The organism is Lacrimispora sp., assembly GCF_036758025.1.
In the GTDB taxonomy this organism is placed as follows: Bacteria; Bacillota; Clostridia; order Lachnospirales; family Lachnospiraceae; genus Lacrimispora.
The window spans coordinates 24,305-205,735 of record NZ_DAIOXM010000004.1 but is presented as its reverse complement, the minus strand read 5'-3'; the positions used below and the strand labels follow the sequence as shown (position 1 = coordinate 205,735).

Annotated in this window: 171 protein-coding genes, 7 tRNA genes and 1 pseudogene; 153 read left to right on the top strand and 26 right to left on the bottom strand. The window is 45.7% G+C overall.

Annotated elements, in window-relative coordinates; genetic code table 11:
- Positions 1–122: 122 nt before the first annotated feature.
- The 25 genes from V7M78_RS06070 (at position 123) to fliD (ending at position 19,429) form a co-directional block, all read left to right on the top strand.
- A tRNA-Val gene (locus V7M78_RS06070) sits at positions 123–195 on the top strand.
- Positions 196–230: 35 nt separating this feature from the next.
- Positions 231–303, top strand: a tRNA-Thr gene (locus tag V7M78_RS06065).
- A 22-nt stretch (positions 304–325) separates the two neighbouring features.
- Positions 326–406: transfer RNA gene (locus V7M78_RS06060), tRNA-Tyr, on the top strand.
- Positions 407–455: 49 nt separating this feature from the next.
- A tRNA-Met gene (locus tag V7M78_RS06055) sits at positions 456–529 on the top strand.
- Between the two features lie 43 nt (positions 530–572).
- Positions 573–645: transfer RNA gene (locus tag V7M78_RS06050), tRNA-Phe, on the top strand.
- A gap of 3 nt (positions 646–648) precedes the next feature.
- Positions 649–721, top strand: a tRNA-Lys gene (locus tag V7M78_RS06045).
- Between the two features lie 125 nt (positions 722–846).
- Complete coding sequence (locus V7M78_RS06040; RefSeq protein WP_333647456.1) at positions 847–2,316, top strand: aminotransferase class I/II-fold pyridoxal phosphate-dependent enzyme; 1,470 nt, start codon at positions 847–849, stop codon at positions 2,314–2,316.
- Between the two features lie 58 nt (positions 2,317–2,374).
- Positions 2,375–2,965: a guanylate kinase gene (locus V7M78_RS06035; RefSeq protein WP_333647454.1), complete on the top strand. Its 591-nt coding sequence runs from the start codon at positions 2,375–2,377 to the stop codon at positions 2,963–2,965.
- A gap of 246 nt (positions 2,966–3,211) precedes the next feature.
- Positions 3,212–4,201 (top strand): DNA polymerase III subunit delta', encoded by a 990-nt coding sequence (holB, locus tag V7M78_RS06030; protein ID WP_333647452.1) that lies wholly within the window; start codon positions 3,212–3,214, stop codon positions 4,199–4,201.
- 3 nt (positions 4,202–4,204) lie between these two features.
- Positions 4,205–5,113 carry a PSP1 domain-containing protein gene (locus V7M78_RS06025; RefSeq protein ID WP_333647450.1) on the top strand — a complete coding sequence of 303 codons (909 nt, stop codon included), beginning with the start codon at positions 4,205–4,207 and terminating at the stop codon, positions 5,111–5,113.
- Positions 5,103–5,840 (top strand): tRNA1(Val) (adenine(37)-N6)-methyltransferase, encoded by a 738-nt coding sequence (locus V7M78_RS06020; protein WP_333647448.1) that lies wholly within the window; start codon positions 5,103–5,105, stop codon positions 5,838–5,840. The genes V7M78_RS06025 and V7M78_RS06020 overlap by 11 nt, the downstream gene beginning before the upstream one ends.
- Positions 5,841–5,903: 63 nt before the next feature.
- A complete protein-coding gene (rsmI, locus tag V7M78_RS06015) occupies positions 5,904–6,761 on the top strand; it encodes a 16S rRNA (cytidine(1402)-2'-O)-methyltransferase (RefSeq protein ID WP_333647446.1) in 858 nt (285 codons plus the stop codon).
- 143 nt (positions 6,762–6,904) lie between these two features.
- On the top strand, positions 6,905–7,870 hold the full coding sequence (locus V7M78_RS06010; protein ID WP_333647444.1) for a beta-ketoacyl-ACP synthase III: 966 nt from the start codon (positions 6,905–6,907) through the stop codon (positions 7,868–7,870).
- 80 nt (positions 7,871–7,950) lie between these two features.
- Complete coding sequence (acpP, locus tag V7M78_RS06005) at positions 7,951–8,184, top strand: acyl carrier protein (RefSeq protein ID WP_333647442.1); 234 nt, start codon at positions 7,951–7,953, stop codon at positions 8,182–8,184.
- On the top strand, positions 8,184–9,107 hold the full coding sequence (fabK, locus tag V7M78_RS06000; protein ID WP_333647440.1) for an enoyl-[acyl-carrier-protein] reductase FabK: 924 nt from the start codon (positions 8,184–8,186) through the stop codon (positions 9,105–9,107). Before acpP ends, fabK begins: the two co-directional genes overlap by 1 nt.
- A 14-nt stretch (positions 9,108–9,121) precedes the next feature.
- Positions 9,122–10,039 (top strand): ACP S-malonyltransferase, encoded by a 918-nt coding sequence (gene fabD, locus V7M78_RS05995; RefSeq protein WP_333647438.1) that lies wholly within the window; start codon positions 9,122–9,124, stop codon positions 10,037–10,039.
- Between the two features lie 14 nt (positions 10,040–10,053).
- On the top strand, positions 10,054–10,794 hold the full coding sequence (gene fabG / locus V7M78_RS05990) for a 3-oxoacyl-[acyl-carrier-protein] reductase (RefSeq protein WP_333647436.1): 741 nt from the start codon (positions 10,054–10,056) through the stop codon (positions 10,792–10,794).
- A gap of 15 nt (positions 10,795–10,809) precedes the next feature.
- Positions 10,810–12,048, top strand: a complete 1,239-nt coding sequence (fabF, locus tag V7M78_RS05985; RefSeq protein ID WP_333647434.1) for a beta-ketoacyl-ACP synthase II — start codon at positions 10,810–10,812, stop codon at positions 12,046–12,048.
- A 10-nt stretch (positions 12,049–12,058) separates the two neighbouring features.
- Positions 12,059–12,532, top strand: coding sequence for an acetyl-CoA carboxylase biotin carboxyl carrier protein (accB, locus tag V7M78_RS05980; protein ID WP_333647432.1), 474 nt, complete (start codon positions 12,059–12,061; stop codon positions 12,530–12,532).
- Positions 12,533–12,613: 81 nt separating this feature from the next.
- Positions 12,614–13,036 carry a 3-hydroxyacyl-ACP dehydratase FabZ gene (gene fabZ / locus V7M78_RS05975; RefSeq protein WP_333647430.1) on the top strand — a complete coding sequence of 141 codons (423 nt, stop codon included), beginning with the start codon at positions 12,614–12,616 and terminating at the stop codon, positions 13,034–13,036.
- A 10-nt stretch (positions 13,037–13,046) separates the two neighbouring features.
- Positions 13,047–14,399 carry an acetyl-CoA carboxylase biotin carboxylase subunit gene (locus V7M78_RS05970; RefSeq protein WP_333647428.1) on the top strand — a complete coding sequence of 451 codons (1,353 nt, stop codon included), beginning with the start codon at positions 13,047–13,049 and terminating at the stop codon, positions 14,397–14,399.
- A 21-nt stretch (positions 14,400–14,420) separates the two neighbouring features.
- Positions 14,421–16,145 carry an acetyl-CoA carboxylase carboxyltransferase subunit alpha gene (locus V7M78_RS05965; RefSeq protein ID WP_333647426.1) on the top strand — a complete coding sequence of 575 codons (1,725 nt, stop codon included), beginning with the start codon at positions 14,421–14,423 and terminating at the stop codon, positions 16,143–16,145.
- A complete protein-coding gene (locus tag V7M78_RS05960; protein ID WP_333647424.1) occupies positions 16,145–17,266 on the top strand; it encodes an NAD(P)H-dependent flavin oxidoreductase in 1,122 nt (373 codons plus the stop codon). The genes V7M78_RS05965 and V7M78_RS05960 overlap by 1 nt, the downstream gene beginning before the upstream one ends.
- Positions 17,267–17,376: 110 nt before the next feature.
- Complete coding sequence (locus V7M78_RS05955; protein WP_333647422.1) at positions 17,377–17,997, top strand: nucleoside recognition domain-containing protein; 621 nt, start codon at positions 17,377–17,379, stop codon at positions 17,995–17,997.
- Between the two features lie 154 nt (positions 17,998–18,151).
- The gene (gene fliD, locus V7M78_RS05950; RefSeq protein WP_333647420.1) at positions 18,152–19,429 is read left to right on the top strand and encodes a flagellar filament capping protein FliD; all 1,278 of its coding nucleotides are present in this window, start codon (positions 18,152–18,154) and stop codon (positions 19,427–19,429) included.
- Between the two features lie 346 nt (positions 19,430–19,775).
- On the opposite strand, the gene V7M78_RS05945 is transcribed toward fliD, so the two are convergent.
- Entirely contained in the window at positions 19,776–20,753 is a 978-nt protein-coding gene (locus V7M78_RS05945) for a LacI family DNA-binding transcriptional regulator (protein ID WP_333647418.1), read from the bottom strand.
- 246 nt (positions 20,754–20,999) lie between these two features.
- Between V7M78_RS05945 and V7M78_RS05940 the strand changes: the two genes are divergently transcribed.
- From V7M78_RS05940 to V7M78_RS05925, 4 genes are all read left to right on the top strand, one after another.
- Positions 21,000–22,679, top strand: a complete 1,680-nt coding sequence (locus tag V7M78_RS05940; RefSeq protein WP_333647416.1) for a glycoside hydrolase family 32 protein — start codon at positions 21,000–21,002, stop codon at positions 22,677–22,679.
- Between the two features lie 109 nt (positions 22,680–22,788).
- Entirely contained in the window at positions 22,789–24,093 is a 1,305-nt protein-coding gene (locus V7M78_RS05935; RefSeq protein WP_333647414.1) for an extracellular solute-binding protein, read from the top strand.
- A gap of 72 nt (positions 24,094–24,165) precedes the next feature.
- A complete protein-coding gene (locus tag V7M78_RS05930) occupies positions 24,166–25,053 on the top strand; it encodes a carbohydrate ABC transporter permease (protein ID WP_333647412.1) in 888 nt (295 codons plus the stop codon).
- A gap of 12 nt (positions 25,054–25,065) precedes the next feature.
- Complete coding sequence (locus V7M78_RS05925; protein WP_333647410.1) at positions 25,066–25,908, top strand: carbohydrate ABC transporter permease; 843 nt, start codon at positions 25,066–25,068, stop codon at positions 25,906–25,908.
- 76 nt (positions 25,909–25,984) lie between these two features.
- On the opposite strand, the gene V7M78_RS05920 is transcribed toward V7M78_RS05925, so the two are convergent.
- Entirely contained in the window at positions 25,985–26,230 is a 246-nt protein-coding gene (locus tag V7M78_RS05920) for a TIGR03905 family TSCPD domain-containing protein (protein ID WP_333647408.1), read from the bottom strand.
- Between the two features lie 378 nt (positions 26,231–26,608).
- Here V7M78_RS05920 and V7M78_RS05915 point away from each other — a divergent pair, with 378 nt between their 5' ends.
- The 4 genes from V7M78_RS05915 to V7M78_RS05900 all read left to right on the top strand — a co-directional run bounded on the left by V7M78_RS05915 (position 26,609) and on the right by V7M78_RS05900 (position 30,716).
- Positions 26,609–27,301 (top strand): 5'-methylthioadenosine/adenosylhomocysteine nucleosidase, encoded by a 693-nt coding sequence (locus V7M78_RS05915; protein WP_333647406.1) that lies wholly within the window; start codon positions 26,609–26,611, stop codon positions 27,299–27,301.
- 133 nt (positions 27,302–27,434) lie between these two features.
- Positions 27,435–28,322, top strand: a complete 888-nt coding sequence (locus tag V7M78_RS05910; protein ID WP_333647404.1) for a hypothetical protein — start codon at positions 27,435–27,437, stop codon at positions 28,320–28,322.
- Between the two features lie 110 nt (positions 28,323–28,432).
- Positions 28,433–29,779 carry a glucose-6-phosphate isomerase gene (locus V7M78_RS05905; protein WP_333647402.1) on the top strand — a complete coding sequence of 449 codons (1,347 nt, stop codon included), beginning with the start codon at positions 28,433–28,435 and terminating at the stop codon, positions 29,777–29,779.
- Positions 29,780–29,948: 169 nt separating this feature from the next.
- A complete protein-coding gene (locus V7M78_RS05900; protein ID WP_333647400.1) occupies positions 29,949–30,716 on the top strand; it encodes a DUF6612 family protein in 768 nt (255 codons plus the stop codon).
- A gap of 63 nt (positions 30,717–30,779) precedes the next feature.
- On the opposite strand, the gene V7M78_RS05895 is transcribed toward V7M78_RS05900, so the two are convergent.
- Entirely contained in the window at positions 30,780–31,046 is a 267-nt protein-coding gene (locus tag V7M78_RS05895; protein WP_333647398.1) for a hypothetical protein, read from the bottom strand.
- 171 nt (positions 31,047–31,217) lie between these two features.
- Here V7M78_RS05895 and V7M78_RS05890 point away from each other — a divergent pair, with 171 nt between their 5' ends.
- The 9 genes from V7M78_RS05890 to V7M78_RS05850 all read left to right on the top strand — a co-directional run bounded on the left by V7M78_RS05890 (position 31,218) and on the right by V7M78_RS05850 (position 41,911).
- Complete coding sequence (locus V7M78_RS05890) at positions 31,218–32,309, top strand: hypothetical protein (protein WP_333647396.1); 1,092 nt, start codon at positions 31,218–31,220, stop codon at positions 32,307–32,309.
- 164 nt (positions 32,310–32,473) lie between these two features.
- Positions 32,474–33,073, top strand: coding sequence for a spore protease YyaC (gene yyaC / locus V7M78_RS05885; protein WP_333647394.1), 600 nt, complete (start codon positions 32,474–32,476; stop codon positions 33,071–33,073).
- Positions 33,074–33,135: 62 nt separating this feature from the next.
- The gene (locus V7M78_RS05880) at positions 33,136–34,431 is read left to right on the top strand and encodes a LysM peptidoglycan-binding domain-containing protein (protein WP_333647392.1); all 1,296 of its coding nucleotides are present in this window, start codon (positions 33,136–33,138) and stop codon (positions 34,429–34,431) included.
- A gap of 104 nt (positions 34,432–34,535) precedes the next feature.
- Positions 34,536–35,810, top strand: coding sequence for a DUF5711 family protein (locus V7M78_RS05875; RefSeq protein ID WP_333647390.1), 1,275 nt, complete (start codon positions 34,536–34,538; stop codon positions 35,808–35,810).
- The gene (gene tkt, locus V7M78_RS05870; protein ID WP_333647388.1) at positions 35,807–37,786 is read left to right on the top strand and encodes a transketolase; all 1,980 of its coding nucleotides are present in this window, start codon (positions 35,807–35,809) and stop codon (positions 37,784–37,786) included. Before V7M78_RS05875 ends, tkt begins: the two co-directional genes overlap by 4 nt.
- 44 nt (positions 37,787–37,830) lie before the next feature.
- Positions 37,831–38,775, top strand: a complete 945-nt coding sequence (locus V7M78_RS05865; protein ID WP_333647386.1) for an ROK family glucokinase — start codon at positions 37,831–37,833, stop codon at positions 38,773–38,775.
- A 303-nt stretch (positions 38,776–39,078) separates the two neighbouring features.
- The gene (locus V7M78_RS05860) at positions 39,079–40,746 is read left to right on the top strand and encodes a putative manganese-dependent inorganic diphosphatase (protein WP_333647384.1); all 1,668 of its coding nucleotides are present in this window, start codon (positions 39,079–39,081) and stop codon (positions 40,744–40,746) included.
- A gap of 86 nt (positions 40,747–40,832) precedes the next feature.
- A complete protein-coding gene (locus V7M78_RS05855) occupies positions 40,833–41,399 on the top strand; it encodes a flavin reductase family protein (protein ID WP_333647467.1) in 567 nt (188 codons plus the stop codon).
- Positions 41,396–41,911 carry a shikimate kinase gene (locus tag V7M78_RS05850; RefSeq protein ID WP_333647382.1) on the top strand — a complete coding sequence of 172 codons (516 nt, stop codon included), beginning with the start codon at positions 41,396–41,398 and terminating at the stop codon, positions 41,909–41,911. The genes V7M78_RS05855 and V7M78_RS05850 overlap by 4 nt, the downstream gene beginning before the upstream one ends.
- Before the next feature lie 62 nt (positions 41,912–41,973).
- On the opposite strand, the gene V7M78_RS05845 is transcribed toward V7M78_RS05850, so the two are convergent.
- Positions 41,974–43,653, bottom strand: coding sequence for a methyl-accepting chemotaxis protein (locus tag V7M78_RS05845; RefSeq protein WP_333647380.1), 1,680 nt, complete (start codon positions 43,651–43,653; stop codon positions 41,974–41,976).
- Between the two features lie 404 nt (positions 43,654–44,057).
- Between V7M78_RS05845 and V7M78_RS05840 the strand changes: the two genes are divergently transcribed.
- The 12 genes from V7M78_RS05840 (at position 44,058) to V7M78_RS05785 (ending at position 60,876) form a co-directional block, all read left to right on the top strand.
- Complete coding sequence (locus V7M78_RS05840) at positions 44,058–45,134, top strand: bifunctional glycosyltransferase family 2/GtrA family protein (protein ID WP_333647378.1); 1,077 nt, start codon at positions 44,058–44,060, stop codon at positions 45,132–45,134.
- Positions 45,135–45,144: 10 nt separating this feature from the next.
- Entirely contained in the window at positions 45,145–47,511 is a 2,367-nt protein-coding gene (locus tag V7M78_RS05835) for a glycosyltransferase family 2 protein (RefSeq protein WP_333647376.1), read from the top strand.
- Positions 47,426–49,291, top strand: coding sequence for a hypothetical protein (locus V7M78_RS05830; RefSeq protein WP_333647374.1), 1,866 nt, complete (start codon positions 47,426–47,428; stop codon positions 49,289–49,291). Before V7M78_RS05835 ends, V7M78_RS05830 begins: the two co-directional genes overlap by 86 nt.
- Positions 49,292–50,379: 1,088 nt before the next feature.
- Entirely contained in the window at positions 50,380–51,264 is an 885-nt protein-coding gene (locus V7M78_RS05825) for an SDR family oxidoreductase (RefSeq protein ID WP_333647372.1), read from the top strand.
- Positions 51,265–51,433: 169 nt separating this feature from the next.
- Positions 51,434–52,441, top strand: a complete 1,008-nt coding sequence (locus V7M78_RS05820; RefSeq protein ID WP_333647370.1) for a LacI family DNA-binding transcriptional regulator — start codon at positions 51,434–51,436, stop codon at positions 52,439–52,441.
- A 46-nt stretch (positions 52,442–52,487) separates the two neighbouring features.
- Complete coding sequence (locus V7M78_RS05815) at positions 52,488–54,818, top strand: glycoside hydrolase family 65 protein (protein ID WP_333647368.1); 2,331 nt, start codon at positions 52,488–52,490, stop codon at positions 54,816–54,818.
- Positions 54,815–55,477: a beta-phosphoglucomutase gene (gene pgmB / locus V7M78_RS05810; protein WP_333647366.1), complete on the top strand. Its 663-nt coding sequence runs from the start codon at positions 54,815–54,817 to the stop codon at positions 55,475–55,477. The genes V7M78_RS05815 and pgmB overlap by 4 nt, the downstream gene beginning before the upstream one ends.
- 13 nt (positions 55,478–55,490) lie before the next feature.
- Positions 55,491–56,204: a phosphatase gene (locus V7M78_RS05805; RefSeq protein WP_333647364.1), complete on the top strand. Its 714-nt coding sequence runs from the start codon at positions 55,491–55,493 to the stop codon at positions 56,202–56,204.
- Between the two features lie 84 nt (positions 56,205–56,288).
- Positions 56,289–57,584 carry a sugar ABC transporter substrate-binding protein gene (locus V7M78_RS05800; protein WP_333647362.1) on the top strand — a complete coding sequence of 432 codons (1,296 nt, stop codon included), beginning with the start codon at positions 56,289–56,291 and terminating at the stop codon, positions 57,582–57,584.
- A 4-nt stretch (positions 57,585–57,588) separates the two neighbouring features.
- Positions 57,589–58,464, top strand: a complete 876-nt coding sequence (locus V7M78_RS05795) for a carbohydrate ABC transporter permease (protein ID WP_333647360.1) — start codon at positions 57,589–57,591, stop codon at positions 58,462–58,464.
- Positions 58,461–59,276, top strand: coding sequence for a carbohydrate ABC transporter permease (locus V7M78_RS05790; RefSeq protein WP_333647358.1), 816 nt, complete (start codon positions 58,461–58,463; stop codon positions 59,274–59,276). The genes V7M78_RS05795 and V7M78_RS05790 overlap by 4 nt, the downstream gene beginning before the upstream one ends.
- A gap of 271 nt (positions 59,277–59,547) precedes the next feature.
- Positions 59,548–60,876: an APC family permease gene (locus V7M78_RS05785; protein ID WP_333647356.1), complete on the top strand. Its 1,329-nt coding sequence runs from the start codon at positions 59,548–59,550 to the stop codon at positions 60,874–60,876.
- An 81-nt stretch (positions 60,877–60,957) separates the two neighbouring features.
- Here the strand turns inward: V7M78_RS05785 and V7M78_RS05780 are convergent, their stop codons facing one another.
- Positions 60,958–61,941, bottom strand: a complete 984-nt coding sequence (locus V7M78_RS05780) for a LacI family DNA-binding transcriptional regulator (protein WP_333647354.1) — start codon at positions 61,939–61,941, stop codon at positions 60,958–60,960.
- A 285-nt stretch (positions 61,942–62,226) separates the two neighbouring features.
- Here V7M78_RS05780 and V7M78_RS05775 point away from each other — a divergent pair, with 285 nt between their 5' ends.
- The 23 genes from V7M78_RS05775 to V7M78_RS05665 all read left to right on the top strand — a co-directional run bounded on the left by V7M78_RS05775 (position 62,227) and on the right by V7M78_RS05665 (position 85,445).
- Positions 62,227–63,609 carry a sugar ABC transporter substrate-binding protein gene (locus V7M78_RS05775; protein ID WP_333647352.1) on the top strand — a complete coding sequence of 461 codons (1,383 nt, stop codon included), beginning with the start codon at positions 62,227–62,229 and terminating at the stop codon, positions 63,607–63,609.
- A gap of 179 nt (positions 63,610–63,788) precedes the next feature.
- Entirely contained in the window at positions 63,789–64,700 is a 912-nt protein-coding gene (locus tag V7M78_RS05770; RefSeq protein WP_333647350.1) for a carbohydrate ABC transporter permease, read from the top strand.
- Positions 64,700–65,554, top strand: a complete 855-nt coding sequence (locus V7M78_RS05765) for a carbohydrate ABC transporter permease (RefSeq protein WP_333647348.1) — start codon at positions 64,700–64,702, stop codon at positions 65,552–65,554. The genes V7M78_RS05770 and V7M78_RS05765 overlap by 1 nt, the downstream gene beginning before the upstream one ends.
- Positions 65,555–65,563: 9 nt before the next feature.
- Positions 65,564–66,409, top strand: coding sequence for an MBL fold metallo-hydrolase (locus tag V7M78_RS05760; RefSeq protein WP_333647346.1), 846 nt, complete (start codon positions 65,564–65,566; stop codon positions 66,407–66,409).
- A 119-nt stretch (positions 66,410–66,528) separates the two neighbouring features.
- Entirely contained in the window at positions 66,529–67,299 is a 771-nt protein-coding gene (locus V7M78_RS05755; RefSeq protein ID WP_333647344.1) for a metallophosphoesterase family protein, read from the top strand.
- 24 nt (positions 67,300–67,323) lie between these two features.
- Positions 67,324–68,025, top strand: a complete 702-nt coding sequence (locus V7M78_RS05750) for a tyrosine-protein phosphatase (RefSeq protein ID WP_333647342.1) — start codon at positions 67,324–67,326, stop codon at positions 68,023–68,025.
- Between the two features lie 36 nt (positions 68,026–68,061).
- Positions 68,062–69,036, top strand: a complete 975-nt coding sequence (locus tag V7M78_RS05745) for an adenylylsulfate kinase (RefSeq protein ID WP_333647340.1) — start codon at positions 68,062–68,064, stop codon at positions 69,034–69,036.
- Positions 69,026–70,735 (top strand): glycosidase, encoded by a 1,710-nt coding sequence (locus tag V7M78_RS05740; RefSeq protein ID WP_333647338.1) that lies wholly within the window; start codon positions 69,026–69,028, stop codon positions 70,733–70,735. The genes V7M78_RS05745 and V7M78_RS05740 overlap by 11 nt, the downstream gene beginning before the upstream one ends.
- A 345-nt stretch (positions 70,736–71,080) precedes the next feature.
- Complete coding sequence (gene nifH / locus V7M78_RS05735; protein WP_333647336.1) at positions 71,081–71,899, top strand: nitrogenase iron protein; 819 nt, start codon at positions 71,081–71,083, stop codon at positions 71,897–71,899.
- Positions 71,900–71,923: 24 nt separating this feature from the next.
- Positions 71,924–72,247, top strand: coding sequence for a P-II family nitrogen regulator (locus tag V7M78_RS05730; RefSeq protein ID WP_333647334.1), 324 nt, complete (start codon positions 71,924–71,926; stop codon positions 72,245–72,247).
- A 27-nt stretch (positions 72,248–72,274) separates the two neighbouring features.
- On the top strand, positions 72,275–72,658 hold the full coding sequence (locus V7M78_RS05725; RefSeq protein ID WP_333647332.1) for a P-II family nitrogen regulator: 384 nt from the start codon (positions 72,275–72,277) through the stop codon (positions 72,656–72,658).
- 11 nt (positions 72,659–72,669) lie between these two features.
- Positions 72,670–74,268: a nitrogenase component I subunit alpha gene (locus V7M78_RS05720; protein WP_333647330.1), complete on the top strand. Its 1,599-nt coding sequence runs from the start codon at positions 72,670–72,672 to the stop codon at positions 74,266–74,268.
- Complete coding sequence (locus tag V7M78_RS05715) at positions 74,268–75,641, top strand: nitrogenase component 1 (protein ID WP_333647328.1); 1,374 nt, start codon at positions 74,268–74,270, stop codon at positions 75,639–75,641. Before V7M78_RS05720 ends, V7M78_RS05715 begins: the two co-directional genes overlap by 1 nt.
- An 80-nt stretch (positions 75,642–75,721) precedes the next feature.
- Entirely contained in the window at positions 75,722–77,065 is a 1,344-nt protein-coding gene (gene nifE / locus V7M78_RS05710; RefSeq protein ID WP_333647326.1) for a nitrogenase iron-molybdenum cofactor biosynthesis protein NifE, read from the top strand.
- Positions 77,066–77,094: 29 nt separating this feature from the next.
- The gene (gene nifB, locus V7M78_RS05705; RefSeq protein WP_333647324.1) at positions 77,095–79,761 is read left to right on the top strand and encodes a nitrogenase cofactor biosynthesis protein NifB; all 2,667 of its coding nucleotides are present in this window, start codon (positions 77,095–77,097) and stop codon (positions 79,759–79,761) included.
- 17 nt (positions 79,762–79,778) lie between these two features.
- Positions 79,779–80,087, top strand: a complete 309-nt coding sequence (locus tag V7M78_RS05700; RefSeq protein WP_333647322.1) for a 2Fe-2S ferredoxin — start codon at positions 79,779–79,781, stop codon at positions 80,085–80,087.
- Positions 80,088–80,110: 23 nt separating this feature from the next.
- Positions 80,111–81,082, top strand: coding sequence for a homocitrate synthase/isopropylmalate synthase family protein (locus V7M78_RS05695; protein WP_333647320.1), 972 nt, complete (start codon positions 80,111–80,113; stop codon positions 81,080–81,082).
- Positions 81,075–81,905, top strand: a complete 831-nt coding sequence (locus V7M78_RS05690) for a homocitrate synthase (protein WP_333647318.1) — start codon at positions 81,075–81,077, stop codon at positions 81,903–81,905. Before V7M78_RS05695 ends, V7M78_RS05690 begins: the two co-directional genes overlap by 8 nt.
- Entirely contained in the window at positions 81,883–83,289 is a 1,407-nt protein-coding gene (locus V7M78_RS05685) for a hypothetical protein (protein WP_333647316.1), read from the top strand. Before V7M78_RS05690 ends, V7M78_RS05685 begins: the two co-directional genes overlap by 23 nt.
- A complete protein-coding gene (locus V7M78_RS05680) occupies positions 83,279–83,569 on the top strand; it encodes a PqqD family peptide modification chaperone (protein ID WP_333647314.1) in 291 nt (96 codons plus the stop codon). Before V7M78_RS05685 ends, V7M78_RS05680 begins: the two co-directional genes overlap by 11 nt.
- Positions 83,570–83,573: 4 nt before the next feature.
- Positions 83,574–84,185, top strand: coding sequence for a Fe-only nitrogenase accessory AnfO family protein (locus V7M78_RS05675; protein ID WP_333647312.1), 612 nt, complete (start codon positions 83,574–83,576; stop codon positions 84,183–84,185).
- A 16-nt stretch (positions 84,186–84,201) separates the two neighbouring features.
- The gene (locus tag V7M78_RS05670) at positions 84,202–85,179 is read left to right on the top strand and encodes a hypothetical protein (RefSeq protein ID WP_333647310.1); all 978 of its coding nucleotides are present in this window, start codon (positions 84,202–84,204) and stop codon (positions 85,177–85,179) included.
- Between the two features lie 53 nt (positions 85,180–85,232).
- Positions 85,233–85,445, top strand: coding sequence for a hypothetical protein (locus V7M78_RS05665; RefSeq protein WP_333647308.1), 213 nt, complete (start codon positions 85,233–85,235; stop codon positions 85,443–85,445).
- A gap of 35 nt (positions 85,446–85,480) precedes the next feature.
- Here the strand turns inward: V7M78_RS05665 and V7M78_RS05660 are convergent, their stop codons facing one another.
- Positions 85,481–86,281, bottom strand: a complete 801-nt coding sequence (locus V7M78_RS05660; RefSeq protein ID WP_333647306.1) for a CPBP family intramembrane glutamic endopeptidase — start codon at positions 86,279–86,281, stop codon at positions 85,481–85,483.
- A 284-nt stretch (positions 86,282–86,565) separates the two neighbouring features.
- Here V7M78_RS05660 and V7M78_RS05655 point away from each other — a divergent pair, with 284 nt between their 5' ends.
- The 17 genes from V7M78_RS05655 to V7M78_RS05575 all read left to right on the top strand — a co-directional run bounded on the left by V7M78_RS05655 (position 86,566) and on the right by V7M78_RS05575 (position 101,122).
- On the top strand, positions 86,566–87,468 hold the full coding sequence (locus V7M78_RS05655; RefSeq protein ID WP_333647304.1) for a class I SAM-dependent methyltransferase: 903 nt from the start codon (positions 86,566–86,568) through the stop codon (positions 87,466–87,468).
- Between the two features lie 379 nt (positions 87,469–87,847).
- On the top strand, positions 87,848–88,849 hold the full coding sequence (locus V7M78_RS05650; protein WP_333647302.1) for a LacI family DNA-binding transcriptional regulator: 1,002 nt from the start codon (positions 87,848–87,850) through the stop codon (positions 88,847–88,849).
- Positions 88,850–89,044: 195 nt separating this feature from the next.
- Complete coding sequence (locus tag V7M78_RS05645) at positions 89,045–90,010, top strand: aminopeptidase (protein WP_333647300.1); 966 nt, start codon at positions 89,045–89,047, stop codon at positions 90,008–90,010.
- 13 nt (positions 90,011–90,023) lie between these two features.
- Positions 90,024–91,310 (top strand): aminotransferase class V-fold PLP-dependent enzyme, encoded by a 1,287-nt coding sequence (locus V7M78_RS05640; protein WP_333647298.1) that lies wholly within the window; start codon positions 90,024–90,026, stop codon positions 91,308–91,310.
- A gap of 61 nt (positions 91,311–91,371) precedes the next feature.
- Positions 91,372–92,523 (top strand): ABC transporter substrate-binding protein, encoded by a 1,152-nt coding sequence (locus V7M78_RS05635; protein WP_333647296.1) that lies wholly within the window; start codon positions 91,372–91,374, stop codon positions 92,521–92,523.
- Between the two features lie 29 nt (positions 92,524–92,552).
- Positions 92,553–93,266 carry a branched-chain amino acid ABC transporter permease gene (locus tag V7M78_RS05630; RefSeq protein ID WP_333647294.1) on the top strand — a complete coding sequence of 238 codons (714 nt, stop codon included), beginning with the start codon at positions 92,553–92,555 and terminating at the stop codon, positions 93,264–93,266.
- Positions 93,254–93,418, top strand: a complete 165-nt coding sequence (locus V7M78_RS05625) for a hypothetical protein (protein ID WP_333647292.1) — start codon at positions 93,254–93,256, stop codon at positions 93,416–93,418. The genes V7M78_RS05630 and V7M78_RS05625 overlap by 13 nt, the downstream gene beginning before the upstream one ends.
- A gap of 11 nt (positions 93,419–93,429) precedes the next feature.
- Positions 93,430–94,395: a branched-chain amino acid ABC transporter permease gene (locus tag V7M78_RS05620; protein WP_333647290.1), complete on the top strand. Its 966-nt coding sequence runs from the start codon at positions 93,430–93,432 to the stop codon at positions 94,393–94,395.
- A gap of 1 nt (position 94,396) precedes the next feature.
- Entirely contained in the window at positions 94,397–95,164 is a 768-nt protein-coding gene (locus V7M78_RS05615; protein ID WP_333647288.1) for an ABC transporter ATP-binding protein, read from the top strand.
- Positions 95,164–95,901, top strand: a complete 738-nt coding sequence (locus V7M78_RS05610; protein ID WP_333647285.1) for an ABC transporter ATP-binding protein — start codon at positions 95,164–95,166, stop codon at positions 95,899–95,901. The genes V7M78_RS05615 and V7M78_RS05610 overlap by 1 nt, the downstream gene beginning before the upstream one ends.
- 12 nt (positions 95,902–95,913) lie before the next feature.
- Positions 95,914–96,813, top strand: coding sequence for a shikimate dehydrogenase family protein (locus V7M78_RS05605; protein ID WP_333647283.1), 900 nt, complete (start codon positions 95,914–95,916; stop codon positions 96,811–96,813).
- A 3-nt stretch (positions 96,814–96,816) separates the two neighbouring features.
- Positions 96,817–97,566, top strand: a complete 750-nt coding sequence (locus tag V7M78_RS05600; protein ID WP_333647281.1) for a threonine/serine exporter family protein — start codon at positions 96,817–96,819, stop codon at positions 97,564–97,566.
- Complete coding sequence (locus tag V7M78_RS05595) at positions 97,567–98,004, top strand: threonine/serine exporter family protein (protein WP_333647279.1); 438 nt, start codon at positions 97,567–97,569, stop codon at positions 98,002–98,004. It begins immediately after the preceding gene.
- A gap of 22 nt (positions 98,005–98,026) precedes the next feature.
- A complete protein-coding gene (locus V7M78_RS05590; protein WP_333647277.1) occupies positions 98,027–99,043 on the top strand; it encodes a zinc-binding alcohol dehydrogenase family protein in 1,017 nt (338 codons plus the stop codon).
- 31 nt (positions 99,044–99,074) lie between these two features.
- The gene (gene yiaK / locus V7M78_RS05585; RefSeq protein WP_333647275.1) at positions 99,075–100,076 is read left to right on the top strand and encodes a 3-dehydro-L-gulonate 2-dehydrogenase; all 1,002 of its coding nucleotides are present in this window, start codon (positions 99,075–99,077) and stop codon (positions 100,074–100,076) included.
- Between the two features lie 96 nt (positions 100,077–100,172).
- The gene (locus tag V7M78_RS05580; protein ID WP_333647273.1) at positions 100,173–100,592 is read left to right on the top strand and encodes a nucleotidyltransferase family protein; all 420 of its coding nucleotides are present in this window, start codon (positions 100,173–100,175) and stop codon (positions 100,590–100,592) included.
- Complete coding sequence (locus V7M78_RS05575; RefSeq protein WP_333647271.1) at positions 100,589–101,122, top strand: hypothetical protein; 534 nt, start codon at positions 100,589–100,591, stop codon at positions 101,120–101,122. The genes V7M78_RS05580 and V7M78_RS05575 overlap by 4 nt, the downstream gene beginning before the upstream one ends.
- A gap of 80 nt (positions 101,123–101,202) precedes the next feature.
- On the opposite strand, the gene V7M78_RS05570 is transcribed toward V7M78_RS05575, so the two are convergent.
- Positions 101,203–101,874, bottom strand: coding sequence for a potassium channel family protein (locus V7M78_RS05570; protein WP_333647269.1), 672 nt, complete (start codon positions 101,872–101,874; stop codon positions 101,203–101,205).
- A 10-nt stretch (positions 101,875–101,884) separates the two neighbouring features.
- Positions 101,885–103,174 carry a TrkH family potassium uptake protein gene (locus V7M78_RS05565; protein ID WP_333647267.1) on the bottom strand — a complete coding sequence of 430 codons (1,290 nt, stop codon included), beginning with the start codon at positions 103,172–103,174 and terminating at the stop codon, positions 101,885–101,887.
- Positions 103,175–103,438: 264 nt separating this feature from the next.
- Here V7M78_RS05565 and V7M78_RS05560 point away from each other — a divergent pair, with 264 nt between their 5' ends.
- The 9 genes from V7M78_RS05560 (at position 103,439) to V7M78_RS05520 (ending at position 114,054) form a co-directional block, all read left to right on the top strand.
- Positions 103,439–104,953 (top strand): sensor histidine kinase, encoded by a 1,515-nt coding sequence (locus tag V7M78_RS05560; RefSeq protein ID WP_333647265.1) that lies wholly within the window; start codon positions 103,439–103,441, stop codon positions 104,951–104,953.
- Position 104,954: 1 nt separating this feature from the next.
- Positions 104,955–105,653: a response regulator transcription factor gene (locus V7M78_RS05555; protein WP_333647263.1), complete on the top strand. Its 699-nt coding sequence runs from the start codon at positions 104,955–104,957 to the stop codon at positions 105,651–105,653.
- 238 nt (positions 105,654–105,891) lie between these two features.
- Positions 105,892–106,977, top strand: a complete 1,086-nt coding sequence (locus V7M78_RS05550) for an ABC transporter ATP-binding protein (protein WP_333647464.1) — start codon at positions 105,892–105,894, stop codon at positions 106,975–106,977.
- Entirely contained in the window at positions 106,974–107,831 is an 858-nt protein-coding gene (locus tag V7M78_RS05545; RefSeq protein WP_333647261.1) for an ABC transporter permease, read from the top strand. Before V7M78_RS05550 ends, V7M78_RS05545 begins: the two co-directional genes overlap by 4 nt.
- Positions 107,832–107,862: 31 nt before the next feature.
- Positions 107,863–108,651 (top strand): ABC transporter permease, encoded by a 789-nt coding sequence (locus V7M78_RS05540; RefSeq protein ID WP_333647259.1) that lies wholly within the window; start codon positions 107,863–107,865, stop codon positions 108,649–108,651.
- Between the two features lie 39 nt (positions 108,652–108,690).
- A complete protein-coding gene (locus tag V7M78_RS05535) occupies positions 108,691–109,773 on the top strand; it encodes a polyamine ABC transporter substrate-binding protein (protein ID WP_333647257.1) in 1,083 nt (360 codons plus the stop codon).
- A gap of 42 nt (positions 109,774–109,815) precedes the next feature.
- On the top strand, positions 109,816–111,021 hold the full coding sequence (locus tag V7M78_RS05530; RefSeq protein ID WP_333647255.1) for an MFS transporter: 1,206 nt from the start codon (positions 109,816–109,818) through the stop codon (positions 111,019–111,021).
- A gap of 179 nt (positions 111,022–111,200) precedes the next feature.
- A complete protein-coding gene (locus V7M78_RS05525) occupies positions 111,201–112,814 on the top strand; it encodes an alkaline phosphatase (protein ID WP_333647253.1) in 1,614 nt (537 codons plus the stop codon).
- Positions 112,815–112,917: 103 nt separating this feature from the next.
- Positions 112,918–114,054, top strand: coding sequence for a YibE/F family protein (locus V7M78_RS05520; protein WP_333647252.1), 1,137 nt, complete (start codon positions 112,918–112,920; stop codon positions 114,052–114,054).
- 34 nt (positions 114,055–114,088) lie between these two features.
- Here V7M78_RS05520 and V7M78_RS05515 read toward each other — a convergent pair whose 3' ends face one another.
- The 3 genes from V7M78_RS05515 to V7M78_RS05505 form a co-directional block, all read right to left on the bottom strand.
- Entirely contained in the window at positions 114,089–115,276 is a 1,188-nt protein-coding gene (locus tag V7M78_RS05515) for an MBL fold metallo-hydrolase (RefSeq protein ID WP_333647250.1), read from the bottom strand.
- A gap of 4 nt (positions 115,277–115,280) precedes the next feature.
- Positions 115,281–115,976, bottom strand: coding sequence for a DUF542 domain-containing protein (locus tag V7M78_RS05510; protein WP_333647248.1), 696 nt, complete (start codon positions 115,974–115,976; stop codon positions 115,281–115,283).
- A 125-nt stretch (positions 115,977–116,101) separates the two neighbouring features.
- Positions 116,102–116,791: a Crp/Fnr family transcriptional regulator gene (locus V7M78_RS05505; protein ID WP_333647246.1), complete on the bottom strand. Its 690-nt coding sequence runs from the start codon at positions 116,789–116,791 to the stop codon at positions 116,102–116,104.
- A 261-nt stretch (positions 116,792–117,052) separates the two neighbouring features.
- On the opposite strand from V7M78_RS05505, the gene V7M78_RS05500 reads away from it, so the two are divergent.
- From V7M78_RS05500 to V7M78_RS05435, 14 genes are all read left to right on the top strand, one after another.
- Entirely contained in the window at positions 117,053–117,808 is a 756-nt protein-coding gene (locus tag V7M78_RS05500; protein ID WP_333647244.1) for an IclR family transcriptional regulator, read from the top strand.
- Between the two features lie 275 nt (positions 117,809–118,083).
- Positions 118,084–118,662: a hypothetical protein gene (locus V7M78_RS05495; protein ID WP_333647242.1), complete on the top strand. Its 579-nt coding sequence runs from the start codon at positions 118,084–118,086 to the stop codon at positions 118,660–118,662.
- Positions 118,643–119,608: an ABC transporter permease gene (locus tag V7M78_RS05490; RefSeq protein WP_333647240.1), complete on the top strand. Its 966-nt coding sequence runs from the start codon at positions 118,643–118,645 to the stop codon at positions 119,606–119,608. Before V7M78_RS05495 ends, V7M78_RS05490 begins: the two co-directional genes overlap by 20 nt.
- 19 nt (positions 119,609–119,627) lie before the next feature.
- Entirely contained in the window at positions 119,628–120,491 is an 864-nt protein-coding gene (locus V7M78_RS05485) for a carbohydrate ABC transporter permease (RefSeq protein WP_333647238.1), read from the top strand.
- A 38-nt stretch (positions 120,492–120,529) separates the two neighbouring features.
- Entirely contained in the window at positions 120,530–122,638 is a 2,109-nt protein-coding gene (locus V7M78_RS05480) for a hypothetical protein (RefSeq protein ID WP_333647236.1), read from the top strand.
- 53 nt (positions 122,639–122,691) lie between these two features.
- Complete coding sequence (locus tag V7M78_RS05475) at positions 122,692–123,243, top strand: hypothetical protein (protein ID WP_333647234.1); 552 nt, start codon at positions 122,692–122,694, stop codon at positions 123,241–123,243.
- Positions 123,236–123,685 carry a hypothetical protein gene (locus V7M78_RS05470; RefSeq protein WP_333647232.1) on the top strand — a complete coding sequence of 150 codons (450 nt, stop codon included), beginning with the start codon at positions 123,236–123,238 and terminating at the stop codon, positions 123,683–123,685. The genes V7M78_RS05475 and V7M78_RS05470 overlap by 8 nt, the downstream gene beginning before the upstream one ends.
- 15 nt (positions 123,686–123,700) lie before the next feature.
- A complete protein-coding gene (locus V7M78_RS05465; protein ID WP_333647230.1) occupies positions 123,701–124,804 on the top strand; it encodes an ABC transporter ATP-binding protein in 1,104 nt (367 codons plus the stop codon).
- Positions 124,797–125,198 carry a hypothetical protein gene (locus tag V7M78_RS05460; protein WP_333647228.1) on the top strand — a complete coding sequence of 134 codons (402 nt, stop codon included), beginning with the start codon at positions 124,797–124,799 and terminating at the stop codon, positions 125,196–125,198. Before V7M78_RS05465 ends, V7M78_RS05460 begins: the two co-directional genes overlap by 8 nt.
- 7 nt (positions 125,199–125,205) lie before the next feature.
- Positions 125,206–125,748, top strand: coding sequence for a hypothetical protein (locus V7M78_RS05455; protein ID WP_333647226.1), 543 nt, complete (start codon positions 125,206–125,208; stop codon positions 125,746–125,748).
- Complete coding sequence (locus V7M78_RS05450) at positions 125,723–127,705, top strand: DUF4962 domain-containing protein (RefSeq protein ID WP_333647224.1); 1,983 nt, start codon at positions 125,723–125,725, stop codon at positions 127,703–127,705. The genes V7M78_RS05455 and V7M78_RS05450 overlap by 26 nt, the downstream gene beginning before the upstream one ends.
- 21 nt (positions 127,706–127,726) lie before the next feature.
- Complete coding sequence (locus V7M78_RS05445) at positions 127,727–129,631, top strand: heparinase II/III domain-containing protein (protein ID WP_333647221.1); 1,905 nt, start codon at positions 127,727–127,729, stop codon at positions 129,629–129,631.
- A 26-nt stretch (positions 129,632–129,657) separates the two neighbouring features.
- A complete protein-coding gene (locus V7M78_RS05440) occupies positions 129,658–130,392 on the top strand; it encodes an SDR family NAD(P)-dependent oxidoreductase (RefSeq protein WP_333647219.1) in 735 nt (244 codons plus the stop codon).
- Positions 130,393–130,416: 24 nt separating this feature from the next.
- Positions 130,417–130,767, top strand: coding sequence for a cupin domain-containing protein (locus V7M78_RS05435; RefSeq protein ID WP_333647217.1), 351 nt, complete (start codon positions 130,417–130,419; stop codon positions 130,765–130,767).
- A gap of 312 nt (positions 130,768–131,079) precedes the next feature.
- Here the strand turns inward: V7M78_RS05435 and V7M78_RS05430 are convergent, their stop codons facing one another.
- From V7M78_RS05430 to V7M78_RS05420, 3 genes are read right to left on the bottom strand one after another with little or no spacing between them, the layout of a single operon-like run.
- Entirely contained in the window at positions 131,080–132,195 is a 1,116-nt protein-coding gene (locus tag V7M78_RS05430; protein ID WP_333647215.1) for a glycoside hydrolase family 88/105 protein, read from the bottom strand.
- A 1-nt stretch (position 132,196) separates the two neighbouring features.
- Positions 132,197–133,723: a response regulator transcription factor gene (locus V7M78_RS05425; RefSeq protein ID WP_333647213.1), complete on the bottom strand. Its 1,527-nt coding sequence runs from the start codon at positions 133,721–133,723 to the stop codon at positions 132,197–132,199.
- Positions 133,717–135,498 carry a sensor histidine kinase gene (locus V7M78_RS05420; protein WP_333647211.1) on the bottom strand — a complete coding sequence of 594 codons (1,782 nt, stop codon included), beginning with the start codon at positions 135,496–135,498 and terminating at the stop codon, positions 133,717–133,719. Before V7M78_RS05420 ends, V7M78_RS05425 begins: the two co-directional genes overlap by 7 nt.
- Before the next feature lie 215 nt (positions 135,499–135,713).
- On the opposite strand from V7M78_RS05420, the gene V7M78_RS05415 reads away from it, so the two are divergent.
- From V7M78_RS05415 to V7M78_RS05395, 5 genes are all read left to right on the top strand, one after another.
- Positions 135,714–137,066: an ABC transporter substrate-binding protein gene (locus tag V7M78_RS05415; RefSeq protein WP_333647209.1), complete on the top strand. Its 1,353-nt coding sequence runs from the start codon at positions 135,714–135,716 to the stop codon at positions 137,064–137,066.
- Between the two features lie 101 nt (positions 137,067–137,167).
- Positions 137,168–138,079 (top strand): carbohydrate ABC transporter permease, encoded by a 912-nt coding sequence (locus V7M78_RS05410; protein ID WP_333647207.1) that lies wholly within the window; start codon positions 137,168–137,170, stop codon positions 138,077–138,079.
- A 5-nt stretch (positions 138,080–138,084) separates the two neighbouring features.
- Positions 138,085–138,930, top strand: a complete 846-nt coding sequence (locus tag V7M78_RS05405) for a carbohydrate ABC transporter permease (RefSeq protein ID WP_333647205.1) — start codon at positions 138,085–138,087, stop codon at positions 138,928–138,930.
- Positions 138,931–138,980: 50 nt separating this feature from the next.
- Entirely contained in the window at positions 138,981–140,690 is a 1,710-nt protein-coding gene (locus V7M78_RS05400; RefSeq protein ID WP_333647203.1) for a glycoside hydrolase family 2 protein, read from the top strand.
- A gap of 114 nt (positions 140,691–140,804) precedes the next feature.
- Positions 140,805–140,877 (top strand) — tRNA-Gln (locus V7M78_RS05395).
- A 57-nt stretch (positions 140,878–140,934) separates the two neighbouring features.
- Here the strand turns inward: V7M78_RS05395 and V7M78_RS05390 are convergent.
- A pseudogene (locus tag V7M78_RS05390) lies at positions 140,935–141,039 on the bottom strand (transposase); the annotation flags it as partial.
- A 292-nt stretch (positions 141,040–141,331) separates the two neighbouring features.
- On the opposite strand from V7M78_RS05390, the gene V7M78_RS05385 reads away from it, so the two are divergent.
- From V7M78_RS05385 to V7M78_RS05360, 6 genes are all read left to right on the top strand, one after another.
- Entirely contained in the window at positions 141,332–141,835 is a 504-nt protein-coding gene (locus V7M78_RS05385; RefSeq protein ID WP_333647201.1) for a QueT transporter family protein, read from the top strand.
- 100 nt (positions 141,836–141,935) lie between these two features.
- A complete protein-coding gene (locus tag V7M78_RS05380; RefSeq protein ID WP_333647199.1) occupies positions 141,936–142,724 on the top strand; it encodes a hypothetical protein in 789 nt (262 codons plus the stop codon).
- Positions 142,725–143,008: 284 nt separating this feature from the next.
- The gene (gene murC, locus V7M78_RS05375; protein WP_333647197.1) at positions 143,009–144,388 is read left to right on the top strand and encodes a UDP-N-acetylmuramate--L-alanine ligase; all 1,380 of its coding nucleotides are present in this window, start codon (positions 143,009–143,011) and stop codon (positions 144,386–144,388) included.
- Positions 144,389–144,823: 435 nt separating this feature from the next.
- Positions 144,824–145,885: a DnaD domain protein gene (locus tag V7M78_RS05370; protein ID WP_442914628.1), complete on the top strand. Its 1,062-nt coding sequence runs from the start codon at positions 144,824–144,826 to the stop codon at positions 145,883–145,885.
- 30 nt (positions 145,886–145,915) lie between these two features.
- Positions 145,916–146,902 (top strand): ATP-binding protein, encoded by a 987-nt coding sequence (locus V7M78_RS05365; RefSeq protein ID WP_333647193.1) that lies wholly within the window; start codon positions 145,916–145,918, stop codon positions 146,900–146,902.
- Positions 146,903–146,983: 81 nt separating this feature from the next.
- Positions 146,984–148,162, top strand: coding sequence for a ribose-phosphate pyrophosphokinase (locus V7M78_RS05360; RefSeq protein ID WP_333647191.1), 1,179 nt, complete (start codon positions 146,984–146,986; stop codon positions 148,160–148,162).
- Positions 148,163–148,283: 121 nt separating this feature from the next.
- On the opposite strand, the gene V7M78_RS05355 is transcribed toward V7M78_RS05360, so the two are convergent.
- From V7M78_RS05355 to asnS, 3 genes are all read right to left on the bottom strand, one after another.
- On the bottom strand, positions 148,284–150,146 hold the full coding sequence (locus tag V7M78_RS05355) for an ATP-binding protein (RefSeq protein WP_333647189.1): 1,863 nt from the start codon (positions 150,144–150,146) through the stop codon (positions 148,284–148,286).
- Between the two features lie 3 nt (positions 150,147–150,149).
- Positions 150,150–151,220, bottom strand: coding sequence for a metallophosphoesterase family protein (locus V7M78_RS05350; protein WP_333647187.1), 1,071 nt, complete (start codon positions 151,218–151,220; stop codon positions 150,150–150,152).
- Positions 151,221–151,439: 219 nt separating this feature from the next.
- The gene (asnS, locus tag V7M78_RS05345; protein ID WP_333647185.1) at positions 151,440–152,831 is read right to left on the bottom strand and encodes an asparagine--tRNA ligase; all 1,392 of its coding nucleotides are present in this window, start codon (positions 152,829–152,831) and stop codon (positions 151,440–151,442) included.
- Between the two features lie 279 nt (positions 152,832–153,110).
- On the opposite strand from asnS, the gene V7M78_RS05340 reads away from it, so the two are divergent.
- The 5 genes from V7M78_RS05340 (at position 153,111) to V7M78_RS05320 (ending at position 157,414) form a co-directional block, all read left to right on the top strand.
- Positions 153,111–154,385, top strand: a complete 1,275-nt coding sequence (locus V7M78_RS05340; protein WP_333647183.1) for a glucose-1-phosphate adenylyltransferase — start codon at positions 153,111–153,113, stop codon at positions 154,383–154,385.
- Positions 154,382–155,503, top strand: a complete 1,122-nt coding sequence (gene glgD, locus V7M78_RS05335; protein ID WP_333647181.1) for a glucose-1-phosphate adenylyltransferase subunit GlgD — start codon at positions 154,382–154,384, stop codon at positions 155,501–155,503. Before V7M78_RS05340 ends, glgD begins: the two co-directional genes overlap by 4 nt.
- 25 nt (positions 155,504–155,528) lie before the next feature.
- Entirely contained in the window at positions 155,529–155,813 is a 285-nt protein-coding gene (gene spoVG, locus V7M78_RS05330; RefSeq protein ID WP_333647179.1) for a septation regulator SpoVG, read from the top strand.
- 176 nt (positions 155,814–155,989) lie between these two features.
- Positions 155,990–156,976 carry a diaminopimelate dehydrogenase gene (locus V7M78_RS05325; RefSeq protein ID WP_333647177.1) on the top strand — a complete coding sequence of 329 codons (987 nt, stop codon included), beginning with the start codon at positions 155,990–155,992 and terminating at the stop codon, positions 156,974–156,976.
- 27 nt (positions 156,977–157,003) lie between these two features.
- The gene (locus V7M78_RS05320) at positions 157,004–157,414 is read left to right on the top strand and encodes a DUF3783 domain-containing protein (protein ID WP_333647175.1); all 411 of its coding nucleotides are present in this window, start codon (positions 157,004–157,006) and stop codon (positions 157,412–157,414) included.
- Positions 157,415–157,487: 73 nt separating this feature from the next.
- Here the strand turns inward: V7M78_RS05320 and V7M78_RS05315 are convergent, their stop codons facing one another.
- The 5 genes from V7M78_RS05315 to V7M78_RS05295 all read right to left on the bottom strand — a co-directional run bounded on the left by V7M78_RS05315 (position 157,488) and on the right by V7M78_RS05295 (position 162,354).
- Positions 157,488–158,237 carry a phosphotransferase family protein gene (locus V7M78_RS05315; protein ID WP_333647173.1) on the bottom strand — a complete coding sequence of 250 codons (750 nt, stop codon included), beginning with the start codon at positions 158,235–158,237 and terminating at the stop codon, positions 157,488–157,490.
- Between the two features lie 135 nt (positions 158,238–158,372).
- Positions 158,373–160,283 carry a 1,4-alpha-glucan branching protein GlgB gene (gene glgB / locus V7M78_RS05310; protein ID WP_333647172.1) on the bottom strand — a complete coding sequence of 637 codons (1,911 nt, stop codon included), beginning with the start codon at positions 160,281–160,283 and terminating at the stop codon, positions 158,373–158,375.
- 4 nt (positions 160,284–160,287) lie between these two features.
- Complete coding sequence (locus V7M78_RS05305) at positions 160,288–161,622, bottom strand: alpha-amylase family glycosyl hydrolase (RefSeq protein WP_333647170.1); 1,335 nt, start codon at positions 161,620–161,622, stop codon at positions 160,288–160,290.
- A 31-nt stretch (positions 161,623–161,653) separates the two neighbouring features.
- Positions 161,654–161,872: a YaaL family protein gene (locus V7M78_RS05300; protein ID WP_333647168.1), complete on the bottom strand. Its 219-nt coding sequence runs from the start codon at positions 161,870–161,872 to the stop codon at positions 161,654–161,656.
- Between the two features lie 140 nt (positions 161,873–162,012).
- Positions 162,013–162,354 (bottom strand): ArsR/SmtB family transcription factor, encoded by a 342-nt coding sequence (locus V7M78_RS05295; RefSeq protein WP_333647462.1) that lies wholly within the window; start codon positions 162,352–162,354, stop codon positions 162,013–162,015.
- Between the two features lie 428 nt (positions 162,355–162,782).
- Here V7M78_RS05295 and V7M78_RS05290 point away from each other — a divergent pair, with 428 nt between their 5' ends.
- The 16 genes from V7M78_RS05290 to V7M78_RS05215 all read left to right on the top strand — a co-directional run bounded on the left by V7M78_RS05290 (position 162,783) and on the right by V7M78_RS05215 (position 175,719).
- Positions 162,783–163,301, top strand: coding sequence for a prepilin peptidase (locus V7M78_RS05290; protein WP_333647166.1), 519 nt, complete (start codon positions 162,783–162,785; stop codon positions 163,299–163,301).
- 29 nt (positions 163,302–163,330) lie between these two features.
- Entirely contained in the window at positions 163,331–164,317 is a 987-nt protein-coding gene (locus V7M78_RS05285; RefSeq protein ID WP_333647460.1) for a hypothetical protein, read from the top strand.
- A gap of 11 nt (positions 164,318–164,328) precedes the next feature.
- Positions 164,329–165,552, top strand: coding sequence for a CpaF family protein (locus tag V7M78_RS05280; RefSeq protein WP_333647164.1), 1,224 nt, complete (start codon positions 164,329–164,331; stop codon positions 165,550–165,552).
- Between the two features lie 46 nt (positions 165,553–165,598).
- The gene (locus V7M78_RS05275) at positions 165,599–166,276 is read left to right on the top strand and encodes a type II secretion system F family protein (RefSeq protein WP_333647458.1); all 678 of its coding nucleotides are present in this window, start codon (positions 165,599–165,601) and stop codon (positions 166,274–166,276) included.
- Positions 166,277–166,284: 8 nt separating this feature from the next.
- Positions 166,285–167,550 (top strand): immunoglobulin-like domain-containing protein, encoded by a 1,266-nt coding sequence (locus V7M78_RS05270; protein ID WP_333647162.1) that lies wholly within the window; start codon positions 166,285–166,287, stop codon positions 167,548–167,550.
- Positions 167,551–167,565: 15 nt separating this feature from the next.
- Positions 167,566–167,751: a Flp1 family type IVb pilin gene (locus V7M78_RS05265; RefSeq protein WP_333647160.1), complete on the top strand. Its 186-nt coding sequence runs from the start codon at positions 167,566–167,568 to the stop codon at positions 167,749–167,751.
- On the top strand, positions 167,751–169,637 hold the full coding sequence (locus tag V7M78_RS05260; protein WP_333647158.1) for a DUF5702 domain-containing protein: 1,887 nt from the start codon (positions 167,751–167,753) through the stop codon (positions 169,635–169,637). The genes V7M78_RS05265 and V7M78_RS05260 overlap by 1 nt, the downstream gene beginning before the upstream one ends.
- A 12-nt stretch (positions 169,638–169,649) precedes the next feature.
- A complete protein-coding gene (locus V7M78_RS05255) occupies positions 169,650–170,576 on the top strand; it encodes a TadE/TadG family type IV pilus assembly protein (protein ID WP_333647156.1) in 927 nt (308 codons plus the stop codon).
- 52 nt (positions 170,577–170,628) lie between these two features.
- Complete coding sequence (locus V7M78_RS05250) at positions 170,629–171,063, top strand: prepilin peptidase (protein WP_333647154.1); 435 nt, start codon at positions 170,629–170,631, stop codon at positions 171,061–171,063.
- On the top strand, positions 171,060–171,449 hold the full coding sequence (locus tag V7M78_RS05245; protein ID WP_333647152.1) for a hypothetical protein: 390 nt from the start codon (positions 171,060–171,062) through the stop codon (positions 171,447–171,449). The genes V7M78_RS05250 and V7M78_RS05245 overlap by 4 nt, the downstream gene beginning before the upstream one ends.
- 1 nt (position 171,450) lies before the next feature.
- Entirely contained in the window at positions 171,451–172,782 is a 1,332-nt protein-coding gene (locus V7M78_RS05240; protein WP_333647150.1) for a DUF6382 domain-containing protein, read from the top strand.
- 64 nt (positions 172,783–172,846) lie between these two features.
- Positions 172,847–173,083 (top strand): hypothetical protein, encoded by a 237-nt coding sequence (locus V7M78_RS05235; RefSeq protein WP_333647148.1) that lies wholly within the window; start codon positions 172,847–172,849, stop codon positions 173,081–173,083.
- Positions 173,061–173,975, top strand: a complete 915-nt coding sequence (locus tag V7M78_RS05230; RefSeq protein ID WP_333647146.1) for an Rpn family recombination-promoting nuclease/putative transposase — start codon at positions 173,061–173,063, stop codon at positions 173,973–173,975. The genes V7M78_RS05235 and V7M78_RS05230 overlap by 23 nt, the downstream gene beginning before the upstream one ends.
- 135 nt (positions 173,976–174,110) lie before the next feature.
- On the top strand, positions 174,111–174,731 hold the full coding sequence (locus tag V7M78_RS05225) for a rhomboid family intramembrane serine protease (protein ID WP_333647144.1): 621 nt from the start codon (positions 174,111–174,113) through the stop codon (positions 174,729–174,731).
- 17 nt (positions 174,732–174,748) lie between these two features.
- Positions 174,749–175,165 carry an HIT family protein gene (locus V7M78_RS05220; RefSeq protein ID WP_333647142.1) on the top strand — a complete coding sequence of 139 codons (417 nt, stop codon included), beginning with the start codon at positions 174,749–174,751 and terminating at the stop codon, positions 175,163–175,165.
- Positions 175,166–175,182: 17 nt separating this feature from the next.
- Complete coding sequence (locus V7M78_RS05215; protein WP_333647140.1) at positions 175,183–175,719, top strand: RNA polymerase sigma factor; 537 nt, start codon at positions 175,183–175,185, stop codon at positions 175,717–175,719.
- A gap of 1 nt (position 175,720) precedes the next feature.
- Here V7M78_RS05215 and V7M78_RS05210 read toward each other — a convergent pair whose 3' ends face one another.
- Complete coding sequence (locus V7M78_RS05210; RefSeq protein ID WP_333647138.1) at positions 175,721–176,788, bottom strand: undecaprenyldiphospho-muramoylpentapeptide beta-N-acetylglucosaminyltransferase; 1,068 nt, start codon at positions 176,786–176,788, stop codon at positions 175,721–175,723.
- 155 nt (positions 176,789–176,943) lie between these two features.
- Between V7M78_RS05210 and V7M78_RS05205 the strand changes: the two genes are divergently transcribed.
- On the top strand, positions 176,944–177,267 hold the full coding sequence (locus V7M78_RS05205; RefSeq protein WP_333647136.1) for a hypothetical protein: 324 nt from the start codon (positions 176,944–176,946) through the stop codon (positions 177,265–177,267).
- Positions 177,268–177,279: 12 nt separating this feature from the next.
- Here the strand turns inward: V7M78_RS05205 and V7M78_RS05200 are convergent, their stop codons facing one another.
- Positions 177,280–177,639, bottom strand: a complete 360-nt coding sequence (locus V7M78_RS05200) for an arsenate reductase family protein (protein WP_333647134.1) — start codon at positions 177,637–177,639, stop codon at positions 177,280–177,282.
- A 118-nt stretch (positions 177,640–177,757) separates the two neighbouring features.
- Between V7M78_RS05200 and V7M78_RS05195 the strand changes: the two genes are divergently transcribed.
- The 3 genes from V7M78_RS05195 (at position 177,758) to V7M78_RS05185 (ending at position 179,475) form a co-directional block, all read left to right on the top strand.
- On the top strand, positions 177,758–178,285 hold the full coding sequence (locus V7M78_RS05195) for a nucleoside recognition domain-containing protein (protein ID WP_333647132.1): 528 nt from the start codon (positions 177,758–177,760) through the stop codon (positions 178,283–178,285).
- Between the two features lie 107 nt (positions 178,286–178,392).
- On the top strand, positions 178,393–178,848 hold the full coding sequence (locus tag V7M78_RS05190; RefSeq protein WP_333647130.1) for a MarR family winged helix-turn-helix transcriptional regulator: 456 nt from the start codon (positions 178,393–178,395) through the stop codon (positions 178,846–178,848).
- Positions 178,849–178,938: 90 nt separating this feature from the next.
- Positions 178,939–179,475 (top strand): GerMN domain-containing protein, encoded by a 537-nt coding sequence (locus V7M78_RS05185; protein WP_333647128.1) that lies wholly within the window; start codon positions 178,939–178,941, stop codon positions 179,473–179,475.
- 73 nt (positions 179,476–179,548) lie between these two features.
- On the opposite strand, the gene V7M78_RS05180 is transcribed toward V7M78_RS05185, so the two are convergent.
- The gene (locus tag V7M78_RS05180; RefSeq protein ID WP_333647126.1) at positions 179,549–181,369 is read right to left on the bottom strand and encodes a DUF885 domain-containing protein; all 1,821 of its coding nucleotides are present in this window, start codon (positions 181,367–181,369) and stop codon (positions 179,549–179,551) included.
- Positions 181,370–181,431 lie beyond the last annotated feature (62 nt).

Here is a 181,431-nt window from a genome sequence, read left to right as displayed (position 1 = left end):
TAGAGCGCCGCCCTGTCACGGCGGAGGTCGTGGGTTCGAATCCCATCCGGGTCGTTTGGCATAATTTTCTCAGAAGATTAGCCGCTTGATGAGCGAAAGCAAATCAAATTTCAGCAGTTTATGGGATCTTAGCTCAGCTGGGAGAGCATCTGCCTTACAAGCAGAGGGTCATAGGTTCGAGCCCTATAGGTCCCATTCCGTATGCAAGATAGGTATATGAGAAGATTTGTGCCGATGTGGCTCAATTGGCAGAGCAGCTGATTTGTAATCAGCAGGTTATCGGTTCGAGTCCGATCATCGGCTTGCATCACAAAAATTAAATTATGGATGGGTTCCCGAGTGGCCAAAGGGGGCAGACTGTAAATCTGTTGCGATAGCTTCGATGGTTCGAATCCATCTCCATCCATTAGGTGATTAAAATTTTGATCACTGCATATAATATAATTAAATAATAGCGCGGGGTGGAGCAGTCTGGAAGCTCGTCGGGCTCATAACCCGAAGGTCGTAGGTTCAAATCCTGCCCCCGCAATTTTTTGTGAGTATTTTTAGATGATGTACTTACAAGTGCATACGCCCAGATAGCTCAGTTGGTAGAGCAGTGGACTGAAAATCCACGTGTCGCTGGTTCGATTCCGGCTTTGGGCATATGGGATATTAGCTCAGTCGGTAGAGCACTTGACTTTTAATCAAGTTGTCCGGGGTTCGAATCCCCGATGTCTCAGGACAAGCCTTGAAACAGAAATGTTTCAGGGCTTTTTTGTATTGTGGGAAGTTGTAAAGAAAGGATAAGGATGCTATACTGAAAATCAGGTTTTTAGATTGATCGTTGGAAAGGTGGTTTATACTATGAGTGAAGCACCAGGCTTGTTAAAGAAATTAATGGAGTATGGGAAATCAGATTTTTATCCGTTTCATATGCCGGGCCATAAAAGACAGTTTAGAAAGTCTTTTGCCGGGAATTTTCCCAATCCCTTTTCTATAGATATTACAGAAATTGATGGGTTTGATAACCTTCACCATCCGGAGGAGATTTTAAAGGAATCCATGGAATGGGCAGCGGAAGTTTATGGAAGCCATAAGACTTATTATTTGGTAAATGGAAGCAGCAGCGGAATATTGAGCGCCATAAGTGGAACTGTGTCACGGGGCGGAACCATTCTGATGAGCAGGAATTGTCATAAGTCTGCTTATCACGGAGTTTTCCTCAATGATTTGAATGTAAAATATATTTATCCACAATTAATGGGAGAATTGGGGCTTCAGGGTGGATTATTACCGGAACAGGTAGAGGAACTGTTGATAAACCATCCAGAGATAGAGGCTGTTCTTGTGGTATCTCCTACTTATGATGGAATTGTATCGGATATACGCGCTATTGCTGAGGTTGTGCACCGTTTTCAGTTACCTTTGATTGTGGATGAAGCTCATGGGGCCCATTTTCCTTTTGGAAAAAAAGTTGGATTTCCGGTGCCGGCTTTGGAGATGGGAGCTGATATTGTGATTCAGAGTGTTCATAAAACCCTGCCATCTTTTACCCAGACTGCCTTGATGCATGTCAGAGAGGGGTATGTGGATATGGGAAGGCTGGACCGTTATGTTCATATATATCAAAGCAGCAGTCCTTCCTATTTGATGATGGCTGGAATTGAAAATTGTATTCAGTATATGTCAGTAGAAGGTGTGAAGGAAATGGGGGATTTTTATGAGAGAATCAATGGGGTGCGTAGACGACTGACTGATATGAAGGGGCTCCGGCTGTTTACGGGATCAGAAAAAGGGAAGTATGGAGTTTATGATGTGGATTGCTCTAAGATCATCATTTCCACAAAGGGAACAGGGCTTTCCGGGGCAGAGCTTGATGAAAGACTGAGGAAAGAATATCACCTGGAAATGGAAATGTGCGGTCCGGATTATGTGACGGCTATAACTACCCTGGCGGACAGCCAGGAGGGGCTTGACCGGCTTTGCGGGGCTTTACTGGAAATTGATTCTGATCTTTCTTTGAGAGAAATAGAGGAACAGGGAGAGGAGTTATTTTCGGAAGGGGATATGGCCATGGATAGCAGGATGACCATTGCACAGGCCATGGATGGAGCTAGAGAGAGAGTTCTTATTTCAGATGGAGCAGGACGGGTGTCTGGGGAGTTTGTTTATGTATATCCGCCGGGAATTCCCATTACTGCACCGGGAGAGGTGCTGAAAAGGGAAATTATTGACCTGATTATGAGATATCAGAGGCTGGGGCTTCCTGTTCAGGGGATGGAAGATGAAAGCGGGAAATATCTTTATGTGGTTAAGGAAATAGAAATAAAATAATGACTGGGAAACAAAAGAATCAGCGGTAAACTAGAGAATAACGGGATGGAACAGATTAATGGGTAAAATATTTTATGTAATGGGAAAAAGCGCATCTGGCAAGGATACGATTTATAAAAAGCTTTTGGAGCGGCTTCCCCAGTTAAAACGGGTTATTCCTTATACCACCAGACCTATCAGAGATGGGGAAAAGGATGGAGAGGAATATTATTTTACGGCGGGGGAGAAGTTAGAGGAATTCAGGCGGGCTAATAAGATTATAGAAGAGAGGACTTATGAGACTGTTTATGGGCCATGGTGTTATTTTACAGTGGATGACGGGCAGATTGATCTGGAAGGGGAAGAGGGGTATCTGATGATAGGAACCCTGGAATCTTATGAGAAGACCAGGTCTTATTATGGGGAGGAGTATTTGATTCCTATTTATGTTGAGGTTGAGGATGGGGACAGGCTGTTGCGGGCTCTTGAAAGGGAACGGACCCAGAAGGTTCCTAAGTACAAGGAGCTTTGCAGGCGGTTTCTGGCAGATGAAGAGGATTTTAAGGAAGAGAATTTAAAACGGTGTGGAATTGAGAGGCGGTTTTGTAATAATGAGCTGGAAGGGTGTATTGATGAAATCGCAAAGGATGTGGAGAAATCATTGTCATAAGGGGTAAATTGTCAATACTTATTTCTTGTGACTGTAAATGTTATGTGTTATAATGTTCACGAAAGCGATGAGCAGTGCGAAACAGGGAAAGGAAAATTTTACGTTGTGCTTGCACATAAGAAAAATTTTAATTATCCTGTTTCATAGGGCGAATGCCCGTGAGCCAGTGGAGCCTTCGGCTCCACTGGCTGCACTGCGGACTTAAACACAGCATACAAAATTTATTTATAGCGGGGAGGTGTCTCTATGCCGGGATTTCAGGACATCATTGGCCACGAGAATATTAAAGAACATTTGCAAAGGGCCATTGAATCAAATCACGTTTCTCATGCCTATATTCTTACAGGAGAGGCTGGTATGGGGCGCAAATCCATAGCTAACGCATTTGCTATGACACTTCTCTGTGAAAAGGGGAAAAACGAACCTTGTATGGAATGCCACGCCTGCAAGCAGGTGATGAGCGGAAATCATCCGGATCTGATTTATGTGACTCATGAGAAGACAGGCAGTATTGGTGTCGATGATGTGAGGGAACAGATTCATGATACCATTATGATACGGCCCTACAGCAGTTATTATAAAATATATATTGTGGATGAGGCGGAGAAGATGACGGTTCAGGCTCAGAATGCTCTTTTAAAGACCATTGAAGAGCCACCTTCTTATGCGGTGATTATGTTGCTTACTACCAATCAGGAGGTATTTCTTCCCACCATTCTTTCCAGGTGCATTCAGCTTAAATTAAAGCCGTTGCAGGATTCGGTAATCAAATCCTATTTGGTGGGATCTTTGGGTATTAAGGAGAGCAGGGCTGAAATTTACAGCGCATTTGCCAGGGGAAACCTGGGCAGGGCCATTTATCTGGCTTCCTCTGAGGAGTTTCAGCTTATGTATACGGAGCTTCTTCATATGCTGAAGCATTTAAGGAGTATGGATATTACAGAGCTTCTTTTCTATATTAAGAAAATGAAGGATGAGAACCTGGATATCCGGAGCTGTCTTGATTTTATGCAGATCTGGTATCGGGATATTTTAATGTATAAGGTGACAAAGGACATCAATCTTCTGGTTTTTAGAGAAGAATACAATACAATCAGGGAGATGGGCTCTGCCAGCGCCTATGATGGAATTGAGGCGATATTACAAGCCATTGACAAGGCCAGGATTCGTCTGGATGCCAATGTGAATATGGAACTGGCTATGGAGCTGATGCTGCTCGTTATGAAGGAGAATTAATTAATGATAAAAGTAATTGGAGTCCGGTTCCGGAACGCAGGAAAAATCTATTACTTTGATCCCGTCAGCCTGGAAGTTAAGGCAGGGGATCATGTGATTGTGGAAACTGCCAGAGGAATTGAATATGGTTACGTGGTTTTGGGCTGCCGGGAGGTGGAGGATGAAAAGGTGGTACAGCCTTTGAAGCAGGTCATCCGGATGGCCACCAAGGCGGATGATGATGTGGAAAAGAGAAACCACGAAAAGGAAAAGGAAGCCTTTAAGATATGCAAGGAAAAGATCCGCAAGCATGGGCTTCAGATGAAGCTGATTGATGCGGAATATACCTTTGATAACAATAAGGTTCTGTTTTATTTTACCGCGGATGGAAGAATTGATTTCAGGGAGCTGGTAAAGGATTTGGCTTCGGTTTTCAAGACCAGAATTGAGCTTCGCCAGGTAGGCGTAAGGGATGAGACTAAAATTGTGGGAGGAATCGGAGTTTGCGGCAGGACTTTGTGCTGTCACTCTTATTTGTCTGAATTCATACCGGTTTCCATTAAGATGGCAAAGGAGCAGAATCTTTCTCTAAATCCCACCAAGATTTCCGGTGTATGCGGAAGGCTGATGTGCTGTCTGAAAAATGAAGAGGAAACTTATGAAGATTTAAACAGCAAGCTTCCCAGTGTAGGTGATTTCGTTACTACCGATGACGGGCTTAAGGGTGAGGTTCACTCTGTCAGCGTCCTGCGGCAGCTTGTAAAGGTGATCGTTACCATGAAAGATGAGAAGGAAATCAGGGAGTACAAGGTGGAGCAGCTTAAATTCAAGCCCAGAAGACGCCGGGATAAGAACCAGGTGAACGATGCGGAGCTGCGGGCTTTGGAGGCTCTGGAAAAGAGAGAAGGAAAGTCCAAGTTAGATGACAATTGATTTAAAAGAAAATGAACGCATTGATGATCTGCAGAGAAATGGGTATCAGATCATTCAGAAAAAAGATGGGTTTTGTTTTGGGATGGATGCGGTCCTTCTTTCCGGCTTTGCTCAGGTGAAGGCAGGGGAAAAGGCGGTGGATCTTGGGACAGGCACTGGAATCATTCCCATTCTTTTAGAGGCTAAATATGAAGGGCTTCATTATACAGGTCTGGAGATTCAGGAAGAAATGGCTGATATGGCCAGACGGAGTGTGGCCTTAAATCATCTGGAAGAAAAAGTTTCTATTGTGACGGGAGATATAAAGGAAGCCAGCCGTTTGCTTGGTGCGGCTTCCTTTGACGTGGTGACGTCAAATCCTCCTTATATGAACGATTCCCATGGACTTAAGAACCCGAATCTGCCAAAGGCCATTGCCCGGCATGAGGTGCTTTGCACCTTGGAAGATGTGGTGAGGGAGGCAGCCAGGCTTTTAAGGCCAGGAGGGCGGTTTTATATGGTACACCGGCCTCACCGGCTTATAGAGATTATAACTGCCTTAAAGGAACAAAAACTGGAGCCTAAGCGGATGAAGCTGGTTCATCCCTTTGTGGATAGGGAAGCCAATATGGTTCTCATTGAAGCGGTGAGGGGAGGGAAATCCATGATTAAGGTGGAGGCCCCGATTATTGTATATAAGGAGCCAGGGGTGTATACGGAACAGATTTATACGGTTTATGGATATTGATATAGTTTTCGGGTATTGACCAGAAGAGAAGACAGTCGGAGCAGAAATTAGCAGGAGTGAACATTGGAAGAGAAAAAAGGAAAGTTATTTTTATGTGCAACGCCTATTGGGAATCTGGAAGATATTACTTTAAGGGTTTTAAATACCTTAAAGGAAGTGGATTTGATTGCGGCGGAGGACACCAGACATAGCATCAAGCTTTTGAATCATTTTGATATTAAGACCCCGATGACCAGCTATCATGAATATAATAAGGTAGAAAAGGCAAAGTACCTTGTGGAGAAGATGGAACAGGGTGTAAATGTGGCTTTGATTACGGATGCGGGAACTCCGGGGATTTCAGATCCGGGGGAGGAGCTGGTGAAGCAGTGTTATGAGGCGGGAATTGAGCTGACCTCTCTTCCTGGGCCTGCGGCCTGTATTACGGCTTTGACCATTTCCGGTCTTGGGACAAGACGTTTTTGTTTTGAGGCATTTTTGCCTTCAGATAAGAAGGAAAAGCAATGGATTCTGGAGGAGTTAAAGAATGAGACCAGAACTATGATTCTTTATGAAGCGCCTCACCGCCTTGTCAGAACCTTGTCAGAGCTTTATGAAGCTTTGGGAAACCGTAGGATTACGGTCTGCAGGGAGCTTACGAAACGGTTTGAAACTGCTTTTCGGACAACCTTTGAGGAAGCTTTAAGGGCTTATGAAGAGGAAACTCCCAAGGGAGAGTGTGTCATTGTCATAGAGGGCAGGAGCATTCAGGAGATAAAGGAGGACCGTTCCAAGGCGTTTGAGGAAATATCCATAGAGGATCACATGGCCCGTTATGAGAGTCAGGGAATAGACCACAAAGACGCCATGCGGATGGTGGCTAAGGACAGAGGAATCAGCAAAAGGGAAGTGTACCAGTACTTGATAAAAAATGAATTGTAAAATTTCTCTTGACAATTCATGTTTCTTTATTATAGAATTAGTTTGAAAATCAAAGTAATTATAAAAAAAAGAAATGCCAGCGAATCCAACGCAGTATGCAGGCCCCTATTCCAGGGAATAGGGCAGCATGGATGGGGGAATTTATGACAACTAAAATTATAGGAACAGGTTCTGCTGTACCGGAACAGGTGGTGACCAATGACGATCTGTCAAAGGTCGTGGAAACCAGTGATGAATGGATACGGACCAGAACAGGAATCAGGGAGAGGCGGATTGCAACGGAAGGATCCGGAACTTCCCATATGGCGGCAGAGGCGGCCAGGAAGGCTCTTGAAAATGCAGGGATATCTGCAGAGGAGCTGGATATCATCATTTTAGCCACATCTTCTGCGGACTGCTGTTTTCCCAGCGGCGCCTGCGAGGTACAGGCGGCAATCGGAGCCAGCCATGCGGTTGCTTTTGATTTAAGCGCAGCCTGCTCCGGGTTTGTCTATGCCTTGAATACGGCCCACAGCTTTTTTAAGGCAGGGATTTACAAGACAGGGCTGGTCATTGGAGCGGATACATTAAGCAAGCTCATTGACTGGAATGACAGAGGCACCTGCGTTCTTTTTGGAGATGGAGCAGGAGCGGCAGTTGTAAGGGCTGAGGAAACCGGAAGCTTTCATATGACAATGGGAGCCGACGGCACCAGAGGAAGTGCTTTGGCGTGTCCGGGACGGACCACAGGCAACTTTTTGACGGAAAAGGGACCAGAGCTTGGATACATGACAATGGATGGCCAGGAAGTTTTTAAGTTCGCCGTTAAAACGGTACCGGAATCCATTAACAAGGTGCTGGCTGAGTCGGAAACCGACATAGAGGAAATTAAATATTTTATTCTGCACCAGGCAAATTACCGGATTTTTGAATCCATCGCAAAAAGGTTAAAGATACCTATGGAGAAGCTGCCCACCAATTTAGAACGGTTTGGGAACACTTCGGGAGCTACCATACCCATTTTACTGGATGAGATGAACCGGGAAGGAAAATTACAGCAGGGAGATAAGCTGATACTTGCTGGCTTTGGCGCAGGGTTAACCTGGGGAGCCACTCTTTTGGAGTGGTAATGATTTTGACTAATACTTTGAAATTCAAAGTAATAGCATAAAAACTTAAATGAATGAAAGTGTAAAAGGAGATTAAAATTATGTTAGAGAAAATGAAAGAAATTATTGCAGAGCAGTTGAATGTTGAGGCAGATATCGTTACAGCAGAGTCTTCTTTTAAGGAAGATTTAGGAGCTGATTCTTTGGATTTATTTGAACTGGTTATGGCACTGGAAGACGAGTATTCAGTGGAAATCCCATCTGAGGATTTAGAGAAGCTGACTACAGTGGGTCAGGTTATGGATTATTTAAAAGCAAAGGGCGTGGAAGCGTAATGAAAACCAGAATTACAGAACTTTTGGGAATCGACCATCCCATTATCCAGGGCGGAATGGCCTGGGTGGCTGAGCATCATCTGGCGGCGGCTGTATCGGAAGCAGGCGGTCTGGGATTGATCGGCGGAGCTAATGCTCCGGCAGAAGTTGTCCGGGATGAGATCCGCAAGGCAAAGCTTCTGACCAATAAGCCTATTGGTGTTAATGTGATGCTGTTAAGTCCTCATGCTGAGGAAGTGGCAAAGGTAGTTGTGGAGGAAGGCATTAAGGTGGTAACCACCGGAGCCGGAAACCCTGAAAAATATATGGATATGTGGAAGTCTGCCGGAATTAAGGTAATTCCTGTTGTGGCTTCTGTGGCTCTGGCTAAGAGAATGGAGCGTTACGGTGCTGATGCGGTGGTGGCGGAAGGATGTGAATCCGGCGGCCATATCGGAGAGCAGACTACTATGACCCTGGTTCCCCAGGTAGCAGATGCAGTATCCATTCCAGTGATCGCAGCAGGCGGTATTGGTGACGGAAGAGGCATTGCAGCAGCCTTTATGCTGGGTGCGGAGGCTGTTCAGATTGGAACCAGATTTGTGGTTTCCAAAGAATCCATTGTACATGAGAATTACAAACAGAGGATCATCAAGGCAAAGGACATTGATTCCGCAGTGACGGGACGGACCCACGGACACCCTGTAAGATCCTTGAGAAACCAGATGACGAGAGAGTATGCCAGACTGGAACAGGAAGGCAGATCTTTTGAAGAGCTGGAGTATATGACCCTTGGAACCTTGAGAAAGGCTGTCCAGGAGGGAGATATTACAAACGGCACTGTTATGGCAGGCCAGATTGCAGGTATGATCGAAAAAGAACAGAGCTGCAAGGAAATGATTGAAGAGATGATAGCACAGGCAGAAAAGCTGCTTGGCTGCTAAAGAGGAGTTTGAATATGAGCAGGATCGCATTTATTTTCCCAGGTCAGGGTGCGCAGTACAGCGGAATGGGCCAGGATTTTTATGAGCAGACAACCATAGGAAGAGAAATATATGATATGGCCTCAGGGCTTTTAGGTTTTTCTGTACCGGAATTATGCTTTGAAAAGAATGACCGGCTGGACATTACAGAATATACCCAGGCGGCTATGGTGACTACCGGCATTGCCATGATGAGAGTGCTGGAAGCAGAAAAGGGTATTAAGCCGGATGTGGCGGCAGGCCTTAGTCTGGGAGAATATTGTGCTCTTGCAGCAGCAGGTGTAATGAGTGACGGGGATGCCATTCTGACCGTAAGGCAGAGGGGAATCCTGATGCAGGAGGCCGTTCCGGTGGGAGTGGGAGCCATGGCTGCCATTCTGGCCTTAGATGCCTCTAAAATTGAAGAGGTATTAAGCGGTATGGAGGGAGTCCAGATCGCCAATTATAACTGTCCCGGACAGATCGTTATATCAGGTAAAAAAGAGGCAGTGGAAGAGGCCAATGAAAAGCTTTTGGCAGCAGGCGCAAAGCGTGCTCTGATGTTAAATGTAAGCGGGCCGTTTCACTCTGTCATGCTCAAAGGTGCAGGAGAAAAGCTGGGAGAGGTGTTAAAGGGAGTGGAGATTTCTTCCCCTAAGATTCCTTACGTGGCTAATGTGACCGCAGAGTATGTGACAGATGAGTCCATGGTAAAGCCTTTACTGGAAAAGCAGGTGTATTCTTCCGTACGCTGGCAGCAGAGCGTGGAAACCATGCTGGCAGACGGGGTGGACACCTTTATTGAAATCGGGCCGGGGAAGACCCTGGCAGGGTTTATGAAGAAGATTGCCAGAGATGTTAAAGTCTTTAATATAGAGAAACTGGAAGATATGGATAAGTTATCGGATCTTTGATGGAGGGAGCAAGTATGTTAAACGGCAAAATAGCAGTAGTGACCGGAGCAGCCAGGGGTATTGGAAAGGCAATTGCCTTAAAGCTGGCAGGCCAGGGAGCTACAGTGGTTATTAATTATAATGGCTCTGATTCTCAGGCTCTGGAAGTGGTGAAAGAGATTGAGGAAAAAGGCGGCAAGGCGGAAGCTGTTCAGTGCAATGTGGCAGATTATGAGAGCGTAGGCGTATTTTTAGACGGTGTTATCAAGAAATACGGGAAGCTGGATATTCTGGTTAACAATGCTGGCATTACGAGAGATAATCTTCTGATGAAAATGTCTGAGGAGGATTTTGACGCTGTTATCAATACCAATTTAAAGGGTGTGTTCAACTGTATGAAGCATGTGGCCCGCCAGATGATCAAACAGAAGAGCGGAAGGATTATCAACATTTCCTCTGTTTCCGGTGTTCTTGGAAACCCGGGGCAGGCCAATTACTGTGCTGCTAAGGCAGGTGTTATCGGAATTACCAAGTCCTTTGCAAGAGAAGTTGCAAGCAGGGGAATTACGGTAAATGCTGTGGCTCCTGGATTTATCAATACGGCAATGACTGAGGTTTTATCGGAAGGGGTAAAGGCGGCCAGCCTGGAGCAGATCCCTATGAAGCGTTTTGGAGAAGCAGATGATATTGCGGCTATGGCTGCATTTCTGGCATCGGAAGAGGCCGGATATATAACTGGTCAGGTAATCAGCGTAGACGGCGGCATGGCGATGTAAGGAGAGGAGAACGGTATGAAGAGAAGAGTTGTAGTAACCGGTATGGGGGCCATTACTCCTATCGGAAATGATGTAGAAAGCTTTTGGAATGGTTTAAAGGAAAAAAAGGTAGGAATCGGACCTATTACCCAGTTTGATACAACGGATTATAAGGCAAAGCTGGCGGCTGAGGTAAAGGATTTTGATCCTAAGAATTATATGGACCCAAAGGCAGCTAAGAGAATGGAGCGGTTCGTGCAGTTTGCAGTGGCAGCTTCTAAAGAGGCTTTGGAAATGTCCGGCATTGACGTGGAAAAGGAAGATCCTTACCGGGTTGGAGTCAGCGTAGGCTCCGGAATCGGAAGCCTGCAGGTTATGGAGCGTGAGCATACCAAGCTGCTGGAAAAAGGACCGGGCCGGGTGAATCCCCTTCTGGTTCCTCTGATGATTTCCAATATGGCTGCCGGAAATGTGAGCATTCAGTTTGGATTAAAAGGAAAGTGCATTAACGTGGTAACCGCTTGTGCCACTGGAACTCATTCCATTGGTGAAGCATTCCGTTCTATCCAGTACGGTGAGGCAGATGTGATGGTGGCAGGCGGAGCGGAAGCCAGCGTTACGCCTATCGGTGTGGCTGGATTTACTTCTCTGACAGCGCTTACTACTTCCGACGATCCTCTCCGTTCTTCTATTCCTTTTGATAAGGACAGAAGCGGCTTTGTTATGGGAGAAGGAGCAGGCGTAGTGGTTCTGGAGGAGCTGGAGCATGCTCTTGCCAGAAATGCGGTTATTTACGGTGAGGTTGTGGGCTATGGCGCTACCTGTGACGCTTACCACATCACTTCCCCTGCAGAGGATGGAAGCGGTGCGGCAAGGGCCATGACAGATGCTATTGCAGATGCGGGAATTTCCCCCTCTGATATTGATTATATCAATGCTCACGGCACCAGCACTCATCACAATGATTTGTTTGAAACCATGGCTATTAAGACTGCTTTGGGAGATCATGCAAAGGCTGTGAAGATTAATTCCACCAAATCCATGGTGGGCCATCTGTTAGGGGCTGCAGGAGGTGTGGAATTCATCACCTGTGTCAAGTCCATTGGAGATGGATTCGTTCATGCCACTGCCGGTTTGACTGAAGAGGGCGAAGGCTGTGATTTGAATTATACCAAGGGAGAGGGCGTTTCCAGTGATGTGACATACGCCATCAGCAATTCCCTGGGATTTGGCGGACACAATGCCAGCATTCTTGTAAAGAAGTTTGAACAGTAGGAGGCATTCTATGGAAATCAATGATATTATCAGGCTGATGCAGGCTGTTTCGGAAAATGGCCTGACCAAGTTTACGTTGGAAGAGGGAAATATAAAACTTTCCATCAGAAAAGAGAAAGAGATTGTGACTCTGTCCTCCGGTCCGGTGGTGACAAGGGAGATGCAGACAGGTGACTTTGTACAGCCCGTTCTGGCGGCTTCTGCAGCTTCTTCAGCAGTGGCTGGGGACACAAAGGAGGAAATTTCCTCTGACAAGATTGTATCTTCTCCTTTGGTGGGAACATTTTATAATGCGGCTTCCCCTGACAGTGATCCCTTTGTCAAGGTGGGTGATCCGGTGAAAAAGGGCCAGGTCCTTGGAATCATCGAAGCCATGAAGTTAATGAATGAAATTGAATGCGAATACGATGGTGTGGTGGAAGCCATTCTGGCAGGAAATGAAGATGTGGTGGAGTACGGTCAGCCTCTGTTCCGTATCCGGTAAATCGAAAGAGAGGTCCAGAGGCTGGGCCTCTCTTTTCAAATCAAATATCCCGCAGCAGGAAATTAATAAGGAGGACGTGTGATGTTAGGTATTAAAGAAATTCAGGAAATCATTCCTCACAGACATCCATTTTTACTGGTGGATTATATTGAGGAGTTTGAACCGGGGGTTAAGGCAACCGGATATAAATGTGTGACTTATGATGAGTCTTTTTTTAGGGGACATTTTCCTCAGGAACCGGTGATGCCGGGAGTTCTTATCCTTGAAGCTTTGGCTCAGGTAGGATCTGTGGCAATGTTAAGCCTGGAAGAAAATAAGGGCAAGGTAGGTTATTTCGGCGGAATCAATAATGCAAAATTCAAGAAAAAGGTCATTCCGGGAGATAAATTAAAGCTGGAATGTGAGATCATCAAGCGCAAGGGGCCTGTGGGCGTAGGAAAAGCAGTGGCAACTGTAGATGGCAAGCTGGCTGCCAGTGCAGAGCTGACATTTATGATTGGATAGGGGTATGTCTATGTTTGATAAGATTTTAATTGCCAACCGCGGGGAGATCGCGGTGCGTATTATCAGGGCCTGCAGGGAAATGGGCATTAAAACGGTTGCCGTTTATTCGGAAGCGGACAGAGACAGCCTTCATACCTTGCTGGCTGACGAGGCCATTTGCATCGGGCCGGCTGCCTCCACCCAGAGTTACTTAAATATGGAGCGTATTCTTACGGCTACGGTTGCCATGAAGGCGGATGCCATTCATCCGGGATTTGGCTTTCTTTCGGAAAATGCCAGATTTGCGGAGCTTTGTAAAAAATGCAACATTACCTTTATCGGACCTGGTGCGGAAATCATCAATAAGATGGGGAATAAATCGGAAGCCAGAAAAACTATGATCGAGGCAGGGGTTCCTGTGGTTCCAGGCGGAAAGGAAGCGGTTCATAATGTGGCGGAAGCCAGGGAAATGGCAGTGAAAACCGGTTTTCCCGTTATGATCAAGGCTTCTTCCGGCGGCGGCGGTAAGGGCATGAGGATTTCAAGGGGCTTAGAGGATTTTGATGCCAACTTTAACAATGCCCAGATGGAATCGGTAAAGGGATTTTCCGACGATACCATGTATATTGAGAAATACATTGAAAAACCGAGACATATTGAGTTTCAGATCATGGCTGACAGCCATGGAAATGTAGTGCATTTGGGAGAGCGCGACTGTTCCATACAGAGACGCCATCAGAAGGTGCTGGAGGAATCCCCTTCAGTTGCTATTTCTGAGGAGCTGAGAAATAAAATGGGTGAGGTTGCGGTCCGGGCGGCAAAGGCTGTTGGATATGAAAATGCAGGAACCATTGAATTCCTTCTGGATAAGCACAAGAACTTTTATTTTATGGAGATGAATACCAGAATTCAGGTGGAGCATCCAGTTACTGAGATGGTGACCGGCCTGGATTTAATTAAGGAGCAGATCCGGATTGCAGCAGGAGAGCCTTTGAGTTTTTCCCAGGAAGATGTTTCTATTAAGGGCCATGCCATTGAGTGCAGAATCAATGCGGAAAATCCGGAAAAGAACTTTATGCCCAGTCCCGGGCTCATCACCAACGTTCATGTGCCGGGAGGCAACGGGGTTCGGGTTGATACACATATTTACAATGGTTACAAGGTTCCGGCCAACTATGATTCCATGCTGATGAAGCTGATTGTCCATGGAAAGGACCGGGAGGGCGCCATTGCAAAGATGAGAAGTGCCCTTGGGGAACTGATCATAGAGGGAATTGAAACCAATGTGGATTTCCAGTTCGAGATCTTAAGCCATGAGGCTTACCGGGACGGAGACGTGGATACGGATTTCATCCCTAAATTTTTCCCGGATTATGTGCGGTAAGCAGGCAAAGGAGCGTATCTTATGTTAAAAACCATGTTTAAGAAGACTTACACACTGATAGACAGCAAATATAAGGCTTCGGAAAAGGCAGAGGAACCTAATATTCCGGCCGGACTGTGGAGAAAATGCAATAAATGCTGCCAGCCCATTTATGCAGAGGATGTGAAGAATAATCATTTTATCTGCCCCAAGTGCAAGGGTTATTTCCGGGTTCATGCTTACCGCAGGATTGAGATGACTGCTGATGAGGGAACCTTTGTAGAGTGGGATAAGGAGATGGAGTTTGCCAATCCCCTGGATTTTCCGGGCTATGATAAGAAGGTGTCGGCTGCCAGGGAAAAGACCGGGCTTTCTGAGGCCATTGTAACAGGTACATGTGAGATAAACGGTCAGAAAACCGTCATAGGAGTCTGTGACGCCCGGTTTATCATGAGCAGTATGGGCCGTGTGATGGGAGAGAAGATTGCAAGAGCAGTAGAACGGGCTACAGAGGAAAAGCTTCCTGTTATTCTCTTTGCCTGTTCCGGCGGTGCCAGAATGCAGGAGGGAATCGTGTCCCTGATGCAGATGGCTAAGACCTCTGCGGCCTTAAAGCGCCATCACGATGCAGGCCAGCTTTATGTCAGCATTTTGACTGATCCCACCACAGGCGGAGTAACTGCCAGCTTTGCCATGCTTGGAGATATTATCCTGGCAGAGCCGGGGGCCTTAATTGGATTTGCAGGCCCCAGGGTTATTGAGCAGACCATTGGGCAGAAGCTTCCGGAAGGATTTCAGAGGGCGGAGTTTTTGCTGGAGCATGGTTTCATCGATAAGATCGTGCCCAGGGAAGAGATGAGGGAAACCTTATCCTCTATCTTAAGGCTCCACAATCCACAGGCTAAAATGGAGTCTCATGTGGATAATGAGGTAAAAACAGAGCAGGAAGGTGGAAAAAAGAAGATTTTCCACTTGAAAAAGCACAAGAGAAGCGCCTGGGATACGGTTCTGCTGTCCAGAAGCGGGGACCGTCCTGTTGCATCGGATTATATCCGTGCTGTTTTTGATGATTTTATGGAGTTTGCGGGAGACCGTTACTTTAAGGATGACGGGGCTATTGTGGGAGGAATTGCTTCTTTCCACGGGATGCCGGTTACTGTCATCGGGCAGGAAAAGGGAAAGAACACAAAGGATAACATTAAGCGCAACTTCGGAATGCCTTCTCCTGACGGATACAGGAAGGCTCTGCGCCTGATGAAGCAGGCGGAATGCTTTGGACGCCCCATTGTTTGTTTTGTGGATACTCCCGGCGCCTTCTGCGGCCTGGAGGCAGAGGAACGGGGCCAGGGTGAGGCCATAGCCAGGAATTTATTTGAAATGGCGGATTTGACCGTTCCCGTCCTTTCTATCGTAATCGGAGAAGGCGGAAGCGGAGGAGCCCTTGCCATGGCAGTGGGAAATGAAGTCTGGATGATGGAAAATTCCATTTATTCCATTCTTTCTCCGGAAGGCTTTGCCTCCATTCTTTACAAGGACAGCAAAAAGGCAAATGATGCGGCCAGAGTCATGAAGATCACGGCCAAGGATTTGATGGAGCTGGGTCTGATTGAACGGATTATTTCTGAGGAAGAGCCTGCCAGTGAAGAGACGATTCCTGCTATTGCAGAAGAAATGGATAAGGCCATGACGGAATTTTTTAACACATACCTTGATATGACCAAGGAAGAACTTGCAAATCAAAGATATGATAGATTTAGGAGAATGTAATGGGAACATTAAAACCATTGATAATAGGAGACCTGGTAGCAAAGAATCCGGTCATTCAGGGCGGTATGGGAGTTGGAATCAGCCTTTCTTCTTTGGCTGGAGCAGTGGCAAAGGCCGGAGGAGTTGGAATCATTTCCACTGCCCAGATCGGTTTTCGGGAGCCTGACTTTCTGACTAACCCCTTAGAGGCCAATTTGAGGGCCATTGGAACAGAGCTGAAAAAGGCCAGAGAAATTGCGCCGGAGGGAATTATCGGCTTTAACATTATGGTTGCAACCAAAGGTTATGCCAATTATGTGAAAAAGGCTGTAAAGGCCGGTGCAGATTTGATTATTTCCGGAGCAGGGCTGCCTGTAAGCCTGCCCGAATATGTGGCTGAGGCAGCGGAAGAGGCTGGAATCAAGCTGAAAACCAAAATCGCTCCCATTGTTTCCACTGTAAAATCCGCTATGGTCATCTGCAAGATGTGGGACCGGAAATACCATCAGGCCCCGGATCTGGTGGTGATTGAAGGACCATTGGCAGGAGGCCATCTGGGATTTTCCAAGGAAGACTTAGCTGAGCTTGGCGTGGATACGGATGACGTGGAGCATACTTATAAGCAGGCGGATTACGATGAAGAAGTCAGAGGCATCATACGTCTGGTAAAGGAATACGGAGACAAATATAACAAGGTGATTCCGGTGGTGACTGCCGGAGGAATCTATTCCCATGAGGATGTTCTTCACCAGATATCTCTGGGGGCTGACGGGGTTCAGGTAGCTACCCGTTTTGTGACCACGGTGGAATGTGATGCGCCGGAAGCTTATAAGCAGGCGTATATCAACGCTAAGAAAGAAGACATTGTCATTACAAAAAGTCCGGTTGGTATGCCCGGAAGGGCCATTAAGAACCGGTTTTTAGAGGGAGTGGGGAACATTCCCTTCCGTCTGGAGCATTGTTACCAGTGTCTGGAGAAATGTGACAGGCAGACTATTCCTTACTGCATCACAAAGGCCCTGGTGGACTCAGCAGAGGGACGGATGGAGGACGGTCTTATATTCTGCGGAAGCAACGCATATAAGGCGGAGCGGATTGAAACCGTGGAAGAGGTTATGAAGGATTTGGTTGGAGAGAAATAATATGAGAAGGCGCCTTAAGCCAGAGGCGTCTTCTTTTTCATCCCATGAGAAATCATAACAGGCTTAAAATGGGAATAAGATAAATCAAAGAAGCAGGAAGCAGGAAGACCATGTTAAATGTTATCTGGGCCTTTATGATGCTGGTGGGGGTTATCTGGGGAGCTCTCCATGGAAATTTAAACGCAGTGACAGAGGGGGCTATAAACTCTGCAAAAGAAGCAGTTATGCTGTGCATCACCATGCTGGGAATCATGTCCTTCTGGACGGGAATTATGGAGATCGGGCAGAAGTCGGGGCTTATTGAGAGGCTGTCCCAGAAAATGGGACCAATTCTTAAGTTTCTTTTTCCTGGAATTCCGGGAAACCATCCATCCTTGGAGTATATTTCCACCAATATTATTGCAAATATTCTTGGCCTTGGCTGGGCGGCGACTCCGGCAGGGCTTAAAGCTATGGAGTCTTTAAAGGATCTGGAGAAAAAGCGGAGGGAAGAGGCTTCTAAAGGTGTTTATAAAGGAAGAACAGTTTCGGAAGAGACGGCAAGCAATGAGATGTGTACTTTTCTCATTATCAATATTTCCTCCCTCCAATTGATTCCGGTCACCATGATTGCCTACAGAAGCCAGTACGGCAGCCCCAATCCTACGGCAGTGGTAGGGCCTGCTTTGGCGGCCACCCTGATTTCTACCATTGTGGGAGTTATATTCTGCAAGCTGATGGACAGAAATTAAGATATGGAAAAAATTTCCTCAGGGTATTGTGGCGGAGGAGCGCTTATATTATAATGAAGATGACTATAATCGAAGACAGAAGATAACCAGATGTGAAAATACGCATATAGGACGGAGGGGAAGCGTCTTCTTTGCGGGAAAGGAGATGAGAAGGATGGCAGTTGGAAAAGTAGGTTCCAGTGATTATAATTATTATCAGAACGTCAGCCAGATGCGCCTTGAAAGGGCTTTAGAAAAGAATCCAAGATACCAGCAAAGCCTTCAGGCGGTAAAGCCCGTTTCCAGAGTGAGTTCCTATTACAACAACGGCGGACTGGAATTTATAAAGTCTTACAGCTCAACTATGACGGACGTGATGAGTTCAGCCAATTCACTGCGGAGTGCAAACTCGGGAAGCGTTGCCAATAAGATGGCTGCTGTCAGTTCAGACACAGCAGTGGCAGAGGCAGCCTTAAAATATTCGTCCAGGACATCCAAGGAAATGACTCTTGATGTGGAGTCGGTGGCAAAAGCCCAGACCAATGTAAGTGACGGAGTAAAGGCTTTGGATCAGGCTGTTTCGGATATGGATTTTACCCTCGCTCAGAAGGGAAGTTCCCTGTCGGTTCAGGTGAGCGCCTCAAAGGCTGACGGAACGGCAAGGACCAATAAGGAAATGCTTGAAGAGGCTGCCAGGCAGATCAACGCCGGAAACAGCGGTGTTACGGCAGCATTGACTGAGGAAAAAGGGGTTATGACCCTGAAGCTTCAAAGCAAGTCTACAGGAACGGATCATGGATTTACGGTATCAGGAGATATGGGAGCTGCGGCAGGTGCAGAAAAGACGGTTACAGCCGCCCAGAATGCACAGTATTCTGTTACGGAGCGGAATGTGACCCGTAATTATACCTCCCAGACCAATGACGTGTCCCTGGATGCGGGACGAATATCTGCAAAGCTGAAAGATACGGGAAAAACAACCGTCAGTCTTCAGGCTGATACAGAAAAGATCGTAAAGAGCATGTCGGAGCTGGTTGACAGCTATAACGACGCAGTGAAATTTCTTGGCAAGAACATTGACCGGGGGTCCGGCGTATCGGACCAGCTGGACCGGCTTGGAGCGAATCTGGGTGCAGACAGTACCTTAAAGCGGCTGGGGATTTCTAAAGAAAAGGATGGAACTCTGGCTCTGGATACTGAGAAGCTGGAAAAGTCCTTAAAGGAAGAGCCAAAGCTTACTAAGGACCTGATATCCGGTTCCAATGGAATTGCACAGAATCTCTTTAATAAGGCAGCAGGCGCCATGCGGACAAGTCCGGAGAGCCTGACCAACTATGAGACAGAGGAAAGCAGCCAGTTTTCCATCTATGATCCCTATCAGTTTATGGGGCGCTATGGAACGACACAGCTGAATTATGCCATGGCTGGTATGCTTATGAATTATTTGGTATAACAGAAGAAACGTGCCGGAAAGTGAGTTATCCGGCACGTTTTTATTACATAGGAATGTTTTTCTGCGGAGAACTCCTAATAAGAAAATTGCCCGCTAAAAGCAAGCATGAGAAAACGACTATATTATTCCGATAAGGGTAAAATGTTATTCCGGAACTGTTGGTATTGTTCCGATAATAGGGTATACTACTCTTTAAATAGAGGTATAGATTTATGTATATGACCGTTAAGCAAGATTGGACAATTATTTGATGATGTTGGAAGAATAAAGGAAAAAAAGCTTCCCCTGACCCCTCATTCATGAAAGGGGTTAGAGGGAGCTTTTTATAAATAATGCATTTATGTTGCTAGGTAGTTTTTCCCTCCTGAAGGGAAACCTCTAAAATGGTCTTATCAGGTATGTTCTTATTTCCCTTTATCAATTCTAAAATTAATTCCACCGCTTTTTTTGCAAGCTCTTCAATAGGCTGGGCGATGACTGTCATGGGAGGGTACACGGCTTTTGAGAGATAGGTGCCGTCATAAGCCACCAGCTTTAAGTCCTCCGGAACCCGGATGCCCCGTTCCAAGGCCCGCTTTAATACGGCGGAAACAGCCAGGTCAGAGCCGAACATACCGTCAATCTGAGGATATTCATCTAAAATTTCATCTGCTATTTTTTCAAAGTAATCATAGTCAAACCGGTTCCACAGCATTTCTTTTGTTTCCACATGAATGCCTTCCCGGCTTAAGACCGATTCCAATACGGTATGGCGGTCATGGGCAGGAGTGTTTACACTGGTGGCACCTTGTACCTGTACCACATAACGGCATTTACTCTGTATGAATTTGCCGGCCGCAAGTTCCCCGCCCTTGTTATGGTTGCAGCCGATCAATGGTATATTTTCTCCGATGTAACGGTCCAGAGCTATGATGGGCTGGGAAACCTTTAAATATTCTTCGATATCCAGGGAATGCACTCCGGTTATGATTCCATCCACCATACGGCGCTTTAACATCTCCAGATATTCCTTTTCCCGGTTACTCTTATTTATGGTATTGCATACCATAGTCTTATAGCCCCAGCCGTATAGTTCACTTTCCGCATATCTTGCAAATTCGGAGAAAAAGGGATGGGATAAGTCAGGTACAATGATGGCAACAATATTTGTGCTCATTTTGAATAAATTTCTTGCCAGTTCATTGGGGGTATAATCCAGTTCTTTGATTGCGGCATTGATCTTGCTCCCTGTTTCTTCCGAAACATATCCTGTCCCGTTTAAATACCTGGATACCGTTCCAATCCCTACACCGGCTCTCTCCGCCACTTCTCTCATACTTGCCATATTCCTACCTCCATTAATGGAATTATATAAGCAAACCCTATAAAATGCAATTTAATTTGCATTATTTTGTGCAGCAAAAACAAAATGAAAAAGGGAGATGGCGGAATAGAAAAAAATTACCAGAAAAAAATGGAAAATGTCGATGAAAAGTTATTGACATTTGTACATATGTGACCTATAATCACCATATGGAACCCATTCCACATATACAAAATAACAAAAATCAGAATAAGGAGGAGAGGGGAAATGTTTTCTGTGAAAAGCGGTAAATACCGCATGCTGGAAATTTTTGCAAGGCCTGTCTCCAAGGCTTCCAGAAGCCTTTTAACATGGAAGGGAAACGGGAAAACGGATGCAGAAGAGAGAGAAATCACTTCTGAATATTATGAGTGGGTACGGATTCCTTTGGAACAGGATGAAGTATATCAGTTGATGGCTGATAATCTGGAGATTTCTCTGGCTTACTTAAGCGGCAATGACGATGTGATGTCATCCGGGATCGGTTTTCTGGATTTGATAGAGGGAAAGGATGCTGCAGTGGTGGACAGCACCTGTATGAAAGCCCATTATGACACCCCTTACCGGGAGCAGTATCACTTCCAGGCATTCAGGAACTGGATCAATGATCCAAACGGGCTTTGTTGGTTCAATGGAAGATATCACATGTTTTACCAGCATAATCCTCACTCTCAGGAGTGGGATAACATGTACTGGGGACATGCCGTAAGCCTTGATCTGGTTCATTGGGTGCATCTGCCTTTTGTTCTACAGCCCCAGAAAGAAATTTTACAGGATTGCAGCAAAAAAGGCGGAGCATTTTCCGGTTCGGCTCTGGTGGAAGGGGATAAGGTTAAGTTTTACTTAACAAGGCATATTGGTCCCAGAATCCCAGGCAGTGAACAGTATGAGTACCAGACTATGATGGAAAGCAGCGATATGATTTACTTTACAGAGGAAAAGACTGTTATTGAGACCCCACCGTCCGGAGTGAATCCGGGAGATTTCCGGGATCCTAAAGTGTGGAAATCTGAAGGATATTATTACATGGTTCTGGCATCTAAAATAAGGGATAAGGCGGCAATCTTATTATACGGCTCTGAGGATAGTTATAAATGGAATTATATTGGACCTCTCTTAGAAGAAGAAACAAGGGGGATTTCCACATTTGAATGTCCGGATGCATTTGAACTGGATAGAAAATTTGTAGCAATGGGGGCCTGGATGACTCATCATGATGAATGTGGCAGATATCAGATGACCAGGTATTATGTAGGAGAGTTTAAGGACTCTGTCATGAAGGTGGAGCATTCGGAATTTCTTGACTTTGGAAGCAATTATTATGCGGGACAATCCTTTGTTCATGATGGGAGAAGGATTCTCATAGGCTGGATTTCAGATTTTTATGGAGAGCATATTGTGGAGGAAGGGGGAGCCTATGGAAGTATGGCGATTCCCAGGGTCTTGTCTGTAAAAGATAACCAACTGTATATGGAACCGGTTACAGAAATATATGCCCAGCAGGATGAGTGTCTGTTTGCAGGCAGAGGGCGGTCGGCTGCTATAGACCGGATTGAAGGGAACTCCTATGTTGCAAAGATTTCGCTGAAGGGGGATTCAGACTTTTCCATATTAATTGCTGAGGAAGGAGACAGAAGCCTGAGTTTACAGAGAAAAGACGGCCAGGTGGAAATTGTGACTAAGGGAACGGCAACAGAGAAGGTTCGTTTTCCTTCTCCTATAGAACACGTTGGGTATATTGAGATATTTATGGATAGAAGGTCAGCGGAAATATATTTAAATCACGGGCAGGCCGCAGGCACCAAGTTATTTTATACAAACAGCTCACAAGGGGTATTTAAAGCAGATTTTGCAAATCCTGAGGAAGTGGAGAACTTAGAACTGTATACCATGAAATCCATTTGGTAAAAGGGCTGGGAAGTTATAAGGTTGAATTAACAAGGAAAGGGTTTCTTTGTTTAAGAGGAACCTGATTAACTGTTAAAATTAATATTTAAGAAGAGAGAGGAGAAGTGTTATGAGAAGAAGAGCAATCAGTATCTTATTGGCAACGGCTATGGCAGCTTTGGCGGTTACGGGCTGCGGAGGAAGCAAGACAGCAGGCAGCAGCGGAGGAAGTACCAATGCAGACGGGGCAAAGGTGGTAACCATCTGGAGTCCTACCGATGAGCCGGCCATTGAAGAGTGGTGGGTTGAGAAAATTAATGCATTCAATGAGGAGCACAAGGGGGAAATTGAAGTTAAGAGAGAAGCCATTGTGCGTGCAGATTCTTATGCTTATGAAGATAAGGTAAATGCCTCCATTACGTCCAATGATCTGCCGGATATTTTATATGTGGATGGGCCTAATATTTCCAATTATGCTGCAAATGGAATTATTGTTCCTATTGATGAGTTCTTTACGGAAGAGGACATGAAGGATTTTGTGGAATCCATTAAGGTTCAGGGTACATATGACAACCAATTATACGCTCTTGGAGCAACGGAAAGCTCTGTAGCCCTGTATTATAACAAGGATATGACCGATGCAGCCGGAATTACCATGCCGGACAAACTGGAGGATGCTTTGACATGGTCTGAATTTGCGGATATTGCTAAGAAGCTTACAACTGATACTGTAGTGGGAACCAATATCATTATGGATCAGGGAGAAGGCCTTCCTTATGTATTGGAGCAGTTTTGGATTTCCAATGGTACAGACTTCATCAGCGATGATGCAACAACGGCTGAAGGCTATATTAACGGAGCAAAGGGCGTTGAAGCTGCCACATTTTTAAATGATTTGATTCAGAACGGATATGCCAATGTAAGTCCCATTCAGCAGGAATTCCACAATGGAAATGCTGCAACGGTACTTGGCGGATCATGGGAGGTTGCTACTTTGGAAAGCCAGTTCCCTGATTTAAACTGGGGCGTAACCTTCTACCCGGTTGCAGACAATGGAGGCATCAACACTTCCCCGACAGGTGACTGGGCGGCTACCATTACCAGGGATGCAGATAAGGAAGCTGCAGGCAAGGTGCTGGCTTACTTAATGAATCAGGAGAATGTAACCACTTATGCTCAGGCAATTTCTAAAATGCCTACCAGAACTTCCAGTTATGATACCTTAACAGAGTATGATGAGTATCCCCGTTCTGTATTCAAGCAGCAGTCAATTGAGACAGGGCATCCAAGGCCAAGAACACCTTCCTATACAGTTCTGGCACCTGGTTTTTCACAGGCTATGATGAACATTTTCACAGGAGCTGATATTCAGGAGTCCCTGGATCAGGTTGCTAGGGATTACGATGCTGATTTCCAGAAGAATTATGCAAAATAATTCTGGGTACTTGAGGGGATAGGTTATGCGGGGCGGAATGACACCGCCCCAAAAGAGGAAGGGGGAAACCATGTGGATAAGAGAGTCGTTAAGAAAAGGCATGAGAAGACAGCAGCTTACATATTTATATTTCCGGCAGTTGTCCTCTTGTTTCTGTTTTTGATTTTACCGGCTTTTTCAACTATTCGTTATGCATTTACCGATTATAACATCATGCGCCCTGACAGCATTGCATTCAATGGACTTAATAACTTTAAGGAATTATTTGGCGATACTAATTTTAAAAAGGCACTTGCAAATACGTTTTATTTTGCTTTGATTGTTGTTCCTTTTCAGTGTATTCTGGCTTTGGCTCTGGCGCTTTTTATTTCTTCCAGGAGAAGAGGGGTGTCCATCTTCCGGGCAGCATATTTCAGCCCAATGGTCACTTCCATGGTAGTCGTTGCTATTTTATGGACTGTTTTGTATAATCCCAATCCTAACACAGGTCTTCTAAATGCATTTTTAGGGAAACTGGGGTTAGGGCCTTACGGATTTTTGACTGATCCCAAAATGGCGATGAATTCCATTATTTTCATGTCAGCATGGCAGGCAGCAGGGTATCAGATGATGATCTTTTTGGCTGGTTTACAGGCAATCCCCGGTGAACAGTATGAAGCGGCTTCCATAGACGGAGCCAATGGGATCAAGAGCTTTCTCTATGTGACGCTTCCGGGGCTTAAAAATGTAATCAAGTATGTGGTCATGATCACTATGATTCAGGCTATGAAGCTGTTTACCCAGCCATACGTCATGACTAAGGGCGGTCCTCAGAATTCAACGAGAACCCTGGTGTATTATATTTATGAGCAGGGATTTCAAAGCAGAAACTTCGGATATGCATGTGCGGTGGCAACTATATTTTTTATCATTGTGGTTACCATGTCGCTGATTCTGAAACGTGTTATTAAAGCAGACTAGGGAGGAGGAGCTATGAATCAAAAACAGAAAAACATGACAAAAACCGTATTGTTTTATGCAGGAAATGCGGTGGTGGCACTGATTTTTATTTCACCTTTATTATGGATGATTTCAGCTTCCTTAAAGCCGGAGTCCCAGATTTTTTCGGGTATGAACAGCATAAAAACCTTTATTCCCCTGGGTGCCTCTCTCAAAAATTATGTTGAGGTTTTTACAAGAATTGCGATGATGAAATATATTGTAAGAAGTTTGATCTATGTGTTTATCATCATCGTGCTTGACTTGTTTGTAAATTCGATCTGCGGATATGCCCTGGCAAAATTTGATTTTGTGGGAAAAGAACTGTTGCTTACCATTGTTATCAGCCTTATGGTACTGCCCATGGAGTCCATTATGCTTCCGCTTTATAAGCAGGTGGCAGATTTTGGCTGGGTGAATCAATACGCAGGTTTAATCGTTCCGTTTATTGCAAAGTGTTTCTCTATTTATATGTTCCGTCAGTTTTTTGTGGATATTCCTAACGAATTGCTGGAGGCGGCTTCCATAGACGGCAGCGGTCCTATTAAAACATTTTTCAATATTGTGGTACCTATTTCTGGTACTGTGTATGCTACGATTTTTATTCTTGATTTTGTAGCTCACTGGAATGACTTTATGTGGCCTATGCTGGTGGTGACCAGTGAAGATATGCGAACCATTCAGCTGGCTATCCAGACGTTCTTTGGTACCAAGCCCATTAACTATGGTTCTATTATGGCGTCTTTGACCGTATCAGCAGTTCCTATGCTGATCATGTTTGTTGCACTGCAGAAATATTATGTGGAAGGAATTGCTTCTACAGGTATCAAGGGATAACAGGGGGAGTTTTTATTATAAAAATGGGGTTCCGGAGATTTCACATCCGGAACCCTGTTTTTTATGAGAAATTGTTTTACTGTACTTCCTGGAATTGCTTTAAAGCCTTTGCAAGCTGGTCAGGGCATGAAGTGGGGCGGTAGCCGCACTGGATGCCTTCCAGACGCTTAATGGCATCGTCTACGTCCATTCCTTCAATCAGACGGGCAACTCCCTGGGTATTGCCGGCGCAGCCGCCTTTAAACTGAACATGGACCAGTTTGTTGTCCTCTATTTCAAAATCGATCTCCTGGGTGCAGACACCGTGTGTTTTATATTTCATCTTAAAAATCCTCTCATTTGCAGCATTCTGAAATTAATATGTAGCTTTAGAATTATAACGAAGTTTATGAGGAGTTGTCAATAGCCTGTATGTATCCTTTCGCTGTCCCCCAAATACGGTTATGTTTTTATTGCGTTCTCTGCTGTTTATTGGTAGAATAACAGCAGGAGTAATCGTGTACAGGGTGATTGGGGATAACAAGCCAAAAAAATAATGCCTACCCTGTCAGCACACAGGATAGGCGGCTCTCACTGAGAGCTAAATAAGTCATATCCGGAAGCTTCCACCTTGTGGGCGGTTACTCTCTCTCTAAGTAAAATATACCATACCAGATAATGAAAGTAAAGAAAAAATCAGTCAAATACAGGGAGAACGATTATGTTAGGAATTATCGGAGCCATGGATGTAGAAGTTGAAAAAGTGAAACAGGCCATGAAGGATGTGACGGTAGAAACCATTGCAGCCATGGATTTTTATAAGGGAATATTGGAAGGAAAGGAAGCGGTGGTAGTCCGTTCCGGCATCGGAAAGGTGAATGCAGCCATCTGTACCCAGATTTTGGCGGACCATTATCATGTGGATGCGGTGATCAACACCGGAATTGCCGGTTCTTTAAAAAATGAAATCAACATCGGGGATGTGGTGCTGTCCACAGATGTGGTTCATCACGATATGGATGCCACCGGCTTTGGATATCCGGCGGGACAGATTCCTCAGATGAAGGAATTCTCCTTTTCAGCAGATGAAGGGCTTCGAAATTTGGCCTTCACATGCTGCCAGGAGGTAAATCCTGAAGTTGGAATTCACGTGGGAAGAGTTGTTTCGGGGGACCAGTTTATTTCTGACAGGGTTAAAAAGAACTGGATTGCAGAAACTTTCGGAGGCTTTTGCACGGAAATGGAGGGTGCAGCCATTGGGCAGGCGGCCTCTTTAAACAGCATCCCATTTTTAATTATCAGGGCCATCTCAGATAAGGCGGATGACAGCGCAAATATGGACTATAGTGAGTTTGAAGCCAAGGCGGTTAAACACTCCGTAAATCTCATTTTAGCCATGGTCAAGCAGTACTAATTTTAAGTTGAGAATCGAATCCTGACGGGATTTGACGAACGATTCTAGGCTCTCTCATCTTCCCAAAGGCAGAACAGGTGATTATAATAAATCTATCACCGGTCATAGCCGGGAAGAAAGGGGAGCTATTATTATGCTGGAATTTTTACAGACAGGCAAAGCATTGTACGTGCTGGCGGCATTATGCGGAGTGGGCATTCTGACCAGATGGCTGACACGTAACCTCTACAAAAGACTGATTAAGGAATCCGATAACATGGCACTGACCAGAAACAAGAATCTTCGGAACTTTAAACAGAAAACAGAAAATACATATCAGATGAACCAGGGGATTCCCAAGGTCAAGCCCTATTTGGAGCGGCAGATGTACGATTTTAAACAGATGGGGGTCACGCTCCATGGCTGGAATATGTTTTCCAACCAAATGACGCTATGGTGCTTTTTAGCAGGAGGGGCGGCATCCTTTGGCTCCTATTGGTACAGCATTGATCCGTATTACATCGTGCTGTATGGGTCTGTGGGAATTATGGCCGGGCTCTTTACCATATTGGTGGACCATGCAGTAGGGATTGGGGAAAAACGGCAGCAGCTTTTTGCCTGCCTGGATAATTATCTGGAAAATATATTGATTTACCGCCTGGACCAAGAGAGAGACGAGGTCAAGGTGGAAGTGAGAAGAGCGGAGACAGGCGAAAATATCAGGCCTATTTTTCCTCCTTCCGAGGACCCGGAGCAGGGAAAACGGCTGGCCAGGAGATCCGGAAGACAGAGAGTCCGGGCGGCAGAGGTCTCCCAGAAGCGGCAGGAGGGAGAAGAAGGAGCTGAAATGAAAGAGGCTCCCGCTGTGGAGGTGGTTCCGGCTTCCAGAAGTGATGTGGACTATTTAAAGCACAGTCTGGAGCAGATTGCAGCAGGACGGGAAAAGGAGAGGGGGGCCAGACACGGAGAGGACTGGCTTAAGGATTTAAATCCGGATGAGTTGAGGCTGATTGGGGAAATTCTCCAGGAATATCTGACATGAACGTTTGGAAGGCAGAAGAAAATCATATCGCAATTAGAGGGATTTTATGATATAATTTCCACAAACAGGCAGTCAGGGACCTGAAACAAAAGGAAAAGGAGAATAATGGCATGGGAAATGTAGTTTTTGATTATTCCAAGGCAGCAGGCTTTGTGTCGGCAGAAGAAATGGAAAATATGAAGGCAACCGCGATGTGTGCAAAGGATGTGTTGATGAGCAGGTCCGGCGCAGGCAGTGATTTCCTGGGCTGGATTGATCTTCCCGTGGAGTATGACAAGGAAGAGTTCCAGAGAATAAAGGCGGCGGCAGAGAAAATTCAGCGGGATTCCGACGTACTTCTGGTAGTAGGCATCGGAGGCTCTTATCTCGGCGCCAGAGCAGCCATAGAATTTTTATCCCACAGCTTTTATAATGTATTGCCAAAAGGAAAACGCAAAACTCCGGAGATCTATTTTGTTGGAAACAGCATCAGCAGCAAGTACCTCCATGATTTAGCGGATGTGCTGGAAGGAAAAAATTTCTCCGTTAATATTATATCTAAATCCGGTACGACCACAGAACCGGCTATCGCTTTCCGTGTGCTGAAGGATATGCTGGTTGAACGATATGGCCGTGAAGAGGCAAATAAAAGGATTTATGCCACTACGGATAAGGCAAGGGGAGCACTCAAAGGCCTGGCGGACAAGGAAGGATACCAGACCTTTGTGGTTCCCGATGATGTAGGAGGACGTTTCTCAGTGCTGACCGCAGTCGGTCTTCTTCCCATTGCAGTATCCGGCGCTGATATCGATAGATTGATGGAAGGGGCAGAAGCGGCCAGGAAGGAAGCCCTGGAGGCCCCCTACGAGTCCAATGGTGCCCTTCAGTATGCTGTGGTGCGCAACATCATGCTGAGAAAAGGGAAAGCCATTGAAGTTGTGGCAAATTATGAGCCAAGCCTTCATTACATTTCCGAGTGGTGGAAGCAGTTATTTGGAGAGAGTGAAGGAAAGGACCAGAGGGGTATTTTCCCGGCTTCTGTGGACTTGACTACTGACCTGCACTCTATGGGACAGTTTATTCAGGATGGTGCCAGAATTATGTTTGAAACTGTTCTGAATGTGGAGGAATCTCCTGCAGAGATTCTTCTTAAGGAGGAAGAGGTGGATACGGACGGAATGAATTATCTGGCCGGCAGAAGCGTTGATTTTGTCAACAAGAGCGCCATGAACGGAACCATTCTGGCTCATACCGACGGAAATGTGCCCAATCTTATGGTACATATTCCAAGTCAGGATGAGTACAGTCTGGGACAGTTATTCTATTTCTTTGAATATGCCTGCGGTGTCAGCGGGTATATTCTGGGTGTGAATCCATTTAACCAGCCGGGTGTGGAAAGCTATAAGAAGAACATGTTTGCTCTTCTTGGAAAACCGGGATATGAAAAAGAAAGAGAAGAATTATTAAAGAGATTATAAGGTATTGATGAATGAGCCGGTGTTTATGAAAACACCGGCTTTTATCTGGGAAAAACCCTGAAAATGAGGGAAAGTAAGAAAACCTTAAGATTTTTCCCAGCAATAAACAGTGGGTTTATATAGTATAATCAAGAATACAATCAAAAACACCATTTTTAAGGAGGAAGATATGAAAAAAGTTTTAGCGCTATTACTTACGGGAGCCATGGCCTTGTCCCTGGCCGGCTGCGGAGGCCAGAATGCAAAGAAGATTTATGACGATGCTGCGAAAAAAACAGCAGAACTGGATTCCATGGATGTGAGCTCTGTCATCGCTATGAAGATGGCCCAGGGCGAAGAAACCATAGACATTTCTATGGATATGGATATGAAAATTTCCGGTATCAATACGGACAGCATGAAATATCAGGCTGATGCCAATACAAATATGATGGGTCAGAACCAGGAACTTTCCATGTACTATGAAAACGGCTATTACTATATGGATGCCATGGGGCAGAAGATCAAATATGCCATGGATCTCGATGCCATGATGGAACAGATCAAACAGAGTACGGAAGGGTCAAGTATGGATTCTTCTTACTTAAAGGATATTCAGGCAAAGAAGGATGGAGATAATCAGAATCTGACCTATACGGTGGATGCGACTAAGATGGATTCTTATTTGCAGGATATTATGAGCCAGATGGGAACCGATGCAGAAGGGGTTACCTATAACATCAAAGAGGCCAGCGGAGAAGCAGTTGTCAACAAAGACGGCTATATTTCCAGGCAGAAGGTGAAGATGGTCTTTGAGATGGAGCTGCAGGGTGAGACAATTTCCATGGATATGGATGTGGATTCCACCTATAACAACCCAGGCCAGACTGTGGAGGTTACAACTCCTAATCTGGAGGGATACGAGGAAGTGGATGCAAGCGCATTGCAGAATCAATAAGTATAGATATTAATAGGGCTGCCGCACCGGTGATTTTTCAAATCATTGGTACGGCAGCCTTTTCTATTCTTCGATGACCTGAACTTCCAGAAAATCAAATTCAATGCGTTCAATAAAATTATCCTGGGTGAAACGGGTTTTGGAATGTTTTTGAAAATCCTTGACAGTGGAATCCAGCCACATCGGTTTTTCCAAGTCAAACTGGTAACAAATATCCTCCAAAGCCTGAAAGACCATGGAAGTCCTGGAAAGGCTGTAGTCGGAAATGGAGATGACCGTATCTTTTTCTATTCTTGTATCTTTGATTATTTTTGCCCACATGCGAAACATAAATGGATTTTTCCCTTCTAAAATAAACGGCTATTTATGGTTCCTGTAATGAATGAAACGATTATAGCATTATTGAATGGAAAAAGGCAAGAGGTGATATGGGGAACGTTGTAAAACGGTGAAAAATATGATAGAATCTTGATAGGAAAAACCGAAGGAGGAAGACGGAAGATGGCTCAACCCATAACAGATCAGGTTGGTTTTCTCGGAGAAGCATGCAGGGCAGTTCAGGAGTTGTCTGCAAGCAAACGTTTATTGGAAGAATGCAGTCTGGAAGAAAAGCGTCTGGGAAAGGAATTGGATTCAGAGAGAAAGGCTGTGACAGATGCCATCAGCCTTACGGTAAAAAAGAGGATTGAAGAAATTAACAGTACCTATGACAGTGAAATAGCCAGGGAGCAGGACCGTTTAAAAAAGGTGAGAAGCAAGAGAGAAAAGGCTAAAAACCAGGGAGTTAAGGAACGGATTGAGGAAGAGACGACAGAGCTTAACAATAGTATCCGGGAGTTGAAGCTGGAGATGAAGGAAGTTTTCCGGCAGGATAAGGTTCCCGGCTTTTGTAAAAGCAGTCTGTATTTTGCCCTGTATCTTCCCAGGGGACTGGGAGAATTTTTTCTTTTGCTCCTGACCATATTTATTTGTTTTCTGGCAATTCCCTATGGAGCATATTTACTAATTCCTAAACAATTACCTCTTTATCTGGTTGTGATTTACTTTGTGACAATTCTTTTTTTCGGCGGTCTTTATATTTTGGTCAATAACCGTACTAAGGTGAGACATCAGGCGGCCTTAAAAAAGGGAAGAAGCTTAAGGGATCATATGAAGTCCAATAAGAAAAGGATCCGTTCCATTACCCGCAGCATTAAAAAGGACCGGGATGAAGCCGTATATAATCTGGAAAAATACGACGATGAGATCGCCCGCATTGAGCAGGATCTGGCCGACATTGCTGAGAAAAAGAAGGAGTCCTTAAACACCTTTGACAAGGTGACCAGAACCATTATTTCCGATGAGATTGCTGGGAACAGCAGGGAGCGGCTTGAAGGGCTGGAGGCCGCTTATGAAAAGGCCGGCACCGATGTGAAGGAGGCGGAGATCCGGGTAAAGGAACAGACCTTATTTATCCATGATAATTATACTTCTTATATCGGGAAGGAGTTTATGGTTCCGGAAAAGCTTGATGAGCTGGCTGATATGATACGGCTTGGGAAGGCATCTACCATCAGTGAAGCAGAATTACTTTATAACAGCCCTAAGGAATAACAGGAAGGTGCAGGACGAGACTGGAAACAGTCTCAGCCTGCACTTTTTAAAATCCGGCTTGCTTAAAATTTCCCCACAATATTTCCTGGCATTGCAGGTGAATAATTCCAGAATCACCGGCTTATAATAGAACAGAGAAAATAAGGACAGCAAGGCAGGATATTATGAAATTATGGGAAAGAATCGGTATCCGAGGGAACCGGGATGTTTTTTATTATGACACAAAGCAGACCTTTGAAGCAGAAGAATTTGCCTCCAGGCTTTATCACATGATCAGCATGGAGCAGGAAATTAAGCAGGCAGCAGGAGTGCTGTTCTTATGTATTGGAACCGACCGGTCAACAGGAGACAGTCTTGGTCCCCTGATCGGGTATAAGCTGAAAGAAAGCGGAGCCAGGAGGCTGGAGGTCCTTGGAACATTAGAGAGGCCGGTACATGCCATGAACCTGGAAACCTACCAGACCATTTTAAAACTGCGCTATCCCAATCACGTGGTGGTGGCGGTGGACGCCTCTGTGGGAAGCATGGAGCACATCGGCTATGTGACCCTGGGAAGGGGGGCCCTAAAGCCTGGCCTTGGAGTCAGCAAGGAACTTCGGGCCGTGGGGGATATTTTTATAACGGGAATTGTGGGAAGCTGCGGAAACTACGATCCTCTGATGCTGCAGAGCATCCGCCTATCCATTGTCATGCGCATGGCGGACTGCATCAGCCGCAGTATTTGTCTTGTCGAAAAGTTATGGGAAAACCCGGCCCTGCTTTGACATGTTTCTCACCCTTCATATGCTATGATTCATTGGATTAAAAAGAATAGCGGGGTGAGCCAATGGGTGAATTATACAATCCGTCGCCGAATCTGCCCAGAAATATCAGGCAGATCGGGGAACGGGACCAGGTTGTAAAGTTGTATGTGGAAGATTATGTAAATACTTATTTGAAACGTCTGTATCCTGCAGCCGGACAAGAGCTGCGAGTGGGAATTCTCCTGGGAAGTCTGGAGATCTATGACGGAACGCCTTACATTTTCATTGACGGAGCCTTGGAAATGGAGGATGTGACGGAGTATGGGAAGAAGGTGGTGTTTTCTGAGCTGGCGTGGAAAAAGGCCTGCCAGAGCATGGAACAGCTCTTTCCAAGGAGATCGGTTCTGGGCTGGTTCCTATGCGGAAGGCCGGGAGATGATTTAAGCCCGCTCAATTACTGGAAGCAGCATGTCCAGTATTTCAGCGGTCCCAACAAGCTGATGTATTTAAGCAGCGGTGCAGACGGCGATGAGACTATTTACATAACATCGGAGGATGGATTTTACAAGCTGAAAGGTTACAGCATCTATTATGAACGCAATCAGATGATGCAGGATTATATGGTGCTGCGAAAGGATATAAAACGTATCGAAACCGATACTAATGATAAGGTGATCGAGGAATTCCGCAAGCGGATGGACGAGCATAAGGGAGATCAGACAGGCAGGTATCAGAGGGTCAGTCTTCTCCGTGGCATGTGTATGGCCATGTCAGTCGTCATATTAGCTGGCGGAATTGTTATGTTTAACAACTATGAGCGCATGAGGGATATGGAAAGTGTGATCGCCTCTGCCATACCTGCCAGGGCAGAACAGCTTCTGATTGGGGAGCGGAGTCCGGGGAAGGATAACCAAAAAGAATCCCAGGTAATTGTGGAGGAAGCCGAGGGAGGAGTTTATCCCACCGAGGCGGTGAAGCAGGAAACCATGTCACCTACACTGCCGGGACAGGGAGGGGAATCCCAAACACAGGCTGGAGCGGAAACAAAAGCGGCGTCGGAAACCCAGGCGGCAGCGGAAACACAGGCAGTGTCAGAAACTCAGGCGGCAGCGGAAACAAAAGCAGCACCAGAGACTCAGGCAGCGGCTGAAACCCAGGAAGCAGCTAAGGCTCCTCAGGAGACTAAGGCTGCCCCAAAGGAAACAGAAGCGGCTGCAAGCGGCAATTACCGGATCCGTGTAGTACAGGAGGGGGAGACCCTGTACGGAATCTGTCTGGAGGAATACAAGTCTGTCAACAGAGTAAAAGAAATTTGTGAGATCAATGGACTGGACGATGAAAATAAGATTGTTGCGGGCCAGAAATTGCTCCTTCCGTAGAAAAAGATAATGCGTTTCTCCTTAAAATGATGTATACTAACATAAACTGTGTTTTACAGGCAAATTCAGGCTGTTTGTTACAGGCATTCTCAGGAGAAAACTGCATGAGTGATATGAACTCTATGAACAGAGAGATTAAAAAGAATCAACTGCGGAGGCAGATTGTTCCTTCCTCTCCCGGAAGGGAAGAAGACAGCGGGGAAGCTATAAAAAAAGCCCGGACAAGGGGAAAAAAGAGAAGGATTAAAATATTTCTGGCACTGCTTCTCCTGGTGGGAGCAGGAGCCATGGGCTTATACGGTTTTCTGACTTTCTATCAGTATAAAGGCTACAGTGTGGTATGGGAAAAGGAGATGAACGAGGGCAGCTATGTAGGCTATCTGAAATTCGGCTCCAATGTATTGAAATACAGCAAGGATGGGGCTTCCTATCTGGATTCCACGGGCAAAGAGGTGTGGATAGAAAGCTATGAGATGAAATCCCCTTCAGCCAGCGTCAACGGAAATCATGCGGTCATTGCGGATCAGCAGGGAAACTCCATCTATATCTTTGATAAGTCAGGAAAAACGGGAACCGCCTCCACGGTGCTTCCCATTGTAAAGGCCGCGGTGTCCTCCCAGGGAGTGGTTGCTGTAGTTTTGGAGGATACCACGTCAAATTATATTCATTTTTTCAAACGGGATGGAAGTCCTCTGGATGTGCAGATCAAAGCCCTTTTGGGCGGGGAATCAGGCTATCCTGTGGATATCAGCTTATCTCCTGACGGCACCCAGCTTATGGGGGCCTATGCGTATTTAAAAAGCGGAACCCTAAACGGCAGGGTGGCGTTTCACAATTTCGCAGAAATCGGAAAAAGCATTCCGGACAGGCTGGTAGGCGGATTTGATGAGCCTTACGAAGCCTCCTTTGTTGCGGAGGTAGATTTTTTAAGCGACACTTATTCCTGCGCCTTTGCAGACAACAGCGTGTCCTTCTACTCCACGAAAAATGCCCTTTCTCCGGAGCTGATCCGGCAGGTGGAAGTGAAGGATGAGATAAAAAGCGTGTTTTATTCCGATAAATACGCAGGGCTGATTGTGAACCATTCAGAGGGAGAGAACCCTTACCGCCTGGAAGTCTATAAGCCGGACGGCAGCCTTGTATTTTCCAAGGAGTTCCAGTATCCGTATACTTATGCTGATATTGACGGAGCTCATGTTATTTTGTATAATGAAGATTCGTGCAGAGTTTACAATATGTCCGGACGTCTTAAATTCGCCGGAACATTTGATTTTCCGGTATCCAAAATCCGGAATGGAAGATATCCCAATACTCTGATTGTTACAGGACCCCAGCATATGAAAGAAATAAGATTACAAATAGGAGGACAATACCAATGAGCAATGTCGATACCATGTCAATTAACGCAATCCGAATCCTTTCTGCGGATGCCGTCCAGAAGGCCAATTCCGGCCATCCAGGACTTCCCCTGGGCTGTGCATCAGCCGCTTATGAGCTATGGGCAAACCATATGAATCATAATCCGGCAGATCCCCAGTGGGCCAACAGGGACCGTTTTGTCTTATCAGGGGGTCATGGTTCCATGCTTTTGTATTCCCTGCTTCACTTATTCGGATACGGGGATTTGTCAAAAGAGGATTTGATGAATTTCCGCCAGCTGGGTTCCAAGACACCGGGCCATCCGGAATACGGTCACACCATAGGAGTAGAGGCGACGACAGGTCCTTTGGGCGCAGGTATGGGCATGGCTGTTGGTATGGCTATGGCTGAGAGCCATCTTGCCTCTGTATTTAACAAAGAGGAATATCCTGTTGTAGATCATTACACCTATGTGCTGGGCGGAGACGGATGCATGATGGAGGGCATTTCCTCCGAGGTATTGTCTTTGGCAGGCACTCTTGGCCTTGGAAAGCTGATTGTTCTGTATGATTCCAATAAGATTTCCATAGAAGGAAGCACTGACATTGCATTTACGGAAGACGTTCAGAAGCGGATGGAAGCTTTTGGTTTTCAAACCATTACCGTAGAGGATGGAAACGATTTAGAAGCCATCGGAAAGGCCATTGAAGAGGCAAAGGCAGAGGCGGACCGTCCTTCCTTTATCACCATCAAGACCGAGATCGGCTACGGCTGTCCGGGCAAGCAGGGAAAAGCCAGCGCTCACGGAGAGCCTTTGGGAGCTGACAATGTTTCAGCGCTGAAAGAGTATTTAAACTGGCCTTCCAACGAGCCTTTCTTTGTGCCGGAGGAAGTTTATGACAACTATAGAAAGATCGCAGCGGAAAAGGCAGAAACAGAAGCGGCCTGGAACGTGATGTTTGCCGCATACTGTCAGGAGTATCCTGAGATGGAAGAGCTGTGGAACTCATACCATGACCCGGATGCAGGAGAAAAGGCAGTGGAAGCATGTGCAGATTTCTGGAAGGAACAGGAAAAGCCCGATGCTACCAGGAGTTTATCCGGTCAGGTATTAAACCGCATCAAGACCTATCTGCCTGGGCTGGTGGGAGGTTCTGCTGACCTGGCTCCTTCTACCAAGACCATTATGTCTGATATGGGAGATTTCTCCAGGGATAACAGGGCTGGCCGCAACCTGCATTTTGGCGTGCGGGAACTGGGTATGACTGCCATTGGAAACGGACTGATGCTTCACGGCGGCCTTCGGGCGTATGTGTCCACTTTCTTTGTGTTCAGCGATTACACAAAGCCTATGGCCCGTTTATCCGCTTTGATGGGACTGCCTCTCATCTATGTGCTCACTCATGACAGCATCGGTGTAGGGGAAGACGGACCTACCCATGAACCAATTGAACAGCTTGCCATGTTAAGGGCAATGCCTAATTTCCATGTATTCCGCCCCTGTGACGGAACAGAGACAGAAGCAGCATGGTATTCTGCATTGACTTCTAAAAATACACCTACTGCCCTTGTACTCACAAGACAGAACCTGACTCCTATGCCGGGAAGCAGCAAGGAGGCTTTAAAGGGCGGCTACGTCATTGATGACTGTGAAGGAACTCCGGATCTGATTCTCATTGCCAGCGGCTCTGAGGTGGAGCTTGCAGTCAAAGCCAAGGGCCTTCTCTCCGACAAAAAGGTACGTGTGGTTTCCATGCCATGTATGGACTTATTTGAGGAGCAGACAGAGGAATATAAGGAATCCGTTCTTCCAAAGGCAGTCCGCAAGCGTGTAGCTGTGGAAGCATTAAGTGATTTCGGCTGGGGCAAATATGTGGGACTTGACGGAGCTTATGTGACCATGAAAGGGTTTGGAGCCAGCGGTCCGGCAAACCAGTTGTTTGAGCACTTTGGATTCACTGCAGAGCGTGTGGCAGAGGCTGCAAGAGCTCTGTAAGGAAAGCAGAGGCATAATACAAAAGGAGAAGGAGCGAGCGGAACATGGGAATGAAGTGCATTGGTGTTGACGTGGGCGGAACCTCCGTCAAAATCGGTTTGTTTGAAGTAACAGGAACCCTGATCCAGAAGTGGGAGGTTCCTACCAGAAAGGAAGAGGGAGGGAAACACATCATAGAAGATGTTTCCAATTCCATCTTAAAGGTTCTGGAGGAACGTGGCATTTCTCTCGATGAGGTAGAGGGGGTGGGCATGGGAGTGCCCGGCCCTGTTATGCCAAACGGATATGTGGAGGTCTGCGTCAACCTTGGCTGGCGGGACATGTATCCGGAACGGGAAATGAGCGAAAGGCTTCACGGCCTTCCCGTAAAGAGCGGAAATGATGCCAATGTGGCTGCTCTCGGTGAAATGTGGCAGGGCGGAGGAAAGGGCTATGACGATATCGTTATGGTCACCCTGGGCACAGGAGTAGGCGGAGGCGTGATCATAGACCAGAAGATCGTTGCCGGAAAGCATGGCCTTGCAGGAGAAATCGGGCATATGCACATCCGGGATGATGAGACGGAAAGCTGCAACTGCGGCGGCGTAGGCTGCGTAGAACAGGTTGCCAGTGCCACCGGAATCGCAAGGGAGGCCAGAAGAAAGATGGCTGCCCTGGACATTCCTTCCGTACTCAGGGAGTACGGTGATCATGTGACTGCCAAGGATGTGCTGGATGCAGCCAAAGCAGGAGATGAGCTGGCTTGTATTGTTATGGAAGTGGTAGGCCGCTATCTGGGACTGACCCTTGCCCATATTTCCATGACAACAGACCCGGAAGTTTTCGTTATCGGCGGAGGGGTATCAAAGGCAGGACCGTTTTTAATTGACAATATTTATAAGCATTACGATAAATTTACGCCCATTTCCCAGAATAAGAGCAAAATTCTTTTGGCGACTTTGGGCAATGATGCAGGAATCTATGGAGCAGCCCGTCTGATCCTTGATTGATGCATGATAAAAATACCCGCTTTTACGATTTTCGTATCAGCGGGATTTTTCATCTTCGGGGAACAATTCCCTCTTATTTACAATTTAATAAATTATGGTATAATGGAGTACATGATTGAAAGATATACCTCAGGACATGAGGAGACCCCGGTTGGTGACAACCGGGGTAATTATGAAAAATCTATGTGCAATTTGATTGTTAAATCAAGTTGTCATATGTGATTTCTATGCATTTAGTATAAAAAACACATGTGAACGGAATGTGAACTTGTTGTAAACAGTTTATGAAAACAGGAGGAAGGAATGGGAGAAAGCAGTAAAAGAAAGACCATTGTCATAGGACATAGAAACCCGGATACAGATTCCATTTGTTCGGCCATTTGCTATGCAAATTTAAAAAGAGAACTGACCGGGGAGGACTATCAGCCGGGAAGAGCGGGGCACGTCAATGAGGAGACTCAGTTCGTGCTCAACTATTTTAACGTGGAAGCTCCCCAGTTTATTGAAAATGTGAAAACCCAGGCACGGGATATTGAAATCAGGAAATCAAGAGGGGTGCGAAAGAACCTGTCTTTAAAGAATGCCTGGAAGCTGATGCAGGAGGTTAATGCGGAAACCATAGCCGCAATTACAGATGACGGAATGCTGGAAGGCCTGATTACAGTAGGCGATATTGCAAAGTCCTATATGAATGTATACGACAGCAGCATTTTGTCAAAGGCCAATACCCAGTATGCCAATATTCTGGAAACCCTGGAAGGCGCCATGGTGGTGGGAAATGAAAATGAATATTTCAATCAGGGAAAGGTCCTTATAGCGGCGGCCAACCCGGATATGATGGAGTTTTATATTTCCAAAGGAGATCTGGTGATTCTGGGAAACCGTTATGAGTCCCAGCTCTGCGCCATTGAAATGGACGCTGCCTGCATCATTGTATGCGAAGGTGCGTCAGTATCCATGACCATAAAGAAGCTGGCTCAGGAGCGGGGCTGCACCGTCATGACCACTCCCTATGACACCTTTATGGCTGCACGTCTGGTCAACCAGAGTATGCCCATCAGCTATTTCATGAAGACTGAGGGCCTGCTTACCTTTGAGGAAGAGGATTACATTGATGATATCAAGGAGGTTATGGCAAGCAAACGCCACCGGTATTTCCCCATCCTTGATAAAGACGGCAGATATAAGGGGATGATATCCCGACGGAACTTGCTGGGTGCCAAGGGAAAACGATTGATTCTGGTGGATCACAACGAAAAGTCCCAGGCAGTAGAGGGCATGGAGAGCGCAGATATCCTGGAAATCATCGATCACCACAGGCTTGGAACCGTGTCCACCATTTCACCGGTATTTTTCCGTAATCAGCCGGTGGGCTGTACGGCCACCATTGTCTATCAGATGTATCAGGAAAACCATGTTGCCATAGAGCCTCAAATTGCGGGTCTGCTTTGCAGTGCCATTATTTCGGATACTCTTTTGTTCCGGTCCCCCACCTGTACGGCAGTGGACAAACAGGCAGCCATAGCTCTTGCGGATATTGCGGGAATTGAACTGGAAAGATATGCAAGTGCCATGTTTGCGGCAGGAAGCAACTTAAAGGGAAAGACGGATGGAGAGATCTTTTACCAGGATTTTAAAAAGTTTACAGCCGGAAAAGTATCCTTTGGAGTGGGACAGATCAGTTCCTTAAATTCGGTGGAGCTGCAGGAGCTGGAGGAGCGCATGCTTCCTTATATGAAAAAAGCCAGGGGAGAGCATGACATGGATATGATGTTTTTCATGCTCACCAACATCCTTACGGAATCTACAGAACTGCTGTGTGAAGGCACAGGTGCCAGACAGATGGTGGCCGGAGCATTCCGGGCAGAGGAAGATCCGAAAGAGGGCAGGGAACACACCATCAGCCTGCCTGGAGTTGTGTCCAGGAAAAAGCAGTTGATTCCCGGCATTATGATGGCGGTTCAGGAATAGGAGGACCCGGTCACGTGAAAAATCAAAGTTCTAATGAAAAGAAAAAAGCCCCGGTTGCCCGGAAAATTCCGTGGAAGCCGGGAAATATGCTTTATCCGGTGCCAGCGGTTATGGTGACCTGTGCCAGGGAGGGACAGACCCCTAACATTATAACTGTGGCCTGGGCGGGAACCATATGTTCCACTCCTGCCATGCTGTCCATTTCCGTCCGCAGGGAACGGTATTCCTATGATATTATAAAGGAAACCGGAGAATTTGTAGTGAATCTGGTCACCAAGGACTTAGTCCGGGCAGCGGATTACTGCGGGGTGAAATCAGGACGGGATGTGGATAAGTTTGCCCAGATGAAACTGACTCCCTGTACTCTGGAAAAATGCCGGGTGCCGGGAATTGGGGAAAGTCCGGTGAATCTGGCCTGTAAGGTGACGGAAATAAAGCATTTGGGAAGCCATGATTTGTTTTTAGCTCAGATTACAGGTGTGACTGTAGACGGCCAGTATATGGATGAAAAGAATAAATTTCATCTCAACCAGGCCGGGCTGGTGGCTTATTCCCACGGAGAATATTTTGAATTGGGGAAAAAGCTTGGAAGCTTTGGTTATTCTGTGAAAAAGACGCAGAAAAAGCCATCACCCAGGAGGAAGAACAAATGAGAAACAAAATCGATAACATCACCCTGATTGGAATGCCGGCTTCTGGCAAAAGCACCGTTGGCGTGCTGCTAGCCAAGCGCCTTGGATATTCCTTTGTGGATGTGGACATCCTGATTCAGGAGCAGGAGGGACGCCTTTTAAAGGAAATCATAGCCCAGGAGGGCACAGATGGCTTTTTAGAGGTGGAAAACCGGGTAAATGCAGGATTGAATGTTCATCACAGCGTCATTGCTCCGGGCGGAAGCGTGATTTACGGAAAAGAAGCCATGGAGCACTTGAAGAAAATCAGCATTGTGGTTTATTTAAAGCTCAGCTACGAGGCGGTGGAAGAACGCCTTGGAAACTTAGTGGACCGCGGGGTGGCGTTAAAGGACGGGATGACCTTAAGGGATTTGTATGATGAGCGGATCGTTTATTATGAAAAATATGCGGATATTACCATTGATGAGACAGGACTTGATGCCGGAAAGACGGTGGACAAGCTGAGAGCTATGATGGAAGAGATGATTTAAAAATATAAAAACAGAGGCAGGAGAATGGCGGTAAAACCGTTCTCCCGCCTCTGTTTTTTATATTAGTTCTTTAATTTAAAATGTCCGATTAAATTCTTCAGCATCTGGGCCTGTCCTGCCATTTCCTGACTTGCGGCAGCGCTCTCTTCGGAGGTGGCGGAGGTGGTTTGAACCACACTGGATATCTGGTCAACGCCCAGGGTTACCTGGGATACGGCAAGGGCCTGATTCTCGGAAGCTGAGGATATCTGGTATACCAGATTTGCAACTGTGCCGGAGGACCGGACGATACGGTCCATGGACTGGGCCGTATCCCTTGCAATTGTGTTTCCTGTCTCAATGGAGGCCAGGGCCCGCTCAATCAGAGCTGCTGTTTCCTTCGAGGCTTCCTGGCTTTTGTTGGCTAAGTTTCTGACTTCATCGGCCACCACGGCAAAGCCTTTACCGGCCTCCCCTGCTCTTGCCGCTTCTACGGCTGCATTGAGGGCCAGGATATTAGTCTGGAAAGCAATGTCTTCTATGGTTTTTATGACTTTTCCAATCTCTGTGGAGGCATGGTTGATTTCCTCCATGGCTGCGGTCAGTTCCCCCATCCGGGCTTTGCCCAGTTCCAGTTCTGAGGAGGTACTGCTCATCTGAGTGTTGGTCTCCGCTGCGTTTTCTGCGTTCTGGTTTATATGGTTGGAAATATCGGTGATGGTGGCGGCCAGTTCTTCAATGGAAGATGCCTGCTCTGTTGCCCCCTGGCTTAATGCCTGGGAACCGCCTGCCACCTGTTCTGCGCCCATAGCCACCTGATCGGAAGCCATGGTGATTTTTGTCATGATATCGTTTAAGGAGGTGATTAAGTCCTGTATGGAAATCTGTACGAAGCGGAATTCTCCCTTAAATTCTTCCTGGTCATGGGGAATATCCAGATCTCCATGGGCCAGCTTGCCGGTGGTGGCGGAGATATAATCCATGTAATAGGAAATCCGTTCCATCATGGTTCTCATGGTGTCGGCCAGATGTCCCAATTCATCCTTTGACTGGTATTCCAGACGGCATTTTAAGTCACCCTGGGCCATCCGGTCTGCAACTTCTTTTATCTGGTCAATGGGCCGGGTAATTCCCTTTGTAATGGAGGTGGCAATCATAACGGAGGAAATGATGGAGATAAGAATTACTGCGCTCATAACTGCAGTGAATATGGCAGTTTGCCGGGAAAGGGCCTCTGAATGCATGTTGCCGCCGCCTGATTTATCTGCCATTATGGTATTGATCGTACCGGCGATTTCTGCGGCCAAAGGTGCGGCGTTAGTGCGGAAAAAGGTCATGGCCTCCAGGGAAGATTTGCCGGCAAGCTGGATTGTCTGGCTTCGGATTCCGTCGTATGTAGTCATCTGATCCTGTAATTGTTTGTAAAGCTCTTTTTCAGAAGCTGTTTTTATACGGGTTCCAACCTGCTCCATGGCCTGGTTGATGGTGTTGATCTGAGTGTTTAAAATCTCTTTTTGTTTATCCGTTTCTTCCTGGCTGTCGGAATAAATAATGTATAAAACTGTGGCCCGGTGAGCCTGAAACGCCTGTCCCAAAGCTCCGATATCTCCCTGGGCAAATCCATAGTCCTCTAAGGTGGTCTTATATTCATGATTAACGGTGCGAATCAGCGCAATACCGATTCCGCCGGCTAAACCTGAAAACAGTACGACGATGAGGAATGCTGTAAGCAGTCTTCTTCCAACTTTTAAGTTTTTTAGCATGTGTGTTTCCTCTCTGGTGATTTATGTTATGTTGCGATTTTATAATACTTTTTTGTGAGAGTCAATACGGGAAAATAATTTATAAAAACAGCAGTCATTTCCCTTTTATTTTTGTGAGCCGGTCTTGTTGGCATTACTGGGTTAAAGTTGATAAAGGCAGAGTGTGTTCCGGGAGAAGTGGGGGTTAAGGCTTAAAGGATATGAGATAAGCGAAATATGGTGAGATCCGGAGCGGTCCGGTTCTTTTTTTGTACGAAAATATAGGGTCAGCACATTTTTTCCATGTCTGGCGTGTTGCTTCCATCCAGTCTTTCCTTGGCCCTCATCTATTGACTTTGCACCTATGAAACCGATATGATTAGGCCGGTACTTCGAGTTCTCCAAACAGATGGGGGTTAGCGAAAATGAGCCAAAACATGAAAAGAAGCATTGTTCTTATTCCGTCTTTGGAACCAGATGAAAGACTGACCGTTTATGTAAGGGAACTGAACCGATATAAGGCATTCCACATCGTTGTTGTGGATGACGGGTCAGGAAAGGAATACGGCCATATCTTCCGGGAATTGGAGAGAGAGGGGTGTACCGTACTCCATCATGGTAAAAACCAGGGAAAGGGCTGTGCTCTTAAGACTGGATACCAATATATAAAGGAGAATCTGTCCGGCTGCAGCAGTGTGATAACGGCAGATTCTGACGGCCAGCACATGGCAGAGGATGTATACAGGCTGGCAATGGCGGCCGGAGATTGTCCGGATGGCCTTTGGCTGGGTGTGAGAGACTTTAAGAAGGCAGGGGTCCCCCCAAAGTCACTCATAGGAAACCGCATCACATCTCTGGTGTTTGCAGGTCTGTATGGAAATTACATTCCTGATACTCAGACAGGTTTAAGGGCATTCGGCCCAAAGCTTATGGATCAGATGCTGAATATAAAGGGAGACCGGTTTGAATATGAGACTCAGGTTTTGATTTCCTGTATCAGGTCAAAGGTTCCCGTTCGTACCATTCCCATTGAGACTGTTTATGAAAAGGGAAATGAAGGAACTCATTTCCATGCCCTTTGGGACAGCTTGTCGGTTATGAAGGTGGTTGTCTCAGGGTTTATGAAGTTTTTCTCCGTGTCTCTTGTCAGTACAGTAATTGATATGGCTGTTGCCTGGGTGCTGTTTGACTTGTTAAGAACGGTTATGGAGGGACAGGATTTTCTGCGCATCATGGCCGCTACGGCAGCCGCACGGTGCATGTCCATGTCCTTTAATTATGTAATGAATAAAAATTTTGTGTTTCAGAAAGGACGGGACAAGGGTCACGGACTGGCCCGGTATCTGGTACTGAGCGGTGTCAATATGCTGCTTTCAGCAGCAGGTGTTTACATGCTTCACCAGATGCTGGGTCTTGATGAAAAATTGGTAAAGATGGTGTGTGATGCCTGTCTGTTTGTTTTCAGCTATCACATGCAGCAGCGGTGGGTGTTTTGCCTATAGGAGGCTGGCTATGAAAAACGAAGAAAAGAAGCGGAACAGAATATTTATTACAGCCATGGTTTTGATGACCATTTATCTGGGGTGGCGTGCTGTATTTACTCTGCCTGTTCATGATGGCCTGCTCAATCTGATATTTGGGATTCTTCTTCTGGCAGCAGAAATCGTTACTGTATTTACCACCTTTGAGCTTTTTTACCAAAAGATGAAGATGAATAAATTTCGTTTGGAGTGTCCTGTCATACCGGAGGAGTATTATCCGGATGTAGATGTTTTTATAGCGACTCACAATGAGCCGGAAGAGATTCTGTATAAAACGGTCAATGCCTGTACCTTTATGGATTATCCGGATAAGAAAAAGGTGCATATTTACCTGTGCGACGATGGAAATAGGAAGGAGATCGCAGACCTGGCGGCCCGGTTTGGCGTGGGATATCTGGGGCTTGCTGATAATAAGGATGCAAAGTCAGGGAATTTAAACAATGCATTAAGCAAGACTTCCTCTCCTCTGATTGCCACCTTTGATGCGGATATGATTCCTCAGCATACCTTTTTGATGAAGACCGTTCCTTATTTTATGCTTTCAGAATTTATTAAAGAAGATGGGCAGTGGAGGCTTCGCAGGGAAGAGGAACGGACTGACGATTTCAAAATGGGGCTGATTCAGACACCTCAGAGTTTTTACAACCCGGATTTATTTCAGTTCAATTTATATGCGGAAAGAAATATTCCCAATGAACAGGATTTCTTTTCCAGAGAAGTTAATATTATGAGAAATTCTTCCAACTCTGTGGCCTATACAGGAAGCAATACGGTAATTTCAAGAGCGGCTATGGAAGAAATTGGAGGGTTTCCTTTAAATACCATTACAGAAGACTTTGAAACCAGCATACGCATACAGAAAGCCGGATACATTACTTATGCGACGGATGAAATCCAGGCTGCCGGGCTTACTACCACTACGGTCAAAAGCATGTTAAAGCAAAGGGTCCGCTGGGCTGGAGGTGTGATTCAAAGCCTTCAGAATACCAATGCGGTTTTTACTTCAAAGCTTCCTCTGCTTTCCAGGATTACTTATTTAAACAGCTTTTTATATTGGTGGTCCTTTTTCAGCAGGCTCATATTTATTCTGGCACCTATTTTGTTTGCTTTGTTTGACTTCAGGATCGTTAACAGTAACTTCTGGGATGTGGTGGTCTTCTGGCTTCCGGCTTACTTTTTTTACAGCTTATCCATGCGTTATTTGTCGGGAAATGTAAGAAATCAGAGATGGAGCCAGGTTATTGATACCATATTTATGCCTTATCTCATTGTGCCGGTGCTCCTTGAGACATTTCAGATTCATCAGAAGAAGTTTAAGGTTACGAATAAAAAGAAGGAGTCAGGCGGCACTGGCTGGGATTTTATGATTTATGCCATTCCTCATGGAATTCTTCTGGCTCTGTCTGTGGCAGCAATGGTCCGTTATGTAAATGGGAAGTACGGCTGGGCTTTGTTTTACAGCAGTATTATTATATTCTGGATCAGCTATAATATGGTCGCATTGCTTTATGCCATATTTTTTATGCTGGGCAGGAGAGCGTACCGAAGCAGCGAGAGAATCAGGGCTGAGGAGAAAATCTTTATCAGGTATGAGAACTTAAAATATGAAGCGGCGACTGTAGATGTTTCAGAGAACGGGTTGTCTTTCTGGTCAAAGGAGCCGGTTTATATTCCTGAGGATGAAACCATAGATTTTCGGATTGAAACATCCGGTTATGAGGCGTGTTTAAAAGGGAAGATTGTTTATGTGAGAGAACAGGATAAGGGCTGGCGCTATTCCGCAGCAGTTGAGGCGGTGGAAGAGAAGGACAGGCGGCAGTATATGCAGATTATATATGACAGAACCCATTCCCTGCCGATGAAAATGGATTTGTGGATTACGGCTTATGATGACATTTTGAGAAATATCAAAAGCCGTTTGAGCAGGCCCTTTTCCCATAAGAGAAAGCAGCCCAGGATCAGGCTGGACAAAGAGATTGTTTTCTCCAATGGGGCTTCCTGCAGGCTGGTGGATTTTAATTATCGTTATTTTTCTGTTTCTGATTTTCATGCAAATGGAAGCTCGGACAGTATATTTGTTTATCACACGGTAAATGAAGTTCCGTTGATTTTGAGGCGGACAGGAATTTATATAAAAGGTTCATCAGAGGAGCTTCTGGAACTTGATAACTTAAAGGACCTTATCAGAAAAAATCAGCTTGATCAGATTTTGGCTGATACAGAAAACAGTGATAACAATGAGGGGTTAAAAGATGAATGTTATAATCAGTATTCTGATGACGGCAGCGGTTCTTTGCTCCCTGTGGGGCTTGATGATTCTGACAAGAACAGCGCTTAAGCTTCAGGCAGAATTCATACCTGTTTTTGTTTGTTCGGCAATTGGATGCTGGGTTTATTTTTGCGGGCTGGCGGGATATTTGTTTCAGGGGTCTGTAGCCTTGCTGATTGCCGGAATGGTCCTGTTTTTCATATATGTGATTCCTGTAATCAGACAGAGAGGGTACGGCAGGTTCCGGCCCTCTCTGTTTCAGGTCACCTTTGCATTGGGGAGTTTGCTGTTTTTTCAGCTGCTTATAGCGGACAAGCTGATTCATTATGATAATTTTTCTCATTGGGCTATTGTTGTTAAACAGATGCTTATTACGGATGCATTTCCGGATGCCGGGTCCAGTCTGATTGATTTTAAAAATTATCCTTTGGGCACTTCTTCTTTTATCTATTTTATCTGCCGCTTTGTGGGAAATGCCCAGGAGATTATGGTGACGGCTCAGGGGATTTTGATTTTTTCCTGTTTTTATGCTGTTTTTGGGATTGTAAAGGAAAAGAGACGGTTTCTGCTTTATGCATTTCTGGCGGCGGGCTGTTCTGTTTTGTCGGTGTTTAATATTACTATCAGGATCAGCAATCTGCTGGTTGATTTTTTACTTCCGATATATACTCTTGTTTTGTTTACGGTGGCATATTGGTACAGGGGAGAGATAAAAAGGGCGTGTATTGCTGTTGTGCCCATAGCCGGGTTTTTGATGATAATAAAAAATACGGGGATTATATTTGCGGGGATTGGGCTGATTTATCTGGTTTATGTGTGGATCAGCCATAGGGAGAAGGACTTTTGGAAAAATGGGGCGGCGGTGTTTCTTTCTATTGCAGGAGCCTCTGTGACCTATGTTTTATGGACGCTTCATATGGCTTGGGGATTTCAGGGGGTGGAAAATAAGTTTGAAATTTCAGGAGATTCGGTGGGAAGCCTTTCTGCCGGAAAAAGCGGGGAGGAAGTCAGCCAGATTATTTCTTTGTTTATCAAGTCTGTATTTGACTTATCCAGCCGCCCTGCCATGGGCGTTGCAGGATTTCATATTGCTGCGGTTTTGGCCAGTGTTCTTGCGGCAGTATTGATAAAAAAGAGCTGGAAGCTGTGGAAGGCATTGATTGCTCTTGATGTTGTTTTGGTGGTATATTATCTGGGGATATTGGGACTTTATATTTTTTCTATGCCCCTTGATGAAGCCCTGCGTTTGGCGGGATTTGAGCGTTATGCCTCCAGCATTGTGATTTTGTTTGCGGGGGGATTGGTTTTATGCGCAGCAGTTGATATTGAAAACTCCTTTTATTATAGAGGAGATGTGATGCCTGCGTATAAGGCTTTTAAATCTGTGCAGAGCAAAGACAGGTATCAAAAGGGGATTATTATTTTTTCTGCACTGGCTGTAAGCCTTTTGATGTCGGAATACAATGGGATGAAGTCTATACAGAAGAATTATAAGAAGACTTTGCCTTATAAGGTATATGAGGTGACAGGGGACCGCTGGCCTTATGGGGGAAAGGTGGATGAAAGCCGGTATTTGCTTTATGCTTCTGATACTGACGGACAGGTGACGGATTATTATTTGCAGTACATCGCAAAGTATATGCTTTATGCAGATTATGTGGATGGGATTTGTGCATTTTATGAGGATAATATGGAGAATCTGCTGAGTGGATATGATAGTCTGGTTGTGGTGGAGAGTGACAGAGATGCGAAGTACCTTTTGAAAAAGCACTTTGATGTATCGGGAGAGGAAGGGATTTATCGGGTTGAACGTTCTGAGGGCGGGGTGAGCCTTGTGGAGGGGCAGTGATTATTGCGTATGAAGTGTGCTTTATATGTAATAATCTATTGAATCCTGTTGGCAGATATGGTATATTAAAATTACAAAAGGAACAACCGCCCCAATACAAGGGGTTGGCCTAATACTCAGAATAGAATACTACCCTTTCAACTGGCCAAAGTTTACAAGGGTAGTTTTTCTATGCCCATTTCTGGGACTTTTATAGAAAAATGTTACTTACAATTATAAAAAATAAAGGTAAGCAATGCGATGATAAACATTCCAAAGGCCATGAGGTCCTCAAAATCATACTTCATCTGCACCACCTCCCATCTATGTAATGATGGAAGGCCAACGCCCTTGCAGTGACACGGTTGTTCCATGCCATAATGATAGCATATCCTTTTTTGGAGTACAATTGTTTTTTAAATACTTTTCTCAGGCAGCAGGCTATAATGGCTCTACTGCTTTTTTTGCTATAAGACTACATGATAGGTAAAAAGGGTAGAAATACTTTCTGCATTTGGTATAATGAATTTATTAAACAGATGGGAGTGGACATTAATATATTTATCTATAGGTACTTTATTACTTATAGGTACTTCACTACTTATAGGTACTTGAATACTAATACCAGATATGTTATATTAGAATTACAAAAGGAACAACCGCCCCAATACAAGGGGTTGGCCAATGATAATGATAGAAAACTCCATCCTTTCAACTCGGTCAAAGTATACAAGGGTGGTTTTTCTATGCCCATTTCTGGGACTTTTATAGAAAAACGCTACTTACAATTATAAAAAATAAAGGTAAGCAATGCGATGATAAACATTCCAAAGGCCATGAGGTCCTCAAAATCATACTTCATCTGCACCACCTCCCATCTATGTAATGATGGAAGGCCAACGCCCTTGCAGTGACACGGTTGTTCCATGCCATAATGATAGCATATCCTTTTTTGGAGTACAATTGTTTTTTCAATACTTTTCCCGGCAGCAGGCTATAATGGCTCTACTGCTTTTTTGCTGCTATAAGACTACGTGATAGGTAAAAAGGGTAGAAATACTTTCTGCATTTGATATAATGGACTTATCAAACAAACGGGAGCGGAAGATATGAAAAAGAGAATGATGGTTACTGGAGCGGACGGCTTTCTTGGGTCAAGGATTGCAGCATATTATGAAAATGAATATGAGGTGATACGGGCTAGTCGCAGTGACTTGGATACTACGGATAAATACGCCGTTGCAGAATTTATAAAAGAGAAAAAACCTGCAGCAGTAATTCACTGCGCCGCAATATCTGATGTGGGAACATGTGAAAAGAACCCTGAACTTTCTGAGGCAGTTAATTTACATGGAACTGTGAACTTAGCAAAGGCGTGTAAAGAAAGCGGCAGCAGGCTCCTTTTCATGAGCTCTGACCAAATTTATGCCGGAAGCAAACTGGAAAGGCCAAATCTGGAAACAGACCATATACCTTTGATCAATGTTTACGGCCGGCACAAGAAGCAGGCGGAAGAAAAAATCCTGGATATTTTGCCTCATGGGATATGTCTGCGCCTTTCCTGGATGTATGATTTTCCTGTAAGGGGATTGAAAAGCAGCAATAATCTTCTGGTCAGGCTGTTAAAGGCCTTGATCCAGAACCAGACAGTCAGTCTTTCGATCCATGATTACAGGGGAATTACCTGGGTTCAGGATGTGGTGAAGAACATAGAACCTGCCATGGAACTGCCCGGCGGCATCTATAATTTTGGCAGCGAAAGCACCTGTTCTTCCTATGAAACTGGAATCCGGGTTCTTGGTATGCTGGCTCATAATGAAGACAAGAGGCAGCTTGTGCTTCCAAATGATGATGGTTTTGCAGGCGGTATCAGAAATCTGTCAATGAACATAGAAAAGCTGAGATCCCAGGGACTGGATTTTCCGGAAACCATATCAGGATTTGAAAAATGCCTTGAAAACAGTCCCGAATACGTCACGGCTTTGCTTCGGTAAACAGGAAGCCATCAAGGTTTACTCACTCAACTTTGTGAAATTGTAAACAATTACTAAGAAATGTGAAAAATATACAATAAATAGATACAAAATATAGAAGATTAGTCAATGGACAAATAAAATACTGTGATATATATTATTTATAACGTTTCAAGTTTGGAGGAATTGTATGAAAGAAACATATAACTTGAAAGATGTTGCAAAGCTGGCTGGAGTCAGTCTTGGGACGGCCTCTAAGGTGCTGAATCACATTTATGTAAAGCCGGATCTTCGGACCCGCGTCGAGGAGGCGGTAAAGGAGCTGAACTATACACCCAATGTTATAGCCAGAAGCTTAAAGGTCAATTCCACAAAAACCGTTGGAATCATGATTCCTGATATTTCAAGCCCTGTAATCAGCAAGGTGGTGAAGGGAATTGAGGATTTTAACAGGCAGAAGGGATATAACGGCATTATTTACCAGACGGCTTTGGAGCTTAACGGAGAAAAACAAGCCATTGAAACCTTTGTCAGAAGTAAGGTGGATGGTATTTTCTACATTGGAAATACAGTTGAGGCCCAGATTGCAGAGAGGTTAAAGGAAATCAGGATACCTGTGGTGTTTATTATGACCAGCTACCAGGATGAGGCATTTTCCAGTGTGACCATTGACAATGAGCAGGCTGCTTTTGTGGCCGTGGATCATCTTTGCAGCAGAGGGCATAAGAGTATTCTTATGATGGCAGGAGAGAAGAACGATCCCAATGCAGGTGAACCCCGTTTAAAGGGATATTTGAGAGCTTTGAAAAAACACGGGATTGAACCTGACCTGGACTTAATTCATCATGGAGGCTACCGGCTTCAAAGAGGATATGAGGACATGAAGGGCTTTCTTCAAGGCAAAAAGGAGTTTTCTGCATTATTTGCCGTGTCTGACGAGGTTGCCATAGGTGCGGTAAAGGCCTTGCTGGAAAGCGGAATCCGGGTTCCCGAGGATGTATCTGTTTTTGGATTTGACGGAATTGAGATGATCAATTATATTGAGCCTTCTATCAGCAGTATTTCCCAGCCGTTTTATGAGTTGGGAAGTGAAGCAGCGAAAATTCTTATGAGCTGCATTGGGGAAGATAAGAATAACATTCACAAAGTATTGCCATTTCGTTTGATTGAAAATAAATCAGTGAAAGATCACTGGTAAAAATTTTGAATAAATATGAAACGTTTCAAGTTAGGAGGCTATAACATTGAACAGTCAGATTGATAGTTGGAAAATCGTAGAACATGAATTTAAGCTCTGCCGCAATGCCAACCAGGAGTCCCTATTTACCCTTGCAAATGGATTTATCGGCATGAGAGGGGATGGAGAGGAGCCGATTTCCAACGGCTTCAGCAAGCCGGGTACCTTTATCAATGGTTTTTTTGAAAAGGCGGCTATTATTTACGGAGAATCAGCCTACGGATTTGCGAAAAATAAGCAGATCATGCTGAACGTCTGCAATGCAAAGCAGTTGACCATCATGGTGGATGGAGAGGAGTTTCATCCAGAGCACTCCAGAATGGAGTCCTATTACAGGGAACTGGATATGAAGTCCGGAATTGAGATCAGGAAGTTGGTCTGGATTACGGAATCCGGGAAAAAGATTCTCATTGAAAACAGAAATCTGGTGAGCATGACACGAAAGTTTGTGGCTGCCAGGGAATGCAGTGTGACACCTCTTAATTTTTCCGGTCCCATACAGATAGAATCTTATCTGGAAGGCAGTAAGTACATAGAAGAAAAGACAGATGACCCCAGAGTTGAGGAAGGTTTGGGAGATGGGGATTTTCGGGTAACTGAGCGGACCCACATGGAACACCTTGGAAGGAAGACCGCTTTTATGAAGCAGTCTGCAAAGAATTCCGGTCTTTCTGTTGCTTGTACCGTAACTGAAAGCATATCACAGGATTGCAATGAGGTGAGGGAAGCAGAAGAAGACTGGCTTCTCGCCAGATACTTAATCAATGTTTCGGAAAATGAACCGGTAAAGCTGCAAAAATATATTAGCTATGTGACCAGCCAGAGGGAGTTTCAGGACTGTTATGAAAAGACTTCAGCCGGTCAGGCATGTGAGGCGGCTGATGCAGGCTTTGAACAGCTTTTAAAGGAACAGGCCCTCTTTATGGAGGAGTTCTGGAGTCACGGGGATGTGGCAATTAAAGGGGACCCTTCCCTTACCCAGTCTATCCGGTTTAACCTGTTTCATCTTCTTCAGTCCACGGGGCGGGATTCCTTTACCAGTACTGCTTCCAAGGGGCTGAGCGGAGAGGGCTACGGTGGCCATTATTTCTGGGAATCTGAGGCTTATATTGCTCCGGTGTTTCTGTTTTTGGATGAAACCATTGCAAAAAGCATGCTGGAATACCGCTATACCATACTGGATAAGGCCAGGGAACAGGCCAGGCTTATGGGCCACGAAACAGGTGCTTTGTACTCCTGGAGAAGCATTGACGGAGAAGAGGCTTCCGCTTACTTCCCGGCAGGTTCGGCCCAGTATCATATAAACGGGGATATTGCCTTTGCCGTAGTACGGTATCTGGATGCAACTCTTGATATGGATTTTCTGGAAAAATGCGGTTTGGAGATTCTTTTGGAGACTGCCAGAATCTGGGCGGATATGGGGCATTACTCAGCCTTAAAGGATGGGAAGTTCTGCATTGACTGTGTCACCGGGCCGGATGAGTATACAGCCATCGTAGACAACAACTGCTACACCAATTTAATGGCAAGGGAAAACCTCTGGAATGCTGTAAAGTATGCCAGGTTCTTAAAGGCGGAGAACGGAAAGAGATATGAGGAGATTGCAGAAAAAATCGGCTTAAAGGTTCAGGAGCTGGAGGAATTCCAGAAGGCAGCGGATTTGATGTATATTCCTTATGATGAGAAATTGCAGATTCATATGCAGGATGACACCTTCCTTTATAGAAAGGTGCTGGATTTAGATAAGATTCCGGAACAGAATTTCCCGTTGCTGCTTCACTATCATCCCTTATTTATTTACCGCCATCAGGTATGCAAGCAGCCGGATCTTCTGCTGGCACAGTTCTTTCTTTTCAACCGGTTTACGAATGAGGAGAAGAAACGGAACTTTGATTATTATGAAAAGCTGGCAACCCACGATTCTTCTTTATCCGTCTGTATTTTCTCGGTTATGGCGGCGGAAATCGGAGAGGTGGACAAGGCCTACGATTATTTCATGCAGTGCATTCGGACGGACCTTGACGATATGCAGAAAAATACAAAAGATGGGCTTCACATGGCCAACATGGCAGGGGCTTGGATGTCCATTGTCCATGGCTTTGCAGGCATGAATGCAGCGGAAGGAGAGTTATCCTTTAAGCCAAAACTTCCGAAACAGTGGGAAGGGTATGAATTCTCTGTAAGGTACAGGGGAAAGGAAATCAAGGTTGAGGTAGACAGAATGGGAGTGTCCTATGAGATGAAATCAGAAGGCCGGCTTACCATAACCCATTGGGGAGAAGCGGTAGATGTGGACTTTGGAAACAAAAGAGTGTTTAAATGGGGAGAAGAAGGATGAGAGAGATAAAGACCTGCATCTTTGATATGGATGGAGTGATTTGTGACACCGCCAAATATCATTTTTATGCATGGAAAAAGCTTGGGGACCGGCTTGGAATTGTTTTTACAGAACAGGACAATGAAAGGCTGAAAGGGGTAAGCCGGATGGAGTCCCTGGAAATTTTATTAAGCCTTTCGGACAGGACTTATGCGGAAGAAGAAAAGCTTTCCTTTGCAGAAGAAAAGAATAAAAATTATGTGGATTATATCAGTGCAATGGATAAAAACGAGATATTGCCGGGGGTTCTGGAGGTTTTGGAATATTGCAGAAAAGAAGGAATTAAAACTGCCTTGGGTTCAGTGAGTAAAAATGCAGGAATTATTCTGGACCGGCTTAAGCTTTGGCCTTACTTTGATGCAGTGATTGACGGAACCAAGGTGGTGAGGGCCAAGCCGGACCCGGAGGTGTTTTTAAAAGGAGCCGGAGAGACAGGAGCAGAGCCTTCCTGCTGTGTGGTGTTTGAGGATGCTTATACTGGAATTGAAGCTGCCAGGGCCGCCGGAATGCTGGCGGTGGGAATCGGAAGTGAACAGGCTCTTCCTAATGCTGATTTTGTAATCAGGGGATTTGAGGAAATGAGTGCAGAACAGCTTATAAATAGAATCAGACAATTTTAAAGGAGATGAGTGAATGTATTCAGTGATCGAAACACATTACCACACCGTTGCCTCGGGACATGCTTACAGCACTGTGTTGGAGGGTGTGGCATATGCCAAACGGTATGGAATGAAAGGACTGGCGGTTACGGATCACGGGCCGGAGATGCCGGGGGCCCCTCATATATGGCATTTTGGAAATCAAAGCGCCATTGGGACTGAGGTTGACGGAATCCGAATCCTTAAAGGTGCGGAAGCCAATATTATGAACTTTGACGGAGAGCTGGATATTACGGAGGAGTTCTTAAAGAAGCTGGACTGGGTTATCGCATCCTATCATGTTCCGTGCTGTACCCCGGGAACTCCGGAGGATCACACCAGAGGCTATTTCCATGTGATTCACAATCCCTATGTGGATGTTCTGGGCCATTCCGGAAATGACGACTACGTTTATGATTATGAGAAGGTGATCTTAGAGGCTAAGAAATACAATAAGATCATTGAGATAAATGCTCATTCTCCCATCGGAAGGCCGGGCTCAAAGGAGAGGTGCCCCATAATTGCAGAGCTTTGCAAGAAGCATGGAGTCTGGGTCGTGGTTTCCACAGATGCCCACTTTGCAGCTAAAATAGGCAAGGTGGATCTGGCTATGGAAATGCTTCAGAGCATTGATTTCCCGGAAGAGCTGATTTTGAACATGGATGAGGAACGGTTTTTCCGATATCTGGAAAACCGTAAGAGACCGTAAAGATATCTTTTATACAGCCTGCAAAAACAGGGAGGATAAAAGGTTTCGATAAATATTTAACAAAAAATGAATGGAGGGTTTATTATGAAATCAAGAGCATTAGTAACAGCAGCAGCGGCTGTAATGACAGCAGCATTTGCACTGACCGGGTGTTCCGGCGGGGCTCCTAAGGCAGAGGCTACCAAGGCAAACGAGGCTTCAAAAGCAGAGGCCGGACAGGAAACGGAAAAGGAAAAGAAGGATGTGACATTGAACTTTGCTATTCCGTTGGCAGAGGAAGAGTGGCAGGTATTCCGTGAGGACGTGTTCAAGCCTTTTGAAGAGCAGACAGGAATTAAGATCAACGGAATCCAGATGGAAAATAAGGATATGGAGAACAAGCTGGATGCTTTAAAGCAGGCAGGAAAGCATGAGATCGACATTTTTGCGCCCAGCACCGTATATCTTCCGGGAATCATTGATAAGGAGCTGGCAGAGGACTTGACCGGTGGAATTGAGATTCCTGATTCCATTCCGGAGAACTTATACAAAGAGTTCCAGTTTGACAGCAAGGTGCAGTTTGTACCCCTTCGTCCCAATGTACAGACCAATTACTACTACAAGGACAGGTTTGAGAAATACGGGCTGGAAGCACCTAAGACCTGGGATGAGCTGCTAAACGTGGCAAAGAAGCTTTATGAAGAGGAAGGCGTTGGCCGTGTTGCCATTCAAGCTAATGCAGGATCAGCTCTTACCATTACATCCCTTGAATTTATCCGTTCTGCAGGCGGCGATCCTCTGGTACTGAATGATGAAGGCTCTGTAAAGGCATTTACCTTCCTTCAGGAGCTGTGGCCTTACCTGTCTCCGGAATCCAAGAGAGCTGATTTTAACGTAATCAATGAGCTTCTTGCAACAGAATCCATTTATTACGGTGCCAACTGGCCGTACTGTGCGACAGTGGTGGTTAAGGATGGCGGAAAAGACCAGGTTGTTTCTTATGTTGGATTTGAAGGACCGGAGGGTATTTCCAAGGTTACTACAACAACGGTTATGGGTATTGTTAATGGAACTCCTAATAAGGAAGAAGCTGTTCAGTTCCTGGAATACTTAATGTCAGAAGAAGTTCAGAACACCTTATTCAGCAAGCTGGGATGGGCTCCGGCACGCAGCGATGCCTTCGGAGAAATCGAAGAGTGGCAGAAACCTTTTGTTGAGGATGTACAGGAAGCTCTTCAATTTGCACAGTCAAGGCCAATCGTGCCATACTGGTCTGATGTGGATAAGGCAATTAACGACGCATTTAAGGATATTGTAATAGACGGAAACAAGGATGTTCAGGGTACCCTTGATAAGTACCATGATCAGATTGAGGCGGCAAAGGCTCAGAAGGGTGAGTGATTGAGTGAAACAACAGAGGGATACGAAGAAATTTTTAAAGAAAAATGGATTTAACATTTTACTGATTCTTCCTCTTATTGTATTTATTTTCAGCTTTACCATTGTACCTATTATAAGAACTGTTTTAATTAGCTTTCAGGACCCGGCTTCTTCGGCCTGGACCGTTGATAATTATAAAAGCGTTATTACCAGAGGTATTTTTGGGGAGGCAATTTTCAATACCCTTGCCATTACCGTTATCGGGCTTATTTTACAGATGACCCTGGGATATCTCATTGCTACCATGCTTCGGCAAACTTTTGTGGGGAAGGGGCTTGCAAGGACTCTTGTGCTCCTCCCCATGGGAGTCCCCACCATGGTATCCGGTGTTGCCATGCTCTATTTGTTCAGCACCTCAGGCTATATCAATGAAGTCCTCTATCGGCTCAGTCTTGCGCCCATTCCAATTGACTGGACAGCTACCAAGCTGCGAAGCCTCCTTGTGATCGCAGTTGCAGATAGCTGGAAGGTCATGCCCATGGTGGTGATGCTCTTTCTGGCCGGTCTGGAGGCAATTCCAACGGAAATTTATGAGGCGGCCAATGTGGATGGAGCGGGAACCATGGCTAAGTTCTGGCACATCACCCTTCCTCAGTTAAAAGCTACGGTGACTATGACGGTTCTGACCAGGGTGGTGGATCTTCTCAGGATTTTCGAGCTTCCCAAGGTATTGGTGGGGCAGAGCACTCCGTTTTTAGCCACCATTGCCTATGAAGAATATTCTTATAACAATCATGCCAACTCGGCAGTGGCGTCAACTTTGCTTCTGATGATTATTCTGGTGATTGTTTCACTTTATATGTTCTTTGTGGAACGGGAAAGGAAGGTGAAGAGGCCATGAAAAAGAATGTGAAAAAAGCGCTGTTTTATGCTTTGATGCTTCTGGTCTGCCTGATCATGATCAGCCCGGTCTATATTCTGGCTAAGGTTTCCTTCAGTGCCAAGGCTGAGGTTCTGACCCAGCACCCGACCCTGCTCCTTCACAATCCCACTCTGGAACACTGGAGCAATGTATTCCGGGCCGGAAATTTATGGGAGCCCTTAAAGCGCAGTCTGCTGGTTTCTACTGGAACAACCCTGCTTGCCATGTTGATTGTGGTTCCCGCTTCTTATGTGGTTTCCAGAATGTCAAAGAAGATGAGGTATGTTTTTATCCTGTCGCTGTTCTTTACGAGAATGATCCCCAGCGTGGCCATTGCCCTTCCCATCTCCGTTACCTTTATTAAGATGAATTTGACGGATACGGTGCAGGGGTTGATCCTGGCTAATATGATAAGCCAGATTCCCTTTATGGCCTGGATTCTGGTGTCGTCCTTTTCCGGGATACCGGTCACTTTGGATGAGGCTGCGGCCATTGACGGGGCGGGTAAGTTTCAGATCATACGTCTGGTAATCCTTCCGGTTGCCATGCAGGGAATTGCGGTAGCTGCCATGTATGTATGGCTCAATGCATGGAATGAATTCACTTATGCCATGTACTTGTCCACCAACTCAAAGACCCTGCCCCTTATGATTTACTATTATGTGTCAAGAGGAAGTGTGTTTGAGAGAGCTGCTTACTCCACCATTCTGGCTATTCCGGTTATATTGCTTACGTTTGTGCTTCAGAGATATTTAAAGCCGGATTATCTGGGCGGTTCGGTGAAAGGATAAAGGGGGAAACGGTACCCTTTGTCGGGAATATATTAAAAAAGGGCGTTGATCTTTTTGGATCAATGTCCTTTTTTAATATTACACTTTCGTTTTATCTTTTTTTATACAGGAAGATATGTTAATATGTATACTGAATTTGAGAAAATCAGGATTCCGGATCTGCCTGAATTCTTATCCGGATACAGCAAAGAAATGTTATAAGAATATATGCTTGGAGAGCACCAATGAAAATATTGGTTCTGGCAGGCGATAAAGGAGAAAAGCAATTATTATGAACAATAATCAAGGACTTAAAAAGAATTTAGGCGTTGCGACAGCCATGTCAATTGTGGTAGGCTGCGTCATCGGTGCCGGTGTATTTTTTAAGCCGTATGCCATTTATCAGGCCACGGGCGGCGCTCCCGGTATGGGTATGCTGGCATGGATCGCCGGCGGTTTTGCAAGTATCGTAGCTGCCCTTACCTTTGCTGAGGTGGCAGTCCTCATCCCAAAGACCGGCGGCATGGTGGCTTATCTGGGTGAGGTTTACAACGAAAAAATCGGTTTCCTGGCCGGTTGGATGCAGACGGTGATTTTTTATCCTGCTTTTTTGGCAGGCTATGGGGTTAAGGTTGGTTCAGAGCTGGGTACCTACATAGGCATGCAGTACGTTCTGCCTATAGCTATGGCAGTAATCATCACCTTAGTGGCCCTGAACACACTGGGATCTAAAACTGCCGGCGGCATTCAGGTGGTGTCTACCATATGCAAATTGATACCTCTGTTGCTTTTAATGATCTTTGGCTTTATTTTCGGCAGTGAAAAAAATCCTGTCTTTACCCCAATGGTTGCAGAGGGCAAAAACTCGGCAGCCGTTCTCGGCTCTACACTGCTGGCAGTTCTTTTTGCCTTCGAGGGCTGGACTAATGTAGGAACCATCGCAGGCGAGATGAAAAATCCCAGCAGGGACCTTCCCCGGGCAATTGTTGGAGGTGTCTCCATCATCATGGCTGTATATTTCATTATTAACATAGCTTATTTGAAGGTAATACCGGCGAATCAGCTTATGAACTTGGAGTCTCCTGCTTCCGCAGTGGCAATGAAGATTTTCGGGCCAACAGGTGGCCTGCTGATTAAAATCGGCATTGTCATTTCCGTTATCGGCGCTGCCAACGGGTTCCTCATGTCAGGATCCCGGGTTGCCTACTTGCTGGCCTGCCAGAATACTTTGCCCGCAAGCAACCGCATAAGCAGTTTAAATAAACATCACGTACCGGCCAATTCCATCATCTTAGTAGGATTTTTAGCTTGTCTTTATTCTTTAAGCGGCAAGTTTGACATGCTGACTGATCTTGCAGTATTTTCCTGTTGGATTTTCTATACCTTGACCTTTGCTTGTGTAATGAAGCTGCGCAGGACAAAGCCTGACCTTCCGCGCAAGTACAAGGTGCCTTTTTATCCTGTCGTTCCGATTTTGGCAATTTTAAGCGGCTTATATGTAATGGTAAGCCAGCTTTTCCTGTCAGGTTCTTTCGCCAGGCTGCTGTCTATCGGCAGTATTGCCATCACCTTATTGGGTCTGCCGGTATATATTCTTGTAAAGAGACATTATAGCAAGTAAACTTAAAAACCACGGCTGCGCTGGCTTTATCAGCGCTACCGTGGTTTTTTCATACTTAAATATTTTGCATGATAAGTATTGTTACCATCCCGTAGACTGGCGTTTGACTAAGGAGACGGGAAGAACCAGCTTGCTGGGAACGGTTTCCCGGCTGCTGGACTTGATCAGAGAGTCTACGGCCATTTCCGCCATTTCCTTTGTGGGCTGGTGTATGGTGGAAATCTGGGGAGTGGTCAGGGATGAGAGGGCAACGTCATCAAAGCCCACTAATTTTATATCATCGGGAATCTGTTTTCCCATCTCAGCACAGACCTGAATGACCTGGGCGGCAATCAAATCACTGCTGGCGAAGATGCCGTCAGTATTTGGAAGGCCTAAAAGGGTCTGCCTGATGGAATCCCGGTAATCCATGGAATAATAGGTATTGTCCCTGGTCCATACGATCTCAAAATCAACGCCGTGTTTTTGACAGACATCCTTAAATGCCTGGCTCCGGCTGTCACCGGGCATTTCCTGGTCAATGATTCCGCTGAAATGGATTAAGTTTTTGCAGCCGCAGGTGATCAGATGCTCTGCCGCCAGCCGTCCGCCCTCGTAGTTGTCACATAGAATGGTAGAGGCACACAAGGGGCTGTTGCACTCAATGGCTACAAAGGGGATTCCCTGCTGGGTGTACTGTTCCGAAGCCAGAATCATTCCGCAGAAAATAATTCCCACCGCCCGGTTGCTTTTGCATAAGTCAATGTATTCCGCCTCCCGTGAGTGATCCTCCTTGGAATTGCAGAGCAGAATCTTAAAGCCCCGTTTAGAAGCCGCATTTTCCAACTGGCTGATAAGCTGGGCAAAATAGGGGTGTGTAATGTGGGGGGTTATGATGCCTATGGTATTGGTCACCTGCTTGGAAAGGGAGCGGGCCAGCTCGTTGGGCCGGTAATGGAGTTCATCCATGGCCTGTTTTACTTTGTGCTTTGTCTCTTCGCTGAGATACCCTCTGTTGTTAATTACCCGTGAAACCGTGGTCACGGTAACGCCTGCCTTTTCAGCCACATCTTTTAATGTCGGCATAAGCTCCTCCTGAATTATGATGTTTCTTTCGTGTTAATCGCTTAACTTATGACTATCATACCACAAAAGAAAAAAATGCGCAAACAGGGATAGTAAATTCATACAAATTCCGATAAAGGATATACAAAACAGCAAATTGAAGAAAATAAATGAATTAATTACTGTATAAATAGCATTAAAAATGTGAAAAATAAGACAAATAAATTATACAAAGTTTATATCAACCGCTTGACATATCATAAACAGAGATATATAATGAGCCTATCAAATAAAAGAGGAGGAAGCATGACGGCTCCAGACTGTCATGCGGAAGAGACTATGAGACAATTGTGGAAAAAAGCAGCAGTTGGTATGGCTGTGCTGGCATTTTCAGTTTCAGCAGCCGGCTGTGGAGAAAAGGTGACGGATACTCCTACTACTGCCGCCCAGAGCGAAGCAGGAAGCCAGGGAGAGAGCCAGGCCGAAGGCACTGAGGGAGCAGGAAGCATCAAGGTATGGGTCAGCTCCGGTGCAGAAGATGACATCTATCGTGAGATGTTTAAGAAAATGGAAACAGAGATGAATCTGGAAATCAATGATGAGTACTATCCAAAGGATGAGCTGGACACCAAGATGCAGGTGGCTCCCGTTGTTGGAGATGCTCCTGATATGATCATTGCCGATTACCTTCAGATTCCGTCTTATTATGAAGCAGGCATGATCGAAGCCTTAGAGGACCGTATGCCGGAGGATATTAAGTCCGACCTGCTTCAGTCTATTATCGATGAGTCCACCTATGACGGACATATGGTTACCACAGCCCAGTTCGACGCAGGTATGGCTCTTTGGGCTAACAAATCCATGCTGGAGGCAGCAGGTGTGCGCATTCCTGCCAGCTATAAGGACGCCTGGGACAAGGCTGAATTTGAAGATGTACTTGCAAAGCTGAAAGCCAGCGGAGTGGAATATCCTCTTTATATCCGCCAGAACAAGCCTTCTTCCCTGTACTTCACCTTTATGCCGGTTCTTGCCAGCTTCGGAGGAGACTATGTAAACCGTGACACCATGCTGACAGAAGGCGTTCTTGACAGCGAGGAAACCATTGCAGCTTATTCTTACATTAGCTGGCTTGTTGACCAGGGATATATCAACGGTGCCTGCGATTATGAAGATGCATTTTATGGAAGAAAAGAAAGTGCCCTTGCTCTTTTAGGCCACTGGAAATACACCGATCACGTGACCAATCTTGGAGACGATGCTATTTTAGTTCCTGTTCCTGACTTTGGAAAGGGCGTTTACACCTGCTCCGGTTCTGTTGTTTGGGCTATGACCACAGCAGCAAAGGACAACGGAACAGCAGATGCCGTATGGTCTGTTATGGAAGCTTCCCTTCAGCCGGAATATATCAGCCAGATGGTTGACTTTAACGGAGCCATTCCTTCCAGAAAATCCGTTCTGGACACAAGGGAAGAGTTAAAAGAAGGCGGACGTATGTACTTATACCGTGAGCAGTTAGAGGCAGGCATTTCCGTATTAAGACCTTTGACTCCTGCCCACATGACTATTTACAGTGCTATGGAATCTGCTACTGCTGATATCATCGGAGGAGCTGATGCAGCAGAGGCGTTAAAGGAAGCGTCTCAGTCCATTGACGAGATCATTCTTGAAAACGAATGGAATCTTGAATAATTTTTAGAAACAAATAACCGGGGGTGTTGCAAAATGAATTTTTCATACAAGATATTGGCGCTGATCAAGCAGCCATAAACCGATCTTGTTGAACTTTTGCATTTTGCAGCAGCCCCCGGTTTATTGAAGGAGGCGGTCAGAGGCCGTCATTTACAGGCTTCATCAGAGGAGGAAAAAAGATGAAAGGACAATTAAAAACAGGAGCCAGACGAGGACTTCGGGACGGCCAGACACGGACTGCCTGGATGTTCTGTGCACCCGCATTGATCCCCATTACGCTGTTTATTATATTGCCTTTCTGCATGTCCATTGTTTATTCTTTCACAAACAGGATGCTGGTGCAGAAGGCGGGAAAGGCCGTTGAATTCGTGGGCCTGAAAAACTTTATCAAGCTGGCCACAAACGGAGCGGCCCGGCAGGCATTTCTCAATACTGCGGTTTACGCCCTGCTGGTAGTTCCGGTGATTGTGATTTTAGGAATCATGCTGGCGGTTCTGGTAAACAACTCCTTAAAAGGGGTGAAGCTGTTCCGTACCATTTATTTCAGTCCCCAGATCATCACCATGACTGTTGTGGCTATTGTGTGGTCCTTTATTTTCTCTCCAGGACCTGATGGACTGATGAACTCCGCTCTCAGAGCCTTTGGAATGGCGCCTCAGGCCTGGCTGCAGGATTCCAGGTGGGCGCTGTTTTGTATTGCAGTCATGTATATCTGGCAGTCTCTTGGAATGGAAATGCTGATTATCTTAGGCGGACTTCAGTTTATTTCAGAGGACTTATACGAGGCAGGCCGAATGGATGGCTGCAATGCTTCCCAGCGGTTCTGGTACATTACCGTTCCCATGCTGAAAAATACGCTGGTATACGTTCTGATTTCAACCACCATCAACACCTTGAAATTATTTACCCAGGTATATGTGCTGACAAACGGAGGCCCAAAGGGGTCTACCACCTCGGTTATCTACCTGCTGTATAAATCCGGTTTTGTAAACAATCAGCTTGGCTATTCTTCTGCCATTGCCGTTGTGTTCTTCCTGATCGTGCTTACAATATCCTTGATTCAAAATAAAGTATTAGGGAGGGATAACTGATGAGATCAGCCATGTCAAAAGAAAAGAAAATGATGTATCTGTTTTTGATGTACGCAGCTTATATCCTGGTGGCTTTTATATTTATAGCTCCCATTGTTTATATGACAGTTTCCTCCTTAAAAACAGACTCTCAGATCGTGGCGGATATGTCTACTTTTAAGGCATTTCTCCCGGTGGGAACCCTGACCTTTGACAACTTTACACAGGTAATTCAGCGTGTGGATTTTATGAAGTTCTTTAAAAACTCTGCCGTAGTGGCCGTGATTAACGTATCCCTGGTGGTTATTGTAAACGCCATGATCGGATATGCCCTGGGACTTCTGGACTTTAAGGGAAAAGACCTGATGATCGCCCTGATCATCGCATTGTCCATTATTCCTACGGAGGCTGTTGTTATAAACCGTTTCATGATAGCCAATGAATTTCGGATGCTCAACAGCTATGCAGGACTGGCTCTGCCTACCATCGGTTATCCTATGTATATCTTTCTGTATTACAACCATTTTAAAGGGATGCCAAAAGAACTTATGGAAGCGGCCATTGTGGATGGAGAGTCTTATGCAGGAATATTCTGGCGGATCATGCTGCCCCTGTCAAAGCCTATCTGCGCTACTGTGACCATTATGGCATTTATCCGTACCTGGGGCGATCTGCTGTGGCCCACTCTGGTGACCAGAGATGAGACATACCGGACCCTGCCATTGGCTCTGCGGGCTCTTTCTACAGACGTATATATTTTCTGGGGACAGATTTTTGCATTTGCAACCTTAATGACCATTCCGGTGTTCATCATTTTCCTCATGTTCCAGAAACAGTTTATCCAGTCTCTGACCATGTCGGGAATCAAGGGTTAGGAGAAGATTATGAAGCTTCAGTATATCGGAACCGGAGCAGCAGAAGGGTTTCCGGGAATGTTTTGCCAGTGTGCCGCCTGCCGGGCAGCAAGAAAGGCCGGAGGCCATAATTTAAAGACCAGGAGCTGTGCATTGATTGACGGCCATGTGCTGATAGATTTATCTCCTGACCTGTATGCCCAGTCCCTGAACCTGGGGCTGGAACTTTCCCAGGTTCAGGATTTGGTTGTAACCCATACTCATAAGGATCATTTTGACTCATTTTTCTTAGGATTAAGGGCGAGAGACGGAGCCACCATACTGCCTGATAGAAAAGAAGAGGAAAATTACTTATCCGTATATGGAAGCAGTTTTGTAAAGGCGGCTGTTGACAAAGCCCTGGAGGAAGAGCCTTATGCCAATGATGCCAGAATCCGGTTTATAAATGTGGAACCGGGAAAATGGTTTCAGGCCGGAAACTTAAGGTTCTGCCCCTTAAAGGCAAACCATAAAAGGGATGAGCTGTGCCACATTTATGCGGTGACAGACGGAACCGCCAGCCTGCTTTATGCCAATGATACAGGAACCCTTTCGGAAGAGACTCTTCAGATGATCGGCAGCCTTGGTCTGGTTTTCGATGCAGTCAGTATGGACTGTGCAAGAGGAACCCTGCCGGGAGACGGGCATATGGGAATCAAGGAAAACCGGGAGCTTAAGAAACGGCTGGAGCAGATGGGGTGTGCGGGTTCAGAAACCCGGTATTATTTAAACCATTTATCCCATATGAGCGGAATCATCCATGATGACCTTCAAAAACTGATGGGACCGGAGGGCTTTACCGTGTCCAATGACGGTATGATCGTTTATATTGGCTGAGAGAGGAGGATGGGAGCATATTTCCTCCTTTTCTATTATCCGAAAAGGAATTATATGGTAAGATTGTTGGAAAGAAAGGTCCGCTGTTTCCCAGTAAAGGCGGAAAAAGGGTATGTATTATGAAGCTATTGGTGATATCTGATATACACAGCAATATCTGGGCTCTGGAAAAGGTGCTGGAAACGGAACAGGATATTGACTTATTGTGCTGTGCAGGGGACCTGGTGGATTATGGAACTGCTCCCCGGGAGGTGATAGACCGCATCAGGCAGTGTACTGCCAGAGTGGTGGTTCAGGGCAATCATGACCGCCATACGGCGAATATCTGGAGACAGGGGAATTTTCAGGAGGTAACACCTGAGGAATATAAATGGGTTCATCACAACTGCCGCAGGCTGGATGAAGACAGAATCGGTTTTCTGGAGGACCTTCCTATTCATCAGACTTTTGAGGCCGACGGCTATGTCTACATGATGCAGCATCAGTATGACCACTCCTACGGAACCATTGAAAGCCGGTTCCAGTTTGAAGAGTTCTGGAAAAAACACGCCGGGCAGGAATACGCTGACAGCACAAAAAGGCGTATGATATTTGGTCATACCCACCGCCCCTGCATTCACGTTCTGGATCAGGATATGATGTGGCTCAATCCTGGAAGCGTTTCTTACCGCAGGCCCGATGATCCGGAAAAGACCGCTCATTACATGGTCGTTGAGGACGGAGAAATCCGCTTCTGCCGCGTTCCTTATGACAGAAGCCAGCCGTTAAAAGAAGCCAGGGAGCTGAACAGAATTCATGGAATGATGGAAACAGAGCTTCAGGATTTCTTCTTCTTTTTCGGTGATGCAAAAACAACAAGAGATCCGCTTCCGGCAGAAGATGAACAATAATTTTAAAGAAAAGAGGAAATAGAGATGATGACTTACCGGCGTTATCCCATGAAGGGAATTGCCAATTTCAGGGACTTGGGAGGATATTCGTGTAACGGCGGCATGACAAAATGGGGGGTGTTTTTCCGCAGCACCAGCCTTCATAAGGCTGTGGAGGAGGATGTGGCAATTATGGAGCGGATGGGGATTTCCCGCATTCTGGATCTGCGCTATCCTGGGGAACGGGAAGAAAAGCCGGATGTGCCGGTTAAGGGGGCTGACTGGATGGGAATTTCTTTGCTGGGAACCATACCTGTGGAAGAAATTGATGTCAATGATGAGGAAGAGGATACAAAGACTCTGATCAACATGTACCGTCAGATTATAGCCAGCTCCAGAGCTGAGATAAAGGATTCGGTTCAGGCTATGATTCAGGCTGAGGGTCCGGCCCTGTTCCACTGTGCGGCTGGGAAGGATAGAACCGGGATTTTAGCCATGCTGCTTTTGGGGGCAGTGGGAGTGAGCCGGGAAGATATTATAGCAGATTATGAAATGAGCCACCACTATATCAGAAGTTTTACGGAGGATATTTCCGGATCTCACGGCAGCAATATGCAGAAGCTGTTTGACGAGATTGTGGAGGAATGGGGATCTGTTACAGGGTTCTTGCAGGAGTGCGGCATTTCTCAAAAAGAGCTGTCCCGCCTCAATGAGAAATTTGTGTTACCCTGTGATTTTGCGGAGTAAAGGAATAGGCTTAGAAGGAAAGAGAGGCTTTGAAAGATGGAATTGAAGCAAGCGGTTGAAGCTATTTTAAAAAGCGGGAATTGGAAAGGGCCTGAAATACCGGGAGACATTCCTCACGGAGACATGCCGGGAGATAAGGTTGAAATCGGAGAAGTACATATTAAGAAGGCAAATACCATTTTCCCGGAGCTGTTACTAAAGCTGTCAGATGTTTTAGAAAAACAGAAAACGGAAAAAGTGGTTCTGACCGTATGCGGCGGTTCAGGTGTGGGAAAATCAGAGATCGCTTCCTTGCTGTCTTATTATTTTAATCAGCTTGGTATCGGAAGCTATACTCTATCCGGTGACAATTACCCCCGCAGAATTCCAAAGTATAATGATGCGGAACGGCTTCATATATTCCGGGGATCTGCCCTGAAAGCCATGGTAAAGGCCGGGACCTTTGATGAAGAGAGATTTCAGGTCATCCACCAGTTTCAAAGGGAAGGGGACGATGCCAATACAGCCCATGTTATGGAGTACCCCTGGTATGAGTCCTATTTATCAGGAGGAAGGGAAGGGCTGAGAAACTACCTTGGGACTGTTAGGGAGATTGCCTTTGATGAAATAGAGGATATTTTAACCCAGTTTAAAAGCGGAAAAGAAGAGATATGGTTAAAGCGTATGGGGAGAGAGGACACAGAGCTTTGGTACAGCAAGGTGGACTTCTCCAACATCAATATCTTGATCATTGAATGGACTCATGGAAACAGCAGCAATTATCAGGGAGTGGACATTCCTATTCTGTTAAACAGTACACCTGAGGAGACTTTGGCTCACCGGAGGGCCAGAAACAGGGATGGTGCCACGGACAGCCCGTTTACCACGATGGTTCTGGAGTTAGAGCAGGCTATGCTGGAGGCCCAGGCCTCTAAGGCAGCTGTCATCCTTTCCAAAAGCGGGGAATTGCTGTCTTATAAGCAGTATTGCAGACAGATGGAAGAGAGCAAAGGAGGCAGCCATGACCAGTAAGAAGGCCGAAAGGTCCGTTGACAATGGGGTAATGCTCAATGCTTATCCCGACAGCATGGGCGGTACCTTGTCCCAGATTGCTGACTTTTTAAAGAAACCGGAGATGGAAGACGTATTCAGCTCCTTTTACATTCTGCCCAGCATTTTTAACACTGACCTGGACCGGGGATTTTCCGTCATTGATTATGGATTGAATGAGCTGTTGGCAGACAGAAAGGATATGGAGGATTTAAAGGCCCTGGATATTGATTTGAAGCTGGACTTTATCTTAAACCACTCCTCCGTACTGTCGAAGCCCTTCCAGGATATTTTAAAGTATGGGGAAAAATCTAAGTACAGAGATTTCTTTATTGACTGGAACAAGTTCTGGGAAGGCCACGGAACTATGACAGAGGAAGGCTATATTCAGCCTGATGAAGCCCTTATAAAGGACATGTTTTTCCGGAAGCCGGGCCTGCCCATTTTGATGGTGCGCCTGCCTGACGGGAAAAATGTGCCTTATTGGAACACCTTTTATCAGGAGGTCAGCTATAAAAAGGTGGATGCCTGGGACTTGATTCAGGAAATGGAAATCCAGTACTCATCAGCGGAGCAGTTGGCTGGGATGGTAAATAAGGCCTTAGAAGAAGGTAAGAAGCCCTATGAAATTGAACTGGGGAGGTATGGAAAATATAAGGCTGCCCTGGTAGAACTGCTGGAATCAAGGCGGAAATACCTTGGACAGATGGATTTGAATATTCAGTCACCTCTGGTTTGGGAATATTACGACGATACCTTAAAAACCCTTTCCCAATACGGCGCTAAAATTGTGCGTTTGGATGCATTTGCATATGCGCCCAAGGCGGCCGGAGAAAAGAACTTTTTAAATGATCCGGGAACCTGGGATTTATTGAAACGGGTACAGAATTTAGCAGATCAGTACCATGTACAGCTTCTGCCGGAAATTCACTCCAGCTACGGTGAAAGGACATTTGAACTGCTGTCTGAAAAAGGGTATATGACCTATGACTTTTTCCTCCCCGGTCTTATCATTCATGCCCTGGAAATTGGAAGCGGGGAACATCTGGTGCGCTGGGCAAAGGAACTGCGGGAAAAGAAAATCAAAGTGGTGAATATGCTGGGCTGTCACGACGGAATTCCTCTTTTAGACTTAAAGGGTTTGATTCCTGATGAGGAAATTGAGAAGTTAATTGAGGCAGTTGTGGGCCGGGGCGGTTTTGTCAAAAACCTTCATGGACAAAAAAATGTCTATTATCAGGTAAATGCCACTTATTACAGCGCTCTTGGGGAAGATGATCAGAAGATGCTGTTTGCAAGGGCATTGCAGTTGTTTATGCCCGGAAAGCCTCAGGTTTGGTATCTGGATCTTTTTGCCGGTAAAAATGATTACGAAGCAGTAAAAAGAGCCGGTGCAGCCGGACATAAGGAAGTGAACCGCACCAACTTGTCCAAGGAGCAGATGGAAGAGAAGCTGGAGCTTGATGTGGTGAAAAAGCAGCTTGAAATGCTGCGGTTTAGAAACAGCTTTCCGGCCTTTGGCTTTGATTCGGAAATGGAGATACAGGGTGATGGATCAAGGCTGGAGATTTCATGGAAAAATAGCGGGTATGAAGCCAGATTAAAGGCGGATTTAAAGACCTGTGAATATGAGATTACAGGCATTGGCGAGGACAGAATGGTCTGTTTTGAACTTCACTGAGGATTTTACCATAAAATATATGGCCTTTCACCGTAAGGTGGAGGGCCTTTTTATTGTTTGCCCGGCGGATACATGGGAAAAAAGAGAGAGATTGTTTTTTGGACATAGTTCCATTTATGACATAATCGTCAGAAAACGGTTTGTTGCTGTTAAAAAATAGTGGAAACAAGCCCTTAATGAGAAATTTTTTTGTTTATTATGCAGTATTGAAATCAAGGGGGAAAACCAATATGATTAATGCAACCTAAGTAGTCGACAAAGCTTCAGGGAGACACACTGTTACGATGTGGTGGCACAGATATTTATCTGCTTGCTGCCTTTTTTTATTCTAAAGGAGGATATGCTATGAGACAGGTTGCTATCTATGGAAAAGGCGGAATCGGGAAATCAACAACAACACAGAACTTAACGGCAGGACTTGCGGAAATGGGAAAACACATTATGATTGTGGGATGTGACCCTAAGGCTGATTCAACCAGATTGGTACTGGGTGGTCTGGCACAGAAAACAGTTCTTGATACCCTTCGCGATGAAGGAGATGACATCGAACTGGAAGCTGTCATGAAGGAAGGCTACGGCGGAATCAGAGGCGTGGAGTCAGGCGGTCCGGAGCCTGGTGTCGGATGCGCAGGACGGGGTATCATCACTTCCATTAACTTACTTGAACAGCTGGGAGCTTATACCGATGATTTGGATTATGTGTTTTATGATGTTCTTGGTGACGTTGTGTGCGGAGGTTTCGCAATGCCTATCCGTGAAGGCAAAGCCCAGGAAATATATATCGTATGTTCCGGCGAGATGATGGCACTTTATGCAGCTAACAATATTTCAAAAGGCATTTCAAAATATGCCAAGTCCGGAGGGGTCCGCCTGGGCGGTCTGATTTGTAACTCCAGAAAGGTAGACCGGGAAGAGGATTTGGTTCAGGCTGTTGCTGCTAAGATAGGAACCCAGATGATTCATTTCGTTCCCCGTGATAATGCAGTACAAAGGGCAGAAATCCGCAAGCGCACCGTTATTGACTTCTCACCGGAGGAAACTCAGGCAGATGAGTACCGCCAGCTGGCACAGAAGGTTGACAGCAACGAGATGTTTGTGATTCCAAACCCCATGAAAATTGAGGAACTGGAAGAAATTCTGATGGAATATGGAGTAATGGACTGATAATCCGCGGAGAGGAGAATGGCTATGTTATTAGTGAGAGCGATTGTAAGACCTGAAAAGTCAGGATATGTGATGAAAGAAGCGTCAGAAGCCGGATTTCAGGCAGTGACAAAAATGGATGTATATGGGCGGGGCAAGCAGAAAGGCATCCAGGTCGGTGATATTTATTACGATGAAATTCCTAAGGAAATGCTGCTGTTTTTCTGCAATGATGAAGATAAGGATGATCTGGTTAAGGTGATTTTAAGAACAGCTAAAACCGGTGAAGGCAATTTCGGTGACGGACGTATTTTTATTTCTCCGGTAGATGATGCTTATACCATCAGCAGCGGAAAGCAGGGACTTTGATGCAGTTTTCAGGAGAGGAGAAATGTGATGAAGGAAGTAATGGCGTTTATCCGCACCAACAAGGTAAATGTGACGAAAAAGGCTTTAGCGGAAGGCGGTTTTCCGGCATTCACCTGCAGGCCGGTGCTGGGCAGAGGCAAAAAAAGTATTGATCCCCAGCTTTTATCCGTTGTGATCCAGAATGGGGAACTGCCCCTGAACATGTCAGGAGAACATTTAACAGAAGCGTTTCGGCTGATTCCAAAGAGGGTTTTTACAGTGATTTTGGATGACAGTGAAGTATCAAAGGTTGTAGAAATCCTGATTAAGGCCAATCAAACAGGCAATCCGGGAGATGGCAAAATATTTGTTCTTCCGATTAATGAAGCATATACGGTCAGGAGCGGACAAAAGACGGTAGAGGCTTATTAGGAGGTAAAACCATGGCAAAAGAGAGAGATGAATTATTAGATAAATACTCGGCGAGAGTATTTAAAAATAGAAAGAGTCATATCACCCAGCTGGAATTTGGCGATACCCCGGATGAGATTGGGGCCAATACCCGGGCCATTCCGGGAATTGTAACTGCCAGAGGCTGCTGCTACGCAGGCTGCAAAGGCGTTGTTGTGGGACCCATGAAGGATTCTGTTGTAATTACCCATGGACCCATTGGATGTGCATTTTATTCATGGGGAACCAGAAGGAATAAGGCCAAGTCTTCCTATGAGGGCGAACCGAACTTTGTGCCATACTCCTTCTGTACTGACATGAAGGCACCGGACATCGTATTCGGCGGAGAGAAAAAGCTGGAGGAGGGAATTGATGAGATCATGGAGCTGTTCAGCCCCAAATGTATCTTTATCTGTTCCACATGTCCCATTGGTCTGATCGGTGACGATGTGCAGGCGGTTGCGCGCCGGGTTGAGGAAAAATACGGAATCACGGCAGTTGGATATTCCTGCGAAGGCTATAAAGGCGTTTCCCAGTCTGCCGGACATCATATCGCAAACAATGGACTGATGCGTTATGTCATCGGAAAAGGCGAAATTGCTCCAAAAACCAAGTACAGCATTAACATCCTGGGCGAATACAATATCGGCGGTGACGGCTGGGAGCAGGAGCGGATTTTGAAAAAAATCGGGTATGAGATCGTATCAATATTTACCGGAGACGGCTCCTACGAAACCATAAAAAATGCCCATTTGGCAGACTTGAACATTGTTATGTGCCACCGTTCCATCAACTATATTGCAGAAATGATGAAGACAAAATATGGAATCGACTGGCTGAAGGTTAACTTCATCGGTGTGGGAGGAACCTGTAAGTCTCTTCGCATGATGGCAGAGTATTTCAATGATCCGGAGCTTACAAAGCGGACGGAGGAAGTAATTGCAGAGGAGCTTGCAGAGATTCAGGAGGATATGGAATATTACAAGTCCAAACTGAAGGGCAAGACAGCCGGTATCTTTGTAGGGGGCTCCAGATCTCATCATTATCAGCTTTTATTAAGGGATTTTGGCATCGAGACTACCATTGCGGGATATGAGTTTGCACATAGAGATGACTACGAAGGACGGGAAATTATTCCGCAGATTAAAGCGGACGCTGATTCCAAGAACATTGAAGAAATCACCGTTGAGCGGGAAGAAGGGTATATGGACCGCTATACGGAGGAGGAACTGGATAAACTGCGGGCCTCCGGCGTGGAACTGGATACTTATGACGGAATGATCAAAGACATGAAAAAAGGCCATATGGTAGTGGATGATTACAATATGTTTGAAACCGACCAGCTGATTGAAGCATATAAGCCTGATATCTTCTTTTCCGGTATCAAAGACAAATATGCAATCCAGCATGGAGGCGTTGTTTCCAGACAGATGCATTCTTATGATTATTCAGGTCCTTATGCGGGCTTCCGCGGTGCCGTTATTTTCGGCAGGGATGTGACCATGAGCCTGTACACCAATGCCTGGGCGCTGGTTAGTCCGCCATGGAAGACCAAACCCATGCTGGAAGGAAGTTTAGGAGGTGGAAGATAATGCTTGATTTAACTCCAAAAGAAATTATGGAGAAACGCCATATAACCATAAATCCCTGTAAGACATGCGAGCCGGTAGGAGCCATGTTCTGTGCGCTGGGTGTGGAAAACTGTATGCCCCACTCCCACGGTTCCCAGGGCTGCTGCTCTTACCACAGAACAGTACTGAGCCGTCATTTCAAAGAGCCGGCCCTGGCGTCTTCCAGTTCCTTTACAGAGGGAGCCTCCGTATTCGGAGGAAGAAGCAATATTAATACGGCGGTGAAAAACATTTTTGAGCTCTATGATCCTGATATTATTGCCATACATACTACCTGCTTATCGGAGACCATCGGTGATGACGTAGGATCATACATTATGGATATGGACATTCCGGATGATAAAAAAGTTCTGTTTGCCAGCACTCCATCTTATGAAGGTTCCCATGTTCAGGGCTTTTCTAATATGGTCATCGGTTTCATGAGGTATCTTGCGAAAAAGACGGGTACGCCCAATGGTAAAACCGCCATTTTTCCAGGCTGGGTCAATCCGGGAGATGACCGGGAATTAAAAAGAATCGCATCACTGATGGGGGCAGATTACATCTATTTCCCGGATCATGACGGGACCCTGGACCATCCCATGGATGGAAAAAATGAATATTTTCATGCCAAGGCCGGAACCTCCCTGGCGGATATGGAGGCTCTGGGTGACTGCATAAAGCTGATTTCCATGGGAACCTACTGCAGCCAGGAACCGTCCGATTATATGAAACGGCAGTTTGGTACGCCTTATTCCAATATTCCCCTTCCTGTAGGGGTGGCGCTGACAGACAACTATGTGACAGAGCTTCAGAAGGTGACAAAGCAGGAGGTGCCAAAGGTATTGGAGGATGAGAGAGGGCGCCTGGTGGATCTGATGCTGGACTCTCATCAGTATACCTATAAAAAGAAGGCCGCCATTTACGGAGATCCGGATGTGGTCTATGCATTTACGGCTCTTTGTCTGGAACTCAGCATGTGCCCCAAATATATCATCACCGGCACGCCCAAGGAAACCTGGGTGAAAGAGATCAAAGCTTTGATGAGCCAATATGGGGTAGATGAGTCAGAGTACGTGGTAAAAGCTGATACGGATTTATTTTACCTGCACCAGCTGATTAAAAATGAAGGCGTGGACCTTCTTCTGGGCTCCAGCTACGGTAAGCAGATCGCCAAGGCGGAAGATATTCCCCTGGTCAGAATGGGATTTCCGGTGCTTGACCGGTATGGAAATCCGATCCAGGCTTCTGTCGGTTATGCAGGCGGAATTCGGTATGTGGAGAAGATTGTAGATGCTATTATGGACCGTCAGGACCGGGATGCGCTGGATGAGGATTTTGATGTTGTTATGTAGACTTACAGTGCCAGATACAATTGCGTAGCATCCGGGAGGGAAGATCCCTCCCTGTTGCTGTATCAGAGAGGAGTGATTGAATGGGAAATATACTGGATGCCAGGAAAAGCTCTATTTTGTTTAAAGATGACTGCGGCGGGGCCAAAAGCGGAATCTGCTGTGACAGCGACAGTGTATCAGGTGCGGTATCCCAGAGAGCCTGCGTTTACTGCGGTGCCCGTGTAGTATTGAATCCGATTACGGATGCGTACCATATCATACATGGCCCAATCGGATGTTCCAGCTATACATGGGATATCCGGGGTTCTCTGACCAGCGGGGAGGATATCTACCGAAACAGTTTTTCCACGGATTTACAGGAAACGGATATCATCTTCGGCGGAGTGAGAAAGCTGGAGGACGCAGTGGATGAACTGATGAAATTCCACCCGTCGGCAAAGCTGATTTTTATCTATGCAACCTGCATTGTGGGAGTAATCGGAGATGATGTGGATGCGGTGTGCCGGCTGAAGTCCGAACAGTATCAGATTCCGGTGATCCCGGTCAAATCTCCGGGATTTTCCGGTAATAAATCCACTGGATACCGGATGGCATGTGATGCCATCATGGAGGTCCTGGGTCCTCACAAGACAGAGGCAAAACAGAAAGCCATTAATATTCTGGGGGATTTTAACCTTGCAGGGGAAATGTGGATCATTAAAAATTATTTTAAGAAAATGGGAATCGAAGTGATCTGCGGATTTACCGGAGATGCCAGCTATGATGATATGGTGAAGGCGCCCGGCGCCTCCTTAAACATTGTCCAGTGTGCCGGTTCCAGTACCTATCTGGCCCAGCGGATGGAAGAGGAGTTTGGAATTCCTTATATGAAAGTCAGTTTCTTTGGTGTGGAAGACACAACAGCCTCTCTGATCCGGGTGGCAGAAGCCCTTGGAGATGAGGCGGCCAGAGAGAAAGCGGTTCAGTTCTGCAAAGAAGAAGCTGAGAAATTGCAGGGCTTTCTGGATAAATATACAAAGAGCTTAAAAGGGAAGAAAGCGGCTATCTATGTAGGGGGCGGATTTAAGGCCATTTCCCTGATCCGCCAGTTTGACGTAGTGGGAATTCAGACGGTGCTGGTGGGAACCCAGACAGGGAAAAAAGATGAATACGAGGTCATTGAAAGCCTGGTGGATCAGGATACGGTTATCCTGGATGATGCCAATCCGGCAGAGCTTGAGACTTTTATGAAGGAAAAAGGGGCGGATATCCTGGTGGGAGGCGTTAAGGAACGCCCGCTGGCCTACAAGCTGGGCGTGGCATTCTGCGATCACAACCATGAGAGAAAACATCCTCTGGCAGGATTCGAAGGGGTTTACAACTTTACGCGGGAAATTAACCGCAGCATGAATAATCCGGTTTGGGAATATGTGAAGGTCCTTTGAAAAACTGGCAGCGGAAAGGTGGAACAGCCATGAAAAGTGAAGTAAAACCACTTGTAAACTTGAATATTAACCCATGTAAGATGTGTATGCCCATGGGAAGTGCAACTGCATTTTACGGAATAAAAAAATGCATGACAATTCTCCATGGCTCACAGGGGTGTGCAACATACATAAGACGCCATATGGCAACCCATTATAATGAGCCGGTGGATATTGCTTCTTCTTCCCTGACAGAGCAGGGAACGGTTTATGGAGGAAGCGCAAATCTGAAAAAAGGTCTGAAAAATCTGATTGAGCTGTATCATCCGGAGGTCATCGGTGTGATGACCACCTGTCTGGCAGAGACAATCGGAGAGGATGTGCCGGGAATCATCGACGGGTTTTATGAAGAAAATCCGGAATACCGAAACATTCATATTATCTCATGTCCATCGCCGGGATATGGCGGAAGCCAGTATGAAGGTTATTTTGAAGCCCTGTATTCCATTGTTTCATCGGTGGAGATGGAGGCAGAGAAGAATGACAGAATTAATGTGGTGACAGCTCAGTTGAGCCCGGCGGACACCAGATACTTAAAGCAGGTGTTCGGGCTGTTCGGGTTGAATCCGGTTATCCTGCCGGATATCTCAGACAATCTGGATGGGAGCCATGCAAAAGAGTATCACCGGCTTCCCCAGGGGGGCACCGGCATCGAAGAAATCCGGAAAATGGGCGGAGCCAGGATGACCCTGGAGCTGACCGGTCTGCCTCATAAACATTCCGTAGGCGATTTGCTTATGGAAGAATATGGCGTGCCATGTAAAAAGATGAATCTGCCCGTGGGATTGCGTGATACGGATGCATTTTTAAACATTTTATCAGAGCTTGCAGGCACACCGGTTCCGGAGGACATCAGGGCGGAGAGGGGAAGGTACTTAGATGCCATGATTGATTCCCACAAATATAATTCTGCCGGGCGTGCGGTAGTATTCGGGGAACCGGATATGGTGCTTTCCACGGTCCGAATGATGTGTGAAAACGGCGTTATGCCGGTTGTATGTGCTGTCGGCTCCTCATGTCCTGAGATGAAGGATCTGCTTTTGCCGGAACTGAAGAAACTGGCTGATATGTATTTTGTAGATAATTATACCGTTGTGGACCGGGCAGACTTTAAAGATATCGAACAGATGGCTGAAACCTTCCATGCTAATATAATGGCAGGAAATTCCGATGGCAGGAGAGTTGCCGAAAAGGGCGGGCTGCCGCTCATCCGCCGCGGTTTTCCCATCCATGACCATATAGGCGGACAGCGCCTTAAGATGCTGGGATATGAGGGCAGCATGGAATATCTGGATGAAATCACCAATGCGCTGATTGATACCACGGAGACCACATTCCGTGAACAACTTTATGATACTTATTACAAAGGTTCTTTCATTGATAAGAAAAGTACGGTATCTCCTGCCGGAACAGAATCCCAGCAGGATATCATACATAAAAAAACAATGGAACACCCGTGCTACAACTGCGGCGCCCATAAACATGCCAGAATTCATCTTCCGGTAGCACCGGCCTGTAATGTACAGTGTAATTATTGCGTGAGAAAATTTGACTGTCCAAATGAAAGCCGTCCGGGAGTTACTTCCCAAATTCTGACTCCCATAGAGGCACTTGAACGGTACCGTCTGGTAAAGGAAAAGATGTCAAACCTGACTGTGGTAGGGATTGCAGGGCCCGGTGATGCACTGGCTAACTGGAATGAAGTCAGTGAAACCTTCCGTTTGATACGGGAATATGATCCTGATGTGACTTTCTGCCTTTCTACAAACGGGCTGATGCTCCCCGTGCATGCCAAAGAACTGGCGCAGTTGGGAGTATCTCATGTGACCGTGACACTGAATGCGGTAGATCCTCATATCAGCGGTCAGATATACAAATACATCCGGTTCATGGGACAGAGTTATGAAGGGGATGGGGCCGGAGCCATTATGGTATCCAATCAGTTGGCAGGAATCCGTATGCTGGTGGAAAACCATATCATTGTCAAGATCAATATCGTAACAGTCCGGGGCATCAATGAAGCACACATCCCGGAAGTTGTACAGACGGTGAAAGATATGGGGTGTTATATTACCAATATCATGCAGCTGATTCCCGTAGAAGGAAGTGCATTTGAGAAGCTGGAGCCGATTTCATTAAAACGGATTCAGGAGATCCGCAAGGAATGCGAAGAGATTATGCCTCAGATGTATCACTGCCAGCATTGCAGGGCGGATGCCGTAGGGACCCTGGATCATGACCAGTCCATTGATTTACGAGGTACAGTGAATCCGGTACAGGAGGCTGTCCGGAATCCAGAAGAAATACAAAAGCCGGCAGAGACCCCGGTCCGTTTCGCAGTGGCATCTAAAAACGGCATGATTGTGGATACACATTTTGGTCATGCAAAGGAATTCTATATCTACGATTATGTGGATGGCGAGGTTCGTTTCATTGGCAGACGCAGTGTGGACCAGTATTGCAAAGGTGTGGAAGAGTGCGGTGAGAAAGAGGATAAGATTCAGAAGATTATAACAGCCCTGGATGGCTGCAATGGAGTTATTGCCATGCGGATCGGAGAAGAACCGAAACGGAAACTGAAAAAGAAAGGAATCATAGCGGTCAATACTTATGATGTGATTGAGGATGCGGTAAGAAAAGCGGCATCCAATATATAAAAAAGGAGGAGCAGGAGATGGTACAGCCCAAATATCATGTGTTTATCTGCACCAGCTGCAGAATCAACGGGACTCAGAAAGGATTCTGTTTTCAGAAAGGAAGCGTTGATCTGGTGCAGTCTTTTATGCAGGAGATTGAAGACAGAGAGCTTTCCGGCGATGTGGTTCTTAACAATACCGGCTGCTTTGGAATCTGTGACAAAGGGCCGGTGGTTGTGGTTTATCCGGAGGGAGTCTGGTATGGAAGTGTAACCACTGATGATGTGGAACGTATTTTTGACGAGCATTTTGAAGGTGGGAATCCGGTGAAGGATTTAATGATCTGAATTCCCGAAAGGAGGGAAGCCGTATGGTTAGGATTATCGATGCGACGCTGACAATGTTGGATGATTACATGGTCACGGCTGCTCAGGCGCAGCGTTTCCTGGAGCTGCTGCTGGAAATCGGAATTGACGGGGCAGCGGTTTCTCCTGAAATATATAGACTGCTGGGAGGAAAGATGCCGGAACGGATGACCGGTTATTTAGAATTGCCGGGAATGCCTGCAGAATGTAAGGAGTACCCGGGCATTCAATATATCATTTCCACATACTGCAGCGGCATAGGAAGATGTATCCAAAATCACCAGATTAATGAACTGGCAGAATTGAAGGGGATTCCCACAGAGGACCCGACGAAACGGTTCCGGCTGACTGGCCTGGATGATTTACTGACCTACGAAAGCGAGCGGATTTATGACAGAGCCATGGAGGAGTTGGTAAAGATTGCTCCGATTCTGTATCCGGAAAATGCGTATTACTGTGCCACGGCCATTGCGGTCAGTTATTTGCAGCGTTTTAACGGCGGGACGGTGATGACCACCTTTACAGGGATCGGCAGCAAAGCCGCTACAGAACAGGTAATCGCTGCCATGCGGGTGATGCAGCGCCATAAACCGAACCAGGACCTTACGGGGCTTAAGAAACTTCGGCAGCTGTTTGAGGAGATGACCGGCATTGCCGTTGATGACCATGCACCGGTCATAGGGGAACGGATTTTTTACGTAGAGTCCGGTATTCATGTGGACGGAGTTTTAAAAAAGCCTTCCAATTATGAGTCCTATCCTCCGGAAATGGTGGGAGCCTGCCGGGAAATCATTCTGGGAAAACATTCCGGCAAAGCCTCTGTCCGGTATAAGCTGAATGCGCTGGGCCTGGATGAGGCAGAATATGACAAGGCAAGAATTCTTGGCCAGGTAAAACGCCTCAGTATAAAAAAGGGGAAAGATGTAACCGACCAGGAATTTCTGGAGATTGCAGGGAGGTGCAGGAACAATGCGTAAAGCGGTCAGCATCGTGGATACCACCCTCCGGGACGGGGAGCAGCGTCCGGGAATCACTTTTTCCATTGAGGATAAAATCCGTTTGGCAGGGCTTCTTGACCAGGCTGGAGTCTATGAAATAGAAGCCGGATTTTACGATGCGGGGCTGGAGGGACGTGATTATATCCGGAGAATTATGGAGAACCGAAAGAAAGCGCTGATTTCCGTATGGTCTTTGTTAAATCCTGAATGTGTGGAACAGGCTGCCAGGCAGAAGCCGGATCTGATTCATATTGGAACTCCGGTGTCTTATGTCCAGATTTACCACAAACTGAAAAAAAATAAAAAATGGGTGGAAAAGACGCTCCAGGATTGTATACAGGTGGCAAAGGATTATGGCGTGGGCGTAACAGTAGGGCTGGAGGATGCTACCAGAGCTGATGTGGCATTTATGAATCATCTGCTCCGGCTGATGGAAAGGCAGGGTGTGGATGCTGTCCGGCTGGCGGACACAGTTGGCATCCTGGCCCCTCATAGGGCGAGACAGATGGTACGGGAACTGAAGGAAGCAGCTTCCCTTAAAATAGAGGTGCATGAGCACAATGATTTTGGAATGGCAGTAGCCAATTCCATTGTCATGGCAGCGGCAGGTGCGGATATGGTGGATGCAACCCTGTTTGGAATAGGAGAGCGGGCCGGTAACTGTGATCTGTATGAGTTTGTACATGCGGCAGGCAGAAAGTTTGAACTGGATGTAAAAAAAGCAGATGTCAGACGGGCGGAGATCTTGTTAAAAGAGATGATGGCAGGAGGGAAGAATCATGATACGGCAGATAGTATATGAGGAAACCGGAAGAAAGAAGCTGGCGGAGGGAATCCGGAACCTCTGCAGAGTTCTGGATTGTGACGGCGCCATCCTGGTGAATGGCTCTTATACCATGTCAGCGACAGCGACAGCCAGGCATATGGAAGGCGAAGATCTGTATGTGAACCAGGGCATCCGGCTGGCAGCGGGAACCATAGCAGAAATCAATGCCAGAACCGGATGCGGCACGAAAGAGGCGGCTTCCATGCTTCTTACCCAGGTGGCAGCCTGTGAGCAGGCGGCGGCTTCCGGCATCAATCCCGTATATCTGTCCCGGGAAATCCGGAAGGCAGCGGATTGGCTGGCGGATGCGGCAGAAAAGGCAGCGGTTCATCAATGCACCCATCTGGGCAGGCAGTTGATTGAAATTACGGGAGATGAGGAGCTGACTGAGATGGTTCTTCAGGCAATGGAGTCTGGACAGGTAATTATTAAGGATTCCATGCAGGTGAAGACCAGAATGGAAGTCATAAAGGGAATGACAGTCAGCGGGCAGCTTCTTGCAGGAAGAGCGGCTACATTAAAGGGGGTAGAGGTGCTGGTTACCAGCCGTAAGCTGTCCTCTTTTTCCGATTTGCTTCCTCTGCTTGAGAAGCTGGGAAACCGGCCTCTGTTTTTGGTGGCAGATGAGATTGAAGGGGAGGCCCTGACCTTGTTAAAGACCAATATTGAAAACCGGCGAATCGCTGTCTGGGCCGTAAAGGCACCTGGCATCGGAAAGCGGAAGGAGGATATGCTGGCAGATCTGGCAGTCCTTACGGGAACCAGGGTGTATGGAGAATACGACCTCTTATCATGGAAAGAACTTTCACCGGAAATGCTGGGAATAGCAGATACCATAGAGGCGTCAGCAGCATATTCCGTGGTGGAGGGCAGAACCAGTGAGGCATCTGTCCGGCGTATTGCCGGAATACGTGAGCTGATTGAGGACCCGAAAACAAATTTTTATGACCAGCAGGCCTTAAGAGAGCGGATTGCCTGGCTGTCAGGCCGTGTACCGGTGATTTATGCAGGGGGTGAGACAACTGTGAAAGTGAAAGAAGAGAAACTGCGGCTGGAATATGCAGCTGCTTATGCCCAGTCAGTGAAGAAATACGGGATGCTGCGGTCAGGCTTTGCAGATGGGATTTCTGCTGAGACAGCGGCTGAAAAAATCGTTCTTGCCGGAATCAGAAAAAGTCTGTCCGGCAAAGAGGTGAGCGCCGGGCTTTTCGTTCTTCTTCTGCGGAAAATCACCAGTCTGACAGCTATGTGGCTGACCACGGGAGCGGTCATGGTGAGCACCGGCTATGACAGGGAGGACCGGGAACTGATGCAAAGCGGTGTGGATATAGAAAGGCTCAGGGGCAGTCATGGATATTAAAAATGTAAAATTAAAACCTGGCTATATATTAAAAGAGCTGGGGGGAGAATTCTGTATTTTTGATGAAAAGGACAGTCAGAGCGGTTCTCTTGACGGTCTGCCTTCAGTCAATGAAACCTGTATTTTTCTTTGGAATAATTTAGAGCGGGGAGCGGCCCTTTCTGATTTGGTTAATCTTCTGGAGGAGAAAAATGAGATCGATGAGGAGGAGGCATGGCTGGAGCTGGAGGAATTTCTGGCAAAGCTGATTAATGGAAATGTAGTGGAAGTAGAGAGGTGATTCTATGGCGAAGATTGCGGTATTTTTAAAAGACGGAAATCTGGCTCCTTTCATGGAGTGTAACATGGGGTATATCTATGAAAAAGGAAAAGATAGCTGGAGCCTTGCGGATAGGGCATGGTTTTCTCCGATACCGGCGGGAACCATCAGAGAGACAAGGCTGGGAATGAAAGCGATTCTGCCTCTTGCGGGAGGAGCGGATGCAATTTGCTGCGGGGAAATCACCGGGATACCTTTTGCTGAATTTGACCGGGCCGGTTACTGCATCTTTTCCGTTGATGCAGTAAATGACCGGATCCTGGATGGAATTCTGGAGGATATTGAAGCCAGTGATGAAAAGAAACGAATCCGGGAGGAGATCATAAAAAATGCCAGACCGGCAGAGACAGAAGAACCTGGAATATACGTCCTGGATTTGATCATGCTTCAGAAGGAATGCCCTGAGATATCATCCAAAAAAGCGCTGCGGGAATTTCTGGATACGGTGCCCTTTCTGGAACTTCGTATCGATTGTGCCCATATCCCGCCTTGGCTGGAACGGGAGGAACGTTTTGAACTGAAATCCCAGTCCGGGGATGGAGCCGTACATGTGGTGCTGACTAAAAAACAATGCTGACGCGGAGGTGGAAAAGATGCAAAATTATATGTGGCTTGAGAATGGATATTTACAGACGTCCTATGGTGTTTTTGCAGGTGTGGATGCAATCAGTACATACACAGGCGGAGAAGTGGAAAGTCTGAGACTGTCGGAACGCAATGTGATCATGACGGAGATCGGAGAACTGATTCCTGCTTATACGGAAAACAGCCGCCGTAAAAACAAGGCATCGGTAGAATTTGACCGTCATGGCTTGGTGACCGGAGTAGTGCTGGAAAAGATGCAGGAGGTGAAGACACCAATCGGGGAACTGCCTGCTGAGCGGGTTAAGTTTTATTCTACGGGAGAGCTTTACCGGCTGTTTATCCTGGACGGACAGATCAGCGGATTCTGGTCAGAGACAGATGAACGGGAACTGAATATTCCCTTAAGCTTTCATCTGGGCTTTACTTCTTTTCAGGCGATGTTAAACGGCATCTGCTTTTACCGGGAGGGAGGAATCCGCAGTATCACCCTGTTTCCAGGCGAACGTATCACCGTTGCAACGCCTCTTGGGGAGGTGGCGACCGGTGTGGGACTTTCCTTATATGAATCGGGGGCACTGCGTTCTGTAGAGCCTGCAGAAGCTGTGCTGGTGGAAACGCCCCTGGGGCAACTGGCCGCTTATGATCCCGACCAGAATGGACTGAATGCGGACAGCAATTCCCTGATATTTACAGAAGATGGAAAAATAGGAGGCCTTATTACCTGTGACAATCTGATTCATGTACAGACGGAGGAAGGGGTTATGGAGACATTTATGCCAAAGGTAAAAACCCATCCATTATACGATGACACCTTCACTGTGTCAGGGCTGCGTTTGGAGTTTGATTATGAGAAAAACACAGTAATCATTGATGATCGTCCATTCAGCCTGTCAGAATGCGGTTTCACAGCAGCGCCCTTTGTAAGACCCGGTATGCACTGCACGCCGGCAGACTGCGCAAGCTGTTCTATTTGCAACAAAGGTTAGGGTTATGCAGGAAAAACAAGTTGTCGGAAAAATAATGACAGGAGGAATATGCTATGACAGAGCGAGAAAAATTGGAAGGTGTAATCGGAGACGTATACGTAGATACCCATGAATTGGAGAAAGAATTAAAGAAGAAGCTGGATGCCGACGAGGTTTACAGTGAGGGGAAAAAGGTGTTTGTCCTGTTTGAGCGGCGGGGAGAAGAGTATGAGCTGGAACTGGACGTGAAAGATAAGTACTACCATGTTGTTGCAGTGAAAAAATGAATCCATACCGCCGCTTTGTTTTGTGTATGAAATACTTATATGATCCCCCTGTTCTTTTTGCCGTATATGACAGCGGTTACAATTGAAACAACCACAATCATCGCATTTGCGGCAATGGTTCCGGCCCAAGTCATAGTCATGGTGCCAAAGAGGGGGGATGCTGCATTGAACATGGTGTGGAATAATACGCACATAAACACACGGCCTTTTCCTGATATTTTATAGATGGCCCCGTTGAAAAAACGAAACGCAATGAGTTGAACTGCAAACATCCAGAAGTTAATGAGTCCTTCTCCGTGATTCGTCCCCGGAATGAAGAACAGTGGGATATGCCAAAATATCCAAATGAGTCCAACAAAAACAGAAGATAAAACAAAGCCATATTTTTTGTCAAGCTCAGGCTGCAATATGTACATCCAGCCAGCTTCCTCCAAGCCGCCGATAATAAGATTACCAGGCAGGGAAAGGAAGAACGTATAAAAGGGAAGCACCATTTCCGCGGGGCCTGAAACTGCAAGATGTATCAAAAAATACAGTGCGAGCCCTGAAGCAACGTATAAATAGATAGATATATTATTTTTGGCGTAAAAAACAGTTTTCAGCCATTCCTTAAAATCTGTTATTTTGTTATTTTTCTTCAGAACCATATAGGAAGCAATCGCAGGCGACAAAATATAGATTGCAAAAGGAATATTCATTCCCAATTGCCGTAATGAATGAACCCAATTATGAACCGAATATCCGAATTGACCAAGAGCAATTAAAGTACCTGATACAAGATAGGCTATGGAAAATGTCAGAATTGTAAATTGTATTATGATTTTTTTATCTGTCATGATTTCTTCACCTCACATTTTGCAGTATGTATTAATTTTGACGGATGGATGATTTGACTTTTCTTACCACAACACTATAACATATGTGTAAATCGAAAGCAATAATCGTTCTCCGTTCCTTGACTGTCCAGATTTTGCCGCCATATTTCGCGGCCTTAAAGAGTCCCTTTTGGAAACAAGGCTAAAGGCTTGTTTTCCATCTTTCCGTAAGATATAATATTTTCAAATGGTTTTTTGAAAGAGTTCGGTTTCTGATAAGATGAAGGAGGAGGGAGGAATTATTGATGGAGTTGAATAAGGGGAACGATCTGGCATATTTTGTGGATATGTTCGAAAAGGGCCGTCCCGGCGGTGGAAAAACCGTTCATACGCCTCAGATGTGGGATGAACGGGCGGAAAGCTGGGGACGGGAACTCAGTGTGGACTGTCCGTTCCGGCGAACTGTAGATGATAGGGTTCGTGCGGCGGTGGAGTATTTGAACGGAAGGGGATTGCTGAACAGGGATACCCGGGCAATTGATATCGGATGTGGTCCGGGCCGTTATGTGGCTGAATTTGCCAGGTATGCAGATCATGCCACCGGAATTGATATTTCAGAAAAGATGCTGGAGCTGGCTGCGGATTATGCAGAGGAACAGGGTATAGATAACGTTACCTTTACCCCTTGCGATTTTAGCAAAGCGGACATCAAGGCAATGGGCTGGGAAGGCGCTTTTGATCTTGTATTTTCCTCCATTACACCTGCAATCAATTCCATGGAAGGTCTGGAAAAATCCATGAGGATGAGCAGTGGATATTGTTTTCACAGTAATTTCCTGTATTGGAATGATGAGCTTGAGAATTTGATTGCCCAGAATGTTTTTGGCGTGGAACACCGGCCTAATCAGCGTTGGGATTGGCATTGGCACTATTCCCTGTTTAACCTTCTGTTTCTGAAGGGGTATAACCCTGAGTCTCATTACCACAAACAGGAGATTGATGATAAGGGTGAGGTCAATATTGACCTGGCGAGATATTACGCCGGCATATTCACAAAAGACAAAGGGGAGCTGGAAGGCAATGCGGAACGTGTTTTTTCTTACCTGAAGTCACAGGCAGATGAAAGCGGAATGGTGGACCAGAGGTCGGAGCGCTGGTATGCATGGATATTGTGGGATGTGCGGGGAAATATGGGAGAAAGGGTTTGATTTTAATGAGAAACCGTTTGCTTTGAGTATATATAGTTTACCTTGGCCGGCAGGAGCTGCCCGATATGGCTTTATTAGTCGTATCGGGCAGCTTTTTAAATGGCGGTATCAGCAGGAAACCAGTATGTGACTTTCATTTCAGGCGGTGCATTGGAAAAAATCAGACCTTATATAGTCATATGTTGACACGTATAAATAATGTGCTGTCCTAAGGATATTGTGTAAAGTGTTTAGAAATAAAAGTAATCAGAGAATAAAAATATAAAAAGTGTTGATAAAATATAAAAATATATTGACATGAGTATTTTAAAGTGCTATATATTAATCATAAAGAATAAAAATATTTATACGAGTTTATAAAAAGGAGAAAATAAGTAAATTGAGTAATAAGACGGTTACCAGAGAAGATGTTGCCAGGCTTGCCAATGTATCCCCTACGATTGTGTCTTATGTGCTGAATAATTCCAACTATGTCAGCAAGGAAAAGAGGGAGCAGGTATTAAAAGCGGTTAAGGAACTAAATTACATACCCAACCAGTTAGCCAGAGGCTTAAGAACCAGCCGTTCTTCTCAATTCATCTTTGTATGCGACAATATACAGGCGGAGTTATTTGAAGCTGTAGAAAGCCGGTTGTTTGAACACGGATATTATGTATCATTAAATTACAGCAGGAATACAGAAGAGTTCTTAAATATGCTTGTCAGCAGGCAGCCGGAAGGAATCTTCATGGCAACCAATGTATTTGAGGCCCAGCAGCTTAATGGAATTGCAGAAAGCGGAATTCCTATTATACTTTATAAAACAAAAAAATATGAGGACCTCAATCCCAGAATTGTCACTGTTGTTCCGGATTACTATGATGCTGTTAAGAAGTCCATGGATTACCTGATCTTAAAGGGCCATAAAAGGATTGGCCTGATTCCTCCGGTAAAGTATATGACAAAAGGAATCACCGGAAATGACTTCAGGGTAAAAGCGTATGTGGAGGCTTTAGAGGGAAACGGAATTCCAGTTCATCCGGAGCTGGTGTGCACAAGGACCCAGACCCTGGAGGATATTTATGAAGAGGTATTTCGCATGGTAGTCTCCTCCGGCAAGGATAAAAAGCCTACTGCCCTGGTAATCGGAAATGATTATCTGGCGGCCCAGATCATGCAGTATTTGAAAAAGCTCAATATAAGAGTGCCTGATGATTTATCCATAATCGGATGTGACAACACACAGATTGCTCCGCTTATGGCTCCTGCCCTTACAACGGTTGATGTTTCCAAGGACAGGCTGGCAGAATCTTATGTGGAAAAAATGCTGGCTATGATTGAGGGAAAGGCTGTTGAGGAAGAGTTTGTAGGGGTGAAGCTGATTATCAGGGAAAGCGCCTGATAAAGGAAAAAGCGTGATTAAAAAATGAAAGGAAACCTGAGTTCCTTTTCATTTTACCCAATATTTATTCGAATAAATATTATCATAAATAATATAAAAATATCTGTTTATGTAACAATGTTTACTGCTATAAATATCCATTCTGAAAGGACTGGATATTATAAATAAAAAAAGAAAAAAGAGAGAGGAATCAAAATGAGGAAGAAAAAAATTTATGAAGCTTGTGAGAGACTGCTGACTGTATGCTCCCACTGCAAAGAGGATGAAAACATCTTGATTGTAACCGATGAGGACAGCATGGATATTGGAATGGCTTTGTGGGATGCGGCAGAGCGGTTTCCCAACCGGACCCTGGTTCTGATGAATCCAAGGCAGATGCATGGAGAGGAGCCTACGGATCTGGTTGCAGCGGCAATGTTGAAAGCAGATGTAATCTTTCGGGCAACCACATTTTCCCTTTCCCACAGCACTGCAAGGCGCAAGGCCTGCGAGGCAGGGGCAAGAGATTTAAACTGCTGCGATTATGATTTGGATATGCTGGAGAGAGGCGGATTGTATACGGATTTTGAAGCCAACAGAAAGTATGTGGATCAGATGGCAAAGGGGTTTAAGGATGGGGACGTATGCCGCATCACTTCCGATCTGGGAACGGATTACACCTGCAGCATTAAGGGCCATAAAATATTTCCTCAATACGGCATGAGCCACCAAAGGGGACAGACCTCTTCTCCCCCTGATATCGAGTGCGCCACAGGTGCAATTCCGGGAACCGCTTTTGGAAAGGTGGTCATTGACGGAAGCATCACCCATCCGGCTATGGGACTTTTAAAGGAACCAATTACCTTGTACATAGAGAACAGCTTTGTAACAAAGATTGAAGGCGGGGAGGAAGCAAAACGGTTTGAGAAGGTCCTGAAAGAAGTAGGAGATCCCCGCATCTACCGCATCGGTGAAATCGGAGTTGGGCTTAACCCGGATGCCAGCCTTTGCGGCAGAATGCTGGAGGATGAGGGCTGTATGGGATATGTCCACGTGGCTTTGGGCAATAACGAAACAGACAATCAGGACTTTTTGCTTCACATTGATATGATGTTTAAAGACCCCACCATTGAAGTGGATGGAAAAGTGATTTTTGACCAGGGAAAAGTTGTCTTTGATTAAGGAGGAATTGAAAATGAATATAAAGGATTATCCCCACGGATTGTTATTTGATGAAAAACTTCAGAAAGAAATTAAGGACAGATTCTGGCATGTGGATTCTGATCCGGAAGCAGGAAAAAGATTGTTTTTTGAAAATGCAGGCGGCTCTCTTCGGTTAAAGGCAGTCAACAAGGCGTACCAGGAAGCCGACTCCTTCCCGGACTGTGATTCCAGAAAGCATCCGAGAGCAAAAGCTTTGAGAAAGCTGACTCTCAATGGTTTTGCGGATTTAAGAGTCATGTTCAATGCCCCCAAATACGGCCAGATCATAGCTGAAAAATCTTCTTCTAAGGTCATGTTCGAAATGGTCCGCACCGTCCTTGAAAATGTAAAGGGAACCAACGTGGTGGTAACAGACTTAGATCATCCTTCTGCTTATGATTCCGCTATGTACTATGGAAAAAAGGCCGGCATGGAAGTGCGGGTTGCCAAGCCAAACAGAAAGACAGGAGGAATTGACGTAGAGGAGATTGAGCGTCTGGTGGATAAGGATACGGCACTGCTGGTCTGCATTTACGCTTCCAACCATACCGGAGCTGTTATGGATATGAAGGCAATCGTTACTGCTGCCAGAGCTATTAAGCCGGATTTATATATCATTTCTGATGCGGTTCAGCACATTCCTCATGGACTTGTGGATGTTCAGGATCTGCAGCTTGACGGAATCAACTTTGCAGCCTATAAGATTTTCGGATGCAGAGGTTTTGGAGCAGCCTATGTCTCTGACCGCCTTGCTGTTCTGAACCGCCCCGGAATTTTAGGAAACTTAGGCGATCCGTGGGAAATCGGAGGCCCGGCTCCGGCTATGTATGCCGGCGTGAGTGCAATCGTAGATCATGTATGCTGGATCGGAAGCCATTTCATCGACAGCACTGATAGGAGAGCGCTGTATACAGAGGGAATGGAACGGATTGAAATGCATGAAAGGGCATTGCTGTACCGGGCTTTGGAGGGGACTGAGGAAGTTCCGGGAATCCGCCATATTCCTCATGCCAAAGTGGAGTTTGACAGGGAATCCCTGGAAAACAGAGATTTTATCATGCCTCTTACCTTTGATAACATCAGTTGTCCGGATGCAGTAACGGAATATGTGAAGCGGGATATTATTGTCTATGACAGAAGCGATTCCAATTACTATTCCGTAAGATCCCTTCATCCCTTTGATTTAGAGGGCATTGTCAGGGTATCCCCTCTTCACTGTCACAGTGTGGAAGATATTGACACGTTCTTAAAGGCAACGGCTGAGATTGCCGGTCTATAGGACAGGAACTTTAAGAACATCCATTCATCAGAATGAAAAATAAAAAAGAAGGAGTTTGTTTATGGGAAAATATTGGAGATCAGCAATGGGGTTTGCTGCAGCCGCAGCAGTATTGGGAATGCTTTCCGGATGCCAGACAGGAACAAAGTCTGCAGATGGAAAGGAAACAGTTACATTAGGGGTTGTAGGTCCTCTTACGGGAAATGCGGCTGCCAGCGGACAGGTGCAGGCCAATGCGGTGGAAATGGCAGTGGAAGAGATCAATGCAGCCGGGGGAGTTGACGGAAAGTATATGATTAAGCTTGTAAAAGAGGATGATGAGGGAGTTCCTGCCAAGTCAGTAACAGTCACTCAGAAGCTGGTAAACCAGAATAACATTGATGTTTTAATCGGAGCTCTTAACAGCTCTTGTACTCTGGCTGATATGGAAATTACGGCAGCGAACAAGATTCCTCAGATTACCCCATGTTCCAGTGCCCAAAGCATTGTAGAACAGGGAAATGAATTTATTTTCCGGACAACAGCTACAGATACCACACATATAAAGACTCTGCTTCAGTATTTCAGGGATAAAATCAAGGGGAAAAAGGTGGCAGTTTTATATGAATCTTCTGACTTTGGTACAGGTGCCTTCAGTAAGATCCAGGAAATGGCTCCTGAATACGGTGCAGAGGTTGCTGCCAGTGAAATGTATAATTCCGGAGAAAAGGATTTTTCCGTTCATCTGACCAAGATCAAGCAGGCCAATCCCGATGCCATCATCATCTGGGGCTATTACACAGAAGCAGCTTTAATCAGCAAGCAGGTTAAGCAAAATGGAATTGAAGTTCCTCTCATCGGTACGGGCTATAACTCTCCCAAGCTGGTGGAATTAGGCGGAGATGCGGTAAACGGCCTGATATTCACAACAGCATTTACAGAGGCCAATCCGGACGAAAAGGTTCAGGCCTTTGATAAAAAGTATAAGGAAATCTACCAGCAGAGCTACGACCAGAATGCGCCTCAGGCATACGATTCCGTATATCTTTGGGCAGATGCGGTAAAGAGAGCAGGTACGGTAGATGGCCAGGCCGTGAGAGATGCCCTGCTGGCTACCAAGGATTTTGAAGGCGTGGCAGGAATCTATAATTTCTCCCCCAACGGAGAAATGGTTAAAACTCTTATGGTGGTACAGATTCAGGACGGAAAGCATACGATCATACCCATGGATTAACAGAGGGCGGATCTGATAAGGAGGGAGTTATGCTATTTCAACAGATTTTAAATGGCCTTACCAATGGCAGTATCTATGCGCTTTTAGCAATCGGGGTCACAATGATTTACAAGTCACTGGGAATGCTGAACTTTGCCCATGGTGATACCATTATGATTTCCGCATTTATCTGCCTGACTCTGATCAATGTGGGAGTTCCTATTCCTATAGCCATTATATTGACGATTTTTGCCGGAGCCTTCATCGGGTCCTGTCTGGAGCGGTTTATTTACAGAAAGCTGGAGTTCAGCTCCTTTACAAACCTTTTGATCGCAACCGTTGGCGTTTCCTATATTATGAAGAACCTGGCAATCGTTATATGGGGGGCAGAGCCGCAGGTATTCCCGGCCCTTTTCAGCACCGATCCCATCCATCTGGGGCAGCTTCTGCTTCTGCCCCAGAATATCGGGATCATCAGCGTTGCGCTGGTTTTGGTGGTGATCCTGCAGTTGTTCTTTTACAAAACAAAAAAAGGAAAACAGATGAGGGCAGCGGCCAATGACTCGGAAGGAGCTTCCATGCTGGGAATCAATGTAAACCTCTGCCGCCTTCTGACCTTTGGCATCAGTGCAGCCTTTGCCGCAGTTGCAGGCATCCTGCTGTCCCCTATCTTCTATGTCAGCGTGGATATGGGAACCCTGGTAGGCTTAAAGGCATTTTCTGCCGCTATCTTAGGAGGCTTTGGAAATATTTGGGCGCTATGATCGGGGGCTTGATTCTGGGAATTGTAGAGGCTTTGGGAGCTACTTATGCTACAGCCGCCTATAAGGACATCATATCCTTTGTCCTCTTATTCCTGTTCCTGTATTTTAAACCCAACGGCCTTCTTGGGAAGCGGATTGAGCAGAAATTGTAGGGGGTACATAGATGAAAAAGGCAAATAAAATAGGGCTGTCTGCAGTCATAGGGGCAGCAATACTGATTCTTCCGTTTTTACTTCCCAACAACTATATTATACAGATTGTAAATATGATCGGCATTTTTGCCATTGTTGGTACAGGAGTTAATATTCTGACCGGATACACCGGGCAGTTGTCCCTTGGGCAGGCGGCATTTTATGGCATCGGCGCATATACCACGGCGCTTTTAAACACAAAGCTTGGTCTTCCCTTTTTAGTGGTTCTCCCCGTATCCATGTTGGTGACAGCCATCTTCGGCGTGGTGCTTGCCATTCCAGCTCTTAAAGTGAGGGGAAGCTATCTGGCTCTTTTGACTATTGGATTCGGTGAGATTGTGAGAATGGTTCTGGTAAACTGGATCAGCCTGACAAACGGCCCCGCAGGAGTGGTGGGAATTGATGCCCCTTCGGTGTTTGGCTTCCGTTTTGATACCCTGTTTAAATATTATTACCTTATCGTATTTTTTGTTTTCATCGGAATCATGTACCAGAAATGGCTTATGGATTCCAGAACGGGAAGGGCCTTTAAGGCCATCCGCGATGATGATAAGGTGGCTGAATTGACCGGAATTAATATTACGGAATACAAGATCAGAGCTTTTGTTTTGTCAGCGGTTTACTCCGCTGTTGCAGGGGTTCTCTATGCCATGATGGTTCACTATGTAAGCCCTGACAGTTTTACCGGCAATGATTCCAACCTGTTTTTATGGACTGCCATCATGGGCGGTATGGGAACGGTCATCGGCCCGGTCATTGGTGCAGTGATTATGAATATTCTTCCGGAAGCCCTGCGCTTTTTGGGGGATTGGAGAATGGTGGTGTATGGAGTCATACTTTTGATGGTTATTATCCGGTATCCCGGAGGAATCACGCCATACGCATCAAAACTCTTCCATTATCTGCAGAAAAAGCGCAGAGGAAAGGCAGGAGAATAGGATGGCAGTTTTGGAATTAAAAAATGTGACTAAACGGTTCGGAGGCCTGACTGCGGTTTCCGGTGTGGACTTAAAAATAGAAGAAAACCAGATCTGTTCCCTGATCGGCCCCAATGGAGCGGGAAAAACCACAGTATTTAATTTGATTACAGGCGTGTATCAGCTGACTGAGGGAGAGGTTTTGTTTAACGACGTTTCCATCAGCGGACTTCAGCCAAACAGGATTGTGGAAATGGGAATGGCTAGAACGTATCAGAACATCCGCCTGTTTAAGAAAATGAGCGCAATTGAAAATGTAATGACAGGCTTTCACTGCCGGACAAAGGCTGGAATGCTCAATATTTTATATAACCGCAAAGGGATGCTGGAGGAGGACCGGGAGGTGAGAAGGAAAAGCGAAGAGCTTCTGGAGTATTTAAAGATCGCTGATTTAAAAGACGAACCTTCCTGCAGCCTTCCTTACGGACACCAGAGAATCCTGGAAATCGGAAGAGCCCTGGCAACCAGGCCCAAACTCCTTCTTTTGGATGAGCCGGCAGCCGGTATGAACGCCTCGGAAAAGACGGAGCTGATCCGCACCATACGGGGAATCCGGACTGATTTTGGCATTTCTGTCCTCTTGGTGGAACATGATATGGATCTGATTATGAACATTTCAGATGATATTACAGTGCTTAACTACGGCGCACGGATTGCCAATGGACAGCCGGAAGAGATCAGGAACAATGAAAAGGTAATTGAAGCGTATCTGGGAAGGAGTGAATCATAGTGAGTCAGAATGAAACGGTTTTGGAAGTATCCGGTTTAAACTCCAGCTATGGGGCGATTAAAGCCATTAAGGATATCAGCCTTCATGTGGACAAGGGAGAGCTGGTTTCCCTCCTTGGGGCCAATGGCGCAGGAAAATCCACTCTTTTAAAATCAATTATCGGTATGGTACATATTGACAGCGGCTCTGTCAAATACGAAGGGGAAGAAATGGTGGGAAAAAGGTCCCATGAGATCATTCCCAAAGGGATATCCATTGTGCCGGAAGGCCGGAAGATCTTTGCAGATGCCACGGTAATGGAAAATCTGATTCTGGGTTCCTATACCAGGGCCACAGACAAAACCTTGGATGAGAAAATTCTGGAACAGGTATTTGAGTTTTTCCCCCGTCTTTATGAACGGAAAAGCCAGATGGGAGGAACCTTATCCGGCGGAGAACAGCAGATGCTGGCAATCGGGCGGGCCATGATGTCTGATCCCAAGCTTTTGCTCCTTGATGAGCCTTCTATGGGCCTTGCCCCTCTGGTGGTGGAGCAGGTATTTGAAGTTATTAAAAAACTAAAGGAAACCGGGGTCACCATTCTTCTGGTGGAGCAGAATGCCAGAATGGCTATTAAGGTCAGTGACCGTTCATATATGCTGAATACAGGAAGAATTGCAGGAGAGCTCAGTGCCAAAGATGGAATAGATCAGAATGCATTGCTTGAAGTCTATTTGGGAAAATCGGCAAATGATTAAAGGGGGATGAGAATGAAACTGGAAAACGTTAAATTTGATGTTGATACTAAGCTGGTGTTAAATATTGGCGATCCTATGAGAAAGACAAACGCTCCAAGAGCTTATAACAAGCTGTTCAGCGAGCTGGATATGAACGCCATCATGTTGCCGGTGGAGATTCCAAAAGGAAAGCTCCCGGAATTTCTGGAGGCATGTAAAATATTGAACATCCGATATTTATGTCCTACCATGCCTCATAAAAAGGACATTATCCCTCTTCTTGATGATGTAGATGAAAGCTCAAGAATATTCCAGTCCGTCAATGCCATCCGCATTGATGAAGACGGAACCAGCCATGGGGTTGGAATGGATGGGAAAGGGGCTTTAAATGCTATTTTAACCAGCGGAATTGAGCTGGAAGGCAAGGAAGCGGTTATGCTGGGAAGCGGAAGCATCAGCGGTGTCATTGGCCTGGAGCTTTCAAAAAGGGGAATTAAAAAGCTGACCATTTTAAACAGGACGACAGATCAGGCAGAGGAGGTGGCAGGCATTTTAAACCGCCACACCTCAATGGAAACCATTGCCCTGGCTTCCACTCCGGAAAACCTGGATGAAGCGGCAAAACATGCCCGACTTTTCCTTCAGGTAACTCCTCTTGGAATGGCAGGCTATGGAGCCACTCATGAGTATCTGGGCTTCATTGATCAACTGCCTGAGGAATGTCTTGTCTTTGACGTTATTATTAATCCGGCGGATACACCGGTGATTGAGGCAGCTAAGAAGAGAGGCTTAAAAACCATTCCAGGGCTTAAGATGCTGGCAGGACAGATGGAGGAAATCTTCCGCTTTATGTTCCAGACAGAGCTCACCCCTGAGAATAAGGAAGCCTGTATTCAGGAATTGTGCCGATTTTTGGGAGTGAGTGTGGATTAAGGAATGAATCAGTATCTCGATCTGTTTTTGGACATCGGACAGTCCATGTTGGAAGCGGGGGCGGAAATTCACCGGGTGGAGGATACCATCCACCGCCTTTGCAGGGCTTATGATCTTGAAAGGGCAGAGGTCTTTGCCATACGTGCCTTGATCGTGGTCACTGTGAAAGGCGGGACAGGGGAATCTTTTACGGAATCCAGGAGAATATACCGGGTAGGCATTAACATGGCAAGGCTGGAGGACTTAAATTCCCTGTCCCGTTATATCTGCGGAGAAAAGCCTGATTTGGAGGAAATCTCCCTCCGCTTAAGGGAGTGCATGGAAAAGAAAGAGCTTCACAGGTGGGAAACGGCAGCAGGCTATATTCTGGCAGCTTCCACCTTTACCTGTTTTTTCGGAGGCAGGTTAGGAGATGGAGTTGTGGCCGGAATACTGGGAGGGCTGCTGTTTGAGATAGACAGCCGTGTGGGGAGTTTAAATCCCCAGAAACTGGTTTATACTGCCGCCTGTTCCATGATTCTGGGCTTTTGCGGAATAGCATGGGGATTGCTGGTGCCGGAGGCCCGTTCCAGCAAGATTATGATAGGAACCATTATGCTTCTTATACCGGGAATGGCATTTATGAATTCCGTAAGGGATATGTTAAATAACAATGCTATGACAGGCTTTTTCAGTCTGGTGGATGCAGTTTTGACGGCAGGCTCCATTGCGGCAGGATTTGCAGTTCCTTTAATATTGATGGGAGGAAGATAGGTGCTGGATATTTGGTTTCAGACTTTTGCGGCGGCTCTTGGATCCATGGCCTTTGGAATCGTATATAACGTGAAACGAAAACGGCTTTTGACCGTTGCTTTGGGCGGAGGAATGGGCTGGTTTTTGTATTGTATATTTTTCTGGATATCAGGCAGCGGTTTTATCAGCAATATGGGAGCCTCCATGTTTGCTACGGGTTATTCGGAGCTGATGGCCCGCAAACGGAAAGCACCTGCAGTGGTATTTCTTCTTCCCTGCCTGATTCCGCTGGTGCCGGGAGGAGGACTTTATTATTCTATGAGCTATGCTGTGCTTAAGGATTTTTCCCAATGCAACGCTTATGCAGTCAGTACCGGGGAGGCGGCATTTGGTATTGCAGCGGGAATTATTATGGTTTCAGCAGCAGTGAGGTTTATTTGCCTGAGATGCGTAAAATAAAAAAGAAAGCAGGAAATCAGCTATGAAGGGAATTAAAATTAGAAAACCATGGGATGTGGACTATGTGGAAATAGAAAAGCCGGTTCCAGGGGAGGGAGAAGCCCTGATTAAGGTAAGGTCCGCCGGAATCTGCGGTTCTGATATCGGCGCTTTTCGGGGAACCAATCCATTGGTGTCCTATCCAAGAGTCATTGGGCATGAGATTGCAGGGGAAATTATTTCTATTCCGGAAAATAATAAAAAAGGATTGAAAAAGGGAGATCATGTGATCGTAGATCCCTATTTGTACTGCGGAACCTGTTATCCATGCTCCATCGGAAGAACCAATTGCTGTACGGATTTAAAGGTGCTGGGAGTTCATGTGGAGGGAGGCATGGCGGAATATTTTACCCATCCTGCGGACATGCTTTGGAAGCTGCCGGAAAATATGTCCTGGGAGCTGGCCCCTATGGCAGAACCTCTTACCATCGCCCTTCACGGAATCCACCGGGGCAGGTTAAAAGCCGGGGAACATGTGGCTATTATCGGGGCAGGACCTATCGGTATTCTTGCAGCCATGTCTGCCCTCGCCTATGGAGCGGAACCGATTATGATTGATCTTGTGGATGAACGCCTTAAGGAAGCACAGGATATGGGGATAAAGTATGTTATCAATCCAGGAAAAGAGAATACAGAGGAAAAGGTGAGGGAGTATACGGGCGGAAGGATGGCGGAATTGGTCATGGAGTGCTCAGGGTCCAACGGCGCCATAAGGTCTGCCCTGGATCTGGTGGCAAATGCGGGAAGGATTACCCTGACCGGCTGGCCCAAAACAGAAACACCCATTCCCACTGATGTGATAACAAAGAAAGAAATCGATATTTGCGGAGCCCGTACCAGTGCGGGGGAGTTTGAGGAAGCCATACGCCTTATAGATAGCGGACAGGTGGACGCTGCCAGGATTCTTACGAAAACAGTGGCTCTCCATGAGGCTGCCGGAACGATCCGGGATATTGAAAAGAATCCGGGAGATTATATGAAAGTCAATGTCATCCTTTAAGATAAAGGGGTGGATGAGGTCAGGAGGAAATATGAGAATTCAATATGAAGTGATGAAATCAGAATTTAAGAGGGTCTTGCTGAAATATGGTTTTGATGAAAAGAATGCATCTGATGCAGCAGAACTTTTTGTACAAAATTCGCTGGCAGGAGTATATTCCCATGGATTAAACCGTTTTCCCAGGGTTGTAGAATACTTAAAAAAAGGAGAAATTGATCCTAAGGTATCGGCGGATTGCGTCATGGAGATGGGGGCATTTGAACGCTGGGATGGGCATAGAGGATTTGGCCCTTTAAATGCAAAGAAGGCAATGGACCGGGCTGTGGAGCTGGCAAAGCAGTATGGAATCGGTGTTGTGGCCCTTGGGAATAACAACCACTGGATGAGAGGCGGAAGCTATGGCTGGCAGGCCGCAGACCAGGGCTGCATAGGTATATGCTGGTCCAACACCCAGCCTAATATGCCGGCCTGGGGCGGTATGGATAAAAAGATAGGAAATAACCCTCTCATTATGGCGATTCCAAGAAGCAACGGAGAACATGTTGTCATTGACTGTGCGGTGTCTCAGTTTTCCTATGGAAAGATGGAAGACTGCAAGCTGAAAGGAATCCCCCTTCCGGTACCCGGAGGCTATGACAGCCAGGGAAATTTAACAACTGACCCGGCTGAGATTGAAAAGACCTGGAGAGTGCTTCCTATGGGGTATTGGAAGGGAAGCGGCATTTCCATTGCCCTTGATCTGATAGCAACAGTTCTTTCCAATGGAAACTCCGTCCATACCATAGGCACATTTGGTGATGAAGTGGGACTGACCCAGGTTATGATAGCAATTGATCCCTCAAAGGGCAATACGTTGGAAATGACAGATGAAATCGTAACTGGTATTGTAGAGGATGTAAAGCAGTCAATTCCGGTAAATGCTGGGGGAGAGGTGTATTATCCGGGAGAGATGGAGCTTAGGTCTATGAAAGAAAACCTGGAAATGGGGATTCCGGTGGTGGAAGAGAAGTGGAATGAGGTTTTGGCTATGTGATGCGGCTGAATGAGGAATTTATTTTTATCATTGAAGTACAGAATTAATTTGGGTATAATATAAGTAATTCAGGAGCCGGAAAGGAGTGATAAGGGAATGAATATTTCGGAAAGATTGAAAATAGTAGAAGATTTTTCATCTGCAATCAGAAAGGAATACCCCCAGACGGATCAATATAACGTATTGATATTTGGAAGCTTTCTGACAGAGTGCTATACGGAAGAGTCTGATATTGACATAGGCATTTTTTCGCTGATTCCCGGACTTACATTTCGTCTGTACTCCTTTACAAAGGATTACTTTAATCAACTGGGCATTGACAGTGATGTGGTGCGGATGAAGCTTTCTGATTCCAATTATATTAATGTTTCCATTGTAACCGGACAACGCTATGCTGTAACAGATTATTGTCCTGAGGTGCTGACTGATTATATAAAGCAGATGATTGCGCATTATGGGAGTAATCCTCAAGAGGAAATTGTGAGGCGGATGCGCCAGGAGGTAAAGAGGGCATGAGTTCGTTTCAGGACGCATTAAGGAAAGCCGGAATACCTGTTGATCAAACAGATGGTTACAGTAAAAAGAACGCAGGGGCCTTTACTCTGGAAATGAAGCTGTATGAGATGAAAGATCATATTGGGGCCCTCATAAGGATGTATCAGAAATACCTGGAAGCGGAAGGTGAAGATAAATTTGATCTTATTGACAGCCTTGCAAACCGCTATGGTTATATGGTGATTGCGTTTCAAGACATTATGACCACCATTGGAAAATTAAGCAATACAGGAAAGAAAAGAGAGGAATACAGTATACGGAGGGCTATTTCAGAATTCCAGGTTCTTTTTTCTGAAGAATGTCAATCCGGAGATTTGGATGATGCGGTATCTTCTTTTGCTGACAGAAATGAGATCGTACATGTATATGAGAATTATAAAGGGAACATGGAAACGGTACTTCAAAATGTTCAGAATTACAGAAGTGAATATCAGATGATTAACTATATCTTGTGGAATCATTGTGAGAAAGAAAATATTTTAAAAAAATAAAAGAAAGTAGTTGGAGCGGGGTTCAAAAGAACCCCGCTCCATTATCGCATCATGAGAGAAAGCCGTACTCATCGCCCATCCTATGTCAGTAACAGATGCTCAAATTTTAATATACTTTTCTTCTCGCCCACTACAGCAATCAAATCATCGGTGTGCAGCTTAAGGTCAGGAGTAATTTCTACAATGGTTTCATTCTCCCTTACGATTGCAATAATATTGAGTCCGAACCGTCTGCGGAAGTCCAGCTCCAGAATACTTTTTCCGGAAAACTTGTCTGTAAGCCTCAGTTCTGATATGGAGTATTCACTGGAAAGGTCAATAAAGTCCAAGGCTCTGGGGGCTGTCAGGGAGTTTGCCAGGCGTATGCCCCGGTCTCTTTCCGGATACACTACTTCGGCACCGATTTTTTGCAGTACCCGGCCGTGCTCGGCGCTTATGGCCTTTGCCAGGACTCTGGGAACTCCCAGTTCAATCACATTGAGGGCCGTCAGGATGCTGACTTCGATCTGTTCGCCGATGCAAACGATGACAGTGCCGCAATTTTGTATTCCCGCCTCTTCTAAGGCTGCCTTATCCAGCTGCGGCACTACAAAGGCCTGCTGGACCTTGTCCTGAATCTGCCTTATCTTGCTTTCGCAGTTGTCTAAAACCAGAACTTCATGGCCGTTTTCCGCAAGTGTTTCTGCAAGAGCAAACCCGAAGCGTCCTAATCCAATTACTCCGAATGCGATACTCACTTTATAATCAAACATAATGATTCTCCTATCCAATGGTTATTCTTTCTTCCGCGTAGGAAATACTTGATGAAGGACGGTACACCCAGGCACATGCCATGGTGAGAGGACCGATCCGTCCGATAAACATAATCAGGCATAACAAAAGCTTGCTTCCATCCGCCAAATTAGGGGTAATGCCCGTAGACAGACCCACAGTGCCAAAGCCTGAAACAACCTCAAAAAGAATTTGCATGAAAGAAAGCTGAGGTTCGATCACACAGATCAAAAGGGTTATGATACAGATGGTAACCATTGCCATACTGGTCACGGTAAAAGCTTTAATAATGCTTTCATGAGGGATTTTACGCCGGAAAGCAGTGCATTCCCGGTTTGTGGCAGAGGAAAGAAGGCTTTTTATCAGGGTAAAAGTAGTAGTAGTTTTGATACCGCCGCCCGTTGAACCTGGAGAGGCACCAATGAACATCAGGATGATCAGAATAAATTGTCCTGCTGTGGAAAATTCGCCGATGGGATAAGTACTGAAGCCTGCTGTCCTGGCAGAGGTGCTTTGAAAAAAGGCGCCCAGCCACGTCACGTCATCCGTAAGCCTTAATAAGACAGTGCCTGATAAAAGCAGGGAAGCTGTCATGGTAAGTACGATTTTTGTATTCATGCTGAGGCTCTTCCAGGAGCGTTTATACAGGATTTCCCGTATAACGCAAAATCCTAAACCGCCAAAGATGATCAATCCGCAGGTGGTTAAGTTCAGCAGCACATTATCCCGGTAAGGGATCAGGTTCCGGTAGCCTCCTAAAATGTCAAATCCTGAGTTATTGAATGAGGCGATGGTATGAAAAGCACTGATGCCCAAGGCGGATAAGGGGGGATAGTCCTGGGAAAATACCAGATAGCTGAGGATTAACCCTGCTCCTTCAAAACAAAGGGTCATCATAATAATCGCTTTCACCAGCCGTACCATGCCCTGAAGTGTATCCAGATTCAGGGATTCTTTTACAAGGACACGCTCTTTTAACCCTACCTTTTTTCCTGCCATCAAAATAAACGTAACGCCCACAGAGGTAATTCCCAGCCCGCCGACCTGGATCAGCAGTGCAACTACAGTCCTGCCAAAAACACTGAAATGATCAGCCGTATCTATGGCGATCAACCCAGTCACACAGACAGCACTGGTGGAAGTAAACAGCGCATCCACCGGATGGATCGTAACTCCCGGATTCGCAGAAACAGGCAGAAGCAGTAAAAGAGCTCCTAAAAGGATTACAGAGGCAAAACCCAGGGCTATAAACCGTTCCGGACTTAACCATTTTGTATTCAACGATGTCACACTCCTTGTAATTTATTTTTGCACATACCTGTCTTTGCAGGAAATTTGTGCTTTGTTCAGCTTCTAAATAGCATTATAGCGGGTATGGTGTGAGGGTGGTGTGAGAATAGCTTCCGGTATGTGAGAAAGCTGTGAGGGAAGTTCTTATTCAGGCAAGTTCACCTTGTAAATTTTGAAGTTTGGAAGTACAATATCAAAAAATATGTGTGAAAGGTATATGCAGGCATATCTGCCTGATTTATCGGGAGGCAACATATGAAAGTAAGATTATTTTTCAGAAATTATGCGCTGCGCATAGCAGCAATGCTGATGCTGCTTGGAGCAGCGTCTGTTATCGGTTTTGTATTTCTTGGTCTCGGCCTTCCGGAGGCCAATGTTGCCATTGTTTACCTGTTGGCGGTGCTGCTTTCCACCCTTCTGATTCCCAGATACCTCTTTGGGTTTATTACATCGGTTCTTTCGGCCTTTGCATTTGACTTTCTTTTTATGAAGCCTCATTTTTCCTTTACGGTCAGTGCCTCCAGCTACATTATTACCTTTGTAATTATGGTGGTAACAGCGCTTATTACAAGTACTCTGGTATCCCATACGAAATTGAGCGAGCAAAGAGCGCAGGAGAGCGAAGCGGAAACCAAGGCCCTCCATGGACTGACCAAGTGCCTGTCTGATGCCTCCAACATTCATGATATTGCAGGAATTGCCGTCAGCGCCATCAGCGGTATCACCGGCAGCCAGGCAGGATGTCTGTGCTTTGATGAAAAAGGAACGCCGGAAAAAACCTTTGTCCAGCAGATATCCTCTGAAAAGCAGATACAGCGCAGCCTGGATGACCCGGGAGCTTTTCTGCGACAACTGAAACAGGGAAATACGGCCGTTTACCCGGGAGAGGAGTTTTATGACTGGCCCATTTGCGGCAGGGAAACGACTTTGGGAGTCATACGGCTGCCAAAGGAAACGGCACAGTTTCTGAATAAGTCCCAGGAGCGGCTGCTTTTTTCCATGATCGAAAGCATTGCTCTGGCTATGGACCGTTTCCGGTCTGCCCAACAGCGTATTAAGCTTCGGGAGGAAACAGAACAGGAACGGTACCGCAGCAATTTGCTCCATTCCATTTCCCACGATTTGCGGACCCCTCTTTCCGGTATTTTAGGGGCTACGGAAATGCTTCTGAGCATGACAGATGAGGACGACCAGAGGCATCCGCTGATTGAAGGAATTGGAAATGATGCCGGCTGGCTGTATTCCCTGGTTGAAAATATTTTAAGCCTGACTCGTCTGCAGAGCGGCAAGCTGATTGTCGATAAGCAGATCGAAGCGGTGGAAGAGGTTCTTGCCGGGGCGCTGGGGCAGATCTCCCGGCGTTATCCTCAATACGACATTGCAGTCTGTGCGCCGGACGAGCCTATCTGGGTGCCCATGGATGTAAAATTGATCAGTCAGGTGCTGATCAATCTTTTGGACAACGCTGTGAAGCATACTCAGCCCTCAGGTGAAATCAGCATTTCGGTCATGGAGGATAAGCAGGAAAATCAGGCGGTATTTTCAGTGAAAGACAATGGGTCGGGAATCAAAGAGGCGGATTTGCCTCACATTTTTCAGATGTTCTATACGTCAATGCCCCCTCATTCCAATGCCAGGTCAGGAATCGGGCTGGGGCTTTCCATCTGTGACACCATTGTCAAGGCTCACGGCGGGACGATTACAGCAAAAAACTGCAGCCCAGATTCAGGCGCAGAATTTACTTTTACATTGCCCTTGGGAGGAAAATAAGATGGATCAGTACAAGGAACGCATTCTCGTAGTGGAGGATGATAAACAAATACAGAATTTTATAGGATATTCTCTCCAGATGGCCGGTTTTTCATGCGTGGCAGTCAGCACCGGCAAAGAAGCCTTAAGCTGCGTTAAATCAGGGGAGGCAGATTTGATTCTTCTCGACCTGGGACTTCCTGATCTAGACGGGGTGGAAGTAATCCGCAGAGTACGGGAATGGTCTGAAATCCCCATTATCGTGGTTTCTGCCAGGGATCAGGACAAGGAAAAGGCGGTTGTGCTGGATATGGGGGCGGATGATTATTTGACAAAACCGTTTTCTGCCACTGAACTGCTGGCCCGCATCCGGGTTGCCATCCGCCACTTATACAGGCAGGGAGCAGGAGTAGAGCACAGTGTCCGTCAGGTGGGAGAGCTGAAAATTGACTTTGAGCGGCATTTGACTTATTTAAATGGACAGGAAATCCATTTGACTCCTTTGGAGTACAGTCTGCTTTCCTTATTTTTTAGGAACATGGGGAAGGTTTTGACAACGAAAAACATTTTAAAAGAGCTCTATGGGGTGAATTACGGAAGTGATACCCAGGCTCTGCGGGCATTGATGGCCGGATTGAGAAGAAAAATAGAAGAAAATCCCTCAAAGCCGCGGTACATTATGACGGAAATTGGGGTTGGTTACCGGTTGGTGGATGAGTGATGCAGTAAAAACAGGGATATTTCATAAGGTGCTGTTTCTCCGTATTTATATGGCAGAAACAGCACTTTTGCGTAAAGGGGCCGGCTGTCCCACCTTCTTCCGTATATTGACACAGCAAAGAAAGAGTACTATTATAGTAACCATCTATCTTATTGCGAAATATTCCCATAAAAGGCAGATATTTCCTGATATCAATGTCATAGGGAATGCAAATATGGAAGGCGGCGAATGTAGGACAATGAACGAAGTGATTTTACAGTTGGAGCAGGTTGCCAAAAGTTTTGGTAAAAACCAGGTGCTTCAAGGCATTGATCTGGAAATATACAGCGGAGAATTTATCACGCTGCTGGGGCCTTCCGGGTGCGGAAAGACCACAACCCTGCGGATTATTTCCGGTCTGGAAATGCCGGATCAGGGACGTGTGCTGGTGGGAGGGCAGGATGTGACGTGGGCAGAGCCTAATAAGCGGGATGTCAATACGGTATTTCAAAATTACGCCCTGTTTCCTCATATGACGGTAGAGGAAAACATAGGATATAGTCTGCGCCTGAAACGTGTAAAGAAACAGGAAATCAGCCGGGAGGTGGAAAAGGCCTTATCCCTTGTGCAGTTGGAGGGCTATGAAAAGCGTATGCCTAACGAGCTTTCCGGGGGACAAAGGCAGAGAGTAGCCATTGCAAGGGCCATTGTCAACCGCCCCCGCATACTTTTGCTGGATGAGCCTTTGGGGGCCTTGGACCTTCAATTGCGGCGCCAGATGCAAAGCGAGTTAAAGCGGCTGCAAAAACAGCTTGGAATTACCTTTATTTACATTACCCACGATCAGGAGGAAGCCCTCAATATGTCCGACCGTATTGTTGTCATGAGGGAAGGGCAGTTTGAACAGATCGGTGCTCCTGATGAGATATACAGCACGCCTAAAACCAGCTTTGTGGCAGGCTTTGTGGGCAGTGCCAACATCCTGAGGGGTCGGATCGAGAAGGTGGAAGAGGATGAGGTCTTCATCAGACACAAAAACGGAAGCTTTTCCATCCGGCGCCGGGGGGCCAATGTAAGGCCCGGCCAGAAGGTAAATGCAGCCGTCCGCGGCGAGCAGGTGAACATACAAAAAGCAGAAAAAGGCAGTTCCCACGGTCTTGCAGGTACAGTGTTAGAGAAAAACCTTGCAGGCGGCATGCTGCGCATCCTGGTATCCCTGGATAACGGGGAAGAGATGGTAGTAAGCCGGTGCGGAATTAAGGCTGATGTGGAGGCGGGAGATAGAGTCTGGCTGGATTGGGAGGCAGAGCACGGGGCTCTGATTGATCTGGAGGAGAGCTTATGAGAGGTAAGGTGAAGCTTCAATCTGTTCTGGCTCTTTTGCCTGTTTATATCACCACCCTGGTCTTTGTGGCCGGTCCGTTAGCCTATATGGTGGCCCTCAGCTTTTTAAGCCGCTCGGAGACCTGGGGAGTGGAAAATACCTTAACCCTGCGCAATTACATCAATATTCTGGAGCCTGTATACTTAGGAACCATACGCCAGTCCTTGAAATTAGCCTTTTTCTGCACCGCTCTCATTGCCCTCATCGGATATCCCTTCGGCTACTTTATGGCAAGGCTGCCTGAGAGACAGCGCAGGACAGTTTCCTTTTTCCTCATTATTCCCATGTGGACCAGTTCCCTTATGCGTCTGTACGGGTGGATCATTATTTTCCGTGCCGGAGGAGTGCTGGACGGAATTTTTATGAAAGCAGGGGTAATACAGGATTCCCTGAAGCTGCTCTATACTTATCCCGCCGTGGTGACGGGCATGGTATATGTGCTTTTGCCCTTTATGATCTATTCCGTATATTCTAATGCGGAAAAAATGGACTGGAATCTGGTGGAAGCTGCCAGGGATTTAGGAGCCAGCAGAATACAGGCATTTCTCACCATTACCTTTAAACTCACCATGCCCGGTCTGCTTTCCGGTGTTGTACTGACTTTTATCCCCTCTATGGGCCTGTTTTTTGTGGCTGATATTTTAGGGGGAAATAAAGTGGTGCTGGTGGGAAGCGTGATTCAGGAGCAGTTGATGAAAGCCCATAACTGGCCTTTTGCAGCGGCATTTTCCGTGGTGCTCATGGTTCTTACCAGCCTGCTTATTTACCTTTACCGCCGCATAACCAAGGTAAAGGATCTGGAGGGCCTTGTATGATATGTTATAAACGTACAGAAGGGAGGATGACATGAAACAGAAAAGAAGAGGCCGGTTTCCCGGCTTGTATTTGGCAGTAATCCTGATTCTTACATATATCCCTTTGCTTCTGGTCATTCTCTATTCCTTCAATGCCAGCCGCATCAGCTCCGTATGGGGAGGTTTTTCCCTTAGCTGGTATAAGGAGCTCTTCCGGGACCGTTCCATTTTTGAGGCTTTGCGCAACAGTGTAATTTTAGCAGCCGCCAGCAGCACGTGTGCAGCGGCAATCGGAACCCTGGGGGCAGCAGGTATGGCCAGAACCTCCTGCCGCTTCAACGGTCCGGTGGAATATCTTTCCACACTGCCTATTATGATTCCTGAAATCATTCTGGGTATGGTATTTCTGGTGTTTTTTTCCCTGATCGGTCTGCCCTTTGGCATGACTTCCCTGATCATCGGCCATACGGTTTTCTGCATTCCCTATGTATTTACCATGGTAAAGGCCCGTCTGGCTGGAATGGATAAAAGCTATGTGGAAGCTGCCAGGGATTTGGGAGCAGGGGATATGCGGGCTTTTTGGGATATTACCTTTCCCCTTCTGCGGCCCGCCATTGTGTCAGGTATGCTGATTTCCTTTGCCATGAGCATGGATGATGTGATCATCAGCATGTTTCTCACCAATGTAAACACCAATACGCTGCCCATTAAGATATATACCCAGTTAAAGACAGGCGTGACCCCAAAAACCAACGCCTTATGCGCCCTGATGTTTGGATTTACCCTGCTTTTAGGGCTCCTGTCCATGTGGATCGGAAGAAAGCGGAAGGACCAGATCTGAAACCGGGAAATGAAATATAGAAAAAAGGAGAATGCTACTATGAAAAAATCTATGATAAAAATTGCTTCCTCTTTGCTGCTTGTCAGCCTTCTTGCAGGCTGCGGCGCCTCCAATGGCTCCGGCCAGAGTTCTGACCAGTCAAAGAAAGAGGCAGGACAGCTGAACCTCTATACCTGGGAGGGAATGTTTCCCCAGGAGGTGTTAGACGGATTTGAAAAAGAGACAGGAATCAAAATCAATTATTCCAATTACGACTTCGGTGAAACCATGCTCACCAAGCTTCAGGCAGCAAAGGGCGGTGAATACGACCTTGTGATCACCGATGACTATATTGTGGAAACGGTCATTGCCGAGGGGCTGGCTCAGAAGCTGGATAAGAGCAAACTCCCCAGCATCGGCAATGTGAACCCCGTTTTCCAGGGACAGTTCTTTGATCCCAGTGATGAATATACTGTGCCTTACGGTGCCGGTGTGCAGACCATTGTATACAACCCGGCGGCAGTTGATCTTCCTATAACCGGATATGCCGATTTATGGGATTCTTCTTTAAAGGACAGCTTAGGAATTGTAGCAAATTACCGGGTTATCAACGGCATGGCCCTTAAGGTTCTGGGTGAAAGCTATAATACAGAGGATATGGATAAAATCCAGGCAGCAGGAGATAAGCTTCTGGAGCTGGCGCCAAACATCCGTCTGATCAAAGATGATAACCTTCAAGATGACCTGATTTCCGGAGAAATCAATGCAGCCATCATGTACACCTCTCAGGTGACCCAGGCCAAGATGGCAAATCCTGAGCTGGAAGTGGTATTTCCGACAGAGGGAATCGGCCTTGGAATCATGCCTTCCTTTATCCCCTCCCAGGCTCCCAATCCGGATGCAGCCTACAGTTTTCTGGAATACGTGCTCAAGCCTGAAAATGCGGCTAAATGCTTTGAGTGGCTGGGATATTACAGCACCAACAAGGCTGCCGACGGACTCATTGCTGAGGAATACCGGGATTTCCTCACCCTTCCTGCTGACTTCAGCGGTGATACGGAAATGATCCAGAACATCAGTTCAGAAGCCCAGGATCTTCATGCCAAGGTCTGGACTGAGTTTAAAACTGCCTGCGGACAATAAAACAACGAAATGCAGGCAGCCCGGATTTTTCACGGAGGACCCATGGAAAACTGGAAAGCAAAATTTATATTTCTGGGGATTGGGCAGGCAGTATCCATGCTGACCAGCTCAATCCTCCAGATATCAATCGTATGGTATTTAACTCAAAAAACAGGCTCACCTGCCATTGTAACCATGTCTACCCTGGCCGGGTACCTGCCCAGGGCTGTATTAGGGCTCTTTACAGGAACCTTCATTGACCGGTTCAACAGGAAAAAGATCATTATGTTCTCCGATCTCATCATTGCCCTGGCGGCTTTATCCCTTGGACTTGTGGCTTTTTTGGGAGAGATTCCGGTGTGGCTGATCTTTGTCATGCTGTGTGTCCGTTCCATGGGTGCGGCGTTTCATACCCCTTCCTTTAATGCAGTGGTTCCCTCCATTGTTCCCAAGGAGCAGCTGGCCCGCTGTGCAGGCATTACCCAGGGCTTTGAATCCGTATCTCTCATCCTCAGCCCTGCCATAGCCGCTGTGCTGTTTGGCCTGTGGAATTTAAGCTCCATCATATTTTTAGATGTGGTAGGAGCGCTGATTGCCATTTCTATTGTATGGATTCTTCCTATACCGGGCCATGGAGGGGAGGAAGAGGGAAAGTCCCTGCACATCTGGCAGGATACAAAGGAGGGGTTTAAAGTCCTTCGCAGGCAGAAGGGATTGATGGCGATTATGGTCATCAGCACCATGTATGCATTTATTTACTTCCCCATTGGTTCCCTGTATCCTCTGATTACCATGACTTACTTTGGAGGAACCGTAGCAGAGTCCAGCGTGGTGGAAATCATCTTTTCCGGCGGAACCCTGGTGGGGGCCCTCATCCTTGGAATCGTGGGAAATAAGGTGAACAAGGTCTACGCAATCACCGCTTCCATCGGTATTTACGGAGTGGGAGTCATGCTGTCCGGCTTGCTGCCTCCCAGCGGTTTAAAACTGTTTGTTATTCTGTCGGGCATTATGGGATTTACCCTTCCCTTTTTCTACGGGCTTCGGACTGCCATCTTTCAAAGCAGTGTGCCGGGAGAATATTTAGGCAGAGTCCTTTCCCTGGCCTACAGTGTAAGCCTGTTTGCCGCCCCTTTAGGACTTTTGCTGGGAGGAACCGTTTCGGAATTAATAGGAGTCAATTACTGCTTTTTTATCTGCGGCATTTTGTCCATAGGGCTTGCCTCTGCTATGATGATTACCCCTTCTGTGCGAAGCATCAGGGTGTGATTAAAAATCTCCAGTCAACAGGAGCTGTACTCCTGCAGGCTGGAGGTTTTTTTTGATTAAGGGAAGCTTCTGTCAAATTTGCGGCAGGTCTTTACACAAAATTTATAGTGCCTTGGTTTCAACTTTACATTGAATCTGTATAATGAAAATTGGAATTAACAAAAAATGGAGGGACACCGATGTTAAAAAAATTGAAATCAGCAAAGAAAGCAACCGTACTTTTATTTAGCACAGCATTGGTAACATCGACTCTTGGGGCATGTTCAGCCAGTGGGACTACACAGGCCCAGGCGCAGCCGCAGACAACCCAGACGCAGGTACAGTCAACCCAGCCAGAAGCCGCAGAAGAGCAGGAAGTAAAAGAACCTAAATACATCTTTATGTTTATTGGTGACGGCATGTCAGCCGTACAAGTGAATTCCGCCCAAATCTACGGGGGAACCAATAAGCATAATCAAATGGCCTTGGATAAAATGAACTTCCAGGGATTTGAGGCAGTGGGATATCAGACTACCCAGGATGCCACTTCCTTTGCCCCGGACTCCGCTTCCACAGCCACCTCTCTTTCATCAGGCTTTAAGACATGGAGCGGTACCATTGGTTTAAAACCGGTGGGAGATAAAACTGGCAATAAGCCGGAAAATGTTGACGGCAGCCAGATTCCCCAGACCATTGCAGAAAGACTGAAAGCTGAAAAAGGCATGAAGATCGGCATTATCTCCACCGTAACCATTAATCATGCCACTCCGGCGGCCTATTATGCCCATGTGCCTTCCAGAAACGATTATTATGGAATCGCAATGCAAATGGCAGATTCCGGCTTCGATTATTTTGGCGGCGGAACAATCAGCCAGCCTACCGGTAAGGAGAAGGATCAAAAGGATGCCTATGAGATCCTGAAAGAAAAGGGTTATCAGATTGCTCAGACCAAGAAAGACATTCTGGCTCTGGACAACGGTTCCGGGAAGGTCTATGCAGTGACACCTGAGGTGCAGGACAGCGGTGCCATGCCCTATGCCATTGACAGTAAAGATGGTGATCTGGTTTTAGCTGATTTTGTGAGAAAGGGCATCGACGTGCTGGATAATGAAAAGGGCTTCTTCATGATGGCGGAATCAGGAAAAATTGACTGGGCCGGCCATGCCAATGATGCCAAAGCCAATATTGGTGATGTACTGGCCCTGGAGGAAGCCGTTCAGGTAGCCATTGATTTTGCAAAGGAGCATCCGGAAGAGACGCTGATCATTGTAACCGGCGACCATGAGACAGGCGGAATGACCATTGGTCAGGCGACCACCAATTACGACACTGCATTTCACCTGCTGGAGAACCAGAAGATATCCTATGTGGCTTTCGATGATCTGGTCAATGAGATGATTGCTGAGAACCCCGGTTTAGCCTTTTCCGATATCATGCCGGTAATTACGGAGAATTTTGGCCTTGTCAATGAGACTCCTGAGGGAGATATCAGCCGATCGGGAGAGCCCAGCTACATGACACTGGAATTGTCAGACTGGGAAACGGAGAGACTGGAAAAAGCCTTTGAAGAAACCATAGCCGCAGAGCCCACTGACAGCGAGGAGTCTGATCTGCTTTATGGCGGATACAATCCCCTTTCCGTCACCCTGACCCATATTCTCAATAATAAAGCAGGCATTGGCTGGACCTCTTATTTCCATACGGGCGTTCCGGTGCCGGTCTATGCTGCAGGAACAGGCGCACAGCTGTTCAATGGTGCATATGAAAACACAGAGGTATATGACAAGCTGGCGGCAATTACCGGACTGAAATAAACGTTCTGAACCGGCATTGCAGTATTCAATCAAACATAACAACGCCAAAACAGGGGTGAAAAAGTTTTCAGCCCTGTTTTGCGGTTTATAAGAGGAGGATGTCTTGAACAAGCTATTACATCACATCAACCGCAGAGAAGTCATTTTTATCACAGTACTTTTGATCCTTACGGCAATTCTGATCCTCCTGCCGACAGGATTTCAGAAGCAGGAATATCTTTTTACTGAGGGAGTACGGGCCAAAGTGATCTCTGTCAACAATATGGGCATACATAGCTCGGGAATTTTAAAAACAGGTGATCAAAGTGCTGTCATTGAGATAGAAACCGGTCCCCGTAAGGGGGAACGGGTACAGGCTAATAATATGCTCACCGGCAGTCTGACGGTGGATAAGTTATTTCAAAAGGGAGACACGGCCTGGGCATTGATTGGATTTGATGAAGCTGGGGAAATTAATTTTGCAAATCTGATCGATCATTATCGTGTGGATAAGGAGATTCTCTTAGTCTGCTGCTTTGCTCTTGTGATGATTCTGTTTTCCGGCTATACCGGTGTACGCACTCTGCTTTCCTTTGGATTTGCCCTGCTGAGTATCTGGAAAATTCTTATCCCAGCCCTGCTTCGGGGCTATCCTCCGCTACTGGCTGCCTTAGCAGTAGGCAATGTGCTGACCGTTTTAACCCTTCTTCTGGTGGCCGGCTTTACAAAAAAAGCGTATGCTGCCATTATCAGCGCCATGACCTGTTCCCTGGCTACCTGCCTTCTTGCAGTAGCTTTTGGAGGGAGTTTTCAGATTCACGGAGCCGTTATGGAGGGAGCCGAATCTCTGTTATATGCAGGTTTCATGAATCTGGAACTGACCTCTATCTTTCAGGCAGGTATTTACCTTGCCAGTACCGGAGCAATCCTGGATCTGGCCATCGATATTTCCTCGGCCTTAGAGGAAATCGTAAAAAACAGCCCGGATATCTCCCGGGCCGGACTGGTAAAATCAGGACTGACAATTGGAAAATCCGTAGTCGGCAGCCAGACCACAACGCTGCTGTTTGCGTATATGGGGGGCTATATCACGGTTATGATGGTGTATATGGCCCAGGGAACGCCGCTGATGAACATTCTCAATTCAAAGCCCATAGCGGCGGAAATCCTGCATACATTCGTGGGGTGTATCGGCCTTGTTTTGGTGTCCCCGCTCACATCACTAATTTCCGGGTTTATGTTTTGTAAGAAGGAGAAGTAATTGGCAAGCAGCCAATTACTTCTCCTTCATTTTTTTATTGGCAAAGGGCTTTGGCAACCTCTGCTGCATTGTTAAAGTCTTCTTCTTCCGGATTCCACATGCATTTGGCTTCTGTCTCTGCCACTGAAAATCCAGCTTCTGTCAGTTTCTCACGAAGAACCTTGGTGCCTTCGCCGCTCCAGCCGTAGCAGCCGAACACAGCCGCTTTCTTTCCTTTAAGCTTCAACTCCTTCAGGAAATCCAGCCAGCCTCCCACAGATGAAAGGATGTTGCCACCTACGGTAGGGGATCCAAGGGCAATGGCTTTTGACTTAAAGACCTCTGTCATAATATCGTTCTTATTTGTCTTGGAAATGTTGAAAATCTTCACTCTGGTTTCCGGTGAAATCCGTGAGATTTCAGAGCTGATTTTATGGGCGAGCTGCTTTGTCCCATCCCACATGGTATCATAGACCACAGTAATCTGATCCTCCTGATAATTCTGGGACCACTCGTAATACTTTTCCACGATCCGCAATGGATTTTCTCTCCAGATAGAGCCGTGGCTGGTGGCAATGATATCGATTGGCAGATTCAGCGCCTGTATTTCTTCGATTTTCTTCTTTACAAGAGGAGAGAAAGGAGCCAGGATATTGGCATAATACTTAAGAGCTTCTGCCCAAAGCTTGCACTGGTCGGCTTTGTCATTGAACAATTCTTCTACGGCGAAATGCTGTCCAAAGGCATCATTGGAAAATAAGATATTATCCCCTGTCAGATAAGTTGCCATGCTGTCAGGCCAGTGAAGCATTCTCATTTCAACAAAGACCAGCTTTTTGCCGTTTCCGATATCTATGGAATCTCCTGTTTTCACCACCTGATAATTCCATTCCGGATGGTGGTACTGTCCTGTCAGGGATTTCACTCCGTTTGCCGTACAGTAGATGGGAGTGCCCGGTATTTTCTCCATCAATGCAGGAAGAGAACCGCTGTGATCCACCTCTCCGTGGTTTGCAACGATGAAGTCGATTTCCTTTAAATCAATCTCTTTTTCCAGATTGTCAATGAATTGGGTGGAGTGAGGTTTCCATACTGTGTCAATAAGGACGGTCTTTTCTTCCTTTATTAAGTAAGCATTCTGGCTGGAACCGTTGTTGATGGAATAATCTGCTCCATGGAAGGATTCCAGCTCCCAATCCATAAATCCAACCCAGTAAACATTATTTTTAACAAGTTTCTTCATCTTTCTATTCCTCCTCGTATTTTTGAAATAATAGTGAATTTTCTGTAAATATATGAATGTATATATCCTTTACCAGTTCGTGAAGCTTTTGAAAAAGCAGGTGATAAGTGGGACATCCGTCTTTCGGCGGAGTAAAATCATTGGTGCAGACTGTGATTTCCTTAATCAGGTTTCCGGCTGCATCATGCTCATCCTCCAGCTCCTTCACATATCCGCTGTTTCCCTTGCTTAAATAGCTTTCCTTCATATAAGGGAAGACCAGCTTTTCTTCTTTTGCAAAATGCTCCTGAAGCTCTTTTCTCAAGTCTGAAAAAAGTCCGTGAAGGGGAACCACCTGTTCCTGATGGTGTTCGTAATGGGCCAGAAGGACCCGGTTCATCAGCTCATCACATTCCGCCAGAAGATTTCTCTCTTTTATGTGATGGGTGTCTATAATATAATCGATCAGCTCAGGGACATTCATCTTTTCCAGCCGTTCCATGGGAAGAACGTGTCCGTTATCCATCTCACCGGCTGTTTTAACAAGTTTCTTATTAAGCAGATCAATAAAGCTCTTGGAGTCAATTCCAAGCTCCTGTATGGCATCTTCTAAAAAATCTTTCCCTCCGCAGCAGTAATCGATATGAAAGTCATTGAAAATTTCCACTGCTTTTGGATAAGCCTTTACTACATCGGTAATTCTCATTTTATTTGTAATCATAATTTATCCTCCTCAAACCCCTGATATATTCCAGAACCATCTGTTCTGTTTGTAAGGCCAGTATACCTGGATCAGAGAAGAAAAAATGTGATCTAAATCATTATTTGTAGTTTTTTTGAAAAATTTCAGCTTCCATTTTCAAATATAGTTCTTAATACATCCTTATTCCGAATGAGAATCACCTTGTTTCCCTTCAGCTCAATGGCCCCGTCTGCCCGGAGTTCTCCCAGCTTCCGGCTGATGGTTTCCCTTCTGATGTTGATATAGGCGGCAATGTCATCCCTGGTCAGCTCAATGGTTTCCCCCTTGATCCGGTTGCTGCGGAATAAGAGAAAGCCGGCGATTCTGGCCTTTGCATCGTTGACGGATAACAACTGGGTCAGTTCATTGGACAGGGAAAGTTTTTCTCCTACTACCTTCAGCATTTTAATCCCGATTTCCGGCTTTTTCAAAATCAGGTCCTGAATATCGGCCAGGGAGATGAGGCATACTCCGCTTTCTTCCAGGGCAATGGCATTTGACTCCAAGTCCTTTCCTCCAAATATATTCTGCTCTCCATAGATGTCCCCTTCTGTCAGTATGTCCAGAACATACTCCTTTCCTTCCAGAGAATAGTGATTAATTTTGATTTTTCCATACCGGATGATCATAATTTTCTCCGCAGGGTCGTTTTCATGCAAAATGACATCCCCTTTTCTGTAATCCAGATGAAGGGCTCTGGATATCAATGCTTTCTGTTCCTCAATGGAAAGAGGCTGAAAAAGGGGGATTTTGGAGGTGCATAATCGGTTGCAGCAGCTGCAGTGGTGTTCCATAGGTTTCCTTTCCGGTTTTTTATGAGAAATGCAGAAAAACGGATTCCGGAGACCCGCTTTTCCTATTGTAATCAGTGTCTGTTGCTAAAAATTATACCGGACACGGATGCATTTTTCAACCGGTTTTGCGAGGTTTTGACAGAAAATGATAATAAGTAAGGCCGTAACATTGATTTACATTATTGACACTATGACAAAAACAGAATACAATCAATGTAATTATGAATTTGATTCGTATATATAAACTTTTGGAGGTATGAGATGAATCGAACCGTGGAGCGCACATTTATGATTTTGCAGCTGATCGCCAGCAGGAAAAGGGGAATCACCCTGCAGGAGATCACAAATGAAATGGGGATGGCCAAGAGCAGCGTTTTTGTCATTGTTCAGTCCTTGCTGGAACTGAACTACATTACAACACTTCGGGACAATGATAAAAAGTATTGCCTGGGAATCGAGACTTTCTCTTTGGGCATGAAATATGTAGATGAAATGAGCCTGATACAGGAATGTACTGTGAATCTGCAGCCAATAGCTGAAAAGTATAACAAAACCGCCTTTGTGGCAGTTTTAAATGGGACAAAAATCGTATACGTACATAAATACGTGGCCCAGAACGCCAGACTGGCTTCCTGTGCCATCGGAACCAGAAAGGATGCTCATGCAACCTCCCTTGGAAAGGCAATTCTGGCATTTTTACCAAAGGAAGAGCAGAGCGCAGTTTTAGATAAGATTGACTTTAAGCCCTTAACTGATTACACCATTACTTCCAAGGAAATACTGCTGGAAGAATTGAGAAAAACCAAGGAACGTGGATATTCTCTGGACCAGAGGGAATTGGAGAATATAACAAGCTGCTGCGGAGCCCCTGTTTTTGACTATACGGGAAGAGTGATAGCGGCTGTCTCCTTATCAGATATTTACAATGAAGCCATTGATAATGAGCAGGTTGCCAAAGAACTGAAAGAAGTAGCCATGCATATATCAAAAAATCTGGGATACAATCCCCATCCGTAACAGCTTCCTTCTTTATATAGATCACCAGACATGCTGCTATGCGAGAAAAATCTTAAAAAGGTATTCTCGCATTTTTCCTTTGTCTGGTTGGCTGATGATGCAAATATGTGAATTAATAATATAAAGTGCACATTTATGTTGACAAAAAATGAAATGAAATGTATAATATGCTCATATTGAAAACCTGGTTCTTATATATGAACTTTTTGAGTTTTAAGATCTCTTTAAATAGAGATCTCTCTTATTAAACAATATCATGAACGGAGTTCTTAATTATGAACAGAGAAAAAGAAATTTTTTCCTTCCGGCATTTGGATCTGCTGTTTTTTTCCGTACTTGCCGCTGTTTCAGAAGTTATGAGTTACGGGATGCTGGGATTTTGGAACAGCGGTTTTCACTTCAGCTTTTCCACGGTTCTCTGCCTGATCGCCATGATCCGCTGGGGCTGGTCCGGTATTGTGGTATCCATGATCGGAGGAATACCGGGTATCCTGTTTTCTGATATGTCCCTTTGGTCCGGGATTTTATTTTATGTCCTGTCAAATGCGCTGATAGGAATTCCCATGCTGGCTTATGGGGACCGGAACAGGGATATCATTGCCGGGGGACACGTTTTTTTACTGCTTTATATCTTTCTTTCCCATTGCAGCCTGTCTGCAGGAAAGGGAATCGCCATATTTTTGCTGACAGGGGAAATAACAGGAGCTGTGGATTATTTTGGAGCAACATTTTTTACCCTGATCATCAACATCATTGTGTGCTGTGTGCTGCAAATGCGGAACGGACTTATTTGCGATATGAGATATTATTTTACTGAGACGGAAGGAGAAGGCAATGGAAACGGAAGAAATTAAAATGCGGGAACCTCAGGCAAAAAAGATATGGAAAGCAGTGAAAAAGGATTGGCGCTTGTATGTGCTCCTGCTTCCCCTGGTGGTCTGGTTCGCGTTGTGGGCATATAAGCCCATGGGAGGACTGCTGATTGCATTTAAGAGGTTTGATCCTCAGTTTGGTGTCTGGGGCAGTGAGTTTAAGGGGATCGACAATTTTATCAATCTGGTTTCAGGGGTCAACAAGGTTGAGTTCTGGCAGGCATTCAGAAATACCTTTATCATCAGTGCCTACAGCCTTATATTCGGTTTCCCTGTACCCATTATACTGGCTCTGCTGTTTGCAGAAATCGGAAATGATACGGTCAGAAAATTGACCCAGACGGCTACATATCTTCCTCATTTCCTTTCAGAGGTTACTATTACGGGAATTGCCCTTATGCTGGTATACAGCGGTGTCCGCTCAAGCGGAATCATTGCTTCCTTGTTTCAGCATCTGGGGCTCATTGAACCGGGGATGTCCATGATGCAGAAGTCCAATTATTTCAGGCCTCTCTATATTATGGCAGGGATATGGAAGGAAAGCGGATATAATTCCATCGTTTATTTTGCGGCCATTATGGGAATTTCACCTTCCCTGTATGAGGCGTTAAAGGTAGATGGAGGAAATAAGTTCCAGGAAATCCGTTTTATCACATTTCCCGGCATGGCACCGACTCTGATTATCATGATTATTATGAGAATCGGAAGCATGCTGACCATTGGCTATGAAAGGGTTCTGCTCTTATACAATGCCAATATTTATGTGACGGCAGATGTGCTCTCCACCTTTGAACAGAGAATCGGTATTCTGGCAGGTAATTACGGAATCGGGGCTGCGGTCAGCTTGTTCAATTCGCTGATTGCCTTTGCGCTGGTCATCGGAGCCAATACCATCAGCAGAAGTATATCTGAAACATCATTGTGGTAGTCATGGAAGGGTGGAATTGATGGAGCGATTAAACAGAAGTGAAAAGATATTTAAAGTATTCTCCTATACAATGGTGATCATCTTTGCATTGCTCACCCTGTATCCGGTTTTATATGCGTTCAGCGTATCAATCAGCGGAAAGGTGGCATATGAAAGCGGCCAGATTGTTCTTTTGCCCAAAGAAGTGACCTTCCAGGCTTACGACATGGTGCTTCATAACAAGGGCTTTTGGATTGCTTATACCAATACCCTGTTTTATACCGTACTTGGAACCGCCTGGAGCATGGCTATTTCCATTACAGGCGCCTATGCGCTGCAGAAGACAAAGCTGATGTTCAGAAGGCAGTGGAACTTTTTACTGGTATTTACCATGTGGTTCAGTGCCGGTATGATCCCGTTGTATTTAAATTATAAGACCATGCATGTAGATAACCGGTGGGGAATGATTGTTGCATTCGGAATTCAGGCTTATAACATCATCCTTCTCAGAAATTATTTCAGCAGCATTCCCAAGGAAATCGAAGAAGCGGCCATTGTGGACGGAGCCAATGAATTTCAGATGCTGGGGAAGGTCTACATACCCATGTCCACGGCCAGCATTGCAACCGTAACTTTATTTTATGCCATTTCCAGATGGAACGGCTATTACTGGTCAAAGATGCTGCTGGCAAATCCCTATGAGCAGCCTCTGCAGGTGTATTTAAGGCAGTTAATTGAAAATTATCAGAAACTATATGATGAATCTCCGGTTAACTTAACCTATTCTGCAGACAGTCTGGCTTATGCCATTATCATATGTTCGATCATACCTGTGTTAGTTATTTACCCGTATATTCAGAAATACTTTGCAAAAGGTGTGAATGTAGGCGGTGTAAAAGGATAAATGTATTTATTCGCCATAAGGCAGAAGGAGGATTTTTTATGAGAAACAAAGTAGCAGGGGGTATTCTGTGTGCCGCGATGCTGGCATCGTTGTTATCCGGATGCGGTTCTTCCATCGTGGATCAGGCAGCAACCAAGGAAACCGCAGAAACCGCAGAAATAGTGCAGCAGACAGAAGAGGCAGCAGGTGATAAGACCGATTTATCAGAAGTGGTTCCGTTAAAGTTCAATATTGCAACCGGAAACAAATCAAGAACCATGACTTATAATCAGGAGTCTCCATTGACCCTGCCGGACGGTACGGTGGTTACCGCCGGTATGCTCAAACCAATGTGGTCCTATGTGGAAAAGGAATTAAACAGCAAGTTTTCTGATGTGACCATACAGGATGTGAAAGCAAATGATATGATCCAGACGGAATCTACTTCCAACTTTTCAGGAGCCAATATTTTCGGAGGCGAGTCAATTGCAGAGCGTCTCATGTTTTACGGAACAGAAGGTAAGTTTGTGAACCTGACCGAGAGAATGGAAGCAGGCTATATGCCGAATTTCAAAGACTATCTGTCAAAAAACCCGGATGTTAAATCTGCTGTTACGGCTTACGACGGAAACATTTACCATGTGCCTTATATTGCCGAGCTGAATCAGATCGCAAGAACCTTTGTTATCCGGGAATCCTGGGTGACTGGACTATTGGATGCAGAAGGTGCTGCTTATGATCAGAGTTCCTATGATGTGCACTACAACGGCTTTTATGTGGAAGGAAACCGCAGAACCGGAGAAAACGGTGGAACCGTTACTCCTAAGATCGGAATTGACATTGTAAAGAAAACAGACCAGAGCATCATTGAAATCCAGAATGCACTGGAAGTAAAAAATGGAGAAACCCTGACAAAGGCGCTGATCCAGTATATTGCAGACAATTATGATTATGAGAATCCATCTCAATTATTCCTTGGAGAGGCCGCTGCCTACGACATTGATGAGATGATTGCCCTGATGCGCTGTATTAAGGCCAATCCAGCTCTGCTGACAGAAGGAAAGGCCTCCGCCGTATGGCCTCTCTTTGTCAGACAGTCCAACTACCGTGAGGATTTACTCCGGCTGTCTACATACTTTGACGGTGTAAAGGTCCATGGAGCAGATTCCTATGGAGCCAGATGGTATATTGATGAAAATGGCGATGTACAGTACACCTATTCTGAGGAAGGCGTTTACAATGTTTTACAGTATTTATCCATGATGGAAGCGGAGGGACTGATCTATTCCGACGCCTATGACCTGACTGAAAAGACCAATTATCGTTCTACCTTATGGGGAACTGACACTGGAGAAGCACCTTCCTTTGGATTTATGACTTACGACTGGATTGCTTCTTCCACCGCTGATTCCTTAAATCCTGATACCGTTGTGATTCTGCCTCCGGTTGCCAACGTAAATGGCGCATGGCAGTATTATCTGGATAACGGAAGAGCCATCAAGCCTGACGGCTGGGCGATTTCTGTAGCAGGCTCCACAGAAGCGGAGATTCAGAGAGCTTGTGCGGTTATGGATTACTTCTTTACAAAGGAAGGAAGCGTACTGCAGAATTACGGATTACCCATCAATCTGGAGTCTGGCAAAACATATGAAGGACCGGATGGAATTCAGTATCCGCTGTTTACCCCATGGGTATATGAAACCTCAAATAACGTGGCAAAAGGAGATTTATCTACCTTCTTAAGAGACTGGATGGGCTGCCTCATTCCCATCGGATACCAGAAGGAAATCGGTTTTGAATATCAGTATACCTCTGAACGGGGATTTGAAGGCTGGGCTCTTCTGCAAAATTCAACAACCAACTTTGCAACTTATGCAGGAAAAGGAATCACAGGGGATAACCCCAATTACTATAAGATGGTGCCTCCGGTGTTCTCCCTGACTTCCAGGCAGAAGGAAACCATATCAGATACAACCTCCCTGGATACGGATGATATTGTAGAGTACATGTTTAACATTGTCCGCTATCAGGCAAAGGGCAATGCGCCTCAGGGGGCAGAAGTAGCAGGAAGCTATGAAGAATATGCAGCAAAATTCAATGAGCGGGGCCTTGGCATTTATGAAGAAACATATCAGGCAGCTTATGATGTAATGACAGCGGATAAATAGCAGTAAAGTCGGGGGAGGGGAAATTCTCCTCCCCTATAAAGAGGTGGGAGCGGATGATGCAGAAGTGCTTAAAAACTCAAAGATTGGCAGCATGGCTACATGCCGGAATCGCAGTAGCTGTGTTCCTATATGCTCTTTGCTTTATGACAGAGTATAAAGACTTATTCGGACTTAAATTAAAGCAGAATGCCCAGATTTCCTTTTTCCATGATTCCATCCTCCAGGTATTTAACAAACAGATCTTTGCATTTGCAGTATTTGGGGTTCTCGTTCTTTTGCTTTCCTTTCTGCTGGAGACATTCAGAAAGATACCCGATAAATTTGCATTGATCATCATGGAGCTGTCGCTGATTGCCTGCTGTTTATGCTGTGCCTATGCCCTGTTTAATCTCCAGGCCATAGAGAACTATTACGCCGGACTGGATTTCCAATATTTAAGGCTGGAAAGTGCAGGCGATTATGAGCCTCATTTCACCACCTTCCGGGTAGGTACGGGAATCTATATCGCCAACATAATCTGCAGCCTTTATTATGGCTTTGTCATTTGCCGAAGCCATGTTAAATTCCTGAATAATCAGAAAAAGGGAGGCACAAGGAATGGATAGCCGATCACTTGAAAAGGAAAAAAAGGCATACGTATCACTTTATAAAAAGAATGTGCTGCCGTATTCCATGATTCTATGCTCCATATTGGCTGAGCTGGTTTACGTGATCATGATTCTTGATGTAATGCCAGTCAGCTACCTGATGGGAATTACGGTAATGGTCAACATTATGATTTTATTTGCCCTCTTTACCTGCGCCATGAAGGTCAGTGTTTATCATAGAAACTGGGCTGTCATCGCTGTTTTTCTGGGTATTTATATGCTGGTCCGCATGTCCGTACTGGTGCCTCTCATATTAAAGCCCTATGGCAGGCAGGCCGGGATCGGAGCCGCAAACATTGTGGGAGGAATCATATTACTGGCAGCCGGTTTAATCAGCTTAAAGAATACAGACAGAAGACAGCGGCTGCTGGAACAGTTAAATCAGTTAAATGCCGGCTAGGATGAGGTGAAAGGTATGGGGAAACTCCTGTTTAAAAATATAAGTAAAGTATATGCAAATGGATTCCGCGCAGTCGATCACTTTAACCTGGAGGTTGAGGACGGAGAATTTATTGTTTTTGTAGGCCCCTCAGGCTGCGGAAAATCAACGGTTCTCCGCATGATTGCAGGATTGGAGCAGATATCCGAAGGGGAATTGATCCTGGAGGATAAGGTAATCAATAAATGCCCTCCCGTAGAACGGGATATCGCAGTGGTGTTCCAGGATTATGCCTTATATGGCAACATGTCTGTCTATGACAATGTGGGAATGAGCCTGCGTGTCAGACATGAAAGGGATACGGTTATATATGATAAGGTGAAGGAAGCCTCCGGAATTTTAGGTTTGGAAAGCCTTCTGAACCGTTTGCCGGGGCAATTATCCGGAGGACAGAAGCAGAGGGTGGCCCTTGCCAGGTCAGTGGTGAGAAAACCCAAGGTATTTCTCATGGATGAGCCTCTGTCAAACCTGGATGCAAAGCTGAGGACCAGCACAAGAGCTGAGATCGTCAGGCTTCAGAGAGAATTGAAGGTAACAACCATTTATGTCACTCATGACCAGACGGAAGCCATGACAATGGCAGACCGTATGGTAGTTTTAAAAGATGGGATTATCCAGCAGGTGGGCACTCCCAATGAGATTTATTATAAACCCTGTAATTTATTTGTGGCCGGTTTTATCGGAGCGCCTCAGATGAATTTCATGGAAGGAACGGTTGAGGGAAACCGGTTTGTGTTTGGTTCCCATTCCCTTTCTCTGCCGGAAAAGGCCGCGGATTCTTTAAAAGCATATTCCGGTAAAAGGCTCATATTGGGGATCAGGCCGGAGCAGTTTTCCGTTTCTGATGGAGCAGAGGAAAATACCATTACAGGTGAGCTGGAAAATAAAGAGTTCTTGGGAAATTATTATATTTTATATGTAAGAATTGGGGAAACAGTTCTGGCATGCCAGATTGAGAGTATAGAAGACCGGTTTGATAATCAGGTCAATATTCGTTTTGAAATGGAACACCTCTACTTTTTTGATAAGGAAACAACAGAGTTAGTGCTGTATGCAAAGGCGGGCGAAAACGATGAATAAACAGTTAACCGGTATAGGGAAAGCGGTCATCGCGATTGTTTCAATCGCACATCTGATTTTTACCAATATTCATGTAAAGGCATTGCTTCTCCTGGAACATGAGATGTGTGGTTTTGTGATGTTTTTATTCGTCCTCATGGGGCTGGTTGCTCTGTTTGAGTCAACCCGCATTAAGAAAAATGAGAAGGCAGAACGGATTTTTACAGCCCTCATATGCTTTATAGCGGCGGGATTGGGATTATACCTGGTTGCTATTTACCGGAATGCAATTTCCGTGCAGCGTTCCCTTGATGTGAATGTGGTAAGGAATGCGGTGACTTTCAGTATTGGGATCATTTTGGCTTATGTAGTTTCCGGTATTTTGATGATTGCCGGCTTAATAAAGAACAGGTGATGGAAGTATGTTGAACAGAGAAAAGAAGTATGGAAAAAAGAAAATTTCGGACAATGTCAAGGCTGGAATATTCCGGTGGTGGATTGCAGGTATGTGCTACTTCTTTATTGGATTCGGCACACAGGCAGGAGGCTTTGCCGACCCGTTAGACCTGATTTTTTTCCTGGGCCTGGGTCTGGGGCTTGCAACCTTGTTTCTTTACAACCCAGTGGCCTACCGGATGTTTGATATCGTAAGGAATGGAAGAATTTACAACCAGTCTTATTTTGAACGGAGCGGATGGCAGAATGCCGTGTTCAAGCTGACTGAAATTCTGAAAAATATGGTTCTTGTATTTTTTGTCTATATGACTTACCAATGTGTAAATCTGCTGCTGGAGAATCTGCTCCATCTTCCCAAAGGAACCATTATCATCCCGGGAGAGCCCATTGGCTTTGCTGCAATTTACATTATCTATTATCATCTGCTGACAAAATTGGCGGATAAAGCGGCACAAATGAAGGAGAAAGGGAGAATAAAGCAGGATGAGCAGTCTGGTATTTATCGGTGATTTAAAGCCTTATAAGGAACAGATTAATGGAGCTAGGAAAAAGCAGTATCAAAGGCTTCTTGAGCAGTCTGACCGGTATGCGTCCTTTCAACTGCCTGCACAGCATCCCAAAGAGAGCACCACTTATATGGGAATTGCAATCATGAACCTTGCCCTGGCCTACCGCCTCAGTGAAGAGGAGAAATATTTATCCGAGGCAAAACGGTTCATGGAAGCGGTACTGTCTTATGAAAAATGGGGAAACGCCCATCTGGTAAATGTGGATTTATCTGCTTCCTGGATATTATTCGGGCTGTCCCTGGGATACGACTGGCTGAAACCATATTTAAACGAAGAAGAAAAAGAACGGATTTCGGCTAAGATCAAACATCATGGGGATATCATGTATCAGTACAAGCTGGATACATATGGACATGGCTGGTCCACCAATTACTACCAGAACCACAACTGGATCAATATGACCGGTCTGGCAGCAGCCGGATATGCCCTTTCAGAAGACGAGGAAAGGGCGGACCGGTATAGGTCAGAAGCGAAAAAGAACTTTTCCAGAGTGTTTTCGCTGCTGGCTGATGACGGTTCCAATTATGAGGGTGTTCCGTATTGGAGATACGGAGGCATGTGGCTGTTTGTATATGCCCATCTCCTTAAGGTTCAGGAAGGAATCGATTATTTTCAGACCAGCGGTTATTTGAAGAATACCTTTTATTACCGTCTGTATCAATCCTGCGGCGATCTTGAGCAGCAGATGAATTTTGGAGACAGCCATGACCGCCACAGCGGACATGTTCCCTGTGTCTACTATAAAACGGCTGCTGAATATCAGGATGGGTTTGCCCAGACCTTTGGAAATCTGGTTCTTGATGAATTTCTGGAAGCCGAAGCCCGAGAAAGCAAAATCAAGCCGGGCATTTTGCCGGAAGCGGCATTTGAATTTTTATGGTATGACCCTGAGGTTTTGGAAAAACAGCTTTCCCATCTTCCTAAAGTGAGATTTTTTGAAGATTTGGGCCTTTTGTATATGAGGGAGGACTGGAGCAGAAGCAGTAAGGTGCTGACCATAAAATGCGGCTGCCCCGGAGGCAGAAAGCAATGGGTCAATGGCTGGGATTTATACCGTAAGGAGGGTGTGGAATGTCTTTCCCTTTCCCACCATCATCCCGATAACCTTTCCTATATATTTGCAAGGGGAAGTGAATATTTAACCTGTGAAGACGGATATAACCGCAATATCATGCCCGATAACCACAATGTTATTCTGGTGGATGGCCAATACACCGATGCAGCCGATGAAAATGACATCTATGTGAGCAGTGCTCAAAAGAGGCTGGAGAAAGACCCTTTATATCCCATAGAGGAAACATACAAGGGAGAAGTGGTTCACCTTGAGCTGGGCGGTTCCATGGTCATTTATAAAGGGGACACCTCAGGGATATACCCGGAAGAGCTTGCCATGAAGGAAGTGAGCCGCCTGTTATTTACGGATCAGTTATCCTTTTTCCTGTTTGTGGACGTGTGTGTATCTGAAAAAGAGCATATCTACCGCATTATTTCCAATACGGATATGCCCGCCAGAAAGCAGAGCGGTCACCAATATAAATATCCCATGGAAACAGGAGACATGACATATACGGTATTTTCAGATCACGAAATCTGCTCAGACCAGTATACCCAGGAAGTAGTCAGCGTGATGACAACCCAGGAGCCGGACAAAGTCTGCAAGGTTTCTATTAATACTCTGGCATTTCAATCAGCTTCTCCGGTTAAAAAGCAGATGTTCGTTGAATGCTTTACCTTTGATGAAGTCCATACGGAAATTTCATATGAAGGAAATGAGCTTTTTATCAGGTGCAGAGAAAAGGAATACCGGCTGACTTTTGGTGATGAAATGTCTGAGATCACCATAGAAGCCCCCGGTGAAAATGGGGAGAGAAAGATATATCGGATTCCATCATGTTGAGGAAAAAAGTGAGGAAAGAAAATGAAGTATGTAAATGATAGCTTTTACCGGCTGATCAATGAGGAGGCCGAAAACCGGGAACTGGTACAGGAAATGAAAAAGGAAGTAGACGAATTTCTTCCCTTTTTTTCAGATTCCCCGGACCGGTTAAGCAGGTGGGGGCATTATTACTTCTGTGATGATGACGGAGGAAGGCTGATTTTTGATTTAAATTCCCCTCATAAGCACCTGTGTGAGGTGTGCGGAAAAGTATTTGAGGATGAGGTTCTGGATGGGGTGTGGGTTTATTTTTACCGGAATAAAGCGGTGATTATGGCCCTGGTATCTGCATTTATTTATAAAGCTACAAAGGAAAAGAAGTATTTTGATTATTCCGTGTCAGTGATGGAGTTTTACGCCAGACATTATAAGGAGTTTCCCTTACATAACAAAGAAAACCTGACCGGAGATTCCTATGATACCATGCCCTGGGGCTGCGGAAGGATGATGCCTCAAGGCCTTAATGAATCCATTGTTGCCATACGCTTTGTCCAGGCCATTGAGATTTTAAGAGATGAACTGAGCCAGGAATTTCTTGATTTGATGTATCACAATATGTTCCGGGAAATGTATTCTCTGCTGGCCCCTCAGGCCACCAGAATCCATAATATAAGCTGCTGGAACCTGTCTGCCATCGGTGTCATGGGACTGGCATTCCAGGATCAGGAGATGATCGATTTTGCATTCAGCAGTGAGTATAATATCAGAAAACAGCTGGAAACAGGTGTAACAAAGGATTATTTCTGGTATGAGGGCTCTATCCATTATAATTTCTTTTTGCTGGAAGGCGTTGCGTACCTGTTTTTGTTCAGCAGGATTTACGATTATGACTTTGGCAAAACAGGAACTGAGATTTTACAGAATATGTTTGTACAGGCATACAACTATGCATTTGACAATCATTTTCTCCCCAATCCCAACGATGGCTGGCCTAATTTAAATCTGCGAACTTTCAGCTATATCTACCATACGGTTGCCAGGGCTATGGGAGAGGACAGCCCAGTGGCCAACCTTTTGAAAAATATTGAAGCATCGGATTCGGTTCGCACGGCTTTGCCCTTGTCAGAGCCGTATTACTGCAACAACAGGGTTTGTTTGGAGCAGCTTTTGTTTAACATTGATTTTGATTACGGGAAATACACCCCGGTAAAACAGAAGTCACATAACTTCCCCAAATCCAACTATGTGATTTTAAGAAATAATACATGGAATGGGTTCATGAAATATGGGTTAAACGGCAAATCCCATGCCCATCCGGACATTATGAATGTGGAGCTGATGTGCGGGGATCACAGAATATCCAGAGATTTATCCAATGCAGGATACCGGGCCCGCCTTTGCAATGAATGGCACAGAAAAACCCTGTCCCATAATACTGTCTGCTGGAACGGAAAGGACATTACCTCTGTAAGTCCCGGGGAATGCCTGTATTATGATGAAAATAAGGTCACTGCCACAGCCAGGGATGTCTATGAAGGGATTCACTATACCAGGACAATAGAGATCACGGAGGATTCCTTCCTTGATGATTTCCGGGTGGAAAGCGAAAAGGATGGAGTGTTTGACTATGTTTTCCATCTGGAATCCGATCTTCACCTGGAACATGACCTGGAGCTGGAGGATGGGGACCTGGGATTTAAGGAAAACGGCTTTCAGCATATCCTTGAAACCAAACGGGTGAAAACAAAAGAGAATCAGGCCGTGCTCCATGTCAGGGCAGAAGATGCAGCATGGAGCATATGGATTGACCTTGCAGAGAACCACCAGCTATACCTGCTAAAGACCATGGACAATCCGGTCAATCAAAGGAGAAATACGATTTTACTCAGGAGCGCAGAAACTTCTCCCCATTATCATTTGAAAATAATGCTGGAGACAAAACAATAAAGAAAGCTGAGAAAAGGAGATTAAACATGAGAGCAGTAATCACAGGAGGAACAAGCGGAATTGGCTTAAGTGCAGCAATAGAGCTGGGAAAGGCCGGTTACGAAATTATTATTACCGGAATCAGCCAGGAGGATGCAAAAACAGCACTGGAAACATTGGAGAACCATGGGATAAAGAGCCAGTTCATTTATGCGGATTCCATGAAAGAAGAAGATGTCAACCTCTGCTTTGAAAAGATTGCCCAGACATATGATTCCATCGATGTGCTGGTGAACAACGTGGGAGGACTTGGAGGAAGACAGCGTTTTGAAGAGATGGAAACCTCTTTTATGAGAAGGGTGATGGCTCTCAACTTTGACAGCGCATTTTTTGCAAGCCGCGCGGCTATTCCTCTGTTAAAAAAGGGAAAAAATCCATCCATCATTAACTACAGCACCATTGCTGTTACCTCCGGCGGCGGACCGGGCGCAGGAATCTATGCGGCAAGCAAGGCAGCCATTGAAGGGCTTACACGTGCGCTGGCAAAAGACCTTGCAGATTATGGAATCCGCGTCAATGCCGTATCACCGGGCACCATTGACACAGCATTCCACTCTGCCACAAAACGTGAGATTCTGGACTCCTGGAAGGAAGGAATTCTCATGAAACGCCTTGGAGAACCGTCAGAGGTAGCTTCCGTTATCGGATTCCTTGTTTCTGAAAAAGCCTCCTTTATTACAGGAGAGGTAATCCAGATCAATGGCGGACAGGTGTTCATTTAATTAGCTATAGAAAGGAAACGGAAAATGGTTTTAAAGTATGAAGATATAACCCCTGAGAATCCGGAGCCGGGGATCACCAGACGCATTCTTGCAAGAGGCGGCAGCATGATGGGGGTAGAGGCTTCCTTTAAAAAGGGAGCGGTCGGCAGCCTTCATAGGCATCCTCATGAGCAGGTCAGCTATATTGTATCCGGCTCCTTCCAGTATGAAGCGGATGGTGTCAAATATACACTGAAATCCGGTGACAGCTATTATGTGGAACCGGATGTGCTCCATGGTGCCACTGCATTGGAAGATTCTGTGATCCTGGATATCTTTACGCCCCAGCGGGAGGATTTTCTTGCAAGTGCAAAAGAGGCGGAAGAAGAGGTATAAGGAGTTTTAAGAAAATATTCAATTGTAAAGCATCCCGTTTTTTGCGGGATGCTTTTGCTGTGGTGCGCCCAGCGGGCGCACGTTCTAATGGGTGACAGTTGGTGATGAAACAGAAGAGACCTCATATCGTCATGCCCCATAAACATGTAATTCAGGATATAAGTGTACACATGAAATTTTTAAAGAAGCGATATGAGGAGTCGGAGGAGTCCATGGCATCTACGAACCACTGATAAGATAAACAGTGGGAGAAAAGGGACTTTGCTTTAATCCTGATTAATGGGAAGGTAAGGGATAGTATTGCAATATTGACTATTCGTTCAACGCATCGACCAGTGAGATCAGAGCTAAGGATTGTCCGTAGGCCATAGGGCGAATAGTAATGTTTTTATAATGATCTTCATCATAGCCCATCCCGGTTCCTGCAGATACATTTAACACGGTTCCGTCTTCTCCTATGTTTTTGCATACTGCCTTAACGGCCCTGTCTGCACAGTCATGATATGATTCATCAAGAATCCCCATTTTTATTCCTTTTAAAATACCACCAGCGATTGCACCCGAGCCAGATACTTCTTCGTAACTGGAAGGATCAGTGAGAACGGTATGCCATAAACCAGAAGGGGCCTGTAAGCCTATCAGAGCATTTACCTGGGCTTTAAAAGTATCTGTCAGGTAAGTGACAAGTCCCTGGTCAAGATTTCCTTCGTAGGACTCAATAAATTCCAGAATTCCATAGGTAAACCAGGAGTTTCCCCTGCACCAGAAAACTCCTCCGAAATTATTATTTAACGGAAAACTCCAACCATGATAAAATAACCCGGTGTGTTTGTCGTATAAATATTTGATATGTAATAACACCTGATGCAGAGCCTCGCCTATCCACTCCTCATTCTGGAAACGATGGCCCATTTTATTTAAAAACAAAACAGCCATGAACAATGTATCAATCCACATTTCACCATCATTTAACAGGACGCCGTCACGGTTTCCAATGGCAGTTACAACATGCTGGAAACCGCCTTCTTTTGTTTTTGGAAGTCCGGTCATCAACCAGTGAGCATGGTCCAGACACAGCTTCTCATATTTCGGGTTCTTAAGATCATCAAGTAGTTCGGCTAAAACCAGATAGGGAGCAGTCGTATTAATATTTTTACTGGGCAGTCCTTTCTTTAAATTGTTCTCAAACCAGCTGTCATAGAATTCCAGGTAGCGGTTATCTCCATAAAATCGCTGAAGCTTTAAAAGGCCATAAAGACCTACGCCCTGAGGCCAGTCCCATTCTTCGATCCCAAAGTCTCTGGCAATGATGCCGCGGCTCGCCTCTTCCTTTCCGACAGAGCGGTCATTTTCATAGTCAGCCCCTCCAAGATTCATTAGCTTGTCCATCACAAGATGGATTTTTGGCAGTAATTCTTTGTTTGTCATGTCATTCTCCTCCATTTAATTTTTTTGCATATGCGCTGGGCGTCATCCCCGTATTTTTTTTGAAAATCTGGCTGAAATACTGGGGATTATTTCCACATCCCACCTGCTGGGCAACCCATTGAATTTGTTCGGTATGGCCTTCTGCCAATAACTGCTTGGCTTTTTGGATGCGCAGGTTAGTAATGTAGTTTGAGAATTTTTGTTTTGTTTCCTTGCTGAACCGTTTGCTGACATAATCCACATTCATAAAAAGGTAATTTTCAGCGACGCATTTCAATGTAAGATTGGGATTATCCAGATGTTCTTCTACATACTGCATGACCTTTTCAATAAAAGGACTGTATCGCTGAGAATGGCTGGACGGTTCTTTTAAAACCTCGTTAAGTTTTTTGCATAACATGGTGCGGATGCCGGAAATTTCACTCTGCTGGTTTAAATCCATTAAATATTCCGTAGTGTCTATGGATGAAAGATAGCTGCTTTCCGTAGCAAATTTAATCAGAATCCGTGAACCTGCCTGCTTTAGAAAGTCAGGATTGGTGATGTCGTTTAAAATTGCAGTAAGTTCATCCAGACGTGATTTCAGCGCTGAACCGTCTGCATGAATCAAAAGTGTGGTCAGCTCTTCGATTTTGGAAATCAAATTTTTATAATTGCAGGTGGGTACCGGCTGCAGTCCATTCATAAAATAGATGATTCCGTATCGTTTGATCTTTGTAATCAGGGTTTCTAAAAGTTTTCCCAGGCCTGAAAAGGTGAATCGTTTATAATCCAGTTCCACAGATTGTGCTTTCGGATTTAAGCTTTGCATGAAGGAATCCAATGGATCATAGGAGACCTGGTATCCTTCAAAAAACAGAATCAGGGAGTTTCTTACATAGATACAGTACAATTCGATACCAGGTGCATGTTCGGCCATGTAATCGTAAATGCGGCTTAAAACAGAGATAAAATGGTCTTCTTCCAGATAGTGTAGAAAACACATTTCATAACCTGTATTATAGAAATCCATAAATCCGGAATAGGCGTTCCAGGCAAATTCTGCCGGTTCAGGCAGAAAAATCATTTCGTTGATTATATTTGCCAGAATGCTGTGGTGTAAGTTGGCAGTCAGCGCCTTCTGACGTTCTCTCAAATCCTGAAACGCCTGGCGGTGATAGTATTCCTGGATCACATCCCGCATGCTTTCCATGATTTGTTCCTCGTTGCATGGCTTGAGAAGATAATGATGGACCCGGTATTTCATCGCCTGTTTTGCATATTCAAATTCTCCAAAGCCAGACAGAAGGATAAACTGGGTATCCATATCAGCCTGGGAAATACGTTCTACCAATTCCAATCCTGACAGGCCGGGCATCCGAATGTCGGTCATAACAATGTCCGGCGATTCATCGAGAATCATATTATAGGCCTCAATGCCGTCGCGGCAGGTTCCGATCAGTTCGATACCCAGGCTGTTCCAGTCAATGAGGGAAGAAATAGACTCCCGGATCATCCGTTCATCATCAGCAATAATTAATTTCAGCATTTACGCTCTCCTTTCGTATCAGAAATGGCATGAAGCGTAGGATTGAGGGGAAAAGATAACTGGGCCACGGCCTGGTCTTCCTCATTATAGAGGGTAAGCCCGTAGTTTTCCCCATAAGTAAGTTCCATTCGCTCCAGAATATTTAAAAGACCGATTCCAAAACCATGAGGTTCAATTTTGTGTGTTTTCAGTTTCTTTAAAAGGTCGTCTTCAAAAAAGGAACTGTTATTTTTAACAGAAACAAAAAGAGTGGAACCATCGGATTCAGCTACAATCTGAATCCGGCATTCCTCTGTATTCTCCTCCAATCCATAGCGGATGGCATTTTCTACCAGTGGCTGGAGAGTCAGTTTCAGCACAGCACATCCGAAGAGATGCTGGGGAGCGGATATCTCATATTCCAGCCGGTCCTCATACCGGTATTTTTGAATTGTCATATAACATTGCACAAGCTCCAGCTCCCGGCTTAAAGGAACTTCTTTGTATTTCTGGTCCAGAGTAATGCGAAGGAGAGTGCCCAGGGATTCTGTCATGGAAGAAATATCTTTTGCCCCAATGGTCTTTGCCCTCCAGTTAATGGATTCCAGGGTGTTGTACAAAAAGTGAGGATTCATCTGGGTTTCCAGGGCTTTTAGCTGGGCTTCTTTTATAAGGATTCTATTTAAATAGTTGGTCCGGATCAGTTGGTTTACTTTATCCACCATCTGGTCAAAACAGGAGTGCAGAATGCCCAATTCATCGGTACGTTTGCTGTAATCGTAGGAAATCTGCGGAGTTTCAGTCTGTCCTGCCGCAAAGCGTTCCATTTTTAATAGCAGATTGTCGAAATGCCTTGTAATGGAGTCAATCAAAGCAGAGGAGAGCAGGATGGCCAGCCCTATGGAGACTGTAATGATTGTCAGGCAGATTTTTAAGCTGGTACGGAGGGAATCTGCGATGCTGCCATATGGAATCAGACAAACATAATCCCAGTCAAATTCCGGTATGATTCCTTTTACGTAAAAGAAGCTGTTTCCATCAGGATTTACAAGACCGTATCTGGAATGGAAAAAGTTATCAAAAAGTGGCATTTCGCTGGCTTTTAAACTGGAGGAGTTATAGATCAAGTCCTTCTGACCGTAAAGGATATAACGTGTGTCATCATAAAAGTGGCTGGTGCCGGTGGCAGCATTGATCAGCCCGTCAATATTTAAGCTGACAACAAGCGTTCCAAGAGAGTCAAGACTTAAATATTCCGACCTCCGCAGATTCTTGACCATAAACAGGCCGTATTCATCACTGTAGTCGGTAATCCAGAGAGTACGTCCCTTTGCATTTTCGCCTCTTGTGACAAGGTCCTGAGTGACAGCTTCCGGAAGAGTATTTTCCGCTGAGATATGGGTATGAATGGAGAATCGATCCTGATAAAGACTCATAAAGTTAATATTGTTTTTCCGGAAGGAAAAATAATATTCATTTAAAGTTCCGTAAAGAGCTTTGTATGCAATGGTACGGTCCTGAACTCTGGAAGAATCCTTTAAAGTCCCAAGTCCGTTTTGGATAATGGTATCAGCCAGAAACATATCGGCCATGGTGGAAACATTGTCCAGCCGGTTATTCAGCTCTTTGGCAGTATAGGATAAGGAGGAGGCCACAGATTGATAGAGCACTTTTTGGTGGGCCTTGGAAACCAGATGAATACTGAACAGAGAAACGAAGGCCAAAAGGATAATGCAAAGGAATACAATAGAATGAATCTTCTTTTTTAAAGAGAGATTTCTGATAAACTGCTTCATAAAGAACCGCCTTTCGCATACTGAACTGATGACAGCTAAATTATATATAAAACATCTCAGCAAAACAACCGGTTAAGGAAAAGAACTATTCAAATTATACAGACAACACGGTTTTTTCAACTTGGAACCCGGTTTTACTCATTTACTGGAATAATCATGGGAAGTATAATGAAGACGCTTGATACAGAAAAAGTAAATGAATGGAGGAAGGTTTCATGAAGAAAAGAATTGTGTTACTATTGGCGGCAGCTATGGCAGCAGCTTCCCTGGCCGGATGCGGAGGCACATCCACAACTGCAGATACTACAGCAGGTTCCGCTGCAGAAGATACTACCGCAGCAAGTGCAGGAAATGCAGGCGGAGATGTTAAGCTGACCATGAGCTGGTGGGGAAATCAGGTCAGAAACGAGAAAACTCAGGCTGCATTAGACTTATATGCAGAGCAGAATCCGGGGATAACCATCGAAGGACAGTTTTCCGAGTGGTCTGATTACTGGAATAAACTGGCTACTTCCGCAGCAGGACAAGCGATTCCGGACCTTGTTCAGATGGATTATTCGTTTATTGATCAATATGTAAAAAATGAACTGTTGGTAGATTTAAAGCCGTATATTGAAGATGGAACCCTGGAGGTCTCTAATATCTCAGAAAATACCATAGCCAGCGGTACGGTGAATGACGGGGTATACGCAATCTGTGCGGGAATTAATGCGCCTTCTCTTCTGTATAATAAGACTTTGCTGGAGGAAAACGGTATTCAAATTAAAGATTACATGACCACGGATGAATTCATGAATGTGTGCCGCCAGGTTTACGAGAAAACGGGGTATAAAACAAACATCGCTTATTATAATGCGGGTGCCTATCTGGATTATTTTATGAGAGGCTATGATGTTGTTCTCTATGGAGACAAAAAAATGGGCGGAACCGTAAATGATTATCTTCCATTTTTCCAGATGTATGAGACTGGAATTAAGGAAGGCTGGTTTATCGATCCAGGTGTATTTGCAGAACTTTCCATCGGTTCTGTTGAACAGGAGCCTTTGGTTTATGGTTCCAGTCCTGAAACAATGTCCTGGTGTGCCTTTTATAACTCTAATCAGCTGACTGCTATTCAAAAGGCAGCCCCGGAGGGGATGGAAATCGGTATCACCACATGGCCGTCAGCAGATCCCAAGAAATCCGGTTATTTAAAATCCAGCATGTTTTTCTCTGTCGGCGCTCATACAAAGAATCCGGAAGAAGCAGTTAAAGTTCTCAACTTCCTGACCAATTCCAGCGAGGCAAACAATATTTTGCTGGGTGAAAGAGGTGTTCCGGCCTCCAGTGTTATTTCCGAAGAGCTTGCACCTAAGATGAGTGATGTGGATCAGGAAGTAATCCGTTATATCAATGAGGTTGTAACCCCTAATTGTTCTCCGATCAATCCACCCCAGCCAGACGGCGCAAGTGAGGTTTCCAATCTGTTGAATCAGGTTCAGGAACAGCTGTGCTACGGAGCATATGATGCAGCTGCAGCCGCAGAAGAATTCTTTAACGGGGCTAATAATATCATGAACAAAAAATAATTTAATTTTATCAAGTAAGTCCCTGCCTTAATGCCGGAGAGGAATAAGTGATGGGGACTTACTTGTCAAAGTAAACCCTTATCCATGAATGGAGGACGTCTATGAAAGATAACAAAGGGGCAGGCCTCAGGCATTTCCTTAACAAAGAAAGTACAGCAGGAGTGGTATTCAGCCTTCCGTTTATCATTGGCTTTCTGTTGTTCATGGTGGTGCCTATGGGAATATCCTTTTACTATTCTTTATGTGATTACAACATATTGTCGCCGCCTGTTTTTGCAGGACTTAAAAATTACATAAAAATGTTTACTGATGATAAAGTATTTTTTCAGACCATAGGGGTCACGTTTTACTTCGCCTTAGTATCTGTTCCTCTGCGTTTGATCTTTGCACTTTTGGTGGCCATGCTTTTGTTTAATACAACAAAGGCAACCGGCTTTTACCGGGCGGCTTACTATCTTCCATCCATCATTGGAGGTTCTGTGGCAGTCGCCATCCTTTGGAAGCGGATGTTTGCAACCGATGGTGTGGTCAACCACCTTTTGGGTATTATGGGGATTCAGACCAGCTTTGCATGGCTTGGAAATAAGAATACGGCTATCTGGACCCTTATTATCCTGGCAGTCTGGCAGTTTGGTTCTTCTATGCTGATTTTCTTATCATCCTTAAAGCAGATTCCTGTAACACTTTATGAGGCGGCCAGAGTAGATGGCGCAAATAAATTTTCACAGTTTTTCAAGATCACGCTGCCTCTTTTAACACCTACTATCTTCTTTAATCTGGTGATGCAGATGATTAATGGTTTTCTGGCATTTACACAGTGTTTCATTATTACCCAGGGAAAACCGCTGAATTCCACTTTGTTCTATACCGTTTATATGTACCAGCAATCTTTTGAGTTCTATAATACCGGATACGGGGCAGCTTTGGCCTGGGTAATGCTGGCAATTATAGGCATTATTACAACGGTTCTGTTCGCGACAAAGAAATTCTGGGTTTATACGGAAGGAGTGTGAGACAGATGAAGACCAAAAGAAAAATAGGTAAAATTTTTTACCATGTAATCGTCTGCGGTTTGGGGCTTGTGATGATTTATCCTCTGGTTTGGATGGTTATGAGCTCTTTTAAAGAAACCAATACCATCTTTCTGACAGCAGGTCAGCTGATTCCGGAAAAATTTGTGCTTTCCAATTATATCAATGGTTGGAAAGGCTTTGCAAAAATCACGTTTGCGACTTTTTTTAAGAATTCCCTGTTTATAGCTGTAGCAGCAACTTTGGGAACTGTTTTTTCCTCGGCTTTGGTGGCCTATGGCCTGGCAAGATGCAGATTTTTTGGCAGAAGAGCTTTGTTTGTGGCTATGCTGCTTTCCATGATGCTTCCTGCTCAGGTTCTGATGATCCCTCAGTATTTGTGGTATCAGAAATTAGGGTGGGTAGGAAGCTATAAGCCCTTAATTCTACCTTATTGTTTTGCGATTCAGGGATTCTTTGTTTACATGATGATAAATTTTATAGATGGTATCCCTCGTGAGCTTGATGAGGCAGCCAAGATTGACGGCTGCTCTTATTATGGAATATTTTCCAGAATCATCATGCCCCTTATATCCCCGGCGCTGATTACAGCCAGTATTTTTTCATTTATGTGGAGATGGGATGATTTTCTATCCGCCCTGCTCTATATTAATGAGTCTGCCAAATATCCGGTCAGCCTTGCTTTAAAGTTGTTTTCTGACCCGGGATCTTCTTCCGATTACGGTGCGATGTTTGCAATGGCAACCTTATCAATCCTGCCTGCAGTCATTATCTTTATCTGCCTGCAGAAATACCTGGTGGAAGGCATCAGTACTTCCGGTTTAAAAGGGTAAGACAAAGTTTTGTCTTAAGTAAAAATTGAAAAATGGAAAGGAGAATGAAGATGGTCATTGAAAGTTATCCAAGACCTGATTTTAAAAGGGAAGATTGGACGAATCTGAATGGAGAATGGGATTTTTCCTTTGATGAACCGATATTTGACCGAAAAATTCAGGTTCCGTTCTGCTATCAGTCCGAAATGAGTGGAATCGGTGATACAGGGGTCCACCATATGGTGTGGTATCGGAAAGAGTTCATTGTAGAAAAGGGCAGATTAAGTGGGAAAAGTCTGCTTTTAAAGTTTGGAGCCGTGGATTATGAAGCAGAGGTTTATATCAATCAAACCTATGCAGGAGGCCACAGAGGAGGCCACACTCCCTTTGAGGCAGATATTACCGGGCTGGTTTCCGAAGGAAAGAATATTATTACGGTTAAAGTCATGGATTACAGTGACGCGGATAAACCGAGGGGAAAGCAGACATGGACAGGAGAAAACTTTGCCTGCTGGTACACTCCTACAACTGGGATATGGCAGAGCGTGTGGCTGGAATATGCGGGAAACCCTTATATAAAACGAATAAAAGCAACGCCGAATCTGGAACGTAATGAAGCTTTATGTGAAATCTTTATTTCTACCATGGAGCGTGTGACCGCGGAAGTTTTCTTTCATAGCCTTCCTGCAGAAGGCGGTATGGAAATGGATCTGGGTAGTTTGAAAATATCCTGTGAAAACGGCTATGGAAAAGGAATTCTGGCTCTGCCGGACTTGGATCTGCGCCGGGATCAGCTGACATGGACGCCGGAAAAACCCAATCTGATTGAGATGGAAGTAAATCTTCAAAATGATAAGGTGACCAGTTATTTTGGACTTCGATCTGTCCGCATTTCAAATGGGAGTATTTTGTTAAACGGAGAGGTGTTATATCAAAGGCTGGTTCTTGATCAGGGTTACTGGAGCCAAAGCCTTCTCACGCCTCCCGATGAGGAGGCCATCCGGAATGATATTCTGCTTTCAAAGAAAATGGGGTTTAATGGGGCCAGAAAACATCAGAAAATTGAAGATCCAAGATATTACTACTGGGCAGATAAGATGGGATTTCTTGTATGGGGAGAGATGCCAAGCTGTTATAGGTATACAGACAGTTCTGTAGAAAATACCTCCAGAGAGCTTTTGGAATTCATTGAACGGGATTATAATCATCCATCCATCATTACATGGGTGACAGCGAACGAAAGCTGGGGAATGAGAAACATAAAAACGGATAAGAGCCAGCAGAGCTTTTCCAATATGCTGTTTTATCAGGCAAAAGCTTTGGATAAAACCAGACCGGTAAGTGGAAACGATGGCTGGGAACAGACTGAGCACACCGATATACTGGCCTTACATGATTATGAACTGATGCCGGAAACAGAAGATAAATACGATTTTCTAGAAGATATCCTTAATAGCTATGCGGAACGCCGTTTTGTTCTGGCTGACGGGCAGACGTACCGGGGGCAGCCTGTCCTGATGACAGAGTATGGCGGCATCGCTTTTTCTGCAGAAGAAAAAGGCTGGGGATATTACAATAAGGTGGGAAGCGAAGGGGAATTTTTAAAACGTCTGGAACCAATTACGGATTTCCTGATTAAAAGCAGAAAGTTTTCTGGTTTCTGTTATACACAGCTTACGGATGTGATGCAGGAGACAAACGGTCTGCTGAGGGAAGACAGAACGCCTAAGCTTCCGCTGGAAAAACTGAAAAAGATCTTTGGAAAGAAACTTTACGAATAAAAATCTTCTGCCACCCGGACAAACTTTGATATGGAGTATAGGATTGAGCCCGGGTGGTAACAAAGCTTTTTAAAATGAGTTAAAAATCTTGTATAATTCCTCTTGTTGTATTGATGGGCTATCGCCAAATGGTAAGGCAACGGACTCTGACTCCGTCATTTTCAAGGTTTGAATCCTTGTAGCCCAGTCTGAAAAACGGAACTCTATAAAGTTCCGTTTTTTTGTATGTGTGCCAGGCATGGCACGAAAAGCCGCCTTCAGAAATGAGGAAATGGATGTGAGGATTCCATTCCAGAGGCCGTCCAAACGTGTGAAGAACACAAATGAAGCCAGGGATAAAGTTTTTGGAATACATTCTTGAAGAAAGTGCTATAAGAAGATATAATAAAGTAACCGGAAGTGGACAAAAAAGATGAATAAAAATAAGAAAATTTGAATATTGCCTTTATGGATAGACAATTTATGCCGATATGATACAGGATGGGATAAAACGGGGTACGTGCTTGCATTTCCATTGCCTTTATGCTATAGTTACACCCGTAATAAGGCCGTGAAACTCTTGATTTCAAAGGGATTTCACAATAACCACCGGTGTGTTCGAGACCTTCCACACCTAAAACAAAACTAAAGGAGAATTGAATATGAATTTCAAAACATCTGAAAAGACCTACTTTATTGCCTTTTCAGCGGCTATTGCCGCAATCTACACCGTACTGACCTTAATATTTGCGCCTATCAGCTTTGGCCCAATCCAGTTCCGAATTTCGGAAATCCTTTGTATCCTCCCATTTTTTACGCCTGCGGCAATTCCGGGATTGTTTATCGGCTGTCTGCTGTCCAACTTTTTGTGCGGCGCGGCTACCCTGGATGTTATTTTCGGCAGCCTGGCGACTCTGGTGGGAGCAATCGGGTCCTATAAGCTTCGCAAAACAAAGTGGTTGGTATGCGTGCCGCCAATTCTGGCAAATACCATTGTCATTCCATGGGTGCTGCGTTATGCCTATGGTTCAGAAGATCTCATTATATATGCCATGATTACGGTGGGCATTGGTGAGATACTTGCAATTGGTGTTCTTGGAAATATTTTGATGAGTGCTTTAAACCATTATAAGCATATTATATTCGGACGTGTTTCTGCTAAGTAAAAACAGGCAATTGTCCGGGGATCATTACTGATGCAGCCAGTATGACTTATAGTGTTAACATTACAAAAGAATCGTGGTGAAAAATATGTCAGTAGGAAGAATGAGCTTAGTCAGTAATGCAGATCACTACTTTACAATAGCAGTGGATGAATGCAGCAATTGGAGCATGAAAGGAATCCTGTTTCATGAGAGTATTTCCCATGGAATCTGCTTTGGCAGTGTGCAGGAACTGATTTTGAATGTAGACCAGATCCTTGATGATGTGGGAAGCCCCAAGCAGACGCTTCAGATGCGCAGCTTTTCGGGAATCATTCCTTCCGGTTTTACTATAAAAGAATATGACGGAGAGCCCAGGAAGGGGAATGTAGAAACTTTTACTGTCTGCATTCAGTACCGCTATCATGCAGGCTGGCAGGGAACTGTAAGCTGGCAAAACGGCGGAAAAAGGGAGTCGTTTGAAAGCGAACTTCAGTTGCTCCGGCTGCTTAAGGGAGGGTCAAACCGGACTTTTCCTGAAAAAGAGGAATGCCTGAATTCCTGCCATTTAACTATATCTGATTACGATTCCGGCAGGTTTACCGGCCGCTTTCAAAGCATATCTGCAAATAGAACCAGGCAGTTTAATGCCCTGGTAGACCTGGCCTCTGCCCTGAAATGCTTTATGGAGGGAAAAAGAACAGAAATGCTTTTTGATGTGCCCATGGAATCGGGAACAAAGGCTTCCTTTTCTATCAAAGTCATGTTCCGGGAGCGGGGCACCTGGCAGGGAGTTGTTTACTGGCGGGAAGGCAGAGAGCAGCTATCCTTCCGGAGCTTTAAAGAACTGCTTCATATAATCACATTTGCAGTGGAGTCATATTCCAGTAAAAAAGAGGCGGTTTTGCCGTAATGATATGATTTTCTTCATCCAAAGTCCCCGGACCATGTAAGTCCCGAGGGACTTTTTCTTTTTCTGTCAGTATCTTATTTTGCCGCCCCCAGGTGATTTCCCAGTCCCGGACAACTTTGCTCCTGCTGTTTCCAGACTTTTGTTTTAAGAACGGAGGCATGACATCAGGTGTTTCCCTATAAGATTATATTGTGGATTTTCTTTCTGCTTTCCTGTATAATAGAAGGAACTCAAAAAGTAAAAAGAAGTATCAACCAAATAGAAAAATTAAGGATGGATAAAACATGTATCAGATTGATTTTCATAAACAGTCAGCAATTCATTTCATAGGAATCGGCGGAATCAGCATGAGCGGCCTGGCAGAGATCCTCATTGACGAAGGCTTTACGGTCACAGGCTCTGATGCTCAGGAATCAGCTCTGACCCGCCATTTAGAAGCCAAGGGGGCCAGGGTTTCCTACGGCCAAAGGCCTGAAAATATCACCGACGGAATTGATGTGGTGGTCTATACGGCAGCAGTCCATCCTGATAATCCTGAGTTTGAAGAGGTTCAGAAACGGCAGATTCCCCTTCTGACCCGGGCGGAGCTTCTGGGCCAGATGATGACAAACTACCGGAATGCCATTGCTGTTTCCGGAACCCACGGCAAGACAACGACCACCTCTATGCTGACGGAAATCCTTTTAGCAGCAGATACGGACCCCACTATATCTGTAGGCGGAATTTTAAATTCCATCGGCGGAAACATCCGTGTGGGAAGTTCTGACTTATTTGTGACGGAAGCCTGTGAGTACACCAACAGCTTTTTATCCTTTTTCCCCACCATGGAAGTGATATTAAACGTGGAGGCGGACCATCTGGATTTCTTTAAGGATTTAGAGGATATCCGCAATTCCTTCCGCTTATTTGCTCAAAAGCTTCCAAAGGAAGGGGTGCTGGTTATCAACAATGACATCCAGTGTGTGGAGGAGATCACCAGAGATCTGCCCTGTAAAATCATTACCTTCGGCAAAAAGCCTGGAAGCCGGTACGAGGCAGAGTCTATCCGCTTCGATGAGCTTGCCAGGGCTTCTTATGAGCTTAAGATAGACGGAACTGTTGTGGATACAGTTACCCTTGGCGTTCCCGGAGAACACAATGTGTATAACTCCCTGGCAGCAGCAGCCATCTGCATGGAATTGGGGATATCTCTGGAAATGGTCAAAAAGGGATTAAAGCGTTTTACAGGAACCAACCGGCGCTTTGAAAAGAAGGGAGAGCTGGGCGGCGTGACCATTATCGATGATTATGCCCACCATCCCCAGGAAATAAGGGCAACTCTGGAAACGGCAAAGCACTATCCCAAGAATAAGCTGTGGGTAGTATTCCAGCCCCATACCTACACCAGGACAAAAGCGTTTCTGGAAGATTTTGCAGAGTCTTTGTCTCTTGCTGACGAGGTTATACTGGCGGACATCTATGCAGCCCGGGAAACCGACAATCTGGGGGTCAGTTCCAGGGATATTGCCGAGAAAATTGAAAAAAGAGGGGTAAAGGTGCACTACCTGCCGTCGTTTGATGAAATTGAAACATTTATTTTAGAAAATTGTATACACGGTGATTTGTTGATAACTATGGGGGCTGGAGATATAGTAAAAGTGGGAGAAAAGCTGTTAGGCTTGTAGTTATCCACATTATCCACATAGTTTTCAACATTTTCTCCTGGAAAACTATGTGGATTTTTTAATTTACATAATTTATAGTCTTACAATTTCTAAAGCCACGGTTTTATCAGCAAATCGACAGGAATCGGGGAGAAAATACAAATTATGTATACCTTGTTTCCACATTATCCACAGTTTCCACAATTCATTTGGTGGATAACTACCCCTATTTCCTTTTGGGGGGAGTTGTGTTATGATGTTCACGAAAGCAATGAACAGTGCAGAATCAGGGCGTGAAAATTTTTTCGTTGTGCTCGCACATAAGAAAAAAATTTCATGACCTGATTCATAGGGCGAATGCCCGTGAGCCAGGAAATCCTACGGATTTCCTGGCTTGCACTGCGGACCAGCGGACTAACGTATTAACCCCCCAGCCCCCCCTAAAAAAGCGAGGTTATACCAGTGAATGTAAAGAGCAGTTTCAAGATAAATGCAACCATAATATCCAATGATTTCATTGATGAGCATATGGCAAGCGCCAATGGAGAGTATGTAAAAGCATACTTATACTTAATGCGCCACGAAGGCGAAGAAGTAACAATCTCCATGATTGCTGATGCCTTAAACCATACGGAAGCGGATGTAACACGGGCATTATCTTACTGGAAAAAAGCCGGAGTCCTGGTAGAAGACCTCCCTCAAAAACCGGAACCATCTCCGGCCCTTTCCGAGACAGCCTGCGCCGCCGGCCCGGCCCCCTCCCAGAAAGCGCCTGAGACTCCTCAAAAACGCCCCTCCTACTCTCCTGCCCAAATCAGCAGCCTTGCCGGAGATGAGGACTTTTCCCAGCTTCTTTACATTGCCCAGAAATATATGAACAAGGTATTTACCCAGAGAGAATGCGAAGTTTTCGCCTATCTCTACGACGGCCTTTCCATGCCTGCTGAACTTTTAGAGTACGTGGTAGAATACTGCGTCCAGGGCGGACACACCAGCATCCGCTACATTGAGACTGTAGCCATCAGCTGGCATGAAAAAGGCTTCCGAACAGTAGAAGAAGCCAAAAGCCATGCCGTTTCCTTTTCCAAGGATTCCTTTGCCGTTATGAAGGCCTTCGGTCTCAATGACCGGAAGCCGGGCGATTTGGAAAGGGGCTTTATGGACCGGTGGTTCCGCTCCTACGGCTTTACCAGGGATCTGGTAATAGAAGCCTGCAACAGGACTATGGCCGCCACCCATTCCCCCAGCTTTCAGTATGCAGACAAGATCCTGGAGGGTTGGAAAAAGGCAGGTGTCCGTTCCCTGGAAGAGGTGCGAAAGCTGGATGAACAGCACGCAGACCGGATGAGGAGCGGAGACACGAAGGCAGGGAAAAAAGCGGAAACTGACGGCAAAGCCGGAACCTATAAGCAGGCTTCGCCTGCAAAGGGAAGAGGCAGCCAGAATCAGTTCCAGAACTTCCCTCAAAGAGAAATCGATTACGATGCGCTGGTATTGCAGCAGTTTGCCGATCAGTAGTATACCAGGGTGTATGGAAAGGAGGACGTTATGGCTCTGAGCAATTCACAATACGATGCCATCATGCGGGCCTATGGGCAGCAGCAGTTTAAAAACCGCCATGAACAAGAGGAACGGATTGCAGAAGTATATGGCAGAATTCCGGTTATGAAAGAGCTTGATGATTCCATCAGCACCAAGGCAGTAGCCAGCGCCCGCAGGCTGCTGGAAGGAGACCAGGAAGCCCTTAAGGAGATGCGGAGTGAAATCGCAGATTTAAGGGAACAAAAGAGCGTGCTTTTAAAGTCAGCCGGCTTTCCGGTGGACTATATGGAAATGAAATACCGTTGTTCCGACTGCAAGGATACGGGATATGCAGACGGAAGGAAGTGCCACTGCTTCCGCCAGTCTGAGATGAAGTATCTCTATGCCCAGTCAAATATTGAGGGAATTGTTGCCGTTGAAAACTTCAGCACCTTTTCCTACGAATATTTTGACGACACCAGAGTGCTTCCGGTCCTTAACCGGACCGTAAAGCAGTATATGGGACAGGTTGTGGAAATCTGCCGGAACTTTGTGGAGAAATTCTCCAAAGACCACGGAAACCTGCTGTTTACAGGCCCTACAGGGGTTGGAAAGACCTTTCTCACCAACTGCATTGCAAAGGAGCTGATGGACCGGTATTATTCCGTCATCTACTTATCTGCCAATGACTTGTTTGAGGTGTTTTCCAAAAACCGGTTTGATTACCAAAATGAGGAAGATATGAGGGGCATGTACCAGTATATTTTAGACTGCGATCTTCTGATCATTGATGACTTGGGAACAGAGCTGAATAACAGCTTCACTTCCTCTGAACTGTTTTACTGCATCAATGAACGGCTCAATTCCTCAAAGTCAACCATTATTTCCACCAATCATCCCATGAATGAACTGAGGGACCGTTATACGGAACGTGTGACTTCCCGGCTGATCAGCCGCTACACGGTAATACCTCTTTACGGCGATGATATCCGCATCAGGAAGAAGGCAAAATAAGCCGATAGCCTTGACTATTGACCCACTTAATGATATAAAAGAACCGTTGCAAGGCAATTGAATACGTTGGAGGAAAAAACAATGCTTTACGAAGAGAAAATTATAGAGACCATTCCGGTAGGCCCTCTTGGCCTGGTGCCGCTTATGAGCTGCAAGGAAATGGGAAATAAGGTCAACGATTATCTGGTGTCCTGGAGGCATGAGAGGGAGAGCGAGCATAAGTCTACCATTGCTTTTTCCGGTTATCAGAGGGATTCCTACATCATCGGAGCCAAGACTCCCAGATTCGGAACCGGAGAGGCAAAAGGAACCCTTCAGGAGTCGGTACGCGGAGATGATCTCTATTTTATGGTAGATGTGTGCAATTACAGTCTTACCTATTCCCTGTGCGGAATGACCAACCACATGTCACCTGACGACCATTTTCAGGATTTAAAGCGTCTGATCGCAGCTTCCGCAGGCAAGGCCCGCAGAATCAACGTGATCATGCCCTTCTTATATGAAAGCAGACAGCACAAGAGAACAAGCAGGGAATCCTTAGACTGTGCCCTGGCACTTCGGGAGCTGGTAAACATGGGAGTGGAAAACATCATCACCTTTGATGCCCATGACCCAAGAGTGCAAAACGCCATTCCCTTACGGGGCTTTGAGACGGTTCAGCCCATTTACCAGTTTATCAAGTACCTGTTAAAGGAAGAAAAAGAACTGGAAATTGACAGCGATCATATGATGGTCATCAGCCCTGATGAAGGCGGTATGGGACGTGCTGTATATTTTGCAAACGTTCTGGGCCTTGATATGGGTATGTTCTATAAGCGCCGGGATTACACCCAGATTGTCAACGGACGCAACCCAATTGTTGCCCACGAATTCCTGGGAAGCAGCGTAGAGGGCAAGGATGTGATCATTGTTGACGACATGATCTCTTCCGGAGAAAGCATGCTTGATGTTGCCAAGGAGCTTAAGAGAAGAAAAGCCAGAAAGGTATTTGTCTGCTCTACCTTCGGACTCTTTACCAACGGCCTTGCGAAGTTTGATGAATATTATGAGAACGGTCTCATTGACCGGATTCTGACTACCAATCTGGTATACCAGACTCCGGATCTTCTTTCCAGACCTTATTATATCAATGTGGATATGAGCAAATACATTGCTCTTATCATAGATAATTTAAACCATGATGCGTCCTTAAGCGAGCTGCTGAATCCAACTGCCAGAATCAACCGCATTCTGGAGCGTTACAGGGCCGGAGACAGGTAATATTAAACCTGGTTTAACATATAAATAGGCACCTTAAAGCTGTTTTTTCAATTCAGCTTTAAGGTGCCTATTCTCATGCCTTTTATTCTCCCTGTCTTGCAGGAATAAACCGGCTCAATGATTATATTTCTACCAGATGATAAGGAATCAGATTTGCGGTCAGCATCTGGGCTTCCCTCTGATGGCAGGTGAAAATGATGATCTGGTCGGAATACGTGTTTACCAGCCATTTTAAGGCAGTACGGAGCCTGTCATCGTCATACAGCACAAAGCTGTCATCAAAGATAAAGGGCATCCGCTCAGTGTTCTCCTGGACTAAAGAAGAGGCTGCCAGACGAAGGGCCAGATACACCTGGTCCATGGTGCCGCTGCTGACCTGCTCCAGCGGAACCAGCTTGGTCTTTGTATTTAAAAACACATTGAGGTTTTCATCCACGCTCATGCTGGTATAAATCCCGCCTGTGATTCCGGCTATCAAGTCAGAGGCAGTCTTATTCAAATACAGGCCAAAGGAATCCCGGATGGAGGAGGAGAGGGAGGTCATGGTTTCCAGGGCCAGATCAATGGCGGATATTTCTTCCCGGATGCGGTCGTTTTCCTCTAAAATATGTTTCAAACCCTCTGCCTGAGTCTTGCAGCCGGATAAATGCTCCAGCTTTTTCTCCAGCTCCCACTGGCTTTTCTGCTGCTTTTCAATGGATTCCCCGCAACCCTCCTGCTCCTTCTGAAGCTGTTCGATCTCAGCCGCTTTCTGGCCGATAGCAGCCTCTGATTTAGTGACAACCGTGCAGAGCCGGGTGAATTCCGCCATCCTGGCCTGGAAGGCTCTCATGGCGTCCTCAGAGATATCTGTATTCCCCAGGTGCCTGGAGAGGATTTCCTGGAGAACCTTGGCGCTCATTTCCATATCCCGCTGGCTGTGCCTCATCCGGAGAAAGAGAATCAGACCAATCAGATAGAATATAATAGAGGCTCCGATAAAAAGCCCTACCAGGAGAATGAGATCCAATCCGTAATAAGCCGTAAAATAATTGGATTCTCCCAGATAGTACAGCACCACCGTACAGCATAAAAGCAGGGTAGCAATGACCAGAGAGAGGATAGAGCATATTTTTCTGGGCTTTTTCTGGCAGGAAGTTTTTGCTTCCATATACTCATCAAAGGTTTCCTGAGCCTTTTCCGAATAGGCGTGAATGGAGTCCTGATCGGAAAACTGGTTGCTGGTCAGCATCTGCCGCCCTCTGGCAACCTTTTGAAGCAGTTCTTCTTTTTCCTTCTGTCGATCTTCTAAGGTGGTTTTCACCTCGGAGCGCCGTTTCTGGTAAGTCTGGATCTGGTTTTCATATTCAGGAGAGGAAATCTCCTTTTCCGTATTCCTGATCTCGCTTAAGAGAGAGGTGTAAGTGCGGGCGGCTTCGGGAACCATCTGAGCCTCCAGCTCTTTTCGCTGGGACTTTAAAAGGGCTGCAGCCTTTGTGATATTAAGGGATAAGCTTCCCGTAGTATTTAAGTTGGCGATGTAATTCTTTAACTCAGAAACCATTCCTTCGTCAGTGGCGCTCTTCAACTGTCCGATGCTGACCGTATTGATGTAAGCCGCTTCACTTAAACCGCACAGCAGATCGTCTAAAAATGCCTTGGTAGGCTCTACTTCTCTTCCGGCGGTTTCATCTACAATTTTAAATTCCTTCTTATTCTTCTGAAAGGTGCGCTCAATCCGGTAAATGTGATTCTTGTGCTCCAGTCGTATTTGTCCCTCATAGGTGCCGCTGTTTTCCCAGGGCTCGTATTTGGTATAAAGGTCATTTTTAGAAGCCCGTCCCCGCTGGCGTTCGATGCCGAAAAGCATTCCCCGGATAAAGGTATGTATGGTGGACTTTCCGGCTTCATTTTTGCCGTAGACAATGTTAAGCCCATCCCGGAAGGAAAGGTTTCTTCCATGGAATTTCCCGAAGCCGTTGATATAGATATCCAGTATTTTCATGGGTCAGCTCCTTTCGTCCGTTGTGCGCAGCAGGGCATTGATGCCGTAATGAAGGGCCTTTTTTTCCACAGGGCTCATCTCAGGCTTCTGAAGGGCCTGGATGTAGAAGCCGATCATGTCGCTGGGGTGTTCGGCAAACAGGGCCGAAAAGTCATACTGAGGCTCGGATTCATCAATGATTTCCATGATCTTAAACCGGGTGGAGAGCATTTCCAAGTCAAAGGAAATGTCAGGGTCCCTCATCCCCCGGATGCGGAAGCGGAAAATGTTTTCCGTTCCCCGGTTCTGGATCTCCTGGGTGATCTTCATTGCCAGCTCCGTATTGGTGGTGGCAGTGGTCACGTTGACAGCCAGGGAAATATATTGAAGCTTTGCAAGAGGGATGAACTTTAAGGAAGTCACCACACGGGTCACTTCATTGATATCACCCACCATCATTCCATGGGGTCCGGACTCTGTCTTGTCCAGAGGCTCCAGAGAGCCCGCAAAGGCCATTCTGTTTTCCAGAAGGATCTCAGGGCGGTGGATATGTCCCATGGCAATATAAGAGAAATCCAGGCTGCTCATGGCGCCTTTATCAAAGGGGATGTGGTTGGCATCTCCTCCATGGCCCAAAAGAACATGGATGCGCCCATTATTCGGTACCTTCAAATGATCCAGCCGGTTTTCCGGGATTTCAGCGGAATGATAGCTGAAGCCGTAGACTTCCGTATTGATTTCCTTAAAGTAAACGCTTTCCAGCTCTTCTCCCATTAAGTAAGTCACATTAGAAGCCCAGGTAAAGCTTAAAAGTGCGGAATTGCTTCTGATGCGGTCGTGATTGCCTGCAATGATGACCACATGAACCGTGGGTATGGTAGAAAACAAATAATTCACTTCTTTTAAGTCTTTGGCAAGAGGCTGGCGGTGAAATAAGTCTCCGGATATGAAAAGGCAGTCAGCCTCCAGAAACTTTGCCTGTGTCACGGCCCTTGCAAAGGTGTCCTTAATATCCTGGCACCGTTCCTTGCTCCACGGCTTGTCGCTGTCCGGGCTCATCCCCCAGTGAACATCTGCAATATGTATGAATTTCATTGTTATTACCTCGCTGTTTTGGCGTGGCCAGGCATCATTGATCATTTAGCGGAAAAGCGCCGCTAAATGATCAATGCAGGGCATACGCCCTATAGAAATATTTGTATGATTTGGGGCTTGGTGAGCAAGCTCCCCACTCCCCAAGTCACACAAATATTTCTGCATGGCCTGATTGTAAACAAATTCCCCACCGGAAAGGAAGGGAATTTGTTTCACAGATTAAAGTTCACAGTTGTTAACAGTTCTTGGGAAGGGAACCACATCGCGGATGTTGCCCATTCCGGTCAGATACATAACGCAGCGCTCAAAGCCTAAGCCAAAGCCTGCATGACGGGTAGAACCGTATTTTCTTAAGTCAAGGTAAAACTCATAATCTTCTTTATTAAGGCCGGATTCTTCCATACGCTCTACCAGCTTCTGGTAGTTGTCCTCACGCTGGCTTCCGCCGATGATCTCTCCGATTCCGGGAACCAGACAGTCCACAGCAGCCACAGTCTTTCCATCGGGATTCAGCTTCATATAGAAGGCCTTGATCTCCTTTGGATAGTCGGTGACGAAAACAGGCTTTTTATACAGTTCCTCTGTCAGATAGCGCTCGTGCTCTGTCTGTAAGTCGCAGCCCCAGGATACTTTATAATCGAATTCATCATTGTGCTTTTCCAGCAGCTCAATGGCTTCAGTATAAGTCACATGAGCGAATTCAGAATTTAACACATGGTTTAAACGGTCTAAAAGACCCTTGTCCACAAACTGGTTGAAGAAGTTCATTTCCTCGGGAGCGTGCTCCAGAACAAAGCGGATGATATATTTTAACATGGCCTCTGCCAGCTCCATATCATCGTTTAAATCAGCAAATGCCATCTCAGGCTCAATCATCCAGAACTCAGCCGCATGGCGTGTGGTATTGGAGTTTTCCGCACGGAAGGTAGGTCCGAAGGTATAGATGTTGCGGAATGCCATGGCATAGGTTTCTCCGTTAAGCTGGCCGCTGACCGTTAAGTTGGTCGGCTTTCCGAAGAAATCCTGGGAAAAGTCCACATCTCCCTCTTTGGTCTTTGGAATATTTGCTAAGTCCATAGTAGTGACCTGGAACATCTCTCCGGCACCCTCGCAGTCGCTTCCGGTAATAATGGGAGTGTGGACGTAAACGAAGTCTCTCTCCTGGAAAAACTGGTGGATGGCGTAGGCGATTAAGGAGCGGACACGGAACACTGCCTGGAAGGTGTTGGTTCTGGGGCGCAGATGGGAAATGGTCCTTAAATATTCAAAGGAATGGCGCTTTTTCTGAAGAGGGTAATCAGGTGCCGAAGGACCTTCAATCAATATTTCCTCAGCCTGAATCTCAAAGGGCTGTTTTGCATCCGGTGTGGCTACCAGGGTTCCGGTGACGATGACGGCTGCTCCGATATTCAGTCGGGAAATGTCGGAAAAGTTCTCCATGGTGTCATGATAGACGATCTGAAGTGTTTCAAAATAAGTTCCGTCATTTAAAACAATGAATCCAAAAGACTTGGAATCTCTTAAGCTTCTCACCCATCCGCCTACGGTGACCTTGGTGTTTAAGAAGGATTCCTTGTCCTTATATATTTGTCTTACTGTTGTCAAATCCATAATGGTTTCTCCTTTTGCGTGTTGGCATACTTACTAAGATTATACTGTACTTTGACCTTTCATTCAAGGGGGGATGCACAAAAACATGGCTTATAGACAAAGTTTTGTACGGAAAATAGGTATTTAACCCCTAAAGTCTGTGCAGTTACAAAAAAGGCATGAATAATGTCGGAAAATGCACAAAAAAATATCGTAATATTTTTAAAATTTGTTCACTATTCTTCAAATGTATGGTATAATGCTAGTACAATAAAATTCTAACAGCAAGAGGTGATAAACGTGATTAAAAAAGAAATGATTGCCATGCTTTTAGCTGGCGGACAGGGAAGCCGTTTGGGTGTGCTCACGCAGAAGGTGGCCAAACCAGCAGTATCTTTTGGAGGAAAGTACCGCATTATTGATTTCCCGCTAAGCAACTGTATCAACTCTGGAGTTGATACAGTCGGAGTTCTGACCCAGTACCAGCCATTACGTTTGAATACTCATATAGGAATTGGAATTCCGTGGGATTTGGACCGTAATGTAGGCGGTGTCACCATTCTCCCGCCATATGAAAAGAGCAAGGGAAGCGACTGGTATACTGGAACCGCAAATGCCATCTACCAGAACTTAGAGTATATGGAGACCTACAATCCGGAATACGTTTTAATATTGTCAGGCGACCATATCTATAAGATGGATTATGAGGTTATGCTGGAATACCACAAAGCCAATAATGCTGATATCACCATTGCTGCCATGCCTGTACCTATTGAAGAGGCCAGCCGGTTCGGAATTCTCATTACCGATGAGAATAACCGGATCACGGAATTTGAGGAGAAGCCGGAGAACCCCAGAAGCAACCTGGCTTCCATGGGAATCTACATATTTAGCTGGAAGGTGCTCAGAGACGCCCTGATCAAGATGTCCGAGGTTCCGGGCTGCGATTTCGGCAAGCACATCATCCCTCACTGCTTCGAATCAGGCGGACGGGTATTTGCCTATGAGTACAACGGCTACTGGAAGGATGTAGGTACCCTTGGCTCTTACTGGGAGGCCAATATGGAGCTGATTGATATCATTCCTGAGTTTAACCTTTATGAGGAATACTGGAAGATTTACACCAAGAGCGATATCATTCCGCCTCAGTATGTATCACAGGATGCGGTCATTGACAGAAGCATTATAGGTGAAGGAACGGAGATCTGCGGAGAAGTCTATAATTCTGTCATCGGCGCAGGTGTCACCATTAAAAAGGGTGCTGTGGTCAGGGATTCCATCATCATGCGGGAAAGCATTGTGGGAGAGAATTCCAAGGTTTACAAAGCCATTATTGCTGAGAACGTAAAGATCGGCGATAATACGGAGATTGGAGTCGGAGAGTACAGCGAAAGCAAATACGATCCCAAGGTATACCAGTTTGACCTGGTGACGGTGGGAGAAAATTCGACCATTCCGGGCAATGTAAAGGTCGGAAAAAACACGGCAATTGTGGGGGAGACAACGCCAGAGGATTACCATGGCGGAGAACTGGCTAGCGGAGATTACATCATAAAGGCAGGTGGTATGCGATGAGAGCAATAGGAATTATATTAGCAGGCGGAAACAGTAGGAGGATGAAGGAATTATCCAGTAAGAGGGCGATTTCAGCCATGCCAATTGCAGGCAGCTATCGAAGCATTGACTTTGCCCTCAGCAACATGACAAATTCCCATATTCAGAACGTGGCAGTTTTGACCCAGTATAATTCCAGGTCCCTTCATCTGCATTTAAGTTCATCCAAGTGGTGGGATTTTGGAAGAAAGCAGGGAGGTTTGTTCGTATTTACCCCGACCATTACTGCAGAGAGCAGTGACTGGTACCGCGGTACGGCTGACGCCCTCTATCAGAATCTGAACTTTTTAAAGAACAGCCATGAGCCTTATGTGGTGATCGCAGCAGGTGATGGTATCTATAAGCTGGATTATGCCAAGGTTTTGGAATATCATATTGAGAAAAAAGCGGACATCACTGTGGTGTGCTCCCAGCTTCAGCCGGGAGAGGACGTTACCCGTTTCGGATTTGTTCAGACCAACGAAGACGGAAGGATTACAGAATTTGAAGAAAAGCCTATGGTAACCACCTCCAATACGGTTTCCTGCGGAATCTATGTAATCCGCAGACGCCAGCTGATCGAGCTGATCGAGCGCTGTGTGATGGAAGATTCCTATGATTTTGTAAGCGACATTCTGGTACGCTACCGGAACTTAAAGAGAATCTATGCTTATAATCTGAACACCTATTGGAGCAATATCGCTTCTGTGGAATCTTATTATAAGACCAACATGGATTTCTTAAAGCCGGAAGTAAGGGATTACTTCTTCTGCCAGTCTCCTGAAGTCTATTCCAAGATTGACGATCTGCCGCCGGCTAAGTATAATCCGGGTTCAGCAGTGAAGAACAGCCTGATTTCCAGCGGAAGCATTATCAACGGAGTGGTGGAGAATTCCGTTTTATTTAAAAAGGTATATGTAGGAAATAACTGCGTCATTAAGAATTCCATTATTTTAAATGACGTATATATAGGGGATAATACGGTGATTGAAAACTGTATTGTGGAAAGCCGGGATACCATCCGGGCCAACACTACCCATATCGGGTCACCGGATGACATAAAAGTCGTTTTGGAAAAGAACGAGAGATACGCATTATAAGGATTGCGGTGGGAGGGGTTTTAACATGCAGATTACAGACGTGAGAGTGAGACGGATTGAAAAAGAAGGAAAGATGAAGGCCATTGTATCCATTACTTTAGATAACGAATTTGTTATTCATGATATTAAGGTGATTGAGGGTGAAAATGGTTTATTCATCGCCATGCCGAGCCGGAAAGCGGCCGATGGAGAATACCGGGATATTGCCCATCCCATAAATTCAGGAACACGTGATATGATTCAGAAGGTGATTCTGGATAAATATGAGACCACAACTCTGGAAATACCGGATGTGGCAGCAATGGCATAGTTTAGATGAAAGAAGCTGGTGTAAAGGCAGATGAACCGTCTGCCGGAGCATCAGCTTTATTTTTCTGCAGCCCCCTCTTTTAGCATGCAAAACTATTTGCAAAACAGGATTTACACATGGCTCTTTTTGGAGTTATAATAAAAAACGAACAAATTTCTGGAAAGGCGGCTAAAAATATGACAATTAAAATAGGTATTGTAGGCTATGGAAACCTGGGAAGAGGCGTGGAGTGTGCCATCCGCCACAACCCGGACTTAGAGCTTACCGCAGTATTTACAAGGAGAAATCCGGAATCCTTAAAGGTATTGACACCGGGCGCAAAGGTGTATTCCTATGAGGAAGTTTTTTCTTTTAAGGACTCTGTTGACGTTCTGATCCTGTGCGGCGGAAGCGCCTCAGATCTTCCGGAACAGACCAAAGCTCTTGCAGAGCATTTCAACGTGGTTGACAGCTTTGATACCCATGCCAAGATTCCTCAGCATTTTGCAGCAGTGGATGAAGCCGCTAAAAAGGGGAAAAAGGTGGCAGTCATATCCGCAGGCTGGGACCCGGGCATGTTCTCCTTAAACCGTTTGTATGCAGGAGCCATTTTGCCGGGAGGCAGTGATTATACCTTCTGGGGCAAGGGGGTCAGCCAGGGCCATTCCGACGCTATCCGCAGAATTTCCGGCGTTAAGGACGCAAGACAGTATACGGTTCCGGTGGAAGAGGCCTTAAAGGCTGTAAGAAGCGGAAGCAATCCGGAGCTGACAACCAGACAGAAGCACACCCGGGAGTGCTTTGTGGTGGCAGAAGAAGGGGCTGATTTAGAGCGGATCAGAGAAGAGATCGTGACCATGCCTAATTATTTCGCTGATTATGACACAACCGTTCAGTTTATTACAGAGGAAGAGCTGATGCGGGACCACAAGGGAATCCCCCACGGCGGATTTGTCATCAGAACAGGGACAACCGGCTGGGAGGATGAGAACAGCCATGTGATCGAATACAGCTTAAAGCTGGATTCCAATCCGGAATTTACGGCTTCCGTACTGGCCGCTTATGCAAGGGCGGCTTACCGCTTAAATCAGGAAGGACAGCAGGGCTGCAAGACAGTATTTGACGTTGCCCCGGCGTATTTAAGCTCCTTAAGCGGGGAAGAATTGAGGAAAAACCTGTTATAATATAAGCAGGAGCAGGAGGAATAGGAAATGGCAGCAGGGAAAGAGATGGTTTTATACTATCAGCCGGAGTCGGACAAGCAGAAGGGCAATGGTACAAAGGCTGCTAAGCTGAAATCTGTACTGGTGCGTATGGGTGTCCGGATTAAAAATATTTCTCAGGAGCAGATGGGACAGACCGTAGGCTATCTGGCCGGCATTGAGGGCTTTGAGGAACAGGAAGCAGAGGCGTGTCCTCCTGTGGAGGAAGAGCTTCTGGTTATAAAGAACTTTTCCAACTCCAGGCTGGATGAGTTTTTGATGAACTTAAGGCGGGCAGAAGTGGAAAAAATCGCCTTAAAGGCGGTGCTGACCGACACCAACTGCAAATGGAAGCTTTATGACCTCTATCAGGAGCTTGTAAAGGAACATGAGGAAATGTCCAAAAGGAAACAGAAATAAGACGGAAAAAATGGTATCCCAAGTCAAGTTATTATGACTTTTGGGATACCATTTTTGCTCTATGTATTGATTTTTATTGGTAATCGCAGACACTTGCCCATCTCTGCAGTAATTCTGCTTCCTGGGGCCTTCTCTTGGACAACTGGGCTGCCGCAACGATGGGGAGCCATTTCTGAACGTATTTCTTTGCTGTTCCGGTTTTCTTGCAGAACAGATCCATGTACATATCTGCCTTGTTCTGGTCATAGAGGCAGAAAAGTAAGTAGGTTCTTGCAACATCGGCACTGGCATTGCCCTGAGTGGCATGTACCCAGTCCAGGACGAACATGGTTCCGTCATCCTTTACGATAATGTTGGTTGGATTAAAGTCTCCGTGGCACAGCTTTGTGTGCTTTGGCATGCTGTCAAGCTGTGTCCGCATATCGTACACAGTCACATCGCTCAATTCTTCCGTATCCATGATCTGGCGTGACATCTTATCCTTTAACTTATTGAGAAGAGGACACTGTTTTGCCATGATGCTTAAGTGAAGATCAACCATCTTTTCCATGTATTCCGGTAACTTTTCAGGGTTCTCATCCATGAGCTGCTGGAGGGTCTTGCCTTCAATGAAATCAAAGGTAATGGCCCACTTTCCTTCAAAGACACTGACTTCCAATACCTTGGGAACGTTGATTCCGCCTACTTCTTCTACACGGGCGGTAATCAGAGCCTCATTTAAAACCTCTGCCTTCGGGAAATCAGCGTTAAAAACCTTCAGCGCCTTATCTCCATCACGAAAGACCTTTTTTGTTGCAGTTGTCGCAATTAATTCTGCTGCCATAAAAACCTCTCTCCTTCCATACCATAAGTTTAAAGCAAATGATGCATTGACTTGTACCTATATATTACTACATATCCAGTAAAATGTATAGTTAAATTTTTGTCAAAGTCTGAAAATCTGCCTTATGGCCTTGAATTAAAAGCGGAAAACCGCCGCTCCATAGGCAGGAAGGGAATATGCAAAGGAGTATTCCTGCCCATCCCATTCCTTTAGGGCAGAGCGGAAGGAGGGGGCTTTTTCTCCCCGCTTATACAGGCCGTGGCTCTCGCTTAAAACAAGAGTAAATCCGCCGCGTTTGGGAACACCTACCCGGTAGTCCGGATAAGCCACAGGGGTGAAGTTTAATACAAACAGCAGGTTGTTTTTGCGGTCTTTGCCGTACCGGATAAAACTAAAGATGCTGTGTTCGCTGTCATTGGCATTTACCCAGGAAAAACCATTCCAATCGTAGTCTTTTTCGTAAAGAGCCGGGTATTTCTTATAGAGATGGAGAAGATCACTTACATACTCCTTAAGGTCTTTTCCCAAAGGCTCGTCAGCCAGATACCAGTCCAGAGCAGTCTTTTCATCCCACTCGTGGAATTGTCCGAAGTCCTGGCCCATAAACAGCAGCTTTTTGCCAGGATGGCCCAGCATAAAGGTGTAGCCCAGCTTTAAGTTTGAAAACTTATCCTCTAAAAGCCCCGGCATTTTGTTGATCATGGAACATTTCAAATGAACCACTTCATCGTGGGACAGTACCAGAATGTATTTTTCACTGGTAAAATAGGAAAGTCCGAAGGTCATTTTATTGTGATTGAATTTGCGGAAATATGGGTCCAGCTTCATGTATTCCAGGAAATCGTGCATCCATCCCATGTTCCATTTGAAGGTAAAGCCAAGGCCTTCTTCTTTGGGCTCTCCCGTGACCTTTGGCCAGGCTGTGGATTCTTCTGCAATGACCATGGCGCCGTTTCCCCGCTCCGTCATCACGCTGTTTAAGTGTTTGAAAAATTCAATGGCTTCCAGGTTTTCATTGCCGCCCCTGCTGTTGGGAACCCATTGTCCGTTATTTCTCCCATAGTCCAGGTAGAGCATGGAGGCCACTGCATCCACACGGAGTCCGTCCACATGGAACTTTTCCACCCAGTAAAGGGCGTTGGCAATGAGAAAGTTGCTGACCTCAAATTTGCTGTAGTCAAAAACCTTGGTTCCCCAGTCCGGGTGCTCACCCTTTCTCGGGTCTGCATATTCGTAACATGGCTCCCCGTCAAAGTCAGCCAGTCCGTGGGCATCCCTTGGGAAATGAGCGGGAACCCAGTCTAAGATAACTCCAATCCCTTTTCGGTGCATGTAGTCCACAAAATACATAAACTCCTCAGGCGTCCCGTACCTGGAGGTAGGGGCAAAGTAGCCTGTCACCTGGTAACCCCAGGAGCCATCGTAAGGATGCTCCGCAATTCCCATTAATTCCACATGGGTATAACCCATTTCTGATATGTAATCCGCCAGCTCATGAGCCGCCTCCACATAGGTGTAAAACCCGTCTTTTTCTTCCCGGTTTTTCTTCTTCCAGGAACCTAAGTGGACTTCATAAATGCTGACAGGTCCCTCTAACAGAGCATTGGCCTTCCGCTTTTCCAGCCAGGTGCTGTCTCTCCATTTAAATCCTGATAAATCAGCTGTAATTGAAGCTGTCTGGGGACGGTATTCTCCTTGAGCAGCATAAGGATCAGCTTTAAAAAGTATCTTCCCACTCTTTGTGGTAATGGCAAACTTATACAGTTCCCCCGCGCCGACGCCGGGAACAAAGGCTTCCCAGATTCCTGAGTCAGCCAGCAGGTCCATAGGAGTGGTGTCCGGGTTCCAGCCGTTAAAGTCGCCTGCAACCCCTACCTGCTCTGCATGAGGGGCCCAGACCGCAAAATACATCCCGTCTTTTCCCTTATAGGTTTTTGGATGAGCTCCCAGCTTTTCATAAATTTCATAATGCTTTCCGTTGTTGTAAAGATACCGGTCTACCTCCGTAATAAAGCCTGTTCCGATTTCTTTTTTCTTCTCTGCCATATGCTCACCCCTCCATGATTTTTAATATTACACCCCGGTTTGCCGGAATGGTTAACTGGATTTTCTGATCCCTGACAGGGTATTGCTCCCCGCTGAGAAGATCCACGGCAATGTCCCCTTGTGACGGACATGCGATCTGCACAAACGCTTCCTTGTCATCGTTGTTGACTGCTGTGACAAGGGCTTGTCCCTCGTAAAACCTGGCAAAGGCATACTGCCTGTTGGTGAGAAGCAGCTCCTGATACCGTCCTCCGTGAAAATGGGGATTTTCTTTGTGAATCTGTCCCAGCCTGCCGATCAAACCGGACAGAGAATTGGTTTTTGCCTCTCTGTCTGAAATGGAAATGGCCGGGCGAAGGGCAGAATCATCCCAATTGGTCCGTTTTCCTTCTATTCCGAATTCGCTGCCATAATAGACAGACGGAATGCCCGGAAGGGTAAATAATAAAGTGTAAACCGGATATAGATGGGACTGGTCCTGCAGCTTGCTGGCAATCCGGTCCTCATCGTGATTGTCCACAAAGGTATAAAGCTGGAGCCCTAAAGGGTCAAGCCGTTTTACGTTGTGGGCAATTTCAAAGTAATTGTGATCGTTGTGGCCGGAATAAATGCTCTTATGTAGTTCGTAATTGGTGACAGAGTGGAGCATGGAGTCATTGGCCCATCTGCCGTAATCTCCGTGTATCACCTCGCCCATGAGCCAGAAGTCTTCCTTCATCCGGCTTGTCTCGTCCCGCAGCTCTTTCATAAATCCAAAATCCAAAACATTGGCGCAGTCTAAACGGATGCCGTCGATGTCAAAGGTCCGAATCCAGAATTGTATGGTATCGAACAAATACTGCTTTACCATGGGGTTATAAAGATTGAGACAGGGAAGCTCATAATGCCCCTGCCAGGCCTCGTATCCAAAGGAGTCCCCAAGGGGGCTGCTTCCTCCGAAGCCGATTCCTTTATACCAGTCCTTGTAAGGGGACTGCTCTCTGTTTTTTACAATGTCCTGAAACGCAAAAAAATCTCTTCCTGTGTGGTTGAATACACCGTCGACCACCACCTTGATTCCTGCCTCGTGGCAGAGGGCTGTAAATTTCTGAAATCCCTCCTGGCTTCCCAGGCGGCGGTCCACCATCCGGTAATCGCGGGTATCGTATCCGTGGGTAGAGGATTCAAACAGTGGCCCGATGTAGATCGCATTGCACCCAAGAGAGCGGATATGGGGAATCCATTGTTCCAGCTCTTCAAAATGGCCGGATACAGTGTCTTCCCTGTTTTCCTTCGGTGCGCCCACAAGCCCCAGGGGATAGATGTGATAAAACACTCCCCCTTCATACCACTTGCTCATATACTTATCCTCCGGTTTCTTGTAATGTACCTTATACCTCCCTGCTTTTAAAGCGGCGAAGGAGGAACTGATAACGCAATTGTGCTGCGTTAAGCTCGTAAATGTAACAATCAATCAGGGTTGGGTCAACAACCTGCTCAAAGTGATTTCTGGCGGAATCGATAGCGGTTTTGGAACGTTCGATCTCACATCTTAAATTCCATTCGTCTTCTGATGGAGCCAAATGTTTTTTTAAAAGCCCGTTTTTCATATTGTCATCTCCAGATTCATATTTTTATACCAGGCCCTCTTTAATCAGCCACAGGCTGTCCGGACCTTCTTATACCTTTAAGGTTTAGTATATCTGGAAAATGCCACTTTATTCATAAATTACCTGTATAATTTTTGATTTTATGAAATACGGCCTGAAAGTCCCTGTAAAAACTGTCCCAGGGAGTAAAGCTTTTGTGTGCTGTCCCCAATGGTGAGGTAGTAATAATTGGCTGTTCCCTCCTGGCGGACATCAATAAGGCCCGCGTCTTTTAAAATTTTCAGATGATGGGAGACGGCAGGGCGTGACAGCCTGGTCTGCTCCGTGATCTCCTTTACGTTCATTCCCTGTTTTTTTGAGGCTGAGTAGCCGCTGATTACGCCTGACATATCATTTCCCAGGCTGTCATAAAGGCCTGTCCGCGCAAGGGCTGAAACAATGGTCAGGCGGACTTCATCTCCCAGGGCGATAAAAAGAGGCATGCAATCCTGAAAAAGTTTATTAAAATCCTGGGCCTCCAACGGTGAAATCCCTCCTTTGGTTTAAAAAGATAAACTAATTACATTCTACCATCCGGAGCAAAGAACGTCAATGTTTTCAGAGTGAAAAATTGTAATATATGCTGTAAAAAAACTAAAAAATCCGAAAAATTTGTTCAAAATATGAAAAACAGGAGAGAAATCCCAATAATTAGGAAGGCTTTGGGAAAAAGCCATGTATACAATATTTCCTGGAAAAAACTGTTGACATCAGCTGGTATCTTGTGCATAATAAAGGCACATTCAAGTATGCTTTCTGCGTACATTCTTTGGTATCATTTTATTATTCCAAAGCTGATATTCCAGCAAAAAATTCCAGGACTTATATTTTTAAAAAGAGGGGGAGTGATTGTATCGTCAGACATGTTATTTTGTTGCTCATTTTAGGGGCAGGGGCTTATTTTGATGTCCGGGAACACCGGATTCCCAACTGGCTTGTACTTTCGGGGTTTATAATCGGCATTCTGCTGGACCTTCTCCGGTCAGCAGAGGTGTTAAAGGGCGCTGTATTCTGGCAGGTACTGTTTCTGTTTTGTTTTAAATTTGCCGCGGCCTCAGCCGTATTTCTGCCCCTCTTTCTCTGCCGGATGATGGGGGCAGGCGATATTAAGGTCATTGGGCTCATTGTTGCCTATCTGGGCCCTGTAGCCGGTGCTGCAGCTCTTTTGCCCGGACTTCTCATAGGCGCTGTCTGGTCCTTTGCCAAGATGGCTGCGAAGGGTATTCTGTTCAAGCGTTTATCCTATTTTTGGGATTATGTAAAACGTGTACGCCAGACGGGCAGGTTTCCGGCTTATTACAGTTCTTCCAGAGACGGCTATGAGGTGGTCATACCTTTAGGCCTGTGCCTTTTCCTGGGAATGCTGGTTTACATTATATTACTGTATTAGAAGGAGGTTTTTATTTGGCAAAAAAAGTGATGGCAGTTTATGACCCGGACCCTGTCTATGGGGAACGGCTTGCAGAATATGTCAGCCATAGGGGGCAGGTTCCCTTTTCCGTAACCGCATTTACCTCCCTGGAGAGACTGAAGGCTTATGCCAGGGACCATGAGATTGAGCTGCTGCTGATCCACTCCTCTGTTCCGGCAGAGGAGGCGGAGAAAATAGGAGCAGCAAGGATGATCCGGCTGGCCGGTGAGGAAGAGGAATATGAGGAAGGAGGGCCTGTACAGATTTATAAATATCAGGCTGCAGACAGCATGATGCGGGAGGTGATGGCCTGTTACTGCTCGGCAGAAGGAGAGCCGGTATTTGCCGGAGTGTCGGGAACGGCATGGATTATCGGCATCTATTCCCCGGTAAACCGGTGCTTAAAGACCTCCCTTGCCCTGACCATGGGCCAGTTGATGGCCAGGGATTTAAAGGTACTGTATTTGAATTTGGAGGACTGCTCCGGACTGAAACGTCTGACAGGAGAAGAATACAGGGGAGGCCTGTCAGAGCTTTTGTATTATTACAGTCAGAATGAATTTAACTGGGGACGCCTAGGCTCTCTGGTTTACACCTGGGGAGATCTGGATTACGTGCCTCCGGTCCGCTATCCGGAGGACCTTTTCCAGGTGACGGCCCAATCAATGGCGGATCTGGTGGAAAGGATTTCCAGAGAGAGCACCTATGAAACTGTGATTTTAGACCTGGGCCAGTTTGGGGCAAAGGCTCTGGAGGTGCTGGAAATCTGCGATGTGGTGTATATGCCGGTGAAAGAGGACTGCGTCTCTGCGGCAAAGATTGAGGAATTTGAGGAATACCTGGCTTCCTCCGGTCATGAACCGTTAAAAAACCGCATTCAGAAGCTGAAGCTTCCCTATCACTGCAGTCCGGGAAGAAAGGGCAATTACTTAGAGCAGCTTCTATGGGGAGAGCTGGGGGATTATACAAGGCAGCTTTTAAGGAAACAGCCGTAAGGAGGACAAGGATGGACGAGGAACAGAGGAGGAGACTCCGGGAAGACATTATGAGGGAGCTGGATGAAAGACAGGCGGTAAGTGACGAGGAGCTGTATGATATGATAGACCGGCGGCTTTTAGACCGTGGGCAGAACTGCTTTCTGCCTTTAAAGGACCAGGTCTGGCTCCGGAGCAGGCTTTTTGACTCCTTCCGGCGTTTAGGGGCTCTTCAGGAGCTGGTGGATGACAGGGAGATTTCTGAGATCATGGTAAATGGGGCAGACCGTATCTTTGTGGAGAGAAAGGGATATATGACCCGGTGGGAAAAGTCCTTTGACAGCCAGGAACAGCTGGAGGATACCATACAGCAGATCGTCAGCAGGGTAAACCGGACGGTCAATGTATCAAGGCCCATTGCCGATGCCAGACTGCCGGACGGCTCCAGGGTTCATGTGGTGCTTCCGCCCATTGCTTTGGACGGCCCTGCGGTGACCATAAGAAAATTCCCGGAGCCCATTACCATGGCAGGACTTCTGGCTCTTGGTTCCGTCACCAAAGAGGCGGCGGCTTTTCTAAAATCTATTGTGGAGGCAGGGTATAATATTTTCATCAGCGGCGGCACCAATTCGGGAAAGAGCACCTTTCTCAATGCCCTCTCTGCTTATATTCCCCAGGATGAGCGAATTGTGACCATAGAGGATTCTGCAGAGCTTCAGATCACCCATATACCCAATCTGGTGCGCCTTGAAACCAGGGAAGCCAATGGAGAGGGAGAAGGGGAGATTACCATTGGGGACTTGATCAGGGCGTCTTTGAGAATGAATCCTTCTCGAATTATTGTGGGAGAGGTCAGGGGAAAAGAGGCTCTGGATATGATATCTGCCATGAATACAGGACATGACGGAAGCCTCAGCACAGGACATGGAAACAGCCCCAGGGATATGCTGTCCAGGCTGGAAACCATGGTGCTGATGGGAGCAGATATTCCCCTGGCGGCAGTCAGAAGCCAGATCGGGGCGGCCATTAATATTCTGATCCATCTGGGGCGTTTGCGGGATAAGAGCAGAAGAATTTTGTCCATTGCGGAGGTGTCTGGCTATGAAAACGGAGAAATCAGGCTCAATACCTTATTCCGGTTTGAAGAAGACGAAGAAAACCGGGAAGGAACAAAAGGGGTACAGGGGAGTCTTAAAAAGGTGGGAAGTCTTCAGAACACCGAAAAGCTTAAAGCAGCAGGCATTACAATACGATAAATACATTCTGACACCGGCTCAGTGGTGTTTGTACGGACTTCAGGGCGTGGCAGCAGGCGGGCTGTTCGCTTATGTCTTTTACCGCAGCATTGCAGCATTTCTCATATTTCTTCCATTCGGAATTATTTTTCCCATAATCAAAAAAACAGAGTTAAAAGAAAAAAGGCTTCAAAAGCTGAACCTGGAATTTAAAGAAGGGATTTTACTGCTGTCCTCTTTTTTAAGTGCCGGTTATTCGGTGGAAAATGCATTTTCCTCCTCTGTCAGGGAACTGAAGCTGTTATATGGAGAGGAAGGGTTGATTTCCATGGAGTTTGGGCATATTGCAGGCCAGATTCGGATGAACCGCTCTGTAGAACAGGCACTTTTGGAATTTGCCGGACGAAGCGGCCTTGACGATGTGAAAAACTTTGCAGAAGTGTTTGCGGCGGCAAAACGAAGCGGAGGGGAGCTGGTTTCCATCATCAGCCGGACAGCTTCTGTGATCCGGGATAAGGTTCAGGTGAGGCAGGAGATTTTAACCATGACGGCATCCAAGCAGTTTGAACAAAAGATCATGAATGGGATACCCTTTTTCATTGTCCTTTACATTGATATGACGTCACCGGGCTTTTTTGATCTGATGTATGGAACGGGTGTGGGAAGGATTCTCATGACAGCCTGCATGGCCGCTTACATAGCCGCATTTGTCATTGCCAGAAGAATTATGCAGATTGAGATATAGGAGGGAGCATGAAGAAAATGGTAAGGAGCAGATTTCAATTGCCGAAGCTGCCTGTTACAAAAACCCAGGCAGCCTGTGCGGCAGGAGGATTTATTTTATATGCTGTCATGAGCTTGATCCATGGAGGAAACCAGGATTTATCCCAGGAAGGGCTTAAAAGGGCCGGACCGGGAAATGGGGAGACCTCTTATGAGCTTTCCGTATCAGGCTTTCATCAAAAGGAGGGAACCGGGAAAATAACCGTTGACCTGCCTGTAAGGGAAAGGAAGTATAAGGAGCAGGAAGCAAAGGAGCTGCTTAAAAAGCTGGGAGAGGAACTTAAGGTGCAGATTCTAGGAGAAAATGAGTCCCTGGAGGAGGTGAGAACCAATTTAAGTTTAAAAACCGGCCTCTCCGGGTACGGGTTTAACATCAGCTGGGAATCGGAAAATCCTGAGCTGATTGACTCTTTTGGAACCGTTCACAATGAAGAAGTCTCTGAGAAGGGAGAATCTGTCTGGTTAAGTGCCTGGCTGACAGATGGAATCCATGAGCGCAGATATGAATATAAGATCGTTGTCTATCCGCCTGTGCTCACTCCGGAAGAACAATTGGCAGCAGCTTTTAAAAAGTGGGCGGATCAGGCAGATATGAAGCAGCAGACAGAGGAAAAACTTATGCTTCCCGCGGTTTATGATGGTCAGACACTGGCTTACAGCCTGGTAAGGGATGAGGACTACCGGTTCCTTCCCGTCCTTGGAGTCTTGCTGGCAGCGCTCCTTCATGCCAAGAAAGAAATGGACAGGCAGAAGCAGGCCAAGGAGAGGGAACAGCAGCTTCTTTTTGATTACTCTGAGGTGGTTTCCAAGCTTGTGGTCTATGTGGGAGCAGGGCTTACGGTGAGAGGGGCCTTGGAACGGATGGCAGCAGGATATGAAGAATCCTTAACCTCGGGAAAGGGGAGAGTGCGTCCTGCCTATGAAGAAGTGGTAAAGACGGTGAGACAGTTGGGAAGCGGGCAGGGGGAGGGGAAGGCCTATGGGGAGTTTGGGCGAAGGTGCGGGCTCCAGTCTTATTTGAAGCTTTCCGCCCTCCTGGAACAGAGCCAGAAAAATGGAAGCCGCCAGCTTCGCCCAGCTTTAGAGCTTGAGCTTGTTTCCGCCTTTGAACAGAGGAAGAACCTGGCTAAGAAGCTGGGAGAGGAGGCGGGAACAAAATTGCTGCTTCCTCTGCTTTTGATGCTGGGAGTGGTTATGGTTATGATCGTGGTTCCTGCATTTCTGGCATTTTACTAGGAAGGGGGTGATGAGATGGGAGAATTACTGAAAAAAGAAGTAATGGCTTTTCTAAGAGAAGAAGATGGCGTAGGTGTTATTGAGATTGTGCTGATTTTAGTGGTTTTAATCGGACTTGTGATTATGTTCAAGAAACAGATAACAACTCTTCTTGAAGGCATTTTTAAGGAGATCAACAGCCAGTCTAAAGAGGTGTATTGATGAAACGAAGCGGTCAGATAACGGTGTTTTTCAGCCTGGTGCTTATGTGCATATTCAGCCTTATGTGCGGACTTTTAGAGTCCGCACGGACCGCAGGTTCCAGATACTATTTAAAAATGGCTGCAGATTCAGCCATGGACTCCTTGTTCAGCCAATACCACAAGGAGGTCTGGGACCAGTACCGCCTTTTTTTTCTGGAGGAAAAAGATGAAGCTGAGCTTGAGGAAGCCTGGAAAGATTTTATGGAGCCTTATTTGGAAAGTTCCGGCTGGTACTCCATGGAAATAGAAAATGCAGAGGCCCTGCAGGTTTACCGCATGACGGATCAGGGAGGGAAGTATTTAAAACAGGATATTCTGGATTATATGAAATATGGAATATTTGAAAACCTCACCGATGAAACAGGGGCAGAAAATCTGCTGACCCAGCTAAAGGAAGCTGGGACCATAAAAAATTTATCAGGAGCCTACAGCGGACATACGAAGGAGGCTGTCCGTTTGGAACGGGCATTTCAGGATATCAGCGATTCCTTGAGAAAGCAGAAAGAATTATGGCAGGCAGCGGCCTCTGAGCTGGGCAGTTATAACGGGCCGGGCTTTCGAAGAAAGGCAGCAGAGCTTGAACAGGAAATGAGCCGGATTCCTCCCCTTGTGAAAGCCTATGGAAAAATGGCGGATCAGTTGAAAACAAAATGGAAGGAGTCAGAAGCTGCCATGTCCCAGGCACAGGAAGAATTAAGCCAAGAGGTCCGTGATACGCTTCGAGAGGAAACTGCCTGTTACGAGTCTTATATTAATGAAGACGGGGAACGGAGAAGGGAAATTGAAGCCCTTCCGGAGAAAATGACCCAGATTAAGGAGATCATAGAGAGGGCAAAGGAGCGTTCCGTTGAAGTAGAAGAAATCATTTCAGAATGGGACGATGATGATGAAGAGGATGACGGCCCTGATGAAGATGAATTGTGGGGGTCAGTAGAAGAAATATGGCAGAAAATCCCCATTCCTGTACTTCCCTACTCCAATGGAGTCAAAGATCCGGAAAAGCAGAAGATTTTAGAACAAGTGGGAGGCTTTGTCCAAAGCGGTCTTATGAAGCTGGTTCTTCCGGAAGGGACTGAAGTTTCCAAGGGAATCCTGGACTTTACGGACTTTCCATCTGCCTCACGGCAAGAAGGACAGGCGGAAATAGGCGGCCTGGTGGAGCGGATTTTGTTTCAGGAATACTGCGGCAGCTTTCTTACTGATTTTCTTTCCGAGGAGGATAAGGAGGTCAAGTATGAGCTGGAATACCTGATCGTAGGAAAAAATACGGATGAGGAAAACTTAAAAAAGGCGGTAGGGGATATTCTGATGATAAGAGAAGGCATGAATCTGATTCATATTCTGTCAGACAGACAGAAACGGGATGAAGCCAAGGCTCTTGCAAATGTGATCACCGGCTCCGCCGGTCTGCTTCCCCTTGCAGGAGTTGTGGCGTTTTTCATCATGAGTGTCTGGGCATTGGGAGAAGCGGTGATAGATGTAAAAATGCTTCTGGAAGGAAAAAAGGCGGCCTTTGTAAAGACAAAGGAGACTTGGAATCTGTCTCTGACCGGACTTTTGGAGCTGGGAAGTACAGGATCGTGCCCGGAAGGCGGAGATGATGAGAAGGGAATGGATTATGAAGGTTATTTAAAACTCCTTCTATTTATAGGAAATGAGGAAATTCACCGGTATCGGCTGATGGATGTAATCCAGATGAATATTTGCCGGAAACAGCAGGATTTTCGTATGGCTCATTGTGTCTATCAGGCAGAAATCAAGGGAACAGCCAATGCAAGACATATGTTTTTTGGAGGAAGAGATCCCTATTACCGGATGGAGGTTCGGACAGAAAAGGCATATTAAGGGAGGAGGCGGATGATGATGCCCTTTTTCAAGGAGCTTTCAGGAAAAAAAGAAAAAAAACATGTTACTCTCCAGGTACAAATCCCTCTTGTGAAATACGGGCTTTTTGTAAAGAGGGCATTATCATCCGCCTCCGGCCTCCGGGAAAAAGGGAGCCTGACGATAGAAGCAGCCATAGGGTTACCTCTTTTTCTGTTTCTCATGGTGATTCTGATGATGCCCATGGAGCTGATGAACCAGGAACGAAAGGCTCAGACGGCTTTGGAACGTGTGGGAGAAGAGGTGAGCCAGTATGCCTATGTCTTAGACCAGCTTAAACTGGAAGAAAAGCTGGAGGAATCCGGACTGGAGGGCGTCCCGGAAGAGTTTTTAAAGGGACTGACAGAACAGGGAATATTGCTTTATGTGAAAAAACGGGTAGAGAAAAATCTGGACTTTAAAAGGCTGGAATCCGTTTCCTTTTTCCATTCCTCTGTTTTAAGGGATGGGGAAACCATAGACCTGGTTATGAATTACCGGATAAAGCTTCCCTTTTCCACCTTTGGCCTGGACAGTGTTCCTATGACAGCCAGAAGCTGCCGCAGGGCTTGGACCGGCCGGGAGGGAGTCAAAGGGGAAGTTGATACAGAGGATGAGCTGGTTTATGTGGGAAGAAGCAGCACCAGATATCACAGGGACAGAACCTGTCATTATCTGTATAATGATTTAAAAAAGATTTCTTTTCAAGAAGCAGAAAACGTGCGGAACTCTTCCGGCAGAAAGTACCTGCCCTGCAGCCGGTGCGGCAAATTCGCCCAGGAAAATGGAAGCGTTTATATTATGCCTGGAGGAGAACGGTATCACAGTGATGCCCACTGCTCATCCATTGCCGCATATGCAGAAGCAGTACCTTTGTCTGAAGTCCGTCATCTGGGCGGGTGCTCATACTGCTCACAATAAGGTGGAGCTGCCCAAAGGTAAAGAGAGGCCCCCTGGGGGAGGAGGTGTATTTATGCTTGAAAGTATAAATAGAATTGTATTTAGTGTTTTCTTACTGATGGCCGCCTGGCAGGATGGAAGAGAGAAGCATATAAGCATATGGCTTTTGGCAGCAGCCGGACTGGCTGGTATTTTCCTGTCTTTCCTGAGGGCGGACTTTGGAACAGAACGGCTGTTAAGCAGTCTGGCAGGAGTTGGGCTTCTGATACTCAGCCGTCTGACCGATGAAGCCATTGGCTCTGGTGACGGCTGGTTTTTTACAGTCAGCGGACTCTATTTAACCCCGGTTTTAAATCTTAAGCTATTGATTTACGGAACCTTTTTAAGCGGACTTATCTGCGGGGGGATTTACTTTTACAGTCGGTTAAAGGGGAAGGATGTAAGAAGGCAGCCGGTGGCCTTCCTGCCCTTTCTTGTCCCGGTGTGGATTGGGCTGGTGATTCTATGAAGGGTAGTCTGCGCGGAAGCTATACCATAGAAGCCTCCTTTGTCATGGCCCTGGTTCTGTGGGCTCTGCTGTTTTCTGTTCAGTCAGCATACCGCCTTCGGGATGAGGTGGTGGGAGCCATGGCTCTGACAGAGTCAGCGGAGCGGCTTTCTCATAATGAGACAGAACTGCCTTCTGAGGCATCCTTGTGGGCCTCCAATAGAGCCGGAACACCTTTTTCCTGGAAGCAGTACGAATTTGAAGTTCGCTTGTCTGGGAACCCCATCACAGGGAGAAAGGTGAAGGCAGCTGGAAAGGGAGGGCGGTGGAGTCTGGAACTGGAACGGGATGTGTTTGACCCTGAAAACTTTTTACGGATGCTGACCTTGGTTCATCAGGAGGAATGAGATGAAGATTACATACAGACGGGAAATGAAACATAATTATTTGATCATTGAACCGGAAAACACGGGATATGACGGCTACGAAATCTATATGATGGAGGAAAACCGGATAGAGGGACTGCTGGAATTCCAGATGAAACAGATGGATGGACGGAGATATTATTACTATGAAATCACCTCAAAGCAGCCTTTGAACCGGGTTTTGGAATATCACAGTCTGGGGGAGGAGGAGTTAAAAAAACTAATCAGCAAAACAGCCCAGACCCTGGAACGGATGGAGGCATACCTGCTTCAGGAAAAGCAGATTCTTCTGGAACCGGAATATATTTATGTAAACCCTGAGACCTTTGAAATTCACCTCTGTCTTGTCCCGGGAAGACAGGGAGAATTTCCTGAGGATATGAGCGGGTTATTGAGATATCTTCTGGGAAAGGTGAACCACCAGGATAAGGAGTGTGTGGTAATGGCTTACGGCCTGTATCAGGAAAGCCTTAAGGAGAATTACGGAATAAGAGACCTGATGGAAATTGTAGGAAGGAATGGAGTGAAGGAAGAAAATCAGGAAGGAGAGGAAGGGCCATTTCCTGATAGCGGGAAAGCCGGGGAAACTCCTAATCTGCTGACTTCTAATTTTTCAGTGGAAGAAGCGGAAGGGGAAGATCATTTACTCCATGAAAAAAAGAAGGAAAGTTTTTTGGGGATGGGAATGGTGGCAGCAGCCTTGACCGCAGCAGCCGGAATGACAGCGATTCTATGGCTGATTTTTGGCATGGGAGGAATCCTTAGATTTTGGTATGGAAGCGTTGGCGCAGGTGCTTTTACCGCCTTTGTGATTTTATTTAAAGCACGCAAAGAACCCGGAATCCCTAAGGAAGAGAATTCTGGAATGAGGGAACCGAGCCGCCGTCCGGAAAGAGGAGACTATGACTGGAGAATGACCTTTGAGGAAGAGGGTAAAGAAAAAGAAAAGGAACCAAAGCCGGAACAGGTAAGAAGGGAGACTGCGCTGCAGACGGTTCTTCTGACAGACAGGACAGAAGATGAAGCTATCAGGTATTTACGTGCAACCACCCCTGATATGGAGGATATAGGAATCAGTTATATTCCTTATCTGATTGGAAAACAGGAGGGGTTAGTGGATTATGTTTTAAGCAGTGAAACCATCAGCCGGATTCATGCCAGAATAGACCGGGAGGGAGAAGAATACCGAATCAGCGATTTAAATTCCACCAATGGAACCTGCGTCAATGGACGGTTGCTGGAGACCAATGAGACTGTGGCCTTAAAAAAGGGAGACGAAGTTCTTATTGCCGATTTTGCATTCATATTTACATAAGAAGGTGCTTTGCAGATATTCTGATCTGCTTTATATATTTTAGAAGATGTGCCGGTGAGGAATAATGTGTAAGATTATAATTGCATGGAGAAGTAAATATTGTTATAATTTACTTAGGAAACCGCCATTTGAAGAAGGTATTCAGCTTGATAAAGAACTGGGCCTTTGGTGTTCAGAATCTCTGCAAGGCATATTAACTGTTCTATATAAAAACAGGAAGACTATGAGCATAGTTCCTATAGTGACAGATAAAAAAATGTGCCTGGGAGAAAAATGTAATGGCGGAAAAAGACTTAAGTGAAAAGCTGATCGAGGATTATGCTGATGTATTCGCAGATATCATCAATGTTTTGGCTTTCCGGGGAGAAAAGTTGCTGAATCCTTCCAATATTGTGGATGGCCGGACAACTTCAAGATATAAAGATGCAGATAAAAAGATCCGGGAGCATATCCGGGATGTAGTAAAGTATGATAAGCAGAAAACAACTCTTGCCGTTATTGGAATTGAGAATCAGAGCAGGGTGGATAAGGATATGGTGTTTCGGGTAATGGGGTATGATTTTACTTCTTATAAGAAACAGATTGATGAGGGTGAGCACCCGAAGCATCCGGTCATAACTCTGATCCTGCATTTTGGTATGAGCCCATGGGATGGTCCCAAGGATATACTGTCTGCCATTGACCAGAATCTGCCTTATGCGAAGTACTTTCCGGAAATTATTTCAAATCTGCATATCAATGTGATTGATGTAGCTTTTATCCCGGAGGAGACACGAAAGCAATTTATTTCCGATTTTCGGATTATTGCAGATTACTTCTGCGCGGTGAGAGAGAACCGGGAAGAGGAACTTCGGTATCATGAACAGGAAATAAAACATGTCTCAGAAATGCTGGATTTCTTTGCGGTTTTTGGAAGAGATAAACGTTTTAAAGACTGCAAACCGGTGATAATGAAAGAAATAGAGAAAGGGGCTGTCAGTATGTGTACTGTAATGGATTATGCTGAAAGGCAAGGGCTGACGAAAGGAAGGCAGGAGGGAAGACAGGAAGGAATGCAGGAAGGCATGGAAATGTTAGTTTCCAACTTCCTAAAAAAAGATAACCGTGTAAAATATACCGTTGAAATGCTGGGGGTTTCAGAAGAAATGGTTCTGGAGGTCGCTAAAAAGCTGGGAATTGAAGTTATCCCATAAACTAAGCAGGAATTACTTCATTTGACCGGTATTTTGCATGCAGAAAAAACTTCATCATTGAAATTTCGTGTTTATGTTTACATATTCCGTCCGCTTGTGCTAAAATATACATATTATTCTTGAAGGAGAGTGGTAATGGAGAACCTGGGCTGGAGAAGAAGGGCATATGTGAATATGGGACTGATTGTTTTAAATGTGGTCTATTTCTTTTACTTAGAAATAACCGGTTCTACCTCCCATACAGGATTTATGGTATCTCACGGAGCCATGTATGCGCCTCTTGTTCTGGAAAACGGGGAATACTACCGGCTGCTCACTTCAATTTTTATGCATTTTGGTATTAATCACATTATGAACAATATGCTTATTTTGTTTATTTTGGGTGATAACCTGGAGAGAGCCTTGGGTCATATCAAGTATCTGATATTCTATCTGCTCTGCGGAGTGGGGGCCAATGTGGTCTCCATGGCAGTGAATATAAGGGAATACCGGGATGTAGTTTCCGCAGGTGCTTCAGGTGCCATATTCGGTGTAATCGGCGGTCTTTTGTATGCTGTAGCCGTTAATCGGGGACAGCTGGAGGATTTAAGCACCCGTCAGCTGGTCATTGTCATTATGAGCTCCCTGTATTTTGGTTTTACCAGTACAGGTGTGGATAATACAGCTCATGTTGCAGGGCTGGTGCTGGGAATTTTGTTCGGTCTGATTCTATACCGCAGGCCCCGCAGGAAACCTTACAGGGAAATATGGGATTGATTAAAAGAGGTGAGAGTATGAGAAAAGATGATTGTATTTTCTGCAAAATTGCGAATGGAGAAATCCCTTCTGAAACGATTTATGAAGATGATATGTTCCGCACGATTATGGATCTGGGGCCTGCTTCCAAGGGGCATGCTTTGATTCTTCCCAAGCAGCATTACAGGGATCTCTGTGATCTGGACAGGGAAACAGCAGAAAAGGTTCTTCCCCTGGCTGCTAAAATCGGAGAGGCCATGAAAAAGTCACTGGACTGTAAGGGGTTTAATGTTGTGCAGAATAATGGAAAGGAAGCAGGTCAGACTGTTTTTCATTATCACGTACATCTGATCCCCCGCTATGAGGACGGCCCTGATATGGTTTCATGGGCGCCGGGAAAAGCAGATCCGGAAGAATTAAAACAAACAGGAGCCGCTATAAGAAGCGCCCTATAATCAGAGGAATAAAATCAATGAGCATACATGAAGATGAAAATTTGTTATTGATGTCCATATACGGAAAGTATCAGGGCTTACTCAGGCGGATAGCCAAAGCACTTAATGTACCAGATATAGAGCTGGATGACGTGGTACAGGAAACCTTTATTTCCTATTTCCAAAATTATTCATTAACATGGACGGACGCACGAAAGAAGAGCATGCTGATTAAAATTTTAAAGAGCAAAGCCATTGACTGCCTTCGCAGAAACGGCCACTACGAAAAGGTGAGCTTGGATGAGGAAGATGCGGTCAGCGAAATGCCAGGGTTTGTGGTTACCGATCCTTTGGATGTCATTCTTGGAGAAGAAGCACTTTTAAAGATAGCCAGCGGGATATTCAGCATGCGGGAAGAGTGGAGGGAACTGGCAATTCTCTATTTTCTTGAACAGCGGACAATTCCTGAAATTTGTGAAAAATTAAAAATTCCGGGAACAGTATGCCGTTCCCGGATATACCGGACCAGAGTCTGTCTAAAAAAGATTCTCGGTCCCAGCTTCGATATCAGATAAGTCAATGACCGGCCAGAGCTTCAATTTTGTCAATGATGGAGTCGACAGCGTTATTCAGCTGGCTCTGCTCCATCTTTGCCAGGAAGTCCTGCCGGTTTTTCATGGTTTCAGTGACAGCCTGCAGCAGAGAGTCGCCGGATAGTTTTTCTTCCTCCAGAACGAAACTGAAGCCCTGTCTGGCAAAGGATCTGGCATTTAAGATCTGATCTCCCCGGCTGGCGGAAGCGGAGAGCGGTATCAGAATATTAGGCTTTTTAAGAGCCAGGATTTCGCAGATCGCATTGGCACCTGCTCTGGAAATCATAAGGTCGGCAGCAGCAAAAAGGTCTTTTAAGGGAGAGTCAACATATTCAAACTGTACATATCCCGGAGTATTGGCAAGACTTTTGTCCAGATTGCCCTTTCCGCAGATATGTATTACCTGATAATTTTTTAAGAGTTTGGGAAGAATGCCCCGTACGGTATTATTGACGGTAACAGAGCCTAAGCTGCCTCCGATGACCAGAATGACAGGTCTGCTGGGAGAAAGTCCGGCATGGGAAAGTCCTTTCATCCGGTCACCCTGCAAAAGCTCTTTCCGTATGGGAGAGCCTGTCAGGACTGCCTTATCTTTTGGAAGGTAGGCCAGAGTCTCGGGAAAGTTGCAGCAAACCTTTGCAGCAGCCGGGATACACATCTTATTGGCAAGGCCCGGAGTCATATCTGACTCATGGATGATGACAGGAACCTTGCAGTGCTTTGCAGCAAGTACCACAGGTACGGTTACAAAGCCGCCCTTTGAAAATACCACATCCGGTTTGCATTGCCTGATCAGCTTTAAGGCTTCTCCATATCCTTTCAGCACCCGGAAGGGGTCCGAGAAATTCTTTAAATCAAAATACCGGCGGAATTTACCGGAGGAGATCCCGTAATAGGGAATGCCGGCTCCTTCAATAAGGGTCCGTTCGATGCCCTGATAAGATCCTATATAGCGTATATCGTAATTTCTTTCTTTTAAAGACGGAATTAAAGCCAGGTTCGGAGTGACATGGCCGGCAGTGCCTCCGCCGGTTAAAATGATTTTTTTCATAAAGCTTGCCTCCAGAATTCGATCTGCTGCAGAAACAAAAAAGGTTTCTGCAATAATTTTATATACTACTATAGTAAACGTTAGCTGTAAAAAGTCAACCCCGAAGCAGACGGGAATTTGAGGATAACTTGTATATAAGAGGTGGAAACGGGAAGATGGATAGAAAGAACAAGGAAAAAGGTTCCATTTTAAAATGGATTATATACCGTAAAAAGTCTCAGGAAAAGCTGGAGGCTCATTTGGTTGATTATATGCAGAAAAACCTGGAATTAACACCCGGGCAGCTTTCTCCTCCCACTGGGGAATTTCAAAAAATCATGGAGGAGCTTGGCAAAAGGGGAAAAGAAACTGTCATAAGGCGGCAGATCAGGCTTTTTCATCAAAGCTTCCGGGCGGTACGCATGGTTCAAAAGCCCCTTATCCTCCTCATGGCAATTATAATCATGGCAGCAGTCTATGCTGTTGGGTGCCCTTTCTGAATGGAAAGCCGTTTATTTCCCTAAATATTTTTCCCATTCCTCTTCTTTAAAGCCGGTCAGGACAAAATTTTCTCCAATGACCAAGGGGCGTTTCACCAGCATCCCTTCTGTTGACAGCAGGCTGATCTGTTCCTTTTCGCTCATGTCTGGAAGCAGATCCTTTAGATGTTTTTCCTTATAAAGGATGCCGCTGGTGTTAAAGAACCGCTTTATGGGAAGGCCGCTTTTGGCAATCCACTCCGTAAGCTCATCAGCATTGGGATTTTCTTCTTTTATATTTCTGGAATCGTAATCAACCCCATGGGCATCCAGCCACTTTTTTGCGTTTTTACACGTACTGCAGGGCGGGTATTGTAAAAATAAAACTTTCATGATTGCAGATCTCCTTTCGGTTTCTCTTTTGTTTCCCCATTATTATATCCTGAAACCGGCTGAATGAAAAGGCTGCTGCTGGAATAAACTATAACAATTCAGTGATTTCAGGTGAAGTATGAGATTTTTATTGTTTTTATCGGAAGCAGCAGTGCCCCTCATCATTTTCTACATTGTAGGCTTTGGCATACTGTCAAAACGGCCTGTTTTTGATGATTTTATAAATGGAGCCAAGGGGGGGATGAAAACGGTAGCTGGGATCATGCCCACACTGATCGGACTTATGACAGCCGTAGGAGTTCTCCGGGCTTCCGGTTTTCTGGATTTTCTGGCAGAGCTGTTGACAAAGCCGGCAGCCCTTTTGTTCCTCCCGGCTCCTGCTGTCCCGGTGATTTTAGTCCGTCTCGTATCAAACTCTGCGGCAATGGGCCTGGTTCTTGATATTTTTAAGAAATACGGAACTGACTCCTATGTGGGAATGTTGGTTTCCGTGGTGATGAGCTGCACGGAAACAGTATTTTATTGCTTGAGCATTTATTTTGGAACTGCAAAAATAAAGAAAACCCGTTACACTTTGGCCGGCGCTCTGGCGGCGACTGCCGCAGGAGTGGCAGCCAGTGTCTTTTTAAGCCGTTATTTGGTATAAAAGGGATTTTTTAATGGTGATTTTAAGAATTTTATAAGAATTCAGGTGGTTGCCTTGAAATACATAATCATGTATAATTACGGGGAAGCTTTTATTGTCATAAAGGTATGAAGGGGATAGACGTGGATACTTACGGAACTCTTAACGAAGTATTGGTAAGACTGTTTCGGGATATTATGGATATAGAACAGCGTGCTGTCATTACACCGGAATTTAATAATGTCACGAACAATGATATGCATGTAATAGAAGCCATTGGAATCAATGAGCCAAAGAATATGTCGGCCATAGCAAAGGAATTATCTGTTACGGTGGGCACACTGACCATTGCCATGAACAGTCTCGTGAAAAAAGGGTATGTGATCCGCCAGCGGGGCAAGGAAGACCGCCGCGTTGTCTATATCTCTCTTTCGGAAAAAGGAAAAGAAGTCTATGGGCACCATGCCAGATTTCATCAGGAGATGATTGAAGGTGCCATTTCAGGCTTAAGTGAAAATGAGATAGAAGTTTTGACAAAAGCGTTGACCAAACTGAACCGATGGTTTCGGGGCTTGAACAAATAAGCGGCAGAGCAGCTTACGGGTTCATGAACCGGCAGCAAACCCATTGTGAAGGTCCGCTTTACTAGAATTTTAAGGAGGCAATACCCAATTATGAGAAAATTTTTCTTTTTTTTATTGAGCATTATGCTGCTGTCTTCCCTGGCAGCCTGTACCCCCACCCAGCCAAAGATGGAGACCAAGGCACCGGACCCTCAGATGATGGGCCCTACCGGAGGAGCATCTGATAAGGTTCCTGATCCCAATGTGGAGCCTATGGAAATCATTTCCGTATATAGTCAGAATGATGACGCAACCGGCTTGAACCAGGCCATGGATGCGGTGGATGAACTGACTGCAGAAGCCCTTGTGGACAAGCTGATTGAATACGGCGTTCTGGAAGAGGGAACAGAGGTTTTAAAATTTGAGGAAGCAGACGGGACAGGCACTCTGGATCTTTCCAAAGTTCCGACCAGCGGTTCGGCAGGAGAGCTGCTTATGCTGACGGCAGTGGGCAATACTTTTACCGAGAATTTTGAGCTGCGCCAGTTAAAGCTTTTGGTGAATGGAAAGAATTATTCCAGCGGTCATATTGAGCAGGGAGATGACGATTATCTGCAATATGTGAAGAATTACAAGGAAATTAAATAAAGTAAAAAAGCGTCTTGGGAATCAATTGGCTACATAGACTCCCAAGGCGCTTCTTTTATGTTGGATTTTCTTTTTATTTGCTGCGAAGCTGCCCGTTCAGCCAGCTTCGGAATAAGGGCTGTATGACGGAAAATGGTGCAGGTCCTGTGTCCAGAAGAAATGTGTGGAATTCCTTCAAATCAAAGTTTTCCTTTAAAATCCGCTGGGCCGCTCCCTTCATTTCCATGATTTCCAGATACCCTACATAATATTCCATGTAATTTCCCGGGTTTTCCACCAGGCTGCTGTAGATGGAGTCCACAATATCGGTGTTTTCCACATTGTAAAAGGTGCCCAGATATTTTCCTACCTGATCCTGATCCCAGCCCTCATAGTTGATGCAGATATCCAGATAAGCATAGATGCCCAGGGTAACTGCCGTATTGTGGGCCAGAAGCTCTCCAAGATGGGGGGCCAGCCCATTATCCAGGGTGTAGGAATAAAATTCCACATAGGTGGCCCATCCTTCCGAGTAGCTGGGGAAGGAGAGGATGGTTCTCAAATCGCTTGGCTTTTTGCTCAGGAAGTAAACGTTCTGATACAGGTGCCCCGGATAGCCTTCATGGGCGAGGGTGGGAAAAAGATCCTCATTTTGAAAGCGGGGATTATTGTTAATATAAATCGTGTTTTCTTCATAGCGGTCAATGGGAGGAACCAGATAAAAGGCCGGGCTTAAGGAAGCTTCCAAAGCCGCCGGAACCTGTTTGACCGTATAAGTGCATTCCGGTGGCTCCGGGAAATCCTCTTTGATCTGAACCTTTAAGGATTCTAAGATTTCCTCCGGTGACTGATAATCGAATGAGTAGCTTTCAAGGGAGTCAAGAACCTCAGGATGCTCCTTTGTGATCTCACTTAAAGCCTGTATATCGGCCCCCATCTGCTTTTCAATGGCCTTAGTCAACTGCGCAATGGAATCGTAAGAGGTTCCGGTGCTGGAATTTACCAGGTATTCGAAATAGCGTTTTCCCTCCGGATACCAGAACAGCCCCTTATCATTGGTACCGGTTCCCATAAGGGCGGTAATTCCGTTGATCAGATTTTTGTAGGCAGGGACGAAGTGCTCCTCTAAAACCTTTAAATTCTGTTCTTTATAAGCGGCCTTCTCCTCCTCGGTCAAGTCGGTAAGAGCATCGATCCGGCTGTTAAAGGTTTCTGCCAGAAAGCTGTGGTCCGGCTGGATTAAGTAGGCTTCGCAGGATTTTAACACGTTGTCGGCAGCAGAATCGGACATAAAAAGCCCTGCTTCGGATTTCTTTTTTTCAAATTCCAGAATCTGTCCATAATAATGATCAATGGTGGAAAGAAGAGAAAGATAATGGTCCACATCAGCCTTGGTGTAAAAGCTGTATTCTGCAAACAGAACGGGAAGCTGTGCCTGAATTCCAATGGTGCTTGTGAGGGGCTTTGAATAGAGCTCCATCCCTTCGGAGGTCAGCTCTGTTTCTATGTAGGAATCAAGGACCTTATAAGTCAGCCTTTGTTCATCAGTTAAACGGCGCTGGTCAAATTCCCTCAGCTTCTTTTTTAACTGCTTTAATTCCTCCGCATTCTCCTTCATCTTATCCAGGGAAAAATCGCCGAGAGTCAGGGGAACGGTATCAAATCCCCTTGCGGCAGGATCTGCGATGCTGAAATGAAAACTGATTCCGGAGTTCTCTATTTCCTCCCGGAACAAATCATCTGTAAACTGATCGAACTGATCTTGCATGGCCGTATCACCGGCCCGGTATTGTTCATATCTCCCGGTATCAGGGGGAGCCGGTTTCTGGGGCAGCGCCTTACAGGAGACGAGCAGGAAACCCGCCAGAATCATGATAAAAAGATGGGGGAATTTCCTTGGGATACAGTTTTTCATATACGATTCCTCCGTAATTTGTGTCAGGCTGAAGGGAACTTCCTTCAACCTTCACTATTATT

What these genes read in the sequence shown, in the direction of transcription:
- V7M78_RS06040 (WP_333647456.1), top strand. Translation starts at nt 847, where the DNA reads ATGAGTGAAGCACCAGGCTTGTTAAAGAAATTAATGGAGTATGGGAAA.
- V7M78_RS06035 (WP_333647454.1), top strand. Translation starts at nt 2,375, where the DNA reads ATGGGTAAAATATTTTATGTAATGGGAAAAAGCGCATCTGGCAAGGAT.
- holB (WP_333647452.1), top strand. Translation starts at nt 3,212, where the DNA reads ATGCCGGGATTTCAGGACATCATTGGCCACGAGAATATTAAAGAACAT.
- V7M78_RS06025 (WP_333647450.1), top strand. Translation starts at nt 4,205, where the DNA reads ATGATAAAAGTAATTGGAGTCCGGTTCCGGAACGCAGGAAAAATCTAT.
- V7M78_RS06020 (WP_333647448.1), top strand. Translation starts at nt 5,103, where the DNA reads ATGACAATTGATTTAAAAGAAAATGAACGCATTGATGATCTGCAGAGA.
- V7M78_RS06010 (WP_333647444.1), top strand. Translation starts at nt 6,905, where the DNA reads ATGACAACTAAAATTATAGGAACAGGTTCTGCTGTACCGGAACAGGTG.
- acpP (WP_333647442.1), top strand. Translation starts at nt 7,951, where the DNA reads ATGTTAGAGAAAATGAAAGAAATTATTGCAGAGCAGTTGAATGTTGAG.
- fabK (WP_333647440.1), top strand. Translation starts at nt 8,184, where the DNA reads ATGAAAACCAGAATTACAGAACTTTTGGGAATCGACCATCCCATTATC.
- fabD (WP_333647438.1), top strand. Translation starts at nt 9,122, where the DNA reads ATGAGCAGGATCGCATTTATTTTCCCAGGTCAGGGTGCGCAGTACAGC.
- fabG (WP_333647436.1), top strand. Translation starts at nt 10,054, where the DNA reads ATGTTAAACGGCAAAATAGCAGTAGTGACCGGAGCAGCCAGGGGTATT.
- fabF (WP_333647434.1), top strand. Translation starts at nt 10,810, where the DNA reads ATGAAGAGAAGAGTTGTAGTAACCGGTATGGGGGCCATTACTCCTATC.
- accB (WP_333647432.1), top strand. Translation starts at nt 12,059, where the DNA reads ATGGAAATCAATGATATTATCAGGCTGATGCAGGCTGTTTCGGAAAAT.
- fabZ (WP_333647430.1), top strand. Translation starts at nt 12,614, where the DNA reads ATGTTAGGTATTAAAGAAATTCAGGAAATCATTCCTCACAGACATCCA.
- V7M78_RS05970 (WP_333647428.1), top strand. Translation starts at nt 13,047, where the DNA reads ATGTTTGATAAGATTTTAATTGCCAACCGCGGGGAGATCGCGGTGCGT.
- V7M78_RS05965 (WP_333647426.1), top strand. Translation starts at nt 14,421, where the DNA reads ATGTTAAAAACCATGTTTAAGAAGACTTACACACTGATAGACAGCAAA.
- V7M78_RS05960 (WP_333647424.1), top strand. Translation starts at nt 16,145, where the DNA reads ATGGGAACATTAAAACCATTGATAATAGGAGACCTGGTAGCAAAGAAT.
- V7M78_RS05955 (WP_333647422.1), top strand. Translation starts at nt 17,377, where the DNA reads ATGTTAAATGTTATCTGGGCCTTTATGATGCTGGTGGGGGTTATCTGG.
- fliD (WP_333647420.1), top strand. Translation starts at nt 18,152, where the DNA reads ATGGCAGTTGGAAAAGTAGGTTCCAGTGATTATAATTATTATCAGAAC.
- V7M78_RS05945 (WP_333647418.1), bottom strand. Translation starts at nt 20,753, where the DNA reads ATGGCAAGTATGAGAGAAGTGGCGGAGAGAGCCGGTGTAGGGATTGGA.
- V7M78_RS05940 (WP_333647416.1), top strand. Translation starts at nt 21,000, where the DNA reads ATGTTTTCTGTGAAAAGCGGTAAATACCGCATGCTGGAAATTTTTGCA.
- V7M78_RS05935 (WP_333647414.1), top strand. Translation starts at nt 22,789, where the DNA reads ATGAGAAGAAGAGCAATCAGTATCTTATTGGCAACGGCTATGGCAGCT.
- V7M78_RS05925 (WP_333647410.1), top strand. Translation starts at nt 25,066, where the DNA reads ATGAATCAAAAACAGAAAAACATGACAAAAACCGTATTGTTTTATGCA.
- V7M78_RS05920 (WP_333647408.1), bottom strand. Translation starts at nt 26,230, where the DNA reads ATGAAATATAAAACACACGGTGTCTGCACCCAGGAGATCGATTTTGAA.
- V7M78_RS05915 (WP_333647406.1), top strand. Translation starts at nt 26,609, where the DNA reads ATGTTAGGAATTATCGGAGCCATGGATGTAGAAGTTGAAAAAGTGAAA.
- V7M78_RS05910 (WP_333647404.1), top strand. Translation starts at nt 27,435, where the DNA reads ATGCTGGAATTTTTACAGACAGGCAAAGCATTGTACGTGCTGGCGGCA.
- V7M78_RS05905 (WP_333647402.1), top strand. Translation starts at nt 28,433, where the DNA reads ATGGGAAATGTAGTTTTTGATTATTCCAAGGCAGCAGGCTTTGTGTCG.
- V7M78_RS05900 (WP_333647400.1), top strand. Translation starts at nt 29,949, where the DNA reads ATGAAAAAAGTTTTAGCGCTATTACTTACGGGAGCCATGGCCTTGTCC.
- V7M78_RS05895 (WP_333647398.1), bottom strand. Translation starts at nt 31,046, where the DNA reads ATGTTTCGCATGTGGGCAAAAATAATCAAAGATACAAGAATAGAAAAA.
- V7M78_RS05890 (WP_333647396.1), top strand. Translation starts at nt 31,218, where the DNA reads ATGGCTCAACCCATAACAGATCAGGTTGGTTTTCTCGGAGAAGCATGC.
- yyaC (WP_333647394.1), top strand. Translation starts at nt 32,474, where the DNA reads ATGAAATTATGGGAAAGAATCGGTATCCGAGGGAACCGGGATGTTTTT.
- V7M78_RS05880 (WP_333647392.1), top strand. Translation starts at nt 33,136, where the DNA reads ATGGGTGAATTATACAATCCGTCGCCGAATCTGCCCAGAAATATCAGG.
- V7M78_RS05875 (WP_333647390.1), top strand. Translation starts at nt 34,536, where the DNA reads ATGAGTGATATGAACTCTATGAACAGAGAGATTAAAAAGAATCAACTG.
- tkt (WP_333647388.1), top strand. Translation starts at nt 35,807, where the DNA reads ATGAGCAATGTCGATACCATGTCAATTAACGCAATCCGAATCCTTTCT.
- V7M78_RS05865 (WP_333647386.1), top strand. Translation starts at nt 37,831, where the DNA reads ATGGGAATGAAGTGCATTGGTGTTGACGTGGGCGGAACCTCCGTCAAA.
- V7M78_RS05860 (WP_333647384.1), top strand. Translation starts at nt 39,079, where the DNA reads ATGGGAGAAAGCAGTAAAAGAAAGACCATTGTCATAGGACATAGAAAC.
- V7M78_RS05855 (WP_333647467.1), top strand. Translation starts at nt 40,833, where the DNA reads ATGCTTTATCCGGTGCCAGCGGTTATGGTGACCTGTGCCAGGGAGGGA.
- V7M78_RS05850 (WP_333647382.1), top strand. Translation starts at nt 41,396, where the DNA reads ATGAGAAACAAAATCGATAACATCACCCTGATTGGAATGCCGGCTTCT.
- V7M78_RS05845 (WP_333647380.1), bottom strand. Translation starts at nt 43,653, where the DNA reads ATGCTAAAAAACTTAAAAGTTGGAAGAAGACTGCTTACAGCATTCCTC.
- V7M78_RS05840 (WP_333647378.1), top strand. Translation starts at nt 44,058, where the DNA reads ATGAGCCAAAACATGAAAAGAAGCATTGTTCTTATTCCGTCTTTGGAA.
- V7M78_RS05835 (WP_333647376.1), top strand. Translation starts at nt 45,145, where the DNA reads ATGAAAAACGAAGAAAAGAAGCGGAACAGAATATTTATTACAGCCATG.
- V7M78_RS05830 (WP_333647374.1), top strand. Translation starts at nt 47,426, where the DNA reads ATGAATGTTATAATCAGTATTCTGATGACGGCAGCGGTTCTTTGCTCC.
- V7M78_RS05825 (WP_333647372.1), top strand. Translation starts at nt 50,380, where the DNA reads ATGAAAAAGAGAATGATGGTTACTGGAGCGGACGGCTTTCTTGGGTCA.
- V7M78_RS05820 (WP_333647370.1), top strand. Translation starts at nt 51,434, where the DNA reads ATGAAAGAAACATATAACTTGAAAGATGTTGCAAAGCTGGCTGGAGTC.
- pgmB (WP_333647366.1), top strand. Translation starts at nt 54,815, where the DNA reads ATGAGAGAGATAAAGACCTGCATCTTTGATATGGATGGAGTGATTTGT.
- V7M78_RS05805 (WP_333647364.1), top strand. Translation starts at nt 55,491, where the DNA reads ATGTATTCAGTGATCGAAACACATTACCACACCGTTGCCTCGGGACAT.
- V7M78_RS05800 (WP_333647362.1), top strand. Translation starts at nt 56,289, where the DNA reads ATGAAATCAAGAGCATTAGTAACAGCAGCAGCGGCTGTAATGACAGCA.
- V7M78_RS05790 (WP_333647358.1), top strand. Translation starts at nt 58,461, where the DNA reads ATGAAAAAGAATGTGAAAAAAGCGCTGTTTTATGCTTTGATGCTTCTG.
- V7M78_RS05785 (WP_333647356.1), top strand. Translation starts at nt 59,548, where the DNA reads ATGAACAATAATCAAGGACTTAAAAAGAATTTAGGCGTTGCGACAGCC.
- V7M78_RS05780 (WP_333647354.1), bottom strand. Translation starts at nt 61,941, where the DNA reads ATGCCGACATTAAAAGATGTGGCTGAAAAGGCAGGCGTTACCGTGACC.
- V7M78_RS05775 (WP_333647352.1), top strand. Translation starts at nt 62,227, where the DNA reads ATGACGGCTCCAGACTGTCATGCGGAAGAGACTATGAGACAATTGTGG.
- V7M78_RS05770 (WP_333647350.1), top strand. Translation starts at nt 63,789, where the DNA reads ATGAAAGGACAATTAAAAACAGGAGCCAGACGAGGACTTCGGGACGGC.
- V7M78_RS05765 (WP_333647348.1), top strand. Translation starts at nt 64,700, where the DNA reads ATGAGATCAGCCATGTCAAAAGAAAAGAAAATGATGTATCTGTTTTTG.
- V7M78_RS05760 (WP_333647346.1), top strand. Translation starts at nt 65,564, where the DNA reads ATGAAGCTTCAGTATATCGGAACCGGAGCAGCAGAAGGGTTTCCGGGA.
- V7M78_RS05755 (WP_333647344.1), top strand. Translation starts at nt 66,529, where the DNA reads ATGAAGCTATTGGTGATATCTGATATACACAGCAATATCTGGGCTCTG.
- V7M78_RS05750 (WP_333647342.1), top strand. Translation starts at nt 67,324, where the DNA reads ATGATGACTTACCGGCGTTATCCCATGAAGGGAATTGCCAATTTCAGG.
- V7M78_RS05745 (WP_333647340.1), top strand. Translation starts at nt 68,062, where the DNA reads ATGGAATTGAAGCAAGCGGTTGAAGCTATTTTAAAAAGCGGGAATTGG.
- V7M78_RS05740 (WP_333647338.1), top strand. Translation starts at nt 69,026, where the DNA reads ATGACCAGTAAGAAGGCCGAAAGGTCCGTTGACAATGGGGTAATGCTC.
- nifH (WP_333647336.1), top strand. Translation starts at nt 71,081, where the DNA reads ATGAGACAGGTTGCTATCTATGGAAAAGGCGGAATCGGGAAATCAACA.
- V7M78_RS05730 (WP_333647334.1), top strand. Translation starts at nt 71,924, where the DNA reads ATGTTATTAGTGAGAGCGATTGTAAGACCTGAAAAGTCAGGATATGTG.
- V7M78_RS05725 (WP_333647332.1), top strand. Translation starts at nt 72,275, where the DNA reads ATGAAGGAAGTAATGGCGTTTATCCGCACCAACAAGGTAAATGTGACG.
- V7M78_RS05720 (WP_333647330.1), top strand. Translation starts at nt 72,670, where the DNA reads ATGGCAAAAGAGAGAGATGAATTATTAGATAAATACTCGGCGAGAGTA.
- V7M78_RS05715 (WP_333647328.1), top strand. Translation starts at nt 74,268, where the DNA reads ATGCTTGATTTAACTCCAAAAGAAATTATGGAGAAACGCCATATAACC.
- nifE (WP_333647326.1), top strand. Translation starts at nt 75,722, where the DNA reads ATGGGAAATATACTGGATGCCAGGAAAAGCTCTATTTTGTTTAAAGAT.
- nifB (WP_333647324.1), top strand. Translation starts at nt 77,095, where the DNA reads ATGAAAAGTGAAGTAAAACCACTTGTAAACTTGAATATTAACCCATGT.
- V7M78_RS05700 (WP_333647322.1), top strand. Translation starts at nt 79,779, where the DNA reads ATGGTACAGCCCAAATATCATGTGTTTATCTGCACCAGCTGCAGAATC.
- V7M78_RS05695 (WP_333647320.1), top strand. Translation starts at nt 80,111, where the DNA reads ATGGTTAGGATTATCGATGCGACGCTGACAATGTTGGATGATTACATG.
- V7M78_RS05690 (WP_333647318.1), top strand. Translation starts at nt 81,075, where the DNA reads ATGCGTAAAGCGGTCAGCATCGTGGATACCACCCTCCGGGACGGGGAG.
- V7M78_RS05685 (WP_333647316.1), top strand. Translation starts at nt 81,883, where the DNA reads ATGATACGGCAGATAGTATATGAGGAAACCGGAAGAAAGAAGCTGGCG.
- V7M78_RS05680 (WP_333647314.1), top strand. Translation starts at nt 83,279, where the DNA reads ATGGATATTAAAAATGTAAAATTAAAACCTGGCTATATATTAAAAGAG.
- V7M78_RS05675 (WP_333647312.1), top strand. Translation starts at nt 83,574, where the DNA reads ATGGCGAAGATTGCGGTATTTTTAAAAGACGGAAATCTGGCTCCTTTC.
- V7M78_RS05670 (WP_333647310.1), top strand. Translation starts at nt 84,202, where the DNA reads ATGCAAAATTATATGTGGCTTGAGAATGGATATTTACAGACGTCCTAT.
- V7M78_RS05665 (WP_333647308.1), top strand. Translation starts at nt 85,233, where the DNA reads ATGACAGAGCGAGAAAAATTGGAAGGTGTAATCGGAGACGTATACGTA.
- V7M78_RS05660 (WP_333647306.1), bottom strand. Translation starts at nt 86,281, where the DNA reads ATGACAGATAAAAAAATCATAATACAATTTACAATTCTGACATTTTCC.
- V7M78_RS05655 (WP_333647304.1), top strand. Translation starts at nt 86,566, where the DNA reads ATGGAGTTGAATAAGGGGAACGATCTGGCATATTTTGTGGATATGTTC.
- V7M78_RS05645 (WP_333647300.1), top strand. Translation starts at nt 89,045, where the DNA reads ATGAGGAAGAAAAAAATTTATGAAGCTTGTGAGAGACTGCTGACTGTA.
- V7M78_RS05640 (WP_333647298.1), top strand. Translation starts at nt 90,024, where the DNA reads ATGAATATAAAGGATTATCCCCACGGATTGTTATTTGATGAAAAACTT.
- V7M78_RS05635 (WP_333647296.1), top strand. Translation starts at nt 91,372, where the DNA reads ATGGGAAAATATTGGAGATCAGCAATGGGGTTTGCTGCAGCCGCAGCA.
- V7M78_RS05630 (WP_333647294.1), top strand. Translation starts at nt 92,553, where the DNA reads ATGCTATTTCAACAGATTTTAAATGGCCTTACCAATGGCAGTATCTAT.
- V7M78_RS05620 (WP_333647290.1), top strand. Translation starts at nt 93,430, where the DNA reads ATGAAAAAGGCAAATAAAATAGGGCTGTCTGCAGTCATAGGGGCAGCA.
- V7M78_RS05615 (WP_333647288.1), top strand. Translation starts at nt 94,397, where the DNA reads ATGGCAGTTTTGGAATTAAAAAATGTGACTAAACGGTTCGGAGGCCTG.
- V7M78_RS05605 (WP_333647283.1), top strand. Translation starts at nt 95,914, where the DNA reads ATGAAACTGGAAAACGTTAAATTTGATGTTGATACTAAGCTGGTGTTA.
- V7M78_RS05600 (WP_333647281.1), top strand. Translation starts at nt 96,817, where the DNA reads ATGAATCAGTATCTCGATCTGTTTTTGGACATCGGACAGTCCATGTTG.
- V7M78_RS05590 (WP_333647277.1), top strand. Translation starts at nt 98,027, where the DNA reads ATGAAGGGAATTAAAATTAGAAAACCATGGGATGTGGACTATGTGGAA.
- yiaK (WP_333647275.1), top strand. Translation starts at nt 99,075, where the DNA reads ATGAGAATTCAATATGAAGTGATGAAATCAGAATTTAAGAGGGTCTTG.
- V7M78_RS05580 (WP_333647273.1), top strand. Translation starts at nt 100,173, where the DNA reads ATGAATATTTCGGAAAGATTGAAAATAGTAGAAGATTTTTCATCTGCA.
- V7M78_RS05575 (WP_333647271.1), top strand. Translation starts at nt 100,589, where the DNA reads ATGAGTTCGTTTCAGGACGCATTAAGGAAAGCCGGAATACCTGTTGAT.
- V7M78_RS05570 (WP_333647269.1), bottom strand. Translation starts at nt 101,874, where the DNA reads ATGTTTGATTATAAAGTGAGTATCGCATTCGGAGTAATTGGATTAGGA.
- V7M78_RS05560 (WP_333647265.1), top strand. Translation starts at nt 103,439, where the DNA reads ATGAAAGTAAGATTATTTTTCAGAAATTATGCGCTGCGCATAGCAGCA.
- V7M78_RS05555 (WP_333647263.1), top strand. Translation starts at nt 104,955, where the DNA reads ATGGATCAGTACAAGGAACGCATTCTCGTAGTGGAGGATGATAAACAA.
- V7M78_RS05550 (WP_333647464.1), top strand. Translation starts at nt 105,892, where the DNA reads ATGAACGAAGTGATTTTACAGTTGGAGCAGGTTGCCAAAAGTTTTGGT.
- V7M78_RS05545 (WP_333647261.1), top strand. Translation starts at nt 106,974, where the DNA reads ATGAGAGGTAAGGTGAAGCTTCAATCTGTTCTGGCTCTTTTGCCTGTT.
- V7M78_RS05540 (WP_333647259.1), top strand. Translation starts at nt 107,863, where the DNA reads ATGAAACAGAAAAGAAGAGGCCGGTTTCCCGGCTTGTATTTGGCAGTA.
- V7M78_RS05535 (WP_333647257.1), top strand. Translation starts at nt 108,691, where the DNA reads ATGAAAAAATCTATGATAAAAATTGCTTCCTCTTTGCTGCTTGTCAGC.
- V7M78_RS05530 (WP_333647255.1), top strand. Translation starts at nt 109,816, where the DNA reads ATGGAAAACTGGAAAGCAAAATTTATATTTCTGGGGATTGGGCAGGCA.
- V7M78_RS05525 (WP_333647253.1), top strand. Translation starts at nt 111,201, where the DNA reads ATGTTAAAAAAATTGAAATCAGCAAAGAAAGCAACCGTACTTTTATTT.
- V7M78_RS05515 (WP_333647250.1), bottom strand. Translation starts at nt 115,276, where the DNA reads ATGAAGAAACTTGTTAAAAATAATGTTTACTGGGTTGGATTTATGGAT.
- V7M78_RS05510 (WP_333647248.1), bottom strand. Translation starts at nt 115,976, where the DNA reads ATGATTACAAATAAAATGAGAATTACCGATGTAGTAAAGGCTTATCCA.
- V7M78_RS05505 (WP_333647246.1), bottom strand. Translation starts at nt 116,791, where the DNA reads ATGGAACACCACTGCAGCTGCTGCAACCGATTATGCACCTCCAAAATC.
- V7M78_RS05500 (WP_333647244.1), top strand. Translation starts at nt 117,053, where the DNA reads ATGAATCGAACCGTGGAGCGCACATTTATGATTTTGCAGCTGATCGCC.
- V7M78_RS05495 (WP_333647242.1), top strand. Translation starts at nt 118,084, where the DNA reads ATGAACAGAGAAAAAGAAATTTTTTCCTTCCGGCATTTGGATCTGCTG.
- V7M78_RS05490 (WP_333647240.1), top strand. Translation starts at nt 118,643, where the DNA reads ATGGAAACGGAAGAAATTAAAATGCGGGAACCTCAGGCAAAAAAGATA.
- V7M78_RS05485 (WP_333647238.1), top strand. Translation starts at nt 119,628, where the DNA reads ATGGAGCGATTAAACAGAAGTGAAAAGATATTTAAAGTATTCTCCTAT.
- V7M78_RS05480 (WP_333647236.1), top strand. Translation starts at nt 120,530, where the DNA reads ATGAGAAACAAAGTAGCAGGGGGTATTCTGTGTGCCGCGATGCTGGCA.
- V7M78_RS05475 (WP_333647234.1), top strand. Translation starts at nt 122,692, where the DNA reads ATGATGCAGAAGTGCTTAAAAACTCAAAGATTGGCAGCATGGCTACAT.
- V7M78_RS05470 (WP_333647232.1), top strand. Translation starts at nt 123,236, where the DNA reads ATGGATAGCCGATCACTTGAAAAGGAAAAAAAGGCATACGTATCACTT.
- V7M78_RS05465 (WP_333647230.1), top strand. Translation starts at nt 123,701, where the DNA reads ATGGGGAAACTCCTGTTTAAAAATATAAGTAAAGTATATGCAAATGGA.
- V7M78_RS05460 (WP_333647228.1), top strand. Translation starts at nt 124,797, where the DNA reads ATGAATAAACAGTTAACCGGTATAGGGAAAGCGGTCATCGCGATTGTT.
- V7M78_RS05455 (WP_333647226.1), top strand. Translation starts at nt 125,206, where the DNA reads ATGTTGAACAGAGAAAAGAAGTATGGAAAAAAGAAAATTTCGGACAAT.
- V7M78_RS05450 (WP_333647224.1), top strand. Translation starts at nt 125,723, where the DNA reads ATGAGCAGTCTGGTATTTATCGGTGATTTAAAGCCTTATAAGGAACAG.
- V7M78_RS05445 (WP_333647221.1), top strand. Translation starts at nt 127,727, where the DNA reads ATGAAGTATGTAAATGATAGCTTTTACCGGCTGATCAATGAGGAGGCC.
- V7M78_RS05440 (WP_333647219.1), top strand. Translation starts at nt 129,658, where the DNA reads ATGAGAGCAGTAATCACAGGAGGAACAAGCGGAATTGGCTTAAGTGCA.
- V7M78_RS05435 (WP_333647217.1), top strand. Translation starts at nt 130,417, where the DNA reads ATGGTTTTAAAGTATGAAGATATAACCCCTGAGAATCCGGAGCCGGGG.
- V7M78_RS05430 (WP_333647215.1), bottom strand. Translation starts at nt 132,195, where the DNA reads ATGACAAACAAAGAATTACTGCCAAAAATCCATCTTGTGATGGACAAG.
- V7M78_RS05425 (WP_333647213.1), bottom strand. Translation starts at nt 133,723, where the DNA reads ATGCTGAAATTAATTATTGCTGATGATGAACGGATGATCCGGGAGTCT.
- V7M78_RS05420 (WP_333647211.1), bottom strand. Translation starts at nt 135,498, where the DNA reads ATGAAGCAGTTTATCAGAAATCTCTCTTTAAAAAAGAAGATTCATTCT.
- V7M78_RS05415 (WP_333647209.1), top strand. Translation starts at nt 135,714, where the DNA reads ATGAAGAAAAGAATTGTGTTACTATTGGCGGCAGCTATGGCAGCAGCT.
- V7M78_RS05410 (WP_333647207.1), top strand. Translation starts at nt 137,168, where the DNA reads ATGAAAGATAACAAAGGGGCAGGCCTCAGGCATTTCCTTAACAAAGAA.
- V7M78_RS05405 (WP_333647205.1), top strand. Translation starts at nt 138,085, where the DNA reads ATGAAGACCAAAAGAAAAATAGGTAAAATTTTTTACCATGTAATCGTC.
- V7M78_RS05400 (WP_333647203.1), top strand. Translation starts at nt 138,981, where the DNA reads ATGGTCATTGAAAGTTATCCAAGACCTGATTTTAAAAGGGAAGATTGG.
- V7M78_RS05385 (WP_333647201.1), top strand. Translation starts at nt 141,332, where the DNA reads ATGAATTTCAAAACATCTGAAAAGACCTACTTTATTGCCTTTTCAGCG.
- V7M78_RS05380 (WP_333647199.1), top strand. Translation starts at nt 141,936, where the DNA reads ATGAGCTTAGTCAGTAATGCAGATCACTACTTTACAATAGCAGTGGAT.
- murC (WP_333647197.1), top strand. Translation starts at nt 143,009, where the DNA reads ATGTATCAGATTGATTTTCATAAACAGTCAGCAATTCATTTCATAGGA.
- V7M78_RS05365 (WP_333647193.1), top strand. Translation starts at nt 145,916, where the DNA reads ATGGCTCTGAGCAATTCACAATACGATGCCATCATGCGGGCCTATGGG.
- V7M78_RS05360 (WP_333647191.1), top strand. Translation starts at nt 146,984, where the DNA reads ATGCTTTACGAAGAGAAAATTATAGAGACCATTCCGGTAGGCCCTCTT.
- V7M78_RS05355 (WP_333647189.1), bottom strand. Translation starts at nt 150,146, where the DNA reads ATGAAAATACTGGATATCTATATCAACGGCTTCGGGAAATTCCATGGA.
- V7M78_RS05350 (WP_333647187.1), bottom strand. Translation starts at nt 151,220, where the DNA reads ATGAAATTCATACATATTGCAGATGTTCACTGGGGGATGAGCCCGGAC.
- asnS (WP_333647185.1), bottom strand. Translation starts at nt 152,831, where the DNA reads ATGGATTTGACAACAGTAAGACAAATATATAAGGACAAGGAATCCTTC.
- glgD (WP_333647181.1), top strand. Translation starts at nt 154,382, where the DNA reads ATGAGAGCAATAGGAATTATATTAGCAGGCGGAAACAGTAGGAGGATG.
- spoVG (WP_333647179.1), top strand. Translation starts at nt 155,529, where the DNA reads ATGCAGATTACAGACGTGAGAGTGAGACGGATTGAAAAAGAAGGAAAG.
- V7M78_RS05325 (WP_333647177.1), top strand. Translation starts at nt 155,990, where the DNA reads ATGACAATTAAAATAGGTATTGTAGGCTATGGAAACCTGGGAAGAGGC.
- V7M78_RS05320 (WP_333647175.1), top strand. Translation starts at nt 157,004, where the DNA reads ATGGCAGCAGGGAAAGAGATGGTTTTATACTATCAGCCGGAGTCGGAC.
- V7M78_RS05315 (WP_333647173.1), bottom strand. Translation starts at nt 158,237, where the DNA reads ATGGCAGCAGAATTAATTGCGACAACTGCAACAAAAAAGGTCTTTCGT.
- glgB (WP_333647172.1), bottom strand. Translation starts at nt 160,283, where the DNA reads ATGGCAGAGAAGAAAAAAGAAATCGGAACAGGCTTTATTACGGAGGTA.
- V7M78_RS05305 (WP_333647170.1), bottom strand. Translation starts at nt 161,622, where the DNA reads ATGAGCAAGTGGTATGAAGGGGGAGTGTTTTATCACATCTATCCCCTG.
- V7M78_RS05300 (WP_333647168.1), bottom strand. Translation starts at nt 161,872, where the DNA reads ATGAAAAACGGGCTTTTAAAAAAACATTTGGCTCCATCAGAAGACGAA.
- V7M78_RS05295 (WP_333647462.1), bottom strand. Translation starts at nt 162,354, where the DNA reads ATGCCTCTTTTTATCGCCCTGGGAGATGAAGTCCGCCTGACCATTGTT.
- V7M78_RS05285 (WP_333647460.1), top strand. Translation starts at nt 163,331, where the DNA reads ATGGCAGTTTATGACCCGGACCCTGTCTATGGGGAACGGCTTGCAGAA.
- V7M78_RS05280 (WP_333647164.1), top strand. Translation starts at nt 164,329, where the DNA reads ATGGACGAGGAACAGAGGAGGAGACTCCGGGAAGACATTATGAGGGAG.
- V7M78_RS05270 (WP_333647162.1), top strand. Translation starts at nt 166,285, where the DNA reads ATGAAGAAAATGGTAAGGAGCAGATTTCAATTGCCGAAGCTGCCTGTT.
- V7M78_RS05265 (WP_333647160.1), top strand. Translation starts at nt 167,566, where the DNA reads ATGGGAGAATTACTGAAAAAAGAAGTAATGGCTTTTCTAAGAGAAGAA.
- V7M78_RS05260 (WP_333647158.1), top strand. Translation starts at nt 167,751, where the DNA reads ATGAAACGAAGCGGTCAGATAACGGTGTTTTTCAGCCTGGTGCTTATG.
- V7M78_RS05255 (WP_333647156.1), top strand. Translation starts at nt 169,650, where the DNA reads ATGATGATGCCCTTTTTCAAGGAGCTTTCAGGAAAAAAAGAAAAAAAA.
- V7M78_RS05250 (WP_333647154.1), top strand. Translation starts at nt 170,629, where the DNA reads ATGCTTGAAAGTATAAATAGAATTGTATTTAGTGTTTTCTTACTGATG.
- V7M78_RS05245 (WP_333647152.1), top strand. Translation starts at nt 171,060, where the DNA reads ATGAAGGGTAGTCTGCGCGGAAGCTATACCATAGAAGCCTCCTTTGTC.
- V7M78_RS05240 (WP_333647150.1), top strand. Translation starts at nt 171,451, where the DNA reads ATGAAGATTACATACAGACGGGAAATGAAACATAATTATTTGATCATT.
- V7M78_RS05235 (WP_333647148.1), top strand. Translation starts at nt 172,847, where the DNA reads ATGTGTAAGATTATAATTGCATGGAGAAGTAAATATTGTTATAATTTA.
- V7M78_RS05230 (WP_333647146.1), top strand. Translation starts at nt 173,061, where the DNA reads ATGGCGGAAAAAGACTTAAGTGAAAAGCTGATCGAGGATTATGCTGAT.
- V7M78_RS05225 (WP_333647144.1), top strand. Translation starts at nt 174,111, where the DNA reads ATGGAGAACCTGGGCTGGAGAAGAAGGGCATATGTGAATATGGGACTG.
- V7M78_RS05220 (WP_333647142.1), top strand. Translation starts at nt 174,749, where the DNA reads ATGAGAAAAGATGATTGTATTTTCTGCAAAATTGCGAATGGAGAAATC.
- V7M78_RS05215 (WP_333647140.1), top strand. Translation starts at nt 175,183, where the DNA reads ATGAGCATACATGAAGATGAAAATTTGTTATTGATGTCCATATACGGA.
- V7M78_RS05210 (WP_333647138.1), bottom strand. Translation starts at nt 176,788, where the DNA reads ATGAAAAAAATCATTTTAACCGGCGGAGGCACTGCCGGCCATGTCACT.
- V7M78_RS05205 (WP_333647136.1), top strand. Translation starts at nt 176,944, where the DNA reads ATGGATAGAAAGAACAAGGAAAAAGGTTCCATTTTAAAATGGATTATA.
- V7M78_RS05200 (WP_333647134.1), bottom strand. Translation starts at nt 177,639, where the DNA reads ATGAAAGTTTTATTTTTACAATACCCGCCCTGCAGTACGTGTAAAAAC.
- V7M78_RS05195 (WP_333647132.1), top strand. Translation starts at nt 177,758, where the DNA reads ATGAGATTTTTATTGTTTTTATCGGAAGCAGCAGTGCCCCTCATCATT.
- V7M78_RS05190 (WP_333647130.1), top strand. Translation starts at nt 178,393, where the DNA reads ATGAAGGGGATAGACGTGGATACTTACGGAACTCTTAACGAAGTATTG.
- V7M78_RS05185 (WP_333647128.1), top strand. Translation starts at nt 178,939, where the DNA reads ATGAGAAAATTTTTCTTTTTTTTATTGAGCATTATGCTGCTGTCTTCC.
- V7M78_RS05180 (WP_333647126.1), bottom strand. Translation starts at nt 181,369, where the DNA reads ATGAAAAACTGTATCCCAAGGAAATTCCCCCATCTTTTTATCATGATT.